The organism is Pseudomonas sp. JC1203, from assembly GCF_056175065.1.
Genome location: NZ_JBWCAM010000001.1, coordinates 278,904 through 477,945 on the forward strand (window position 1 = coordinate 278,904; position 199,042 = coordinate 477,945).

203 protein-coding genes, 2 pseudogenes and 1 riboswitch are annotated in these 199,042 nt (G+C 64.6%); of the genes and pseudogenes, 114 read left to right on the forward strand and 91 right to left on the reverse strand.

The annotated features are described in order from the left end of the window. Positions 1-151: 151 nt before the first annotated feature. Both mgrA and AC0SZ7_RS01315 read left to right on the forward strand, forming a co-directional pair. Positions 152-1,189: an L-glyceraldehyde 3-phosphate reductase gene (mgrA, locus tag AC0SZ7_RS01310; RefSeq protein ID WP_416421517.1), complete on the forward strand. Its 1,038-nt coding sequence runs from the start codon at positions 152-154 to the stop codon at positions 1,187-1,189. A 51-nt stretch (positions 1,190-1,240) separates the two neighbouring features. Next, on the forward strand, positions 1,241-2,167 hold the full coding sequence (locus tag AC0SZ7_RS01315; RefSeq protein ID WP_416421516.1) for a sulfonate ABC transporter substrate-binding protein: 927 nt from the start codon (positions 1,241-1,243) through the stop codon (positions 2,165-2,167). 6 nt (positions 2,168-2,173) lie between these two features. Here AC0SZ7_RS01315 and AC0SZ7_RS01320 read toward each other — a convergent pair whose 3' ends face one another. Beyond that, complete coding sequence (locus AC0SZ7_RS01320) at positions 2,174-2,896, reverse strand: hypothetical protein (protein WP_475502630.1); 723 nt, start codon at positions 2,894-2,896, stop codon at positions 2,174-2,176. 440 nt (positions 2,897-3,336) lie between these two features. On the opposite strand from AC0SZ7_RS01320, the gene AC0SZ7_RS01325 reads away from it, so the two are divergent. The 3 genes from AC0SZ7_RS01325 (at position 3,337) to AC0SZ7_RS01335 (ending at position 5,360) form a co-directional block, all read left to right on the forward strand. After that, entirely contained in the window at positions 3,337-3,579 is a 243-nt protein-coding gene (locus AC0SZ7_RS01325) for a hypothetical protein (protein WP_475502631.1), read from the forward strand. A gap of 170 nt (positions 3,580-3,749) precedes the next feature. Then, positions 3,750-4,058, forward strand: a complete 309-nt coding sequence (locus AC0SZ7_RS01330; RefSeq protein WP_475502632.1) for a helix-turn-helix domain-containing protein — start codon at positions 3,750-3,752, stop codon at positions 4,056-4,058. Next, positions 4,059-5,360: a HipA domain-containing protein gene (locus tag AC0SZ7_RS01335; protein ID WP_475502633.1), complete on the forward strand. Its 1,302-nt coding sequence runs from the start codon at positions 4,059-4,061 to the stop codon at positions 5,358-5,360. It begins immediately after the preceding gene. Between the two features lie 31 nt (positions 5,361-5,391). On the opposite strand, the gene tauD is transcribed toward AC0SZ7_RS01335, so the two are convergent. The 5 genes from tauD to tauA (AC0SZ7_RS01360) form a co-directional block, all read right to left on the reverse strand. Beyond that, complete coding sequence (gene tauD / locus AC0SZ7_RS01340) at positions 5,392-6,225, reverse strand: taurine dioxygenase (RefSeq protein ID WP_475502634.1); 834 nt, start codon at positions 6,223-6,225, stop codon at positions 5,392-5,394. A 34-nt stretch (positions 6,226-6,259) separates the two neighbouring features. Then, complete coding sequence (gene tauC, locus AC0SZ7_RS01345; protein ID WP_475502635.1) at positions 6,260-7,093, reverse strand: taurine ABC transporter permease TauC; 834 nt, start codon at positions 7,091-7,093, stop codon at positions 6,260-6,262. Further along, positions 7,090-7,881: a taurine ABC transporter ATP-binding subunit gene (gene tauB / locus AC0SZ7_RS01350; protein WP_475502636.1), complete on the reverse strand. Its 792-nt coding sequence runs from the start codon at positions 7,879-7,881 to the stop codon at positions 7,090-7,092. Before tauB ends, tauC begins: the two co-directional genes overlap by 4 nt. A gap of 124 nt (positions 7,882-8,005) precedes the next feature. Further along, positions 8,006-8,980: a taurine ABC transporter substrate-binding protein gene (gene tauA, locus AC0SZ7_RS01355; RefSeq protein WP_475502637.1), complete on the reverse strand. Its 975-nt coding sequence runs from the start codon at positions 8,978-8,980 to the stop codon at positions 8,006-8,008. 196 nt (positions 8,981-9,176) lie between these two features. After that, a complete protein-coding gene (gene tauA, locus AC0SZ7_RS01360) occupies positions 9,177-10,142 on the reverse strand; it encodes a taurine ABC transporter substrate-binding protein (RefSeq protein WP_475502638.1) in 966 nt (321 codons plus the stop codon). A gap of 416 nt (positions 10,143-10,558) precedes the next feature. Between tauA (AC0SZ7_RS01360) and AC0SZ7_RS01365 the strand changes: the two genes are divergently transcribed. The 15 genes from AC0SZ7_RS01365 (at position 10,559) to AC0SZ7_RS01435 (ending at position 22,979) form a co-directional block, all read left to right on the forward strand. After that, positions 10,559-11,917, forward strand: coding sequence for an OprD family porin (locus tag AC0SZ7_RS01365; protein ID WP_475502639.1), 1,359 nt, complete (start codon positions 10,559-10,561; stop codon positions 11,915-11,917). A 174-nt stretch (positions 11,918-12,091) separates the two neighbouring features. Beyond that, positions 12,092-12,730 (forward strand): peroxiredoxin, encoded by a 639-nt coding sequence (locus AC0SZ7_RS01370; RefSeq protein WP_475502640.1) that lies wholly within the window; start codon positions 12,092-12,094, stop codon positions 12,728-12,730. A gap of 191 nt (positions 12,731-12,921) precedes the next feature. After that, positions 12,922-13,515: an NADPH-dependent FMN reductase gene (gene ssuE, locus AC0SZ7_RS01375; protein ID WP_475502641.1), complete on the forward strand. Its 594-nt coding sequence runs from the start codon at positions 12,922-12,924 to the stop codon at positions 13,513-13,515. Positions 13,516-13,676: 161 nt separating this feature from the next. Beyond that, complete coding sequence (locus AC0SZ7_RS01380; RefSeq protein WP_475502642.1) at positions 13,677-14,642, forward strand: sulfonate ABC transporter substrate-binding protein; 966 nt, start codon at positions 13,677-13,679, stop codon at positions 14,640-14,642. 58 nt (positions 14,643-14,700) lie between these two features. After that, a complete protein-coding gene (ssuD, locus tag AC0SZ7_RS01385; RefSeq protein WP_475502643.1) occupies positions 14,701-15,849 on the forward strand; it encodes an FMNH2-dependent alkanesulfonate monooxygenase in 1,149 nt (382 codons plus the stop codon). Positions 15,850-15,858: 9 nt separating this feature from the next. Continuing rightward, complete coding sequence (gene ssuC / locus AC0SZ7_RS01390; RefSeq protein WP_475502644.1) at positions 15,859-16,641, forward strand: aliphatic sulfonate ABC transporter permease SsuC; 783 nt, start codon at positions 15,859-15,861, stop codon at positions 16,639-16,641. After that, on the forward strand, positions 16,638-17,453 hold the full coding sequence (gene ssuB, locus AC0SZ7_RS01395; protein WP_475502645.1) for an aliphatic sulfonates ABC transporter ATP-binding protein: 816 nt from the start codon (positions 16,638-16,640) through the stop codon (positions 17,451-17,453). The genes ssuC and ssuB overlap by 4 nt, the downstream gene beginning before the upstream one ends. Positions 17,454-17,487: 34 nt before the next feature. Continuing rightward, on the forward strand, positions 17,488-17,703 hold the full coding sequence (locus AC0SZ7_RS01400) for a TOBE domain-containing protein (protein ID WP_027980095.1): 216 nt from the start codon (positions 17,488-17,490) through the stop codon (positions 17,701-17,703). A gap of 159 nt (positions 17,704-17,862) precedes the next feature. Continuing rightward, positions 17,863-18,519: a YjfI family protein gene (locus AC0SZ7_RS01405; protein WP_475502646.1), complete on the forward strand. Its 657-nt coding sequence runs from the start codon at positions 17,863-17,865 to the stop codon at positions 18,517-18,519. 18 nt (positions 18,520-18,537) lie between these two features. Then, positions 18,538-19,242 (forward strand): PspA/IM30 family protein, encoded by a 705-nt coding sequence (locus tag AC0SZ7_RS01410; protein ID WP_475502647.1) that lies wholly within the window; start codon positions 18,538-18,540, stop codon positions 19,240-19,242. 152 nt (positions 19,243-19,394) lie between these two features. After that, positions 19,395-19,940 (forward strand): rhomboid family intramembrane serine protease, encoded by a 546-nt coding sequence (locus AC0SZ7_RS01415; protein ID WP_475502648.1) that lies wholly within the window; start codon positions 19,395-19,397, stop codon positions 19,938-19,940. A gap of 2 nt (positions 19,941-19,942) precedes the next feature. Next, positions 19,943-20,593 (forward strand): DUF2491 family protein, encoded by a 651-nt coding sequence (locus tag AC0SZ7_RS01420; RefSeq protein ID WP_475502972.1) that lies wholly within the window; start codon positions 19,943-19,945, stop codon positions 20,591-20,593. Positions 20,594-20,612: 19 nt separating this feature from the next. Continuing rightward, positions 20,613-21,041, forward strand: coding sequence for a DUF350 domain-containing protein (locus tag AC0SZ7_RS01425; RefSeq protein ID WP_475502649.1), 429 nt, complete (start codon positions 20,613-20,615; stop codon positions 21,039-21,041). Positions 21,042-21,053: 12 nt separating this feature from the next. Further along, positions 21,054-21,818, forward strand: coding sequence for a DUF1190 domain-containing protein (locus AC0SZ7_RS01430; RefSeq protein ID WP_475502650.1), 765 nt, complete (start codon positions 21,054-21,056; stop codon positions 21,816-21,818). Positions 21,819-21,824: 6 nt separating this feature from the next. Continuing rightward, the gene (locus tag AC0SZ7_RS01435) at positions 21,825-22,979 is read left to right on the forward strand and encodes a glutathionylspermidine synthase family protein (protein ID WP_475502651.1); all 1,155 of its coding nucleotides are present in this window, start codon (positions 21,825-21,827) and stop codon (positions 22,977-22,979) included. Between the two features lies 1 nt (position 22,980). Here the strand turns inward: AC0SZ7_RS01435 and AC0SZ7_RS01440 are convergent, their stop codons facing one another. Continuing rightward, on the reverse strand, positions 22,981-23,610 hold the full coding sequence (locus AC0SZ7_RS01440; RefSeq protein WP_475502652.1) for a TetR/AcrR family transcriptional regulator: 630 nt from the start codon (positions 23,608-23,610) through the stop codon (positions 22,981-22,983). A gap of 157 nt (positions 23,611-23,767) precedes the next feature. Further along, on the reverse strand, positions 23,768-25,144 hold the full coding sequence (locus AC0SZ7_RS01445) for a glutamine synthetase family protein (protein WP_027980104.1): 1,377 nt from the start codon (positions 25,142-25,144) through the stop codon (positions 23,768-23,770). Between the two features lie 277 nt (positions 25,145-25,421). On the opposite strand from AC0SZ7_RS01445, the gene AC0SZ7_RS01450 reads away from it, so the two are divergent. The 7 genes from AC0SZ7_RS01450 to AC0SZ7_RS01480 all read left to right on the forward strand — a co-directional run bounded on the left by AC0SZ7_RS01450 (position 25,422) and on the right by AC0SZ7_RS01480 (position 33,544). Next, complete coding sequence (locus AC0SZ7_RS01450; protein WP_475502653.1) at positions 25,422-26,201, forward strand: gamma-glutamyl-gamma-aminobutyrate hydrolase family protein; 780 nt, start codon at positions 25,422-25,424, stop codon at positions 26,199-26,201. Between the two features lie 14 nt (positions 26,202-26,215). Next, entirely contained in the window at positions 26,216-27,574 is a 1,359-nt protein-coding gene (locus AC0SZ7_RS01455; protein WP_475502654.1) for a glutamine synthetase family protein, read from the forward strand. 34 nt (positions 27,575-27,608) lie between these two features. Continuing rightward, positions 27,609-28,973 carry an aspartate aminotransferase family protein gene (locus tag AC0SZ7_RS01460; protein WP_475502655.1) on the forward strand — a complete coding sequence of 455 codons (1,365 nt, stop codon included), beginning with the start codon at positions 27,609-27,611 and terminating at the stop codon, positions 28,971-28,973. A 152-nt stretch (positions 28,974-29,125) separates the two neighbouring features. Further along, the gene (locus AC0SZ7_RS01465; protein ID WP_475502656.1) at positions 29,126-30,223 is read left to right on the forward strand and encodes a polyamine ABC transporter substrate-binding protein; all 1,098 of its coding nucleotides are present in this window, start codon (positions 29,126-29,128) and stop codon (positions 30,221-30,223) included. Positions 30,224-30,597: 374 nt separating this feature from the next. Beyond that, a complete protein-coding gene (gene potA / locus AC0SZ7_RS01470) occupies positions 30,598-31,740 on the forward strand; it encodes a polyamine ABC transporter ATP-binding protein (RefSeq protein ID WP_475502657.1) in 1,143 nt (380 codons plus the stop codon). Next, complete coding sequence (locus AC0SZ7_RS01475) at positions 31,737-32,657, forward strand: ABC transporter permease subunit (protein WP_475502658.1); 921 nt, start codon at positions 31,737-31,739, stop codon at positions 32,655-32,657. Before potA ends, AC0SZ7_RS01475 begins: the two co-directional genes overlap by 4 nt. Further along, the gene (locus tag AC0SZ7_RS01480; RefSeq protein ID WP_475502659.1) at positions 32,654-33,544 is read left to right on the forward strand and encodes an ABC transporter permease subunit; all 891 of its coding nucleotides are present in this window, start codon (positions 32,654-32,656) and stop codon (positions 33,542-33,544) included. The genes AC0SZ7_RS01475 and AC0SZ7_RS01480 overlap by 4 nt, the downstream gene beginning before the upstream one ends. 65 nt (positions 33,545-33,609) lie before the next feature. On the opposite strand, the gene AC0SZ7_RS01485 is transcribed toward AC0SZ7_RS01480, so the two are convergent. After that, a complete protein-coding gene (locus tag AC0SZ7_RS01485) occupies positions 33,610-35,985 on the reverse strand; it encodes a penicillin acylase family protein (RefSeq protein WP_475502660.1) in 2,376 nt (791 codons plus the stop codon). Between the two features lie 22 nt (positions 35,986-36,007). Further along, positions 36,008-36,586: a DUF6436 domain-containing protein gene (locus tag AC0SZ7_RS01490; protein ID WP_475502661.1), complete on the reverse strand. Its 579-nt coding sequence runs from the start codon at positions 36,584-36,586 to the stop codon at positions 36,008-36,010. A 96-nt stretch (positions 36,587-36,682) separates the two neighbouring features. On the opposite strand from AC0SZ7_RS01490, the gene bipL reads away from it, so the two are divergent. Beyond that, a complete protein-coding gene (gene bipL, locus AC0SZ7_RS01495; RefSeq protein ID WP_475502662.1) occupies positions 36,683-37,606 on the forward strand; it encodes a phospholipase BipL in 924 nt (307 codons plus the stop codon). A gap of 70 nt (positions 37,607-37,676) precedes the next feature. Here bipL and AC0SZ7_RS01500 read toward each other — a convergent pair whose 3' ends face one another. Then, positions 37,677-38,441: a DUF2059 domain-containing protein gene (locus AC0SZ7_RS01500; protein ID WP_475502663.1), complete on the reverse strand. Its 765-nt coding sequence runs from the start codon at positions 38,439-38,441 to the stop codon at positions 37,677-37,679. 142 nt (positions 38,442-38,583) lie between these two features. Here AC0SZ7_RS01500 and AC0SZ7_RS01505 point away from each other — a divergent pair, with 142 nt between their 5' ends. The 3 genes from AC0SZ7_RS01505 to AC0SZ7_RS01515 all read left to right on the forward strand — a co-directional run bounded on the left by AC0SZ7_RS01505 (position 38,584) and on the right by AC0SZ7_RS01515 (position 40,334). Beyond that, on the forward strand, positions 38,584-39,216 hold the full coding sequence (locus AC0SZ7_RS01505) for a 2OG-Fe(II) oxygenase (RefSeq protein ID WP_475502973.1): 633 nt from the start codon (positions 38,584-38,586) through the stop codon (positions 39,214-39,216). 1 nt (position 39,217) lies between these two features. After that, complete coding sequence (locus AC0SZ7_RS01510) at positions 39,218-39,712, forward strand: 2-thiouracil desulfurase family protein (protein WP_475502664.1); 495 nt, start codon at positions 39,218-39,220, stop codon at positions 39,710-39,712. A 184-nt stretch (positions 39,713-39,896) separates the two neighbouring features. Beyond that, positions 39,897-40,334: a DUF4399 domain-containing protein gene (locus AC0SZ7_RS01515; protein WP_475502665.1), complete on the forward strand. Its 438-nt coding sequence runs from the start codon at positions 39,897-39,899 to the stop codon at positions 40,332-40,334. A 61-nt stretch (positions 40,335-40,395) separates the two neighbouring features. Here AC0SZ7_RS01515 and serA read toward each other — a convergent pair whose 3' ends face one another. Continuing rightward, positions 40,396-41,625 carry a phosphoglycerate dehydrogenase gene (serA, locus tag AC0SZ7_RS01520; RefSeq protein ID WP_475502666.1) on the reverse strand — a complete coding sequence of 410 codons (1,230 nt, stop codon included), beginning with the start codon at positions 41,623-41,625 and terminating at the stop codon, positions 40,396-40,398. Positions 41,626-41,797: 172 nt separating this feature from the next. On the opposite strand from serA, the gene AC0SZ7_RS01525 reads away from it, so the two are divergent. The 3 genes from AC0SZ7_RS01525 (at position 41,798) to AC0SZ7_RS01535 (ending at position 44,910) form a co-directional block, all read left to right on the forward strand. Beyond that, positions 41,798-43,192 carry an FAD-binding oxidoreductase gene (locus tag AC0SZ7_RS01525; protein WP_475502667.1) on the forward strand — a complete coding sequence of 465 codons (1,395 nt, stop codon included), beginning with the start codon at positions 41,798-41,800 and terminating at the stop codon, positions 43,190-43,192. An 18-nt stretch (positions 43,193-43,210) separates the two neighbouring features. Continuing rightward, on the forward strand, positions 43,211-43,876 hold the full coding sequence (locus AC0SZ7_RS01530) for a fumarylacetoacetate hydrolase family protein (RefSeq protein WP_475502668.1): 666 nt from the start codon (positions 43,211-43,213) through the stop codon (positions 43,874-43,876). A gap of 107 nt (positions 43,877-43,983) precedes the next feature. Continuing rightward, positions 43,984-44,910, forward strand: a complete 927-nt coding sequence (locus AC0SZ7_RS01535) for an SdiA-regulated domain-containing protein (protein WP_475502669.1) — start codon at positions 43,984-43,986, stop codon at positions 44,908-44,910. Between the two features lie 108 nt (positions 44,911-45,018). Here the strand turns inward: AC0SZ7_RS01535 and rpiA are convergent, their stop codons facing one another. Next, the gene (gene rpiA / locus AC0SZ7_RS01540; RefSeq protein ID WP_475502670.1) at positions 45,019-45,690 is read right to left on the reverse strand and encodes a ribose-5-phosphate isomerase RpiA; all 672 of its coding nucleotides are present in this window, start codon (positions 45,688-45,690) and stop codon (positions 45,019-45,021) included. Positions 45,691-45,813: 123 nt separating this feature from the next. Between rpiA and ilvA the strand changes: the two genes are divergently transcribed. Together ilvA and AC0SZ7_RS01550 are read left to right on the forward strand one after the other, a co-directional pair. Next, complete coding sequence (gene ilvA / locus AC0SZ7_RS01545) at positions 45,814-47,328, forward strand: threonine ammonia-lyase, biosynthetic (protein ID WP_475502671.1); 1,515 nt, start codon at positions 45,814-45,816, stop codon at positions 47,326-47,328. Positions 47,329-47,371: 43 nt separating this feature from the next. Beyond that, positions 47,372-47,821: a DUF2269 family protein gene (locus AC0SZ7_RS01550; RefSeq protein WP_475502672.1), complete on the forward strand. Its 450-nt coding sequence runs from the start codon at positions 47,372-47,374 to the stop codon at positions 47,819-47,821. Between the two features lie 70 nt (positions 47,822-47,891). Here the strand turns inward: AC0SZ7_RS01550 and AC0SZ7_RS01555 are convergent, their stop codons facing one another. After that, positions 47,892-48,548 (reverse strand): histidinol-phosphatase, encoded by a 657-nt coding sequence (locus AC0SZ7_RS01555; RefSeq protein WP_416421468.1) that lies wholly within the window; start codon positions 48,546-48,548, stop codon positions 47,892-47,894. A gap of 141 nt (positions 48,549-48,689) precedes the next feature. Between AC0SZ7_RS01555 and AC0SZ7_RS01560 the strand changes: the two genes are divergently transcribed. Next, complete coding sequence (locus AC0SZ7_RS01560; protein ID WP_475502673.1) at positions 48,690-49,169, forward strand: RNA pyrophosphohydrolase; 480 nt, start codon at positions 48,690-48,692, stop codon at positions 49,167-49,169. Between the two features lie 22 nt (positions 49,170-49,191). After that, complete coding sequence (ptsP, locus tag AC0SZ7_RS01565; protein WP_475502674.1) at positions 49,192-51,471, forward strand: phosphoenolpyruvate--protein phosphotransferase; 2,280 nt, start codon at positions 49,192-49,194, stop codon at positions 51,469-51,471. Between the two features lie 73 nt (positions 51,472-51,544). Here the strand turns inward: ptsP and AC0SZ7_RS01570 are convergent, their stop codons facing one another. After that, entirely contained in the window at positions 51,545-52,291 is a 747-nt protein-coding gene (locus AC0SZ7_RS01570; RefSeq protein WP_475502675.1) for an NRDE family protein, read from the reverse strand. Between the two features lie 229 nt (positions 52,292-52,520). On the opposite strand from AC0SZ7_RS01570, the gene lgt reads away from it, so the two are divergent. Together lgt and AC0SZ7_RS01580 are read left to right on the forward strand one after the other, a co-directional pair. Beyond that, positions 52,521-53,333 carry a prolipoprotein diacylglyceryl transferase gene (gene lgt, locus AC0SZ7_RS01575; RefSeq protein ID WP_457358636.1) on the forward strand — a complete coding sequence of 271 codons (813 nt, stop codon included), beginning with the start codon at positions 52,521-52,523 and terminating at the stop codon, positions 53,331-53,333. A 79-nt stretch (positions 53,334-53,412) separates the two neighbouring features. Further along, on the forward strand, positions 53,413-54,246 hold the full coding sequence (locus AC0SZ7_RS01580; RefSeq protein ID WP_475502676.1) for a thymidylate synthase: 834 nt from the start codon (positions 53,413-53,415) through the stop codon (positions 54,244-54,246). 246 nt (positions 54,247-54,492) lie between these two features. On the opposite strand, the gene AC0SZ7_RS01585 is transcribed toward AC0SZ7_RS01580, so the two are convergent. After that, entirely contained in the window at positions 54,493-54,627 is a 135-nt protein-coding gene (locus AC0SZ7_RS01585) for a hypothetical protein (protein ID WP_475502984.1), read from the reverse strand. 18 nt (positions 54,628-54,645) lie between these two features. Here AC0SZ7_RS01585 and AC0SZ7_RS01590 point away from each other — a divergent pair. Together AC0SZ7_RS01590 and AC0SZ7_RS01595 are read left to right on the forward strand one after the other, a co-directional pair. Then, positions 54,646-54,789: pseudogene (locus tag AC0SZ7_RS01590) on the forward strand (LysE family translocator); the annotation flags it as partial. Between the two features lie 156 nt (positions 54,790-54,945). Beyond that, positions 54,946-55,332, forward strand: coding sequence for a hypothetical protein (locus AC0SZ7_RS01595; RefSeq protein WP_475502677.1), 387 nt, complete (start codon positions 54,946-54,948; stop codon positions 55,330-55,332). Here AC0SZ7_RS01595 and AC0SZ7_RS01600 read toward each other — a convergent pair. The 3 genes from AC0SZ7_RS01600 to flgA form a co-directional block, all read right to left on the reverse strand. After that, on the reverse strand, positions 55,318-55,806 hold the full coding sequence (locus AC0SZ7_RS01600; protein WP_475502678.1) for a flagella synthesis protein FlgN: 489 nt from the start codon (positions 55,804-55,806) through the stop codon (positions 55,318-55,320). The two genes, AC0SZ7_RS01595 and AC0SZ7_RS01600, sit on opposite strands and share 15 nt — an antisense overlap. Further along, on the reverse strand, positions 55,787-56,077 hold the full coding sequence (gene flgM, locus AC0SZ7_RS01605) for a flagellar biosynthesis anti-sigma factor FlgM (protein WP_475502679.1): 291 nt from the start codon (positions 56,075-56,077) through the stop codon (positions 55,787-55,789). Before flgM ends, AC0SZ7_RS01600 begins: the two co-directional genes overlap by 20 nt. Before the next feature lie 86 nt (positions 56,078-56,163). Further along, the gene (gene flgA, locus AC0SZ7_RS01610) at positions 56,164-56,862 is read right to left on the reverse strand and encodes a flagellar basal body P-ring formation chaperone FlgA (protein ID WP_475502680.1); all 699 of its coding nucleotides are present in this window, start codon (positions 56,860-56,862) and stop codon (positions 56,164-56,166) included. 162 nt (positions 56,863-57,024) lie between these two features. On the opposite strand from flgA, the gene flgB reads away from it, so the two are divergent. From flgB to flgL, 11 genes are all read left to right on the forward strand, one after another. Beyond that, on the forward strand, positions 57,025-57,438 hold the full coding sequence (gene flgB / locus AC0SZ7_RS01615) for a flagellar basal body rod protein FlgB (RefSeq protein ID WP_475502681.1): 414 nt from the start codon (positions 57,025-57,027) through the stop codon (positions 57,436-57,438). Between the two features lie 14 nt (positions 57,439-57,452). Continuing rightward, positions 57,453-57,851: a flagellar basal body rod protein FlgC gene (gene flgC, locus AC0SZ7_RS01620; protein ID WP_416421456.1), complete on the forward strand. Its 399-nt coding sequence runs from the start codon at positions 57,453-57,455 to the stop codon at positions 57,849-57,851. Positions 57,852-57,854: 3 nt separating this feature from the next. Next, complete coding sequence (gene flgD, locus AC0SZ7_RS01625; RefSeq protein WP_475502682.1) at positions 57,855-58,535, forward strand: flagellar hook assembly protein FlgD; 681 nt, start codon at positions 57,855-57,857, stop codon at positions 58,533-58,535. Between the two features lie 83 nt (positions 58,536-58,618). Beyond that, positions 58,619-59,788, forward strand: a complete 1,170-nt coding sequence (flgE, locus tag AC0SZ7_RS01630) for a flagellar hook protein FlgE (RefSeq protein ID WP_475502683.1) — start codon at positions 58,619-58,621, stop codon at positions 59,786-59,788. 2 nt (positions 59,789-59,790) lie between these two features. After that, positions 59,791-60,546, forward strand: a complete 756-nt coding sequence (locus AC0SZ7_RS01635) for a flagellar basal body rod protein FlgF (RefSeq protein ID WP_475502684.1) — start codon at positions 59,791-59,793, stop codon at positions 60,544-60,546. Between the two features lie 31 nt (positions 60,547-60,577). After that, positions 60,578-61,360, forward strand: coding sequence for a flagellar basal-body rod protein FlgG (gene flgG, locus AC0SZ7_RS01640; protein WP_475502685.1), 783 nt, complete (start codon positions 60,578-60,580; stop codon positions 61,358-61,360). 8 nt (positions 61,361-61,368) lie between these two features. Further along, on the forward strand, positions 61,369-62,028 hold the full coding sequence (locus tag AC0SZ7_RS01645; protein ID WP_475502686.1) for a flagellar basal body L-ring protein FlgH: 660 nt from the start codon (positions 61,369-61,371) through the stop codon (positions 62,026-62,028). 11 nt (positions 62,029-62,039) lie between these two features. Beyond that, positions 62,040-63,158, forward strand: coding sequence for a flagellar basal body P-ring protein FlgI (locus AC0SZ7_RS01650; RefSeq protein WP_475502687.1), 1,119 nt, complete (start codon positions 62,040-62,042; stop codon positions 63,156-63,158). Beyond that, entirely contained in the window at positions 63,158-64,042 is an 885-nt protein-coding gene (gene flgJ, locus AC0SZ7_RS01655) for a flagellar assembly peptidoglycan hydrolase FlgJ (protein WP_475502688.1), read from the forward strand. Before AC0SZ7_RS01650 ends, flgJ begins: the two co-directional genes overlap by 1 nt. A gap of 171 nt (positions 64,043-64,213) precedes the next feature. Next, a complete protein-coding gene (gene flgK / locus AC0SZ7_RS01660) occupies positions 64,214-65,824 on the forward strand; it encodes a flagellar hook-associated protein FlgK (RefSeq protein WP_475502689.1) in 1,611 nt (536 codons plus the stop codon). A 16-nt stretch (positions 65,825-65,840) separates the two neighbouring features. Continuing rightward, positions 65,841-67,040, forward strand: coding sequence for a flagellar hook-associated protein FlgL (gene flgL, locus AC0SZ7_RS01665; RefSeq protein WP_475502690.1), 1,200 nt, complete (start codon positions 65,841-65,843; stop codon positions 67,038-67,040). 6 nt (positions 67,041-67,046) lie between these two features. On the opposite strand, the gene fliR is transcribed toward flgL, so the two are convergent. From fliR to fliF, 13 genes are all read right to left on the reverse strand, one after another. Then, entirely contained in the window at positions 67,047-67,838 is a 792-nt protein-coding gene (gene fliR / locus AC0SZ7_RS01670) for a flagellar biosynthetic protein FliR (RefSeq protein WP_475502691.1), read from the reverse strand. A 6-nt stretch (positions 67,839-67,844) separates the two neighbouring features. Further along, the gene (gene fliQ, locus AC0SZ7_RS01675; protein WP_455921618.1) at positions 67,845-68,114 is read right to left on the reverse strand and encodes a flagellar biosynthesis protein FliQ; all 270 of its coding nucleotides are present in this window, start codon (positions 68,112-68,114) and stop codon (positions 67,845-67,847) included. Positions 68,115-68,139: 25 nt separating this feature from the next. Further along, on the reverse strand, positions 68,140-68,892 hold the full coding sequence (gene fliP / locus AC0SZ7_RS01680; RefSeq protein WP_475502692.1) for a flagellar type III secretion system pore protein FliP: 753 nt from the start codon (positions 68,890-68,892) through the stop codon (positions 68,140-68,142). Beyond that, on the reverse strand, positions 68,889-69,269 hold the full coding sequence (fliO, locus tag AC0SZ7_RS01685) for a flagellar biosynthetic protein FliO (protein WP_475502693.1): 381 nt from the start codon (positions 69,267-69,269) through the stop codon (positions 68,889-68,891). The genes fliP and fliO overlap by 4 nt, the downstream gene beginning before the upstream one ends. After that, positions 69,266-69,745 carry a flagellar motor switch protein FliN gene (fliN, locus tag AC0SZ7_RS01690; protein WP_475502694.1) on the reverse strand — a complete coding sequence of 160 codons (480 nt, stop codon included), beginning with the start codon at positions 69,743-69,745 and terminating at the stop codon, positions 69,266-69,268. The genes fliO and fliN overlap by 4 nt, the downstream gene beginning before the upstream one ends. Next, positions 69,738-70,790: a flagellar motor switch protein FliM gene (gene fliM / locus AC0SZ7_RS01695; protein ID WP_475502695.1), complete on the reverse strand. Its 1,053-nt coding sequence runs from the start codon at positions 70,788-70,790 to the stop codon at positions 69,738-69,740. Before fliM ends, fliN begins: the two co-directional genes overlap by 8 nt. Positions 70,791-70,793: 3 nt before the next feature. After that, entirely contained in the window at positions 70,794-71,249 is a 456-nt protein-coding gene (locus AC0SZ7_RS01700; protein WP_475502696.1) for a flagellar basal body-associated FliL family protein, read from the reverse strand. Positions 71,250-71,455: 206 nt separating this feature from the next. After that, entirely contained in the window at positions 71,456-72,745 is a 1,290-nt protein-coding gene (locus tag AC0SZ7_RS01705) for a flagellar hook-length control protein FliK (RefSeq protein WP_475502697.1), read from the reverse strand. Positions 72,746-72,753: 8 nt separating this feature from the next. Further along, entirely contained in the window at positions 72,754-73,206 is a 453-nt protein-coding gene (gene fliJ, locus AC0SZ7_RS01710) for a flagellar export protein FliJ (RefSeq protein ID WP_475502698.1), read from the reverse strand. A gap of 12 nt (positions 73,207-73,218) precedes the next feature. Then, positions 73,219-74,589 carry a flagellar protein export ATPase FliI gene (gene fliI, locus AC0SZ7_RS01715; RefSeq protein WP_475502699.1) on the reverse strand — a complete coding sequence of 457 codons (1,371 nt, stop codon included), beginning with the start codon at positions 74,587-74,589 and terminating at the stop codon, positions 73,219-73,221. Next, the gene (locus AC0SZ7_RS01720) at positions 74,586-75,305 is read right to left on the reverse strand and encodes a flagellar assembly protein FliH (RefSeq protein WP_475502700.1); all 720 of its coding nucleotides are present in this window, start codon (positions 75,303-75,305) and stop codon (positions 74,586-74,588) included. Before AC0SZ7_RS01720 ends, fliI begins: the two co-directional genes overlap by 4 nt. After that, positions 75,298-76,296, reverse strand: coding sequence for a flagellar motor switch protein FliG (gene fliG, locus AC0SZ7_RS01725; RefSeq protein ID WP_475502701.1), 999 nt, complete (start codon positions 76,294-76,296; stop codon positions 75,298-75,300). The genes AC0SZ7_RS01720 and fliG overlap by 8 nt, the downstream gene beginning before the upstream one ends. After that, positions 76,286-77,983, reverse strand: coding sequence for a flagellar basal-body MS-ring/collar protein FliF (fliF, locus tag AC0SZ7_RS01730; RefSeq protein WP_475502702.1), 1,698 nt, complete (start codon positions 77,981-77,983; stop codon positions 76,286-76,288). Before fliF ends, fliG begins: the two co-directional genes overlap by 11 nt. 276 nt (positions 77,984-78,259) lie before the next feature. Between fliF and fliE the strand changes: the two genes are divergently transcribed. The 13 genes from fliE (at position 78,260) to AC0SZ7_RS01795 (ending at position 91,065) form a co-directional block, all read left to right on the forward strand. After that, the gene (gene fliE, locus AC0SZ7_RS01735; protein ID WP_475502703.1) at positions 78,260-78,580 is read left to right on the forward strand and encodes a flagellar hook-basal body complex protein FliE; all 321 of its coding nucleotides are present in this window, start codon (positions 78,260-78,262) and stop codon (positions 78,578-78,580) included. Positions 78,581-78,947: 367 nt separating this feature from the next. After that, positions 78,948-80,360, forward strand: a complete 1,413-nt coding sequence (gene fliD, locus AC0SZ7_RS01740; protein WP_475502704.1) for a flagellar filament capping protein FliD — start codon at positions 78,948-78,950, stop codon at positions 80,358-80,360. A gap of 24 nt (positions 80,361-80,384) precedes the next feature. Then, entirely contained in the window at positions 80,385-80,810 is a 426-nt protein-coding gene (fliS, locus tag AC0SZ7_RS01745) for a flagellar export chaperone FliS (protein WP_475502705.1), read from the forward strand. After that, positions 80,788-81,159 carry a flagellar protein FliT gene (locus tag AC0SZ7_RS01750; protein WP_475502706.1) on the forward strand — a complete coding sequence of 124 codons (372 nt, stop codon included), beginning with the start codon at positions 80,788-80,790 and terminating at the stop codon, positions 81,157-81,159. Before fliS ends, AC0SZ7_RS01750 begins: the two co-directional genes overlap by 23 nt. Positions 81,160-81,340: 181 nt before the next feature. Next, on the forward strand, positions 81,341-81,688 hold the full coding sequence (gene flhD / locus AC0SZ7_RS01755) for a flagellar transcriptional regulator FlhD (RefSeq protein ID WP_475502707.1): 348 nt from the start codon (positions 81,341-81,343) through the stop codon (positions 81,686-81,688). Beyond that, positions 81,681-82,235, forward strand: coding sequence for a flagellar transcriptional regulator FlhC (gene flhC, locus AC0SZ7_RS01760; RefSeq protein ID WP_475502708.1), 555 nt, complete (start codon positions 81,681-81,683; stop codon positions 82,233-82,235). Before flhD ends, flhC begins: the two co-directional genes overlap by 8 nt. A gap of 161 nt (positions 82,236-82,396) precedes the next feature. Beyond that, positions 82,397-83,272, forward strand: coding sequence for a flagellar motor stator protein MotA (gene motA / locus AC0SZ7_RS01765; protein WP_475502709.1), 876 nt, complete (start codon positions 82,397-82,399; stop codon positions 83,270-83,272). After that, a complete protein-coding gene (gene motB, locus AC0SZ7_RS01770; protein WP_475502710.1) occupies positions 83,269-84,078 on the forward strand; it encodes a flagellar motor protein MotB in 810 nt (269 codons plus the stop codon). The genes motA and motB overlap by 4 nt, the downstream gene beginning before the upstream one ends. Before the next feature lie 180 nt (positions 84,079-84,258). After that, the gene (gene flhB / locus AC0SZ7_RS01775) at positions 84,259-85,428 is read left to right on the forward strand and encodes a flagellar biosynthesis protein FlhB (protein WP_475502711.1); all 1,170 of its coding nucleotides are present in this window, start codon (positions 84,259-84,261) and stop codon (positions 85,426-85,428) included. Then, positions 85,425-87,515 (forward strand): flagellar biosynthesis protein FlhA, encoded by a 2,091-nt coding sequence (flhA, locus tag AC0SZ7_RS01780; protein ID WP_475502712.1) that lies wholly within the window; start codon positions 85,425-85,427, stop codon positions 87,513-87,515. Before flhB ends, flhA begins: the two co-directional genes overlap by 4 nt. Next, positions 87,515-89,743 (forward strand): flagellar biosynthesis protein FlhF, encoded by a 2,229-nt coding sequence (gene flhF, locus AC0SZ7_RS01785; RefSeq protein ID WP_475502713.1) that lies wholly within the window; start codon positions 87,515-87,517, stop codon positions 89,741-89,743. The genes flhA and flhF overlap by 1 nt, the downstream gene beginning before the upstream one ends. Then, positions 89,736-90,209: a hypothetical protein gene (locus AC0SZ7_RS01790; RefSeq protein ID WP_475502714.1), complete on the forward strand. Its 474-nt coding sequence runs from the start codon at positions 89,736-89,738 to the stop codon at positions 90,207-90,209. Before flhF ends, AC0SZ7_RS01790 begins: the two co-directional genes overlap by 8 nt. 160 nt (positions 90,210-90,369) lie before the next feature. Beyond that, positions 90,370-91,065 carry an RNA polymerase sigma factor FliA gene (locus tag AC0SZ7_RS01795; protein ID WP_475502715.1) on the forward strand — a complete coding sequence of 232 codons (696 nt, stop codon included), beginning with the start codon at positions 90,370-90,372 and terminating at the stop codon, positions 91,063-91,065. Between the two features lie 84 nt (positions 91,066-91,149). Here the strand turns inward: AC0SZ7_RS01795 and AC0SZ7_RS01800 are convergent, their stop codons facing one another. The 5 genes from AC0SZ7_RS01800 to AC0SZ7_RS01820 form a co-directional block, all read right to left on the reverse strand. After that, positions 91,150-91,554, reverse strand: a complete 405-nt coding sequence (locus tag AC0SZ7_RS01800; protein ID WP_475502716.1) for an adenylyltransferase/cytidyltransferase family protein — start codon at positions 91,552-91,554, stop codon at positions 91,150-91,152. After that, positions 91,551-92,735 carry a tetratricopeptide repeat protein gene (locus AC0SZ7_RS01805; RefSeq protein ID WP_475502717.1) on the reverse strand — a complete coding sequence of 395 codons (1,185 nt, stop codon included), beginning with the start codon at positions 92,733-92,735 and terminating at the stop codon, positions 91,551-91,553. Before AC0SZ7_RS01805 ends, AC0SZ7_RS01800 begins: the two co-directional genes overlap by 4 nt. Positions 92,736-92,771: 36 nt before the next feature. After that, the gene (locus AC0SZ7_RS01810) at positions 92,772-93,650 is read right to left on the reverse strand and encodes a hypothetical protein (protein WP_475502718.1); all 879 of its coding nucleotides are present in this window, start codon (positions 93,648-93,650) and stop codon (positions 92,772-92,774) included. A gap of 107 nt (positions 93,651-93,757) precedes the next feature. Continuing rightward, complete coding sequence (locus tag AC0SZ7_RS01815; protein WP_475502719.1) at positions 93,758-94,846, reverse strand: FliC/FljB family flagellin; 1,089 nt, start codon at positions 94,844-94,846, stop codon at positions 93,758-93,760. A 40-nt stretch (positions 94,847-94,886) separates the two neighbouring features. Continuing rightward, positions 94,887-95,072, reverse strand: a complete 186-nt coding sequence (locus tag AC0SZ7_RS01820; RefSeq protein WP_475502720.1) for a hypothetical protein — start codon at positions 95,070-95,072, stop codon at positions 94,887-94,889. 15 nt (positions 95,073-95,087) lie between these two features. Here AC0SZ7_RS01820 and AC0SZ7_RS01825 point away from each other — a divergent pair, with 15 nt between their 5' ends. Both AC0SZ7_RS01825 and AC0SZ7_RS01830 read left to right on the forward strand, forming a co-directional pair. Beyond that, on the forward strand, positions 95,088-95,900 hold the full coding sequence (locus AC0SZ7_RS01825) for a motility protein A (RefSeq protein ID WP_475502721.1): 813 nt from the start codon (positions 95,088-95,090) through the stop codon (positions 95,898-95,900). Beyond that, the gene (locus tag AC0SZ7_RS01830) at positions 95,897-96,673 is read left to right on the forward strand and encodes an OmpA/MotB family protein (protein WP_475502722.1); all 777 of its coding nucleotides are present in this window, start codon (positions 95,897-95,899) and stop codon (positions 96,671-96,673) included. The genes AC0SZ7_RS01825 and AC0SZ7_RS01830 overlap by 4 nt, the downstream gene beginning before the upstream one ends. Here AC0SZ7_RS01830 and cadR read toward each other — a convergent pair. Next, positions 96,644-97,093 (reverse strand): Cd(II)/Pb(II)-responsive transcriptional regulator, encoded by a 450-nt coding sequence (gene cadR / locus AC0SZ7_RS01835; RefSeq protein ID WP_475502723.1) that lies wholly within the window; start codon positions 97,091-97,093, stop codon positions 96,644-96,646. The two genes, AC0SZ7_RS01830 and cadR, sit on opposite strands and share 30 nt — an antisense overlap. Positions 97,094-97,175: 82 nt before the next feature. Between cadR and AC0SZ7_RS01840 the strand changes: the two genes are divergently transcribed. The 6 genes from AC0SZ7_RS01840 to AC0SZ7_RS01865 all read left to right on the forward strand — a co-directional run bounded on the left by AC0SZ7_RS01840 (position 97,176) and on the right by AC0SZ7_RS01865 (position 105,542). Next, positions 97,176-99,428 carry a heavy metal translocating P-type ATPase gene (locus AC0SZ7_RS01840; RefSeq protein ID WP_475502724.1) on the forward strand — a complete coding sequence of 751 codons (2,253 nt, stop codon included), beginning with the start codon at positions 97,176-97,178 and terminating at the stop codon, positions 99,426-99,428. Positions 99,429-99,438: 10 nt separating this feature from the next. Continuing rightward, a complete protein-coding gene (locus AC0SZ7_RS01845; RefSeq protein ID WP_475502725.1) occupies positions 99,439-100,302 on the forward strand; it encodes a LysR family transcriptional regulator in 864 nt (287 codons plus the stop codon). A 227-nt stretch (positions 100,303-100,529) separates the two neighbouring features. Next, positions 100,530-101,591, forward strand: coding sequence for a putative 2-aminoethylphosphonate ABC transporter ATP-binding protein (locus AC0SZ7_RS01850; RefSeq protein ID WP_475502726.1), 1,062 nt, complete (start codon positions 100,530-100,532; stop codon positions 101,589-101,591). Position 101,592: 1 nt separating this feature from the next. Next, complete coding sequence (locus AC0SZ7_RS01855) at positions 101,593-103,305, forward strand: putative 2-aminoethylphosphonate ABC transporter permease subunit (RefSeq protein ID WP_475502727.1); 1,713 nt, start codon at positions 101,593-101,595, stop codon at positions 103,303-103,305. A 41-nt stretch (positions 103,306-103,346) separates the two neighbouring features. Continuing rightward, complete coding sequence (locus tag AC0SZ7_RS01860; protein ID WP_475502728.1) at positions 103,347-104,372, forward strand: putative 2-aminoethylphosphonate ABC transporter substrate-binding protein; 1,026 nt, start codon at positions 103,347-103,349, stop codon at positions 104,370-104,372. An 18-nt stretch (positions 104,373-104,390) separates the two neighbouring features. After that, positions 104,391-105,542: a TIGR03364 family FAD-dependent oxidoreductase gene (locus AC0SZ7_RS01865; RefSeq protein ID WP_475502729.1), complete on the forward strand. Its 1,152-nt coding sequence runs from the start codon at positions 104,391-104,393 to the stop codon at positions 105,540-105,542. 69 nt (positions 105,543-105,611) lie between these two features. Here the strand turns inward: AC0SZ7_RS01865 and AC0SZ7_RS01870 are convergent, their stop codons facing one another. Together AC0SZ7_RS01870 and AC0SZ7_RS01875 are read right to left on the reverse strand one after the other, a co-directional pair. Further along, positions 105,612-106,976, reverse strand: a complete 1,365-nt coding sequence (locus AC0SZ7_RS01870) for a DUF3482 domain-containing protein (RefSeq protein ID WP_475502730.1) — start codon at positions 106,974-106,976, stop codon at positions 105,612-105,614. After that, positions 106,960-108,333, reverse strand: a complete 1,374-nt coding sequence (locus tag AC0SZ7_RS01875) for a DUF2868 domain-containing protein (protein WP_475502731.1) — start codon at positions 108,331-108,333, stop codon at positions 106,960-106,962. Before AC0SZ7_RS01875 ends, AC0SZ7_RS01870 begins: the two co-directional genes overlap by 17 nt. A 71-nt stretch (positions 108,334-108,404) precedes the next feature. Between AC0SZ7_RS01875 and AC0SZ7_RS01880 the strand changes: the two genes are divergently transcribed. Continuing rightward, the gene (locus tag AC0SZ7_RS01880; RefSeq protein ID WP_475502732.1) at positions 108,405-108,917 is read left to right on the forward strand and encodes a dihydrofolate reductase; all 513 of its coding nucleotides are present in this window, start codon (positions 108,405-108,407) and stop codon (positions 108,915-108,917) included. Positions 108,918-109,009: 92 nt separating this feature from the next. Here AC0SZ7_RS01880 and AC0SZ7_RS01885 read toward each other — a convergent pair whose 3' ends face one another. Next, positions 109,010-110,401, reverse strand: a complete 1,392-nt coding sequence (locus tag AC0SZ7_RS01885; protein WP_475502733.1) for an L-cystine transporter — start codon at positions 110,399-110,401, stop codon at positions 109,010-109,012. 245 nt (positions 110,402-110,646) lie between these two features. On the opposite strand from AC0SZ7_RS01885, the gene AC0SZ7_RS01890 reads away from it, so the two are divergent. Further along, on the forward strand, positions 110,647-111,702 hold the full coding sequence (locus AC0SZ7_RS01890) for an HAD family hydrolase (protein ID WP_475502734.1): 1,056 nt from the start codon (positions 110,647-110,649) through the stop codon (positions 111,700-111,702). Positions 111,703-111,809: 107 nt separating this feature from the next. Here the strand turns inward: AC0SZ7_RS01890 and ilvD are convergent, their stop codons facing one another. Beyond that, a complete protein-coding gene (gene ilvD / locus AC0SZ7_RS01895; RefSeq protein WP_475502735.1) occupies positions 111,810-113,651 on the reverse strand; it encodes a dihydroxy-acid dehydratase in 1,842 nt (613 codons plus the stop codon). 462 nt (positions 113,652-114,113) lie between these two features. On the opposite strand from ilvD, the gene mgtE reads away from it, so the two are divergent. Then, positions 114,114-115,160 (forward strand): magnesium transporter, encoded by a 1,047-nt coding sequence (gene mgtE, locus AC0SZ7_RS01900; protein ID WP_475502736.1) that lies wholly within the window; start codon positions 114,114-114,116, stop codon positions 115,158-115,160. 35 nt (positions 115,161-115,195) lie between these two features. Here the strand turns inward: mgtE and AC0SZ7_RS01905 are convergent, their stop codons facing one another. The 5 genes from AC0SZ7_RS01905 to AC0SZ7_RS01925 all read right to left on the reverse strand — a co-directional run bounded on the left by AC0SZ7_RS01905 (position 115,196) and on the right by AC0SZ7_RS01925 (position 120,020). Continuing rightward, on the reverse strand, positions 115,196-116,476 hold the full coding sequence (locus AC0SZ7_RS01905) for a hypothetical protein (protein WP_475502737.1): 1,281 nt from the start codon (positions 116,474-116,476) through the stop codon (positions 115,196-115,198). Between the two features lie 4 nt (positions 116,477-116,480). Continuing rightward, entirely contained in the window at positions 116,481-116,960 is a 480-nt protein-coding gene (locus tag AC0SZ7_RS01910; protein ID WP_475502738.1) for a glycine-rich domain-containing protein, read from the reverse strand. 50 nt (positions 116,961-117,010) lie between these two features. Further along, positions 117,011-117,139 (reverse strand): hypothetical protein, encoded by a 129-nt coding sequence (locus AC0SZ7_RS01915; protein ID WP_475502739.1) that lies wholly within the window; start codon positions 117,137-117,139, stop codon positions 117,011-117,013. A gap of 299 nt (positions 117,140-117,438) precedes the next feature. Further along, entirely contained in the window at positions 117,439-118,611 is a 1,173-nt protein-coding gene (locus AC0SZ7_RS01920; RefSeq protein ID WP_475502740.1) for an MFS transporter, read from the reverse strand. A gap of 212 nt (positions 118,612-118,823) precedes the next feature. Continuing rightward, the gene (locus AC0SZ7_RS01925; RefSeq protein ID WP_008364826.1) at positions 118,824-120,020 is read right to left on the reverse strand and encodes a class I SAM-dependent rRNA methyltransferase; all 1,197 of its coding nucleotides are present in this window, start codon (positions 120,018-120,020) and stop codon (positions 118,824-118,826) included. Between the two features lie 344 nt (positions 120,021-120,364). Between AC0SZ7_RS01925 and AC0SZ7_RS01930 the strand changes: the two genes are divergently transcribed. From AC0SZ7_RS01930 to AC0SZ7_RS01940, 3 genes are all read left to right on the forward strand, one after another. Beyond that, positions 120,365-121,177 carry an HDOD domain-containing protein gene (locus tag AC0SZ7_RS01930; RefSeq protein ID WP_475502974.1) on the forward strand — a complete coding sequence of 271 codons (813 nt, stop codon included), beginning with the start codon at positions 120,365-120,367 and terminating at the stop codon, positions 121,175-121,177. Positions 121,178-121,207: 30 nt separating this feature from the next. After that, the gene (gene mutM, locus AC0SZ7_RS01935; protein ID WP_475502741.1) at positions 121,208-122,020 is read left to right on the forward strand and encodes a bifunctional DNA-formamidopyrimidine glycosylase/DNA-(apurinic or apyrimidinic site) lyase; all 813 of its coding nucleotides are present in this window, start codon (positions 121,208-121,210) and stop codon (positions 122,018-122,020) included. An 88-nt stretch (positions 122,021-122,108) separates the two neighbouring features. Continuing rightward, a complete protein-coding gene (locus AC0SZ7_RS01940) occupies positions 122,109-122,453 on the forward strand; it encodes a multidrug transporter (protein ID WP_475502742.1) in 345 nt (114 codons plus the stop codon). Between the two features lie 12 nt (positions 122,454-122,465). Here AC0SZ7_RS01940 and ggt read toward each other — a convergent pair whose 3' ends face one another. The 6 genes from ggt to AC0SZ7_RS01970 form a co-directional block, all read right to left on the reverse strand. Next, positions 122,466-124,151, reverse strand: coding sequence for a gamma-glutamyltransferase (gene ggt, locus AC0SZ7_RS01945; protein ID WP_475502743.1), 1,686 nt, complete (start codon positions 124,149-124,151; stop codon positions 122,466-122,468). A gap of 26 nt (positions 124,152-124,177) precedes the next feature. Beyond that, on the reverse strand, positions 124,178-124,429 hold the full coding sequence (locus AC0SZ7_RS01950; protein WP_003195146.1) for a YfhL family 4Fe-4S dicluster ferredoxin: 252 nt from the start codon (positions 124,427-124,429) through the stop codon (positions 124,178-124,180). A 106-nt stretch (positions 124,430-124,535) separates the two neighbouring features. Next, on the reverse strand, positions 124,536-125,015 hold the full coding sequence (coaD, locus tag AC0SZ7_RS01955; RefSeq protein ID WP_027980147.1) for a pantetheine-phosphate adenylyltransferase: 480 nt from the start codon (positions 125,013-125,015) through the stop codon (positions 124,536-124,538). A gap of 263 nt (positions 125,016-125,278) precedes the next feature. Further along, positions 125,279-126,871 (reverse strand): GMC family oxidoreductase, encoded by a 1,593-nt coding sequence (locus AC0SZ7_RS01960; RefSeq protein ID WP_475502744.1) that lies wholly within the window; start codon positions 126,869-126,871, stop codon positions 125,279-125,281. 23 nt (positions 126,872-126,894) lie between these two features. Further along, positions 126,895-127,413 (reverse strand): twin-arginine translocation pathway signal protein, encoded by a 519-nt coding sequence (locus AC0SZ7_RS01965; RefSeq protein ID WP_475502745.1) that lies wholly within the window; start codon positions 127,411-127,413, stop codon positions 126,895-126,897. 10 nt (positions 127,414-127,423) lie between these two features. Then, entirely contained in the window at positions 127,424-128,851 is a 1,428-nt protein-coding gene (locus AC0SZ7_RS01970; RefSeq protein ID WP_475502746.1) for a coniferyl aldehyde dehydrogenase, read from the reverse strand. Positions 128,852-129,049: 198 nt separating this feature from the next. Here AC0SZ7_RS01970 and AC0SZ7_RS01975 point away from each other — a divergent pair, with 198 nt between their 5' ends. Together AC0SZ7_RS01975 and AC0SZ7_RS01980 are read left to right on the forward strand one after the other, a co-directional pair. After that, a complete protein-coding gene (locus tag AC0SZ7_RS01975) occupies positions 129,050-129,721 on the forward strand; it encodes a TetR/AcrR family transcriptional regulator (protein WP_475502747.1) in 672 nt (223 codons plus the stop codon). Positions 129,722-129,753: 32 nt separating this feature from the next. Continuing rightward, on the forward strand, positions 129,754-130,608 hold the full coding sequence (locus AC0SZ7_RS01980; RefSeq protein ID WP_475502748.1) for a sulfurtransferase: 855 nt from the start codon (positions 129,754-129,756) through the stop codon (positions 130,606-130,608). Here the strand turns inward: AC0SZ7_RS01980 and AC0SZ7_RS01985 are convergent. The 7 genes from AC0SZ7_RS01985 to AC0SZ7_RS02015 all read right to left on the reverse strand — a co-directional run bounded on the left by AC0SZ7_RS01985 (position 130,581) and on the right by AC0SZ7_RS02015 (position 137,436). Further along, entirely contained in the window at positions 130,581-131,423 is an 843-nt protein-coding gene (locus tag AC0SZ7_RS01985) for a helix-turn-helix domain-containing protein (RefSeq protein ID WP_475502749.1), read from the reverse strand. The two genes, AC0SZ7_RS01980 and AC0SZ7_RS01985, sit on opposite strands and share 28 nt — an antisense overlap. Next, a complete protein-coding gene (locus tag AC0SZ7_RS01990) occupies positions 131,420-132,424 on the reverse strand; it encodes a hydrolase (protein WP_475502750.1) in 1,005 nt (334 codons plus the stop codon). Before AC0SZ7_RS01990 ends, AC0SZ7_RS01985 begins: the two co-directional genes overlap by 4 nt. 26 nt (positions 132,425-132,450) lie before the next feature. Beyond that, the gene (locus AC0SZ7_RS01995; protein ID WP_475502751.1) at positions 132,451-132,684 is read right to left on the reverse strand and encodes a hypothetical protein; all 234 of its coding nucleotides are present in this window, start codon (positions 132,682-132,684) and stop codon (positions 132,451-132,453) included. After that, positions 132,677-133,924: a M16 family metallopeptidase gene (locus AC0SZ7_RS02000; protein ID WP_475502752.1), complete on the reverse strand. Its 1,248-nt coding sequence runs from the start codon at positions 133,922-133,924 to the stop codon at positions 132,677-132,679. The genes AC0SZ7_RS01995 and AC0SZ7_RS02000 overlap by 8 nt, the downstream gene beginning before the upstream one ends. A 116-nt stretch (positions 133,925-134,040) precedes the next feature. Continuing rightward, entirely contained in the window at positions 134,041-134,631 is a 591-nt protein-coding gene (gene rsmD, locus AC0SZ7_RS02005) for a 16S rRNA (guanine(966)-N(2))-methyltransferase RsmD (protein WP_475502753.1), read from the reverse strand. Continuing rightward, the gene (locus AC0SZ7_RS02010) at positions 134,631-136,088 is read right to left on the reverse strand and encodes a M16 family metallopeptidase (RefSeq protein ID WP_475502754.1); all 1,458 of its coding nucleotides are present in this window, start codon (positions 136,086-136,088) and stop codon (positions 134,631-134,633) included. The genes rsmD and AC0SZ7_RS02010 overlap by 1 nt, the downstream gene beginning before the upstream one ends. Continuing rightward, entirely contained in the window at positions 136,081-137,436 is a 1,356-nt protein-coding gene (locus AC0SZ7_RS02015; protein WP_475502755.1) for a M16 family metallopeptidase, read from the reverse strand. The genes AC0SZ7_RS02010 and AC0SZ7_RS02015 overlap by 8 nt, the downstream gene beginning before the upstream one ends. A gap of 232 nt (positions 137,437-137,668) precedes the next feature. On the opposite strand from AC0SZ7_RS02015, the gene ftsY reads away from it, so the two are divergent. From ftsY to rpoH, 4 genes are all read left to right on the forward strand, one after another. Next, positions 137,669-139,225 (forward strand): signal recognition particle-docking protein FtsY, encoded by a 1,557-nt coding sequence (gene ftsY, locus AC0SZ7_RS02020; protein ID WP_475502756.1) that lies wholly within the window; start codon positions 137,669-137,671, stop codon positions 139,223-139,225. Further along, positions 139,222-139,893, forward strand: coding sequence for a cell division ATP-binding protein FtsE (gene ftsE, locus AC0SZ7_RS02025; protein WP_416427363.1), 672 nt, complete (start codon positions 139,222-139,224; stop codon positions 139,891-139,893). The genes ftsY and ftsE overlap by 4 nt, the downstream gene beginning before the upstream one ends. Next, positions 139,890-140,915: a permease-like cell division protein FtsX gene (gene ftsX / locus AC0SZ7_RS02030; RefSeq protein WP_475502757.1), complete on the forward strand. Its 1,026-nt coding sequence runs from the start codon at positions 139,890-139,892 to the stop codon at positions 140,913-140,915. The genes ftsE and ftsX overlap by 4 nt, the downstream gene beginning before the upstream one ends. A 127-nt stretch (positions 140,916-141,042) precedes the next feature. Then, positions 141,043-141,897: an RNA polymerase sigma factor RpoH gene (rpoH, locus tag AC0SZ7_RS02035; protein WP_027980159.1), complete on the forward strand. Its 855-nt coding sequence runs from the start codon at positions 141,043-141,045 to the stop codon at positions 141,895-141,897. 226 nt (positions 141,898-142,123) lie between these two features. On the opposite strand, the gene mtgA is transcribed toward rpoH, so the two are convergent. Further along, positions 142,124-142,849 (reverse strand): monofunctional biosynthetic peptidoglycan transglycosylase, encoded by a 726-nt coding sequence (gene mtgA / locus AC0SZ7_RS02040; RefSeq protein ID WP_475502975.1) that lies wholly within the window; start codon positions 142,847-142,849, stop codon positions 142,124-142,126. A gap of 69 nt (positions 142,850-142,918) precedes the next feature. Here mtgA and AC0SZ7_RS02045 point away from each other — a divergent pair, with 69 nt between their 5' ends. From AC0SZ7_RS02045 to trmB, 4 genes are all read left to right on the forward strand, one after another. Next, on the forward strand, positions 142,919-143,296 hold the full coding sequence (locus tag AC0SZ7_RS02045; protein WP_475502758.1) for a DUF423 domain-containing protein: 378 nt from the start codon (positions 142,919-142,921) through the stop codon (positions 143,294-143,296). Between the two features lie 83 nt (positions 143,297-143,379). Beyond that, positions 143,380-143,580: a sulfur carrier protein ThiS gene (gene thiS / locus AC0SZ7_RS02050; RefSeq protein WP_416427360.1), complete on the forward strand. Its 201-nt coding sequence runs from the start codon at positions 143,380-143,382 to the stop codon at positions 143,578-143,580. A 46-nt stretch (positions 143,581-143,626) separates the two neighbouring features. Next, on the forward strand, positions 143,627-144,421 hold the full coding sequence (locus tag AC0SZ7_RS02055) for a thiazole synthase (protein ID WP_027980163.1): 795 nt from the start codon (positions 143,627-143,629) through the stop codon (positions 144,419-144,421). 101 nt (positions 144,422-144,522) lie between these two features. Further along, the gene (gene trmB, locus AC0SZ7_RS02060; RefSeq protein ID WP_475502976.1) at positions 144,523-145,170 is read left to right on the forward strand and encodes a tRNA (guanosine(46)-N7)-methyltransferase TrmB; all 648 of its coding nucleotides are present in this window, start codon (positions 144,523-144,525) and stop codon (positions 145,168-145,170) included. Positions 145,171-145,268: 98 nt separating this feature from the next. Here trmB and AC0SZ7_RS02065 read toward each other — a convergent pair whose 3' ends face one another. The 9 genes from AC0SZ7_RS02065 to AC0SZ7_RS02105 form a co-directional block, all read right to left on the reverse strand. Continuing rightward, positions 145,269-145,592 carry a DUF3392 domain-containing protein gene (locus AC0SZ7_RS02065; RefSeq protein ID WP_475502759.1) on the reverse strand — a complete coding sequence of 108 codons (324 nt, stop codon included), beginning with the start codon at positions 145,590-145,592 and terminating at the stop codon, positions 145,269-145,271. A 9-nt stretch (positions 145,593-145,601) separates the two neighbouring features. Then, positions 145,602-146,804: a radical SAM family heme chaperone HemW gene (gene hemW, locus AC0SZ7_RS02070; protein WP_475502760.1), complete on the reverse strand. Its 1,203-nt coding sequence runs from the start codon at positions 146,802-146,804 to the stop codon at positions 145,602-145,604. Then, entirely contained in the window at positions 146,801-147,394 is a 594-nt protein-coding gene (gene rdgB / locus AC0SZ7_RS02075) for an RdgB/HAM1 family non-canonical purine NTP pyrophosphatase (RefSeq protein WP_475502761.1), read from the reverse strand. Before rdgB ends, hemW begins: the two co-directional genes overlap by 4 nt. Then, positions 147,391-147,828, reverse strand: coding sequence for a DUF4426 domain-containing protein (locus AC0SZ7_RS02080; protein WP_475502762.1), 438 nt, complete (start codon positions 147,826-147,828; stop codon positions 147,391-147,393). Before AC0SZ7_RS02080 ends, rdgB begins: the two co-directional genes overlap by 4 nt. Positions 147,829-147,852: 24 nt before the next feature. Next, on the reverse strand, positions 147,853-148,473 hold the full coding sequence (gene metW / locus AC0SZ7_RS02085; protein WP_475502763.1) for a methionine biosynthesis protein MetW: 621 nt from the start codon (positions 148,471-148,473) through the stop codon (positions 147,853-147,855). A 7-nt stretch (positions 148,474-148,480) separates the two neighbouring features. Then, positions 148,481-149,620, reverse strand: coding sequence for a homoserine O-succinyltransferase MetX (gene metX / locus AC0SZ7_RS02090; RefSeq protein ID WP_475502764.1), 1,140 nt, complete (start codon positions 149,618-149,620; stop codon positions 148,481-148,483). A gap of 179 nt (positions 149,621-149,799) precedes the next feature. Continuing rightward, positions 149,800-150,390, reverse strand: a complete 591-nt coding sequence (locus tag AC0SZ7_RS02095; protein WP_475502765.1) for a YggT family protein — start codon at positions 150,388-150,390, stop codon at positions 149,800-149,802. Between the two features lie 9 nt (positions 150,391-150,399). Beyond that, positions 150,400-151,218, reverse strand: coding sequence for a pyrroline-5-carboxylate reductase (proC, locus tag AC0SZ7_RS02100; protein ID WP_475502766.1), 819 nt, complete (start codon positions 151,216-151,218; stop codon positions 150,400-150,402). Positions 151,219-151,252: 34 nt separating this feature from the next. Continuing rightward, entirely contained in the window at positions 151,253-151,942 is a 690-nt protein-coding gene (locus AC0SZ7_RS02105) for a YggS family pyridoxal phosphate-dependent enzyme (protein ID WP_475502767.1), read from the reverse strand. 66 nt (positions 151,943-152,008) lie between these two features. Here AC0SZ7_RS02105 and AC0SZ7_RS02110 point away from each other — a divergent pair, with 66 nt between their 5' ends. After that, on the forward strand, positions 152,009-153,043 hold the full coding sequence (locus AC0SZ7_RS02110; RefSeq protein ID WP_475502768.1) for a type IV pilus twitching motility protein PilT: 1,035 nt from the start codon (positions 152,009-152,011) through the stop codon (positions 153,041-153,043). A gap of 22 nt (positions 153,044-153,065) precedes the next feature. Beyond that, positions 153,066-154,196: a PilT/PilU family type 4a pilus ATPase gene (locus AC0SZ7_RS02115; protein ID WP_475502769.1), complete on the forward strand. Its 1,131-nt coding sequence runs from the start codon at positions 153,066-153,068 to the stop codon at positions 154,194-154,196. Between the two features lies 1 nt (position 154,197). Here AC0SZ7_RS02115 and AC0SZ7_RS02120 read toward each other — a convergent pair whose 3' ends face one another. Further along, positions 154,198-154,878: a C40 family peptidase gene (locus AC0SZ7_RS02120; RefSeq protein ID WP_475502770.1), complete on the reverse strand. Its 681-nt coding sequence runs from the start codon at positions 154,876-154,878 to the stop codon at positions 154,198-154,200. A 249-nt stretch (positions 154,879-155,127) separates the two neighbouring features. On the opposite strand from AC0SZ7_RS02120, the gene AC0SZ7_RS02125 reads away from it, so the two are divergent. Beyond that, positions 155,128-155,547, forward strand: a complete 420-nt coding sequence (locus AC0SZ7_RS02125; protein WP_475502771.1) for an NINE protein — start codon at positions 155,128-155,130, stop codon at positions 155,545-155,547. A gap of 51 nt (positions 155,548-155,598) precedes the next feature. Here AC0SZ7_RS02125 and AC0SZ7_RS02130 read toward each other — a convergent pair whose 3' ends face one another. The 7 genes from AC0SZ7_RS02130 to gshB form a co-directional block, all read right to left on the reverse strand. Further along, complete coding sequence (locus AC0SZ7_RS02130) at positions 155,599-156,870, reverse strand: dihydroorotase (protein ID WP_475502772.1); 1,272 nt, start codon at positions 156,868-156,870, stop codon at positions 155,599-155,601. Beyond that, the gene (locus AC0SZ7_RS02135) at positions 156,867-157,871 is read right to left on the reverse strand and encodes an aspartate carbamoyltransferase catalytic subunit (RefSeq protein WP_475502773.1); all 1,005 of its coding nucleotides are present in this window, start codon (positions 157,869-157,871) and stop codon (positions 156,867-156,869) included. The genes AC0SZ7_RS02130 and AC0SZ7_RS02135 overlap by 4 nt, the downstream gene beginning before the upstream one ends. 11 nt (positions 157,872-157,882) lie before the next feature. After that, on the reverse strand, positions 157,883-158,401 hold the full coding sequence (pyrR, locus tag AC0SZ7_RS02140; RefSeq protein ID WP_475502774.1) for a bifunctional pyr operon transcriptional regulator/uracil phosphoribosyltransferase PyrR: 519 nt from the start codon (positions 158,399-158,401) through the stop codon (positions 157,883-157,885). Positions 158,402-158,456: 55 nt separating this feature from the next. Next, entirely contained in the window at positions 158,457-158,897 is a 441-nt protein-coding gene (ruvX, locus tag AC0SZ7_RS02145; RefSeq protein WP_475502775.1) for a Holliday junction resolvase RuvX, read from the reverse strand. Further along, positions 158,897-159,466: a YqgE/AlgH family protein gene (locus AC0SZ7_RS02150; protein ID WP_475502977.1), complete on the reverse strand. Its 570-nt coding sequence runs from the start codon at positions 159,464-159,466 to the stop codon at positions 158,897-158,899. The genes ruvX and AC0SZ7_RS02150 overlap by 1 nt, the downstream gene beginning before the upstream one ends. A gap of 64 nt (positions 159,467-159,530) precedes the next feature. After that, entirely contained in the window at positions 159,531-160,436 is a 906-nt protein-coding gene (locus tag AC0SZ7_RS02155; RefSeq protein WP_475502776.1) for an energy transducer TonB, read from the reverse strand. A 111-nt stretch (positions 160,437-160,547) separates the two neighbouring features. Further along, on the reverse strand, positions 160,548-161,501 hold the full coding sequence (gshB, locus tag AC0SZ7_RS02160; RefSeq protein ID WP_416427338.1) for a glutathione synthase: 954 nt from the start codon (positions 161,499-161,501) through the stop codon (positions 160,548-160,550). A 186-nt stretch (positions 161,502-161,687) separates the two neighbouring features. On the opposite strand from gshB, the gene pilG reads away from it, so the two are divergent. From pilG to mdcH, 13 genes and pseudogenes are all read left to right on the forward strand, one after another. After that, on the forward strand, positions 161,688-162,086 hold the full coding sequence (gene pilG, locus AC0SZ7_RS02165) for a twitching motility response regulator PilG (protein WP_475502777.1): 399 nt from the start codon (positions 161,688-161,690) through the stop codon (positions 162,084-162,086). Between the two features lie 20 nt (positions 162,087-162,106). After that, positions 162,107-162,472 carry a twitching motility response regulator PilH gene (gene pilH / locus AC0SZ7_RS02170; RefSeq protein WP_475502778.1) on the forward strand — a complete coding sequence of 122 codons (366 nt, stop codon included), beginning with the start codon at positions 162,107-162,109 and terminating at the stop codon, positions 162,470-162,472. Positions 162,473-162,481: 9 nt separating this feature from the next. After that, positions 162,482-163,015: a chemotaxis protein CheW gene (locus tag AC0SZ7_RS02175; protein WP_475502779.1), complete on the forward strand. Its 534-nt coding sequence runs from the start codon at positions 162,482-162,484 to the stop codon at positions 163,013-163,015. Between the two features lie 30 nt (positions 163,016-163,045). Continuing rightward, positions 163,046-165,097, forward strand: coding sequence for a methyl-accepting chemotaxis protein (locus AC0SZ7_RS02180; RefSeq protein ID WP_475502780.1), 2,052 nt, complete (start codon positions 163,046-163,048; stop codon positions 165,095-165,097). 26 nt (positions 165,098-165,123) lie between these two features. After that, positions 165,124-170,952, forward strand: coding sequence for an Hpt domain-containing protein (locus tag AC0SZ7_RS02185; protein WP_475502781.1), 5,829 nt, complete (start codon positions 165,124-165,126; stop codon positions 170,950-170,952). Next, positions 170,945-171,403: a chemotaxis protein CheW gene (locus AC0SZ7_RS02190; RefSeq protein ID WP_475502782.1), complete on the forward strand. Its 459-nt coding sequence runs from the start codon at positions 170,945-170,947 to the stop codon at positions 171,401-171,403. Before AC0SZ7_RS02185 ends, AC0SZ7_RS02190 begins: the two co-directional genes overlap by 8 nt. A 129-nt stretch (positions 171,404-171,532) precedes the next feature. Beyond that, the gene (gene mdcA, locus AC0SZ7_RS02195) at positions 171,533-173,209 is read left to right on the forward strand and encodes a malonate decarboxylase subunit alpha (RefSeq protein ID WP_475502783.1); all 1,677 of its coding nucleotides are present in this window, start codon (positions 171,533-171,535) and stop codon (positions 173,207-173,209) included. After that, positions 173,209-174,081 (forward strand): triphosphoribosyl-dephospho-CoA synthase, encoded by an 873-nt coding sequence (locus AC0SZ7_RS02200; RefSeq protein WP_475502784.1) that lies wholly within the window; start codon positions 173,209-173,211, stop codon positions 174,079-174,081. Before mdcA ends, AC0SZ7_RS02200 begins: the two co-directional genes overlap by 1 nt. Continuing rightward, a complete protein-coding gene (locus AC0SZ7_RS02205; protein WP_475502785.1) occupies positions 174,081-174,380 on the forward strand; it encodes a malonate decarboxylase subunit delta in 300 nt (99 codons plus the stop codon). The genes AC0SZ7_RS02200 and AC0SZ7_RS02205 overlap by 1 nt, the downstream gene beginning before the upstream one ends. Beyond that, positions 174,373-175,129, forward strand: a pseudogene (locus AC0SZ7_RS02210) (biotin-independent malonate decarboxylase subunit beta); the annotation flags it as partial. The gene AC0SZ7_RS02205 and the pseudogene AC0SZ7_RS02210, both read left to right, overlap by 8 nt. 56 nt (positions 175,130-175,185) lie before the next feature. Next, positions 175,186-175,977, forward strand: coding sequence for a biotin-independent malonate decarboxylase subunit gamma (mdcE, locus tag AC0SZ7_RS02215; protein WP_475502978.1), 792 nt, complete (start codon positions 175,186-175,188; stop codon positions 175,975-175,977). After that, positions 175,968-176,567: a malonate decarboxylase holo-ACP synthase gene (locus tag AC0SZ7_RS02220; RefSeq protein WP_475502786.1), complete on the forward strand. Its 600-nt coding sequence runs from the start codon at positions 175,968-175,970 to the stop codon at positions 176,565-176,567. The genes mdcE and AC0SZ7_RS02220 overlap by 10 nt, the downstream gene beginning before the upstream one ends. After that, positions 176,564-177,490: a malonate decarboxylase subunit epsilon gene (gene mdcH, locus AC0SZ7_RS02225; RefSeq protein ID WP_475502787.1), complete on the forward strand. Its 927-nt coding sequence runs from the start codon at positions 176,564-176,566 to the stop codon at positions 177,488-177,490. Before AC0SZ7_RS02220 ends, mdcH begins: the two co-directional genes overlap by 4 nt. Before the next feature lie 108 nt (positions 177,491-177,598). On the opposite strand, the gene AC0SZ7_RS02230 is transcribed toward mdcH, so the two are convergent. Continuing rightward, the gene (locus AC0SZ7_RS02230) at positions 177,599-178,519 is read right to left on the reverse strand and encodes a LysR family transcriptional regulator (protein WP_475502788.1); all 921 of its coding nucleotides are present in this window, start codon (positions 178,517-178,519) and stop codon (positions 177,599-177,601) included. A 64-nt stretch (positions 178,520-178,583) separates the two neighbouring features. Here AC0SZ7_RS02230 and trhA point away from each other — a divergent pair, with 64 nt between their 5' ends. Beyond that, the gene (gene trhA / locus AC0SZ7_RS02235) at positions 178,584-179,201 is read left to right on the forward strand and encodes a PAQR family membrane homeostasis protein TrhA (RefSeq protein ID WP_416427321.1); all 618 of its coding nucleotides are present in this window, start codon (positions 178,584-178,586) and stop codon (positions 179,199-179,201) included. Here the strand turns inward: trhA and AC0SZ7_RS02240 are convergent. Both AC0SZ7_RS02240 and AC0SZ7_RS02245 read right to left on the reverse strand, forming a co-directional pair. Beyond that, positions 179,198-179,917 carry a 16S rRNA (uracil(1498)-N(3))-methyltransferase gene (locus tag AC0SZ7_RS02240; protein ID WP_475502789.1) on the reverse strand — a complete coding sequence of 240 codons (720 nt, stop codon included), beginning with the start codon at positions 179,915-179,917 and terminating at the stop codon, positions 179,198-179,200. The genes trhA and AC0SZ7_RS02240 overlap by 4 nt on opposite strands. Positions 179,918-180,042: 125 nt before the next feature. After that, positions 180,043-181,449 carry an adenosylmethionine--8-amino-7-oxononanoate transaminase gene (locus AC0SZ7_RS02245; RefSeq protein WP_475502790.1) on the reverse strand — a complete coding sequence of 469 codons (1,407 nt, stop codon included), beginning with the start codon at positions 181,447-181,449 and terminating at the stop codon, positions 180,043-180,045. Positions 181,450-181,716: 267 nt separating this feature from the next. Here AC0SZ7_RS02245 and AC0SZ7_RS02250 point away from each other — a divergent pair, with 267 nt between their 5' ends. Beyond that, positions 181,717-182,268, forward strand: coding sequence for a cytochrome b (locus tag AC0SZ7_RS02250; protein WP_475502791.1), 552 nt, complete (start codon positions 181,717-181,719; stop codon positions 182,266-182,268). A gap of 29 nt (positions 182,269-182,297) precedes the next feature. Next, entirely contained in the window at positions 182,298-182,894 is a 597-nt protein-coding gene (locus AC0SZ7_RS02255) for a YceI family protein (RefSeq protein ID WP_158152935.1), read from the forward strand. 161 nt (positions 182,895-183,055) lie between these two features. On the opposite strand, the gene AC0SZ7_RS02260 is transcribed toward AC0SZ7_RS02255, so the two are convergent. From AC0SZ7_RS02260 to ahcY, 5 genes are all read right to left on the reverse strand, one after another. Beyond that, positions 183,056-184,984, reverse strand: a complete 1,929-nt coding sequence (locus AC0SZ7_RS02260) for a DEAD/DEAH box helicase (RefSeq protein ID WP_475502792.1) — start codon at positions 184,982-184,984, stop codon at positions 183,056-183,058. 220 nt (positions 184,985-185,204) lie between these two features. Further along, on the reverse strand, positions 185,205-185,987 hold the full coding sequence (locus AC0SZ7_RS02265; protein WP_475502793.1) for a substrate-binding periplasmic protein: 783 nt from the start codon (positions 185,985-185,987) through the stop codon (positions 185,205-185,207). A gap of 42 nt (positions 185,988-186,029) precedes the next feature. Further along, the gene (locus AC0SZ7_RS02270) at positions 186,030-187,103 is read right to left on the reverse strand and encodes a hypothetical protein (RefSeq protein WP_475502794.1); all 1,074 of its coding nucleotides are present in this window, start codon (positions 187,101-187,103) and stop codon (positions 186,030-186,032) included. An 83-nt stretch (positions 187,104-187,186) separates the two neighbouring features. Then, positions 187,187-188,032, reverse strand: a complete 846-nt coding sequence (gene metF / locus AC0SZ7_RS02275; protein WP_475502795.1) for a methylenetetrahydrofolate reductase [NAD(P)H] — start codon at positions 188,030-188,032, stop codon at positions 187,187-187,189. A 135-nt stretch (positions 188,033-188,167) separates the two neighbouring features. Further along, on the reverse strand, positions 188,168-189,577 hold the full coding sequence (gene ahcY / locus AC0SZ7_RS02280; protein WP_475502796.1) for an adenosylhomocysteinase: 1,410 nt from the start codon (positions 189,575-189,577) through the stop codon (positions 188,168-188,170). 21 nt (positions 189,578-189,598) lie between these two features. After that, a riboswitch (S-adenosyl-L-homocysteine riboswitch) is annotated at positions 189,599-189,703 on the reverse strand. A gap of 198 nt (positions 189,704-189,901) precedes the next feature. Here ahcY and AC0SZ7_RS02285 point away from each other — a divergent pair. Then, positions 189,902-190,303, forward strand: a complete 402-nt coding sequence (locus tag AC0SZ7_RS02285) for an acyl-CoA thioesterase (RefSeq protein ID WP_416427307.1) — start codon at positions 189,902-189,904, stop codon at positions 190,301-190,303. 61 nt (positions 190,304-190,364) lie between these two features. On the opposite strand, the gene AC0SZ7_RS02290 is transcribed toward AC0SZ7_RS02285, so the two are convergent. Further along, positions 190,365-191,621, reverse strand: coding sequence for a cation:proton antiporter (locus AC0SZ7_RS02290; RefSeq protein WP_475502797.1), 1,257 nt, complete (start codon positions 191,619-191,621; stop codon positions 190,365-190,367). 199 nt (positions 191,622-191,820) lie between these two features. Here AC0SZ7_RS02290 and AC0SZ7_RS02295 point away from each other — a divergent pair, with 199 nt between their 5' ends. Genes AC0SZ7_RS02295 through AC0SZ7_RS02305 form a run of 3 tightly spaced genes read left to right on the forward strand, consistent with a single transcriptional unit; the run spans position 191,821 to position 193,513 of the window. Continuing rightward, entirely contained in the window at positions 191,821-192,654 is an 834-nt protein-coding gene (locus AC0SZ7_RS02295) for an EamA family transporter (RefSeq protein WP_475502798.1), read from the forward strand. Between the two features lie 12 nt (positions 192,655-192,666). Then, entirely contained in the window at positions 192,667-193,053 is a 387-nt protein-coding gene (locus tag AC0SZ7_RS02300) for an MAPEG family protein (RefSeq protein WP_475502799.1), read from the forward strand. A gap of 10 nt (positions 193,054-193,063) precedes the next feature. Continuing rightward, entirely contained in the window at positions 193,064-193,513 is a 450-nt protein-coding gene (locus AC0SZ7_RS02305; RefSeq protein WP_475502800.1) for a c-type cytochrome, read from the forward strand. A 7-nt stretch (positions 193,514-193,520) separates the two neighbouring features. Here the strand turns inward: AC0SZ7_RS02305 and AC0SZ7_RS02310 are convergent, their stop codons facing one another. From AC0SZ7_RS02310 to AC0SZ7_RS02325, 4 genes are all read right to left on the reverse strand, one after another. Further along, entirely contained in the window at positions 193,521-193,919 is a 399-nt protein-coding gene (locus AC0SZ7_RS02310; RefSeq protein WP_475502801.1) for a DUF1090 domain-containing protein, read from the reverse strand. Positions 193,920-194,102: 183 nt separating this feature from the next. Then, the gene (locus AC0SZ7_RS02315) at positions 194,103-194,351 is read right to left on the reverse strand and encodes a hypothetical protein (RefSeq protein ID WP_475502802.1); all 249 of its coding nucleotides are present in this window, start codon (positions 194,349-194,351) and stop codon (positions 194,103-194,105) included. 110 nt (positions 194,352-194,461) lie between these two features. Further along, entirely contained in the window at positions 194,462-195,652 is a 1,191-nt protein-coding gene (gene metK / locus AC0SZ7_RS02320; RefSeq protein ID WP_475502803.1) for a methionine adenosyltransferase, read from the reverse strand. Positions 195,653-195,670: 18 nt separating this feature from the next. Then, positions 195,671-196,666, reverse strand: a complete 996-nt coding sequence (locus tag AC0SZ7_RS02325) for an ArsR/SmtB family transcription factor (protein ID WP_475502804.1) — start codon at positions 196,664-196,666, stop codon at positions 195,671-195,673. Between the two features lie 259 nt (positions 196,667-196,925). Here AC0SZ7_RS02325 and tkt point away from each other — a divergent pair, with 259 nt between their 5' ends. Beyond that, positions 196,926-198,923 (forward strand): transketolase, encoded by a 1,998-nt coding sequence (gene tkt / locus AC0SZ7_RS02330; protein ID WP_475502805.1) that lies wholly within the window; start codon positions 196,926-196,928, stop codon positions 198,921-198,923. The last annotated feature ends 119 nt before the right edge of the window (positions 198,924-199,042 follow it).

The window sequence follows — 199,042 nt, forward strand, 5'->3', positions numbered from 1 at the left end:
ATTACTTCTGACCGCCAGGGGTGTTATTGCTTTTGTGGGTGGGGCCTTGCCAGCGAGCTTTTGATCGGCCAAAAAACTCGCTGGCAAGCCAGCTCCCACAACAGTCAGCAAACACAGCTGGGTGTGCACAATTTCAACAAGCGAGGAACCGATGACCTACATCGCTGCGCAAGACCGCTACGAGTCCATCCCTTACCGCCGCGTAGGCCGCAGCGGCCTGGTGCTGCCGGCGCTGTCCCTGGGCCTGTGGCACAACTTCGGCGACAGCACGCCCATCGACACCCAGCGCGCGCTGCTGCGCACCGCCTTCGACCTGGGCATCAACCACTTCGACCTGGCCAACAACTACGGCCCGCCCTACGGCAGCGCCGAGATCAACTTCGGCCGCCTGCTGCGCGAAGACTTCAAGCAGTACCGCGACGAGCTGATCATCTCCAGCAAGGCCGGTTGGGACATGTGGCCAGGCCCGTACGGCCAGGGCGGCGGCTCGCGCAAGTACATCCTCGCCAGCCTCGACCAGAGCCTGCAGCGCCTGGGCGTGGACTACGTGGACATTTTCTACTCGCACCGCTTCGACCCCGACACCCCGCTGGAAGAAACCGCCGGCGCACTGGCCACCGCCGTGCAGCAGGGCAAGGCGCTGTACATCGGCATCTCGTCGTACTCGGGGGTGAAAACCCGCGAAATCGCCAAGCTGCTGCAAGAGTGGAAAGTGCCGCTGCTGATTCACCAGCCGGCCTACAACCTGCTCAACCGCTGGGTGGAAAAGGACCTGCTGGACGTCACCGACGAGCTGGGCAGCGGCGTCATCGCCTTCACCCCGCTGGCCCAGGGCCTGCTGACCGACAAGTACCTCAACGGCGTGCCCAAGGATGCCCGCGTGAACAAGCCGGGCGGTGGCTCGCTGCTGCAGTCGCACCTGTCGGAAAGCAACCTGGCGCACATCCGTTCGCTGAATGAAATTGCCCAGCAGCGCGGCCAGAGCCTGGCGCAAATGGCGCTGGCCTGGACCCTGCGCGACCCGCGCGTAACCTCGGCCCTGATCGGCGCCAGCCGTCCCGAGCAGATCATCGAGAACGTCGGCGCCTTGAAGAACCTGGCCTTCAGCCGTGAAGAGCTGGAAGCCATCGACCGCTTCGCCGTCGAAGGCGGCATCAACCTGTGGGAAAAGCCGTCCCTGGCTGAGTAACCCCTCCCAGCCGGGGGCCATGGCCCCCGGCCCTGCATTGCGAGAACGCCCATGAAACCACTAGCACGCCTGGCGGCCGGCCTGTCCCTGCTTGCCCTGACTTTCAACGCCCTGGCCGACCCGGCCGCGCTGCGCATCGGCTACCAGAAGGGCTCCATCGCCCTGGTGCTGGCCAAGGAGCACGGCCTGCTGGAGAAGCAATTCCCGCAGACCAAAGTGCAGTGGATTGAATTCCCCGCCGGCCCGCAGATGCTCGAAGCGCTCAACGTCGGCGCGCTGGACGTGGGCTCCACCGGCGACATCCCGCCGCTGTTCGCCCAGGCCGCAGGCGCCGACCTTGTGTACATCGGCGCCGAACCGGCCAAGCCGGCCGCCGAGGTTATCCTGGTGAAGAACGACAGCCCGCTGCACAGCGTGGCCGAACTCAAGGGCAAGAAAGTCGCGTTCCAGAAGGGCTCAAGCTCCCACAACCTGATCTTGCGCGCCCTGAACCAGGCGGGCCTGAGCTACAAGGACATCCAGCCCATCTACCTCAGCCCCGCCGACGCCCGCGCCGCCTTCGAGCAAGGCAGCGTCGACGCCTGGGTGATCTGGGACCCGTATTCGTCGCTGGCGCTGAGCGAAGGCCACACCCGCAAACTCGCCGACGGCACCGGCCTGGGCCTCTCCGGCCCGCTGTACACCGCCCGCCGCCCGTACGCCGAACAGAACGGCCCGTTCATCCACAACCTGCTGGCCGAACTCAGCCAGGCCGAAGCGCTGACGCGCAGCCAGCGTGAGGACAGCATCAACGTGCTGGCGGCCAACATGAGCCTGCCCAAGCCGGTGGTAGCCCAGTACATCGACAACCGCCCGCCATCGCCGATTGCGCCGGTTGACGCAAAGGTGATGGCGGCGCAGCAGGTGACGGCGGATCTGTTTTGGCAGAATCATTTGTTGCCGAAGCGGTTGGATGTGAGCCAGCAAGCCTGGAAATGATGCTGGTCAGTTTTTGGCAGGGAAGCCGAGCACCTGTGCCGGCTTGTTGAGCGCATCATATAGAGTTGGCTTCGAGTGAATGATTTTTTCTGCCTCGCCAACGTCTAGCAGCAGTTCGGCAGTAATGTCACATCTGCTCGAAACGATACTTAGAATCTTCAAGAGGTCCTCCGCAAGGGAACGCGAGAAAATTGGTTCATGATGGGCGACTCTATTTCGCAGCTTCCGAATATGACCTAGATCGTCGTAGATGGCCTGGCGAAGGTCTCCCAGGTTTCGGGCTGTATCGAGGTGGGGCATTACTTTATGTAAGCTGTGCCTCCATATCTGGTTTTCATAGCGTTTGGTGAACATTTTCTGCCAGAAAACAAACTTGAGCTCAGCTATGACACATCCGGTTCGGTAGTAAGTTCGGCGGCTATTCAGCAGGTCTTTACGAGGGCTGTACCCTGACACAGGATCGGGAAGGCTTTGTTCGAAACCTGGAACCCAAGGCCAGCGCGGCCCGAATTGTGCCTCGAGTGCCTCAGACACGGCGTTTCTGATGATCACCTCGCACACGTGCAACGGTGCGAGCAAAATGGCACAGACACGAGCGTTCCAGGCATAGAGAGCGATCGCGAAATTGAAATCGCCGCCGCCTGCCTCAGCGGCGGCCTCGAAGGTCTTCATTCTGCTGGCGGATAACGCTCTCCTGATCGCGAACTCTGCATTGGTCGTTGACGACACCAGCACCTTCCCTTATCGTTGTGGTGATTGCTTCAGGACATGTTGGCGCAAGCCTCCCCCTGAGGACAGATGAAACATTGAAGAAACCCGCCTTTTTGGCGGGTTTTTTTATTCCGAATATTTCACCTCGTTGTTGCCCGAATTAAGGGATTGTTCCTACGCCCATATCGGAAGTGGCCGGATAGTGATGCCCCGGGCAACGCCCTATAGTCCTCTGCGTCGCTGACCATCAGCGGCCGGGCGTGCAAGCCCTGTCCAGAAACGTCGTCCCCGTAACCGCACAGCAGGCAGTAGAATGCCTGCTGTGTTCGTCATGGCGGCTATGTGTGGGAGATCTTCGGGTCTGCCGGCTCTGGACCGGTCTTGCACACCTGCGCATAGCTGCCACCCCATCCGCGTGCAAGCGAGGGTGGCTGTCTCAACTGTCCAGAGTACTTGCCATGACTTATCAAGACGCCTCACCCCCCATCTTCCTCATCAACCCCGACTGCCCCGACCTCGACCTCTTCGAATTCGCCACCCGCCGCTTCCAGACGGTGCGCAACCTGATGGAGTCCTTGTCGTGCATGAATTCCTGCTCCATCGAGGGCAAGGACCTGAATGTGGCAGCGGATGTTGCCTATCAACTGCTCCAAGAGGGGTGTGCCCTGTTGGAAAGGGTGCATGGGCGCTTGGGGTTGTGATGCCGGCCGGGTCCGACGTGGTTGGCAGTGCGGATTAGAAAATCCACACGTTCATGTGGATTTAAAAACTTAAACAGCCAAAATGTCGAAAAACCTCATGATCGTGAGGATTATTGTCGAAATGAGACTATTATCAGAATAATCCGTACGGTCATGAGGATTTTATCAGAATGCAACTTCCAGTCACTTCGGCAGAAACCCTTGGCCTCATCATCCGGGCAAGCCGAAAAGCCATGTCATTGCGCCAGGACGACGCGGCAGGAATGATCGGTATCAGCGAGAATTTCCTTGGCAAGGTCGAGCGCGGCGGTGAAGCGGTTCAATGGGGAAAGGTATTCCAAGCCATGCAGGCGCTAGGGCTTAAATTGACCGTAGACGTTCCTGATTCTGTCTCTGAAGACACCTTGGCCTACATGGAGAAGTACGTGAAGACTATTCCGGCATTCAACGCGATCAAGGTGAAGGGGCCGAAACTCTAAATGCGTGAATTGGAGATATGGATTAATCAGATCCGCGTCGGTTCGTTAAGTGAGCAGAATGGCCTGTGGAGCCTGACGTACTCCAATGCATGGATTCAGCATCCTGAAAGTTATGCCTTGGCCCCCAGTCTGCCGCTACAGCGTGAAGCGATCATTGATGGCGGATCCGTGCGCCCGGTGCAGTGGTACTTCGATAACTTGCTACCGGAGGAGGGGCAGCGTGCATTGATTGCCAAGGCAGCCAATGTAACGGTCGAGGACGCGTTCGGCTTGCTTGAGTGCTTTGGTGCAGAGTCTGCTGGCTCCCTGACCCTACTGCCGCCTGGACGCGCGCAAGCTCCTGGGGGGCTGACCCTGCTACCGGATGAGGAGCTCAGCAGGCGCATTCGCGACATGCCCCAGATTCCCTTGGCGCAGCAGGCGCAGAAACGAATGTCGCTTGCTGGCGCGCAGCACAAGGTGGCAGTCGTGCTTGAAGGGGATCAGTTGTGGGAGCCATCTGGCAACACCCCTTCAACTCACATTCTCAAGCCCGATCACCCTTCGGAGGAGTATGCGCATTCGGTTATCAATGAGTGGTTTGTGATGACTCTGGCGAGCCGAGTGGGGCTTGCAGTGCCTACTGTTACAAGAAGATATGTGCCAGAGCCGGTCTACCTTATTGAGCGATTCGACCGCCGTCAGGGCACGGACGGATGGCAGCGCCTGCATAGCATAGATGCTTGCCAGCTCTTGGAGCTGGATAGAGTTTTCAAGTATTCCGCAGGCAGCGTTGAAAGATTGAGAGAAATCAGCCAGCGCTGCACCATGCGTTTGGTTGCTATTCAATCGTTATACCGTTGGCTTTTGTTCAACGTGCTCGTTGGCAACACTGATGCCCATCTGAAGAATCTTAGTTTTCTGGTAGCTGCGGACGAGCTCCAACTATCTCCTTTCTACGACTTGTTGAGCACGGCCGTGTACGAAACGCAGGCGTTTGGCAAAGCGCGCTGGCCGAACCAAGTGGAAATGGCCTGGCCTATCCAGGACTCGCCTCGGATTATTGAGCAAAATGAGCGAAGGCTGGTTGAAGCCGCGCAAACACTGGGAATTCCGGAAGCCGTAGCGAAACGGCAACTGGTTGCGATGCGCAGGAATATTCTGGAACAGGCTCCGCTCATCCTAGAAGAGGTCCAACAGGCAAATAGCGATTTGCTTCGGCAGCGTCCGGAATTGGCCGCCACCTTTGCGGGGGAGATGCGTTGTTTGCGTGCGATTGTCCATGTGGTGATCCAGGACATGTGTCGCCAAACCGCTTCGTAGCAGCGGCCGCCAGGTCGCGTTGTAGCCCCTGTCAGAACGGCGCATCCCCCAGGATGGTCGCGCGCTGCATCACGCGGCGGGCCGGGCGGTAGTCGTCCACGGCGTAGTGCTGGGTGCTGCGGTTGTCCCAGAAGGCCACGTCGTTTTCCTGCCAGCGCCAGCGCACGAAGAATTCGGGGCGGGTGGCGTGGGCGAACAGCAGCTTCAAAATCGCATCGCTTTCCGCCGGCTCCAGTTCGTTGATGCGGGTGGTGAAGCCGTCGCTGACGAACAGCGATTTGCGCCCGCTGACCGGGTGGGTGCGGATCACCGGGTGGCTGATGGGCGGGTTCTTGCGCCGGGTTTCTTCCCAGCGGGCCAGGTCTTCGGGAGTGCTGCCGAAGCGCTCCAGCGGGAACGACTTGGTGAAGTCGTGGGTGGCGGTGAGGCCGTCCAGCAGGCGCTTCAGCGGTGCCGACAGCGCTTCATACGCGGCAATGCCGCTGGCCCATAGGGTATCGCCGCCGTACGGCGGGATCAGCTTGGCGCTGAGCACAGCGCCCATGGCCGGGGTGGGCAGGAAGGTTACGTCGGTGTGCCAGATGGCGTTGTCACGGACGTCGGTCACGGCGGTGTCGAGGATCAGCACTTCTGGCTGTTCGGGCACGTTCGGGTAGATGGGGTGAATGTGCAGGTCGCCGAACTGCGCAGCGAAGCGCGCCTGCTGCTGCGGCGTGATGGGCTGGTCGCGGAAGAAGATCACGTGGTGCGCCAGCAGCGCCTGTTCGATGGCATCGCGGTGTTCCGCGGTCAGCGGCTGGGCGATGTCGACGCCGCTGATGACGGCGCCGATGGCAGGGCTGATGGGGGTGATGGTCAGGCTCATGGCTATCTCGTTATTCAAGGTAAGCAGCGATCGATCAATGACTTTGGCCGTGCCAGGGCACCAGCTTGCGTTGCAGGGCGCGCAGGCCCATTTCCAGGGCGAAGGCGATCACGGCAATGACCAGGATGCCCAGGATGACCACGTCGGTAACCAGGAACTGCGCGGCCGACTGCACCATGAAACCCAGGCCGCTGGTGGCTGCGATCAGCTCGGCAGCCACCAGGGTGGACCAGCCCACGCCCAGGCCGATGCGCACGCCGGTAAGAATGTCGGGCAGGGCGCTGGGCAAAATCACGTGGCGAATCAATTGCGCGCGGGTGGCGCCCAGCGACTGCGCGGCGCGCAGCTTGGCCGGGTCGACGGTGCGCACGCCGGTGGCGGTGGCAATGGCGATGGGGGCGAAGATGGCCAGGTAGATCAGCAGCACTTTCGACAGCTCGCCAATGCCGCACCAGATCACGATCAGCGGCAGGTAGGCCAGCGGCGGGATAGGGCGGTAGAACTCGATCAGCGGGTCGAAGATGCCGCGGGCGATGCGGTTGGTGCCGATGGCGATGCCGATTGGAATGGCCGTCAGGATGGCGAAGCCCAGCGCCAGGCCGATGCGGCTCAGGCTGGCACCCAGATGCTGCCACAGGGTGGCGTCCATGTAGCCTTTGGTCGCCAGCAGCCAGCCTTTTTCCAGCACGGCCACGGGCGAGGGCAGGAACAGCGGCTCGATCAGCCCGCTGGCGGTGACGGCCCACCACAGGGCCAGCAAGGTCAACAGGGTGAGGCTGCTGATGGCGCGGGTGCTCAACTGGCGCCGCGGTTTCACCGGCTTGATCAGGGTAGCCTGGGCGGTGACGGGGGCTTGGTAGCTGCTCATGCCGGCTCCTGTTGCAGTGCGGTGCGTTGGGAGAACACGCGCGACAGTACGTGTTCGCGGGATTCGATGAAGCGTGGGTCGGACTTGATGGCGCGGGCCGACTCGCCGGCGCCATAGCGCTGGCCGAAGTCCAGGCTCAGGCGTTCCACCACCTGGCCGGGGTTGGGCGCCAGCAGGATCAGGTCGGTGGCCAGGAACACCGCTTCTTCGATGTCGTGGGTAATCAGGAACACCGGCTTGGCGGTGCGCTTCCACACTTGCAGCAGCAGTTCCTGCATCTGCTCGCGGGTGAAGGCGTCCAGCGCGCCGAAGGGTTCGTCCATCAGCAGCACGCGTGGGTCGGCGGCCAGGGCACGGGCCAGGCCGACACGCTGCTTCTGGCCGCCGGAGAGTTGCCAGATGCGCCGGCTGCCGAAATCGGCCAGGTCCACCAGGGCGAGCATGTCGCGGGCGCGCAGTTCACGCTTTTCGCGCGGCACACCGGCCAGCTCCAGGCCGAAGGCGACGTTGGCCAGTACGTCCTGCCAGGGCAGCAGGGCGTCGTCCTGGAACACCACGCCGCGCTCGGCGCTGGGGCCTTTCACGGGCACGCCGTCAAGGGTGATGCGCCCGGCGCTGGGCTCGACGAAGCCGGCGATCAGGTTCAGCAGCGAGGTCTTGCCGCTACCCGAAGGGCCCAGGGCCACCAGCAGTTGTTGCGGGCCCAGGGACAGGTTGATGTCGGCCAGCACCGGCGTGCTGGCGCCGGGGTACTGTGCGCTGATGCGCTCGAGTTGCAGCAGGGCCATGAGATTGATCCTATGCGTGGCGCCGCCGATGCCCTTGTGGGAGCTGGCTTGCCAGCGAGCTGTTGCTGTTTGAAGAGCTCGCTGGCAAGCCAGCTCCCACAAGGGCGTGGGGGCCGGAAAATGGTTACTGAACGAACTGCGCGCTCACGTAGGGGGCGTAGTCGGGCAGCACGGCGTCGACCTTGCCTTGCTCTTTGAGGAAGGTGGCGGTGTTGGTGATGGCCTGGGTGGTAGGCGCGCCCAGCGCGGTTACCTGGTCAGCCGCCAGCGGGTAGACGTTGCCCTGCAGCAGCAGCGGAATGTCGGCGGCCTTGGCACCCGACAGCTTCACCAGCTTGTCGACGTTGCCCTGGTTGGCCAGCCACGCTTGTGGGTCTTTGCGGTAGCTGGCGTAGGCGTCCAGGGTCACCTTGGCGAAGGCCTTGACGATTTCGGGGTGCTTGTCGGCGAAGTCCTTCCGCACGATCCAGGCGTCGAAGGTGGGCGCGCCCAGCTTGGCCAGCTCACCGGAGGTGATCAGCACTTTGCCGCTTTCCTTGGCCACGCCCAGCGCCGGGTCCCAGACGTAGGTGGCGTCGATGTCGCCGCGCTTCCAGGCGGCGATGATGGCCGGTGGGTCGAGGTTGAGGATGGTGACTTTCGACGGGTCGATCTTCCACTGTTTCAGCGCGGCCAGCAGGCTGTAGTGGCCGGTGGACACGAACGGCACGGCGATTTTCTTGCCCACCAGGTCCTGCGGGCTGTTGATGCCTGCGCCGTTGCGGGCCACCAGGGCCTCGGCGGCGCCGATCTGGGTGGCAATCAGGAAGGTTTCCACCGGCAGTTGGCGGGTGGCAGCGGCAGCCAGGGGGCTGGAGCCGACATAGCCGATCTGCACGTCGCCGGAGGCCACGGCGGTAATCACCTGGGCGCCGCCGTCGAACTTGCGCCAGCTGATTTTCGATTGGGTGGCCTTTTCGTAGGCGCCATCGGCTTGGGCAACCTTGGCCGGGTCGACGGTGGTCTGGTAGGCCACGGTGAAATCGGCGGCCTGGGCCACGAACGCGGCGCCTGCCAGGGAGATGGCCGCCAACAGGCGAAGGGGGTTGAAGCGGGACATGGTGCAGCTCCTCATCAGGCGGCCGGATGGCTTTTGTGATGGGAAGACTAAATGATCTAAGAATCAGTAAATAAATAACTGTTTTGCATTAGCTTAGCGCTGGATTCTGTAACCGTAGGCCGGTTTTGTGGGAGCTGGCTTGCCAGCGAGCTTTTGAGGCCCTGAAAAGCTCGCTGGCAAGCCAGCTCTCACAGGTTCAGTTAACGAACTTGGCGCTTACGTAGGGGGAATAATCGGGCAGCACGCTCTCGACCTTGCCTTGTTCCTTGAGGAACTCGGCCGTCTGCTCGATGGCCTTGGCGGTACCGCCTTGCAGCAGCGCCGGGGTTTGCTGGGCCTTGGCGTCAGGGAAGGCGGCGCCAGCCAGCAGTTCAGGTACGTCGCTGGCGTTGGCGCCGGTGAGCTTGGCTATTTTTTGCACAGGCACCGAGTCCGCCGTCCAGGCGTCCTTGTGCGCGGCGTAGTCGGCGAACGAGTCCAGGGTCACCTTGGCGAACTGGGCGATCACTTCCGGGTGCTTGTCGGCGTAGTCCTTGCGCGCTACCCACACCTCAAAGGTCGGCGCGCCCCATTGGCCCACCTGGGCGGCGTCGGTGAGGGTCTTGCCGGTCTTGCGAATTTCGCCCAGGGCCGGCGACCACACGAAGGCGCCGTCGATGTCGCCGCGCTTCCAGGCGGCGGCAATTTCGGCCGGCTGCAGGTTCACCACCTTGACCTTGCCTTCCAGCCCCCAGTGCTTCAGCGCGCCCAGCAGGCTGTAGTGCGAGGTGGATACGAACGGGGTGGCGATGGTCTTGCCCACCAGGTCTTGCGGGTTGTTGATGCCGCTGCCGTTACGCACCACCAGCGCCTCGGCGGCGTTGATTTGCGCGGAAACGATGAAGGCCACGATTGGCAGCTTGCGTGAGGCGGCAGCGGCCAGCGGGCTGGAGCCCAGGTTGCCGATCTGCACGTCACCCGAGGCGATGGCGGTTACCACTTCCGGGCCGCTGTTGAAGCGGCGCCAGTCGATTTTCTCACCAATGGCTTTTTCATAGGCGCCGTCGGCCTGGGGCACCTTGCTGGGGTCGATGCCGGTCTGGTAGCCGATGGTGAGGTTGGCCGCCTGCGCGCTGGCCTGGAAGATGAACAGGCTGAGCGCAGTGATTAAAAGCTTTTTCATGTGTGGACGCTTTACGGACACGGAGCACCTCTGACCGCTCGGGCGGTTGCTGCGAAGGGGGTGGGGGAATGTCCGGTGGTCCGGTTGTTGAAAGCTAAACGATCTAAAAAATAAATTGCAAAGACCGTTTAGTAATTACCTTAGAGGCCGATAGAGGCTAAGGGCCATGGGGTTTGGCAAAGTGTTTTATCTATTCCAAAACGATCTGAAAAGAGATGAAACAATTCTTTTTGGAGTTATGAAATATTATTTACTCTTGCCCGTCACAAAATGGACATAGACCATCGTCGTAAACCGACCTAGAGCGGTTGACGCGGTGTTCGCCACTGGCATTAATCGCAACAACCCCAGCGCAATGGACAGAAGATCCATGATTGGGGACAGACAAGAATTAGAATCATTACAGGAGCAACACAATGTACAAGTCTTCCTTGGCTCTGGCCGTGGCTGTTGGGGTATTCGCCGCGCACGCTGGCGCCGAAGGTTTCATCGATGACAGCAAGGCTACGCTGAAGCTGCGCAACTACTACATCAACACTGACAACCGCGACTCGGCTGCCGCCAAGAACGCCAACTACACCGCCGAGTGGGGCCAGGGCTTCCAGCTGGACTTCCAGTCGGGCTACACCGCCGGCACCGTGGGCTTCGGTATCGACGCCATCGGCCTGCTGGGCGTGAAACTGGACTCCAGCCAAGCCAAGCACGGCAACCCGACCGGCCTGCTGGACGGCGGTTCGGTGTTCCCGAGCAACGGCAGCGAAGCGGCTGACGACTTCGCCAGCCTGGGCCTGACCGCCAAGGCCAAGATCTCCAAGACCGAACTGAAGCTGGGCACCCTGATGCCCAAGCTGCCGGTCATCCAGTACAACGACGGTCGCCTGCTGCCACAGACCTTCCAGGGTGGCCAGATCACCTCGAACGACATCAAGGACGTGACCCTGGTTGCCGGTCAGATCGACTCGGCGAAAGGTCGTAACTCCAGCAACAACGAGAACCTGTCGATCAGCGGTGCCAACGGCAGCGGCAACAGCAACATCGGCGAGCGCAGCAACAAGTTCTACTACGGCGGCGTGGACTACAAGATCACCAAGGACCTGCTGGTCCAGTACTACTACGGTGAGCTGAACGAGTTCTACAAGCAGCACTTCCTGGGCCTGGTACACAACTGGGCCATCGGCCCGGGCGTGCTGAAGTCCGACCTGCGTGCGTTCCACAGCACCGACGACGGCGCCAACGGCAACGACGCGGCCTACTACACCACCGGCAACTACAGCGGTGTTGCCAGCGGCAAGGGCCCGGTCGACAACAACCTGTACAGCGGCCTGTTCCTGTACACCGTGGCCGGCCACACCTTCGGCGGCGGCTACCAGGTCAGCAATGGCAGCTCGGACTTCCCGTGGCTGAACCAGGGCGACGGTTCGTCGAACTACACCATCACCGACATGCAGATCCAGAAGTTCGGCCGTGCCGGCGAGCGCACCTGGCAAGCACGCTACTCGTATGACTTCGCCGCACTGGGCCTGCCAGGCGCCACCGCCGGCATCGTCTACCTGCGTGGCGACAACATCGACACCGTAGCCACCAACGGCAGCGTTGCCGGTTCTGGCCGTTCGGAATGGGAACGCGACATCACCCTGGCCTACGTCGTGCCTGAAGGCACCCTGAAAGGCCTGGGCTTCACCTGGAAAAACGCCATGTGGCGCAATGACATTCCAGGCCAGCGCGACCAGGACGAAAACCGTGTGATCGTCAGCTACTCGATCCCGCTGCTGTAACCCTGCCGTAAATACCAAAGCCTGCCGCGGACCCTATCCCGCGGCGGGCTTTGTTTTGCCTGAAAATTGTTATTCCTTTTGGGACTTAATAAATCGATATTTATTCTTTTTATTTCGTCTACGCTGAGTGCACAGTAGTTCCCATAAAGCACTCAACAAGGAGCAAGGCCTCTCATGAGCATCCGCCTCGGCGATATCGCCCCCGATTTCGAACAAGACTCCAGCGCCGGCAAGATCCGTTTCCACGAGTGGCTGGGCAGCAGCTGGGGAGTGCTGTTCTCCCACCCTGCAGATTTCACCCCGGTGTGCACCACCGAGCTTGGCTTCACCGCCAAGCTCAAGGAAGAGTTCGCCAAGCGCAACGTCAAGGCCATCGCCCTGTCGGTGGACCCGGTGGACTCGCACCACAAGTGGATCGAGGACATCAACGAAACCCAGAACACCATCGTCAACTTCCCCATCCTGGCCGACGCCGACCGCAAGGTGGCCGACCTGTACGACCTGATCCACCCCAACGCCAACGACACCCTGACGGTGCGCTCGCTGTTCGTGATCGACCCGAACAAGAAAGTGCGCCTGACCATCACCTACCCGGCCAGCACCGGCCGCAACTTCCACGAAATTCTGCGGGTGATCGATTCGCTGCAACTCACCGACAACCACAAGGTGGCCACCCCGGCCAACTGGCAGGACGGTGACGAGGTGGTGATCGTGCCGTCGCTCAAGGACGAGGAAGAGATCAAGCAACGCTTTCCCAAGGGCTACCGCGCGGTGAAGCCGTACCTGCGCCTGACGCCCCAGCCTAACCGCTGAGCCGTTATTCATCCTCCCACGACAGGGTTTGAGGGCCGTTGATCACGGCCCTTTTTTTTGCCTGAAATCTCATATTCTTTCATCGCATAACCACATGAAAAAATATGATTTATGGATATATAAAAGGCCTGTTATGGTCAGTTCCATCTCGCCGGTCGCGAGGCCTTTTGGTCAAAGAAGGAAGGGTGGCAATGCTGGTTGTATCTCTTGGTGGCAGCCCCAGTGTGCGCTCGCGGTCCGGCGTATTGCTGGAACAGACGCGGCTCTGGTTGCAGCGCCATAACGTGGAAGTGGTGACGTTCCAGGTACGCGACTTCGCGGCCGAGGACTTGCTGCACGCACGTTTCGACAGCCCCAAGGTGCTGGACTTCCTGGAGCTGGTGCAGAAGGCCGACGGCCTGATCGTGGCCACGCCCGTGTACAAGGCCTCGTTCAGCGGCGCGCTGAAGACCCTGCTGGATTTGCTGCCCGAGCGGGCGCTGGCCAACAAGGTGGTATTGCCCATCGCCACCGGCGGCAGCATCGCCCACATGCTGGCGGTGGATTACGCCCTGAAGCCGGTATTGGCCGCGCTGAAGGCCCAGGAAATGCTGCAGGGGATCTTCGCTGACGACAGCCAGATCGCCTACGGCGAAGGCAGCGCTGCGGCGCAGCTGGCACCGGCGCTGGAGCAGCGCCTGAACAATGCCCTGGATGAGTTCCATTACGCCCTGAGCCGCCGGCCACAGGCGCTGGACCCAGGCATTTTGAACGAAAGACTTTTGAGCGCGCGCTGGAGTATCTAACGCCGCTTGTGGGAGCTGGCTTGCCAGCGAGCTTTTAGGCCCCAACAGCTCGCTGGCAAGCCAGCTCCCACATGTTAACTCACTGATAACACTCGCCTTACTCGCCCGCCAACGGGCAAGCAGGTGCAGCCAAAACCCCAATACAGCAAAGGAGCGGCGCTATGCGCACTGTCTTTTTGCGTCGTGGTCTGGTCGCTCTGTTTGCTGCGGCTGTATCGTTCGGCGCCATCACCCAGGCCCAGGCTGACACCCTGCGCATCGGCTATCAGAAATACGGCACCCTGGTGCTGCTCAAGGCCCGCGGTTCGCTGGAAAAGCGTCTGGCCGCCCAGGGCGTGCAGGTGCAATGGACTGAATTCCCTGGCGGCCCGCAGCTGCTGGAAGGCCTCAACGTAGGCTCCATCGACTTCGGCGTCACCGGCGAAACCCCGCCGGTATTCGCCCAGGCCGCCGGCGCCGACCTGCTGTACGTGGCCCACGAGCCACCGGCTCCCCACAGCGAAGCCATCCTGGTGCCCAAGGATTCGCCGATCAAATCGGTGGCCGAGCTCAAGGGCAAGAAAGTGGTGCTCAACAAGGGCTCCAATGTGCACTACCTGCTGGTGCGCGCCCTGGAAGACGCCGGCCTGAAATACACCGATATCCAGACCGTGTACCTGCCGCCCGCCGATGCCCGCGCCGCCTTCGAGCGCGGCGCCGTGGACGCCTGGGTCATCTGGGACCCCTACCAGGCGGCTGCCGAACAGCAGTTGCAAGCGCGCACCCTGCGTGACGGCCAGGGCCTGGTGGACAACAACCAGTTCTACCTTGCCACCAAGCCTTATGCGCAGCAGCACCCGCAGGTGATCGCCACCCTGGTCGACGAAGTGCGTTCGGTGGGCGAATGGTCCAAGTCCAACCCCGAGCAGGTCACCAAGGAAGTCTCGCCGCTGCTGGGCCTGCCTGCCGACATCACCCTGACCTCGGTCAAGCGCCAGGGCTTCGGCGCCGAGTTCATTACCCCGGACGTGGTCGCTGCGCAGCAGAAGATCGCCGACGCCTTCTACCAGCTGAAACTGATTCCCAAGCCATTGAGCATCAAGGATGTGATCTGGACGCCGCCTGCCAAGGTCGCGACAGCCCCGTGATTCGAACTGCGGGCCGGCGCGTCGTGCCGGCCCTAGCCACCCTTAGGAGACAACTCCAATGAGCCTCAATATTTTCTGGTTTCTTCCCACCCACGGCGACGGTCATTACCTTGGCACCGCCGAAGGCGCGCGCGCCGTGGACCACGGCTACCTGCAACAGATCGCCCAGGCTGCCGACCGCCTGGGCTTCGGTGGCGTGCTGATTCCTACCGGCCGCTCCTGCGAAGATTCCTGGCTGGTGGCGGCATCGCTGATTCCGGTGACCCAGCGCCTGAAGTTCCTGGTGGCGCTGCGCCCGGGCATCATTTCGCCGACCGTGGCCGCGCGCCAGGCAGCTACCCTGGACCGCCTGTCCGGCGGCCGCGCGCTGTTCAACCTGGTGACCGGTGGCGACCCGGAAGAGCTGTCCGGCGACGGCCTGTTCCTCAGCCACGAAGAGCGCTATGAAGCCTCGGTGGAATTCACCCGCATCTGGCGTCGCGTGCTGGAAGGCGAGACCGTGGACTACGACGGCAAGCACATCAACGTGAAGGGCGCCAAGTTGCTGTACCCACCGGTGCAGCAGCCGCGCCCACCGCTGTACTTCGGCGGTTCTTCGGACGCTGCCCAGGACCTGGCCGCCGAGCAGGTGGAGATGTACCTGACCTGGGGCGAGCCACCGGCCGCAGTCGCCGAGAAAATCGCCGAGGTGCGGGCCAAGGCCGCCAAGCTGGGCCGCACCGTGCGCTTCGGTATTCGCCTGCACGTGATTGTGCGTGAAACCAACGCCGAGGCCTGGGAGGCGGCGGACCGCCTGATTTCCCACGTGGACGATGACACCATCGCGCGCGCCCAGGCCTCGCTGTCGCGCTTTGATTCGGTGGGCCAGCAACGCATGGCCGCGCTGCACGGTGGCAGCCGCGACAACCTCGAAGTCAGCCCCAACCTGTGGGCAGGCGTGGGCCTGGTACGCGGCGGTGCCGGCACGGCGCTGGTGGGCGATGGCCCGACCGTGGCGGCGCGGGTCAAGGAATACGCGGCGCTGGGTATCGACACCTTCATCTTCTCTGGCTACCCACACCTGGAAGAGTCGTACCGCGTGGCCGAACTGCTGTTCCCGCACCTGGACGTGCAACGTCCCGAACAGCCCCAGGGCGCCAATTACGTGAGCCCCTTCGGTGAAATGGTCGCCAACGACATTCTGCCCAAAGCCGCGTCCCAGAGCTGAGGGCTGACCATGGAAAAGATTATTCACAGGCTGGCGCCCTGGGCGCTGCCGGTGCTGTTGCTGGCGGTGTGGCAGTTGTCGGTAAGCACCGGCTGGCTGTCCACGCGCATTCTGCCGGCGCCCAGCGCCGTGGTGGCGGCGGGCGTAGAGCTGGTGCGCAGCGGCGAGATCTGGACCCACCTGGCCATCAGTGGCTGGCGTGCGGGCGTGGGCTTTGTCATTGGCGGTTCGCTGGGCCTGTTCCTGGGCTTCGTGGTGGGCTTGTCGAAATGGGGCGAGCGCCTGCTCGACAGCTCCATGCAGATGATCCGCAACGTGCCGCACCTGGCGCTGATCCCGTTGGTGATTCTGTGGTTCGGCATTGATGAGTCGGCGAAGATCTTCCTGGTGGCGCTGGGCACTTTGTTCCCCATCTACCTGAACACCTACCACGGCATCCGCAACGTCGACCCGGCGTTGGTGGAAATGGCCCGCAGCTACGGCCTGAGCGGCTTCGCGCTGTTCCGCCAGGTGATTCTGCCGGGGGCGCTGCCCTCGATTCTGGTGGGCGTGCGCTTCGCGCTGGGCTTCATGTGGCTGACGCTGATCGTGGCGGAAACCATCTCGGCCAGCTCGGGCATCGGCTACCTGGCCATGAACGCCCGTGAGTTCCTGCAGACCGACGTGGTGGTGCTGGCCATCGTCCTCTACGCCGTGCTCGGCAAACTCGCCGACCTGGCCGCCCGTGGCCTGGAACGCGTGTGGCTGCGCTGGCACCCGGCCTATCAGGTCGCCAAGGGAGGTGCCGCATGACCGCCGTATTGAAAAGCCAACCGCCACGCCTGCTGCAGGGCATACCGCTGGCGCTGGACAAACTGCAGAAATCCTTCGGCAGCCGTCAGGTGCTCAAGGACATCGACCTGCACATTCCGGCCGGGCAATTCGTGGCTGTGGTGGGCCGCAGTGGCTGCGGCAAGAGCACCTTGCTGCGCCTGCTGGCGGGCCTCGACAAGCCCAGCGCCGGTGAGCTGCTGGCAGGCTCGGCACCGCTGAGCCAGGCCCGCGACGACACCCGGCTGATGTTCCAGGAAGCGCGGCTGTTGCCGTGGAAGAAGGTGATCGACAACGTCGGCCTGGGCCTCAAGGGCAACTGGCGCCCGCAGGCGCTGGAAGCGCTGGAAGCAGTGGGGCTGGCCGAGCGTGCCAATGAATGGCCGGCAGCCTTGTCCGGTGGCCAGAAGCAGCGTGTGGCCCTGGCCCGTGCGCTTATCCACAAGCCGCGCCTGCTGTTGCTGGATGAGCCGCTGGGGGCGCTGGACGCCCTGACGCGCATCGAGATGCAGCAACTGATCGAGCGCCTGTGGAAACAGCATGGCTTCACCGTGCTGCTGGTGACCCACGACGTGGCCGAAGCCGTGGCGGTGGCCGACCGGGTGATTCTGATCGAGGACGGCGAAATCGGCCTGGACCTGCATGTGGAACTGCCGCGCCCGCGCGCCCGTGGCTCGCACCGCCTGGCGGCGCTGGAAACCGAAGTCCTAAACCGTGTGTTGGCGTTGCCGGGCACTCCGCCCGAGCCAGAACCCACGGCACCGTTGCCTACGCAGTTGCGCTGGGCACTTTGAACTTAAACCTCGTTTGAACAGGAAGAAGAACCTCATGACTATCAAAGCGATCAACGTCCGTAACCAGTTCAAAGGCACCGTGAAGGAAATCATCGAAGGCCCGGTGCTGTCGGAAATCGACGTGCAGACCGCCTCCGGCATCGTCACCTCGGTCATCACCACCCGTTCCGTGCGTGAACTGGAGCTGGTGATCGGCAGCGAAGTGATTGCCTTCGTGAAATCCACCGAGGTATCGATCGCCAAGCTGTAACCACGCTTCAGGCAGTTTTCAGCCCTGCAGGGTTCGCCCTGCGGGGTTTTTTTATGCCGAAATATTTGCGACAAATGGAAACAAATTCATCACGCGTGATGTATTGCAGTCTTCCGCAGAAGGCGTATGTTTATCACATGTGATACGGAACAGACACAAATGACAGGCAATCCAGACAGCCCGAAGCCGGCCGGGAAAAAGGCCCCCGCGGAGAAAAAAACCTCCAGCTTCTACATGAAGAAGATGCGTGCGGGCCTGGCCGATGCCGGTTACGTGAAACATGAGGCCTGGGTGCTCCCGGAGAACCGCGGGTTGCTCAAGCAGGTGGAAAAACAGCTCCGCCAGCCTGTCATGGCTGGCACATTCAAGTTGGAGGAACACATGACCACAGCGGAGAAATGGACCCTCGACCGCCTTCATTCGGCCTTCCAGGGCCTGGATGAAGTGGTGTCGAAGGAAATCACCCTGACCCTGGTGCAAGGCGCCGAGCAGAGCCTGAAGCTGGAAATGAACGAATACGGCGGCTTGCCGATTCACATTGCCGTGGTGGGCGAGCAGATCATCGTCGACACCGTGCTGGTGGACGTCGAGTCGATCAACGACGTGAACCGCTTCAACGAAGCCGTGCTGCGCAGCCGCGAGCTGTTCCCGCTGTCGTCCATCGGCCTTGAGCAGATGCCCAACGGCCAGACCGTCTACAACATGTTCGGCGCGCTGAGTGCCAGTTCGAGCCTGACCAACGTGGTCACCGAAGTGTTCACCCTGGTGGACAACGTGCAGCGCGCCGCCGAAGCCTTCCAGGGCTTCTTCAAGTAATCGCCAAGGAGTAACGACATGAGTAATCAATCCATCTGGAGCAAGTTGTTCACGGCGCTGCGTGGCGGTGCCAGCGAAGTCGGCGAGTCCATCGTCGACCAGCAGGCCCTGCGCATTCTCGACCAGGAAATTCGCGACGCCGACAGCGCGCTGGCCAACGCCAAGCGCGAACTGGTGACCATCATGGCCAAGCACAAGCTGGCCACCGACCGCGTTGCCCAATACGACGCGCGCATCAGCGACCTGGAAAGCAAGGCCCTCGCCGCCATGAAGGCCGAGCGCAACGACCTGGCGCACGAGGTGGCCGAGGCCATCGCCGTGCAGGTCAACGAACGCGAGACCGAGCACAAGCAGGTGGTCGAGTTCGGTGGCTACGTGGAGAAGATGCGCAAGGACATCACCAAGGCCGAAGCGCGCATCAAGAGCCTGCGCCAGCAGGTGGACGTGGCCAAGGCCCGCGAGAGCGTGCAGAAGGCCCAGGTCAGCGCCTCCATCGCCAGCGGCGGTGCCAACGGCAAGCTTGAGACCGCGGTGGGCACCTTGAGCCGCCTGCAGGCCAAGCAGGAGCAGCGCGCCGCTGAACTGGAAGCCCAGGACCAGTTGGCCGATGCCTCTACCGGCAACGACCTGGAACGCAAGCTGAAGGAAGCGGGCATCACCCCGGACACCGGCAGCGCCAACGCCATCCTCGAACGCCTGCGCAAGCAGCAGGCTGGCGAGTAACCACGTAGGCCTGGCCCCGTGGGAGCGGGCTCTGCCCGCGAAAAGCACGCCGCGCAGTGCCTGATGCACCGCAGCGTCTTTTTCGCGGGCAGAGCCCGCTCCCACGGGGGAATGTTGCCTGCCGGGCAATCGATGTTTGAAGGAGGATGGTGTTGATCACCGCCAAGGATTTCAAACCCGTGCTCTGGCTTGCCGGGGTGATGTGCGTGGTGCAAGTGCTCAACCTGTTGTCAGGCTACAGCCTCAACACCTATGGCCTGCTGCCGCGCTCGCCGCAGGGGTTGCTGGGCATTATCAGCGCGCCGTTCCTGCACGGTTCCATCTGGCACCTGCTGGGCAACCTGGTGCCGTTCGTGGTGTTGGGCACCCTGGTGGCGAAGGACGGCGTGGGCCGTTTCCTGGCCGCCAGCGGCTTGATCATCGTTATCGGCGGCCTGCTGGTCTGGCTATTTGGCCGGGGCTACTACCACGTGGGTGCCAGCGGCTGGGTGTTTGGCCTGTGGGTGTACGTGCTGGCCCGGGCGTGGTTCCACCACAGCTGGGCCAATCTGTTCTGTGCCGCGGCGGCCCTGTTGCTCTATGGTGGGTTGGTATTTGGTTTCCTGCCGCGCTACGGCGTCTCGTTCGAGTCGCACATCGCCGGCGCGGTGGCAGGGCTGATGGCGGCGCGAATGCTTTTGCGCAAAGAAGGAGTGTGATGATGGGTTGGTTCAAGCAGTTCATGGGCCTGGAGGCGCCTGCCGCCAAGCCCCAGGCACCCGTGGAAGGCGCGCTGGGCCTGGCCCAGGGGCGCTCGGTGAGTTTCGACGGCACGCTCAAGCTGCTGCTCGATGACCACAGCCGGGTGATCATTCCGCCTACCCAGCAGATCTGGGCGGTGGGCAGCGTCGACCTTGGCCAGTCGCAGTGGCTGAGCCGCTATTACATGGACGACGAAGACTACTGGCTGCAAGTGCACACCAGCGGCGCGCAGGACGGCCAGGTGGAATCGGTGATCCTGTTCAACTACCTGCGCTATGCCACCATCAGCAGCAACGCCGAACTGCAGCGCCTGGCCGGGCCCAACAGTGACATCGGCCTGCCCACCTACAACCTCGATGGCGTGCAGTTCACCCGCGAGTGGGGTACCGAGGCCGGGCAGACTGAACTCACCGACCTGCGCGAGCAGGTGCTCAACCCCAAGGAAAGCTACGTGGTACAGCACCGTTCGATGCTGTACGCGCGCGACACCGGCCTGACCGACCGCCGTGAGTTCCTGCTGTTTTCCGTTGAGCAGGACGAGGAGGGCACCGTCAGCCTCAGCGCCTCGCTGGGCATTTCGCTGTACCCCACCGACCTGCACATCCTCTGACTCACCATAGGGACATGCCATGCTAGAAGCACTTTCGACTTCGCTGAACCCCACGGCCGTGCTGGGTTTCCTGCTGTACCTGCTGGGCGCGGCGATTTTCCTCGTGCTGTTCCAGTTCATCTACACGCGCATGACGCCGCACCAGGAATTCGCCCTGATTCGCGAGGGCAACGTGGCGGCGGCCGTGGCCTTGGGTGGCGCCATCATCGGCTTTGCCATTCCGGCCAGCAACGTCATTGCCTACTCCATCAGCCTGCTGGACTTCGTGGTGTGGGCGCTGATCGCAGGCGTGGTGCAGCTGCTGGCATTCGTGGCGGTGAGCCTGGTGCTCAAGGGCGTGTCGGCGCGTATCCAGCGTGGCGAACTGGCGACCGGCATCTACGTGGCGGCGGTGGCGATCAGCGTGGGCATGCTCAATGCCGCCTGCATGACGCCCAACACCAACTGATCGGAGCCAGGGATGAAACGAAGCAAGTACGTACAGCTCTCGCTGGCCGCCTCGGTGGCGCTGGCGGTGGCCGGTTGTGGCGCGCCGGAGAAGACTTATCAGGTCAAGAAGACCTTCGATTTCAAGACGGTCGCCGAGTGCACCGCGCAGAAGTTTCCGGTGGACGTGTGCTCCGACGCCTACATCGCGGCGCTCAATGAACACCGGCGTATCGCCCCGGTGTACGACAACAAGGCCGACTGCGAAGCCGACTTCGTGCCTGACTACTGCCAGGTGGATTCGGCTGGCAAGTTCATGCCCCAACTGGGTGGTTTCGAGCTGGACGCCAACGGCACCGTCACCCAGTCGCAGCTGGATTCGGCCAAGGCCGAGGTGGCGCGCTCAGGCGGCGAGAGTGGTGGCGGCGGTGGCGGCTTCAACGGCAGTGGCCTGCTGACTGGCCTGTTGATTGGCCACATGCTCAGCAACAACACCGGCAACTTCAACGCCGCGCCGGTGTACCAGTACCGCGACAACCGCGGCAACTACGCAAGCTCCACGCTGGGTTCGCGCATCAACAGTGGCACCACGTTCTCGCGCTCGCGCCAGAGCGAATCCGGCAATGGCTACAGCGCTGGCAGCGGGGGTGGCGGTGGTAGCGGCTTCGGGCGCTCGGGCATCAACGCCAACCCGGTGTCGGTGCGCCAGGCCACCACCCGTGGCGGCTTCGGCAGCTCGGCCACGGCCCGCAGCGGCTGGGGCGGTTCGTCGTCCTCGCGCAGCAGCTTTGGCGGGTAACGGGCCATGAAGAAAGTCGCCATCGCCGAGCGCCCGGACTGGAAGCAGACCGCCGAGCGCCTTGGCTTCATGTTCCACACCATCGACGGCGAGCCCTACTGGGATGAAAGCGCCTACTACCAGTTCAGCCTCAAGCAGATCGAGGACGACCTGGAAGACCCGACCCAGGTGCTGCACGAGCTGTGTATGGACCTGGTGGCGAAGGTGGTGCAGAGCGAAGAGTTGCTGGAGCGCCTGAGCATACCGCCGGCCTTCCACGACCTGGTGCGCACCTCGTGGCTGGAAGGCCACCCGCACCTGTACGGGCGCATGGACTTTTCCTACGACGGGCGCGGTCCGGCGAAGCTGCTGGAGCTGAACTACGACACGCCCACCAGCCTCTACGAGGCTGCGGCCTTCCAGTGGGGCTGGCTGGAGCAGGGTATCGAGCGCGGCACGCTGCCGGCCAGTGTCGACCAGTTCAACAGCATCGACACGCGCCTGCACGAAGCCTTCGCGGCCTTGAACATTCAGCGGCCGTTCTACTTCGCCTCCATCAAGGGTTCGGTGGAAGACAAGGCCACCACTGATTACCTGCGCCTGATCGCCGACAAGGTCGGTATCGAGTCGCGGCACATCGACCTGGAAGACATTGGCCTGCTGGACGGCCGCTTCGTCGACCTGCAGGACCGCTGGATACCGCACCTGTTCAAGCTGCACGCCTGGGAGTTCATCTTCCACGAGCCGTTCGGTGCGGCCATTGCCCAGTGCGACACGCAGTTCATCGAGCCGGCGTGGAAGGCCATCCTCTCCAACAAGGGCATCCTGCCGATGCTGTGGGAGGCGCACAAAGGCCACCCGAACCTGCTGGAAAGCCACCTGGACGCCAACCCGCGTTCAGCGGTGCCGAAGGGCTGGGTGCGCAAGCCCTATTTCTCGCGCGAAGGCGCGAACATCGAGCTGCGCACGGCGGATGACCAGCTGCATGTAGTGGACGGCCCCTACGACGATGCACCCTACATTTTGCAGCAGTTGGCGCCGTTGCCGAAGTTCGGCGACAGCTACACGCTGGTGGGCTCATGGGTGGTTGGTGACCGCGCGGCGGGCATCGGTATTCGCGAAGATGACAGCCTGATCACCAAGGATACCAGCAGGTTTGTCCCTCATTTGATTCTGGATTGACCTACTGCCGTTTCGGCAGGAACGGCGGCAGGTACAGCCCTACGTACGCATCGAATACCCGTATCCCTTCTTCCGCCAGCCGCGGGGTGATCTGGCCGTGCAGCTGCACCGAGCGCGCGTACACGCGGTCGCCCAGCTCCATGGCCAAGGCAAACACGTCGACGTCGTCCGGCAGCGCGGGCAGCTGGAAATGGCGGTCGAACACCTGGTGCATCAACACCCCCAACTCCAGGTCATGCTGGCGGTCGGCCTGGGTCACTTCGGCCAGGCCGTGCTGCGCCAGGATCAACTGGCGGGCGGCGGCATCTTCGCTGTAGATCACCAGCATGCGTTCTTCGAGGATGCGCGACAGGTCGTGCCAGCTGCGCAGCGCGGCGTGGTCTACCGGGGCCTGCAGGCAGGCGCGGAAGGCGGCGTGCACGTCGGCGGTCAGCGCTTCGAGCAGGGCCGGTACGCTGGCGAAGAAGTGGTACACCGAGGAGGGAGGGATTTCGGCGCGTTCGGCCACGCTGTAGATCGACAGGCTACCCACGCCCTCGCTGGCCAGCAGGGCACGCGCCGCCTCCAGAATCGTGTCGATCCGTGCCTGGCTGCGGGCGCGAGGTTTGCGGGGCGTGGCGGTGCGGGTCATGGGCTTCTCCGGAAGGCGAGCCGCATTGTAAGGGTTTCTTGTGGGAGCTGGCTTGCCAGCGAGCCTTGAGGGCGCTGGAAAAGCTCGCTGGCAAGCCAGCTCCCACAAAAAAACCGCGGGCCTTGGGGGCGCGCGGTTTTTTGTACGGCAACAAAAATCAAACGGTGTGCAGGTACCAGTTGTACTCAAGGTCGGAGATGGAGTGCTCGAACTCCTCCAGCTCGCTTTCCTTGCAGGCCACGAAGATATCGATGTACTTCGGATCGATATAACGCGCCAGGATCTCGCTGTCGTCCAGCTCGCGCAGGGCATCGCGCAGGTTGTTCGGCAGGCTCTGCTCGTTCTGCTCGTAGGAGTTGCCTTCCACCGGCTCGTTCGGCTCGACCTTGTTGGTCAGGCCGTGGTGCACGCCCGCCAGCACGGCAGCCATCAGCAGGTATGGGTTGGCGTCGGCACCCGCCACGCGGTGCTCGATGCGCACTGCGTCCGGCGTGCCGGTTGGCACACGCAGGGCCACGGTGCGGTTGTCCAGGCCCCAGCACGGAGAGTTCGGCACATAGAACTGGGCACCAAACCGGCGGTACGAGTTGACGTTCGGGCACAGGAACGCCATGGACGCCGGTAGGGTCTCGAGCACACCGCCGATCGCGTGACGCAGCGCGGCGTTCTGCTCGGGATCCTCACTGGTGAAGATGTTCTTGCCGTCCTTGTCCAGGATCGAGATGTGCACGTGCAGGCCGTTGCCTGCCTGGCCCGGGTAGGGCTTGGCCATGAAGGTGGTGTCCATCTCATGGTCGTAGGCGATGTTCTTGATCAGGCGCTTGAGCAGTACCGCGTAGTCGCAGGCCTTGATCGGGTCGGCGACGTGGTGCAGGTTCACTTCGAACTGCGCCGGGGCACTTTCCTTGACGATGGCGTCGGCAGGGATGCCTTGCTCCTTGGCACCTTCCAGGATGTCCTGGAGGCAGTCCACGTATTCGTCCAGGTCGTCGATCAGGTAAACCTGGGTCGAGTGCGGACGTTTACCGGAAATAGGTGAGCGCGGTGGCTGCGGGCGGCCGTTCACGTTCTCCTGGTCGATCAGATAGAACTCCAGCTCGAAGGCGGCGCAGATGGTCAGGCCCAGTTCATCGAACTTGGCAACTACCTGGCGCAGTACTTCGCGCGGGTCGGCAAAGAAGGGCTGGCCTTCCAGTTCGTGCATGGTCATCAGCAGCTGCGCGGTAGGGCGCTTCTGCCAGGGCTCGTTGGAGAGGGTATCGGGGATCGGATAGCAGATGCGGTCTGCGTCGCCGATGTCCAGGCCCAGCCCGGTGCTTTCCACCGTAGAGCCGTTGATGTCCAGGGCGAAAAGCGAGGCGGGCAGGTTAATGCCTTTCTCGTAAACCTTGTGGAGGCTGGTGCGTTCGATGCGCTTGCCGCGCACCACACCATTCATATCTGCAATCAGAAGGTCGACGTACAGAACCTCAGGATGTTCCTTAAGGAATGCGTTCGCTTCGTTGAGCTGAACGGCACGCGGGGGTACCGACATGATGCAACACCTTTGTTGTTAAAAATATCAATCATTGGGCTTTTGCTGTTTCAGTCAATCCGAAAGCCACCTTGAAGTCAAGCGAGGCTCGGTTTGCCCTGAATTGGCGCCTTGAGGCAGTTTTTGCCGCTTTTTGGGGCGGTTTTTCTTTCCTTGAAGACCCTCAAATGAATTGTTCGGTGGGGCGTGTTGTATTTTTTACGGGGGTGTTGTGAAAAAAAATGAACAACGCTAAGCTCGTTCGCAACCCATAACGCCAATAATACCGGGGGATCACATGGCACGCCTGCCGACAATCGGCGTCACCGCCTGCTTAAAACCAGTCGGCCTGCACGCCAGCCATACGTGTGGTGACAAATATGTCCGCGCCGTCGCCGTGGCCGCCGAAGGCTTGCCGATGATCATCCCCGCGCTGGGCGAGCTGTTCAACCCGACCCAAATACTTGACGCTGTGGACGGCATCCTCTTCACCGGCTCCCCTTCCAACGTGGAGCCGCGCCACTACACCGGCCCCGCCAGCGCGCCGGGCACGCTGCATGACCCTGACCGCGATGCTACCACCTTACCGCTGATTCGCGCCGCCGTGGCCGCTGGCGTGCCGGTATTGGGCATTTGCCGCGGCTTCCAGGAGCTGAACGTGGCGTTGGGCGGCACCTTGCACCAGCGGGTTCACGAAACCGGAACCTTCATGGACCATCGTGAGCCCAAGGACCAGCCCGTGGAAGTCCAGTATGCCCTGCGCCATGCGGTTGCTGTCCAGCCCGGCGGCGTGCTGCAGGCCATCGGCTTGCCGGCGCAGTTCCAGGTCAACTCCATTCATGCCCAGGGTATCGACCGCGTGGCCCCGGGCCTGCGCGTCGAAGCCGTGGCGCCCGATGGCCTGGTGGAGGCCGTCTCCGCCCAGGGGGGCAGGGGTTTTGCACTAGGCTTGCAGTGGCACCCGGAGTGGCAAGTGCTGGACAACCCGCACTACCTGGCCATTTTCCAGGCCTTCGGCCAGGCCTGCAGACAGCGTGCGACCCAACGCGACGCAGCCGCGTCCAGGACTGCTATATAGCCCCTGAGGTATTTATGCGTACCAGCCTCGACCAGCTCACCGATTGGTTGAAAGAACACAAGATCACCGAAGTCGAATGCCTGATCGCCGACCTGACCGGTATCACCCGCGGCAAGATCTCGCCGACCAACAAGTTCATTGCCGAGAAAGGCATGCGCCTGCCTGAAAGCGTGCTGCTGCAGACCGTGACCGGCGATTACGTGGAAGACGACATCTACTACGACCTGCTGGACCCGGCCGACATCGACATGATCTGCCGCCCGGACGAAAGCGCCGTGTTCCTGGTGCCGTGGGCCATCGAGCCTACCGCGCAGGTGATCCACGACACCTATGACAAGCAGGGCAACCCCATTGAGCTGTCGCCGCGCAACGTCCTGAAAAAGGTGCTCAAGCTCTACGCCGACAAGGGCTGGCAGCCTATCGTCGCGCCAGAAATGGAGTTCTACCTGACCAAGCGCTGCGAAGACCCGGATTTCCCCCTGCAACCGCCCGTGGGCCGTTCGGGGCGCCCGGAAACCGGCCGCCAGTCGTTCTCCATTGAAGCGGCGAACGAGTTCGACCCGCTGTTCGAAGACGTCTACGACTGGTGCGAGCTGCAGAACCTGGACCTCGACACGCTGATCCACGAGGACGGCACGGCGCAGATGGAGATCAACTTCCGTCACGGCAACGCCCTGCACCTGGCCGACCAGATCCTGGTGTTCAAGCGCACCATGCGCGAGGCGGCGCTCAAGCACAACGTGGCCGCCACCTTCATGGCCAAGCCCATGACCGGCGAGCCCGGCAGCGCCATGCACCTGCACCAGAGCATCGTCGACCTGGAGACCGGCAAGAACATCTTCTCCAACGATGACGGCAGCATGAGCCAGCTGTTCCTCAACCATGTGGGCGGCCTGCAGAAGTTCATCCCCGAGCTGCTGCCGCTGTTCGCGCCCAACGTCAATTCATTCCGGCGTTTCCTGCCCGACACCTCGGCACCGGTGAACGTGGAGTGGGGCGAGGAAAACCGCACCGTGGGCCTGCGCGTGCCGGACGCCGGGCCGCAGAACCGCCGGGTGGAAAACCGCCTGCCGGGTGCCGACGCCAACCCCTACCTGGCCATCGCCGCCAGCCTCCTGTGCGGCTACATCGGCATGGTCGAGGGCATCGAGCCCAGCGCGCCAGTGCAGGGCCGTGGTTACGAGCGGCGCAACCTGCGCCTGCCGCTGACCATCGAGGATGCCCTGGAGCGCATGGAAAACTGCAAGACGGTGGAGAAGTACCTGGGGACCAAATTCATCATCGGTTACGTCGCGGTGAAGCGCGCCGAACACGAGAACTTCAAGCGCGTCATCAGCTCATGGGAACGTGAATTCCTGCTGTTCGCGGTGTGATCAACGCGGGGCCCGCCCCGATGAGGAGAAGGCAATGAGCAACAAGAATTCGCAAACCCAAGCGTGGCAGGCCCTGAGCGGCGAGCACCACCTGGCGCCGTTCAGCGACTACCAGCAGCTCAAGGAAAAAGGCCCGCGCATCATCACCAAGGCGAAGGGCGTGCACCTGTGGGACAGCGAAGGCAACAAGATCCTCGACGGCATGGCCGGCCTGTGGTGCGTGGCCGTGGGTTACGGCCGCGATGAGCTGGCCGACGTGGCCGCCAAACAGATGCGCGAGCTGCCGTACTACAACCTGTTCTTCCAGACCGCGCACCCACCGGCGCTGGAACTGGCCAAGGCGGTGTCGGACGTGGCCCCCGAGGGCATGAGCCACGTGTTCTTCACCGGTTCGGGCTCTGAAGGCAACGACACCGTGCTGCGCATGGTCCGCCACTACTGGGCGCTGAAGGGCAAGCCCGGGAAGAAGGTGATCATCAGCCGCATCAACGGCTACCACGGCTCCACCGTGGCCGGCGCCAGCCTGGGCGGCATGGTGGGCATGCACGAGCAAGGCGATTTGCCGATCCCGGGCATCGTCCACATTGCCCAGCCGTACTGGTTCGGCGAGGGCGGCGACATGAGCCAGGACGAATTCGGCGTGTGGGCCGCCGAACAGCTGGAGAAGAAAATTCTGGAGCTGGGCGTGGACACCGTCGGTGCCTTCATTGCCGAGCCTATCCAGGGTGCGGGCGGCGTGATCATTCCGCCAGCGACGTACTGGCCGAAGGTGAAGGAGATCCTGGCCAAGTACGACATCCTGTTTGTGGCCGACGAGGTGATTTGCGGTTTCGGCCGTACCGGCGAGTGGTTCGGCAGCGACTACTACGACCTCAAGCCGGACCTGATGACCATCGCCAAGGGCCTGACCTCGGGTTATATCCCCATGGGTGGCGTGATCGTGCGTGACGAGGTAGCCAGGACCTTGTCCGCAGGCGGCGATTTCAACCACGGCTTCACCTATTCCGGCCACCCGGTGGCGGCTGCGGTGGGCCTGGAAAACATCCGGATTCTGCGCGACGAAAAAATTATCGAGCGCGTGCGTGAAGAAACGGCACCGTATTTGCAGAAACGTCTGCGTGAGCTGAGCGACCACCCGCTGGTGGGCGAAGTTCGCGGGTTGGGCTTGCTGGGGGCCATCGAACTGGTCAAGGACAAAGCCACGCGCCAGCGTTACGAGGGCATGGGTGCAGGCATGATTTGCCGCAACTTCTGCTTCAACAATGGCCTGATCATGCGCGCCGTGGGCGACACCATGATCATCGCGCCATCGTTGGTAATCACTCACGAGGAGATTGATGAGCTGGTTACAAAAGCACGCAAATGCCTGGACCTGACTTTGGAAGCGTTGAACAGCTAAGTGCTAGGCTTTGGGGTTGTTCGGAGGGGGAGAGGGGCGAGGCTGCTGTTTTAATTGAAACAGCGCCCGTGTCCTTGCCAGACTAGGAAGTGGTGCGGTTGCCCCCGGCTACTGTCACATACGGAATTAAAAAAAATATTGGAGCCTTACGCATGAAGATATTTGGCAAGACCCTCCTCGCCATGTCCCTGATGGGCGTCGTGGCCGGTGCTGCGCACGCGGATGACAAAGTACTGCACGTGTACAACTGGTCGGACTATATCGCGCCGAACACCATCGCGGATTTCGAGAAGGAGTCGGGGATCAAGGTCGTCTACGACGTATTCGACAGCAACGAAACCCTGGAAGCCAAACTGCTGGCTGGCAAGTCGGGCTATGACATCGTGGTGCCGTCCAACAACTTCCTGGCCAAGCAGATCAAGGCTGGCGTCTACCAGGAACTGGACAAGTCGAAATTGAGCAACTACGGCAACCTGAACAAGGACCTGCTCAAGGCCGTGTCCATCAGCGACCCGAACAACGCCCACGCCTTCCCGTACATGTGGGGCACCATCGGCATCGGCTACAACCCCGAGAAGGTCAAGGCTGCCCTGGGCGCCGACGCCCCGGTCAATTCGTGGGACCTGGTGTTCAAGCCCGAGAACGCTGCCAAGCTGAAAGGCTGTGGCATCAGCTTCCTGGATTCGCCAACCGAGATGATCCCGGCCGCGCTGCACTACCTGGGCTACAAGACCGACACCCAGAACAAGGACGAGATCAAGAAGGCCGAGGAGCTGTTCCTCAAGGTTCGCCCTTCGGTTGCCTACTTCCACTCGTCCAAGTACATCTCGGACCTGGCCAACGGCAACATCTGCGTGGCCGTGGGCTACTCGGGTGACGTGAAGCAAGCCGCTTCCCGCGCGCACGAGGCCGGTGACAAGGTGCACGTCAGCTACAGCATTCCGAAGGAAGGCGCAGGCAGCTTCTACGACATGGTCGCCATCCCTAAAGATGCCGAGAACGTCGAAGGCGCCTACAAGTTCATGAACTTCATTCTGCAGCCTAAAGTGATGGCCGAGATCACCGACGCCGTGGGCTTCCCGAACGGCAACGCCGCCGCGACCCCGCTGGTGGCCAAGGACATCTCGGGCGACCCGGGCGTGTACCCATCGGCTGACGTGCTGGCCAAGCTCTACGCCATCGCCGACTTGCCTGCTGCGACTCAGCGCATCCTGACTCGCACCTGGACCACCATCAAATCGGGCAAGTAAGCCGAGCTTGAGGTTGCCGCGGTACTGCGCCGCAAATGTCGGCGCAGTACCGCAGGTAACTGATTTCAAAATAGTTTTTGCTGCATGGCTGTAACAGTTGTTAAGTTGCGCGCCGGTTTTTGAATCGGCTGGCACGCGGCCGTCCGAATTTTGTTTTTTGCATCACCGTATACGCATGCCATGAGCGTGCATTTGTACTTAGGAGCCGACACTGTTGGCCGTCTCACAAGCGCCTGAAGTGATCGCTCAGGTCCCGTGATTCAGTCGGTCAGGCCCGCCAATACCCTGTGGCGGGCGACCTGAAGGACCAGGCTGCAAGAATCCAGGGCCCGCCTATCCGGGGTGGGCTGTAAAATTTTGTTGGGAGTTTCGTAATGGCAGTTGCCTCCGGTGCCTATAAGAAAGCCCTCGAGGGCGATCAGCAACCTAAACAGGTGCTGGTCAAAATCGACCGGGTCACGAAGAAGTTCGACGAGACAGTTGCAGTCGACGACGTGTCGCTGCAAATCAACAAGGGTGAGATATTCGCCCTGCTCGGCGGCTCCGGCTCGGGTAAATCCACCTTGCTGCGCATGCTGGCCGGTTTCGAACGGCCTACCGAGGGGCGTATCTACCTCGATGGCGTGGACATCACCGACATGCCGCCCTACGAGCGGCCTATCAACATGATGTTCCAGTCGTATGCGCTGTTCCCGCACATGACCGTGGCGCAGAACATTGCCTTCGGCCTGAAGCAGGACAAGATCCCGGCCGCCGAGATCGACGCCCGCGTGGCCGAGATGCTCAAGCTGGTGCAGATGAGCCAGTACGCCAAGCGCAAGCCGCACCAGCTGTCCGGTGGCCAGCGCCAGCGCGTGGCCCTGGCCCGTTCGCTGGCCAAGCGCCCGAAGCTGCTGCTGCTCGACGAGCCCATGGGCGCCCTGGACAAGAAACTGCGTTCGCAGATGCAGCTTGAGCTGGTAGAGATCATCGAGCGCGTCGGCGTGACCTGCGTCATGGTGACCCACGACCAGGAAGAGGCCATGACCATGGCCCAGCGCATCGCCATCATGCACCTGGGCTGGATTGCCCAGATCGGCAGCCCGATCGATATCTATGAAACCCCGACCAGCCGCCTGGTCTGCGAGTTCATCGGTAACGTCAACCTGTTCGAAGGCGAAGTGGTGGATGACGCCGAAGGCCACGCGCTGATCCACAGCCCGGAGCTGGAGCGCAATATCTACGTGGGCCACGGTGTCAGCACTTCGGTGCAGGACAAGCGCATTACCTACGCCATCCGCCCGGAAAAACTGCTGGTGACCGTCGAGCCGCCCGCCGGCGAGTACAACTGGTCGCGCGGTAAAGTACATGACATCGCCTACCTGGGCGGCCACTCGGTGTTCTACGTGGAGCTGCCGTGCGGCAAGCTGGTCCAGTCGTTCGTAGCCAACGCCGAACGCCGTGGCGCCCGTCCTACCTGGGACGACCAGGTGTACGTGTGGTGGGAAGACGACAGCGGCGTGGTACTGCGCTCATGAATACAAAAAAACTCAAACGTGCCTTGCAACGAATAACGCCGGGCGGCCGCCAGTTTGTCATCGGCGTGCCGTTCCTGTGGCTGTTCCTGTTCTTCATGCTGCCGTTCTTCATCGTCTTGAAGATCAGCTTCGCTGAAGCGGACGTGGCGATTCCGCCGTACACCCAGATCTACACCTTCATCGACCAGAAGATCCAGCTGCTGCTCAACCTGGGCAACTACGCGATGCTGGGCGATGACGACCTGTACATTTCGGCGTACCTGGGTTCGCTGAAAATGGCCTTCTTCAGCACGCTGCTGTGCCTGGTGATCGGCTACCCCATGGCCTACGCCATTGCCCGCGCCCGCAAGGAAGCGCAGACAGTGCTGTTGCTGCTGATCATGATGCCGACCTGGACCGCGATCCTGATTCGCGTCTATGCGTGGATGGGCATCCTCAGCAACAACGGCCTGCTCAACGCCTTCCTGATGTGGATCGGCCTGATCGACCAGCCGCTGCAGATCCTCAACACCAACCTTGCGGTGTATATCGGTGTGGTCTATTCGTACCTGCCGTTCATGATCCTGCCGTTGTTCGCCAACCTGGTGAAGCACGACCAGAGCCTTTTGGAAGCCGCTTCGGACCTGGGTTCGAGCACCTTCAACAGCTTCTGGAAGATCACCATCCCGCTGTCCAAGAACGGCATCATCGCCGGCTGCATGCTGGTATTCATCCCGGTGGTGGGCGAGTTCGTGATTCCCGAGCTGCTGGGCGGCCCGGAAACCCTGATGATCGGCCGCGTGCTGTGGCAGGAGTTCTTCAACAACCGTGACTGGCCGGTGGCGTCCGCCCTGGCGGTAGTGATGCTGGCGATCCTGATCGTGCCGATCCTGCTCTTCAACCGTAGTCAGGCCAAAGAGATGGAGGGCAAGGCATGAAGCGTTTCAGTTTTTCCAACCTGATGCTGGTACTGGGCCTGCTGTTCATTTACCTGCCCATGGTCATCCTGGTGATCTACTCGTTCAACGCCTCCAAGCTGGTGACAGTATGGGGCGGCTGGTCGGTGAAATGGTACGCGGGCCTGCTGGACAACACCCAGCTGGTGAGCTCGGTGGGCCGTTCGCTGGAAATCGCCTGCTACACCGCCATTGCGGCGGTGGCGCTGGGTACCCTGGCGGCGTTCGTGCTGACCCGCGTCACCCGTTTCAAGGGCCGCACGCTGTTCGGCGGCCTGGTGACCGCGCCGCTGGTAATGCCCGAGGTAATCACCGGCCTGTCGCTGTTGCTGCTGTTCGTGGCCATGGCCCAGTCCCTGGGCTGGCCTGAAGAGCGCGGCATCGTCACCATCTGGATCGCCCACACCACGTTCTGCGCCGCCTACGTGGCGGTGGTGGTGTCGGCCCGCCTGCGCGAGCTGGACTTGTCCATCGAAGAGGCGGCCATGGACCTGGGCGCGCGCCCGTGGAAGGTGTTCATGCTGATCACCATCCCGATGATCGCCCCTTCGCTGGCGGCCGGCGGCATGATGTCGTTCGCCCTGTCGCTGGACGACCTGGTGCTGGCCAGCTTCGTGTCGGGCCCTGGTTCGACCACGCTGCCGATGGAAGTGTTCTCGGCGGTGCGCCTGGGCGTGAAGCCGGAGATCAACGCCGTGGCCAGCTTGATCCTGCTGTCGGTGTCGATCGTCACCTTCCTGGTCTGGTACTTCACCCGCCGCAACGAAGAGCGCCGCAAACGCGCCATTCAGGCGGCAATCGAAGAAGCCGCGGCCGATGGCTGGAAACAGCCTGACCCGCGCCGTGCGCAGCAGCCAGTGGCTGCTTGAGGGCTATGACGCGGCCTTTGACCGCTGCTACGGGATTTGCGTAGCAGCGGCCGCAGGCCGCGTCCCTACCTGCCAGGCACCAACTCCAGGGTGCTCACCGTACCCTTCGCCACATCCCCCTCCTGCAACAACGCCTGCCGGTATTTCCCCTCGCTGTAATCCTTCGCCTGATCGCCATAGTGCGCATCGAACAACACGCCGCTTTGCCCCACCGGGTTGATGGTCTGCGCGTGCGCGGGGTCGGCGAAATCGATGATGCGCCGGGTGGACGGCCCATAACTGACGGCCCACGGCGCTGGCCCCAGCTTCGCCGACTGGTTGTTGGGCACCTCATGGCTGCCGGGCATGGCGAACGGTCCCACGTTGAACAGCCGGTCCAGCGGTTGCTGCGCGCCCAACGGGTGTTCGTGGGTGAGGGTGTGGGCCTTGCCCCATTGCCACTGCGCCGGGTCGTCGCCCAGGGTCGCCTTCAAGTGGTCGACCGCTGCGCGCCAGGCGGTGCGCACCACCTCGGTACGGTTGCCGTGCCCAGGCGCGTTGTGGTCGTCCCACCAGGGCGAGGCGGGGTCTGCCGCCAGGCGTGGCAGGGCAAAGTCCAGGTCGCGGGTGGACAGCAGCGTGTCGAACATGGCGTTGCCCAGCTCGTCGTGCATGGCGGCGTAGGTCAGGTCGTAGAGGAATTGGGTGAACAACGTGGCGCTGGTGGAGCCCAGCGGATAGTCGCCCTGCCATTGCGCCAGCTGCTCCACCAGGGCCTTTTCCGCCGGGGCGCTGACCACCTCGCGCAGCACCGGCAGCAACGGCGTCAGCACGCGCTGGGCGTAGCCGGTACGGTCGCCCAGTTGCAGCGCCTGGGTGTTGGCGGTGTCCCACTTCACCCCGGGCGCGCTGAGCTGGGCGAACAGCTGCTGGCCCCGGTCGGCCAGGTTGTAGTAGCCGGGAATGGCCATGCCGGTAGGCGACAGCGGCTGGAAGTTGGCCGAGACGATAAAGCCCCGGGCCGGGTTTTCCTCCTGCGGGTTGGCGCTGAAAGGGTAGAAACCCAGCTTGTCGGCCTCGGCGGTGCTGCCGTCGAGGATAAACTGCGGCTGCACCCCGGCGGGGCGGATGGGCAACTGGGCCGCCGCCCACCAGCCAATGTCGCCACGGGCGTTGGCCCACATCAGGTTCAGGCCGGGTGACTGGATCTTGGCTACGGCGCTGCGCATCTTGGCCAGCGTGTCGGCGCGGTTCACCTCGTAGAAGCCCTGCAGTATCGGGTTCTCCGAGGCCAGGAACGACCACCACATGGCGATTGGCGTGGTGGGCGCCACCTTGCCCAGCGCTTCGTTGACGATGGGGCCATGGGGCGAGCGGCGCAGGGTGATGGTGACCGGCGCCTGGCCCTTGACCGCTATCTGCTGGGTGCTTGTTGCAAGGTCGGCCCACTGGCCGTGGTACCACACCTGGTTGGCGTTGGCCGGGTTGACCTTCTCGGCCACCAGGTCCAGGTCATCGTTCTGGAACATGGTCAGGCTCCAGCCGAAATCCATGTTCTGGCCCAGTGCGGCGAAGGGGTTCAGCGGCTGGTGGTAGCCGTACAGGTCAAAGCCGGGTGCCGACAATTGCACCTCGTACCACACCGCCGGCACCGAGAAACGGATGTGCGGATCGCCGGCCAGCAGCGGTTTGCCGCTGGCGGTGTGGCTGCCGGCGATTGCCCAGGCATTGCTGCCTTCGAACTGCGGCAGGCCGGCCTGCTCCAGGGCCTGGTGGCTGACCTGGGCCAGGGTGTCCAGGCTCTTCCAGTCATCGGCGGCCAGTGGCAACACGCCCTGGGGGTGCCAGTCCAGGTCGAAGATCTTCAGGTAGCCGGGGCCAAGCTGATCGCGTACGTAGGTCAGCATGGGCTCGGTGCGAAACGCTGCGGCAAAGCTGTAGGCCATGTAGCCGGCGACGCTGAAGGTGTCCTCGGCGGTGAAGGGCCGGGGCGTGATGCCCAGCACATCGAACTCGACAGGGCGCGGGTGCCCGGCCTGGTACTGGTTGACGCCGTCCAGGTAGGCCTGCAACGCCTGCCAGGCGGGGCCCTGCTTGTCCTGGCGGGCCACGTACACCTCGGCCTGCTCGCGGATGCGCAGGCTGCGGAACAGGGTGTCGGTGGCCAGCAGCCTGGGCCCCAGCATCTCGGCCAGTTCGCCGCGCGCCAGGCGCCGCATGATCTCCATCTGGAACAGCCGGTCCTGGGCCTGCACGTAGCCCAGGGCGCGGTACATGTCCTGCTGGTTCTGCGCCTGGATATGCGGCACGCCGCGGTCGTCGTAGCGCACGCTGACGGGGGCGGCCAGGTGGGCGAGGGCGATCTCGCCGCTGCGCTGCGGTTGCTTGGAATGGATGTACCAGGCACCACCGGCCGCAGCGGCGGCGATGAGCACGGCAAGGGCGGTGAGGCTGCGTTTCATCGCGGTTCCTTGTGATGGGGCCTTACTTGGCGACCTCGCTCCATGCGCAATAGCAGCCCTGGGCCAGGGTGTGCGTGGCGTTCACCGCGCGCCCGTCGGCCAGGGCCTTGAGGATGGGCTCGATGAAGCTGTTGCTGGAGTTGCAGGTTGCACCTTCGCTGTAGGGGCCGAAGTAGGCCAGTTGGCCTTGCTGGTCCCAGATTGCCACGGCGGGGCTGGCGGGGATGGTGTCACTGCCGGGAATGGCCGCAAGGGCCTTGAAACTGTCCAGATTGGCCGGTAGGCGGCCGTGGCTGCCGCTTTTCTGCACCGCATAGAAGTGCACGCCACGGGCGCCGTAGGTGGCCTGCAGCTCACCCAGGTGCTGCTGGTTGGCGACGTTGCACGGGCACGCCGGGTCCCAGAAATGTACCAGGCGAATCGGCCCCGGCCCGGCCAGCTCAGGCGGCAGTTGCAGGGCGTCGCCGGCGAAAAGCGTGGCGTGTTCGCTGAACACACGGATATATCGGCCCTGGAACCAGTCATACGCAGTCCACAGGGTTAGCCCGCAGATCAGCGCCAGGACGGCCAGGAACAGGGTTTTGCGGCGCGAGGCAGGCATAGGGGCTCGGTCCGGGACAGGACGCCTAGCTTGCCATGCCCAGCCATACAGAAGAATATCAGGGGTGTGTTTATTCGCTTTCAAGTGCGAGACCTTATGCCCGCGACATTTCGGCCGGATGCGCTACGCGCCAGCCTCAAGCCCCTGGCCGCGCGTCAGCCATTATCCGTCGAAGCCCAGGCTTACCAGCGCTTCTACGGCATCGATGTGCCGTGCGAAAGCTGGCTGGGGCGTTTCGAGGCGGTGGGCTACGAGCTGGTCAGCCAGGTGTGGCTGCCGCCCGCACCGGTGGCCACGCTGTTTCTGCTGCACGGTTTCTATGACCACATGGGCCTGTACCGGCATGTGATCCGGTGGGCGCTGGGCCATGGTTTCGCGGTGATCTCGGCGGACCTGCCCGGGCACGGCCTGTCCAGCGGCGAGCGGGCGCGCATCGACGATTTCGAGGACTACCAGGCGGCCCTGTTCGGGCTGTTCAAGGAGGCGCAAAGCCTGGGCCTGCCGCAGCCCTGGCACCTGTTGGGGCAGAGCACCGGCGGCGCCATCGTGCTGGACCACCTGCTGTACCACGGCACCACCAGCCCGGCCCAGGGCCAGTCGATACTGCTGGCACCGCTGGTGCGGCCGCGCGGCTGGGGCTGGTCGCAGGTCAGCTACCGGCTGTTGAGCCCCTTCGTCAAAGGCATCGCCCGGCGCTTCAGCGAAAACACCAACGACCCCGAGTTCATGCCCTTCCTGCAGGCCGACCCGTTGCAGCCGGTGCGCCTGCCCACTGCCTGGGTGGGCGCGCTGATGAACTGGGTGCCGCGCATCGAAGCGGCGCCCAGCAGTCCGCGTTCGCCATTGATCCTGCAGGGGGACGCCGACATGACCGTGGACTGGGAGCACAACCTGGGGGTATTGCAGCGCAAGTTCCAGGCGCCCCAGGTGTTGATGCTGCCCGGCGCGCGGCACCACCTGGCGAACGAAGTGGCACCGATTCGCGAGCGTTATTTCAGCTTTATCGACGCCAACCTCTGACAGCCGCCGGGCACGGCGTTGTGTTGGGACGCGGCCTGTGGCCGCTGCTACAAGTGGTTACGTCCGGCGGCTACGGGGTTTTACGTGGGTTCAGGCTTGACGTGCTCTGGCCCACCGCCAGGCTGGCGCGCACGGCGGCGAGGGCGGCCTGGTAGTAGGCGCGGCCGTCGGGGGACTCGGCGAAGTTGGCGAACTCTTCCAGCTCCGGGTCCGACAGGTCGCGGTACACGTACAGCAGGGTGTTATCCAGTTCGCCGCCGATCTGCGCCATCAGGCGCTGGCGCTGGCCGTCGAGCATGCCCTGGGCCTGGTCGCTGCCCAGCAGGCCGGGGATCATCTGGCTGAGGCTGTCGGCGGCGACGCCGGCGATGGCCAGGCTGACCTCGGCGCCGGCCTCGCGGGCGGGCAGGGCGCGCGACAGGTGGCCGATGATCAGCGCGCGGGTATCGCTGGCCTCCATGTGCGGCAGGCCCTGGGCGTTCTTCGCCAGCTGGTCGCGGCGGGTGGCCAGCAGTTCGGCAGCCACCACCTTGCGCCCCAGCGGCGACTGGAAGAACGCCAGCGCCGGGTTCGGGTTGGCCAGGGTCTGGCGCAGCCGTGCCTCGGCGCGCTGGTCCATGGCCTGGGGGGCGAAGCGCTGGTCACTGTTATTGACCAGGGCCTGGAAAACCGCGGGGGGCAAACTGTTCTGGTAGCGCTGCTGGGCCGCTTTCAGGGCGTCGGTGAAATGCGCCCGCTGCTCCGGCCAGCCGGCGACCTTGTACAGCTGGTCGTGACTGTCTGCCCACGCGGGCAGGGCGCAGCACATGATCAAAAGGAAAAACAAACGGCGCATCAGGGACTCCTGTCGGCAGGCCGCCATTGTCCGTGGCCGGGCGGGGTCTTGTCGAGAATTCGTATCAGCCGGCGCAACATAATCGACGTGCTGCAGCCAGGGGGCCAAGTGGCTCTGTCGGTTTTGCGGGCACATGGATACTATGCGCGGCATGCAAATAACCTCTGATCATCCGCTGCTGTTAAGTATTGTCGACGACTTGGCCGAGCGCGGCTGGTCGCAGCAAGACATCTTCCTGCCACAGGCCCTGACCACCGAGCTTGCGGCCGAGTGCCGCCGGCGCGCCGTACAGGGCGAGCTGGCGCCGGCCGCCGTGGGCCGAGGGCCTGCGCAGGAGATTCGCGAAGGCATTCGCGGCGACCGTATCCAGTGGCTGGAACCGGGCGATTCGGCCCCCAGCGACCGCTACCTGGAGCTGATGGACGCCCTGCGCGAGGCGCTCAACCGCGGGCTGTTCCTGGGGTTGGAGGATTTCGAATGCCATTTCGCGCTGTACCCGCCGGGCGCTTTCTACCGCAAGCACGTCGACCGCTTCCGCGATGATGACCGGCGCATGGTCTCGGCCGTGGTTTACCTCAACGATGCCTGGGTGCCCGAGCACGGCGGCCAGCTGCGCATGTACCTGGAGGAAGGCCGCGAGCACGACGTGGCGCCCGTGGGTGGCTGCCTGGTGGTTTTCCTGTCGGGCGAAGTCCCTCATGAAGTGCTGCCGGCGGCCCAGGACCGGCTGTCCCTGACAGGCTGGTTCCGCCGCCGTGGCAACGAGCCGTTCTGATATGCACAAGATCCTTGTCAGCCGCTGCCTGTTGGGCCACCGCGTGCGCTACGACGGCGGTGCCAGCGGGCCGTTCGACCAGCTCGACCTGTGGCTTGCCGAGGGCCGTATTGTTGGCCTGTGCCCGGAGGTGGCCGGCGGCCTGCCCACCCCGCGCCCGGCGGCGGAGATCCCCGGCGGCCAGGGCGTGCAGGTGCTCCACGGCCAGGCGCTGGTGCTGACCCAGGCCGGCGAGGATTTCACCGAGGCATTCATGCGGGGGGCGCAGCTGGCGCTGGAGGCTGTGCGCCGGCACGGCATTCGTATCGCGGTGCTGAAGGCCAACAGCCCGTCGTGCGGCAACCTGCTGACCTATGACGGCAGCTTCACCGCCACCAAGGTAGCGGGCGAGGGCGTGACGGCCGCGTTGTTGCGCCGTGAAGGCGTGCAGGTGTTCAGCGAAGTTGAGTTGGTAGAGGCTGCCAGGGCTTTGAAAGCCATCGAAATGGCTGGCTGAGTACCTGTGGGAGCTGGCTTGCCAGCGAGATTTTGTTCCGCTCCAACAGCTCGCTGGCAAGCCAGCTCCCACACCTCGATTTGCATGAAACATGCTTTCGGAGGCGCATTCCAGAGCGCCCAAGTGGGTTATTTCGTCTAAGGTATTCCAGACAAAACCAGAAACGTTTTCCTGGAGACCCCTAATGAAAGCTCTTTTTTCCCGCGCCGCCGTTGCCGGCCTGCTGATGGGTGCCTCGCTGCTGGCCACCGCTGACGACCTGAAAAGCGTCGAAGCCCCGGCGGGCGCCAAGGTGTTCATCGTTTCCCCTGCCGACGGTGCCACCGTCGACAAGACCTTCACGGTGAAATTCGGTATCGAAGGCATGAAGCTGGCTCCCGCTGGCGACGCCACGCCCAACACCGGCCACCACCACCTGCTGGTAGACGTCGACCAGCAGCCGCCGGCCGACCAGCCGCTGCCGGTTACCGACCACATCCTGCACTTCGGCAAGGCCCAGACCGAAACCACCCTGACCCTGGCCCCGGGCAAGCACACCCTGCAACTGCTGCTGGGTGACCGCTTCCACGTGCCGTTCAAGCCGGCCGTGGAATCGAAGCAGATTACCGTCACCGTAAAATAAGCGTTCGCAGCAACGAAAAAGGGAGGCCCGAAGGCCTCCCTTTTTCATGCCCAAGCGTTGCTTAGAACAGTACGCGGCTACGGATGGTGCCGTTGATCTGTTGCAGCTTGGCTTGTGCCAGGTCGGAGTACTCGGCGTCGACGTCGATCACCACGTAACCGACTTTCTCGTTGGTCTGCAGGAACTGACCGGAGATGTTGATGCCGTTTTCGGCGAAGACCTTGTTGATCTCGCTCAGCACGCCCGGGATGTTCTCGTGGATGTGCAGCAGGCGGTGCTTGCCCGGGTGAGCCGGCAGGGCCACTTCAGGGAAGTTGACCGACGACACCGAAGTACCGTTGTCGCTGTACTTGACCAGCTTCTCGGCCACTTCCAGGCCGATGTTGGCCTGGGCTTCGGCGGTGGAACCACCGATGTGCGGGGTCAGGATCACGTTGTCCAGGCCACGCAGCGGGCTTTCGAAGATGTCGTCGTTGGAGCGTGGCTCCACCGGGAACACGTCGATGGCGGCGCCGATCAGGTGCTTGTCCTTGATGGCTTCGGCCAGATGGTCCAGCTCGACCACGGTGCCGCGGGCGGCGTTGATCAGGATGCCGCCCTTCTTGATGGCGCGGATTTCCTTCTCGCCCATCATCCACTGGGTAGCAGCGGTTTCAGGCACGTGCAGCGAGACGATGTCGGACATGCCCAGCAGCTCGGTCAGGCTGGCCACTTGGGTGGCGTTGCCCAGCGGCAGCTTGGTGATGGTGTCGTAGAAGAACACCTGCATGCCCAGGCCTTCGGCCAGTACCGACAGTTGGGTACCGATGGAGCCGTAGCCGACGATGCCCAGCTTCTTGCCACGGATCTCGAAGGAGTTGGCCGCGCTCTTGATCCAGCCACCGCGGTGGCAGGAAGCGTTCTTCTCGGGAATGCCGCGCAGCAGCAGGATGGCCTCGGCCAGCACCAGTTCGGCTACCGAACGGGTGTTGGAGTACGGGGCGTTGAACACGGCGATGCCGCGCTCGCGGGCCGCGTCCAGGTCAACCTGGTTGGTGCCGATGCAGAAGCAGCCGACAGCCACCAGCTTTTTCGCACAATCGAAGAGCTCTTCGGTCAGCTGGGTGCGGGAGCGGATACCGATGAAGTGTGCATCGGCGATCTTTTCCTTCAGCTCGGCCTCAGGCAGCGCCTTGATGTGGTACTCGATATTCGTGTACCCGGCGGCCTTGAGGACGTCGACGGCGGATTGGTGGACGCCTTCGAGAAGAAGGAACTTGATCTTGCTCTTATCGAGAGAAGTCTTGCTCATCTGCGTAAACCTGTGTCCCGGAGAAAAAATGGCAGGGGTATGAAGCTGGTCGCAAAACGGCGCCAAGCGCGGTTAGCGGGGGGCGTATGCTAGCATATCCCCCCCTTGATAAGCCCATCCCTGGGACGTGAAGTGTGCTCAGGGTGACTATGAATAGTTCGAGAGTTCTGCGATGACCCATCCTGCGTTTCTTGAAGAGCTTCACACCCTGGTTGAACCCGGCAAGGTACTCACCGACGCCGATTCTCTCGAGGCTTATGGCAAGGACTGGACGAAACAATTCGCCCCGGCCCCCAGCGCAATCGTATTCCCCAAGACCATCGAACAAGTGCAGGCCATCGTGCGCTGGGCCAACGCCCACAAGGTGGCGCTGGTGCCGTCGGGCGGCCGCACTGGCCTGTCAGCCGCGGCCGTGGCGGCGAATGGCGAGGTGGTGGTGTCGTTCGACTACATGAACCGCATCGGCACCGTGGATACCGTTGATCGGACCGTGGTCTGCCAGCCGGGTGTCATCACCAAGCAACTGCAGAACCTGGCCAAGGACCACGACCTGTACTATCCAGTGGACTTCGCTTCCTCGGGTTCCAGCCAGATTGGCGGCAACATCGGCACCAATGCCGGCGGTATCAAGGTTATTCGCTACGGCATGACCCGTAATTGGGTGGCCGGCCTGAAGGTGGTGACCGGCAAGGGCGACCTGCTGGAGCTGAACAAGGACCTGATCAAGAACGCCACCGGCTACGACATGCGCCAGCTGTTCATCGGCGCCGAAGGCACCCTGGGCTTCGTGGTGGAAGCCACCATGCGCCTAGACCGGGCGCCGAAGAACCTCACCGCCATGGTGCTGGGCACCCCGGACTTCGACTCGATCATGCCGGTATTGCACGCTTTCCGCGGCAAACTGGACCTCACCGCGTTCGAATTCTTCTCTGACAAGGCGCTGGCCAAGGTCATGGCCCGCGGCGACGTGCCGCCGCCGTTCGCCACCGACTGCCCGTTCTATGCGTTGCTGGAATTCGAAGCCACCACCGAAGAAGTGTCCAACGAGGCGCTGGCCACTTTCGAGCACTGCGTGGAGCAGGGTTGGGTGGTGGACGGGGTGATGAGCCAGAGCGAGCAGCAGCTGGCCAACCTGTGGAAACTGCGCGAGTACATCTCCGAAACCATCTCGCACCGCACCCCGTACAAGAACGATATCTCGGTGACCGTGGGGCAAGTGCCGGCGTTCCTCAAGGATATTGACGCGATCGTCAGCGAAAGCTACCCCGACTTCGAAGTGGTGTGGTACGGCCACATCGGCGACGGCAACCTGCACCTGAATATCCTCAAGCCCGAAGACCTGAGCAAGGAAGAGTTCTTCGCCAAGTGCGCGGCAGTCAACACCGCGGTGTTCGAGACGGTGCAGAAGTACAACGGCTCGATCTCTGCCGAGCACGGCGTGGGCCTGGTGAAGCGCGACTACCTGGACTACAGCCGTTCGCCGGCTGAAATCGATTACATGAAGGCCTTGAAGGCGGTGTTCGACCCCAATGGCATCATGAACCCTGGCAAGATTTTTCCGGTTTGATCAATCAAGGAGTCGGTCATGAGCTACCAGCATCAATACGTTGACGGTACCCGCATCCATTTCCCCTTGGGCAAGGTGGTGTGCATCGGCCGCAACTACGCCGAACACGCCAAGGAACTGAACAACCCGGTGCCTACCGAGCCGTTGCTGTTCATCAAGCCGGGCAGCTGCGTGGTGCCGGTGGAAGGTAGTTTCAGCATTCCCAAGGATCGCGGCTCGGTGCATTACGAGGCGGAAATCGCCGTGCTGCTGGGCAAGCCGCTGTCCACCAGGCCCAGCGAGGAAGAGGTGCTGGACGCCATTTCCGGCTATGCCCCGGCACTGGACCTGACCCTGCGCGACGTGCAAGGCAAGCTCAAGGAGAAGGGCCTGCCCTGGGAGCTGGCCAAGGCGTTTGATGGCGCGTGCGTGCTGGCACCGTTCGTGGTGGCCAGCACCTTCCCTGACGTGACCGACATCCCTGTGCGCCTGACCATCAACGGTGAGGTGCGCCAGGACGGCAACAGCAACCTGATGCTCAACCCCATCGTGCCGATGATCCAGTACATGGCGGCGCACTTCTCGCTGCAGGCCGGTGACGTGATCATGACCGGCACCCCGGCCGGCGTTGGCGCGCTGAACCCGGGTGACCAACTGGTGCTGGAGCTGCCGGATGCCAGCCGCTTCGAGACAGTTGTTGCCTGACCAGCGGTTTTTTGCATTTTTTTAACACGGCATTTGGATAATGCGGCCTAATCGCCTGGCGCGCCTTGACGCGCCGGGCTTGCCGCATTCTTCAGGAAACCATCCACATGGCCGTATCTGCTCCCAATTCCCTGCCTGCGCCGTCGCGCAAGCCTCGCCTGCTGCAGCGCTGGTACGTCTGGCTGTTGCTGGTAGTGGTGGCCTACGTGATTGCCGCCGTCATGCATTGGGACACCCGCGCCAAGCTGTGGGTGGTCGAGCGCCTGACCCCGCAGGCCCAGCGTGACGCTGCCGTATGGCTGCCGGACTACCACGCCTTCATCGACGGCAAGCAGTTGCCGGGCATGGAGAAGGACGAAGCGTCCGACCTGACCTACAACCCGGACACCAAGACGCTGTTCTCGGTAATGGGCAAGAACGCCTTCCTGGTGGAGTTGAACCTTGAAGGTGACGTGCTGCGCAAGATGCCCCTCAACGGCTGGTCCAACCCGGAGGGCGTGGCCTACCTGAGCGGCGGCCGCATGGCCATTACCGATGAGCGCCAGCACTTGATGACGGTGGTGCAGGTTACCCCGCAAACCACGGCGCTGAACCTGGCGGACTGGCCGCAGTTCGACCTGGGGCCATCGGCCAACCAGAACAAGGGCTTCGAAGGTATTGCCTGGGACGCGCGCCGCAACCAGCTGCTGCTGGGTGAAGAGCGCCCGGCGGCGATGTTCACCCTCAAGAGCGATGCCGAAGGCAAATGGCAGGGTGACAAGGTGAAACTGGCCTATACCACGCTGAACCTGCGCAACCTGTCGGCGCTGGGCGTGGACCCGCGCACGGGCAACACCCTGGTGCTGTCGGCGGATTCGCACATGCTGCTGGAGCTGGACCCTGCGGGCAAGCAGGTCAGTTTCATGACCCTGCTGGGCGGCCTGAACGGCCTGAAGGACACCATCCCCCGCGCGGAAGGCGTGGCGATGGATGAAAGCGGGACTATCTATATGGTCAGCGAGCCGAACCTGTTCTACGTGTTCCGCAAGTTCTGATCATCGGTGCCCCTGACGCGGCCTCCGGCCGCTGCTACAGGAAACCAAACCCCGTAGCAGCGGCGGGGCGGCCATCCGCCGAAGGCCGCGTCAGGGCCCACACCAAATTTACTTGGTAATGCTCTTCACACCTTCCGAAGTCCCCAGCAACAGCAGGTCGGCCGGGCGCGCCGCGAACAGGCCGTTGGTGACGACGCCGACGATGGCGTTGATCTGCGCTTCCAGCGCCACCGGGTCGGTGATCTGCATGTTGTGCACGTCGAGGATGATGTTGCCGTTGTCGGTGATCACGCCTTCACGGTACACCGGGTCGCCGCCCAGTTTCACCAGCTCGCGGGCCACGTGGCTGCGGGCCATGGGAATGACTTCCACTGGCAGCGGGAAGGCGCCCAGCACCGGTACCAGCTTGCTGGCGTCGGCGATGCAGATGAAGGTCTTGGCCACTGCCGCGACGATTTTCTCGCGGGTCAGGGCTGCGCCGCCGCCCTTGATCAGGTTCAGCTTCTCGTCGCTCTCGTCGGCGCCGTCCACGTAGAACTCCAGGTCGCTGACCGTGTTCAGTTCGTAAACAGGAATACCGTGGCCTTTCAGGCGCGCAGCGGTGGCTTCGGAGCTGGCAACGGCGCCGTCGAAGGCACCCTTGTGCTGGGCCAGGGCGTCGATGAAGCAGTTGGCGGTCGAGCCGGTGCCGACGCCGACGATGCTCTTGTCGTCCAGCTTGGGCAGAATGAAGTCGACAGCAGCCTGGGCGACGGCCTGTTTGAGTTGGTCCTGGGTCATGCGGGCTCCGGAGCGGGCACAAAGTAGCGGGGGAAGGGCGGCATTATACCCCTTTGCTGTGGTCCTTGGCTGGAACGCTGGGGTAGACTCGCAGGTCTTGCTCAACCGCCAGTGATGCTTCCGATGCTCGAACAGTACGTTAAGAAGATCCTCACCTCGCGCGTCTATGACGTTGCCGTGGAAACCCCCCTGCAGGCCGCCGGCCAGCTGTCCAAACGCCTTGGCAACAATATTCTGCTCAAGCGCGAAGACCTGCAGCCGGTGTTTTCCTTCAAGATTCGTGGCGCCTACAACAAGCTGGCGCAGTTGAGCGACGAAGAACGTGCACGCGGCGTGGTTACCGCCTCGGCGGGCAACCATGCCCAGGGCCTGGCCCTGGCGGCGCGCGAAATGGGGGTGAAAGCCACCATCGTGATGCCCAAGACCACCCCCGAGATCAAGGTCGAAGGCGTGCGCTCGCGCGGCGGCAAGGTCGTGCTGCACGGCGATTCGTTCCCCGAGGCACTGGCCTATTCGCTGAAGCTGGTGGACGAGAAGGGCTACGTCTATATCCACCCCTATGACGACCCGCACACCATCGCCGGCCAGGGCACCGTGGCCATGGAGATCCTGCGCCAGCACCCTGGCCAGCTCGACGCCATCTTCGTGCCAGTGGGCGGCGGTGGCCTGATCGCCGGTATCGCCGCGTACGTGAAATACCTGCGCCCGGAAATCAAGATCATCGGTGTCGAACCCGATGACTCCAACTGCCTGCAGGCGGCCATGGCTGCCGGCGAGCGCGTGGTGCTGCCAACCGTGGGCATCTTCGCCGACGGCGTGGCGGTGGCACAGATCGGCCAGCATACCTTCGACATCTGCAAGGACTATGTGGATGAAGTGATCACCGTCAGCACTGACGAGATCTGCGCGGCGATCAAGGATATCTATGACGATACCCGCTCGATCACCGAGCCAGCCGGCGCCCTGGGCGTGGCCGGCATCAAGAAGTACGTGGAACTGTACGGCGTCAGCGGCCAGACCCTGGTGGCCATCGATTCGGGTGCCAACGTCAACTTCGACCGCCTGCGCCACGTGGCCGAGCGCGCCGAGCTGGGCGAGGGCCGCGAAGCCATCATCGCCGTGACCATCCCCGAGCAACCGGGCAGCTTCAAGGCCTTCTGCGAGGCCATCGGCAAGCGCCAGATCACCGAGTTCAACTACCGCTACAACACCGGTCGTGAAGCGCACATCTTCGTTGGCGTGCAGACCCACCCCGACACCGACCCGCGCGCGGCGCTGGTCGCCAGCCTGAGCGAGCAGGGCTTCCCGGTGCTGGACCTGACCGACAACGAACTGGCCAAGCTGCACATCCGCCACATGGTCGGCGGCCACGCCGCGCAGGTCAGCGACGAAATGGTGCTGCGCTTCGAATTCCCGGAACGCCCGGGCGCGCTGTTCAACTTCCTCAACAAGCTGGGCGGGCGCTGGAACATCTCCATGTTCCACTACCGCAACCACGGCGCTGCCGATGGCCGCGTGGTGGCAGGCCTGCAGGTGCCGGCCGAGCAGCGTGGCGAGGTGGCCGCGGCCTTGACCGAGATCGGCTACCCGTTCTGGGACGAGACCGACAACCCCGCCTACCGCCTGTTCCTGGGCTGACTGCTAGGCTGTAGAGCATCGACACACGCACAGGAGCTGCCCCATGGAAACCCTGAGCCTGCTGAAAATGCTCCACGGCATCGCCACCGCGCTGCTGCTGGGCAGCGTGGCGGCCGTGCTGTTCCAGACCTGGCGTGGCTGGCGCGCCGGCGACAAGTCGGCGTTCGCCAAGACCCTGCAACGGCCGTGGTTGTACTCCTGGATTCTGATGGGCGTCTGCGTCGCGAGCTTTCCCTTCACCGGCTGGTGGATGATGCATACCGTGGGCTGGCCGCTGGGCCAGGCATGGCTGCTGGGCGCCTCGGTGTTGTACGTGGTGGGCGTGGCGGGGTTCCTGCTGCTGGTGCGCCGCACTATCCGCTGGCGCCAGGCGGCTGCGGCCTATAACCAGGTGCAGGTGGTGAAGCAGCGCAAGTTCAGCGTGGTGTTCGCGGCGGTGTCGCTGGTGGTGCTGGTGGCGATTCTGGCGTTGATGCTGGCCAAGCCGGTGTAGGCTTGGACGCGGCCTTCGGCCGCTGCTACGGGCCTGTAGCAGCGGCCACAGGCCGCGTCAGGTGCGCCAATCAATCGCGCAGCGACATCACCTTCCACCCGCGGCGCTGCGCTTCGGCCAGCAGGTTCGGGTCGGCGTCCACCACCACCGGGTGGGTCACCTTCTCCAGCAGCGGCAGGTCGTTCATGGAATCGCTATAGAAGTAGCTGCCTTCCAGGTCGAAGCCATTCTCTTCCAGCCAGCGGTTCAGGCGCGTCACCTTGCCTTCGCGGAAGCACGGCACGTCGGTGCTGCGGCCGGTGTAGCGGCCGTCGACCATCTCGCATTCGGTGGCCAGCAGCGTGTCCACGCCCAGGCGCTCGGCAATCGGGCCGGTGACGAAGCGGTTGGTGGCGGTGATGATCAGCAGCTTGTCACCGGCGTCGCGGTGCTGCTGCAGCAGGGCCAGGGCCTTGGGCAGAATGATCGGCTCCACGCAGTCACGCATGAAGTCGGCATGCCATTCGGCCAGCTGCGCCATCTCGGTAGTCGCCAGAATCTCCAGGCTGAAGTTCAGGTAGTCGGTCAGGTTCAGCTTGCCGGCCAGGTAGTCCTGGTAGAACGCGTCGTTGCGGTTCTTGTATTCCACCGGGTCGAGGATGCCGCGCTCGCACAGGTAGTCGCCCCAGGCGTGATCGCTGTCGCCACCAAGCAGGGTGTTGTCGAGGTCGAATAAAGCCAGGCGCATGGAAGTTACTCGTCTGAAAACAGGAAAAGGCCCACAGAATACGGACTTTTCACAACAGTGCACATAAGGTATGCGGGTGCGTTGCTGCCTTGACGATCTTTGTGGAACAATGCAAAGACATGCGTTTGCGAGGTTGCTGCCGTGATCGACCCCGATGGTTTCCGTCCCAATGTCGGCATTATTCTGACCAATGATGCCGGACAGGTGCTATGGGCTCGTCGTATCAATCAGGATGCCTGGCAGTTTCCACAGGGAGGTATCAACCCTCTGGAGACGCCGGAAGAGGCCTTGTACCGCGAGCTGAATGAAGAAGTGGGGCTGGAGCGACAAGATGTTGAAATTCTTGCCTGCACCCGTGGCTGGTTGCGTTATCGTTTACCCCAACGCCTGGTACGTACCCACAGCCAACCGCTGTGCATCGGCCAGAAGCAGAAGTGGTTTCTCTTGCGCCTGGTATCCAACGAACAGCGCGTGAGAATGGATTTGACCGGTAAACCGGAATTCGATGGCTGGCGCTGGGTCAGCTATTGGTACCCGCTGGGCCAGGTGGTGACATTCAAGCGCGAGGTGTATCGCCGCGCTCTCAAAGAGCTTGCCCCGCGCCTGCTGGCGCGCGACTGACGACGGAGTTCGACCCCGAGCCATGCTCAATACGCTGCGCAAGATCGTCCAGGAAGTCAACTCCGCCAAGGATCTCAAGACGGCGTTGGGGATCATTGTGCTGCGCGTCAAAGAGGCCATGGGCAGCCAGGTCTGTTCGGTCTACCTGCTCGACCCGGAAACCAACCGTTTCGTGCTGATGGCCACCGAGGGCTTGAACAAGCGCTCCATCGGCAAGGTCAGCATGGCCCCCAACGAAGGCCTGGTGGGCCTGGTGGGCACGCGCGAAGAACCGCTGAACCTGGAAAACGCCGCCGACCACCCCCGTTACCGCTACTTCGCCGAAACCGGCGAGGAACGCTTCGCCTCGTTCCTGGGCGCGCCCATCATCCACCACCGCCGCGTGGTGGGGGTACTGGTTATCCAGCAAAAGGAGCGGCGCCAGTTCGACGAGGGCGAAGAAGCCTTCCTGGTCACCATGAGCGCGCAATTGGCCGGCGTAATTGCCCACGCTGAAGCCACCGGCTCGATCCGGGGCCTGGGGCGCCAGGGCAAGGGCATCCAGGAAGCCAAGTTCGTCGGCGTGCCGGGTTCCCCCGGTGCCGCCGTGGGTACTGCGGTGGTCATGCTGCCGCCGGCCGATCTCGACGTGGTGCCCGACAAGGCCGTCACCGACATCAAGGCCGAGCTGGAACTGTTCCAGACTGCGCTTGAAGGCGTTCGCAACGACATGCGCACCCTTTCGGCGAAGTTGGCCACGCAATTGCGCCCCGAAGAGCGTGCGCTGTTCGACGTCTACCTGATGATGCTCGACGACGCCTCGCTGGGCAGCGAGGTGACCAACGTCATCAAGACCGGCCAGTGGGCCCAGGGCGCGTTGCGCCAGGTGGTCACCGAGCACGTCAACCGCTTTGAACTGATGGACGACGCCTACCTGCGCGAGCGCGCCTCGGACGTCAAGGACCTGGGCCGCCGGCTGCTGGCCTACCTGCAGGAAGCCCGCCAGCAAACCCTGGTTTACCCCGACAATACCATCCTGATCAGCGAAGAACTTTCACCGGCCATGCTCGGCGAGGTGCCGGAAGGCAAGCTTGTCGGCCTGATTTCGGTACTGGGCTCCGGCAACTCCCACGTTGCCATTCTGGCCCGGGCCATGGGCATCCCCACCGTAATGGGCCTGGTGGACCTGCCGTATTCCAAGGTCGACGGCATCCAGATGATCGTCGATGGCTACAAGGGCGAGGTCTACACCAACCCCAGCGAGGTGCTGGCCAAGCAGTTCGCCGAAGTGGTCGAGGAAGAACGCCAGCTGGCCCAGGGCCTCGATGCCCTGCGCGAACTGCCGTGCGTGACCCTCGACGGCCACCGCATGCCGCTGTGGGTGAACACCGGCCTGCTCGCCGACGTGGCCCGTGCCCAGCAGCGCGGCGCCGAGGGCGTGGGCCTGTACCGCACCGAAGTGCCGTTCATGATCAACCAGCGCTTCCCCAGCGAGAAGGAACAGCTGGCCATCTACCGCGAACAGCTGGCCGCTTTCCACCCGCTGCCGGTGACCATGCGCAGCCTGGACATCGGCGGTGACAAGGCGCTGTCCTACTTCCCCATCAAGGAAGACAACCCGTTCCTGGGCTGGCGCGGCATTCGCGTCACGCTCGACCACCCGGAAATCTTCCTGGTGCAGACCCGCGCCATGCTCAAGGCCAGCGAGGGCCTGAACAACCTGCGCATCCTGTTGCCGATGATTTCTGGCACCCACGAGACCGAGGAAGCCCTGCACCTGATTCACCGGGCCTGGGGCGAGGTGCGCGACGAAGGCACCGACGTGCCGATGCCGCCGGTGGGCGTGATGATCGAGATTCCGGCGGCGGTGTACCTCACCCGCGAATTGGCGCGCCAGGTGGACTTCCTGTCGGTGGGCTCCAACGACCTGACCCAGTACCTGCTGGCCGTGGACCGCAACAACCCACGCGTGGCCGACCTCTACGACTACCTGCACCCGGCGGTGCTGCAAGCCTTGCAACACGTGGTCACCGAGGCCCATGCCGAAGGCAAGCCGGTGAGCATCTGCGGCGAGATGGCCGGCGACCCTGCTGCTGCGGTACTGCTAATGGCCATGGGCTTCGACAGCCTGTCGATGAACGCCACCAACCTGCCGAAGGTGAAGTGGATGCTGCGCCAGATCAGCCTGGGCAAGGCCAAGGAACTGCTGGCGCAACTGATGAAAATCGACAACCCGCAGGTTATCCACAGCTCGCTGCAACTGGCGCTGAAGAACCTGGGCCTGTCGCGGATGATCAACCCGGCTGCGCCCAAGACTCTGTAGTTTTTGTGGGAGCCGGCTTGCCGGCGAGCTTTGCGGGCCTTCAAAAGCTCGCTGGCAAGCCAGCTCCCACAGGCTAAACCTCCAGGTCCACCTCCCCCAACGCCCCGCCATACGGCCCGAAGCTGCGCTCCACGATGCGCCGCGAACCCTCGGCGCGCACGATCAGTGCCGTGCTCGCCCGCGTGCCGTAGTTCTCGCTGGCAATGAACACGCTCGACAGCAGCGACTCCGTCGCCAGGCCCACGCCGGTGTCGGGCAGCGCGGCATCGGCGGCGCGCGCCGGGTCCCGCAGCAGGGCCAGCAGCGCTTCCGGTTGGGGATCATCCAGCTGCGCTGCCAAGGCGGCCCTGGCCTTGAGCAGTTTCGGCCATGGCGTGTCCAGGCCGGCATTGGACAGCCCGTACACGCCGGTAGCCAGGTCCTTGGGCTGGCGTTGCCGCTGGTTGAAATAGCACAGCCGTCCGTCCGCCCCCAGCAGCAGGTTGAACCCCGAATACTCGCCAGCCCGGCTGCCGATATCGTCCAGGTAATGATCGATCGACACCTGGCTGGTCAGGAAACGTGCAACCAGGTCACCCCGCGAGCGCCGCCCCAGGGGCTGGCCGGGGTCGCGGATGTTGGTCAGGGCGGCAAAGCGGCCGTTCGGCCCCAGCCCCAGCCAGGTGCCCCCGGCCTCCAGGTCGCGGCCGGCATGGACGCCCGCAGCGTCCTGCCAGTGGCCCAGCGGCAGGCTGGGCCGGGCATAGAATTCATCGCGGTTGGCTGCCAGCACCAGCGGCACGGGGTGCCCGGGGCGCCAGGCGAATACGATCAGACACATAAGGTTGGCCTTGTGTTTTGCATCACTTTACTCGGCGCCCGGGGCGCTATCCATCCAGCTACAGTAGAGGGCTGGGCCCCCATCCGTTACCATGCGCTCCAGTTTTCGCTGACACAAGTTTCATGGCAGGGGGTGGGAGGGCCGGGCATAGTCACGGTTTTTCCTGCCCTCGTGGCCGCTTGGGAACGCCAGGGGCGATCCAGCCGCCTGCTCACGTCAAGGAGTTGCAATGCTGCCTTACCCGCAGATCAATCCGGTGGCCGTCGCCATCGGACCGCTTCAAATCCACTGGTACGGCCTGATGTACCTGATTGGCATCGGCGCTGCCTGGTTTCTTGCGTCGCGCCGCCTGAACCGCTTTGACCCTACCTGGACCAAGGAGAAGCTCTCCGACCTGATCTTCTGGTGCGCCATGGGCGTGATCGTCGGCGGGCGGCTGGGCTACGTGCTGTTCTACGACCTGAAGGTGTACATCGACAACCCCACGCTGATCTTCGAGGTGTGGAAGGGCGGCATGGCGTTCCACGGCGGCCTGATCGGCGTGATGCTGGCCACCTGGTGGTTTGGCCGCAAGAACGGCAAGTCGTTCTTCGAGCTGATGGACTTCATTGCCCCGATGGTGCCGATCGGCCTGGGTGCCGGGCGTATCGGCAACTTCATCAACGGCGAATTGTGGGGCAAGCCCACCGACGTGCCGTGGGCGATGATCTTCCCGCCGCTGAGCGACCCGGCCCAGTTGCCGCGCCATCCGTCGCAGCTGTACCAGTTTGCCCTTGAAGGCGTGGCGTTGTTCATTATCCTGTGGCTGTTCTCGCGCAAGCCGCGCCCCACCATGGCGGTGTCGGGCATGTTCGCGCTGTTCTACGGCATCTTCCGGTTCATCGTCGAGTTCGTCCGCGTGCCTGACGCACAGCTGGGCTACCTGGCGTTTGGCTGGGTCACCATGGGTCAGATCCTCTGCCTGCCGATGATCATCGGTGGTCTAGGCTTGATCTGGTGGGCCTACAACCGGCCCCCCGCGCCGAAAAACGCCGCGGTATGATTGACGGGCGGGGCGAAAGCCCCGCCTTTTTCTTTTTCTGCAAACGGTCGCGGCTGCTGGCGACCGACTTGAGGCCTCAATGAAAGCGTACCTGGATCTCCTGACCGATGTGATCACCAACGGCGTGACCAAGGGTGATCGGACCGGCACCGGCACCAAGGCCGTCTTCGCGCGCCAATACCGTCACAACCTGGCCGATGGCTTCCCGCTGCTGACCACCAAGAAGCTGCACTTCAAGAGCATTGCCAACGAGCTGATCTGGATGCTCAGCGGCAACACCAACGTGAAGTGGCTGAACGAAAACGGCGTCACCATCTGGGACGAATGGGCTACCGAAAGCGGTGACCTGGGCCCGGTATACGGCGAGCAGTGGACCGCCTGGCCGACCAAGGATGGCAAGACCATCAACCAGATCGACTACATGGTCGACACCCTGAAGAACAACCCCAACAGCCGCCGCATCCTGTTCCACGGCTGGAACGTGGAATACCTGCCCGACGAGTCCAAGAGCCCGCAGCAGAACGCCGCCGAAGGCCGCCAGGCCCTGCCGCCGTGCCACCTGCTGTACCAGGCCTTCGTCAACGAAGGGCACCTGTCGATGCAGCTGTACATCCGCAGCTCCGACGTGTTCCTGGGCCTGCCGTACAACACTGCGGCGCTGGCCTTGCTGACCCACATGCTGGCGCAGCAGTGCGACCTGATCCCGCACGAGATCATCGTCACCACCGGCGACACCCACGCCTACGCCAACCACATGGAGCAGATCCAGACCCAGCTGGCCCGCGAGCCGCGCAAGCTGCCGACGCTGAACATCAAGCGCAAGCCGGCGTCGATCTACGACTACAAGTTCGAAGACTTCGAAATCGTCGGCTACGACCCGCACCCGGGCATCAAGGCCCCGGTCGCCATCTGACAATAACCTGTAGCAGCTGCGTATACCCCATAGATCGTGTCGCCTGCATCGCGGCCAAGGCCGGCTCCTACCACGAACTCCCGGCGCACCGCGCCCGTAGCAGCGGCCGCAAGGCCGCGTCACCTGACACACCGCGCAGGTCCCGGACGCAGCCTGCGGCAGCTGCTACGCGAATGCGTGTCAAGGCCGGCTCCTACCTCGAACGGCGTAGGAGCCGACTTTAGTCGCGATGCAGGCGACGCCATCTCAAGACAGTTGCTGCAACGAGATTGCGGGGCGCTTCACCGGGAACGCCACGAACGGCTTGATCTCCTTGAGCACGAACATGCTCTGCATCTCCTTGATGCCCGGCAGGCGCCGCACCACCGACAGCGCGGCCATGCCCGGGGGGCGGTGCCGCGCACGGAACTGCTGTCGGCGGCTTTGTCCGGCCTGACCATCACCCTGGGCAACCCCAAGACCATCGCCTTCTACCTGGCCTTGCTGCCGCTGGTGATCAACCTGGAGGCGGTGTCACTGCAGGCCTGGGCCGCCATGTTGGTCCGCGGATAGAGGCGCGAACTGACGGGGTTTTGGCCCCGTGTTCTTTCGATGGCTGGCGCCAACCCGCCTTTAACCTCCGTGCGCAAGCCATCCATGCATTCGGGGTTTGCCGTGACTGATCGTGAGCTGCTAGAGAATTCCAGGCTGCGGGTTCTGTTGATAGAACCGCACGCGTTCCAACTGTTCGATACCCAGACGCTGCTCTACGACCTGGGCTGCCACTACCTGACCCCGGTCATGAGCCAGGACGAGCTGGCGCGAGTGTTGCGCGGCAGCCGCGAGCATTTCGACGTGGCGATCTGCAGCGTGGGAACCTTCGACATGAGCGACCTGGAACTGGCAGAGCTGGTGTACGCCGACCGCAAGGTCAGGCACCTGATTCTGCTGTCCGACGGCGAGGTGCCGGCGCCGGCACTGCTGGCCAGCCTGGCGCGGCGCCCGGCCCAGCCGTTGCTGGGCATCGTGCAGAAGCCGCTGCGGGCCAACACCATGCGCGCGTTGTTCGACCGCGTGCTGGCGGCCGGCAGCTCATGCCCGGCCTGAATGCCCGGCGTGGCGGCCGTCCGGGCCGTACAAGGTGCGGCCGGTAGCCTCGTTGAGGTAGTTGAGAATGCGCTGGTTCTGCTGCTGGCGTACCCGCAGCATGTCGCCGTTGAACTGGTTGAGCTGCTGCGCGCGGGCGGCCAGGTCCTGCAGGCGCGTCCAGGACGGCAGGCAGCCCTGGTCCCGGGCCAGCTGCATGGCGCCATGGTGGTCGGGCCCGTGGCCCAGCGAGCGCTGGGCGCGGCGGCGGGTGGTTTCCAGCTGCTCCAGGTCTTCCAGGATCGCCTGCTTGGCGATGCTCAGCTCGGTCAGCCGCTCGCCATCGATCTTCGGCCCGGCCAGCGCCAGGCGCTCCTGTTCCAGCAGCGTCAGCAAGCGCTGGGCGGCCACCTGCTGGCGTTGCAGGTGCCGCGCCAGGCCCCTGGCGATGTCTTGTCCGGCCGGTGGCCGTTTTTCACTCGGGTGCTTGCCCATTCATTTCCATCACACTGTCGGCCATGCCATCGAAGATCCGCGACGAGTCGATTTCCAGTGAACCGTCGCTGATTGCCTGGCGAATCTCGTTCACCCGATTCATGTCGATATCGGCGGTGGACGCATCCGAACCGTAGAGGCTTTCGTTTAATTCCAGCGTGTTGCTGACCGCTGGATCCGTGTCACTGGCCTCACTCTTCTGCAGCCGGTTGTTGGCCGCCAGGTCGGTATTGGGCAGTGTGTTGCTGAGCGCAGTACTGATTATTTTCACGGTCGAATTTTCATAGTGTCCCTTTTGCCCACTATCGGCATTGGGTGATTGAACTTGAACGCCTGTGTTTCAAATATGTGGCACGTTCAATCGCGTACCAGCAGTTGATCAGGCCCGGTCACTTTGCCGCGCAGTACCTTGCCGCGCTCGGCCACCACGCGCACCTCATCCCCCAGGTAACCGTTGTCCAGGGCCTTGCCCTGGCGGCTCAGGGTGAAGCCTGAACCACGGAACTGCATGGCCACCGGGTGGTTCTGTTCCACCAGCCAGGTCTTGCGCAGGGCGGTCACGATCAGCGGCGCCGAGGCCTTGAACGCGTGGCCGGCGCGCAGCCCCACCACCTCCTTGAAGCTTAGCGCGGTGTTGGCCGGCAGCTTCTCCAGGGCGCCGGTCCTGAGCGCCAGCATGTCGGCTTCGATCACCTGGTTGGCGACGATGTTCTGCTGGCTGACCACGTAGGTGCCCTGTACTGACACCTTTGCCTGCACGTAGTGCAGCGCGCGCCCGCAACGCACGCCTACCAGCACGCGGCCATAGCTGCGCTGCTCGGGGTGGGTGAGGAACGGGCGGGGGTCGTCGCAGGCGGCGGCCAGGTTGCTCAGCTCGATCTGCGGGTGGTTGGCGTGGGCTGGCAATGCCGCGGTCAACAGGTCGCGGATACGCGCCTGCTCCAGGGCCGGTTCGGCCAGCGCCAGCGGGCTTTGGGGTAGCCACAGCAGCGCGCTCAGGCAGGCACAGGCAGTGCCGAGCCGAGCGCGCGCGGCGTGGGTGGGGCGAGTCGTCATGGGCGAATTCGTCGAGGGGTCGTGCAGGTGATTCTAGAGCGCGGCGCCGTGATGCAAGGTCGGAAGTGCTCGATAAATGCGTGTCTGTTTCGGCCTTTGGCTTGGCAACCTTGCGACTACTCTGCGCGCCTCACCCCCCAAACCGAGTCGGAGGCCGCCAGCATGATCGACAAGCTCGACAACGAGCTCAGCTTTCAGCAGACCGCATTGAGCCTGCGCGCCGAGCGCCAGCAAGTGCTGGCCAACAACATCGCCAACGCCGACACGCCAGGCTACCGCGCCCGCGACTTCGACTTTTCCAGCGAACTGGCCAGCGCCATGGGGCAGGGCATGCCCAAGGCCACGGGCATGAGCCTTGCGACCACCGCGGACCGGCACCTGGCGGCGAGCTTCAGCGGCACCTCGTTGCACGAATTGCTCTATCGCGTACCCGACCAGCCCAGCCTGGACGGCAACACCGTGGACATGGACCGCGAGCGCGCCCAGTTCAGTGACAACTCGGTGCACTACGAGGCCAGCCTGACGTTTCTGAACAGCCGGCTGCAAGCGCTCAAGACCGCCATGCAGTCCGAATAGAGCAGGTACCCACCTTGTCGATTTTCAGCATTTTCGATATCGCCGGTTCCGCGCTGAGTGCCCAGTCCCAGCGCATGAACGTGACCGCCAGCAACCTGGCCAACGCCGACAGCGTCAGCGGCCCCGACGGTCAGCCCTACCGCGCCCGCCAGGCCGTGTTCGAGGCCCAGGCCGAGGGCCTGGGCGGGGTACGCGTGAGCCAGGTGGTCGAGGACCAGTCGGCGTTCCGCAAGGAATACCGCCCCGGCGACCCCATGGCCGACGCCGACGGCTACGTCAGCATGCCCAACGTGGAGCCGGTGGGCGAGATGGTCAACATGATTTCCGCCTCGCGCTCCTACCAGGCCAACGTCGAGGTCATGAGCACGAGCAAGCAACTGATGCTTAAGACCCTGACTCTGGGAGAGTCCTGATCCATGACCAACACCATCAGCAGTTCAGTGCTGTCGTCCATGAACACCAGTTCAACCAGCACCACCAGCACCACCACGACCACCGCGGATGACCTGCAGGACCAGTTCCTCACCTTGCTGGTGACGGAGCTGCAGAACCAGGACCCTTCCGAGCCCATGGACAACACCGAGATGGTCTCGCAGCTGGCGCAGATCAACATGATCAGCGGCATCACCGACCTGGGCGACACCCTGGACAGCATCTCCGGCCAGATCGACACCAGCCAGGCCCTGCAGGCCTCGGCACTGGTGGGCAAGGGCGTGCTGGTGGACGGCGACACGATCACTGTCGACGGCGGCAGCGCCACCACCTATGGCGTCAACCTGGACGGCGATGCGGACACGGTCACGGCCACCATCACTGACAGCAGCGGCAACGTGGTGCGCACCATCGATGTGGGCGCGCTCAACGAAGGCACGCATTCGCTGACCTGGGACGGCCTGGAAGACGACGGCAGCACCGCCGCCGACGGCACGTACACCGTGAGCATCACCGCCACCGACAGCGGCACGGCCGTGACAGCCACCGAACTCAATTACGCGCTGGTGTCGGGTGTGAGCACCGACGACGACAGCGACGTGGTGCTGGAACTGGGCGCCAACACCGACAGCGCCAGCCTCAGCGACATCCGCCTGCTGCTGTAGCGGCGCACCTCGACCTTTCACAGAAACGTGACCTTCGCGGCGTTTGCGGCTGCCCGGTCCTTATTGGCTTCAAGGAGCGAAACATGGGCTTTTCCCAAGCACTCAGCGGTCTGAGCGCAGCATCGACCGACCTCAACGTGATCAGCAACAACATCTCCAACTCCGAGACCGTGGGCTTCAAGAGCTCCACCACCGAGTTCGCCGACGTCTACGCCGACGCCGAAGTGGGCCTGGGTACCTCGGTGTCGGGGGTGGTGCAGAACTTCGAGTCCGGCAGCCTCACCACCACCGACAACGACCTGGACCTGGCCATCAGCGGCGACGGGTTCTTCGTCTTCAACGACGGCACCACCACCACGTACTCGCGCAACGGCCAGCTGACCCTGAGCTCCGACGGCTACCTGGAAAACTCTTCCGGCGCCAAGCTGGTAGGCGCCAACGGTGTTATCCAGATTCCGTCCACGGGCCTTCAGGCCAGCGCCACCAGCGAACTGGACGCCACGTTGAACCTGGATTCCAGCTCGGACGCCATCACCACCACGTTCGATTCCACCGACGCCACCACCTATTCGTACTCCACCAGCGCCACGGTGTACGACTCGCTGGGCAACAGCCACAGCATGACCCTGTACTTCGCCAAGAGCGACGACACCAATACCTGGAACGTCTACACCGCCATCGACGGCAACACCCTGACCGACGACGACGGCAACGCCCTGAGCCAGGAAGTGGCCTTCGACACCAGCGGCCTGCTGACCAGCGGCGCCACGTCCACCTACACCTACGACCCGGGCAACGGCGCGGCCGAGATGAGCATCGACCTCGACCTGACCGGCACCACCCAGTTCGGCAACGACTTCGAGCTGTCCAGCAGCTCCCAGGACGGCTACACCTCGGGCAGCCTCACCGGCTTCACCATCGACTCCAGCGGCAACGTGGTGGCCAGCTACTCCAACGACCAGACGCAGATCATCGACCAGATCGTGCTGGCCACCTTCAACAACGAGCAGGGCCTGCAGGCTGTCGGCGACAACAGCTGGACCGCCACCAGCGAGTCGGGCGTGGCCCTGCTGGGCACCGCCGGCACCGGCCAGCTGGGTTCGATTGAAAGCGGCGTGACCGAAGACTCCAACGTCGACCTGACCACGGAACTGGTGAACCTGATCATTGCCCAGCGCAACTTCCAGGCTAACTCGCAATCGGTGAAAACCCAGAGCGAAGTCCTCCAGCAAGCGGTCAGCCTCGGGTCGTAATCATGGATCGCATGCTTTTCACCGCCATGAGCGGCGCCAACCAGTCCCTGGACCAGCAAGCCGTGGTGGCCAACAACCTGGCCAACCTGGCGACGCCGGGCTTCCGTGCGCAATTGGCGCAGATGCAGGCCGTGCCGGTGCCTGGCGAAGGCTTGCCGACGCGGGTGTCGGTGGCGGCCACCGGCGTGGGCGTGGACTGGAACCAGGGGCCGGTGACCCACACCGACCGCAACCTCGACGTGGCGCTGGACACCAACGGCCTGCTGGCCGTGCAGACCAGCGACGGCAGCGAGGCCTACACCCGCCGCGGCGACCTGCAGGTGGACGGTGCCGGCAACCTGTCGCTGGGCGGCCGCCCGGTGATCGGCGACGGCGGCCCGATCAGCGTGCCGCCCGGCAGTGAAATCAGCATCGGCAGCGACGGCACCCTCACCGTGCGCGAGCAGGGTGGCGATGCCAAGGGCCTGGCCGCCGTGGGCCGGCTGAAGATGGTCTCGGCGTTGCCGGGCACCCTCGAAGCCGGCAGCGACGGCCTGTTCCGCACGCCAGCGGGCGCGGACGGCACGGTGCAGCCGCTGCCGGCCGACGAAACCATGCGCCTGAGCCCCGGCAACCTGGAGGGCAGCAACATCAGCCCGACCAGCGCCATGGTGGCGATGATCGACAACTCCCGCCGCTACGAGATGCAGATGAAGGTCATCAGCAGCGCCGACGAAAACGCCAAGAGCGCCAACAGCCTGCTGTCCCTGCAGGGCTGATACACCGGTTGAATTGAACGAGGAATGATCGATGATCCGATCACTGTGGACGGCGAAAACCGGCCTGGAAGCCCAGCAGGCGCAAATGGATGTGATCGCCAACAACCTGGCCAACGTCAGCACCAACGGCTTCAAGAAGTCGCGGGCGGTTTTCGAAGACCTGCTGTACCAGAACATGCGCCAGCCTGGCGCCCAAAGCACCAGCCAGACCAAGTTGCCGTCGGGCCTGCAGGTGGGCACCGGCGTGCGCCAGGTGGCCACCGAGCGCCTGCACACCCAGGGCAACCTGACCGAGACCGACAACAGCAAGGACCTGGCCATCAACGGCAACGGCTTCTTTGAAGTCGACATGCCCGATGGCAGCACCGCCTACACCCGCGACGGCAGCTTCCAGCTCGACGCCAACGGCCAGATGGTGACCTCCAACGGCTACACCCTGACGGGCGGCATCACCATTCCCAGCACCGCCACCTCGGTGTCGGTGAGCAACGACGGTATCGTCTCGGTGGTGCAGGCAGGCTCGGCCACTTCCACCCAGGTGGGGCAGTTGAACGTGGCGTTGTTCATCAACCCGGCCGGCCTGGAAAGCATTGGCCAGAACCTTTACCTGGAAACCGACGCTTCCGGCGCGCCCACCGAGAGCACCCCTGGCCTCAACGGCGCCGGCACGCTGTCGGAAGGCTACGTCGAGACCTCCAACGTCAACGTGGTGGAGGAGATGGTCAGCATGATCCAGGTGCAGCGCGCCTACGAGATCAACAGCAAGGCGGTGGATGCGTCCAACGAGATGCTGCAGCGCCTGACGCAGCTATGAGGTACGGCATGAACCTTACCCCGGGCGTGTGCCTGCTGTTCGCACTGTTGGCCGGCTGCGATGTGCTGCCGCACAAGCCGGTGGTGGCCGACGAAAGCATGGTGGTGCCGCCGTTGCCGCCGCGCGACGCCGACGGTGCCATCTTCCAGGTGCGCCGTGGTGCGCAGCCGCTGTTCGAGGACCGCCGCCCGCGCATGGTCGGCGACACCCTGACCATCACCCTCAACGAGCAGGTCAGCGCCAGCAAGAATTCGGCCTCCAACGCCGGGCGCACCGGCTCGGCCAGCCTGAGCATGAAGGCCACCTCGGCGCGGGCATCCCAGGAAGGCAGCTACGGCCTCGACACTTCGGTGGCCAATGACTTCACCGGCAGCGGCGGCTCCCAGGCCACCAACTCGTTCACCGGCACCATTGCCGTGGCGGTGATGGAGGTGATGCCCAACGGCAACCTGCGGGTGCGTGGCGAGAAACAGATCGCCATCAACCAGGGCACCGAATACATCCGGTTTTCCGGGGTGGTCAACCCGCGCACCATCACCGGTGACAACACCGTGGCCTCCACCCAGGTATCCAACGCGCGCATCGAGTACGTGGGCGACGGCTATATCAACGAAGCGCAGCGCATGGGTTGGCTGCACCGCTTCTTCCTCAACATTTCCCCGCTCTGAGGCCCGGTGCCATGGCTGACCTGATTCGCTCCACCCTGGCCCTGCTGCTGGCCGCCCTTGCGCTGCTGGCCGGGGCCCAGGCCCAGGCCGAGCAGATTCGCGACATCGCCGAATTCGCCGGCGTGCGCCCCAACAGCCTGGTGGGCTACGGCCTGGTGGTGGGCCTGGACGGCAGCGGTGACCAGACCACCCAGAGCCCGTTCACCGAGCAGAGCCTGACCAACATGCTGTCGCAGTTGGGCCTGACCCTGCCGGCCAATGCCAACATGCAGATGCGCAACATTGCCGCGGTGATGCTCACCGCCAGCTTGCCGCCGTTCGCACGGCCGGGGCAGCAGATCGACGTGGTGGTGTCGTCCATCGGCAACGCCCGCAGCCTGCGCGGTGGCACCTTGCTGATGACGCCGTTGAAAGGCGCCGATGGCGACGTCTACGCCATGGCCCAGGGCAACCTGCTGGTGGGCGGTGCCGGCGCCGCCGCCAATGGCAGCAGCGTCACTGTCAACCAGCTGGCCGGTGGGCGCATTCCCCGTGGCGCGGTGGTGGAGCGTGAAGTGCCGCTGCGCCTGGGCGGCAACGATGGCACGTTGAGCCTGTATTTGAACGAAGCCGACTTCGCCACCACTGAACGCGCGGTGTACGCCATCAATAGCGAATTTCGCCGCACCGTGGCTTCGGCCGTCAACGGTGGGGTGATCCAGCTGCAGGGGCCACTGTCGCCCAATGAGCGGGTCAACTTCATGGCCCGGGTGCAGAGCGTGCAGGTGCTGCCGGCCGAGTCCAGGCCCAAGGTCATCATCGACTCGCGCACCGGTTCGGTGGTGCTCAACAGCGCGGTGAAACTGGGGCGCGCAGCCGTGGCCCACGGCAACCTGTCGGTGGTCATCGACACCAACAACCAGGTCAGCCAGCCTGGCGCCCTCAGCCAGGGGCAGACCGCCGGCAGTGCCAACAGCAGCATCTCGATTCAGGAGCAGGGCGGCCTGCTGCACCTGGTGGAAGGCAGCGCCAACCTGATGGACGTGGTCAAGGGCTTGAACGCCCTGGGCGCCACGCCCCAGGACCTGATGGTGATACTGCAGGCGCTGAAGGCCGCAGGCTCGCTGCGCGCCGAGTTGGAGATCATCTGATGAGCCTGGCCAGCAGCACCGATGGTTTTGCCCTCGACATGCAGGGCCTGGCGAATCTGCGGCGCACCGCGGCGCAGGACCGCAACGCCGGAGCGCATGAAGCCAGCAAGCAGTTCGAGGCGATGTTCCTGCAGATGATGCTCAAGAGCATGCGCGCGGCCATTCCCAAGTCCGACCTGGACAAGGACTCGCAGACCGCCATGTACACCGAGATGCTCGACGAGCAGTGGGCGCAGCACCTGGCCGGCAAAGGCCTGGGCCTGGCCGAGGTGCTGGACCGGCAACTGGGTGTCAGCAGCGGCCAGCGGGTGACGGCGCCGCCGGGCATGGTCGGCAACGTGCAGCAGGCCTTTGCTGCCTGGCAACGCCGCGCGGTGGGCGATACCGGCAGCCAGGCAGCGCACGTGCAGGAGTTCGTCCAGCGCCTGGCCGGCCCGGCGCAGCAGGCGTCGCGCAGCAGCGGCATTCCCGCCGAACTGATCGTCGCCCAGGCAGCGCTGGAAACCGACTGGGGCCGGCGCAGGATTACCACCGCCAGCGGCGAGGACAGCCACAACCTGTTCGGCATCAAGGCAGGCGGGCGCTGGCGCGGCGCGACCACCGAGGTCATGACCAGCGAATTCGAGGACGGCCAGATGCGCAAGCAGGTGCAGAGCTTCCGCGCCTACGAAAGCGACGACGCGGCATTGGCGGACTACACCCAGTTGATCGGCAACAACGCCAACTACGCCGGCGTTCTCACTGCCCGCGACCCCTTGCAGGCAGCGCACGCGTTGCAGCGCGGCGGCTATGCCACCGACCCTGACTACGCCAGCAAGCTGATCGCCGTCATGGCCACCATCGGCCCGCTGCGCCAGCCGCTGCAAACCGCGCGGCTGGAGTAAAGGTATCGAATGGACCTGTGGGAGCTGGCTTGCCAGCGAGCTTTTGGGGCCTCAAGAGCTCGCTGGCAAGCCAGCTCCCACACTGTTGAGCGCGGCAAAAAAAAACGGCTGATTTTTCAAGATTTCGGGCAATCGGCCGATAACACGTGGCACGTCGTGCAGGAATTATTTATGAGCATCATTTCGATCGGTGTCAGCGGCCTGAACGCGGCACAAGTGGCCCTCAGTACCAGCAGCAACAACATCACCAACGTCTATACCGACGGCTATAACCTGGAGTCTGCTTCGCTTGCCGCGAGCACCACGGGGGGCGTGGAGGTGACCAGTGTCGACCGTACGTTCGACCAGTTTATCGCGGCCCAGCTGAACGCGTCCACCAGCACCGAAAGTGCCCTCAGCACCTATTCGACCGAAGTGTCGCAGGTGGATGACCTGCTGGCCGACAGCACCTCGGACCTGGACACCCTGATGCAGGATTTCTTCTCCTCGGTGCAAACCATGAGCAGCGACGCCAGCGACTCGGCGGCCCGCGAAGAAGTGATCGGCTCGGCAGAAACCCTGGTGGCCCAGTTCAACTCCCTGGGCAGCTACCTGGACGACATGCAAAGCAGCGTGTCATCGCAGATCACCGACCAGGTCAGCCAGGTCAATGACCTGACCGACCAGATCGCCACGCTCAACCAGCAGATCAGCGCCCTGGGCAGCAGCTCGGACGCGGCCAACACCCTGATGGACCAGCGCGATTCGCTGGTCACCTCGCTCAGCGAGCTGGTGGACGTCGACCTCACCGTGCAGGACAACGGCAGCTACAGCATTTCCCTGAGCAACGGCCTGTCGCTGGTGGCCGGCTCGCAAAGCTTCGAGCTGGCGGCCACCACCTCGTCCAGCGACCCCTCGCAGACCACCGTCAGCTACGTGGACGCCGCCGGCAACCAGACCGAGCTGGACGAGAGCACCATCAGCGGCGGTTCGCTGGGTGGCCTGCTGACCTTCCGCAGCGAAACCCTGGACACCGCACAGAACCAGTTGGGCCAGATGGCCGTGGCCCTGGCCAGCGCCTTCAACAGCCTGCAGACCAGCGGCACCGACCTCAACGGCGACACCGGCACGGCGTTCTTCTCGGTGGCCGACCCCGTGGTGTACAGCAACACCGGCAATACCGGCAGCGCCAGCCTCAGCGCCACCTTCTCCGATGACCTGGACAGCCTGACCACCAGCAATTACACCGTCAGCTATTCGGACGACGACGGCTACACCGTCACCGACGCCAGCACCGGCAAGGCCGTGACCGCCACCTACGACGCCGACGCCGGCACCCTCAGTTTCGGCGGCCTGACCGTGACCATCAGCGGCAGCGCCGACGACGGCGACAGCTTCCTGGTGAAGCCGCTGAGCAGCGCCGCCAGCACCCTGGACACCGAGATCGACGACCCGTCGCTGATTGCCGCAGGCTCGGGCGGCGGCGACAGCGATAACACCATTGCCCTGCAAATGCTCGACCTGCAGAACCAGGACCTGGTGGGCGGCAGCGCCACCCTCAGTGAAGCCTATGCCTCGCTGGTCAGCGACGTCGGCAGCACGACCAGCTCCATCAGCACGCGGCTGGACAACCAGACCAGCGTCACCGAGCAACTGACCACGCTGCAGCAGTCGTCCTCGGGGGTCAACCTGGACGAGGAGGCCGCCGACCTGGTGCGCTACCAGGCGTACTACCAGGCCTGCGCGAAGATCGTCGAAGTGGGCTCCACCGTCCTCGATACCATTCTGGGCATGGACGCCTGACAAGGAGGCTTAGCGAATGCGCATTTCCACCCAGACAATCTACAGCCAGGGCCTGAGCAACATGCTCACCCAGGAAGCGGCCTACCTGGAAGCCAGCAACGAGGTGTCCAGCGGCAAGCGCGTGGTCAACCCGTCCGACGATTCGTCGGCGGCGTCCCAGGCCGTGCTGGTGCAGCAGGCCTCGTCGCTGAACGACCAGTACGCCGCCTCGCGCACCTCGGTCACGACTTCGCTGTCCACCGAGGAAAGCGCCCTGGACAGCGTCAGCGATGCCATCACCAGTGCCAAGACCCTGCTGATCCAGGCGGGCGACGGCACGCTCAGCGATGAAGACCGGGCGTCCATCGCCACCTCGCTGCAAGGCGTGTACGACACCCTGGTGTCGCTGGCCAATACCACCGACAGCAACGGCAGCTACATTTTTTCCGGCTACCAGAGCCAAAGCCAGACCTTCGTCACCGACGAGGACGGCACCCTGACCTACCAGGGTGACGACAACACGGTGATGCAGCAGGTCAGCGCCACAGAGACCATGGCCAGCGGCGACACTGGCCAGACCGTGTTCCTCAGCGTCGGCAGCTCGGCCGGCTATGTGGCCCAGGCCAGCGCCGACAACAGTGGCTCGGTGACCTTCGATGGCCCGGACATCACTGATACCAGCGACGCCAACTACGGCACCGGCTTCACCCTGACCTTTGCCGTGAACGACGACGGCGTGGCCACCTATAGCGTCGACGGCGGTGACGCGGTGGCCTACGAGGCTGGCGACACCCTGGAGATCAATGGCCTGTCGCTGACCCTCGACGGCGAGCCGGCCGACGGCGACAGCATCAGCGTCAGTGCGGCTGCCGACGCCGACCCGAACATCTTCACCACCTTGCAGAACATCATCACCGCGCTCAACACGCCGGTGGACGACGACGCCGACCAGGCGGCGCTGAGCAACACCCTGTCCACCAGCAGCCGCGAGCTGGACAACGCCCTGGACAACGTCCTGACGGTGCGCACCTCGGTGGGCACGCGCATGAACGAGATCGATGTGTTGGACACCGTAGGCGACGATGCCTCGCTGAACTACGCCACCAGCCTGTCGAACCTCACCGACGCCGACTACACCACGTCGGTGTCCAACTACACGGCGCTGCAGGTAGCCCTGCAAGCAGCGCAGCAGACGTTCTCCAGCGTCCAGGGCATGACCCTGTTCGACTACATTTGACGGGGCTCAGGCTGGCACGATCATGTTGCCGACCAGGGCCTGCAGGAAGTGCAGCGACTCATCCAGCAGCAGCTGGATGAAATGCCCCAGGTGGCTGGTGAGGGCCATGATCAGCACCAGGCCGGTGCTCAGGGTGACCGGGAAACCCACGGCAAACACCGTGAGCTGCGGCGCCGCGCGGTTGAGGATGCCCATGGCCAGGTTGATGATCAGCAGCGCCGCCACCATGGGCAACGCCAGCAGCAGGCCGGTGAGGAAAATATGCCCGCCGTAGTTGGCGATCATCTTCCACGACGACGGATCGAAGTGCAGGTTGCCCACCGGCAGGCTCTGGAAGGTGCTGGCCAGCAGCCGCAGCACCAGCAGGTGGCCGTCCAGGGCGAGGAACATCAGCAGCGTGGTCATGCTCAGCAGCCGTGACAGCACCATGGTGTTGGTGTTGCTTTCCGCCGAATAGAAACTGGCGAAGGCCAGGCCCATCTGCATGCCGCAGATCTCCCCGGCCATCTCTACTGCAGCCAGCGTCACGCGCATCACCATGCCCAGGCTGGCGCCGATCAGCAGCTGTTCGACGGCAATGCCCAGGCTTTCCCAGGACATGATCGGCACGTCGGGCATGGCCGACAGCACTGGCGCTATCAGCACGCTGAGCAGCACCGCCAGGCCGGCCTTGACGGTATTGGGAATGATGGTGTGGCCCATCAGCGGGTCGGCCAGCATGAACGCGGCAATGCGGCACAGCGGCCAGAAGAACAGCGCCAGCCAGTGCTGCAACTGCCCTGAATCGAACTCCAGCATGAGCCGTCAGCCCACCAGGTGAGGCAGGCCCACCAGCAGGTCGCGGGTGAAGTCCAGAATCATGTCCATCATCAGCGGCCCCGCCAGCACCAGTACCGCACAGATGCCGACGATCTTGGGAATGAACGACAAGGTCGATTCGTTGATCTGCGTGGCCGCCTGGAACAGGCTGACGATCAGGCCTACCGCCAGGGTGGTGAGCAGCAGCGGGGCGGCCACGAACAGGCTCACGCGCATGCCCCTGTAGGCCAGGTCCATGACCATTTCCGGTGTCATCGTGGTGGGGCTCCGAAGGTGGGTATCAGGTGTAGAAACTTTGCGCCAGCGAGCCCAGCAGCAACTGCCAGCCATCCACCAGCACGAACAGCATCAGCTTGAACGGCAGGGAGATGGTGGCCGGCGGCACCATCATCATGCCCAGCGCCATCAGCACGCTGGCCACGATCAGGTCGATGATCAGGAACGGCACGAAGATGCTGAAGCCAATCTGGAACGCGGTCTTCAGTTCGCTGGTGACGAAGGCCGGCATCAGCACGCGCATCGGCACTTGCTCGGGGCTGTCCAGGTCTTGCAGGTCGGCGATGCGCGCGTACATGGCAAGGTCGGTCTCGCGGGTCTGCTTGAGCATGAAGCCGCGGAACGGCTGGCTGCCTTTGTCGAGCATCTCTTCCAGGCCGATCTGGTTGTTGGAAAATGGCTGCCAGGCCGTGTCGTAGGCCTTGTTCAGCACCGGCGACATGACGAAGAAGGTCAGGAACAGCGCCAGCCCCAGCAGCACCTGGTTGGGCGGTGCCGAGGTGGTGCCGATGGCGGTGCGCAGCAGGCCCAGCACGATGATGATGCGGGTGAAGCCGGTCATCATCAGCAGCAGCGCCGGCAGGAACGCCATGGACGACAGCAGCATCAGCGTCTGCAGGCTCAGCGACCATTGCTGGCTGCCGTTGCCCATGGCCTGGCTGGTGAAGGCCGCAAGGCCCGGGGCGTCCTGGGCGAAGGCGCTGTCAATACCGGCTGGCAGCAGGCAGGCAGCCAGCAGCAGGGGGCGCAGGTTCATGGCTTGTCCTTCCCGCCCATGCGTTGCTTCAGGGCTGCGGCCAGGCGTTCGGCGAACGCCGGTGCCAGGGCAATAGGCGCTACGGCCGGTGCTTGCTCGGGGGCGGGCATCTCGCCCAGTGCGCTGATGTGCTGGGGTGTCACCCCCAGCACCAGCCAGCGTTCCTGCACCTGGATGATGACCACGCGCTCGCGCTGGCCCACCGACGTGCTGCTCACCAACTGCAGGTGCGCGCCGGGCCGGGTGTGGCCCGGGCGCAGGCGCTTGGCCAGCCAGCCGCAGACCAGGATGCTGGCCACCACCACGGCAAACGCCAGCGCGCTCTTGCCCAGCAGCGCCAGGCCCAGCAGGTTGTCGGGGGAGGACGAGGTGCTCATCGGTTGAGTTTCTGCACCCGTTCGGACGGGGTGATGATCTCGGTGATGCGGATGCCGTACTTCTCGTCGACCACCACCACCTCGCCCTGGGCGATCAGGTAGCCGTTGATGAGGATGTCCATGGGTTCGCCGGCCAGGCCGTCCAGCGCCAGCACCGAGCCCTGGGCCAGTTCCAGCAGCTGCTTGATGGTGACCCGGGTGCGGCCCAGCTCGACGCTGAGCTTGACCGGGATGTCCATGATCATTTCCAGGTCGCGGCTTACGGCGCCGCCGCTCTGCCCAGCCAGTGGCCGGAACATCTTGCTGGCGGCCGGCGCCGGGGTTTCCACGGGCGCGGCTTCCTGCTCGGCCAGGGCTTGCGCCCAAGGGTCGTCGAGGCCGGCGTCGTCGCCCTGTTCAGCCATGGCGCTGGCCCATTCGTCTTCCAGCGACGGTTCGTCAGCCGGGGTGTCCTGGGGGGTGTTCGGGTCAGTCATGGGCGGAGTCCTTGGCTGGGGGCACGGGGCCTTTCACGAAGCTGGCTGCTTCGGGGCCGGCGGGGGAGTGGTCGATCAGGTCTTTCACCAGCAGGGCGCACAGGCCGTCCTGGCTGCCGTATTCACAGGTCATCACCGGCACGCCGTCGACCTTGGCGACGATGGTGTCGGGCAGCTCGATGGGCAGCACGTCGCCTACCTGCAGGGCCATGACCTGGCCGATGCTGGTGTCCAGCTCGGTGAAATCGGCCACCAGCTCGATGTGCGACTGGGTGATCTCGCCGGCCATCTTGCGGGTCCAGGCGCGCTCGGCGTCCGGGTCGCTGTCGGTCAGCGGGCCGTTGAGCAGCTGGCGCAGCGGCTCGATCATCAAATAGGGAATGACGATGTTGAAGTCGCTGGAGAGGTTGCCCACTTCCAGGTGGAAGGTGGTGTTGACCACGATCTCGTTGGGCGAGCTGGTGATGTTGGCGAACTTGGCCTGCATCTCCGAGCGCAGGTATTCGATTTCCAGCGGGTACACCGAACTCCAGGCGTCCTGGTAGGCGTGAATGGCCAGGCTCAGCAGGCGGCGGATGATGCGCTGCTCGGTGCGGGTGAACTCGCGGCCTTCGGACTTGGCCAGGAAGCGCCCGTCGCCGCCGAACAGGTTGTCCACCACCATGAACACCAGGTTGGGCGGGAACACTGTCAGCACGGTGCCGCGCAGCGGCTTCATGGCCAGCAGGTTGATGTTGGTGGGCACCGGCACGTGGCGCGAAAAGTCGCTGAAGCTCTGGTAGCGCACGCTGTCCACGGTGATGTCGGCGCTGCGCCGGATCAGGTTGAACAGGCCCATGCGGAAGTAGCGCGCAAAGCGTTCGTTGATGATGTCCAGCGCATGCAGCCGCTCGCGAATCACCCGGTGCTGGGTGGCCGGGTCATAGGGGCGGATGTGCACGTCCCAACTGGAGGCGTCGCCGTCGGCGGGGTGTTCGTCCTCGCCGCTGACGCCCTTGAGCAGGGTATCGATCTCTTCCTGCGACAACAGGTCTTCTAGGGCCATGGGCTATTGCACGATGAAGTCGGTGTAAAGGACGTCGAGTATGGAAAGCTCGGGTTGGGGTGTCGTCAGCGGGCGCTTCACCAGTTCCAGCACCTTGGCGGCCAGCACGCTCTTGCCCTGGCTGGTCATCAGTGCGGTGCTGTCCTGCTCGCCCAGCAGCTTGAACAGCTGGCTGCGGATTTGCGGCACGTAGGGCTGCAGGAACGCCTGCGTGGCCTTGTCGCCCACAGTGATACTGAAGCCGATGTACAGCAGGCGCTGCTCGTGCTGCGGGTTCTGCAGGTTCACGGTCAGTGGCGGGATGGTCACCAGTTCCGGCGCCGCGGGTGGCTGGGCGGCCGGCGCGCTGGCGGTTTCCATGCGGGTCACGTAGTACCAGGTAACGGCGACACTGGCCGCGGCCAATACCACCGTGCACAGGATCATCAGCAGCCAGGGGGTCTTGCGTGTCGTGCTCATTGCCGGTGTTCACAAGGTCGGTTCAGACAAGCCGCGAGTATGAACACCGGGGGGGCGGGACCATGGCCCGATAAGGCCAGGCAATGCCCCGTATCTTCGGGTTTTGATCGGGGTGGGGCTTTGGCCTTTATGTGGGAGCTGGCTTGCCAGCGAGCTTTTTGGGCCTTGAAAAGCTCGCTGGCAAGCCAGCTCCCACAAGTGGAGGGTCATGTGTAGAGGTCGATGCGGGTCAGCAATGGGGTCGCAATGGTTTCGCTGGCTTCCTCTTCGGCTGCGGACGCATTCGTCGACGGGACATACGGCGCCTGCTGATCTCGCGCCTGGCGCGACGGTTGGTCGCTGACCGAGGTGTCGCCCAGCGTGATGCCCTGGGCGGCCAGGGCTTCGCGCAACTGCGGCAGGGCCTGTTCCACGGCGCTGCGCACCGCCGGGTGGGCGCAGACGAACTGGGCCTGGGTGCCGCTGCTGTCCTGCTTGAGGCTGATGGACAGCGGGCCGAGGTCGGCGGGGTGCAGCTCCAGGTCCACCTGGTGCTTGCCGCGCTGGTGCAGGTTGAGCACCTGCTGGCTGAGGTCGCCTTGCCACTGGGAGCTGCCGACGGCAGCGGTCAGTGTCGGGTTATTGCTGTTGACCTGCGGCGCGTCGCTGGTGGCCATCGGTGTGGCGCTGGGTGTCCAGGCGCTCAGCGCATCCACGGGGGCCGGGCTGGAGGTGTCGCTGTCGGGGCTGGCGCTGTCGTCCTGCGCTGGCGCCGGTGTCACCGCCGCCAGAGTAGCGGTGGGCACGGGGGCCACGGGCGTGGTGGTGTCATCCTCGCTGGCAGCCGGTTCGGTCTTCTGTTCGGTTGAGGCCACGGCGGGCAGGGCGGTGCTGCGCTGGGTGACCAGCGGTGCGGCCTGTACGTTGGTCTCGACCACTTCCGGCGCGCTCACCACCGGCACGGGGGCTGGCGTGGGCGCCACGTAGGCCTGCACGGTGCTGGGGTCCGGGGTGCCGGCGCTGTCGATCAGGCGCATGCGGTCGCGGATGTGCTGCAACTGGGTGTCCACGCTGTCGTCGCTGTCAGGCGTGGGCTGGGTGTCGGCCAGCTCGGTGGCGGCGGCGGGCAGTGTTTCGACGTCTTCCGTCTGTTCCTCGGCGGCGGCGACGGGTTGCGGTTTGGCCACGCTGGCAGCAAGCACGTGCACAGAAACGGGCACGGGTGTCGTGGGTTCGGCCACCGGCGCGGGGGCAGCCTCGGGCAGCTCGGGCAAGGGTTCTGCCGGCAATTCGATGTCGGCTGTCGCTGCCACAGCCGGCGTGGCCGGCACCGGCGCTGCCGCTGCCGTCTCGGTGGTGGCGACCGCCACCGGCAGGGCTTGCACAGGCTCAGGCTCAGGCTGCACCTGCACAGCCGCGTCCAGTGCCTGGGCGAATACGCTGCCATCGGTTTCGGCCGTTGCGGCCTGGGGGGCGCTGGCGGCTGCCGGGCTGGCCAGCAATGCAGTGATGTCCATGGTGCCTCTCAAGTGCGGGCGAAGTTGCCGGGTTGCTGGCGCATGCGCGCGCCAAGCTCGTCGCTCAGGCGCTGTTCACGGCGGCCGGCGGTCAGTTGCAGCTGCGCCGCGCGCCGTTGCAGCAAGGTGTCGTAGGCATGCGCCTTGCGCCATTCCGCCTGCCAGGCCAACTGGCTCTTGTCGATCTCGGCCTGCTGGCGCGCCATGCTCAAGCGGGCGCGGTCCATGGCAGTGTCCAGCGAGGCGAGGAAGGCGCGGTAGTTGGCCAGCGCCGAGGGGCTCATGCCTTCCTTGTGCAGTTTTTGCTGCAGGCCCTGGCGGTACTCCTGCTGGTACTGCTGCAGGGTCTTGAGCTGGCCGGCCAGCTGGCGCAGTTGCTGGCGGTGCTGGGCCAGGGTGCGCGCGGCCTTGTCCTGGGCCTTGTGCGCCAATTCAGACAGCAGGTCGAGGGACGATGTCATGGTGGGGTCTCGTCATTTGCCCGGGAACAGCTGGTTCAGGGCCTGGAGTGTGTCTTCCAGGGTGGTCTGCTCCTGGATGCGCTGTTGCAGGAAGCGCTCCAGGTGCGGGTTGAGCTGCACCGCGCGGTCCAGCAGCAGGTCGTGGCCGGGGGCGTAGGCGCCCACGGTGATCAGGTCGCGGTTGCGCTGGTACTTGCTCAGCACCTGCTTGAACTGCTGGGCCTTGCGTTGCTGGGTGTCGCTGACGATGGCGGTCATGGCGCGGCTGATCGACGCCTCGATGTCGATGGCCGGGTAATGCCCGGCTTCGGCGAGGGTGCGCGACAGTACGATGTGGCCATCGAGAATCGCCCGCGCCGAGTCGGCGATGGGGTCCTGCTGGTCATCGCCTTCGCTGAGCACGGTGTAGAACGCGGTGATCGAGCCGCCGCCGGGCGGCCCATTGCCGGCGCGCTCCACCAGTTTCGGCAGTTTGGCGAACACCGAAGGCGGGTAGCCCTTGGTGGCTGGCGGCTCGCCGATGGCCAGGGCGATCTCGCGCTGGGCCATGGCGTAACGGGTCAGCGAGTCCATGATCAGCAGCACGTCCAGGCCCTGGTCGCGAAAGTCCTCGGCCACACGGGTGGCGTAGGCGGCGCCCTGCAGGCGCTGCAGGGGCGAAGTGTCGGCAGGCGCGGCCACCACCACGGCGCGGCGCAGGCCTTCTTCGCCGAGGATGTTGTCGATGAAGTCCTGCACCTCGCGGCCGCGCTCGCCAATCAGCCCCACCACGATGACGTCGGCGCGGGTGTAGCGGGCCATCATGCCCAGCAGTACCGACTTGCCCACGCCGGAGCCGGCGAACAGGCCCAGGCGCTGGCCGCGGCCGACGCTGAGCAAGGCATTGATGGCGCGGATGCCGACGTCGATCTGGCGGTCAATGGGCGCGCGCTTGAGCGGGTTCAGCGGCGGCGTGTTGAGCGGGCTGTGACGCACATCCAGCAGCGGCCCCTTGCCGTCCAGCGGCGTGCCGCGGCTGTCCAGCACCCGCCCCATCAGCGCCGGGCCCAGCGGGAACTGGCGGCTGGCGGCGCCGCCGGTCTCGCGCTCGTCCAACGGCAGCACGCGGGCGCCGGGTTGCAGGTCGCCGATCTCTTCCAGGGGCATCAGGTACAGGGTGTCACCGGCGAAGCCCACCACTTGGGCCTCGGCGCAGGCGCCTGCCTGGGTCTCGATGCGGCAAGCGCCGCCCAGGGGAATGCTCAGGCCCACGGCTTCCAGCACCAGGCCGGTGGCGCGCACGATGCGCCCGCTGTGCACATAGCGCGGCGCCTGGCCCAGGGCCTGGCGCTGGGCGTCGAAATGCTGTTGCCAGCGTGCGGTGATGGGGTTCGCCGGGGTCATGAAGTGGCTGCCGGCAGATTGTCCTGCAGGCGGCTGCGAATACCGGCCCAGGCGGTTTCCAGGCTGGCGTCGAGTTCACCGCTGGCGCTGCTCACGCGGCAACCGCCACGCGCCAGCGCGCTGTCGGCCAGCAGGCTCCAGCCGGCGGCTTCCAGCGGCTCGCCAAGGGCGTCGCGCACCAGTGGCAGGTCGTCCGCGTGCAGCCACAGGCGCGGCTTGCCGGTCAGCGCCGGCTCATGTTGCAGCAGCGCCTGTACCCTGTGCAGCACCTGCTGCGGTTGCGCCTGCAGGGCCTCGCCAGCGATCTGCCGGGCGGCGGCCAGGGCCACTTCGGTGAGCTGGGCCAGCAGTTGCCCGTCGAGCTGGCGCAGAGCCTGGTCGAAGTTCTCGCACAGCGCCCGCAGGGGCTCCAGGGTGGCGTGAATCTGTTCCTGCAGCGAGGCCTCGCCCGCCAGCCGGCCCTGCTCCAGGCCCTGTGCATAACCCTCGGCCTGGCCGGCGGCAAAACCCGCTTCGTGGCCCTGGCGCTGGGCTTCCTGGCGCACCTTGTCGCGCCGCGCCTGCAGCTCCAGCTTGCGCTGGAAGGCGTGCTTGCGCTGGGCTTCGGCCTGGGCCTCGTCCAGTTCCGGGGCGGGCGGCGCCTCGCTGGGCAGCACGGCCATGCGCCAGGGTTGCCACTGGCCGGCCGCGTCTGGCCACGCCTGTTCGTCAGACATAGGAGTCGTCCCCATTGCCGGTCACGATGACGCCGCTGTCGGCCAGGCGACGCACCACCTGCAAAATGGCCTTCTGTTCGGCTTCCACCTGGGACATGCGCGTCGGCCCGCGGGCTTCCATGTCTTCGCGGAACAGCTGTGCGGCACGCTGCGACATGTTCATCAGGAACTTGTCCAGCAGCGCCGTCGGCGCGCCCTTCAAGGCGATGGACAGCGAGTTGGTCTCCACTTCCTGGAGGATGGTCTGGATGCCGCGGTCGTCGATTTCCAGCAGGTTCTCGAACAGGAACATCTCGTCGAGAATCTTCTGCGTCAGGTCTTCGTTGTGCGCGCGCAGTGTCTGGATGGCCGACTCTTCCAGGGTCGAGTTCATCAGGTTGAGAATCTCGGCCACGGTGCGCACGCCGCCCATCTTGCTGCGCTTGAGGTTCTGGCCGTCGAGCATGCCGCCCAGCACTTCGGTCAGCTCCTGCAGCGCCACCGGCTGCACGCCGCTGAAGGTGGCAATGCGCAGGATAATGTCGTTGCGCTGGCGCTCCTCGAACAGTTCGAGGATGTCCGAGGCCTGGTGGCGGTCCAGGTGCACGAGGATGGTGGCAATGATTTGCGGGTGTTCCTCGCGGATCATCTCGGCCACCAGCGAGGCCTCCATCAGGTTCAGCTTGTCGATGCCCGAGCCGCCGTCGTTGGCCTCCAGGATGTCGTCGATCAGGCTGGCAGCGCGTTCGCTGCCCAGGGCCTTGGTCAGCACCGCGCGAATGTGGTCGCTGGACTGAATGTTGATGGCGGCGTACTGCTCGGTTTCCTCGATGAACTCTTCGAGGACCTTGCGCATTTCGTCGTGGGACACCTGGCTCAGGCGTGCCATCTCCATGCTGATGCTTTCCACGTCCTGGCTGGGCAGCAGCTTGAACACCTCGGCGGCCTCGTCGGCTTCCAGGGACAGCAGCAGGATCGCGCTGCGGCGCGTGGCGGTCATTTTACTTGTCATCTTTTTTCATCCAGCCCCTGATGATCATGGCGATCAGGCGTGGGTCTTCCACGGAGATCTCGCGCAGGCGTTTCATGTTCTGCTCGTAGCCCTGGGCCTTGCGTTGGCCGGCCGGCATTTCCACCGTCTCGCCGCTGGCGGTGACGATGGTGGGCGGCGCCTCGGCGTCCTGTGCGGCCTTGAGGACCTGGGCGTGGCGTTTGTTCATCGGGCGCAGCACCATCAGCCATAGCAGCAGGGCAATCAGTGCCACCAGCAGGTAACGCGACAGGCTCATGGCCAGGCCGTAGAACTCCGGCGTGCGCCACCAGGCCAGTTCCGGGCCGCTGATGTCTTCGCTGGCGAACGGGCTGTTGATCACTTTCAGCTCATCGCCGCGCGCCTCGGTGAAGCCCATGGCCTGGCGCACCAGGCTTTCTATGTTGGCCAGCTCTTCCTTGCTCAGGGGCTCCTGGCTCGGCTTGCCGTCTTTCTCGGCGGCGCGGTAATTGATGACCACCGCGGTGGTAAGGCGCGTGACTTCGCCCTGGGCCTGCTTGACGTGCTCGACGCTGTGGTCGACCTCGTAGTTGGTCATGCGCTCGCTGTGCAGGGTCTTGCTGCGCGCCGAGGCGCTGGTGTCGCTGTCGTCGGTGCCAGCCTGGCTGCCTTCGCCCGGTTTCGCCGGTGCGGTGGCGCGGGTGGCCGGTGGCTGGTTGGGCGGGGTGTTGGTCAGCGCGCCGGGTACCCCGCGGGCTGCCGAGTCGCTGCCGGCCAGGCTTTCGTTGACCTGCTTGCTGCGCACCGCAGCGTGGTCGGGCGACTGGTTGGGTTCGTAGTGTTCGGCGGTGCTTTCGCGGCTGTCGAAGTCGACCTTGGCCACCACCTGCGCATGCACGTTCTGGCGGCCCAGCAGCGGCGCCAGGATGTCCTCGATACGGCGCTGGTAAGAGCGTTCGATGTCGCGCACATACGTCAGCTGCGTGCCGTCCAGGCCATTGCTGTCGCTGGGGTTCTGCGACAGCAGGCGGCCGCTCTGGTCGACGATGGTGACGCCGTCGATGCTCAGGTCGGCAACGCTGGAAGACACCAGGTGGGCGATGGCGTTGGCCTGGCTCTGGCCCAGTTCGCGGCCGGGCTGCAGGTTGAGCATGACCGAGGCGCGCGCCGGCTCGCGTTCGCGCACGAACACCGACTGGCGCGCCATCACCAGGTGCACGCGGGCGCTGGCAATCGGCCCCAGGGATTCGATTGTGCGTGCCAGCTCGCCTTCCAGGCCGCGCTGGTAGTTGAGCTGTTCGGCGAACTGGCTGACGCCAAAGGCCTGTTTGTCCATCAGTTCGAAACCGACGTTGCCGCCCTTGGGCAAGCCCTGCTCGGCCAGTTGCAGGCGCAAGGCATTCATCTGCGCCGCCGGCACCAGGATGGCGTGGCCGCCTTCGCTGAGGCGATAGGGGATCTGGCGCTTTTCCAGTTCGCTGATGACCTGCCCGCCATCGGCCTCGCCGAGGTTCGAGAACAGCACGCGGTATTCAGGCTCGCGTGCCCACAGGGCCAGTACCACCAACAACGCCACGGCGGCGGCGCCGGCCAGCAGCAGGGGCAGCGGTTGCCCGCGCAGGCGGGCCAGCAACGGCTCGAAGGCGCTGCTCTTGTTCTTTTCGGGGGCGACTTTGGCGGAGCCTTTCCCTTGGGCCGCGTTACTCACACGCACCTCGCAGGCGAGGGTAGGGGCGGTACAAAAGACATTGCTCGTTCCGGTGTCGAAAGTGGTCGAGAAGCCTCGCCGCAATGGTGCGGCGGAGCAGCCTGTTGCCAGCGCTGGCAGGTATCGCAGGGCGGCTATTATCTCGACCCGCCCCGGATCTAAAGGACGGAAAAGCCAGCGCTTTTGTAGCCAATTGGTTGCTTGTGAGGCACGAGCACCTTGTTAACCTTTGGTGCTATCACCTTGCCTTCTTTTCTGTCTGGACATGTTCGCGCCATGAATACATCTGCTCTTGCGGCCGCCCTGCAGCAACTCAACCTGATGGCCAACCAATCCGAAGGCATAACTTCCTCGGTAGCGGGCGCGGCAGCCAGTGGTGGCTTTTCCGGTGAGTTGCAGGCTTCGCTCAAGCGCATCAACCAGCTGCAGAACACCGCGGTGCAGCACTCCAATGCCTTTCAGGCGGGGAGCCCGGACGTGTCGCTGAATGACGTGATGGTGGACATGCAGAAAGCTTCGGTAAGCCTGCAGATGGGCGTGCAAATGAGGAACCGCCTGGTCACTGCCTATAAGGACGTGATGGCCATGCAGGTATGAAGGCGCACCCCTGAATGTATCTATCTGTACGTATGTGGATACGTTTGAATGTTTCCGGGGTGAGATGAAAAAAAATTCAGGAATGAACTAAGGGTGTAGGTGGGTGGATACGTGAAGGGTGGCAGTGTGTAACTGGCTTATTACCAAGGGTGCAGTAGTGAAAGTGCCGTTAACGTGGGGCGTCGCAAGTCTGAAAGTTACAAAAAAAGCCTTTGTTTAAAAGGCGTTACTTAAAAAATAAATAGACATGTGTCGTTAAAGTTTTATATTCGGCTGCCGATTTCCTCTGCGTCATTGCGAATGTTTCATTCGTGATGGGGTGACTTTTGATTGGCCCTGCTTAATAGCGCGGACCTGTGAGGACTATATGACGACGACCACTTCCACTTCTTCCTCCTCTGCTACCAGCGGAACCATTACCTCTTTGGGCGTGGGGTCGGGGCTGGATCTGGACTCGATTCTCGATAGCCTCGAGGAGGCCCAGGAAACCAGCCTGCTGACGCCCATCGAGAACCAGGAAGACGACATCAACGCCGAAATCACTGCCTATGGCACCTTGACCAGCGCCCTTACCAGCCTGCAGACGGCGGTGGACACGCTGAGCGACGCCGACACCTACGATGCCCTGACCAGCAGTGTCAGCGGCACCGGTGTGAGCGCGGCGGTGACCAGCGATGCGGTGGCCGGTACCTATGCAGTAGTGGTCACCCAGCTGGCCAGCGCGCAGAGCCTGGCCACCGATGGTGTCGCCGATTCTACAACGGCGCTGGGCACAGGTACCCTGACTATTACAGTGGGCGACGACGAAAGTTTCAGCATCGACCTGACGTCGAGCAACAACACCCTGGAAGGTATCCGCGACGCCATCAATGATGCCGGCGGCTCGGTAACCGCCTCCATCGTCAATGACGGCAGCGACACGCCGTACCGCCTGGTGCTGACCTCGACCAATACCGGTACCGAGTCGGAAATGACCGTGAGCTACGACGGCACCGGCGATGCCGCCGACCTGTTCGGCTACAGCGCCGACAGCGACAGCAACGCCATGACCGAGACCGTCGCGGCCGCCGATGCGCTGCTGACGGTGAACGGCCTGAGCGTGACCAGCCAGAGCAACACGGTGGAAGAGGCCCTGCAGGGCGTGACCCTGAGCCTGACCGACACCGGCACCTCGACCCTGACGGTGAAGCGCGACACCGACTCGATCATCGATGCCATCAACGATTTCGTCGACGCCTACAACTCGTACGCCTCGACCATGGACACGCTGACGTCCTACGACGCCGACGACGATACCGCCGGCACCCTGCTGGGTGACTCGACCACGCGGCGCGTGGACAGCACCTTGAGCAAGGACCTCTACAACTCGATTTCCAGCGGCACGTTCAGCTACCTGTCGCAGCTGGGCATCACCCTGGGCGTGGACGGCACGCTGAGTATCGACGACGACACGCTGGAAGACGCGGTGACCAACAACCTCAGTGACGTCACCGACTTTTTCGTGGGCACCGATGACACCGAGGGCTTCGCCACCCAGATGTCCGCCGACCTGGATACCTTCCTGGACGAGGACGACGGCTCGATCGTGTCGGTGGTCAACGACCTCAACGATCAACTCGATGACCTGGAAGAGAAGTACGAAGACAAGCAGGACTACATCGACAGTGTGATGGACCGCTATACCGAGCAATTCACGGCCCTGGACACCCTGATTTCCGAGCTTGATTCGACAGCGGACTACCTCACTACCCAGTTCGATGCGTTGAGCAGTGATGATTAATCCTCGATAGATGGGAGTGAGGTTGTGAGTTTATTGCGCGGAGCGAATGCCTACGCGACGGTGGGGTTGGAGAGCGGCATTCTGGCCGCCTCGCCCTACCAACGAATCGTGATGTTGTTCGACAGCTACCAGGCTGCCATCCGTACCGCCCGGCTGCACATGCAGGCCGGCGACATGGCGGGCAAGGGCCGGGCCATCACGTCGGCCATCAAGATCGTCAGCCGCGGCCTGCGCGGCTCGCTGGACCTTGAGCGCGGCGGCGAAATCGCCGCCAACCTGGACCAGCTCTACGACACGGTGGTGCGGCTGTTATTGCGGGCCAATCTGCATAACGACGAGGAGGTCCTGGATGTGGCAGCAAGCCTGATTGAAAACATTGGTTCCGCGTGGCGGCAGATAGGACCTCGAGTCGAGGGGGAGGATGGCGATGTCGCAAGCGCAGGTGGTTGAGTCGTACGAGCGGTTGCTGGCGCAGTCGCAACGCATGCATGAGTGCGCGTTGCAGGGGGACTGGGAGCAAATCCTGCTGTTGAAGTCCGAGGGGTTGATTGACGAGGAAACCCTGCGGCGCGAGGAAGCGGGGGTACAACTGGACGACGAGCATCGTCGTCGCAAGTTCGAGTTGATCAAACAGATACTTGAACTGGAAGTTGGCGTTCGCCAATGCCTGGCCGAGCGCCAGAGTCATCTTGGCGCGCTGATAGTTGCCGGCCGTTTGAAACGCGGACAAGGCAAGGCTTATATGCCAAGTGCCACTGTTAGGCCACTACTTAGAGCAGTGGTGCGCCCGGAAGTTTAATACTGCGACAGGATGTCGCGATAAAAACAACTGTATCTCCAACATGACCTACTGGTAAGTCACGGCAGCGCTTTGTTGTCGTTTTGATACTTGCTCGTAGGTAAGGGTAATAAATAGCAAGTCGGTCCGTGGTGTCTAGGCGGGCCAGCCAACTGATACGACTAGTGCAGGGGAGTAGGAAGTGCTGAACGCCGATAGAGGTCTGGAAGATATTCAGGATCTGAATTTCTCTTATTTGTTGCTGGTCCAGCGCCTGCTGCGCAAGGACCGTGCTACCGCCATGTTTCGGCTGAAATTGAGCGAAGGCATGGCCGATCTGCTGGTGAAGCTGACCAGCAAGCAACTGACCCAGTTGGCACGCATCAACCAGCTGGTGTGCCGCCCGGTGTTCGATGAAGCCGAGTGCCTGTCGCGGGTGTTGGGGAACTCCCGCGAGCTGGGCCTGGTGGAAATTCATTCGTCGTTGCTGATGGCGTCGGTCGATGCCGGGGGCGACACGGGGGGACGCGTGGGGCAGGCTCATGTCTGAGAAAAGCCTGGTGGAAGAAATGTTCCAGGTGCAGCTGGCCATCGAGCTGATCGAGCTGGGCGCGCGCCTGCAGGTGCTGGAGGTGGAAACCAGCCTGAGCCGCGGCCGGCTGATTCGCCTGTACAAAGAGGTGCGCGGTGTTTCGCCACCCAAGGGCATGCTGCCGTTCTCCACCGACTGGTTCGTGACCTGGCTGCCCAATATTCATTCTTCGCTGTTCTATGGCATCTACCTGCGCCTGACCCGCATTGGCTGCGACCGCATCGAGGCGTTCATCAAGGCCTACCGCTTGTACCTGGAGCAGGTGGGCAGCGACGACGAAGCCGAAGTGGTGCTGGGCCTGACCCGCGCCTGGACGCTGGTGCGCTTCTTTGAAAGCGACATGCTGGAATTGGTGTGCTGCTCTTCCTGCACCGGCAATTTCGTCACCCATTCCCATGGCCCGGCGCAGCGCTATGTGTGCGGGATCTGCCAGCCGCCGTCGCGCGCGGGCAAGACGCTCAAGCGTCGCGAGAGTGAAGAGCTGGACGATTTGCGCCAGGCGTAGGAATTCGCGGTGCCTGTGACGCGGCCCTGTAGCAGCTGCCGAAGGCTGCGTCACGCCCGCCCCGTCGATCCTGGCCGTTGCCGCGAAGCCCCGGATTAAAGTTGACCCCCGCCACGCCGATCTTCGCGCTGAACCCTCAGGCGTTGCAGAAGGAACGGCCCGTGCTCATTGCGTTAGGACTCATCGGTATCCTGTTGTCGGTATTTGGCGGCTATGCGCTGTCAGGCGGCGCCCTGGGGCCGCTGTACCAGCCCACCGAAATGCTCATGATCGGTGGCGCGGCCCTGGGTGCCTTCGTCGCTGCCAACAATGGCAAGGCGATCAAGGCTACCCTGGGCACCATTCCCCGCCTCAAGCGCAGCACCCGCTACGACAAGGCCCTGTACCTGGAAGTCATGGCCCTGCTTTACCACCTGCTGGGCAAGGCGCGCCGTGAAGGCATGCTGGCGGTGGAGCGCGACATCGACGACCCCGGCCAGAGCGCGCTGTTCGCCGAATGCCCGGCACCGCGCGACGACCCGATGATTCTGACCTTCATCACCGACTACATGCGCCTGATCCTGAGTGGGCAGATGCAGCCGCATGAGTTGGACGAGCTGATGCTGCATGAAATCGAGGCGTTCGAGCACGAGGCGCACATCCCTGCCGACGCCCTGTACAAGGTCAGCGACGCGCTGCCGGCGTTCGGTATCGTGGCCGCGGTGATGGGTGTGGTGAAGGCGCTGAGTGCGGTGAACGTGGGGCCGGACCTGATGGGCGAGATGATCGCGCATGCCCTGGTAGGTACCTTCCTGGGCATCTACCTGGCCTATGGCGTGATCGCCCCGCTGGCCAGTCGCATCGACCGGCAGGTGGCCGAGGCGGTGAAGATGCTGCACTGCATGCGCATGACGTTGCTGGCCAGCCAGCAGGGCCTGGCGCCGATGCTGGCGGTGGAGTTCGGGCGCAAGGCGTTGCACCACGGCGAGCGGCCGTCGGCGCTGGAACTGGAAAGCTACCTGCGCGGCACGCCGGTTGGCGCCATGGCCCTGGGATGAGCGAGCGCCCGATGATTGTGCGGCGGCGCAGAAGTGCCGGCCACGGCCACCACGGCGGCGCCTGGAAAATAGCCTTCGCCGACTTCATGACCGCGCTGATGGCCCTGTTCCTGGTGCTGTGGGTGTTGTCCAACGCCAGCAAGTCGCAGAAGAACGCAGTGGCCGACTATTTCAGCACGCCGCTGCTCAGCGCCATCAACCGCAGCCAGAACCCGATACCTGGCGGCACCCCGGCGCTGGCGTTCAAGGAAACTTCACTCAACCCCATCGAGCTGCCGGCACGGCCCTTGTCCGCAGAAGAGTTCAAGCGCCTGGACGCATTGCGCCAGCGCCTGCAGCGGGTTATTCGGCTGAACCCGGCCCTCAAGGACTTGAGCAAGCAGATCCTCATGGAGCTGACGCCCGAGGGGCTTAACCTGCAATTGATCGACAGCGAGCAGCGGCCCATGTTCGAGCTGGGCAGCGCGCGCGTGGCGCCGTACATGCGCACGCTGCTGCGCACCATCGCGCCGGTGCTCAACGAGTTGCCCAACAGCGTGCAGATCAGCGGCCATACCGACAGCCACCCCTATGCCGGCGGCGAGGCCGGCTACGGCAACTGGGAGTTGTCGGCCGACCGCGCCAAGGCGTCCAGGCTGGAGCTGGTAAGCGGCGGGCTGGACTCCGACAAGCTGCTGCGCATCTCCGGCATGGCCGACCGCATTCCCACGCACAATGCCGAGCCGGCGGACGCCGCCAACCGGCGCATCGAGATCACCGTGCTGGACAGCCAGGTGGCGCAGAAAATCCTAACCCGCAACGAGTGAACACAAGCCCTTGTGGGAGCTGGCTTGCCAGCGAGCTTTTATGGGCTCAAAAAGCTCGCTGGCAAGCCAGCTCCCACAGGTATTCAGCACAAATAAGCGTGGTTTCTGCTTCTGTTCCAACGATGGGGCTGGCAGGCGGCTAAGCAAAATACCGCCCTTATCACCAGCCGATGAACCGCCATGGCGGAAGACACTAGCAACGAAGACAAAACCGAATCGGCGTCAGCGCGCAGAATCGAAAAAGCCCGGGAGCAGGGCCAGGTGGTGCGCTCCCGTGAGCTCAACACCTTCCTGGTGCTGCTGACCGGCGTCGCGGCGTTGTGGGGGGGTGGCAGTTGGTTCTACGGGCAGTTGTGCCAGGTGCTGGAGCACGGGCTGATGTTCGAGCGCGCCCAGGCGTTTGACAGCACGCGCATGGTCCAGGCCGCGCTGGGCCTGGCGCAGCTGGGGCTGCTGACCGTGATGCCGTTCCTGCTGGTGCTGATGCTGGCCGGCGTGGCGGCGTCGCTGCTGCTGGGCGGGCTGGTGATCACGCTCAAGGCCCTGCAGCCTAATTTCTCGCGCATGAACCCCATCGCCGGCCTGGGCCGCATGTTTTCCCTGCGCGCCCTGGCCGACCTCGGCAAGGCCCTGGCCAAGGCATTCCTGGTGGGCTGCGTGGCGGTGTTGTTCCTCAAGAGCCACGCGTTGCTGTTGCTCGACCTCACCGGCATGCCCGTGGAGCTGGCACTGGCCACGGCCATGGGCCTGGTGGCCAAGGCCTGTGCGCTGGTCATCGGCTCGCTGGTGCTGGTGGTGGGCCTGGACGTGCCGTTCCAGTTCTACACCTACTACCAGAAGCTGCGCATGACCCGTGAAGAGGTGCGCCAGGAGCACAAGGACACCGACGGCGACCCGCACATCAAGGCGCGCATTCGCCGCCAGCAACAGCTGATGGCGCGCTCGCGAATGATGAGCAAGGTGCCCAAGGCCGACGTCATCGTTACCAACCCCACCCATTACGCCGTGGCCCTGGCCTACCAGGACAAGATGTCGGCGCCGCGGGTCATCGCCAAGGGCGCCGACGAGGTGGCCGCGCGCATCCGCGAGCTGGGCGAGGAGCACCGCATTCCCATGCTTGAAGCGCCGGCCCTGGCCCGTGCCCTGTATTTCCACGTGGACATTGACCGCGAGATCCCCGGCACCCTCTACACCGCCGTGGCCGAGGTGCTGGCCTGGGCCATGCGCCTCAAGCGCGTCAGTGAATCGGGTGGCCTGGTGCCGCCCAAACCGAAAAACCTGCTGGTACCCGCCGGCATGGATCAGCCTGGCCCCCTGGGGGCTGCCGCCGAGGAAACACCGAACCGATGAACGCCATGACCAACCTGCTGGGTCCTGATTCCTGGCTGGCCAGGGCCGACCTGAAACTGCTGGCCGGCCCCGTGCTGATCGTCATGATCCTGTCGATGATGATCCTGCCGCTGCCACCCTTCGTGCTGGACCTGCTGTTCACCTTCAACATCGCCCTGGCGATCATGGTGCTGCTGGTGAGCATGTTCACCGAGAAGCCGCTGGATTTCTCGGCGTTCCCGGCAGTGCTGCTGTTCACCACCTTGCTGCGCCTGTCGCTGAACGTGGCGTCCACCCGCGTGGTGCTGATGGAAGGCCACCAGGGCCCGGACGCCGCAGGCCGCGTGATCGAGGCGTTCGGCGAGTTCCTGGTGGGCGGCAACTTTGCCGTGGGCATGGCACTGTTCCTGATTCTGGTGATCATCAACTTCATGGTGATCACCAAGGGTGCCGGGCGCATCGCAGAGGTGGGCGCGCGCTTCACCCTGGACTCCATGCCCGGCAAGCAGATGGCTATCGACGCCGACCTGAACGCCGGCCTGATCGGCGAGCCGGAAGCGCGCAAGCGCCGCCGCGAGGTAGCCCAGGAGGCTGACTTCTACGGTTCCATGGACGGTGCCAGCAAGTTCGTGCGCGGCGACGCCATGGCCGGCCTGGTGATCATGGGCGTCAACGTGGTGGGCGGCCTGATCATCGGCATGCTGCAGCACGACATGGCCTTCGCCGACGCTGCGCACACCTACACCATGCTCACCATCGGTGACGGCCTGGTGGCGCAGATTCCCGGCCTGGTGATTTCCATTGCCGCCGGTGTTACCGTGTCCCGCGTCAACACCGAGGAAGACGTGGGCCAGCAGATGATCGGCCAGCTGTTCATCCGCCCGCAGGTGCTGATGCTCACGGCCGGTGTGATCGGCCTGCTGGGCCTGGTGCCCGGCATGCCCAACCTGGTGTTCCTGCTGTTCACCGCGCTGCTTGGCGGCCTGGGCTGGTGGTTGCGCAAGCGCGACCAGCAACAGGCGGCCGCGCCCGAGGAGCAGATCGTGCCCAAGGCGGCCGCGCAAAGTTCGGAAGCCAGCTGGGATGACGTCAGCCTGGTGGACACCCTGGCGCTCACCGTCGGCCACCGCCTGATTCCGCTGGTGGACAGCCGCCAGCAGGGCGAGATGCTGGTACGCATCAAGAGCGTGCGCAAGAAATTCGCCCAGGACGTGGGCTTCCTGCCGCCCGTGGTGCGGGTGCGCGACAAGGTCGACATGCTGCCCAACACCTACGTCATCAGCCTCAACGGCGTGGAAGTGGGGCGCGGCGAACTGTTCCCCGGCAAGTGGCTGGCCATCAACCCCGGCCAGGTAACCGGCAAGCTGGAAGGCGAGGTGATCGTCGACCCGGCCTTCGGCCTGCCGGCCATCTGGATCGATTCAGGCATGCGCGAGCACGGGCAGATTTTCGGCTACACCGTGGTCGACGCCAGCACCGTGGCGGCCACCCACCTCAACCACCTGCTGTACCTGCACGCCAAGGACATGCTCGGCCGTGGCGAGGTGCAGAAGCTGCTCGACAAGCTGAGCAAGGACAACAAGGCGCTGGTGGAGGAAGTGGTGCCCAAGCTGGTGTCCATGGGCACCTTGCAGCGCATTTTGCAGAACCTGCTGGAAGAAGAGGTCTCTATCCGCGACCTGCGCAGCATTCTCGATGCGCTGGCCGAGTTCGTCACCGCCCAGCCCGAGGCCGATGTGCAGGACATGACCGCCGTGGTGCGCGTGGCGCTGGGCCGCGCCATTACCCAGCAATGGTTCCCCAATAAGACCGAGCTGCATGCCATTGGCCTGGGTTCCAACCTTGAACAGGTGCTGCTGCAGGCCGTCACCAGCGGCGGCGCCCTGGAGCCCAGCCTTGCCGACAACCTCATGCAGCAGACCGAAATTGCCCTGGCGCGCCAGGAGGTCGGCAACCACCCGGCGGTGGTGGTGGTGCCCAGCAAGCTTCGGCCGTTGCTTGCGCGCTTTCTGCGCCGGCGCCTGCGGCAGTTGGTGGTGATGTCACTGGCAGAGATTCCGGAAGGCCGGACCTTGCGTATAACCAGCCTGATTGGAGGGGGTAATTGATGGGCGTGCAACGATTCGTCGGGGCCAACAGCCGCGAAGCCATGCACCAGGTGCGCCTGGTGCTGGGCGAGGACGCGCTGATCCTGTCCAGCCGCAGCGTGGAGCAAGGCGTGGAGATCATGGCGGTGGCCGACGGCGCGCCTGCCCCCCTCAGCCCGCGCCGCGCGGCTGCGGCCTATGCCCGCCAGGCCCCTGAGCTGCCTGCACCTGTCAGGCCTGGCGCGGTGCAGCCTTCGCGGGCAGAGCCCGCTCCCACACAATCTGCCCAGGCGCCTATACCTGCCAGCGACTTCACAGCCCTTGGCGAGCTGCTACGGGGGGAGATGGCGCAGATGCGCCAACTGCTCAAACAGCAGCAACCCGCCCCCGCAGACGAACCGCGCCAAGCCCTGCTGCGCGACCTGCTGGGCAGCGGCTTCAGCCACTGCCTGAGCCAGGAACTGCTCGACGCCGCGCCCGCCATGCCGCAGCTCGATGAACCCGGGCGCGCCGCCTGGCTGGCCGAGCGCCTGGGCGCGCGGCTGTCGGTGCTGGCCGATGACGGTCCGTTGCTGGAGCAGGGTGGCGTCATCGCCCTGATCGGCCCCACCGGCGTGGGCAAGACCACCACCACCGCCAAGCTGGCGGCGCGCTTCGTGATGCGCCACGGTGCCGGTGGCCTGGCCCTGGTAACCACCGACAGTTTCCGTATCGGCGCCCACGAACAGCTGCGTATCTACGCCGAACTGCTGGGCGGCGAGGTGCACGCGCTGGGCGCCGAGGATGACATCGACCAACTGCTGGCTAGCCTAGCCGACAAGCGCCTGGTGATCATCGACACCGTGGGCATGAGCCAGCGTGACCAGCGCCTGCTGGCGCAGATCAAGCGCCTGGCCAACGGCGACAGCCTGGTGCGGCTGATGCTGGTGCTGAATGCCGCCAGCCACGGCGACACCCTCGACGAGGTGGTGGACACCTACCGCCGCGCCGCCCTGAGCGCCGGCACCACCCTGCGTGACTGCATCATCAGCAAATGCGACGAGGCCCCGCGCCTGGGCCCGGTGCTGGACGTGCTGATACGCCACGACCTGCGCCTGAATTACTCCGCCAGCGGCCAGCAGGTGCCCGAAGACCTGCAGTTGGCTGCCCCGGCGCAGTTGCTTGGGCAGGCCCTGACCCGCGAACGCCCCTCCCTGTACAGCGCGCAGCCGGGCCCGGCGCCGGGTAAAGGGCAGCAGCTCGATACCCTGGCCCGCAACATGCTCGGCCACGGCCGTTTACTGGGCACCCTGCGCGCCAGCCTGTACCAGCAGGTCGAGGATTTCTGCCTGCTGGAAAGCGCCTGGCAGATGGCCGAGCTGGCGCCTGCGGACCAGGCACCGGCCTTGGCGCGGCTGCTGGCTGCGGCGCCGGTTGCCGTCGGGCCGGGCCGCCAGGCGCTGTGGGGCGCAGAGCGGCCGGTGGTGGGCGCCACCTGGAAAATGCCGGTGCTGAGTTTCGCTGCCGACGGCGCCTTGGGCATTCGCCCGTGGCTGGCGCACCAGCTGCCCATCGGTGCACGCCAGCGGCTGGAGTGGAGCGCGGCGACGTTGCAGGCGAGCGGCCATGTGTGGGCCGGCTGCCCGGGGCGCGACCTGGCGCAGCGGTTGCAGCAGTCAGGGCAGGCCTGGCTGGCCGGCGCCCAGCGTGGCCAGCGGGTGGTGCAGGGCGGCCAGGCGTGCAACCTCGCGCAAATCGCCGAGCGCGGCCAGCCCCACGGCTTCCAGGCCCTGCGCCAGCGTGGCCGCTGGGTGAAGTTCGAACTTAGCCATCTGCCGGTGGCGCTGGCGGCCATGCCTGAACAGCCCGTGCGGGCATGGTTCGGCACCCTGCGCCACTGCGACAGTGAGCAGGTGCTGGGCCAGCGCTATTGGCTGGCGGACGGCGATGGCGATGTAGCGCAGCAGGCCGCCGGCATCTGCCGGCTGCAGATGTGCGAGTCGTTGCCGTCGCTGACCCTGCGCGCCTGGAACATCCTGGGCGAGCGCCAAGGGCCATTGAACGCGGAGCTGCGCCTGTTCCTGGCAGCGGCGCTGGCCGCCTGCGCCTGCCGCCTGGATCAGGAGGACGCGGCCTGGGCGCCAGTGGTACGCCAGCAATTGCTGGAGCTGTACGGCAAGCGTCGGGTCTGCAGCCCGTTGCTGCTGCTGGAAAGCCTGCTGCATATGCTCACCAGCCGCGCCGCCATGGCCAGCCTGCTTCATGAGTGACCAGGCCCAAGGCCTGCGCCGCTGGGCAGAGTTGCGTGCGCGGCAAAGCCTGCGCCCCCTGCAGACGCTGGTGGTGGTGGGGCCGCCGTCCGTGGCTGGCCAGGCCATGGCCACGCTGCGCCGTTGGGCCGGCCTGGGCCACCCGTGGGTGGGGGACCCAGGGTGCTGGCAGGTGCTGACGGTAACGGCGGGCGCCGCCAACGTGGCTGAGCTTGCACGGCAACACGCGCGCTGGGCGCTGTGGCTGGGGGCTGGCCCGGACGATTACCGCCGCGCCTGCATGGAGCTGCGCCAGCTGGTTGCGGCCGGTGGCCCGCGACGCCTGCTGATGCTGCATGGCGGCCAGGCGGCACGGGCAACCGTGCTGGAAAACCTGCGCGCCGCCGCCCTGCGCATGCTGGGCGTGCAGCTGCTGTTGGTGGCTGAAGCCCCTGTCTCGCCATGCCGGACCGCCGGCCCCGCATAAAGTTCAATTGGCCGAAAAGCCACTAAACGCCACGGCTATTCCGCCCTTACCCACGCAGGGTAAGCAGTAATAATGCCCGCGCCCATGACCCGCCAGCCACGCCGTGACCCCCGTGGGGCAGGGCATGCCCTCAGTTTCCTCATCACACCAGGCCTGCAGGATGTACACAGCTCAGGGAAAAATAAAATCAAGCGAGTTGCTGGAACAGTACCTGCCTCTGGTACGGCGGCACGCGCTTGAGTTGAAAACCAGGGTGCCGGCCAACGTCGAGCTGGATGACCTGGTGCAGGCCGGCAGTATCGGCCTGCTGGATGCCCTGGCCCGCTATGACACCACCCAGGGTGCCACCTTCGGCACCTTTGCCTCGCAGCGCATTCGCGGCGCCATGATCGACGAGCTGCGCAGCCGCGATTGGGCACCGCGCAGCGTGCGCCGCAACGCGCGGAACATGAAAGGCATTATCCGCCGCCTGGAACAGGCGCTGGGCCGCCCGCCCGAAGAGCGTGAAATTGCCCAGGCCATGGAGCTGTCGCTGGAGCAGTACCGGCAGTTGTTGCTGGACATCAACGGCTGCCAGCTGATGCCCATCGAGGAGCTGGGCGAGGAAGACGCCAGCGGCGTCAGCAGTGGCTACGGGGCTTCGCCATTCGTGGAGCTGGTGCAGGAGCGCAACCGCGACCGCTTCATCAAGGCCCTGGATGCGTTGCCCGAGCGTGAGCGCATGCTGCTGGCGCTGTACTACCAGGAAAAGCTCAACTTCAAGGAAATTGGCGCCGTGCTCGGCGTCAGTGAATCGCGGGTGTGCCAGCTGCATAGCCTGGCCGTGTCGCGGCTGCGCGACGCCCTGGCCGATTAGAATCTCTGACATCCTGTGGGAGCTGGCTTGCCAGCGAGCTTTTCAGGGCCTCAAAAGCTCGCTGGCAAGCCAGCTCCAACAGGGTTACGCTGCCGGCGCGGGGCGGGCCAGGCAGTGCTTCAGCGCTGAACTGGAAATACCCGCCGTGCGCGGCAGGTACACCACTTCGCACAGCGCCTTGAGGCCATCGAAGTGCCCCCGCCAATCATCCCCCATGCCGAACACCGCCACGCCCAGGCGGCGGATGTCGTCGGCTTTCTGCGCCCAGCAGGTCTCCGCCAGGGTCAGGTCCACGCACTTGAGCGACTGCACGATATCCAGGCGGTCGGCGAACGGGATGACCGTCTGCTTGCCCTTTTGCAGGTTGAACTCGTCGGTGGATACGCCCACCACCAGGGCATCGCCCAGCGCCCGCAGGTTGCGCAGCAGGTTCAGGTGGCCAATGTGGAACAGGTCGAAGGTGCCGTAGGTGATGACGATGCGGCTCATGCTGGCAGTACCGCGGCCAGCGCCGCGCGTGCCTGCAGCAGCAGGCCGTCGTCGGAGCGGTGGGCCAAGGCATGGCCGGCCAGGGCGTGGGCCTTGTGCAGGTGGCCGCTTTCGATGTGCGAGTAGATACGCGATATGGCGTAGCACTCGGTCAGCAGGGCGAAGCCGCAGAGGTTCTTCGCCGCGATTACCGTATCGAAGCACGCGTCGGGGGTGCGCCAGTCACCATAGACGGTGGTCAGCCAGGTGTCGGCATCGGCCAGTTGCCACACGGGCTGGCCGGCAGGGCTGCTGCCTTTTTCCAGGTGCAGGGTGGGGTAGCGCGTCTGGCGGTGCCATTCGTGCGGGCCGTCTTTCACCCAGAAACCGGTGCAGGTGTTGCCTTCGCCATCGACGACGAAGCCCGACAGGTCCAGGGAAATCTTGTGCAGCGGATGGTAGAACGCCTTGGGGTTGGTGAGCCGGTGCGAGCCCACCGGCTCAACCCAGCCGCGCCGCAGCAGGCAGTGGGTGGCGCGCTCCATTTCGCAGTGGGGCAGGCCGAAGTCGATGTCCTTGTCGAATGGCAACAGGCCGCCCTCGCGGGTCAGGCCCAGCAAGGTTCCGTAGGCGGCGAAGGCATGCACCCCGGCCTGCAGCAACGCGGTGAGGGTGTCCCACAGCAGCTGTTCCACCTGAGGCTTGTTGAAGTCGCTGCGCGGTGCCTTGGGTGCCTGCTTGATCGGCTGGGCCAGGCGCAGCTCCAGCGCCTGGCGGTAGTGCACCAGCGCTTCGGGCAGGCGCACCTGGTGGTGGCGAATCACGCCCATCACCAAATGCGCGGAAGTGTTCTGCGGCGCCAACTGCAGCGCGCGTTCCAGCAGGCCTTCGGCGCGGTCGCTGTCTTCCTGCTGGTTATGCATCTCGCCCAGTTTGACCAGTACCTGCACCTGGTCGGGGTCCAGTTCCAGGGCGCGCTCCAGCAGCGGCCGGGCTTCGGCGGCGCGTTTCTGTTTGCTCAGCAGCAGGCCCAGGTCGGCGTGCAGCCGGGCGTTGCGGGGCGCCAGGGGCAGGGCCTGGCGGAAGCATTCGATGGCTTCGTCCGTACGCTGGTTTTTCAGCAGTGTGCGGCCACTGTTGATGTAGGCGTTGGCGGCCTCTTCGGTCTTGTTGCGCGGGACGGTTCTAGCGGTACGTGACATGTTGGCCCCTGGAAGGATGGCTGGGCGGGCTAGGGTTTACCACGGCGCCGGGCTGTACTGCGTGGTGAGGGTGAAGCAGGTTTCCTGGGGGCTGACCGCCGGCAGGTAGTGGCGCGCGCTGAGGTAGCGGGCGGCCTGGCCCTGGTCGACGCCGGCCAGCAGCTGGTAGGCCAGGTCGTGCAGGCCGTAGGCACTGTCCAGCAGGAAGGCCAGCTTCAGGCGCCGCTGCGGCGCCAGCTGTGCGAGGCGCGCCGGGGTGGGCACGAACAGCGCCTGCACGCAGTGCAGCTGGGTGGCCTGCGGCGCTGCCAGTTGCAGGTCGGTGGGGAAGTGGCTGAGGTGGCTGGGGGCGTGGAAACGGTGGAACTGCAGGCCGTGCCCGGCCAGGCGCTGGCACAGCGGGCCGAACTCGAAGTCGCCGGCGTGGGGTGTCAGCAGGTTCAGGCTGACTTGCGCCAGCAGCAGTTGGTCCAGGGTGGCGGCGCCGTGCTGCAGGATGGCCAGGCTGTCGTGGCGCTCATCCAGCACCAGCCAGTCCAGGGCTTTCAGGCCTTGCAGCTGGTCGAGCCGGGTACTGCGAATGGGTAGCCGCGCCAACACCTGGGCGCCGCGCTGCAACGGTGCGGGCACCGGCACCAGCGGCTGCGGCGCGCGGGTGCTGCTTTGGCGCGGGTCCAGGCAGGCATGCAGGGTCAGCGGGCGGCCATCGCCCAGGGTAACGCCGTTGACCACCTGCACTTCGGGGTGGTCAGCCAGGGCTGAGCCGTGCAGCAGGCTGGCCGGGTCGAAAATGATCACGCTCAAGGCGTCCAGGGCCATCAAAGCGGCGAAGTCCGGGCGGCTGGCAAGGCCGGCGCCGTGGTCGAGGGTGACCAGCCGGCCCTGGAAATTCCAGTTGAAGGGTGTCGCCGTCATGGTCCGATGGTCCTGAAGGAATTCTGTGGAGGCAAGGGTAGGGCGCGCAGGCCCTGGGTGAAGCAGCAAGAACAGGCCCGCCACGGGGCCTGTTCCGCTTACCGCGCTTATTGCAGCAGCGACAGCATCTGCTGTGGCGTGGAGTTGGCCTGGGCCAATACCGAGGTACCTGCCTGTTGCAGGATCTGGGCGCTGGTCATGGCCGATACTTCAGTGGCGTAGTCCACGTCCTCGATGCCCGAACGTGCCGAGGTCAGGTTGGTTTCGGTGGTGGAGATGTTGGAAATCGCCGAGTCGAACCGGTTCTGCACCGCACCCAGGTCCGAACGCATGGAGTCCACGGTGTTCAGCGCCGAGTCCAGGGTGGTCAGGGTGTTGGTGGATTTCTGCGTGACTTCGTTCTCGGTGTCGACGCTCACGGAAACGGTAGCGGTCGAGCCACTGCCGGTCACGGTGACGTCGGCGGCGTAGTAGGTGGCGGTGGAACCGCTGCCCACTTGCAGGAAGTAGTCGCCGTCCTCGTCCTGCACCAGGGTGCCGCCAGTGCTGCCACTGCCGTAGCTGATGGAGGTGCCCGATTTGTCGGTGATGGTGACGTTGGTGCTGGACAGCGTCATCGAGGCGCCGGCTTCGTCTTCAACCGATGCCGCGCTGGTGGAGCCGTCGTAGCCGTTGACGTTGAAGCCGCTCAGGCCCAGGGTCGAGCTGTTGATTTCGCTCAGCTTGATGTCGATGGTCTCGCCATCGTTGGCACCCACCTGGATGGTGATGGTCTGGTCGGAGTCCAGCACGCTCACGCCGTTGAAGGCGGTCTGCGAGGAGATACGGTCGATCTCGTCGAGGCGCTGGGTGATTTCGTCCTGGATCGACTGCAGGTCGGACTGCGAGTTGGTGCCGTTGGCAGCCTGTACCGACAGTTCACGAATACGCTGCAAGTTGTCGTTCACCTCGTCCAGCGCGCCTTCAGTGGTCTGCGCCAGGGAGATGCCGTCGCTGGCGTTGCTGCTGGCCTGGTCCAGGCCGGTGATTTGCGAGCTCATGCGGTTGGCAATGGCTTCACCGGCGGCGTCGTCGGAGGCGCTGTTGATTTTCAGGCCCGAGGACAGGCGTTCGATGGAAGTGCTCAGGGAGCTTTCCGACGAACTCAGGTTCTTCTGGGCGATCATCGACGTGATGTTGGTATTAATGACGGACATGCTGCACTTCCTTCTGTGTAGGGGCCTGGAACCCAGGGTTTCAGCGGCTTTGGCCTAACCCCTGGGTTTTAACCGCGAAGATCGGCACCACCCCCGTCAGCTTTAGAAAAGTGCGAAAAATTTTTCCCGGGCGGTGTTCGTCGTTGGATTTCGAGGGGGAAAAGCGCTGTGTTAGCGGATTTGAATGCACCGCGCGCGCGTTATAAATCCGCTTGTTGCTGTTCACTTCCCGGAGCCTGTAATGAATCCCTCGACCCTGATCGGCCTGTTGTCAGGCCTGGTCCTGCTGGCCTTGCTGTTGCTGTTCTCGGCGCAACACCCCCTGATGTTCATCGACCTGCCGAGCCTGGGCATCGTGGTCATCGGCACCTTCGCCGCCACCTGCCTGAGCTACCCGCTGAGCGAGGTGCGGCGGGTGCTGGGGCTGTTCGCCACGGTGATGCGCAAGGAGCCGGTGCACGCCCAGGATGACATCGAGCAACTGGTGAGCATGGCGCGGTTGTGGGTGGACGACGACCTGCGGGCGGTGGAGAAGGTGCTGGAGAACACCCGCAACCCGTTCCTGCGTTCGGGGGTGCAGCTGGTGATTGACAAGACGCCTGAAGCCGAGGTGATCGAGCTGCTGCAATGGCGCATCGTGCGCATGCGCGCCAAGGAGCGTGCCGAGGCGCAGCTGTTCCGGGTGATGGCCAGCTATGCGCCGGCGTTCGGCATGCTCGGCACCCTGGTGGGCCTGGTGAACCTGATGTTCGTGCTGGGCGACGGTGACATGGTCACCATCGGCCACCAGATGTCGGTGGGCCTGATGACCACGCTGTATGGCGTGCTGTTGGCCAACCTGGTGCTCAAGCCGGTAGCGGTGAAGCTGGAGCGGCGCACCGAGCAGCGCGTGCTGCTGATGAACATGGTGATCCAGGGCGTGGCGATGATGTGCAACAAGCGCAGCCCCGGCCTGATTCGTGAAACCCTGAGCACTTTCGTCACCCACCACCCGGACGAGATTCGCGAACAGCTGCGCATTACCCCGCGCCTGGGCGAGAGCGCCCGGCCATGAGCCGGCCACTGGAGGCCCTGGGGCGCATGGCCACCGAGGGGGACGACGACAGCTGGATGATGACCTACCTGGACATGATGACCCTGCTGCTGGTGGTGACCATGGCCATGTTGGCGATTACCACGCGCATGCACGGCAACGCGCCGCCGCCCGTGGCGCCGCTGCCGTTCATGGGCCAGGGCCTGTTGCCCCATGGCCTGGCGCTGCTGGGGCGCCCGCAGGTGGTGAAGCCGGTAGTGGCCACGGTCGCCGCCGCAGAGCCGCCAGCGCCTGCGCCGCCTGCACCGCCGCCGTTGCCCAGCGCCGAGGAGCTGGCGAAGAACCTGGGCATCGACGCGTTGGGCAAGGACATCCAGGTGGATATCTCGCAGAAGACCGTCAGCTTCCGGCTCAGCAGCGAGCTGCTGTTCGAGTCCGGCCAGGCTGACCTCAGCCGCGCGGGGATAGCTGCCTTGCAGCAGTTGCTGCCGGTGCTGGGCAAGAACAGCCAGCCGGTCCTGGTGGAAGGCCACACCGACGCCGAGAAAATCCGGAACCCGCGCTTCCCCTCGAACTGGGAGCTGTCCAGCGCCCGCGCGGCCAGCGTGGTGCGTTACCTGCAGGGCAACGGCGTCGACGGCCAGCGCCTGCGCGCGGTCGGTTTTGGCGATACACACCCGCTGGGCGACAACGCCACGGTGGCCGGGCGCGCTGAAAACCGCCGGGTAGAAGTGGTGCTGGAAGCGGTGCCCAGCCCGCCGCCGTCAGTGGCCGTGGCTGCGGCCCACATGTGAGTGCTCGGCCTCGGGCGCTGTCACCGCGCCGTTGACCTCCAGGCGCTGGAGGATGCCGCACTGGTCGTTCTCGCCCACGGTGCCGCAGCGCTGGCGCAATTCCAGCAGTTGTGACTGCAGGGCCTGCAGGCCGTCGATGCGGGCGCGCACGTGGTGGATGTGCTCGTCGATCAGGGTGTTGACGCTTTCGCACTGGTCCTGCGGGCTGTCGCGCAGGGCCAGCAGGCTGCGGATCTCGTCCAGGGTCATGTCCAGGGTGCGGCAGTTGCGGATGAAAGTCAGGCGCTCGACGTGGGCCTGGGTGTAGAGCCGGTAGTTGCCGTCGCTGCGCGCTGGCGGCGGCAGCAGTTGCTCGCGCTCGTAGTAGCGGATGGTCTCGACCTGGCAGTCGGTGGCCTTGGCCAGTTCGCCGATTTTCATGGCTGCGCCCTCCAAAGGTGCTTGACCCTATAGTGGCTACAGGGTGTTCACTTGGCAACAGGCACTTTACCGGACCTGACCAATGAGCCAGCAGCCAACCCACAAGCATGACCACGGCCACGCCCACGAGCACGCCGCCATTCGCGGCCACGCCCACGGCGGCAGCTGCTGCGCCAGCGACACGCCGGCGCCGCCCGCGACCGTGCGCCTGAGCGCCACGGCCAGTGCCGACGCGCGCCTGAGCCGCTTCCGCATCGAACAGATGGACTGCCCCACCGAGCAGACGCTGATCCAGAACCGCCTGGGCAAGCTGGCCGGGGTGGAGGCGCTGGAGTTCAACCTGATCAACCGCGTGCTGGGCGTTCGCCATGCGCTGGCGGGCGACGAGGTGATCATCGAGGCCATCGCCAGCCTGGGCATGAGCGCCGAGCCGCTGGACGCCCAAGGCCAGGCCAGCCCTGAAACGCCGGCGCCGGTGCGCAAGCCCTGGTGGCCGCTGGCGCTGTCCGGCGTGGCCGCGCTGGCCTCGGAAGTGGCGCATTTCAGCGGGGTGGCGCCCACCTGGCTGATTGCCGGGCTGGCGCTGCTGGCCATCGTCAGTGGCGGCCTGACTACCTACAAAAAGGGTTGGATTGCCCTGAAGAACCGCAACCTCAACATCAATGCGCTGATGAGCATTGCCGTTACCGGCGCGGTGCTGATTGGCCAGTGGCCGGAAGCGGCCATGGTGATGTTCCTGTTTACCGTGGCCGAGCTGATCGAGGCGCGCTCGCTGAGCCGGGCGCGCAATGCCATCGGCGGCTTGCTGCAACTCACCCCCGAGCAGGCCACAGTGCGCCAGGCCGACGGCCAGTGGCTGGAACTGGACGCCCGCAAGATTGCCCTGGACGCTGTCGTCCGGGTCCGCCCGGGCGAGCGTATTGCCCTGGACGGCGAGGTGGTAACGGGGCAATCGAGCGTCGATCAGGCAGCCATCACCGGCGAAAGCCTGCCGGTGGAGAAGGCGGTGGGCGACAAGCTGTTCGCCGGCACCATCAACCAGGCAGGGGCCCTGGAGTACCGGGTGACCGCGCTGGCCAGCGACTCCACGCTGGCGCGCATCATTCACGCCGTGGTGCAGGCCCAGGGCGCCCGCGCGCCGACCCAGCGTTTTGTGGATAACTTCTCCCGAATCTACACCCCGGCAGTCTTTGCGTTGGCGCTGGCAGTGGCGGTGCTGCCGCCGCTGTTCATGGCCGGCACCTGGTTCGACTGGATCTACCGTGCGCTGGTGCTGCTGGTGGTGGCGTGCCCCTGCGCGCTGGTGATTTCCACCCCGGTGACCATCGTCAGCGGCCTTGCCGCGGCGGCGCGCAAGGGCATTCTGATCAAGGGCGGGGTGTTCCTGGAGGGCGGTTACAAGCTCGACTTCCTGGCCCTGGACAAGACCGGCACGCTGACCCACGGCAAGCCGGTGCAGACCGACTTCGTGCCGCTGGACCCTGCCTACGCCGCCACCGCCGAGCAGATCGCCGCCAGCCTGGCCGCGCGCTCCGACCACCCGGTGTCCCAGGCCATCGCCCGCCCGGCGCTGGAAGCTGGCGAGGCGCTGCTGGAGGTCATGGATTTCCAGGCGCTGGCAGGGCGTGGCGTAAGCGGTAGCGTCAACGGCCAGCTGTACCACCTGGGTAACCACCGCCTGGTGGAAGAGTTGGGCCTGTGCTCGCCGCAACTGGAAGCCCAGCTGGACGTGCTGGAGCGCCAGGGCAAGAGCGTGGTGCTGCTGCTGGATGCCAGTGGCCCGCTGGCCTTCTTCGCCGTGGCCGACACCCTCAAGGACAGCAGCCGCGAGGCCATCGCCCAGTTGCACGCCCTGGGCATCAAGACCCTGATGCTGACCGGCGACAACCCCCACACCGCCAGCGCCATCGCCGCCCAGGTGGGCATCGACCAGGCCCGTGGCAACCTGTTGCCCGCGGATAAACTGCAGGCCATCGAGGACCTGTACGCCCAGGGCCACCGGGTGGGCATGGTCGGCGACGGCATCAACGACGCCCCGGCGTTGGCCCGCGCCGAGCTGGGCTTCGCCATGGCGGCGGCGGGCACCGACACCGCCATCGAGACCGCCGACGTGGCGCTGATGGACGACGACTTGCGAAAAATCCCGACGTTCGTCAGGCTCTCGCGCCAGACCCGGTCGATACTGATGCAGAACATCGGCCTGGCGCTGGTGATCAAGGCGGTCTTCCTGGTAATGACTTTTGCCGGGGTGGCGACGATGTGGATGGCGGTGTTCGCCGATATGGGCGTCAGCCTGTTGGTGGTCTTCAACGGGTTGAGGCTGCTGCGCAAGTAACGAGGTAGTGATGCTGAGTGCCGAGCTGAAGGCGTTTTACATGGTGGCCCGGCTGGGCAGCATCACCCTGGCGGCGAAGAAGCTGGGCCTCAGCCAGCCCACCGTCACCACGCAGATCCGCCACCTGGAAAGCCAGTACGCGGTGGAGCTGTTCTACCGGGGTGGCCGCCGCCTGACCCTGAGCGACGACGGCGCCCGCCTGTTGCCCATGGTCAAGGCGTTGCTGCAACAGGAAGCCGACATCGAGTTCTTCCTGCGCAACAGCGGCCAGGGCGAGGGCGCCCTGCGCATCGCCGCCACCGCGCCGTACTACATCCTCGACCTGGTGAAGATATTCCGCGAGCGCCTGCCCCAGGTGGAGGTGTCGATGGAAATCGGCAATTCCCAGCAGGTGCTGGAAATGCTCGAAGACTACCGGGTGGACCTGGCCGCGTCCTCGCAACTGGTGGACGACGCGCGGCTGATCCGCCGGGTGTTGGGCACCGACCCGCTGGTGCTGGCGGTGCACCGGCACCATCCATTGGCGGTGCACAATCAGGTGCCGCTCAGCGCCCTGGCCGGGCAGTGCCTGTTGATGCGCGAGCGCGGCTCCACCACCCGCAGCCTCACCGAGCAGTGGATGAAAGATGAGCAGGTGGCCATTGGCACAGTGCTGGAAATCGGCAGCCGCGAGTCGATCCGCGAGGCGGTGCTGCGCAACATTGGCGTCAGCCTGATCGCCCGCCACGAGGTGCCGCACAACCCCGAGCTGAAGGTGCTGACCATCGACAACGCGCCGGTGATGCACGAATACCTGTATTGCCTGAAAGAACGCCGCCAGGCGCGGCTGCCCGCCGCGTTCCTGGGCCTGGCCCAGGAAGTCTCGGCCCTCTGATGAATCTGTAGCAGTGGTCGCTTTTGTGGGAGCTGGCTTGCCAGCGAGTTGTTAAACGCCCAAAAGCTCGCTGGCAAGCCAGCTCCCACAAAAGACGGGGCTTTGCGGGATCCGTTGTTACAACCAAAATCCGCCAATACCACTATCGGCAGCTTTTGCCCTACTGCCACGGGACGTTCGCATTCGCTGCCTAGGATGACCTCCATCTGCTAGATGAGGTCCCGTCCATGAACCATTCCCCTGCTACCGGCGCGCACATGTCCGTGCGTGGTATCCACAAGCGCTTCGGCGCCTTCACCGCGCTCAACGACGTGTCACTGGACGTTGCCGCCGGTGAACTGGTGTGCCTGCTGGGCCCGTCGGGCTGCGGCAAGACCACGCTGCTGCGCTGCATCGCCGGCCTGGAGCGCCAGGACCGGGGCCAGCTGTACATCGGCGACCGCGACATTTCCCAGCTGCCGCCCCAGGGCCGCGACTACGGCATCCTGTTCCAGTCCTACGCGCTGTTCCCCAACCTCAGCGTCGAGGCCAACATCGCCTACGGCCTGGCCGGCCAGGGCCGCGACCAGGTGCGCAAGCGCGTTGGCGACATGCTGGAGCTGGTAGGCCTGCTGGGCAGCGAAAAGAAATTCCCCGGCCAACTGTCCGGCGGCCAGCAGCAGCGCGTGGCGCTTGCGCGCGCCCTGGCACCGTCGCCGTCGCTGTTGCTGCTGGACGAACCCATGTCGGCCCTCGACGCCCGGGTGCGCGAGCACCTGTGCACCGAGCTGCGCCAGCTGCAACGCCAGCTGGGCATCACCACATTGATGGTCACCCACAACCAGGACGAGGCCATGCTGATGGCCGACCGCATTGCCGTGATGAACAACGGCCAGGTCGAGCAGTACGCCACCGCCCAGGAAATCTATGACAAACCGGCCACGCCGTTCGTCGCCGAATTCGTCGGCCAGGGCAATTGGCTGCCGTTCCAGCGCAGCAGCGACAGCCATGCGCGGGTGGGCGAGATGAACATGCGCCTGGCCCCGGACGCCAGCCGCGCCCACAGTGGCCGGCTGTTCTGCCGCCCGGAAGCCATCAGCGTCAACCCGCCGGTACACGAGGAAAACCTGTTCCAGGCGCGGGTGCGCGAGATCACCTTCCTGGGCAACCGCTGCCGCATGAGCTTCGAGTTCAACCAGTTCCCCGGCCACGCGCTGCTGGCCGAGGTGGCGCCCGAGTCGATGCCGCGCCTGGGCAGCCCGGATATCTGGGTAGCCCTGCCGCCGCGCAGCCTCCAGGTGTTCGCTTGAGATGGCCGCGCAGATGAGCCTGCCGGTGATGAACGCGAAAGCGCCGGCCCAATCGTCGTCGGCCGCCTTGGGCGACCGCCTGTTCGTGGTCGGCGGCAAACTGCTGTTGCTGGCGTTCCTGTGCGTGGCGGTGCTGATGCCGCTGCTGGCGATCTTCTGGCGCGGCTTCACGCCGGTTGCCGGCGGCGGCTGGGCGGCGGCGCAGGAGCTGGTGGCCAGTGACAATTTCCATTGGCTGCTGGGCAACAGCCTCAAGGTGTCGTTCAGCGTGGCTGCCATTGTCGTGCCGCTGGCCTACCTGTTCGCCTATGCCCTGCAACGCACGTTGATCCCGGGCAAGGCGGTATGGCGCGGTATTTCCCTGCTGCCGTTGCTGGCGCCGTCGATGCTGCCGGGCATTGCCCTGGTCTACCTGTTCGGCAACCAGGGCCTGCTGCGTGGGCTGGTGGCCGACAATATCTACGGTTTCTGGGGCATCGTGCTGGGGGAGGTGATCTACACCTTCCCGCATGCGCTGATGATTCTGCTGTCGGCGCTGTCGCTGGCCGATGCGCGGCTGTTCGACGCTGCCTCCAGCATGGGCGCCAGCCCGTGGCGCGCCTACCGCAGCATCACCTGGCCGGCCACGCGCCAGGCGGTGTTCGCCGCGTTTTGCCTGGTATTCACCCTGACTATCACCGACTTCGGCGTACCCGTGGTGGTGGGCGGCGACTATCAGGTGCTGGCGCTGGAGGCCTACAAGGCGGTGGTGGGCCAGCAGCAGTTCGGCCGCGGCGCGCTGATCGGCATGATTCTGCTGCTGCCGGCGCTGTTCAGCTTCGGCGTCGACGCCTGGCTGCGCCGCCGCCACGGCGAGGCCATGAGCGGCCGCGCGCAGGTGTTTCGCCCGCTGCCTTCGCGGCTGCGCGATGGCTGCTACCTGGCCGTGGTGCTGCTGGTGTGCGCGGCCTTGCTGCTGGTGGTGGGCATGGCGGTGTACTCGTCGCTGGTGAAATTCTGGCCGTACAACCTGTCGCTGTCGCTGGTGCATTACCAGTTCAACACCACTGCCGGGGGCGGCTGGCTGGCCTACAGCAATAGCGTGAAGATGGCCGTGGGCACGGCGCTGATCGGCAGCGCAGTGATTTTCACCGGTGCCTACCTGATGGAGAAAACCCAAGGCCTGCGCCGCCTGAACCTGGTGCTGCGCATGCTCAGCTTCGTGCCCATGGCCGTGCCCGGCCTGGTGCTGGGCCTGGGCTACGTCTTCTTCTTCAACCTGGGCGGCAACCCGCTGCATGTGTTCTACGGCACCATGACCTTGCTGGTCGTGTGCACCGTGGCCCACTACATGACCACCGCGCAGATGACCGCCACCACCGCGCTGCGCCAGCTGGACGGCGAGTTCGAAGCCGCGGCGCTGTCACTGAAGGCGCCGCTGTACCGCCACTACCTGCGCGTGACCGTACCGATTTGCCTGCCGGCCTTGCTGGACATCATCCGCTACCTGTTCGTCTCGGCCATGACCACGGTGTCGGCGGCCATCTTCCTCTATAGCCCCGACACCATCCTGGCGGCGGTGGCGGTGCTGAACATGGACGACGCCGGCAACGTTGGCGGCGCGGCGGCCATGTCCACCTTGATCCTGCTGACCTCGGCCGCCGTGTCGTTGCTGCTGGCCTGGGCCTCGCGCGGGCTGCTGCGCCGCTCCCAGGCCTGGCGCCAGGGCCTTTGATTGCAAACCCACTGACCTTCAACTGACTCAGGAACCGCACCATGTTCAAGCCACTTGCTCTTGTCGTTGCCGTTGTTGCCGCTTTCAGCCTGCAGGCCAGCGCAGCCACCACCCAACTGACCGTCTACACGGCCCTGGAGCCGGAGCAGCTGACCACCTACAAGGCCGCGTTCGAGAAGGCCAACCCTGACATCGAGATCAAGTGGGTGCGCGATTCCACCGGCATCGTCACCGCCAAGCTGCTGGCCGAAAAAGACCGCCCGCAGGCCGACGCGGTATGGGGCCTGGCGGCCTCCAGCCTGGCCATCCTCGACCAGCAGGGCATGCTTGAAGCGTACTCGCCGCAGGACCTGGGCAAGATCGGCCCGCATTATCGCGACCCGGCCAACCCGCCGAAGTGGGTGGGCATGGACGTGTGGGCTGCCACCATCTGCTTCAACACCGTCGAGGCCGAGAAGCAGGGGCTGACCAAGCCGGTGAGCTGGCAGGACCTGACCAAGCCCGAATACAAGGGCAAGATCGTCATGCCCAACCCGGCCTCCTCGGGCACCGGCTTCCTTGACGTCAGTGCCTGGCTGCAGACTTACGGCGAGAAGCAGGGTTGGCAGTACATGGATGACCTGCACCAGAACATCGGCCAGTACGTGCATTCGGGTTCCAAACCCTGCAAGTTGGCGGCCTCGGGCGAGTTCCCGATCGGCATTTCGTTCGAATACCCGGCCGTGCAGCTCAAGCGCCAGGGTGCGCCGCTGGACATCATCCTGCCGAAGGAAGGCCTGGGCTGGGAGATCGAAGCTACCGCGGTGATAAAGGGCACCCCCCATGAAGCAGCTGCGAAAAAACTCGCCGACTTCTCCGCAAGCCCCGCGGCCATGGACCTGTACAAGGAAAACTTCGCCGTGCTGGCGCAACCGGGCATCGCCAAGCCGCAGACCGAACTGCCGGCCGACTACGAGCAGCGCCTGATCAAGAACGACTTCAGCTGGGCGTCGAAGAACCGCGACAGCATCCTCACCGAGTGGCGCAAGCGCTATGACGGCAAGTCCGAGAAGGTTGCGGCCCAGTAATTCCAGGGAGGAAGCGGCATGACTCAACACAGCGATATGCTCATCGTCGGCGCCGGCATCCTGGGCTTGTCCCATGCCTACGCCGCCGCCAAACGCGGGCTCAAGGTTCGCGTATTCGAACGCAGCGCCACGCCCCTGGGGGCGTCGGTGCGCAACTTCGGCCAGGCGCTGGTCACCGGCCAACCCGTGGGCCAGATGCATGCGTTGGCCAAGGCCAGCCGCGGTGTGTGGGCGCACTGGGCCGAGCAGGCCGGCTTCGCCCTCAAGCGCAATGGTTCGCTGATGTTCGCCCGCAGCGAGCTGGAGCACCAGCTGCTTGAACGCTTCTGCGCCGAGCGCGCGGTGGAGCATGGCTACCGGGTGGAGCTGTTGCAGGGCGCGGCCTTGAACCAGCTGTACAACGGCCAGTTCCGCCACCACCACGCCGCCTTGCTGGGGCTGGATGACCAGCAGTTGTATTCGCGCGAGGCAATTCCGGCGTTGGTGGAATTCCTGCGCGGGCAGGGCGTGGAGTTCCACTTCTCCACCCTGGTGCGCGACGTGGAGCCAGGCCGGCTACACAGCACGGCGGGTACGTTCAGCGGTACGCACATCGTGGTCTGTTCGGGGCACGACTACCAGACCCTGCTCAGCGACGCCATGGCCAGCCTGCAGCCGCAGGTGTGCCGCCTGCAGATGCTGCGCGTGCGCCCGCAGTTCGAACTGGACCTGCAGCAGGCGGTGCTTACCGGCCTCAGTTGCCTGCACTACGGCGCGTTCCAGGGCTTGCCGGAGACCCAGGCGCTACAGGCCCAGGTGCAGAAGGACAGCCCGCACCTGGTGGAACAGGGCATTCACCTGCTGGTCAGTCCTACGCCGTATCGTGAGTTGATCATCGGCGATTCCCACCACTACGGCCGGGACGCTTCGCCCTTCAATGCCGAGCAGGTGGATGACTGGATGATCGAGCTGGCCGAGCACACGCTGGGTGGCAAGCTCAAGGTGGTGGAGCGCTGGCAGGGCGTGTATGGCGCCAAGGGCAGCAAGCCGTTTTCGCTGCTGCGGGTGGCCCCGGGGTTGAGTTCGGCGTTGATGCACACCGGCGTGGGCATGAGCGTGGGGCCGGCGTTGGCGGAGCGTAACGTTGCCGATCTGTTGGGCGAAACGCCGCACGGGCTGGATGCCCTGTAGCAGCGGCCGCAGGCCGCGTCCGGCGACACTGCGGTGCCTGGGACGCGGCCTTTGGCCGCTGCTACGGGGTTAGAGTTCGGCGGATAGGTGCTCGATCTGTTCGTGGCGCTCGGGTTGGTTGAGGCGCGGGTGGGGGTTGAGGGATGACCATTGTGGGTGCGCGCGGGCCTTGCCCAGCGCTTCGGGCAATTTGCCTTCGCGCCAGCTCTTGTCCTGCGGCACGGCCACCTCGATGCTGCCCATGGCTGCGTGCCCACGGGCGTCCAACGCTTCCAGCAACTGCCGTTGGCGCAAGGCCAGCAGGCGCAGCACGTTGTCGTCCACGGTCAGCTCGCGCTGGCCCCTGAGCTTGCCCAGCAGCCGGCCGCCGTAACCACGGGCGGTCTGCAGCGCGCCGCCGGCAATGGCGCCGGCCAGCGCTGCCAGGCCCAGGGTGATGCCGCCCACCAGCAGGTCAACACCGGCGCCGGCCGCCGCGCCTGCGGCTATCCCGCCCCCGACTTTCACGCCCAGCTGCTTGAGCGTCTCGGGGTTGAACAGGTCGTCGCCCCAGCGTCCGTCCAGCAGGGGCAGGTCGCTGGCGGCGGCGTCTTCCAGGCGGAAGGCGTAGAGCTTGAGCAGCGCCTGCACGCATTTCTGTTCGCGCTGGCGCACGGCCTCGCGCAGGGCGGCAATGGCGGCTTCCACGCCTTCGCGGTCGGCGGCCACGCTGCGGCGGCAGGCGGCGCAGTCGACCAGCAGTTCGGCAATCAGCGCGCGTGCCCGCTGGCGGCGCGCCAGGCGCTGGGCCTGCTGGTCGTCGATCAGCCGTTGCAGGCTGGGGCGGGCGTGTTCCAGCAGCAGCGCCAGGCTTTCATACAGGCGCCGCTCGCCATCTTCCGGCGGCGCCACACTGTCGAAACGCACCAGCGCGTGCAGGCCCAGCCTGGCCAAGGCCTCGCGCCACTGCTCTTCGCGGTGGCCGGGGCTGGCGACGAAGTTGAGCACTGGCAGCAGCGGCTTGCCGCAACCGTTGAGCACTTCCAGTTCGTCGCGGTACTTGGCCAGCACCGGCTCGCGCGCGTCGATCACGTACAGGCCGGCGTCGCTGGCCAGCAGTTGGCGCAGTACCTTGGCTTCCTGTTCGAAACGCTGGCGGGCCTCGCTGCCCTGCAGGAAGCGTTCGGTACGCGCCGGGCCGTCGAGGCGCTCGCCGGGGCGGTCCAGGCGTTCCAGGTAGTCGAGCAAGGCGATGGCGTCTTCAAGGCCGGGGGTGTCGTATAGCTCCAGCAGCGCCTCGCCGTCCACCGACAGCCGCGCGCCCTCTACGTGGCGAGTGGTGCTGGGGCGATGCGAGACCTCGCCAAAGCCCACGTCGCGGGTGAGGGTGCGCAGCAGCGAGGTCTTGCCGACGTTGGTGTGGCCGACCACGGCCAGCTTAAGAGGCTTGGTCATTGCCGTTCTCCAGCCAGGTCAGGGGAGGGCTTTCCGTTACGTCGAGGCCCAGCCGGGCCAAGGCCTGGCGCCAATCGTCGAGGCGCTCGGCATCCAGTTGTTGCCCGGCGGGTGCCGGCAGCAACCACACCCGGGTGTGGCCGGCGCTGCGCGCCAGTTCGGCGATCAGCCCCAGGCTACCGCGGTCGGCCGAGCGGCGCGGGTCGCAGGCAATGGCCAGGCGCGCGGCGGGGTAGCGCGCCAGCTGGTCGAGCAGGCGCCGGCGGGATTCGCGGCTGTCCAGGATGCCGGCATCGCCTACGGTGGCCGGCAGCGCTGGCGGCCAGGGCTGCTGGTCATCGAGCTCCAGGCCCACCAGCAGCGCGCCGCCGGTAGCGGCCGCGGCCAGTGGCGCGGGCACTTCATGCAAGTGCGCCGGAGCGCTGTCGTTGACGCCCAGGCGTTCGCTGCTGGGCATCAATTGCTCGCGCAGTTCGGCGTAGCCGGGCAGGCTCAGGTCCAGCTGCAAGCGCCTGCGGCCCAGGCGCCAGCGCCCCCAGCAAGCCAGTGCCAGCAGCAGCCGCGGAACGATGCCGAACACCACCAGCACGCCTACCAGCCAACCGGCCCACGCCTGGCGGGCGCTGTCCACGGCCAGCACGCTGTCACCGCTGGCACGAATGGTGTCGACGTCCGGCACGCTGAAGCCCAGCAGTGCGGGTAGGGCGCCCAGGCCGCGGGTCATGGCCACGAAGGTGTCGGGGCCCAGAATCGTGGTTTCCCACACGAAGCCGTAGCGCCGGGTGGCCAGCAACAGCAGCAGGATCACCAGCGCACTGCTCAAGGCCAGCAGCCACAGGCCATTCACCAGGGCGCCGAGCACCCAGCGGTTGAGGCGCTGGCGCTGCAGCAGCACGATCAGCGCCGGGCCCAAATGCACGGCGTTGGCGTCGCGGGCCAGCCTGGCGCTGAGCCACATCCACAGGCGGCCCAGGCTGGCCGTATGCTCGCCGGCCAGCAACAGGCCGCTGAGCCAACCCAACAGCAGTATCCAGTTCAGCCCCAGCAGGCTGCCCAGCGCCCAGAACACGTTGACCGGGCCGTTGCCCAGGGCTGCGAAGGCCAGGCCGGCGCCGCTGATGACCACCAGCACCGCCAGCAGCATCACGCTCAGGCGCGCGCCCTGTTTCCAGTGCCGCAGCGCGGGCAGCAGGCCGTCGCGTTCGGCCAGCCACAGCGCCCGGTGTTGTACTCGCGCGGCCAGGTCGCCGCCCTGTTGGCGGGCGCGGCGGTTGGCCTCCTGGTCGTCCAGGGGGCCGGCCTGCTCTTCGCGCAGACGTATGGCTTCGGTAAGCCAGAGAGTGTCCAGTGCTGTCACGCCACCATCCATTGATCAAACCAGCCCAGAGCATAACCCAGTGACGCCTTGGGCTCTGCTATCCTCGCGGGATGAAAAACACACTCCCCCTCAGCCTGATCGCGGCGCTCGCGCAGAACCGCGTCATCGGCATCGACAACAGCATGCCCTGGCACCTGCCGGGTGATTTCAAATACTTCAAGGCCACCACGCTAGGCAAGCCGATCATCATGGGTCGCAAGACCTGGGATTCGCTGGGCCGGCCGCTGCCGGGCCGGCTGAACATCGTGGTCAGCCGCCAGGTTGGCCTGGTGCTGGAAGGCGCCGAGGTGTACCCATCGCTGGAAGCTGCCATCACCCGCGCCGAAGCCTGGGCGCAAGCGAATGGCGCCACGGAACTGATGTTGATTGGTGGGGCGCAGTTGTATGCGCAGGGGCTGGACCTGGCCGACCGCCTGTACCTGACCCGCGTAGCGGCCAACCCGGCGGGCGATGCCTGGTTCCCTGAATACGACGAGAGCCAGTGGCTGCTGGCAGCCAACACCGAAAACCCGGCCGTGGGCGAAGCCCCGGCGTATGCCTTCGAAGTCTGGGACCGCCGCTAACCTGTCGCCGCGCCAGCCTTCGTGGGAGCTGGCTTGCCAGCGAGCTTTTCGGGGCCTCAACAGCTCGCTGGCAAGCCAGCTCCCACAAGCGTTTACCGGTGCGCCAGGTCGGCGTGCTCGTCGGCGTCCAGCAGCGCCCGATCCGTCTGCTGCAACACCTGGCTGGCAATGGTACCCGCCGTCATCGAACCGCTGACGTTCAACGCCGTGCGGCCCATGTCGATCAACGGCTCCACCGAAATCAGCAACGCCACCAGCGACACCGGCAGCCCCATGGCTGGCAGCACGATCAGCGCTGCGAACGTCGCGCCACCGCCCACGCCCGCCACGCCGGCCGAGCTCAGGGTGACAATAGCCACCAGGGTGGCAATCCACATCGGGTCCAGCGGGTTGATGCCCACGGTGGGTGCCACCATCACTGCCAGCATGGCCGGGTACAAGCCTGCGCAACCGTTCTGGCCAATAGTGGCGCCGAACGAGGCGGCGAAGCTGGCGATGGATTGCGGAATGCCCAGGCGCTGGGTTTGCGCCTCGATGCTCAGCGGGATAGTGGCGGCGCTGGAGCGGCTGGTGAAGGCGAACGTCAGCACTGGCCACACCTTGCGGAAGAAGCGCAGCGGGTGCACGCCGGCGATGCTCAGCAGCACGCCGTGCACCATGAACATCAGCGCCAGGCCGATGTACGACACCAGCACGAAACTGCCCAGCTTGAGGATGTCCTGCAGGTTGGAGCTGGCGACCACCTTGGCCATCAGCGCCATCACGCCGTAGGGCGTCAGCTTCATCACCAGGCGCACCAGGCGGGTGACCCAGGCTTGCAGGGTTTCGATGGCGCTGACCACTTTCGCGCCTTTTTCGGCGTCATCTTTCAGCAGTTGCAGGGCGGCCACGCCCAGGAAGGCGGCGAAGATCACCACGCTGATGATCGAGGTTGGCTTGGCCCGGGCCAGGTCGGCCACCGGGTTCTGCGGCACGAACGACAGTAGCAACTGCGGGATATTCAGGTCGCTGACCTTGCCGGCGTAGTCGCTCTGGATCGCCTGCATGCGTGCCAGCTCTTGCGTGCCGGCCACCAGGCCCTCGGCGGTCAGGCCGAACAGGTTGGTCAGGCCCACGCCGATCAGTGCGGCGATCAGGGTGGTGAACAGCAGCACGCCGATGGTCAGGAAGCTGATCTTGCCCAGGGACGAGGCGTTGTGCAGGCGCGCCACGGCGCTGAGGATGGAAGCGAAGATCAGCGGCATCACGATCATCTGCAGCAACTGCACGTAGCCGTTGCCCACCAGGTCCAGCCAGCCGATGGTGGTTTTCAGCAGCGGGTTGCCCTGGCCGTAGATGGCGTGCAGGGCGCTGCCGAACAGCACGCCCAGCGCCAGGCCGATGAGGACCTTCTTGGCTAGGCTGAATTGGGTACGGCTGGTTTGCGCCAGGCCTAGCAGCAGGGCCAGGAACACCAGCAGGTTGAGTAGCAAGGGCAGGTTCATTGAAGCTCCAGGGGGATTGATTCCGGCGCTTGCGCCTCTGACGGACGCTGGCCAACCACAAACTCTAACACCCTGAATTTTCTGTTATTTATACAAAGATCGAATGAGCTAAGTCGTTTTTGGAATAAGAGGGTGACGCTTTCAGCTATGCACGTGGCGTGAACGGGCCCCTCGCCGTCGTGCTCAAGCCAGAGTTGTCATGAGCGTTTGCTACGGTCGGTGCATCACTCTGGGGAGCACCACCGATGAAGCCACTGCGTAACCTGATTGCCGTCACCCTGAGCCTGGCACTGGCCAGCCCGGTCTTCGCCACCGAGCTCAAGCACTGGCCTGCCGCCCAGGCCAAGCAGCTGGACGCGATGATTGCGGCCAACGCCAACAAGGGCAATTACGCCGTGTTCGACATGGACAACACCAGCTACCGCTACGACCTGGAAGAGGCGCTGCTGCCGTACCTGGAAAACAAGGGCGTGCTGACCCGCGAGAAACTCGACCCGTCGCTGAAGCTGATCCCCTTCAAGGACACCGCCGACCACAAGGAAAGCCTGTTCAGCTACTACTACCGCCTGTGTGAAGTGGATGACATGGTCTGCTACCCGTGGGTGGCGCAGGTGTTTTCCGGCTTCACCCTGACCCAGCTCAAGGGCTACGTGGACGAGATGATGGCCTCGGACAAGCCGGTACCGGCCACCTATTTCGAGGGCGATGTGGTGAAGACCATGAACGTCGAGCCGCCCAAGGTGTTCACCGGCCAGGCCGAGCTGTACAACAAGCTGATGGAAAACGGCATCGAGGTGTACGTGGTGACGGCGGCCTCGGAGGAGCTGGTGCGCATGGTGGCGGCCGACCCCAAGTATGGCTACAACGTGAAGCCGCAGAACGTGATTGGCGTGACCACCTTGCTGAAAGACCCCAAAACCGGCGAGCTGACCACGGCGCGCAAGCAGATCGCAGCCGGCAAGTATGACCCCAAGGCGAACATGGGCATGGAGCTGACCCCCTACCTGTGGACCCCGGCCACCTGGATGGCGGGCAAGCAGGCGGCGATCCTGACCTATATCGATCAGTGGAAGAAACCGGTGCTGGTGGGTGGCGACACGCCGTCGAGCGACGGCTACATGCTGTTCCACAGCGTGGACGTGGCCAAGGGCGGGGTGCACTTGTGGGTCAACCGCAAGGCCAAGTACATGGACCAGTTGAACGGCATGATCAGCAAGAATGCGGCGGCGCAGGCCAAGGAAGGGTTGCCGGTGACGGCGGACAAGAATTGGGTGATTGTGAAGCCCGAGGAAATCCAGTGATGTTCACATAATTTCGGGGTGGATCGCTGATGTGGGAGCTGGCTTGCCAGCGAGTTTTGGGGAGGCCCGAAAATCTCGCTGGCAAGCCAGCTCCCACCGGTCGTCTGTTACAGCCCGTCCAGCATCGCCTTGTTGCGCACCGCGCCCTTGTCGGCGCTGGTCGCCAGCAGGGCGTAGGCCTTCAGTGCGGTGGTCACTTTGCGTGGGCGGATTTCGACCGGCTTCCAGCCTTTCTTGTCCTGTTCCACGCGGCGTGCCGCCAGTTCTTCGTCGCTGACCAGCAGGTTGATCGAACGGTTCGGGATGTCGATCAGCACCTTGTCACCATCCTGTACCAGGCCGATGGCGCCGCCGGCAGCGGCTTCCGGCGAGGCGTGGCCGATGGACAGGCCCGAGGTACCGCCCGAGAAGCGACCGTCGGTCAGCAGGGCGCAGGCCTTGCCCAGGCCCTTGGACTTCAGGTACGAGGTGGGGTACAGCATTTCCTGCATGCCCGGGCCGCCTTTCGGGCCTTCGTAGCGGATGATGACAATGTCGCCTTCCTTCACTTCGTCGGCGAGGATGCCGCGCACGGCGCTGTCCTGGCTTTCGAAGATCTTGGCGTTGCCTTCGAACACATGGATGGACTCATCCACGCCGGCGGTCTTCACCACGCAGCCGTCCAGGGCGATGTTGCCGTACAGCACGGCCAGGCCGCCTTCTTTCGAATAGGCGTGCTCGAAGCTGCGGATGCAGCCGTTCTCGCGGTCGTCGTCCAGGGTTTCCCAGCGGGTCGACTGGCTGAAGGCGGTCTGGGTCGGGATGCCGGCCGGGCCTGCCTTGAAGAAGTGGTGCACCGCTTCGTCGTCAGTCTGGGTGATGTCCCACTTGGCAATGGCTTCTTCCATGCTGCGGCTGTGCACGGTAGGCAGGTCGGTGTGCAGCAGGCCGCCACGGGCCAGCGAACCGAGGATGCTGAAGATGCCGCCGGCGCGGTGCACGTCTTCCATGTGGTACTTCTGGATGTTCGGCGCCACTTTGCACAGCTGCGGCACTACGCGGGACAGGCGGTCGATATCGCGCAGGTCGAAGGCGATCTCGGCTTCCTGGGCGGCGGCCAGCAAGTGCAGGATGGTGTTGGTCGAACCGCCCATGGCGATGTCCAGCATCATGGCGTTCTCGAACGCCTTGAAGTTGGCGATGTTGCGTGGCAGCACCGAGTCGTCGTTCTCGATGTAGTAGCGCTGGCACAGCTCGACGATGGTGCGGCCGGCCTGCAGGAACAGCTGCTCGCGGTCGCTGTGGGTAGCCAGGGTCGAACCGTTGCCCGGCAGGGCCAGGCCCAGGGCTTCGGTCAGGCAGTTCATGGAGTTGGCGGTGAACATGCCCGAGCACGAACCGCAGGTAGGGCAGGCGCTACGCTCGTACTCGGCGACTTTCTCGTCAGAAGCGCTGGAGTCGGCGGCGATGACCATGGCGTCCACCAGGTCCAGGCCATGGCTGGCCAGCTTGGTCTTGCCGGCTTCCATCGGGCCGCCGGAGACGAAGATCACCGGGATGTTCAGGCGCAGGGCGGCCATCAGCATGCCGGGGGTGATCTTGTCGCAGTTGGAGATGCAGACGATGGCGTCGGCGCAGTGGGCGTTGACCATGTACTCCACGGAGTCGGCGATGATCTCGCGGCTCGGCAGCGAGTACAGCATGCCGTCATGGCCCATGGCGATGCCGTCGTCGACGGCGATGGTGTTGAATTCCTTGGCCACGCCACCGGCGCGTTCGATCTCGCGGGCTACCAGCTGGCCCAGGTCCTTCAGGTGCACGTGCCCCGGGACGAACTGGGTGAACGAGTTGGCGATGGCGATGATCGGCTTCTTGAAGTCGGCGTCCTTCATCCCCGTGGCGCGCCACAGGGCGCGGGCGCCGGCCATGTTGCGGCCGTGGGTGGACGTTTTCGAGCGATAGTCAGGCATGGAGCACTCCGGGCGGCTAATCAGGTATCAGTAAGGGAGTGAGCTTCTCTTGTCCTTTGCAGCGGCGACAGGTAGCTGCCACTGCGGATGAGGTCGGTGACGCTGCAGGATCGCTGCGCGCTCGACCGGAGCTCATAAACCCGCCGGGGGATGATTGGCGATGAATAGCTCGATTCTACACCGCTGGCGGCCGGATGGAATGCCAGGAACGACCACGTGCGTCTGGCCGGCGATTTGTAGGACGTTTCTGATTTTGCTGGAAGGGGTATTTTAGCCTTGCCTACCTGGTTACTATCCCCGCGCCGCATGTGCGGCTGACGAGAATTCATCCCCATGGACCACCCCAGTTTAAGTTCCTTCGAGAACCACATTCTGGCCCCGACCGCAGCGGCGGCGGGCCTGCCTGTGAGCTGACGCGTCCGCTCGCCAGGCAGCCCTGCGCCGCTGACTGGAGAGCAACACATGACTACCCTGAACTACGAAATCGATTCGCAACGCAACCGCGCCCAACTGGAGCGTGACGACCTGCGCAAGCTGGCCACCTACCCCGAGGACAGCGCCGGTGCGCTGATGACCAGCGGCTATTCCACCGTGGGCGTGCACCTCAGTGCCGCCGAGGCCATCGACAGCCTGCGCCGCGAGGCGGCCGACGCCGACACCATCTACCAGACCTACGTACTCGACGAGCAGCGCTGCCTGCTGGGCACCCTGTCCCTGCGCGAACTGATCCTGGCTGCGCCGCAGGTGCGGGTGGGCGACCTGATGATCACCCCGGTGATCAGCACCCGGGTCGATGCCGACCAGGAAGAGGTGGCGCGGCTGATCCGCCATCACGACCTGCTGGCCCTGCCCATCGTCAACGGCGACGGCGCGCTGGTAGGCATCGTCAGCTGTGACGACGCCCTCGACGTGGTGGTGGAAGAGGCCACCGAGGACTTCCACAAGGGGGCGCTGATCGGCAAGCACCTGGGCAACATCGCCACCGCCTCGGTGGGCGTGCTCTACCGTAAACGCGTGCTGTGGCTGGTGCTGCTGGTGTTCGGCAACCTGTTCTCCGGCGCCGGCATCGCCGCCTTCGAGGACGTCATCGCCGCTAACATCGTGCTGGTGTTCTTCCTGCCGCTGCTGGTGGACAGCGGCGGCAACGCCGGCGCGCAATCGGCCACGCTGATGGTGCGCGCCCTGGCGACAGGCGATGTGGTGATGCGCGACTGGCTGCGCCTGCTGTGGCGCGAATGCTCCGTGGCGCTGTTCCTGGGCGTGACCATGGCCGTGGCCGTGGCCCTGCTGGGCGCCATCCGCGGCGGCTGGGACATTTCATTGATCGTCGCCAGCAGCATGCTGGTCATCGTGCTGATCGGCAGCCTCATCGGCATGAGCCTGCCGTTCATGTTCAGCCGCCTGCGCATGGACCCGGCAGTGGCCAGCGGCCCGCTGATCACCTCCATCGCCGATGCGGCGGGGGTGTTGGTGTACTTCGGGATTGCTTCGATGGTGCTGGATCTCTGAAACCCACCCCGCGTAGCCGCTGCCGCAGGCAGCGGCTACGCCTTGGCTTTCAGCCGGCTCGAGGAATGCTGAATCAGCCAGATCCTCAGGCCAAGCCCCAGTGACACGCATAGCAGGGCGATGCTTTGGATATTCATGTACCACGCCACATCCACAACTTGCGGTGTTATGAGATAGACCACGGGGATCAGTGTCGAGAAGATCATGACATTGACCGCTATCTGAGGGGTCAAAGTGTCCCCTGCACCGCGCAGGTGCCCCATTGCAAGCGAGAGCAATCCGTTGCTGAAAAGGAACAGCAGAAGGGTAATGAATAGTGTGCCTGACGGGACCAGCACTGATCCTCCCACAAACTCCAGCAGCCATTCACCCAGCAGTACGCCCACAGTGGCAAAGATCAGTGTGATCAGGCAGAGCCACGACAACCCCATCCAGTATGAATGGTGCCTATCAAGGAGCGTCTTGCTGATGTACAGGCTGTGTGCCTGGCCCAATGCGACGTAAGGCAGCAAGAGCAAGCCGGACAGGGTCATGAACACTGACAACTGGGATATCAGGTTGGTGTCCAGCACCGCCATGCGCTCATTGAGCAGATAGAAATAGAGCTTTTGTCCAGCCAGGCCAATCGCGACCGGCAACCCGAGCTTGAACAGGATGGCAGTGGTCCTGGCGTTGTATCGGGGCGCTATGGAGAGCCCGCGTGCGCGGGAAAAAATAATTAGCGTCAGAAACGTGATCAGTTCGATGACCACGAAATAGCTCATGCCGATCGCAAGTAGGTGTTCCTCGCCATAAATCCAGGCAGGAATAAGGAATGCGATGCCGGCGCACGTCGCGAAGGTTTTCGTTTTTGCACATGCGGCAGCATTGCCCGCGCCCTCATGAAATAAATGCAGAAACGTATTGATGACCGCCATCGGGATACAGGCGGTATAGATGAGCGCCAGGTATGTGATGGTATAGGGGCAGAGCGTCTGCGCTCCGGGAAACCAAGATATCATGCTGGCCAACGCTATTGACAGCAGGGTCGCTGTCGCTGCGATGGTGCATGAAAGGAACAGCCCGGCGCTGAATGTTGCCTGTGATGAATGCTTGTCTTGAGAGGGGGCCGCGATTACGTTCCCTGCGGCGGAGAGACACATGGAAGTAATGGCCGAAATGATGGAGAACAGTGCCAGCGTATAAGCAAAAATTGCCAGCCCATCGCTGTCGTTGCGGGCCAGGATTGAAAATACCAGACTTACACCAATGATCGGCACTGTGCGGCTGACGAGGATGGGGGCATAGTTTTTTTTGAGGTGTTCGTTGTAGCTCATTGGTTCAAGACCAGATTGAGATCATACGGTCTCCGAATTCGTGCTCGTACAATTTTTGCCTCTGCTCGAAAGCGATCGCAAGGTTGTTGAAGTCTGATTCGCCTCTTGTTCCGAAATAGGGGTAGTGGTGGAAGTAAGAACCGAAAATTTTCATGCAATCTTTGTTGTACTGTCTGGTGTCAAGAATGTGGTGGTGCCAAACTTCATCAACCTCAAGGAGTGGCGGGATGACGGGGTATGTGGAAAGATATTTTTTATTTAGGAATAAAAAATTCTTGTAGTACTGAATGGCTATTTCAGCTTCGGCGTCTGACCACTGGCGGCACAGCAACGGGTCATAGGATGTTAATTTTTTGTGTATTAAGCTTAGGTCCATAATGTTTATATGTTTTACAGCCTCTTCGAGTGATGGTGTTGTTGCCGATGATGGCTTGCCTTTCATGTGCGGAAGCGTGTCGACAATTAGCGAATAAGGGTCTTTCATTGCTGTCATCCTGTCGTGGGACTGCCGGCGCCAGGCGCCGGCATATTTTATTACCAGCTGCCGCCACCTTGGCAATGACCACCACCGCCATTGTTGGACGCTTTAGCCTGGACAAGCTTTTGCGCGGCTGGCGAGAGAGTTTGTGCTGGAATAACGGAGATGGTTTGGGCTTGTTTCATTTGGTTTAACTCCATGTTTTAAGTTTTTGTCGCTGCAGTGACAGTGCAGATAGTAGGAGGATTTGTGGGGGTGTCAATGCACGAAAGGTTTTTACTGCAATTTTTAACTGCTTAGGAAAATTCCTACATATTTTTATTTTGAAGTTTGGCGAGATAAATATTTTTTGTTTTGGTTTTACACTCCTGTTGTCTCGTTTTTATGTTTGACTTGCCTCCACTTTTTTTCGGAAAGTGGGCTGGCCCAGCCACATTAATGCGTCAGTCCAGCGCGAGGTTTTAGGGCCGGTAGCATGCTCAAATCAAATGGATGCTGGCTTGAACAGGCTATGAGTCGCTACAAGCCCTACCACGCAAAGCCCAAAAAACACTACTCCCAGGATGACTTCAAAATCGGCCGCCACCAGGCTGATCGCCGCGCTGCCTAAACCCCCTGCCACCAACAGCAGCGTGTTCAACACCGACGCCGATGCCCCCGCGCTTGCCGGTACCAGCTCCATGGCGCGGGAGGTGGCAGCCGGGCGGGCGATGGTGGTGCCGGCGGTGCAGATCATCATCGGCAACAGCACGGTCGCCACGCTGCGTTCGGTGGCCAGGCCCAGTACCAGCATGGCCAGGCCCGCGGCGCCAATCAGCAGTAAGCCGGTGTACAGCTGATGGCGGTGGCTGACGCTGCGGCTCATGCGGCTGGCCAACAGGCCGCCCAGCACATAGGCCGCGCCGTAGCCCAGCAGGGTCAGGCCGAATTCAAGCTGCGACAGTTGGAAGTAGTCGAGGAAGATCAGCGGCGAGATGGCAATGAAGGCGAAGTGGCAGGTGAATGCAATGGCGGCAATCAGTGAGAAGCCCATGAATGCACGGTTCAGGAACAATTCGCTGTAGGCGGCCACCAGGGTCTGGCTTTTGCGCACGGCCCCACGCGCAGGCGGCAGGACGCGCATGGCCTGCACCAACACCCCCAGGGCAATCAATGTGAACACATGAAAACTGGCTTGCCAGCCGAACAGGTGCTGCAACAGCGCGCCGGCCAATGGCGATAGCGAGATCAGTACGCCGCTGGCAGTGGCGACCAGAATGCGGGCGCGTTCGCGTTCGCGGCCTTCGAACAGGTCCTGCACCAGCGCGTTGAGCAGCACGAAGCAGCCGCAGCCGATGGCTTGTACCGTGCGGAACACGATGAAGGTGGTGAAGGTGTCAGCGTTCGCGCAGCCAATGGAGCCGATGATCGAAATGCCCAACCCCAGCACCAGCAGCCCCTTGCGCCCAACCCGGTCTGACAGTGGGCCGACAAAGAATTGCGACAGCGCGACTCCCAGCGCAAACACACTGATGCTCAGCGCAATGTCGCGGGTAGGGGTGGCGAAGTGGCTGGACAGCGCGGGGAAGGAGGGCAGGACAACGTCGAGGGGGAATACGGCGAGCAGCACCATGGCCAGAATAAGGGCCATCACGGACTGTTTGGATAGGGCAGACATGAGCTAGGCCTTTTTGAAAGCGAAGGCTACTCGTATCTAATTCGTGGTCAATAGCGGCAAGATCACGAAATTTCCCAAGTTTTTGTAGGAATAATCGTAGCGCTGCCGCAGGCTGCGCTGGCCCTGTGCCTCGCTGAAAATCTCCAGTGAGCACTAGGGCCAGCGCAGCCTACGGCAGCGGCTACGCGGCGTTTCTCATTGCTGAGCAGGCATCAGCTATTCGGCAGCAACCGGCAAGTGATGCTCTTGATGTAGCGGGTTTCCGGAATAGCCGGGTGTACCGGGTGGTCCGGGCCCTGGCCGCCGCGTTCCAGCAGCTGGATGTTGCGGTCCAGGTGGCGGGCGCTGGTCAGCAGGATGTTCTGCAGGTCGTCTTCAGGCAGGTGCATGGAGCACGAGGCGCTGACCAGGATGCCGTCCTTGCTGAGCAGGCGCATGGCCTGTTCGTTCAGGCGGCGGTAGGCGCCTTCGCCGTTCTTCAGGTCTTTCTTGCGCTTGATGAAGGCGGGCGGGTCGGCAACGATCACGTCGAAGCGCTCCTCGGAGGCCTTCAGTTGCTTCAGGGCTTCGAACACGTCGCCCTCAACGCAGGTGACCTTCTCGGCGAAACCGTTGAGGGCGGCGTTGCGCTCAACGCCGTCCAGGGCAAAGCCCGAAGCGTCGACGCAGAACACTTCGCTGGCGCCGAAGGCACCAGCCTGCACGCCCCAGCCACCGATGTAGCTGAACAGGTCGAGCACGCGTTTGCCCTTGACGTACGGGGCCAGGCGGGCGCGGTTCATGCGGTGGTCGTAGAACCAGCCGGTTTTCTGGCCTTCCATGACCGGTGCCTGGAATTTCACGCCGTTTTCTTCCAGGTCGACCCACTCCGGCACCACGCCGAAGGCGGTTTCCACGTAGCGTTCCAGGCCTTCGGCGTCACGGGCTGCCGAGTCGTTCTTGAACAGGATGCCGCTTGGCTTGATGACCTGGATCAGCGCGGCCATGACGTCGGCCTTGTGCTGTTCCATGGTGGCCGAGGCCAGCTGTACCACCAGAATGTCGCCGAAACGGTCGACAACCAGGCCCGGCAGCAGGTCGGAATCGCCGTACACCAGGCGGTAGAACGGCTTGTCGAACAGGCGCTCGCGCAGCGACAGGCAGACGTTCAGGCGGTGCACCAGCAGCGACTTGTCCAGCGGCAGCTTGGCGTCGCGCGACAGCAGGCGGGCGCAGATCAGGTTGTTGGGGCTCATGGCGACGATGCCCAGCGGCTTGCCACCGGCGGCTTCGAGCACGGCCTGGTCGCCGGCCTTGAAACCATGCAGGGGCGTGGCGGCTACGTCGATCTCGTTGCTGTAGACCCACAGGTGACCGGCGCGCAGGCGGCGGTCGGCATTGGCTTTGAGGCGAAGGCTGGGCAGGGACATGAAGTCGCTCCGGGGAAAAAAGAGCGGGAGTATAGCGTGAACGCAAATGGCAGGCTTGCCGGCTTGACGAATAGCTTCTGCGTCGCTCTGTGGGAGCGGGCTTGCCAGCGAGCTGTTGAGGTCCGAAAAGCTCGCTGGCAAGCCAGCTCCCACAAGGACAGTGATTTTCACGGGGTATCGGTTTCGATACGTGAAAGGTAGTGGCCACTTGTCATGAATCATATCGCTAGCGGTTGTGCCGGCGCCCCTCGCAAGGGTTAAAATCGCACCTCAGTCCAGAGTGTGTACTTATGTCCCAAGAGCTTTCAGAAGAACAGATCCAGCAGGCCTTGCAGGGGATCAGTGTGCCGCCTCAACCGCAGATCATGGTAGACCTGCAGATGGAGCAGTACATGCCCGACCCGGACCTGGAAGTGATCGCTCGTCTGATAGCGCAGGACCCGGGCCTGTCGGGGGCGCTGCTGAAGATCGTCAACTCGCCGTACTACGGGCTGTCGAACAAGATCGCCTCCATCCAGCGCGCGGTGAACCTGCTGGGCAGCCGCTCCATCATCAACCTGATCAACGCCCAGTCGATCAAGGGCGAGATGAGCGACGAAACCATCGTCACCCTCAACCGTTTCTGGGACACCGCCCAGGACGTGGCCATGACCTGCCTGACGCTGGCCAAGCGCATCGGCTCCCAGGCGGTGGACGAGGCCTACGCCCTGGGCCTGTTCCACGACTGCGGCATTCCGCTGATGCTCAAGCGTTTCCCCGACTACATGAGCACCCTGGAGCGCGCCTACGCCAACGCCGGCCCCGAACTGCGCGTGGTGGACACCGAAAACCAGGCGTACAACACCAACCACTCGGTGGTGGGCTACTACACCGCCAAGTCCTGGCGCCTGCCCGAGCACCTGGGCAACGCCATCGCCAACCATCACAATGCCCTGGCGATCTTCAGCGATGACTCGAACCAGAACAGCCAGTTGAAAAACCTGCTGGCGATCCTGAAGATGGCCGAACATATCTGCTCGTCGTACCGCGTGCTGGGCAACCAGAACGAAGACCACGAGTGGAATACCATCAGCCATCTGGTGCTCGACTACGTAGGGCTGTCGGACTACGACTTCGAGAACCTGAAGGAATCCATCCGCGAGCTGGGCGCGCGCTGACGCTACCCGCCGCTCTGCAACGAGCCTTCCATGCCTGAATTGCCTGAAGTCGAAACGACCCGCCGGGGCATCGCGCCCCACCTTGAGGGGCAGCGCGTGAGCCGCGTGATCGTGCGCGACCGGCGCCTGCGCTGGCCGATCCCCGAAGACCTGGATGTGCGCCTTTCGGGGCAGAAGATCATCGGCGTGGAACGGCGGGCCAAATACCTGCTGATCAACGCCGAGGTGGGCACGCTGATTAGCCACCTGGGCATGTCCGGCAACCTGCGGTTGGTGGAGGTGGGCCTGCCGGCGCTGAAGCACGAGCACGTCGACATCGAACTGGAGTCGGGCCTGGCCCTGCGCTACACCGACCCGCGGCGTTTCGGCGCCATGCTCTGGAGCCTCGACCCGCTCAACCACGAATTGCTGGTGCGCCTGGGGCCGGAGCCGCTGACCGCGCTGTTCGACGGTGAGCGGCTGTTCCAGCTATCGCGGGGCAAGAGCATGGCGGTGAAACCGTTCATCATGGACAACGCCGTGGTGGTGGGGGTGGGCAACATCTACGCCACCGAGGCGCTGTTCGCCGCCGGCATCGACCCACGGCGTGAGGCCGGCGGTATTTCCCGGGCGCGGTACTTGAAGCTGGCCATCGAGATCAAGCGCATCCTGGCCCACGCTATCGAGCGTGGCGGCACCACCTTGCGTGATTTCATCGGTGGTGACGGCCAGCCGGGCTACTTCCAGCAGGAGCTGTTTGCCTACGGGCGCGGCGGCGAAATGTGCAAGGTGTGCGGCAGCACCCTGCGCGAGGTGAAGCTGGGCCAGCGCGCCAGCGTGTACTGCCCGCGCTGCCAGAAGTAAGCGGTTACGCGCCGGGCCTGACAACCCGGCAGACGCTGATATAGTGAAGAATCAAGTAGCCGCAAACGCCCCGCAAAAGGACTGTGCCATGAATTGCTTCCGCTCCCTGTCCCTCGTACTGATGCTGTGCCTGGGCCTGCAGGCCTTGCCCAGCCTGGCCGACGAAATGCAGGAAAGCAGCGGCAGCGGCGACCCGGTGTACCAGGTGCAGAGCCCGCCTGCCTTTTCCATGATCGCCGACCTGATTATCGCCCGGCCGTTGCTGATTGCCGCCACGGCCGTCGGCGCAGCGGTGTTCGTGGTGTCGCTGCCGTTCACTGCCTTGGGCGGCAACGTCAAGGACGCCGGCAAGGCGCTGGTGGTCGCCCCGGGCAAGGCGGCCTTCGTGCGTTGCCTGGGTTGCACCGGCGACGGCTACGGCAAGCGCCAGTAACCGCCACGCCGGTCACGGGTTGGCCGGCATAACCTCGGAAACACCCACGCCACGCGGGTCGCTGGCAGCTTCCACTTTGCCGTCATTCTTGTGCCACAGCAGCACCTGCTGGTTGCCGTAGGCGCGGCTGGTCTGCTTGAGGCTGTAGCCACGGCCCTGCAGGTCGGCCAGTTGAGCCTCGGTGAAGGCGCCCGGCTCGTACTCCACCACGTCAGGCAGGTACTGGTGATGGTAGCGCGGTACCGCCGGCCAGGTGGGCACCGGCTGGCCATCCAGGTACTGCAGCATCGACAGCAGCACCATGCTCGGAATACGGCTGCCGCCCGGCGTGCCGAAGGCGGCGAAGCCGTCGGGGCTTTCGATGAAGCTGGGGCTCATGCTCGACAGCGGGCGCTTGCCAGGTGCCACGGCGTTGGCCTGGCTGCCGGCCAGCCCGTAGGCGTTGCTGCCGTGGGGGTCGGCGGCGAAGTCGTCCATCTCGTCGTTGAGCACCACGCCGGTACCGGCAGCGGTAAAGGCCGCGCCGAATGGCAGGTTTACCGACAGCGTGGCGGCCACGGCGTTGCCCTGGTTGTCGAGCACGGCGAAATGGGTAGTGTGCTCGCCCTCACGCCAGGCCGGGGCGGGCGGCAGCTCGGTACTGGGCGTGGCTTGCTGCGGGTCGATGCTGGCGGCCAGGCTTTTCAGGTAGGCGGGAGCCAGGAGCGCCTGGGTCGGGTTGTTGATGAAATCCGGGTCGCCCAGCTGGCTGCGGTCGCGATAGGCGCGGCGCAGGGCTTCCACCACGTAATGCACGCGCTGCACCGGCTCGGCCTGGCGCCATGGCACCTGCTGCAAAATGGCCAGCGACTGGGCCAGGGCGATGCCGCCGGCCGAGGGCGGCGGGGCGCTGATCAGCTCACGCTGGTCGGCCAGGGCAAAGCGCAGGGGGGCGCGGCTGGCCACCTGGTAGTCGGCCAGGTCCTTCAGGGTCCAGATGCCACCACCGGCCTGCACGGCCTTGACCAGCGCCTGGGCCGTGGGCCCGGCGTAATAGCCGTCGCGGCCCTGTTCGGCCAGGCGGGTGAGGGTCTGAGCCAGTTCAGGCTGGCGCAGCACTTCACCGATGGCCGGTACCTCGCCGTCGCGCAGGAACAGGCGCGCAGTTTCCGCGTCGTCGCGCATGGCGGCCAGGCGCGCGGTGGCCCAGGCGCGGTATACGCGGTCCACGGCAAAGCCCTTGTTGGCCAGGCGAATGGCCGGCGCCAGCGAGTCTTTCAGCGGCAACTTGCCGTAATGCGCAGCCAGTTCCACCAGCGCTGCCGGCAGGCCGGGAATGCCGCTGGCCAGCGCGCCGGTGGTGGACAGCCCTGGCTGCTGCTTGCCGTCGCGCAGGTACATGTCGGCGCGGGCCGCCAGCGGTGCCTTCTCCCGGGCGTCGAGGAAACGGTAGGTGGCCGGGGCGCCGGCCTGGCGCAGCAGGAAATAGCCGCCACCGCCCAGCCCGGACGCATAGGGCTCCACTACCGCCAGCGCAGCGCTGACGGCAATGGCGGCGTCAAAGGCGTTGCCGCCCTGGGCGAGGATTTTCTGCGCGGCGGCGGTGGCCTGCGGGTGCGGGCTGGCGATGGCCGCCGCAGCCGGCAGCGGCTGGGCGTGGGCCAGGGCGGAGCAGCACAGCAGCAGCGCGCCGAACAGCAGGGAGCGGGTGTTCGGCATGGGCTACTCCTCCTTGAGCGGCAAGATCAGGCTTTGCCGGTGATCTTGCGGTATTTCTCCATCAACTGCTCTTCGGTTTCCGGGTGGGCTTCATCCAGGGGGATGCAGTCCACTGGGCACACCTGCTGGCACTGCGGTTCGTCGTAGTGGCCGACGCACTGGGTGCACAGGTTAGGGTCGATCACGTAGATCTCTTCGCCTTGGGAAATCGCGGCGTTCGGGCACTCGGGTTCGCAGACGTCGCAATTGATGCAATCGTCGGTGATGATCAGGGACATGGGTACTCCGGCCGGGGCCTTGGCCCGGGCATATGAACACTAATTGTGCGCAATTGTGCCGCATAAGCGCGCGCAGTGCACGCTTATGCAGGACGGCCGGTGCTGGCTACTTCTTGAAGCGCAGGGTCAGTGCCTCGGCCACGGCCGGGTGCACGAACTTGGTGATATCGCCACCCAGTGCCGCTATTTCCCGGACCAGGGTCGAGGAAATGAACGAATAACGCTCGGACGGGGTCAGGAACAGGCTTTCCACCTCCGGGGCCAGCTGGCGGTTCATGTTGGCCAGCTGGAACTCGTATTCGAAGTCCGACACGGCACGCAGGCCGCGCAGGAATACGTTGGCGCCCTGCTCCTTGGCGAAGTGCGCCAGCAGGGTGGAGAAGCCGACCACCTCGACGTTGGGCAGATGCTTGGTGACCTCGCGCGCCAGTTCCACCCGTTGTTCCAGGGGGAACAGCGGGTTTTTCTTGGGGCTCGCAGCCACGGCAATGACCACGTGGTCGAACAGGCGCGAGGCGCGTTCGACCAGATCGCCGTGACCCTTGGTGATGGGGTCGAAGGTACCTGGGTACAACACTCGGTTCATCGCGTCGTCCTGGCGGGAATCCGTTGGGGACTGGGATGGTATCGCAGCATTCCCGGCCGGCCAAGTCGGCGTGCAGGGTATATCGGACTATAGACAGGTTTGGCGTTCACTGATTGCTAGCTGGAAATCTGTCCATGTCGGCGGCCGCGGGCGCTGTGGCGGTGGGGCGGGACGCCGCCTGCGGCAGCTGCTACGGGGGCGCGCGCATCCCGCCGATTGCGTCGTTTGCAACGCGGTTTCTGTAGCAGCGGCCGCAGGCCGCGTCATGGCCTCAGGCGCTGGGCCAGCAGGCTGCTCAACTGCGCGCTCAGGCCGTACACCGACAGCTGCGGGTTGGCGCCGATGCTGGTGGGGAACAGCGAGCCGTCGTGGATGGACAGGTTTTCCAGCTGGTGGTGCCGCCCCAGGCTGTCGGTGACCGCGCGGGTGGGGTCTTCGCCCATGGCGCAGCCGCCCATGACGTGAGCGCTGCCCAGGCGCGTGCGGAACAGCTCCAGCGGCAGGCTGGCGATCAGCTGCCGGGCTTCGTCGAGGCTTTTCGCTGGCCGGGCGTCGTTGTGCAGCGGCAGCACGCTTCGCGCGCCGGCGGCAAACTGGATCTCGGCCATGCTCAGGAAGGCCCGGCGCACGCCGTCCCAGGCGTAATCGGAAACGTGGTAGTCGAGCACCGGCGAGCCATCGTCGCGTAGCTCCACGCTGCCGCCCTGGCTATCGGGGTGAAAACCGTCGCGCAGCAGTGCCAGCATCATGTGCGTGTGGGGCAGTTGCGCCATGCGCTCGGCGCTTTCCTGGCCAAAGCCGCCCAGCAGGGTGCTGGCCAGGGCCGGTTGCAGCGGCGGCACTTCGAGCTTGTAGGCCATGGGCCCGGTGGTGCCGTGCAGCCACTGGAAATGGTCGGAATAGATCGACTGCGGCGCGCCATAAAAGGGGTTGATTACCTGTTCGAACAGCCCGGCGGAAAAATTCACCAGGTGCAGGAAGGTGCGCTTGCCCAGCCGGTCGTGAGGGTCTGGCGCCTTGGAGCGCAACAGCAGCGCCGGGCTGTTGATGCCGCCGCCCGCCAGCAGGTAGTGGCGGGCCTTGAGGGTGATGGTCTTGCCGGTGGGCGCCACGCAGCGCTCGTCCATGGCCACGCATTGCAGGCCGGTCACCCGCGTGCCGTCGATCAGCAGGCGCTGGGCGCGGGTGAGGTAGAGCAGCTCGGCGCCCTTGTCCAGCGCGGCGGGAATGGTCGTTACCAGCATCGACTGCTTGGCATTGGTGGGGCAGCCCATGCCGCAGTAGCCCAGGTTCCAGCAGCCGCGCACGTTGCGCGGGATGACCTTCCAGCTATAGCCCAGGGCCTCGCAGCCGCGGCTGATGACCTCATTGTTGGCGTTGGGTGGCATCAACCAGGGAGCCACGCCCAGGCGTTGTTCCATGCGTTCGAACCACGGCGCCATGTCGTCGGCACTGTGGCCCTTGACCTGGTGCTCACGCGCCCAGTGCTCCAGGGTCTGCGGCGGCGTGCGGAAGCTGGACGTCCAGTTCACCAGGGTAGTGCCGCCCACCGCGCGGCCCTGCAGGATGGTGATGGCGCCGTCCTTGCTCATGCGGCCGATGCCTTCCTGGTACAGGCTGGCGTAGGCCTGGGGCTCGATCATCTTGAAGTCGCTGCTGGTCTTCAGCGGGCCTTCCTCGACGATCAACACCTTGAGCCCGGCCGCACTGAGAATTTCGGCAGCGGTGCCGCCACCGGCGCCGCTGCCGATGATGACCACGTCGGCGTCCAGGGTCAGGTCCTGCTCCAGGCGCGAACCATCACGGGTTTTCCAGCCGCGGGCCATGCCGTCGCGGAACAGATCGGGTACGGGCATCAAAGGCTCTCTTATTGTTGTGGTCAAACAGTGGGCGGGCCCGGGTAGCTGCAGTGGGCCCAGGCTTGCGGGCGGCCGTACCAGGCCATCATCACCAGTTGCAGCAGTGACGCATGGCCCTGGCGCAGCAGGTTCAGGCTGCTGCCCTGCCAGCGGTGCAGGAAGGCTTCGATCTGCTGGGGGCTGGCCTGCTGCCAACTGCCCCATACCCCCGTCAGCGGCCCGCGGGTGACGGGCAGGGTGAGTACGTCGAACAGTTGTTGCGTGAGCTTGAGCATGGGCGGCGACAGGTGGCCGAGGCTGCTGTCCAGGCCTTGCAGCGTCTGTTCCACGGCGGCCGGCATGGCGCTGGTGCTGCCGGCCAGCAGCACCGGGATAAGCGCGTGCAGGAAGGGCAGGTCGTTGTCGCGCAATACTGCGAAGCCGTTGGCCGGCGCAGCCTTGCTGCAGCCGCCGAGGCTGGCGCCCAGGCCGGCCACGGCAAGCAAGGCGCTGGCGCCCAGCCCCAGCTTGAGTACGGCGCGGCGGTCGAGGGTGTGCATGGTGGCGCCCTCAGCGGATGAACAGCTTGTACACCAGTTTCTGCAGAGCCTTGCCGTACGGCGGGTAGATCACCCGGGCGGCATTGAAGCGCTGCTTCACCAGCACACCCTTGGCCTTGCTGAAGGTGAGGAAACCCTCGTGGCCGTGGTAGTGGCCCATGCCGGAGGGGCCGATGCCGCCGAACGGCATGTCGTCCTGAGCCACGTGCAGCAGGGTGTCATTCAGGCAGGCGCCCCCCGAATGGGTGTGTTCAAGCACGCGCTGCTGTTCGCCCTTGTCGTAGCCGAAGTAGTACAGGGCCAGTGGCCGGGGTCGGGCGTTGACGTAGGCGAGCGCTTCATCCAGCTCGCCGTAGGGCACGATGGGCAGCAACGGGCCGAAGATTTCGTCCTGCATCACGGTCATGCTGTCGTTGACGTTCACCAGTACCTGCGGCGCCAGGCAGCGCCCGCCGTCCTCGGCCGGTGGGTAAAGGTCGATGATGCGCGCACCCTTGCGGCGGGCGTCGTCCAGGTAATGGTTGAGCCGCGCCAGCTGCCGCTCGTTGATGATGCTGGTGTAGTCCGGGTTGCCCTGCACCTGTGGATAAAAGCCCAGCACGGCCTGGCGGTAGGCGTCCACGAAAGCATCCAGGCGCGCGGCGGGCACCAGCACGTAGTCGGGGGCCACGCAGGTCTGCCCGGCGTTGAGGGTCTTGCCGAAGGCGATGCGCTCGGCAGCGTCTTTCAACGGCACGTCGTGGCTGACAATGGCTGGCGATTTGCCGCCCAGCTCCAGGGTCACCGGCGTGAGGTTGTCGGCGGCGGCGCGCATCACCTGGCGGCCGACGCTGGTGGCACCGGTGAACAACAGGTGGTCGAAGGGCAGGCGCGAGAAGGCGATGCCCACGTCTGCCTCGCCCAACACCACGCACACAAGGTCGCTGGGAAACACCCTTTCCAGCAGGCGCTTGAGCAGCAGGCCGGTGGCTGGCGTGGCTTCGCTGAGCTTGAGCATGACCCGGTTGCCGGCCGACAGTGCGCCTACCAGCGGGCCCATGGCGAGAAACAGCGGGTAATTCCACGGCACAATCACACCTACCACGCCCAGCGGTTGGTACACCACTTTGGCCGAGGCCGGTTGGAACGCCACGCCCACCTTGCGCCGCGAGGCTTTCATCCAGCGCTTCAGGTGGCGGCTGGCATAGTGGATGCCTTGCAGGCTGGGCATCAGCTCGGCCAGCAGGGTTTCGTCGGCGCTGCGGTTGCCGAAGTCCTGGCGCAGCGCCTCGATCAGCGCCTGCTGCTCCGCCACCAGCACTGCGCGCAGGCTCTTCAGCCATTGGCGGCGTTGGTCGGCGGGGGGCATGGGGTTGCCGGCGAAGGCCTGGCGCTGGGCCTGGAATAGCGGCTCCAGCAGGGCCAGGGCGTCTGGGGAGGCTTGCAGTTGAGCGGACATGGCGTGGGCTCTCTGATTAATTATTATACTTTGTAGAGCTTATACTCTAATCGTGCGATTGGTGCCTGGACATTTGGTGGGTGAACGACGCGGCTGCTGAGACCCAAAAGCTCGCTGGCAAGCCAGCTCCCACACTGGACCATCGGCGCTACGTGTACACTGTGATCATTCATTCAAGACCATGGCCAGGAATCGCACATGGCTGCGCGCCCCAAGACCCGTGACCGCATCGTCCAGCACAGCCTGGAGCTGTTCAACCAGCAGGGCGAGCGCAGTGTCAGTACCAACCACATTGCCGCGCACATGGAAATCTCGCCTGGCAACCTGTACTACCACTTCGCCAACAAGCAGGAAATCATCGCCCAGCTGTTCGACCAGTACCAGGCGCTGGTGGACGGTTTCCTGCGCCCGCCGGCCGGGCGCCTGCCCACGGTGGAAGACAAGCGCTACTACCTGCGCGCCGTGCTGTCGGCCATGTGGAACTACCGTTTCCTGCACCGCGACCTGGAACACCTGCTGGACAGCGACGCCGACCTTGCCGAGCGCTACCGGCGCTTCTCGCAGCGCTGCATGGTGCAGGCCCAGCTGATCTACAAGGGCTTCGTCGACGCCGGCATCCTCGCCATGAACGCCACGCAGATCGAGGTGGTAACCCTCAATGCCTGGATCATCCTCAGCTCCTGGGTGCGGTTTCTCTGCACCACGCGGGAAAACTCCTCGCGGCTCAGTGAAGAGGCGATCAAGCGCGGCGTCTATCAAGTGTTGATGCTGGAATGGGGCTACGTCACCGCCGATTATCGCGAGGCGGTCGACAGCCTGTTCCAGGAGTTCCACGTGTCGCTGAACCAGGCGCTGGAACCGTCGGACTAACCGTTAACTGTTCATATCCCAGGGAGGCTGCCATGCCCATTGCGCAATTGATCACCCCCCAGCAACTCGCTGCTCGCCTCGAGCAACCGGGGCTGGTGGTGCTGGACTGTCGTTTTGCACTGGAAGACCCGGACTACGGCCAGCGTAGCTACGCCGAGGGGCACATTGCCGGGGCGCACTTCGCCGACCTTGAACGTGACCTCAGCGGCCGTGTGGTCAAGGGCGTCACCGGGCGCCACCCGTTGCCAGAGCCGGGCCGCCTGCTGGAGCGCCTGCAACACTGGGGCATCAACGCCGACAGCGACGTGGTGCTGTATGACGATGGCCCCGGCGCTTTCGCCGCGCGGGCCTGGTGGTTGCTGGCCTGGCTGGGCAAGCGCAGTGGCGTGGCGATCCTGGACGGTGGCCTGAAAGCCTGGCATGCCGCAGGCCTGCCGCTGAGCCTGGACGCGCCGCAGAATGCGCCGGGGCACCTGCATGGCAAGCCCGATGCACAGTTGGTGGTAACCGCGCGGCAATTGCAGGAGCGCTTGGGCGAGCCCCAGCTAACGCTGCTCGATGCTCGCGCGTTGCCGCGTTTTCGTGGCGAAGTGGAGCCCATCGACCCGGTGGCCGGGCACATTCCCGGTGCGCAGTGCGCGGCGTTTACCGACAACCTGGGCGCCGATGGCCGCTTCCTGCCGGCCGATACCCTCAAGCAGCGCTTCGCCGAGAAGCTGGGTGGGCGCCCGGTGGAGTCGCTGGTGGCGTACTGTGGCTCGGGCGTGACTGCGTGCCACAACCTGTTCGCCCTATGCCTGGCCGGTTACCCGCTGGCGCCGTTGTACGCCGGCTCCTGGAGCGAGTGGATCACCGACGCTCAGCGGCCGCTGGCCAAGGGCGACTGAGAGCCGGCGTCGCGGTAGGCCCGTGGCCCCACGCCATACACCTTCTTGAATTGCCGGCTCAGGTGGCTCTGGTCGGCAAACCCCAGCTGCGTAGCCACCGCCAGCGGCAGGCAGCCCTCGCGCAGCAGCGCGCGGGCGCGGGCGATGCGTTGCTGCATCAGCCAGGCGTGCGGTGGCAGGCCCGTGGCCTTGCGGAAGCAGCGGGCGAAATGGAAAGGTGACAGGTGTACGGCGGCCGCCAATGTTTCCAGTGAAGGCGGGTCGGCCAACTGCATCAGCAACAGGTCCTTGGCCCGGGCGATGGCCTGGGGCTCGCGCCCGACCCTGGTGGGCAAGCGCACCTTGGCGTGGCGGGCGAACAACGCCAGCACCATCTCTCGCCACAAGGTCTGCTGTTCCAGCGCCTGGCCGTTCCCTTCCAGCAGTTGATGCAGGCGGTAAAAGCCGCTGACCAGGTCCGGGTCGCGGTAGAGGGTTTCGCCGAACGCTGGCGTGGCGCTGCTGACAATGTCCAACTCCTGCAGCAGGCTTTCCAGGCGCGCGTTCTGTGGGTAAAACGCCCGGTACAGCCAGCCTTGCTCGTGGCCCTTGCTGCCGGTGTGCACCTCGTCGGGGTTGATCAGCACCAGGGTGCCGCTGGGCGCCAGGTGGTCCGCGCCCCGGTAGCGGTAGCGCTGGGCGCCGCTGACGATCATGCCGATGACGAAGCCATCGTGCACATGGGGCACGAAGCGCTGCTCCACGTAGCGCGCAGACAGCAGTTCCACCCCCGCCAGCGGTGGCGCCTGCCAGAAGTGGATCGATTCCTGGCTCATGCCAGCGCCGTCAGCCACTGCGGGATGCGCCGTTCCAGGTAGTAACGCGGTTTGCGCAGGCTACCTTCGACAAAGCCCACATGGCCACCGTGGTCGTGCAACTCGAAGGTGATGCTGGGCGACAGTTCATTGGCCTGGGGCAGGCTGTGGCGGAACACGAACGGATCATCGGCGGCCTGGATAATCAGCGTCGGCGTGGCAATGTCCGCCAGGAAGTAGCCGCTGGACGAGCGCCGGTAATAGTCATGGGCATCGGTGAAACCGTTGAGCGGCGCGGTGACCTTGCCGTCGAAGTCCCAGAAGGTGCGCAGGTTTTTCAGTGGGCCGAGGTTGCTCAGGGTAGTCAGGCCGTCGTGCTTGCCCTCGTGCAGGAAACGCCGCTGCTTGTCCTTCACGTAGGCGAGCATCTCGCGCATGAAGTGCGCCTGGTACACCTTGGAGAAGCCCATGGCGATGCGGTCGGCGCATTGGTCCAGGCGGAATGGCACCGACACGGCTACCGCGCCCTGCAACTGGCTGGCGCTGCCCACCTCGCCCAGGTGCTTGAGCAGGATGTTGGCGCCCAGCGAATAGCCGGCGGCGAACAGCGGCGCCATGGGCCGGCGGCTGCGCAGGTGGGCGATGACCTCGGCCAGGTCCTCGCTGCTGCCCGAGTGGTAACTGCGCGCCAGCAGGTTGGGTTCACCCGAGCAGCCGCGCCAGTTCAGCGCCACGCTGGCCCAGCCCTGGGCTGCCAGCGCACGTTGCAGGCCTACCACGTAAGGCGAGTTCGACGAGCCGGTGAGGCCGTGCAACACCAGCACCAGCGGGCTGTCGGCGGTGTGCGGGCCATGCCAGTCCAGGTCCATGAAGTCGCCATCGGCCAGCCACAACCGCTGGCGTTCGCGCTGCAAGGGGGCCTGACGGCGCAACACCGGGCCCCAGAGGGTTTGCAAATGAGGGTTGCCCAACCCCGTGGCGGGGTGGAAAAGCGCAGCAACCTGCGCGGTAGACGTGTGCACGGGTGTTTCTTCCTCCAGTAACCCCGCTAAGTTGCCACAATCGCCGCCGCCTGTATCGACCTATTTATTGGCCGGGCAGCACCGGCAAGGGTCGGCTCGGCCAGGCCCTGCCATTGCTGAAGGTGCAGCGTCGCCAATGGTACGCCGGTGATGGGGCGTGAAGTGAGTTTGCCAACCTGGGTGCTGGTGCCCAGCGCGTGGCCAGTGGCCAAGCTCACACCCAGTACCACGGTGGCTAATGACAAGGGCGCTTTATTCATGAGGCGCTCCCAGGTTGTGCAGATAGGCCACGCCTGCGCGTTCGCGGGCCAGCCAAAGGCTGGCGGCGCTGCGAACTTCTTCCGGGGTGATTCGCGCCAGCGCCTCGCGCTCGCGCCGGTGCAGGTCCAGGGGCAACTCTGCCACGGCCAGCTCGCTCAGCTCGGCGGCCCGCGCCTGCTGTGCGTCGCCGTCACAGCTACGGCGGGCTTGCAGGTGATCACGTGCCTCGTCCAGTTCATCGACGGTTGGCAGCCTGGTCTTCAGTAGATCCAGCTGCTGCCAGATCTTCTCCAGGGCCATTGCGTGGGTTGTATTGCCGGCCAGGTGCGAGGTGATCATGAAGTAGCTGGCGCCACGGCGGAACGGCAGGTATTCACTGGCAGGGCTAACCAGCACCTGCTCGTCGTGGATCAGCCGGCTTGCCAGCAGGTAGGGCAGCAGGCGCAACGCGGCGACCTGCTGGTGGTCGGCAGAGATGGCATAGCTGGGCCAGTTGAACGCCAGGTAAAGCCGGGGCGTTACCTCGGTGAACCCCAGCGACAGGGTCCGCTCGCCGGGCGTCTCGGTTTCCAGGGGTATGCGCGATACAGGCAGGGCGCGGCGTTGCAATGGGCCGAAATGGCGCTTCACCAGTGCCTTGACCTGGTTCAGCTGTACGTCGCCGACGATCACCAGCACCGCGTTGTTGGGTGCATACCAGCTGGCGTGCCATTGCTTGATGTCGTCGAGGGTCATGCGTTCAAGGTCGGCCAGGCTGCCGACAGGCGGGGTGCGGTAACCGCTGGTGGGAAACATCAGCGCATCGAACGCGGCCCGGGCCTGGCCTTCGCGGTCGCCGCTACTGCTCGCGAAGTGTTCGGCCTTTACGGTGTGCATGGCCTCAGTGAAGGCTGCGTCCCCCAGGTCGGGTCTGCTCGTCATGTCCGCGGCAATTTCCAGTGCTGCTTCCAGCCGCTCCTTATGTACTGTCTGGAAATAGGCAGTGGCGTCGTGGCTGGTGCTGGCGTTCTCCTTCGCTATCAGGCCTTCCAGCACTCGGCTGACGCCAGTCAGGCCAGGGTATTCCTGGTGGGAGCCGATACGGTAAGTCAGGCGCACGGCGGCTGTCGGGGCGCGGCGGTCTTCGCTGACGATGACGCGCAGGCCGTTCTCCAGGGTGAAGTCATGGGTGGCGGCGGTGGCACCCGTCGTCAGGGCCAGGATGACTGGCAGGGCGTAGAGCAGGGATTTTGCAGGCATCGAAAATGCTCCTCGTGATCTGTGGATAACGAGGGGCAGGTTCTTTCAAGCGGTGCGGGTGCGGGGGGTACATATCTGTAGCCGCTGCCTGGCGGCAGCGGCTAGCGGGGTACAGGTCAGCTGCGCTGCCACAGCGCGTAGTAGACCTGGCCGGCCTTCTTCTCGCGGTGCAGGCGCCAGTTGGCTGGCAGTTCTAGCGAGGAGGGTGGGGTTTCGCTTTCGGTGTACACCCAGGCGTTGTCGCTCAGCCAGCCACGCGATTCCAGCAGCGCGCAGGCCGCCGGCAGCAGGTTCTGGTGGAACGGCGGGTCGAGGAACACCAGGTCGAAGGGGCTGGCCGCCTGGGTTTCCAGGTAGCGCAGGGCATCGCTTTGCAGCAACTGGCCGGTGGCGCACTTGAGCAGGTCGAGGTTGCTGCGCAGGCTGGCGATGGCCTGGGCGTTGCTGTCCAGGGCCAGGCCCATGCTGGCGCCGCGCGACAGTGCTTCAAGGTACAGCGCGCCGCTGCCGCAGAACGGGTCCAGTACCTTGGCGCCGTTGACGTGCGCGGCCAGCCAGTTGAACAGGGTTTCACGCACCCGGTCAGGCGTGGGGCGCAGGCCCGGGCCATCGGGGAAGCTCAGCTTGCGGCTGCGCCATTGGCCGCCAATGATGCGCAGCTGGCCCTGGCCGTTATGTTTCAAAGGTTTTGCAGGGGGATGTGCCATTAATGCTCCGGAACGCCCATGGGTTGTTCCTGGGGTTTGTCAGTAGGGGGTGGCAGCGGTTTCTGGGCCACGCTGGGGCCGGCGGTGACAATCACCAGCTTGTCGGCGTCCAGGTGGCGGTTCATGGCGTCCCTGACCTGGTCGGTGGTCAGGTTCTGGGACTGCTGCATGAAGTCTTCCAGGAAGCTCAGGGGTAGATTATAGAAGCCAATGGCCCCCAATTGCCCGACGATGCTTGCATTGCTTGCCGTGGACAGCGGGAAACTGCCGGCCAGCTCGCGCTTGGCGGCGTCCAGTTCCTGCTGGGTAGGGCCGTTTTTCAGGTAATCGCGCAGGATTTCCTGCACCAGGGTCAACGTGCCTTCGCTGAGTTCGGCGCGGGTCTGCAGGCTGATGGAGAAGGGCCCGCGGGCCTGCATCGGGGTGAAGCCCGAATAGATGCCGTAGGTCAGGCCGCGTTTTTCCCGTACTTCGCTCATCAGGCGGGTGCCGAAGGTGCCGCCGCCCAGGATCTGGTTGCCCAGCGACAGCGCTGCGTAGTCGGGGTCGTTGCGGTCGATGCCCAGCTCGGCCAGCAGCATGGTGGTCTGCTTGGACGGGAACTCGATATGGGTCAGGCCTGGCTTGGGCGCCTGCGGTTCAGGCATGAGCGCCAAGGCAGGGCCCTTGGGCAGCGCCGACGAAACCTGCTCGGCGATTTTTTCCGCTTCCTCCCGGGACAGGTCGCCGACCAGCGCGATCACCGTATTGCCGGCCGCGTAGGCGCGGTTGTGGAAGGCGCGCAGTTGTTGGGCGTTGATGGCGCTGATGGATTTGGCGTCGCCGTCGCTGGGGTGGGCGTACGGATGGTCACCGTACAGCCGGCTGAACAGTTCGTTGCTCGCCAGCTTGCCGGGGCTCTGCTTCTGGTATTGGAAGCTGGCCAGCAGCTGGTTCTTGATGCGGGCCATGGAGTCGGTCGGGAAGGTGGGCTTGCCGACCACTTCGGCGAACAGTTTCAGCGCCGGTTCACGCTTGTCGGCGGCGCTGAGGCTGCGCAACGAGGCGATGGCCATGTCGCGGTAGGCGCCGTTGGCGAAGTCCGCACCCAGGCCTTCGAAGCCTTGGGCGATGGCCTCGACGTTCTTGCCGGCCACGCCTTCATTGAGCATGGCGTTGGTCAGCAGGCCGATGCCCGGGGTTTTCTGGTCCTGGCTGCTGCCGGCGGCAAACGTCAGGCGCAGGTCGAACATGGGCAGTTGGTGGGCCTCCACGAACATTACCTTCGAGCCTGCGGCGGTGCGCCAGGTCTGGATGTCCATCATGCGGTGGCTGGGCGCCTTGCCGTCCAGTTCCTTCAGGGTCTGCAGGTTGTCCAGCGGTGCCGGGGCGTCGGCGGCCACGGCCTGGCCGGTGACCAGCGCGGCCAGCAGCGCCACGCCCAGCAGGGCACGGCGGGGTGAGTTGCGCTTATTCATGCGCCGATTCCTCTGGCAATACGTGGGCGACGCTCAGGCGTGACTGGGTGAAATAGGTGCGGGCGGCGTTCTGGATGTCCTGGGGGGTGACGCTCTTGATGTCATCCAGCTCGGTGTCCATCAGCTTCCACGACAGCCCCACGGTTTCCAGCTGGCCGATGGTGGTGGCCTGGCTGCTGATGGAATCGCGCTCGTACACCAGCCCGGCGATGACCTGGGCGCGCACGCGTTCGAGCTCCTCGGCGGTGGGCGGCTTGGTCTTGAGCTGGTCCAGCAGGCGCCAGAAGCCTTTCTCGACGTCGGCCAGGGTCTTTTTCTTCTGGGTGTTGGGCGTGGCCGACAACATGAACAGGCTGTCGCCGCGGGTGAACGGGTTGTAGCTGGCGGAAGCGCCGGTGACCAGCTCCTCGCCGCGCTCCAGCTGGGTGGACAGGCGCGCACTGTAGCCGCCGTCCAGCAGCGCCGAGATCAGGCGCAGGGCCTGGGCGTCGCGTGGGTTGGCGGCGGTGGCCAGGCCCGGCACGTTGAAGCCGTAGACCACGCTGGGCAGCTCGGTCTTGACGTGCACGGTCAGCTGCCGCTCGCCAGGTTCGGCCAGCTCCAGCGGAAGCTTGCTGGGTGGCGTGTCGCGCCGGGGTATGGAACCGAAGAAGCGCTGGGCCAGGGCCTTGACCTGGTCGGGGGTGACGTCGCCGACGACTACCAGGGTGGCGTTGTTGGGCACGTACCAGGCCTTGTACCAGGCACGCAGCTCGTCGATTTTCATGCGGTCGAGGTCGGCCATCCAGCCGATGGTCGGCGTGTGGTAGCCACTGGCCGGGTAGGCCATGGCCTTGAACAGCTCGAAGGCCTTGGCGCTGGGCTTGTCGTCGGTGCGCATGCGCCGCTCTTCCTTGATGACCTCGATCTCGCGGCTGAACTCGTCGGCCGGCAGCTTCAAGGTGGCCATGCGGTCGGCTTCCAGTTCCATGGACACCGGCAGGCGGTCCTTGGCCAGCACCTGGTAGAAGGCGGTGTAGTCATCGCTGGTGAAGGCGTTCTCTTCGGCGCCCAGGTCGCGCAGCACGCGCGAGGCTTCGCCCGGCCCAAGCTTCTCGCTGCCCTTGAACATCATGTGCTCCAGGGCGTGGGACAGGCCGGTCTGGCCCGGGGTCTCATAGCTGGAGCCGACCTTGTACCAGACCTGCGAAACCACCACCGGCGCGCGGTGGTCTTCGCGCACCACGACCTTCAGGCCGTTGTCGAGGGTGAACTCGGTGGTGGGTTGGGGATCGGCGGCCAAGGCGGCAAATGGCAGACAAACCGAGCTGAGCAGCAGGCCGGCGGCACGGCGGGCTAGAGCATTCATTCGTTTTTTAACCTGTCGGACTGCCCGCTTGGTCTTAGCGTCCACGGGCGAGGAGGTGCTAGGATACTGATCCGGTTACCTGGCGACCATGCCTGGTTGCAGAGAATGGCCTGCGGGCTCTCTACAAAATGTTGCGCATGAACGAGCCGGGAAAAATACAGTCTGTTCTGCGTTATTAGAATTTCCTGAGGCGCCGCTCTGGCGCGTCGCTACCTTGAGATAGCCGTCTTCCATGTTTGGTTCCAACGACGACAAAAAGTCCCCCGAAAAGAAAGGCCTGTTCGGCTGGCTGCGCAAGAAGCCTGCGCAAGAAGCGGTCGAGCAGCCCCAAACCCCTGAACCCGTCGCCCCCGAGACCATCGTCGAGGTAGCGCCGGAGCCCGTACTGGCACCTGTGCCGCCCGTGGTGGCGCAGCCTGAACCGGTGGCCGCGCCCGCGCCTGCACCCGTGGTGCTGGAGTTGCCGGTGCCGGAAGAGCCGGTGGCCCTGGTCCCGGACCTGGAACCCCACGCGCCGCCGCCTATTGCGCCGGTCGCAGAAGCGCCGGTGGTTGTGCCGGTTGTCGAGCCAGAGGTTGTGCCTGAGCCGGTAGTGGTCGCGCCCGAGCCAGTGGTCGTGCTTTCGGTGCCTGAGCCGGTGGTGGTTGCGCCTGCGCCAACGCCTGAACCTGAGCCTGCCCCAGCGCCGCAACCTGAGCCGCAACCTGAGCCGGTCGCCTTCGTCGCCCCGGTGGTAGCGCCTGCACCTGCGCCGGAGCCCGTGGTTGCCGCCCCGGCCCCCGTTGCTGCGGTCGAACCCCAGCCTGAGCCTGCCCCGGAGCCAGCTCCCGAGCCTGCCGCCCAGGCCGAAGCCGCCAAGGTCGGCTTCTTCGCCCGCCTCAAGCAGGGCCTGGCCAAGACCAGCGCCAGCCTGGGCGAGGGCATGGCCAGCCTGTTCATGGGCAAGAAGGTCATCGACGACGACCTGCTGGAAGAGATCGAGACCCGCCTGCTGACCGCCGACGTCGGCGTCGAGGCTACCTCGGTTATCGTCCAGAGCCTGACCCAGAAAGTGGCGCGCAAGCAGCTGGCCGATAGCGACGCGCTGTACAAGTCGCTGCAGGGCGAGCTGACCGACCTGCTGCGCCCGGTGGAACAGCCGCTGAAGATCGAGTCGCAGAACAAGCCATTCGTGATTCTGGTGGTGGGCGTCAACGGCGCCGGCAAGACCACCACCATCGGCAAGCTGGCCAAGAAGCTGCAGCTGGAAGGCAAGAAAGTCATGCTGGCCGCCGGTGACACCTTCCGTGCCGCTGCCGTGGAGCAGTTGCAGGTGTGGGGCGAGCGCAACAAGATCCCGGTCATCGCCCAGCACACCGGCGCCGACTCGGCTTCGGTGATCTTCGATGCCGTACAGGCTGCCAAGGCCCGTGGCATCGACGTGCTGATCGCCGACACCGCCGGCCGCCTGCACACCAAAGACAACCTGATGGAAGAACTGAAGAAGGTTCGCCGGGTGATCGGCAAGCTCGACGCCGATGCGCCGCACGAAGTGCTGCTGGTGCTGGACGCCGGCACAGGGCAGAACGCCATCAACCAGGCCAAGCAGTTCAACAACACGGTTGCCCTGACCGGCCTGGCCCTGACCAAGCTCGACGGTACTGCCAAGGGCGGCGTGATCTTCGCCCTGGCCAAGCAGTTCGGCCTGCCTATCCGCTACATCGGCGTGGGCGAAGGCATCGACGATTTGCGTACCTTTGAAGCAGAACCCTTTGTCCAGGCACTGTTTGCCGAGCGGGAGCGTTCATGATTCGTTTCGAACAGGTCGGTAAGCGCTATCCGAACGGACACGTCGGCTTGCATGAGCTGAGCTTTCGAGTGCGTCGTGGCGAGTTTCTGTTTGTAACCGGGCACTCCGGTGCCGGTAAAAGTACCCTGTTGCGCCTGCTGCTGGCGATGGAACGGCCCACCTCCGGCAAGCTGCTGCTGGCCGGCCAGGACCTGGGCCAGATCAGCAACTCGCAGATCCCGTTCCTGCGCCGCCAGATCGGCGTGGTGTTCCAGAACCACCAGTTGCTGTTCGACCGCACGGTGTTCAACAACATTGCCCTGCCGCTGCAGATCCTCGGGCTGTCCAAGCCCGAGATCGCCAAGCGCGTGGACTCGGCGCTCGAACGCGTGTCGCTGTCCGACAAGGGCGAGCTCTACCCCGGCGACCTGTCCACCGGCCAGCAACAGCGCGTCGGCATCGCCCGGGCCATCGTTCACCGCCCGGCCCTGCTGCTGGCGGACGAACCCACCGGTAACCTCGACCCACGGCTGGCAGCGGAGATCATGGGTGTATTCGAAGACATCAACCGGCTGGGCACCAGCGTGCTGATCGCCAGCCATGACCTGGCGCTGATTGCGCGCATGCGCCACCGCATGCTGACCCTGCAGCGCGGCCGCCTGATCGGTGACGGGGAGGCAGCAGAATGACTTCCACCCGCAGCCCCAAGGTCACCGACCGCGTAGCCCCGAAGGCCGCCGAGCCGCCACCGTCGAAGCAACAGAAGAAACAGGAAGACGACGGCCCGGACTTTGCCACGTTGTTCAAGGCGTGGGTGGAAAGCCACCGCGCCAGCCTCAAGGACAGCCTCAAGCGCCTGGGCAAGCAGCCCATCGGCAGTTTCTTCACCTGCCTGGTGATGGCCGTGGCCCTCAGCCTGCCCATGGGCCTGTCGTTGCTGCTCAAGAACGTCGAGCGCCTGGGCGGTTCGTGGCAGCGTGCAGCGCAGATCTCCCTGTACCTGGACATGAGCGCCAGCAACCGTGACGGCGACGCTTTGGTCACCCAGATCAAGGGCCTGAATGGCGTGGCCGATGCCGAGTTTATCAGCAAGGACAAGGCCCTCACCGAGTTCCAGCAGCAGTCGGGCCTGGGCGAAGCGCTCAAGGAACTGCCCGACAACCCGCTGCCGGGCGTGGTGGTGGTGACCCCGCTGGAAATCGACAAGGCCGCGTTGGAGGCCCTGCGTTCGCAGTTGGCCGACTTGCCCAAGGTGCAGCAGGCGCAACTCGACCTGGTGTGGGTGGAACGCCTAGCGGCCATCCTCAAGCTGGGTGACCGCTTCGTCTTCGGCCTGACCGTGCTGCTGGTGTCGGCGCTGTTGCTGGTGGTGGGCAATACCATTCGTCTGCACATCGAGAACCGCCGTACGGAAATCGAGGTCATCAAGTTGGTGGGCGGCACCGACGCCTATGTGCGTAGGCCGTTTCTCTACATGGGGGCGATTTATGGCTTGGGCGGCGGTGTTTTCGCCTGGGGCGTGCTGGCTTTCGGGCTGGATTGGCTGAATGACGCGGTTGTAGGGCTTTCCGGGCTGTATGGCAGTGATTTTGCCTTGGCCGGTGTTCCGTCGTCCGATGGCCTGTCGCTCTTGCTTGGTGCCTTGTTGTTGGGGTATATCGGTGCGTGGATTGCGGTAGCCCGCCATTTGCGTGAGCTCGCTCCTCGGTAATTTTTTGAAATATTCGTGTGCCAGCATTGACCTTTGGTGAAATTAACTTTAGGGAACTTGTTTAGCGGTTCCCGGTCTATGCGTCTGTGCTTTAATGCACAAATTCGTGAGTCGGAGGTTTTTTCGTATGACCACTTCTTTGCAACCTGCGTATGCCTTGGTCCCGGGTCAGAACCTGGAAGCCTATGTGCACACGGTGAACAGCATTCCGTTGCTGACGCCGGAGCAGGAGCGTGAACTGGCCGAGAGTCTCTACTATGAGCAGGATCTTGGGGCGGCTCGGCAGATGGTGCTCGCCCACCTGCGTTTTGTCGTGCACATCGCACGCAGCTATTCGGGGTACGGCCTGGCACAGGCCGACCTTATCCAGGAAGGCAACGTCGGCCTGATGAAGGCCGTGAAGCGGTTCAACCCGGAAATGGGCGTACGCCTGGTGTCCTTTGCCGTGCACTGGATCAAGGCGGAAATCCACGAGTTCATCCTGCGCAACTGGCGCATCGTCAAGGTGGCTACCACCAAGGCCCAGCGCAAGTTGTTCTTCAACCTGCGCAGCCAGAAGAAACGCCTGGCGTGGCTGAACAACGAGGAAGTCCACCGCGTGGCCGAAAGCCTGGGCGTGGAGCCGCGTGAAGTGCGCGAGATGGAAAGCCGCCTGACCGGCCATGACATGGCCTTCGACCCGGCCGCGGAAGCGGACGACGACAGCGCCTTCCAGTCGCCGGCCAACTACCTGGAAGACCACCGCTACGACCCGGCGCGCCAACTGGAGGATGCTGACTGGAGTGACAACTCCAACAGCAACCTGCACGAAGCCCTGGAAGTGCTGGACGACCGCAGCCGTGACATCCTCTACCAGCGCTGGCTGGCCGAGGAAAAGGCCACGCTGCACGAGCTGGCCGAGAAGTACAACGTGTCGGCGGAGCGTATCCGCCAGCTCGAAAAGAGCGCGATGAACAAGCTGAAGGTCTCGATAGCAGCCTAATTCACCCGCTGAACAAAAAAGCCCCGGCCATGTGCCGGGGCTTTTTTGTGGGTGAAGATGACGCGGCCTGGCGGCCGCTGCTATAGATCGCGTCTTGTAGCAGCAACTGTCTTGTGGGAGCTGGGGTTGCACCGAGCATTTTTTGGCCCCAAAGCTCGCTGGCAAGCCAGCTCCCACAGGATGTAGCAGCGGCGGGGCGGCCATCCGCCAAAGGCCGCGTCCGCGGTCACATCGCCCAAGGCGTCGCACTGCGCGAATGGTTGAGGTCGGTCAGGTAGGCCGAGCCTCCCAACTGCCCCATCTGCGTGCGGATCCAGCCAGCGCGGCGGGCGACGTAGGTGCTGGGGTGGCTGGCGCTCCATACGCGCGGGTTGGGTAGTACGGCGGCCAGCAGGCTGGCCTGCTGGGCCGACAGGCTGCCGGCACCGACGCCGAAGTGGTGGCGCGCCGCAGCCTCGGCGCCGAATACGCCGTCGTCCCATTCCACGCTGTTGAGGTATACCTCGAGGATGCGCTGCTTGGGCCAGAACGTTTCGATCAGAGCCGTGAACCAGGCCTCCAGGGCCTTGCGGAAGTAGCTGCGGCCCGACCACAGGAACAGGTTCTTCGACACCTGCTGGCTGAGCGTGCTGGCGCCGCGAATGGAGCCGCCGCGCTCGTTGTGCAGGAACGCCGCCTGCATGGCGTCGAAGTCAAAGCCCCAGTGCTGGGCGAAACGCTGATCTTCGCCGGCGATGACGGCGATTTTCAGCGAATCGGAGATTTCATCGTAGGGCCGCCAGCTGCGCTGCAGGTCGATGGGCTCGCCGTCGGTCCAGGACTCGACCTTGCGTTCCACCATCAGCATGGTCCCAGGCGGCGGCACGAAGCGAAACAGCACCACCAGCAGGACGCTGCCGACGACGAACCAGAGCGCCACTTTACGCAGCAGGGTGAACACGGAATTCAGCATGGATGACTTGGCCGGGCGCATTGAGCGGGCCATTATACAGACCCTGTGCCATCGAACCGGAGTTCCTGGATGCTGCGACAATTTCTCATGCTGGCTGCCTTTTTCGGATTCACCGGGGTAGGCCTGGGCGCGTTCGCCGCCCATGGCCTCAAGGATCGTTTGAGCAGCGATTACCTGGCGGTGTTCCATACCGGGGTCAACTATCAGCTGGTACACGCCCTGGCGCTGCTGGCCGTGGCCGTGCTCAGCGTGCAGGTGCCCAGCCGGCTGGTAAATGCCGCCGGGGTAATGTTCTGCATCGGCATCGTGCTGTTCTCCGGCAGCCTGTATTTGCTCACCCTCAGCGGCGTGCGCGTGTTCGGCGTGATTACCCCGTTCGGCGGCCTGGCGTTCCTGGCCGGCTGGGCCTGCCTGGGCATGGCTGCCTGGAACCTGGGCAAGGCGTGAGACGAATGGGCCGTGATTGTGTTGGTCGCCAGCGGCGAACGGGCTAGAATGCCAGCCCCTTTGAAATGATGGCTGCTGCCTGCATGCACATTCAGTTGAACGGTGAATCCTTTGAATTGCCCGACGGTGAAACCGTCGCGGCGCTGCTGACCCGCCTGGAATTGACTGGCCGCCGGGTCGCGGTGGAACTGAACCTGGATATCGTGCCGCGCAGCCAGCACGAAGCCACTGCCCTGCGCGAAGGCGACCAGGTGGAAGTGGTGCACGCCATCGGTGGCGGCTGACTGCCGCCGCCTTCCACCGCCCCTTCAACCCCCGAGAGGAACGACGATGAGCAATCCGCGTACCGACAAGCCCTTCATCCTGGCTGGCCGCACCTTCGAATCGCGTCTGCTGGTAGGCACCGGCAAGTACCGCGACCTGGAAGAAACCCGCCTGGCCATCGAAGCCTCGGGGGCCGAGATCGTCACCGTGGCGGTGCGCCGCACCAACATCGGCCAGAACCCTGGCGAGCCGAACCTGCTGGACGTGCTGCCGCCGGACCGCTACACCATTCTGCCCAACACCGCCGGTTGCTACGACGCGGTTGAAGCCGTGCGCACCTGCCGCCTGGCCCGTGAGCTGCTGGACGGCCACAACCTGGTGAAGCTGGAAGTGCTGGCCGACCAGAAAACCCTGTTCCCCAACGTCATCGAAACCATCAAGGCCGCCGAAGTGCTGGTCAAGGACGGTTTCGACGTGATGGTGTACACCAGCGATGACCCGATCATCGCCCGCCAGCTGGCCGAGATCGGCTGCATCGCCGTGATGCCGCTGGCAGGCCTGATTGGTACCGGCCTGGGCATCTGCAACCCGTACAACCTGCAGATCATCCTGGAAGAAGCCAAGGTGCCGGTACTGGTCGATGCCGGCGTGGGTACCGCCTCCGATGCCACCATTGCCATGGAACTGGGCTGCGAGGCCGTACTGATGAACTCGGCCATCGCCCACGCCCAGGACCCGATCATGATGGCCGGTGCCATGAAGCACGCCATCGTCGCCGGGCGCATGGCCTATCTGGCCGGCCGCATGCCGAAAAAACTCTATGCCAGCGCATCTTCGCCGCTGGATGGTCTGATCAAGTAAGAGCCACCATGACTGAACCGCAAGATACCCCGATCCCTGAAAACGACGACGTGCAGGGTGAGGGCGAGCAGCGCCAACACCGCGCCATCAAGAGCTTCGTGATGCGCGCCGGGCGCATGACCGAAGGCCAGCAGCGCGGCCTGGACCAGGGTGCGCCACTGTTCGTGCTGCCTTTGGCCGACGCGCCGGTGGACTACGACCAGGTGTTTGGCCGCAGTGCCCCGCGCACCGTGGAAATCGGCTTCGGCATGGGCCACTCGCTGCTGGAAATGGCTGCGGCTGCGCCAGAGCACGACTTCATCGGTATTGAAGTGCACCGCCCGGGCGTGGGTGCGCTGCTCAACGGCGTGCTGACCCAGGGCCTGACCAACCTGCGTGTGTACGACACCGATGCGATTGAAGTGCTCAAGCGCTGCATCGCCGACAACAGCCTCGACCGCCTGATGCTGTTCTTCCCGGACCCGTGGCACAAGAGCCGCCACCACAAGCGTCGCATCGTGCAGCCGGCATTCGCCGAGCTGGTACGCAGCAAGCTGAAAGTGGGCGGTGTGCTGCACATGGCCACCGACTGGGAACCCTATGCCGAGTACATGCTGGAAGTGATGAACGTGGCGCCGGGGTATCGCAACCAGGCCGAAGACGGCAAGTGCGTGCCACGCCCGGCCGAGCGGCCGATCACCAAGTTCGAGCGCCGCGGCGAGCGCCTGGGCCATGGTGTGTGGGACTTGAAGTTCGAAAAGGTTGATTGATCCGAGATTGGGTTGAACCCTTCGCGGGCACGGCCCGCTCCTACAGGTGTACCCGCTCGCAGGATGGGCGGGCCGTGGCCGCGCAGCCGCCCGCCCGGTCACTTGCGGTCGGCAACCACGCCAATCAGCACCAGCACCACCAACAGCACCGGCGCCAGGCTGTAGTTATTGAACTGGCTCAACCCCTTCACCACCCACGGCGTGGCATAGATCAATGCCGCACCGCTGCCGATGCAGCACACCAGCGCCATCACCGGTACGCGCAATGCGCCGGCAATGCTACCCAGGCGGGCGTCCAGCCAGGCCTTGATATCCGCACCGAACAGCACCAGCAGGCAACCCACCAGCGCCAGGGCGATTTCCGAAAGGTTGCCACGGCTCCAGCGGGACGCCGTAGCCAGCAGGTTCAACACTAATTCCATGGTCAATCCTTAGGTCAAGAAGTACTGCAGCAGGTCGTTGAGGAACAGCTGGCCTTGGGGTGTGGCAACCAGGCGCGACGGTTCGACCTGCAAAAGGCCTTTTTGTTCGGCCTGGCGGCGCCCTTCGCCCAGGCTTTCCAGGGTCAGGCCGGTGCGTTGCGGGTACAGGTGCGCGTCCACGCCAGCGGTCAGGCGCAGGGCGTTCATCAGGAATTCGAACGGCAATTCGTCAAGCGCCAGCAGCTTCTCGCCGGCCTGGAACGGCTTGGCCGGGTTGAGGTAATCCTTCGGCAGCCGGGTTTTCCAGGTGCGCACAATGCGCCCGTCCGGGTGGCTGAGCTTGCCGTGGGCACCGGCGCCGATGCCGATGAAATCACCGAAGCTCCAGTAGTTCAGGTTGTGCCGCGCCGCCTTGCCCGGCTGGGCGTAGGCCGACACTTCGTACTGGCTGTAGCCATGCTCGGCCAGCAGCGCCTGGCCGGCTTCCTGGATGTCCCATAGCGTATCGTCCTCGGGCAGCACCGGCGGCTGGTTCCAGAACACCGTGTTGGGTTCCAGGGTCAGCTGGTACCAGGACAAATGCGTGGGCTTCAGCGCGATGGCCTGGCGCAGGTCGTCCAACGCTTCGTCCAGCGACTGGTCGGGCAGGCCGTGCATCAGGTCCAGGTTGAAGTTGTCGAAGCCGGCCTGGCGCGCCATGTCAGCGGCGCGGATGGCCTCGCTGCCGTTGTGAATGCGGCCCAGGGCTTCAAGCTTGGCTGCCTGGAAACTCTGGATGCCGATGGACAGGCGGTTGATGCCGAGCTTGCGGTAGGCGCTGAATTTTTCCTGCTCGAAGGTACCCGGGTTGGCTTCCAGGGTGATCTCGATGTCGGGGGCGAAAGGGATGCGTTGCTCAACGCCCTGCAGCAGCCGCCCCAGCGCCTTGGCGCTGAACAGGCTGGGCGTGCCGCCGCCGAAGAAGATCGAGCTCAGCGGGCGCCCGTAGACGGCCGACAGGTCGTTTTCGAGGTCGGCCAGCAGCGCGTCCACGTACTCGTCTTCCGGCAGCTCGGGGCTGGCGGCGTGGGAGTTGAAGTCGCAGTACGGGCATTTGCGCACGCACCACGGAATATGGATGTACAGGGCCAGGGGCGGCAGCACGGGCAATGGCGCCCGCGGTGCTACCGAGGAAAAACCATCCTCACCGGCAAACAGCGTGGTGGTGGTCATGCAAGGCCCAGGCGTTGGCGCAGGATGGCCATGGCGCGGGCGCGGTGGCTCAGCTGGTTTTTCTCCACCGGGCTCAGCTCGGCGCTGGAACAGTCGCGCTCGGGCACCCAGAACAGCGGGTCGTAGCCAAAGCCGTGCTCACCGCTGGCGGCGTGCAGGATGCGCCCGTGCCACAGGCCTTCGCACAGGATGGGCAGCGGGTCGTCGGCGTGGCGTACCAGGGCCAGCACGCAGACGAACTGCGCGCCGCGCTCGGCGTCCGGCACGTCCTTCAGGGCGGCCAGCAGCTTGGCGTTGTTGGCGGCGTCGCCCTGGCCGTCGGCGTAGCGCGCCGAGTAGATGCCCGGGGCACCGCCGAGGAAGTCCACCGCCAGGCCCGAATCGTCGGCCAGGGCCGGCAGGCCGGACAGGCGCGAAGCATTGCGGGCCTTGAGGATGGCGTTCTCGACGAACGACAGGCCGGTTTCTTCCGGCTCTACCTGGCTGAATTCGCCCACCGAGCGCAGCTGCACGCTGCCGCCCAGCATGGCCTGGAGTTCCTTGAGTTTGCCGGCGTTGTGGCTGGCCAGCACGAGTTGCGTGAAGTTCATGAGTCGCCCGGAAAGAGTTCTTGGTCGAAGGTGAGGCGGTGTTCGTCACCGGCCGCCTTGACGCTCAGGTCAAAGGTGTAGGTCGCGTCCTGCGGGATCTGGAACTGTGTCACGTAGGAAACGGCGCCTTGTTCGGTCACCTGGGTGAAGGTCAGGTTTTCCTTCTTGCCGCCAGGGCCGCTGACGGTGCCGCTGATGGCGGCGGGGAAGGACTTGCCGGCCTTTTCCAGCGCCACGTTGAGCACGCCCAGGTTTTTCCCGCGCAGCAGCCCCGCAGCCTTGGCGATGCCGGGCTGGAGGATGCTGGAAGTGATCGCATTGTAATGCACGGTCAGCTCGCCGAACTGTTCCTGGCGGTTTTGCTTGGCCGTGTCTGCGGCGAAAGCCGGCAGGGCGAGGCAGCAGGTCAGCAGGAGCAGGGCGAGCTTGCGCATGATCGATCTCCGTGGGTGGGCAGGTCACACCGCCAGGCGATGCTCCTGCAGGCCCGGGCTGTTGACCCGGTAGATGCCGATTTCACCCAATAGATTAGGCCACAGTTTGCTTGCCCAGCCATGCCTGTGCAGGTGGTCTACCGCCAGACGGTCAAGGACCTGGGCGCTGCGCTCGCGGCACAGCTCTTCGAAGTCCTTGAAGGTGCAGAAGTGAATGTTCGGCGTGTTGTACCAGGTGTATGGCAGGAACTCCGACACCGGCATACGGCCGTTGCGGGCCAGGTACCAGCGGCAGCGCCAGTGGCCGAAGTTGGGGAAGGTGATGATGCACTGGCGGCCCACGCGCAGCATCTCGTCGAGGATGCGGTCAGGGTATTCCACGGCCTGCAGGGCCTGGGTCATGACCACCACGTCGAAGCTGTTGCTGGCGAAGTTGCCCAGGCCCTTGTCCAGGTCCTGCTCGATGACGTTGATGCCCTTGCGCACGCACTCGTTGATGTTGGCGGCGTCGATTTCCAGGCCGTAGCCGGTCACCTGCTTGTTGTCGCGCAGCCAGGCCAGCAGTTCACCGTCGCCGCAACCGAGGTCGAGCACGCGGCTGCCGGCCGGAATCCAGTCCTGGATAATTTCAAGATCGGCTCTCATGGCTTCCTCAGATCGCAATTCGGTTCATGTAGCTGGTGAAGGCCGCCAGGTAACGGGGGATCGGGATCAGGAAGGCGTCATGGCCTTGCGGGGCATCGATCTCCAGGTAGCAGACGTTCTTGCGCGCGGCCATCAGCGCGTCGACGATTTCCCGCGAGCGGGCCGGGGAGAAGCGCCAGTCGGTGGTGAAGGACATCACGCAGAAGTCGGCCGTGGCATGCTTGAAGGTCTCGGCCAGGTCGTCGCCATGCTGGGCAGCCGGGTCGAAGTAGTCCAGCGCCTTGGTCATCAGCAGGTAGGTGTTGGCGTCGAAACGCCCGGAGAACTCTTCGCCCTGGTAGCGCAGGTAGCTTTCCACCTGGAATTCCACGCTGTGGAAGTCGTAGTTGAGCTTCTCGCTTTTCAGGCCACGGCCGAATTTCTCGCCCATGGAGTCGTCCGACAGGTAGGTAATGTGGCCCACCATGCGCGCCAGCATCAGCCCACGCTTGGGGATTACGCCCGCTTCCTGGAACGAACCGCCGTGGAACTCGGGGTCGGTGAGGATGGCCTGGCGCGCCACTTCGTTGAAGGCGATGTTCTGCGCCGAGAGCTTGGGCGCCGAGGCGATGGCCACGCAGTGGCGCACCCGGTCGGGGTAGGTAATGGTCCACTGCTGGGCCTGCATGCCGCCCAGGCTGCCACCGACCACGGCGGCCCACTGCTGGATGCCCAGGTAGTCGGCCAGGCGCGCCTGGCTGTGCACCCAGTCTTCCACGGTGAGCACCGGGAAATCGGCGCCGAACGGCTTGCCGGTGTCCGGGTTGATGCTGCTGGGGCCGGTGGAACCGTTGCAGCCGCCCAGGTTGTTGAGGCTCACCACGAAGAACTTGTTGGTGTCGATGGGCTTGCCGGGGCCGATGCAGCTGTCCCACCAGCCAGGCTTGCGGTCATCGGCCGAATGGAAACCGGCGGCATGGTGGTGCCCCGACAGCGCATGGCAGATGAGGATGGCGTTGCTGGCGGCAGCGTTGAGCTGGCCGTAGGTTTCGTAAATGAGGTCGTAGGCGTTCAGCGCGCGGCCGCAGGCAAGGGCCAGGGGGTCGCTGAAGTGGGCAACTTGCGGTGTGACTAAACCGACGGAATCTTTGGGGAAGACAGTGGACATCGACCCTGCTCTCGCATAAATGAGGCGTAAGTCTAAAGAGCGGGGGGGCTAGCGGCAAGCAATGGAATTGCGGGGGTTGTTGACCTTGTGGGAGCTGGCTTGCCAGCGAGCTTTTCAGCGCCTTACAAGCTCGCTGGCAAGCCAGCTCCCACAATCCTCAGCCTATGGCTTCAGAAGGGCTAGATCAGCATGCGCAGGATGCTTGGCATCATGGTCATGGCGGCGAGGTTGTTGATCACCAGCATGTCCAGCAGCTTGAGCACCATGAACGCCAGGATCGGCGAGATATCCAGGCCGCCCAGGTTGGGCAGGATGCGGCGGAACGGCGCCAGGGCCGGTTCGCAGATCTGGTTCACCAGTTCGGCGCCCGGGTTGTGGCTGCCTGGCGCTACCCACGAGAGGATCACGCTGATGATCAGTGCGTAGAAGAATATCTTCAGGAACAGCGCGGTGACGCCGATGATCGACCAGATCAGCAGCTGCACCGGGTTGCCGGTGGTGCCGTAGGCCAGCAGCAGCGTCAGCGCCATCACCACCAGCTGAATGATGATGGCCAGCAGCAGCGACGACATGTCCAGGCCGAACAGGCTGGGCACGACGCGGCGGATAGGCTTGAGCAGCGGCTGGGTGGCGCGCACCGCGAACTGGCTCAGCGGGTTGTAGAAGTCGGCGCGTACCAGTTGCAGCACGAAGCGCAACAGCACGATCAGCAGGTACAGGCTGCCGACGGTTTGAATGATGTAGATACCTGCGGTGTTCAATCCGATCATGTCGGCTCCTTACTTGCCCAGTTGTTCGGCCATCTCGGCCGAGCGGTGTGCAGCGGCGCCCAGCGCCTTTTCCACCAGGGCTTCGAAACCATCAGCCTGGAACGATTTGATTGCAGCTTCGGTAGTGCCGGCCGGCGAGGTGACGCGGCGGCGCAGTTCGGCGGCGTCGACGTCGCTGGAAACTGCCATGTGCGCAGCGCCCAGGGCGGTCTGCAAGGTCAGCTTGGCAGCGGTTTCGCGCGGCAGGCCGAGCTTTTCGCCGGCCGCTGTCATGGCCTCGATCAGCAGGAAGAAGTACGCCGGGCCGCTGCCCGAGACGGCGGTGACGGCGTCCAGCTGCTGTTCGTCTTCCAGCCACAGGGCAATGCCCACGGCCGACAGCAGTGCTTCGGCCTGCTGGCGTTGCTGCGCGGTGACCTGCGCGGTGGCGTACAGGCCGCTGACGCCCTGGCGCAGCAGCGCCGGGGTGTTGGGCATGCAGCGCACGATGGGCTGCTGGCCCAGCCATTGGGTCATGCTGGCGCAGGTAATGCCGGCGGCAATCGACACCACCACCTGGTTGGGCGCAAGGCTTGGGCGCAGGGCTTCGCATACCGCTTTCATGGCCTGCGGCTTCACCGCCAGCACCACCACGTCGGCGCCTTCCACGGCCTGGCCGTTGTCGGCGAAGGTTTCGATGCCGTGCTCGGCGCTGACGCGCGCGCGGGTTTCTTCACCCGGGTCGCTGGCGCGGATCTGCTGTGCTTCCAGGCCTTGGGCACGCAGGCCGCCGATCAGGCTGGCGGCCATGTTGCCGGCGCCGATAAACGCAATACGAGTCTTGCTCATGTCAGGTCCTTGAGAGGTTGCGGGGGTACCCACGCTACGGCTGCTGGCCATAGTCGCGGGCGCCGAACAGGGCAGTGCCGATACGAACCCAGGTGGCGCCCTGTGCGACGGCGGCTTCCAGGTCGTGGCTCATGCCCATGGATAAAGTGTCCAGTGGCAGGTTCAGGCTTGCTTGCAGGCTGCGCACAGTGGCAAAGGCCGCGTCTTGTTCGGCACGGTCCTGGGTAGGTTCGGGAATCGCCATCAGGCCGCGCAGCTTGAGCCGCGGCAGGGCGGCGATGGCTTGCGCCAGGGCCGGCAGGTCGGCTGCGCTGCAACCCGACTTGCTGGCCTCGCCACTGACGTTGACCTGAATGCAGATGTTCAGCGGTGGCAGGTCGGCCGGGCGCTGCTCGGACAGGCGTTGGGCAATTTTCAGGCGATCCACGGAGTGTACCCAGGCAAAGTGCTCGGCAATGGCACGAGTCTTGTTCGACTGAATGGGGCCGATGAAATGCCAAGTCAAGGGCAGGTCGGCCAATTGCACCTGTTTGCCCAGGGCTTCCTGCAGGTAATTTTCGCCGAATTCGACGACTCCGGCGGCGAACGCCTCGCGAACGGCTTCGGCCGGCTTGGTCTTGCTGACCGCCAGCAGGCCGATGCTGGCCGGGTCGCGCTGCACGGCCCGTGCGGCGGCATCAATTCGGGCGCTTACCCGTAAAACGTTGTCTGCTATCGTGGACATTAATTTGTGCCAGCGGGTCTTGGGGTCCGGGGCATTCTACCTGCTTGTCTGTTTTTGGGGAGTCTCATGGACATTACTGAATTGTTGGCTTTCAGCGCCAAGCAAGGCGCTTCGGACCTGCACCTGTCAGCCGGCCTGCCGCCAATGATCCGCGTCGATGGTGATGTACGCAGAATCAATTTGCCAGCACTGGATCACAAACAAGTGCACGAGCTGATCTACGACATCATGAACGACAAGCAGCGCAAGGACTTCGAGGAATACCTGGAGACCGACTTCTCCTTCGAGGTACCGGGCGTGGCGCGCTTCCGGGTCAACGCCTTCAACCAGAACCGCGGTGCTGGCGCGGTGTTCCGGACCATTCCCTCCAAGGTCCTGACCATGGAAGACCTTGGCATGGGTGATGTGTTTCGAAAGATTACCGATGTGCCCCGCGGCCTGGTGCTGGTCACCGGCCCCACCGGTTCAGGCAAGTCCACCACGCTGGCGGCGATGATCGACTACCTGAACAACAACAAGCACCACCACATCCTCACCATCGAAGACCCGATCGAATTCGTCCACGAGTCGAAGAAGTGCCTGGTCAACCAGCGCGAAGTTCACCGTGACACCCTGGGCTTCTCCAACGCCCTGCGTTCGGCCCTGCGCGAAGACCCGGACATCATCCTGGTGGGCGAGATGCGCGACCTGGAAACCATCCGCCTGGCGCTGACCGCGGCCGAGACTGGCCACCTGGTATTCGGCACCCTGCACACCACCTCGGCGGCCAAGACCATCGACCGGGTGGTGGACGTGTTCCCGGCCGAAGAGAAATCCATGGTCCGCTCCATGCTTTCCGAGTCGCTGCAGGCGGTGATCTCCCAGACCCTGCTGAAAAAGATCGGCGGTGGCCGGGTGGCGGCCCACGAAATCATGATCGGCACCCCGGCCATTCGTAACCTGATCCGCGAGGACAAGGTGGCGCAGATGTACTCCTCCATCCAGACCGGCGGCGCGCTGGGCATGCAAACCCTCGACATGTGCCTCAAGGACCTGGTGGCCCGTGGGCTGATCGGCCGCGATGCGGCGCGCGAGAAGGCCAAGTCGCCAGACAATTTCTGACCCCGGGACGTGAGGGCAGGCCATGGAATTCGAAAGGCTGTTGAAACTGATGGTCGACAAGGCCGGTTCCGACCTTTTCATCACCCCTGGCCTGCCGCCGTCGCTCAAGGTGCACGGCAAGATCATGCCGGTGACCAAGAACGCCATGAGCCCCGAGCAGGTACGCGAGGCCGTGCTGGGGCTGATGAGCGAGCCCCAGCGGCTGGAGTTCGCCACGCACCGCGAGTGCAACTTCGCCATCCATGCCCGTGATATTGGCCGTTTCCGCGTCAGTGCGTTCTGCCAGCGCAGCCTGCCGGCCATGGTCATTCGCCGCATCGAGAGCCGCATTCCCACCTTCGATGACCTGAAATTGCCCGACACCCTCAAGGGCCTGTCGATGATCAAGCGCGGCCTGGTGCTGGTGGTGGGCGCCACGGGCACCGGCAAGTCCTCGACCCTGGCGGCGATGATCGACCACCGCAGCAAACACAGCAGTGGCCACATCATCACCATCGAGGACCCCATCGAGTTCCTGCACGAGCACCAGAGCTGCATCGTCACCCAGCGCGAGGTGGGCATCGACACCGACTCCTTCGAAGTGGCGCTGCGCAACACCCTGCGCCAGGCCCCGGACGTGATCATGATCGGCGAGGTGCGCAGCCGCGAAACCATGGGCCAGGCCCTGAGCTTCGCCGAGACCGGCCACCTGTGCGTGGCCACGCTGCATGCCTCCAACGCCGACCAGGCGCTGGAGCGGGTGATCAGTTTCTTCCCTGTGGACCGCCACAGCCAGGTGTGGATGGAGCTGTCGCTGAACCTGCGCGCCATCATCGCCCAGCAATTGGTGCCCACCCCGGATGGAACTAGTCGGCGCGCCGTGGTCGAAATCCTGGTGAATACGCCACTGGTGGCCGACCGTATCCGCAAGGGCGAGGTGCCGGGCTTGAAGACGTTGATGCGCCGCACCAATGACCAGGGCATGCGTACCCTGGACCAGGCGCTGTACGAGTTGTACCGGGAGAAGGCGATCAGCTACGAGGACGCGCTGGCCTACGCCGATTCGGCGAATGACCTGCGGTTGATGATCAAGCTGGAGTCGAGCACGGGCGCGGAGCCCAGGGAGGGGTTGAACCTGGCGCCGGAAAGAGGCCCGGCGCCAGGTTCACGCTGAATCAGCGCTGGACCACGCGCATGGCCTGGTCTTTTGGCAGCACGCGTTTGGCAACCACGTAGTGTTCCTGCCAGTACGGCTTGTTCAGGGTATCGATGGTCACCGACTTGCCGCGACGCGGCGCGTGGATGAAGCGATCGTTGCCCAGGTAGATGGCCACGTGGTTGACCCGGCGGCTCTTGATGTTGAAGAACAGCAGGTCGCCCGGTTTCAGGTCCTTCTGGTCAACCTTCTGGCCGTGGCCGGCGGCCATGGCGTTGGAGGTGCGCGGCAGGTCTACCGCATGCACGTCATTGAAGGCGTATTTCACCAGGCCACTGCAATCGAACCCTTTACTTGGGCTGCTGCCGCCCCAACGATAAGGGGTACCCAGGACGTTCACCGCGCGCGACAGCACATCGCTGCTCTGCTTGGGGGACATCTGGGCCACTGCGCCGGTGACCGGGCTGTTGCCGCTGCTGCGGCCGTGGCGGTTGCGCCCCGACTGCTTCTTGCTGCGGCTGGTGGTCTTGCTGGCAATCACCTCGGCACGTTCAACCGGGGTGGTGGTGTGTTCCGCAGCACCGGTCTTGGCAGCATGGCCGGTGAAGCCGGAAGGTAGTCTTTGCTCACGATTGGTGGCGTGGGCGGCCAATGGCAATAATAGGCAGATGGTTAGCCATGTCTTCAAAAATGGACGCATTCGGCAAGGCTCTTGTGGGTAAGCGCGCAACTTTATAACAGCTTTTTGATCAGTTTTTAACCCGCTGGTCGGCAGTGATCCTGATCGAAAAGTGATCAATCTACGGCAAATTCCCACAATTTTTGCGTGGAAGTCAGGCGGGGCAAGGGTTTGCCCGACTCGGTGGTCACACAACCACACGTCGGCACGAGACAAAAAAGTCACATAAATGTTTAGAAAATTTAATTATCAGAGGGTACCAAGCCGCTCATGAACAGCTATCAGCAAGACAGCCAACGCCAGGACACCCACAGCGTGGTGCTGGGTTACCTGCTGTGGATTTTCGGTTTCACCGGGTCTCACCGCTTCTATTACGGCAAGCCGATCACGGGCACGTTGTGGTTCTTCACCTTTGGCCTGTTCGGCATTGGCTGGCTGATCGACCTGTTCCTGATACCGGCCATGGACCGCGAGGCGGACATGCGTTTCTTCGCCGGGCCCACCGACTACAGCGTGGCGTGGATCCTGCTGACGTTCCTGGGGGTGTTCGGGGTGCATCGCATGTATCAGGGCAAATGGATCAGTGGCCTGATCTACCTGCTCACGGGCGGATTCTTCCTGATTGGCGTGCTGTATGACTTCTGGACGCTGAATGACCAGATTTCGCTGAAGAACGCGCAGAACCGATAAGCAGCGGCGCCTGGGGGCGCGGCCTGGCGGCCGCTGCTACAGGGATTTGCGTCAGCCGTTGTGGGCGATGTGGCCGTCCACCAGGGTGTAACGCACCACGCCCGGCAGGGTATGGCCGATGAACGGGCAATTATCACCCTTGGACAGCCAGCGCTCGCCCGCCACGGTGGAGACGTTGCGGGCGAACAGCACCAGGTCGGCCGGGCCACCCACTTTCAACTCGCCCACCGGCAGGCGCAAGGCTGCGGCGGGCCCGCTGCTCAGGCGTGCCAGCAGGGTGGGCAGGTCCAGCAGGCCATCTTCCACCAGGGTCAGTGCCAGTGGCAGCAACAGCTCGACGCTGCTGATGCCCGGTTCCGTGGCCCCGAACGGCGCCAGCTTGGCGTCGCGCTCGTGTGGCTGGTGGTGGCTGGAAATGGCCTGGATCACCCCCGACTTCACCCCTTCACGCAAGGCATCGCGATCGGCGCGGGTGCGCAGCGGCGGCTGCACGTGGTACAGGCTGGAGAAGTCGATCAGCGCCTCGTCAGTGAGAATCAGCTGGTACAGCGCCACGTCAGCCGTCACGGGCAGCCCGCGGGCCTGGGCCTGGGCAATCAGCTCGACGCCACGGGCGCTGGTCAGCTGGCTGAAGTGCGCGCGCACGCCGCTCTGTTCCACCAGCAGCAGGTCACGTGCCAGCGCCACGGTCTCTGCCGTTTCCGGGATGCCGGCCAGGCCCAGGAAGCTGGCAGTGGGGCCTTCATGGGCGAGGCCGCCCTGGGCCAGGTCGCGGTCCTGGGAGTGGAATACCACGGTCAGGTCAAAGGTTGCGGCGTATTCCAGCGCCCGGCACAGGGTGCGGGTGTTCTGGAAGCTTGCCAGGCCGTTGCCGAACGCCACGCAGCCGGCGTCGCGCAGCGCCACCAGTTCAGCCAGCTGTTCGCCTTCCAGGCCCTTGCTCAGGGCGCCGATGGGGAACACCTTGGTGTGGCCGGCCTCGCGGGCGCGGTCCAGTATCAGCTCGGCCACCGCCGAGGTGTCCAGCACCGGCTTGGTGCGCGGTGGGCAGCACAGGCTGGTGACGCCACCGGCAGCGGCGGCGCGGGTTTCGCTGGCAATGGTGCCCTTGCGGCTGTAGCCCGGCTCGCGCAGGGCCACGCTCAGGTCCACCAGGCCAGGGGCGGCGATCAGGCCGTTGGCTTCCAGGGTCTGGCTGGGCACGAAGCCTGCGGGCGCTTCGCCCATGGCCAGCAGTTTGCCTTCGCTGATGTGCAGGTCGGTGACCTGATCCAGGCCGGTGGCCGGGTCAATGACGCGAGCGCCGAGAATACTGAGGCTCACTGGGCGTTCTCCTGGTCGAATTGACGCTGGGCATTCTGGCCGCTCATGGCCATGGACAGCACGGCCATGCGCACGGCGATGCCGTAGGTGACCTGGTTGAGGATGACCGAGTGGGCACCGTCGGCCACCGCCGACTCGATCTCCACCCCGCGGTTGATGGGGCCGGGGTGCATCACGATGCAATCGGGCTTGGCGCCGGCCAGGCGCGCGGTGGTCAGGCCGAACAGGCGGTAGAACTCGCCCTCGCTGGGCAGCAGGCCGCCGGCCATGCGCTCGCGCTGCAGGCGCAGCATGATCACCACGTCGACGTCCTTCAGGCCTTGCGCCAGGTCGGTGTACACCTTGACGCCGTACTGCTCCACGCCGACCGGCAGCAGGGTCTTGGGCGCCACCACGCGGATGTCCGGGCAGCCCAGCGCCTTGAGCGCGATCATGTTCGAACGGGCTACCCGCGAATGCAGGATATCGCCGACGATCGCCACCGACAGGTGTTCGAAGCCGCCCTTGTGCCGGCGGATGGTCAGCATGTCGAGCATGCCCTGGGTAGGGTGCGCGTGGCGCCCGTCACCGCCGTTGATGATGGCCACCTCCGGGCAGACGTGCTCGGCAATGAAGTGCGCGGCGCCGGAGTCGGCGTGGCGCACCACGAACATGTCGGCAGCCATGGCCTCCAGGTTGCGCAGGGTGTCGAACAGCGTCTCGCCCTTGCTGGTGGACGAGGTGGAGACGTTCAAGGTGATGACGTCCGCCGACAGCCGCTGGGCCGCCAGTTCAAAGGTGGTGCGGGTGCGTGTGGAGTTCTCGAAGAACACGTTGCACACGGTCTTGCCGCGCAGCAGCGGAACCTTCTTGACCGCCCGCGCGCCCACTTCCAGGAACGAGTCGGCGGTGTCGAGTATTTCGGTCAGCAGCTCGCGGGGCAGGCCGTCCAGCGAGAGAAAATGGCGCAGTTGGCCCTGGTCATTGAGCTGCAGCGGGCGCTTGGCGTCGATAGGCGTCATCGCGGGGACTCTTAAAGGGCGGGGGCGGTGGCAAGGTCCTGGCGCTCAAGGGCGAGCGGGGCGGGGCCGGTCAGTTTTACCCGTTCATGGGGCGCCAGCGACAGGGTGGCACCGACGATGTTGGGGCGGATCGGCAGCTCGCCGGCGTCCAGGTCCAGCAGGCTGACCAGGGTGACGCTGGCCGGGCGGCCGTAATCGAACAGCTCGTTGAGGGCTGCACGAATGGTGCGGCCGCTCATCAGCACGTCATCCACCAGAATCAGGTGCTGCCCCTCGATTTCAAACGGCAGGTCCGAAGGCCGCACTTGCGGGTGCAGGCCGTTCTGGCTGAAGTCGTCGCGGTAGAAAGACACGTCCAGGGTGCCCAGCGCAGCATCGCTGCCCAGCGCTTCGAGCAAGGCCCTGGCCACCCACACGCCACCGGTGCGAATGCCGATGAAGCGCGGCTCGGTGATGTTGCGCCGGGCCAGGTGCGCCTTGAGGTCGACCGCCATCTGGCTGATCAGGTGGGCGGGGTTTGGAAGGCTCATGACTTGCTCCTTGAGAAACCGGGCGGCGCGCGCCCGGCGGTGCAACGGGGGTTGTTCAGGAACCGAACTGACCGGCGTTTTCCTCCAGCCAGCCCTGTAGCAGCAGGGCGGCGGCAATGGCGTCCACCGGGTTGTCGCGGTAGGTGCCTTTCTGGCCGCCACGGTCGCGGCGCTGGCCCTTGGCCTCGAAGGTGGTCAGGCGCTCGTCGTGGGTATGCACCGGCAGGTTGAAGCGGCCATTGAGGCGGCGGGCGAACTTCTCGGCGCGCTCGCACATCTCGCTGGGGGTGCCGTCCATGTTCAGGGGCAGGCCGACGACGATGGCATCGGGCTTCCATTCCTTGATCAGGGCTTCTACCTGGTTCCAGTCGGGCACGCCGTTCTGGGCCTTGAGGGTGCACAGCTCGCGCGCCTGGCCGGTGATGACCTGGCCCACGGCCACGCCGATCTGCTTGGTGCCGTAGTCGAAACCCAGCAATAGACGAACCGCGGCCATCAAGCGTGCCCCGCCTGGTTGGTGAGCAGGCTGAGGTTCACCCCCAGCAGGGCGGCGGCGGCGCTCAGGCGCTGCTCGCTTTCCATGCCGAACAGGATGTCGGCGTCGAAGGGGCAGGTCAGCCAGGCGTTTTCGGCCAGTTCGGCCTCCAGCTGGCCGGCTTCCCAGCCGGCGTAGCCCAGGGTGATCAGGCTCTGTTTGGGCCCCAGGCCGTCGGCGATGGCGAACAGCACGTCCTGGGAGGTGGACAGGGCAATGCCGCCCAGGTCGACGGTGGCCTGGTAGGTGGGGCCGCTGGGGTGCAGCACGAAGCCGCGGTCGGTCTGTACCGGCCCGCCACTGTAAATGGGGATGAGCTGGCAGCTGGCCGGCGGATCGATGTCCGGGCGCAGTTGCTCGAGGATATCGGCCAGGTTCAGTTCCTGGGGCCGGTTGACCACCAGACCCATGGCGCCATTGGCCGTGTGCTCGACGATGTAGGTCAAGGTCTGCGCAAAGTTCGGGTCCGCCATGTGGGGCATGGCGATCAGGAATTGATGCTTGAGGTAACTCGGATCGACGTTCTTCATGGCTTGTAGTGTGGCGCCGCCCAGGCGGGCTGACAAGCCGACTTTCAAGACTGTTTCGTGCCGATCAGTTGCTGGAAAGGCGATCACCCTTGGCGAAACGCCAGGTGCGGATGATTTCCAGGCGGTCGACGTCCGAGAGGTCGCCGGTGAACGGCGCGAACGGCGCGGCCAGGCGCACGATACGCTGGGCGGCCTGGTCCAGCAGCGGCTGGCCGGAGGACTCCAGCACCATCACGTCGTACAGCGAGCCATCGCTGTTGATCGAGACCATCAGCCGCAGGCTGCCGTAGATTTGCTGGCGGCGGGCCTCTTCGGGGTAGTTGAGGTTGCCGATGCGCTCGACTTTCTTGCGCCAGTCGTCCTTGTACCAGGCGCCCTTGTCACGCATGGTCGAGGCGGCGGTCAGGCGGTGGATGCGCGGGCGCTTGGCGTACAACTGCTGCTCGTGGGCCAGCTCGGCTTCCAGGCTGGAAATCTCGCTGGAGAGCTTGGTGCTGTCGAAGTCGGGCGTGGCTTTTTTCGGCTGGGCGTCCTGCTTGACCACGTCGCGGCGGGTGTCGACCTTCTGCGGCTTGGGTGCCACCGTGGTCACGGCCTTCTTCACCGGCGCGGTCTCGGGCTTGACCTCGGGCTTGGCCACCGGCGGCGGGGTGACCTTGTTGATGACGTTGTCCTGGAACGGCGCCACCTCGGTCGTCTTGGGCAGTGCCTTCTTGTCCAGCGTGCCGCTGCCTTGCTGGTTGTCCTGCGCCAGGTAGTCGGCCTTCTTCGGCGCCTTGGCATCCTTGAAGGTGGACAGGGTTATTTCCAGGGTCTGGCGGATCTCTGCCGGCTTCACCATGGTGAAGCTCACGCCCAGGATCAGCGCCACGTGCAGCAGGGCGGCGACGAACAGCGTGAAGCCGAGCCGGTCCGCCGGGCGCACGGAAGCACGGGAATACTTGGCAGGAAGATCGGTTGCGGCAGTCATCGGGTATCCGGCAGTCATGCAGTGCGGGGGTCAGTCCGCCAGCGCACGCCCCACAGCTGAAAAAGGGCGTGCATCATAACGCACTGTGCGGAAAAACCCCCGGCTTGTAGCTCAGCGGGCCTTGAGCTTGCGATCGATGGCATCCATCAGCTGGCCGCCGATGTTGGTGCCGAAGGCCGCATCGATCTCGCGGATGCAGGTGGGGCTGGTGACGTTGATTTCGGTGAGGTTCTCGCCAATCACGTCCAGGCCCACGAACAGCAGGCCCTTGGCGCGCAAGGTAGGGCCGACCTGCTCGGCGATCCAGCGGTCCTTGTCGCTCAGCGGGCGCGCTTCGCCACGGCCACCGGCGGCCAGGTTGCCACGGGTTTCGCCGGCTGCAGGGATGCGCGCCAGGCAGTAGGGCACGGGCTCGCCGTCGATCATCAGGATGCGCTTGTCGCCGTCCTTGATGGCCGGCAGGTAGCGTTGCGCCATGATCTGCTGGGTGCCGTTGGCCGTCAGGGTCTCGAGGATCACCGACAGGTTGGGGTCGCCGGGGCGGTGGCGGAAGATCGAGGTGCCGCCCATGCCGTCCAGCGGCTTGAGGATGACGTCGCCGTGCTCGGCGGCGAACTCGCGCAGAATGTCGGCACGGCGGCTGACCATGGTGGGTGGCGTCAGCTGCGGGAACAGCGTGGCGAACATCTTCTCGTTGCAGTCACGCAGCGATTGCGGCTTGTTGACCACCAGCACGCCGTCGTTCTCGGCCTGCTCCAGCAGGTAAGTGCTGTAGACGAATTCCAGGTCGAAGGGCGGGTCCTTGCGCATCAGGATGACGTCGAGGTCGGCCAGCGGCGCGTCCACTTCGGACTCGAACTCGAACCAGTGCTCGGGGTTGGCGAACACTTTCAGCGGGCGCATGCGGGCGCGGGCCTGGCCCTTGGCCTGGTAGAGGTCCTGGATCTCCATGTGGAACAGGGTCCAGCCGCGTTCCTGGGCAGCCAGCAACATGGCCAGCGAGCTGTCCTTTTTGTAGGAGATTTCGGCGATGGGGTCCATGACAATGCCGAGGCGTACGCTCATGGGAAGCTCCTTTGGGCGGCTTCGGCCGCCGTGGACAGGTCTTGAAAAGTGGCGTCAGGGTGGCGCTGACAGGCCGCCGGGTCAAGGGGGCGCTTGATGGAATGCACTGCCTGAGTGTGCTAAAAAGGCTTGTTGATGTGGGAGCCGGTTTACCGGCGAGTTATTCAGCCTTCCAAGCGGACTCCTATGGAACAGCACCCCGCAGCGCTCAAGGTCATGGTCATCGACGACTCCAAGACGATTCGTCGCACCGCCCAGATGCTGCTTGAAAACGTCGGCTGCGAAGTCATCACGGCCACCGACGGTTTCGACGCATTGGCGAAGATCGCCGACAATCATCCGCGTATCATCTTTGTCGATATCATGATGCCGCGCCTGGACGGTTACCAGACCTGCGCACTGATCAAGAACAACAGCGCCTTCAAGGCCACGCCGGTGATCATGCTGTCGTCGCGCGACGGCCTGTTCGACAAGGCCCGCGGGCGCATCGTGGGCTCCGACCAGTTCCTGACCAAGCCCTTCAGCAAGGAAGAACTGCTGGGCGCCATCAGGACGCACGTACCGGGCTTCGCCGCCGCGCACTAATTAATGAAATGGGGAACAGCATGGCTCGTATTCTGATCGTCGACGACTCGCCGACCGAAATGTACAAACTGACCAGCATGCTGGAAAAGCACGGTCATGAAGTGCTCAAGGCCGAGAACGGCGCCGATGGCGTGGCCCTGGCCCGCCAGGAGAAGCCCGACGCGGTGCTGATGGACATCGTCATGCCCGGCCTCAACGGTTTCCAGGCCACCCGCCAGCTGCACAAGGACGCCGAAACCGCGCACATCAAGGTGATCATCATCACCACCAAGGACCAGGAGACCGACAAGGTCTGGGGCACCCGCCAGGGCGCCCGCGACTACCTGACCAAGCCGGTGGAAGAAGAAACCCTGATCAAGACCCTGAACGCCGTGCTGGCGGGCTGATAGCCGGCCATGGCGCAGACCGCCTTCGAACTGCTGCTGGACATCGACCAACGCTGCCGGCAGCTGGCGGCGCAGCTGCCGTCCCAGGAAAACCGCCTGCAGACCTGGAGCGGAATCGGCTTCCGCCTGGGCAGCCACTGGTACGTGGCGCCCATGGGCGAGGTGGCCGAAGTGCTGCACGAGCCGCGCCTGAGCCGGGTGCCCGGGGTCAAGCCGTGGCTGCTGGGCGTGGCCAACGTGCGCGGGCGGCTGCTGCCGGTGATGGACCTGTGCGGGCTGCTCGGCCATGAGCTGCTGGCCGTGCACAAGCAGCGCCGCGTGCTGGTGATTGACCGTGACGAATGGTTCGCCGGGCTGCTGGTGGACGAGGTGGGCGGCCTGCAGCATTTTCCGCTGCACAGCCTCGACCTGTCGGTGGCCGCTGACCTGCCCGCCGGCATGGCAGCGTTCGTGCAAGGCCATTTCCAGCGCGAGCAGCTGTGGAACGTGTTCAGCCCGTTCGCGCTGGCCCAGCTGCCCGGGTTCATGAATGTGGCTCTCTGATATGCTCCCAGTACAGGCGGGGGCCTGAACATGAACAAGGCAAACACCACTGGCAAGCCGGCACAGCGTTCGCGCAGCAGTGCGCAGATAGCGGGGCTGTTTGTTGCCCTGATCGTCTCGATCATGCTGCTGTTCGCCAACTTCGCCTACCTCAACACCCAATCCAACTACGACAAGCAGTACATCGGCAACGCCGGCGAACTGCGGGTGCTGTCGCAGAACATCGCCAAGAACGCCACTGAAGCCGCCTCTGGAAAGCCCCAGGCGTTCAAGCTGCTGGCCGAGGCGCGCAACGATTTCGACCGGCGCTGGAGCCTGCTCAAGTCCGGTGACACCAGCACCGGCCTGCCGCCGGCGCCGGGTGCCGTGCACCAGGACATGCGCCTGGTGCAGCGTGACTGGGAAAACCTGCGCAAGAACACCGACGCCATTCTCGCCAGCGAACAAACGGTGCTGTCCCTGCACCAGGTGGCGGCCACCCTCGGCGAAACAGTGCCGCAGTTGCAGGTGGAATACGAGAAGGTGGTGGAGATCCTGCTGCAGCGCGGCGCCCCCGCCAGCCAGGTGGCCGTGGCCCAGCGCCAGTCGTTGCTGGCCGAACGCATCCTGGGCTCGGTGAACACCGTGCTGTCGGGCGACGAAACCGCTGCGGCGGCGGCCGAGTCGTTCGGCCGTGACGCCAACCGCTTCGGCCAGGTGCTGCGCGGCATGCTCGATGGCGACCCAGGCATCCAGATCAGCCAGGTGCAGGACCGCGACGCCCGCGCGCGGCTGAAGGAAATTGCCGAGCTGTTCGAGTTCGTCTCCGGCTCCGTGGATGAAATTCTCGAAACCTCGCCGCAGCTGTTCCAGGTGCGCGAGGCTTCCACCACCATTTTCGGCTTGTCGCAGACCTTGCTGGACGAGGCGTCGCACCTGGCCACAAGCTTCGAGAACCTGGCCGGCAGCCGTACCCTGGATACCGTCGGTGGCTACGTGCTGGGCCTGCTGGCGCTGGGGTCGATCATCCTCATCGGCCTGGTGATGGTGCGCGAGACCAACCGGCAATTGCGCGAGACGGCGCTGAAGAACGAGCGCAACCAGGCGGCGATCATGCGCCTGCTGGACGAGATCGAGGACCTGGCCGACGGCGACCTGACCGTCACCGCCTCGGTCACCGAGGATTTCACCGGCACCATCGCCGACTCCATCAACTATTCCATCGACCAGCTGCGCGACCTGGTGGCCACCATCAACCTCACCGCCGAGGAAGTCGCCGCCGCCGTGCAGGACACCCAGGCCAGTGCCCGCCAGCTGGCGCGCGCCTCGGAAATGCAGGCGCAGCAGATCAGCGAAGCGTCCATGGCCATCAGCGACATGGCCGAGTCCATCGACCGGGTGTCCACCAACGCCTGGGAGTCGGCGAAGGTGGCCGAGCGCTCGGTGACCATCGCCAGCAAGGGCAGCGAAGTGGTACACAACACCATTCGCGGCATGGACAACATTCGCGAGCAGATTCAGGACACTTCCAAGCGCATCAAGCGCCTTGGCGAGTCTTCCCAGGAAATTGGCGACATTGTCAGCCTGATCGACGATATCGCCGACCAGACCAACATGCTTGCCCTGAACGCCGCCATCCAGGCGTCCATGGCCGGCGAGGCCGGGCGCGGTTTTGCCGTGGTAGCCGACGAAGTGCAGCGCCTGGCCGAGCGCTCATCGTCGGCCACCCGCCAGATCGAGATGCTGGTGCGCGCCATCCAGGCCGACACCAATGAAGCCGTCATCTCCATGGAGCAGACTACTTTCGAGGTGGTGCGCGGCGCGCGCCTGGCCCACGACGCCGGGGTGGCCCTGGAAGAAATCGAAGGCGTGTCCGAAGACCTGGCGGCGTTGATCCAGACCATTTCCGCCGCTGCGCAGCAGCAGACCAGCTCCGCCGGGCAGATTTCCCATACCATGGCGGTTATCCAGCAGATTACCGAGCAGACCTCGTCCGGCACCACCACCACCGCCGAGAGCATCGGCAACCTGGCGCACATGGCCAGCGAGATGCGCCGCTCGGTGTCGGGTTTTACCTTGCCCAAGGCCAGGGAGCCGGGCTGAGTTGAGGCACCACCAGGGGATACGCCATGGCTGACCGCCACGATTACGTAGCGCTGGAGTGGGTAAGCGGCGAAATCGCCGAGACCCTCGTGCAGGCGCGCGCCGCCCTGGAAGCCTTTGTCGCCGAACCCCATGCCGGCGAAGCCATGGGCCGCTGCCTGGGCTACCTGCACCAGGTGCACGGCAGCCTGCAGATGGTCGAGTTCTATGGTGCGGCGCTGTTTGCCGAAGAAATCGAACACCTGGGCCGCGCGCTCGCCCATGGCCGCGTCACCCAGCAGGCCGAAGCCGTGAAATGGCTGCTGCTGGCCTTTACCCAATTACCTCTTTACCTGGACCAGGTACACCTGGCCCGGCGCGACCTGCCTCTGGTGGTATTGCCCTTGATCAATGATTTGCGCGGCGCACGCGGTGCGGCGCCGTTGGCGGAGACCAGCCTGTTTGGCGTGGACCTGCCTACCCCCGAAGCCCTGGACGTGAACCAGCTGGCCCAACTCGACAACCCCGAGTTGCCCGAACTGCTGCGCAAGCTGCGGCAAAGCCTGCAGCAGGCCCTGATTGGCCTTGTGCGCGAGCCGGAAGTGGCCACGCACCTGGGCCAGATGGCGCGCGTGTTTGGCCGCCTGGAAAGCCTGTGCGAAGGCGCCCCCCTGAGCCCGCTGTGGCAGGTGGCGTCGGCCTTGGTTGAGGGCCTGCAGCACGGCAGCGTGGCGTCCAGCCCGGCCTTGAACAGCCTGTTCAAGGAGTGCGACCGCGAGCTCAAGCGCGTGCTGGAGCAGGGCTTGGCGGGCATCAACCAGCCGGCGCCGGCGCAGCTGCTCAAGGGCCTGCTGTTCTACGTGGCCACCGCCAACGGCCAGTCGCCGCGCCTGCAAGCGCTGCGCGAGGCCTATGAACTGGGCGAGCCGCCGTTGCCCGGGCGTTCGCTGGCGCAAGAGCAGGCGCAGTTGGTGGTACCCGACCCCGACGCCCTGCGCTCGGTGGTCAGCGCCCTGTGCGAAGAACTGGTACGGGTGAAGGAGCAGCTCGACCATTTCGTCCGTGGCGACCGCCAGCAAGTCTCGGCGCTGGACGGCCTGGTGCCGTCACTGCGGCAAGTCACCGACACCCTGGCGGTGCTCGGCTTCGGCCAGCCACGCAAGGTTATCCTTGACCAGATGGCCGTGATCCATGGGCTGGCCCAGGGCCTGCGCGAGCCCAGCGACTCGGTGCTGATGGACGTGGCGGGGGCGCTGCTGTACGTGGAGTCGACCCTGGTGGGCATGGTCGGCCCCGACGAGCCGGCGCGCGCCGACGACAGCCGCCTGCCCAGTACCGAACTGACGCAGATTCACCAGTTGGTGATCAAGGAAGCGCGCTTCGGCCTGCAGCAGGCCAAGGACATGATCAGCGAGTACCTGGAGTCGGGCGGCGACCGCGAGCGGCTGCAACCCTTGCCGGCGCTGCTCACCCAGGTGCGCGGCGCACTGGCGATGATTCCACTTGTGCGGGCTGCGGGCCTGCTGGAAACCTGCAACGACTACATCAAGGCGCACCTGCTGGCCGACCCGGAACAACCGGGCCCCCGCCAGCTGGATAACCTGGCCGATGCGCTCAGCGCCATCGAGTATTACCTGGAGCGCCTGAGCGGTGACCCCCAGGCGCCGGGCGAGCGCATTCTCGACGTGGCCGAGGAAGGCCTGGCGGCCCTGGGTTACCTGCCGACCGCGCTGGAGGTGCCGGTGCTTGAAGAAGTGCTGAGCCCTACCGAAGCCCTGGTGCTGCGCGACCTGCAACCACTGGGCAGCCCGCAGGTGGTGCAGTCGCTGGCCGAGGTGCTGGCCAACCCGGTGCCTGGCTTCAACCCGCCGGCGCAATCGGCGCCCGCCAGCCTGTTGCCGCCACCCGCCGACGAACTACCGGTGGATGACGAGCTGCGCGAAGTGTTCCTGGAAGAAACCGACGAGGTGCTGCAGGTGCTGCGCGAGTACCTGCCGCGCTGGGCCGCCGACCACGCCGACCAGCGCGCGCTGGGTGAGCTGCGCCGGGCCTTCCACACGCTCAAGGGCAGTGGCCGCATGGTGCGCGCGCTGGTGCTGGGCGAGCTGGCCTGGGCCTGCGAAAACCTGCTGAACCGGGTACTGGAAGGCAGCGTCGGCGACACGCCGGCCGTGCAGCGGCTGCTGGAACAGGCTCAGGCATTGCTGCCGCGCCTGGCCAGCGACTTTGCCGCGCAGCGCCAGCGTCAGTGCGACGAAGTCGACCAACTGGCCGCACAGGCCCATGCCCTGGCCAGCGCCACGCCGGACGAGGCCGAGATCGACCCGCAGCTGCTGGATATCTTCCGCAACGAAGCGCTGGGGCACCTGGCTACCGTCGAGCGTTTCCTGGCGGCCGCCGGCGGACAACCGGTCGCGGTGGACGATGCACTGCAGCGCGCCCTGCATACCTTGAAAGGCAGCGCCTACATGGCTGGCGTGCTGCCCATGGCCGAACTGGCCGGCCCGCTGGACGCCTTGACCCGCGAATACAAGGCGCACCAGCTTGACCTGGGGGCGCAGGAACTGGGCATGCTCAGCCGCGCCGTGGCCTGCTGGCACGCCGGCCTGGCGCAGCTGGCCAGCACACCGCTGGCGGCGATTGCTGGCGCGGCGGTGCTGGCCGCCGAGGTCAACGCCCACCTGCAGCAGCGCCTGGCGCCGTTGGGTGATGCGCCCCGCACCCGGCGTGACCCGCAGGCCACCCAGGCCTTCCTGGGCCAGGCCATGGACATTCTCTACGACACCGAGAGCATGCTGCGCCGCTGGCGCCAGCAGCCCGCCGACCGCAGCGAGCTGGAACGCCTGCTGGATGAACTGACGCAGCTGGGCGAGGGCGCGCAGTGGGCCGACCTGCCGGCGGTGGACGCTCTGTGCGAAGCCTTGCTGGACCTGTACGGCGCGGCCGAGGAAAGCAGCGTCAACGTCAACAGCGCGTTCTTCGACGAAGCCGAGCGCGCCCATGACGGCCTGATCGACATGCTCGACCAGGTGGCCGCCGGCCAGGCCGTGACGCCCCAGCCCGAGCGCATTCGCGCACTGCATGCGCTGGTGGAGCAGGGCCTGGCCCCCGGCGCCATGGGCCGTGTGGGCGAGGACGGCATCACCGAGCTGCCGGCACTGCCCGGGCATGCCGACGACAGCGTGGTGGCGTTTTTCCTCGATGAGGGCGCCGACCTGCTCGACAGCGCCGACCAGGCCCTGCAGCGCTGGCTGGCCGACCCTGACAACCTGGCGCCGCTGACCTCGCTGCAAGCCGACATGCACACCCTCAAGGGCGCGGCGCGCATGGCCGACGTGGCCGCCATCGACGAGCTGGCGCAACAGCTGGAACTGCAATACGAGGCGCTGGGCAAGCGCCGCCTGGCGTTCAGCGAAACCCAGGCGACGTTGCTGCTCGACAGCCATGAGCAACTGGCGGCCATGCTGGAGCAACTGCGCCGCGGCCAGGGCGCCAGCAGCGCCGAGGACCTGGTGCAGGCCCTGGCCGAAAGCCGTCATGACGCCGTGGCCGTGCCGCCCGAAGCCAGCCCGGCAGCCGCCGGCGCCGGTGATAATGAACTGCTGAACGTGTTCCTTGAAGAAGGCTTCGACATTGTCGAAAGCTCTGGCGCCGCCTTGCAACGCTGGCAGGCCGAGCCGCGCAACAGCCTGGAAATCGAGAACCTGCTGCGCGACCTGCACACCCTCAAGGGCGGTGCGCGCATGGTCGAGATCGCGCCCATCGGCGACCTCGCCCACGAGCTGGAATTCCTCTACGAAAACCTTTCCGCCGGGGTGTTGGCGCCCAGCCCGCCGTTGTTCAGCCTGTTGCAGAACGGCCACGACCGCCTGGGCAACATGCTCGACGCCCTGCGCCGCCACCAGCCGGTCAACGCCGACCCGACGCTGATCGCGGCCATTCGTGGCTTCGTCAGCCCGGTGCCGGCCACGCCGCCGCCGGAGCGCGCGGTGCTGTTGCCCGAGCCGCCCGCCGCGATGCAGGAGCGCGCGCCTGGCGACATGGTCAAAGTGGCCGCCGAGCTGCTTGAAGACCTGGGCAACCTGGCCGGCGAAACCTCCATTTTCCGTGGCCGCATCGAGCAGCAGGTCAACGATGCGCAGGTGGCGCTGGGCGAGATGGAAACCACCATCGAGCGCATGCGCGAACAGCTGCGCCGGCTGGACACCGAAACCCAGGGGCGCATCCTCAGCCGCCAGCACGCCGACAGCGAGCGCCAGGGCTACGAAGACTTCGACCCGCTGGAAATGGACCGCCACTCGCAGCTGCAGCAGCTGTCGCGGGCGCTGTTCGAATCAGCCTCCGACTTGCTCGACCTGCAGGAGACCCTGGCTGCGCGCAATCAGGCCGCGCACAAACTGTTGCAGTTGCAGGCGCGGGTGAACACCGAGTTGCAGGAAGGCCTGATGCGTACGCGCATGGTGCCGTTTGAGCGCATGCTGCCGCGCTTGCAGCGGTTGGTGCGGCAGGTGGCGGGCGAGCTGGGCAAGGAGGTCGAGTTCGACGTCGGCAACGCCGAGGGCGAGATGGACCGCAGCGTGCTGGAACGCATGCTGGCGCCGCTGGAGCATATGCTGCGCAACGCCGTCGACCACGGCCTGGAACCGGCCGAGGTGCGCCTGGCCAAGGGCAAGCCGGCGCGTGGGCGCATCAGCCTGAACCTGCTGCACGAAGGCGGTGACATCGTCATCGAACTCAGCGACGACGGCGCCGGCGTGCCGCTGGACGCAGTGCGCGCCAAGGCCATCAAGCGTGGGCTGATTGCCGCCGACAGCGACATCAGCGACCACGAGGTGCTGCAGTTCATCCTTGAACCGGGGTTCTCCACGGCGGCCAAGGTCACGCAGATTTCCGGGCGCGGCCTGGGCATGGACGTGGTGCACGAAGAGGTCAAGCAGCTGGGCGGCTCGATGATCATCGACTCGCGCGCAGGGCAGGGCGCCCGCTTCCAGATCCGCCTGCCGTTCAGCGTGTCGGTGAACCGCGCGCTAATGGTGCAGTGCGCCGACGAGGTCTACGCGCTGCCGCTCAACGGCCTTGAGGGCATTGTGCGGGTGATGCCCGCCGAGCTTGAAGACTATTACCACCTGGACCCGCCGCGCTATCACTACGGCGGCCATGGCTACGACCTGCGCTACCTGGGCGACCTGCTGTACAACACGCCGCGGCCCAACCTGCTGGGCCAGACCGCACCACTGCCAGTGTTGCTGATTCACGGCCAGGACCACCAGATGGCGGTGCAGGTGGATGCGCTGGCCGGCTCCCGGGAAATCGTGGTGAAAAGCCTGGGCCCGCAGTTTGCTGCGGTGCAGGGCCTGTCCGGCGCAACCATTCTGGGGGACGGGCGGGTGGTGCTGATTCTCGACCTGCTGGCCCAGGTGCGTGCGGCCCACGCGCGGCAATCGCAACCGCAGCCTGCGACTGCCCAACCGGTGCTACCGCAGGCCGACACGGCGGCCAGCCGGCCGCGGCTGGTGATGGTGGTGGATGACTCGGTTACCGTGCGCAAGGTCACCAGCCGCTTGCTGGAGCGCCACGGTATGAACGTGTTGACGGCCAAGGACGGCGTCGACGCCATGGCGCTGCTGCAGGAACACATGCCCGACGTGCTGTTGCTGGACATCGAAATGCCGCGCATGGACGGCTTCGAGGTAGCCACCGAGATCCGCCACGACCCGCGCCTCAAAGACCTGCCGATCATCATGATCACCTCGCGTACCGGGCAGAAGCACCGCGAGCGGGCCATGGCCATTGGCGTCAATGACTACCTGGGCAAGCCGTACCAGGAGTCGGTGCTGCTCGACAGCATCGCCCAGTGGAGCCGCAGCCATGCTTGACCGTGCCATCGGCCGCCGTACCACCCTGACCGCGCTGCTGTTGCCGTTGTCGGACCGCACCCTGGTGCTGCCCAACGTGGCGGTGGCCGAGCTGATCGGCTACCAGTTCGGCCAGCCGGCGCCCGACCGCCCGGCCTGGCACCTGGGGCATATCACCTGGCGCAACCAGCTACTGCCGCTGGTGAGCTTCGAAGCGGCCTGCGGTACGCCGCCGGTGGTAGGCCCGCAGGCGCGCATCGTGGTGCTCAATGCCCTGGGTGACAGCCCGCTTCGTTTTATCGGCATGCTGGTGCAGGGCGTGCCGCGCTCGTGCCGGCTGGACAGCCAGCTGAGCTACGTCGATGTGCCGCTGGCGCCCCTGGAAGTGGCGGCGGTGCAGGTGGGCGAGCAGGTGGCCAAGGTGCCCGACCTGGTAGGCATCGAACGCCTCCTGGACGCCGCCGCCCTGTGATTTCTGGGAGCTGGCAAGCCAGCTCCCACAATCATTACCCCCAAGGTAATGATTCCACCCGCTGCTTGATTGATACCCCCGCCCCGCGCGCCTAAGGTCTACCCACGACATCCCCGCCGTGGAGGCCCCATGACAAGCACAAACACCCCCGAGCCACAGTGGTCGCGGCGGCGCAGCGAGAAACAGCGGCGCCTTGCACAGGTGCGCGCCCTGGCTGACGGCGTGGTACTGCCCACCGACGGCATCGTTGCCGCGCTGGAAGCGCTGCTGATGCCCGGCGACCGGGTGGTGCTGGAAGGCAACAACCAGAAGCAGGCCGACTTTCTCTCGCGGTCGCTGGCCCAGGTCGACCCCGGCAAGCTGCATGACCTGCACATGATCATGCCCAGCGTTGGCCGCCCCGAGCACCTTGACCTGTTTGAAAAGGGCATCGCGCGCAAGCTCGACTTCTCCTTCGCCGGCACCCAGAGCCTGCGCATCAGCCAGCTGTTGGAAGACGGCCTGCTGGAAATCGGCGCCATCCACACCTACATCGAACTGTACTCGCGGCTGGTGGTGGACCTGATCCCCAACGTCGTGCTTTCCGCCGGCTTCATGGCCGACCGCCAGGGCAATATCTACACCGGCGCCAGCACCGAGGACAGCCCGGCGCTGATCGAGCCGGCAGCCTTCAGCGACGGTATCGTGATTGTGCAGGTCAACCAGCTGGTGGATGACGTCAGCGACCTGCCACGGGTGGACATCCCGGCCAGCTGGGTGGATTTCGTGGTGGTGGCCGACCGGCCGTTCTACATCGAACCACTGTTCACCCGCGACCCCCGGCACATCAAGCCGGTGCACGTGCTGATGGCGATGATGGCGATTCGCGGCATCTACGAAAAACACAACGTGCAGTCGCTGAACCACGGCATCGGCTTCAACACCGCCGCCATCGAACTGATCCTGCCCACCTACGGCGAGTCCCTGGGCCTGAAGGGCAAGATCTGCCGCAACTGGACCCTCAACCCGCACCCCACGCTGATCCCGGCCATTGAAAGCGGCTGGGTGCAGAGCGTGCACTGCTTCGGCACCGAATTGGGCATGGAGAACTACATCGCCGCCCGGCCGGACGTGTTCTTCACCGGCCGCGACGGCTCCATGCGCTCCAACCGCATGTTCTGCCAGCTGGCCGGCCAGTACGCTGTCGATCTGTTCATCGGCGCCACCCTGCAGGTGGATGGCGACGGCCATTCCTCCACCGTGACCCGCGGCCGCCTGGCGGGCTTCGGCGGCGCACCGAACATGGGCCACGACCCGCGCGGCCGCCGCCATGGCACCCCAGCCTGGCTGGACATGCGCCGCCCCGGTGGCGACGAAACCGCTACCTTGCTGGAGCGCGGGCAGAAGCTGGTGGTGCAGATGGTGGAGACCTTCCAGGAGGGCGGCAAACCGACCTTTGTCGAGACCCTGGACGCGGTGGACGTGGCGAAGAAGACCGGCATGGCCCTGGCGCCGATCATGATCTACGGCGACGACGTCACCCACTTGCTCACCGAAGAGGGCATAGCCTACCTGTACAAGGCGCGCTCGCTGGAAGAGCGCCAGGCGATGATTGCCGCCGTGGCCGGGGTTACCGCCATCGGCCTGCGCCACAACCCCGCCGACACCGCGCGCATGCGCCGCGAAGGCCTGATCGCGCTGCCCGAAGACCTCGGTATCCGCCGCACCGACGCCACCCGTGAGTGGCTGGCGGCCAAGAGCATCGCCGACCTGGTGGAGTGGTCCGGTGGCCTCTACAACCCCCCTGCGAAATTCAGGAGCTGGTGATGCATGCGCTCATTGCACAACCCAAGGCCCCGGGCCTGGCCGAGCAGTTGGCCGATCTGGCGGTGGACGCGCTGTTCGACGAAGCCGACCTGTCACCCAAGCCGGCGTTGGTGGACCGGCGTGGCAGCGGCGCCCATGACGACCTGCACCTGGGCCTGATGCACGCCTCGGCGCTGGCCCTGTGGCCGGCGTTCCAGGCCATGGCCGGGGCGGCGATGCTCGGCGGTCACGTTGACCTGCCCCTGCGCGAAGCCCTGGGGCGCCACGGCCGCGACGGCGAAGCCGACATGCTGCGTACCACGGCGGGGGTGAATACTCACCGTGGCGCCATCTGGGCCCTGGGCCTGCTGGTGGCCGCCGCCGCGCTGGCGCCCGACAACCTGGCGCCGGCCGCCGTGGCCGAGCGTGCCGGCGCCCTGGCCCGCCTGCCGGACCGGCTGGCGCCGCAGCCCCTGAGCCACGGCCGGGTGGTGGAGCAGCGCTATGGCGCCGGGGGTGCCCGCGCCGAAGCCCAGGCCGGTTTTCCCACCGTCATCCACCATGGCTTGCCGCAGCTGCGCGCCAGCCGCCTGGCAGGGCATGGCGAGCAGAACGCACGGCTGGATGCGTTGCTGGCAATCATGGCCACCCTGGCCGACACCTGCGTGCTGTACCGCGCAGGCCCCGAGGGCCTGTCGGCCATGCGCGAAGGCGCTGCGGCGGTGCTGGCCGCCGGTGGCAGCGCCACCCTGGCCGGGCGCCGCCGTCTGCACGCCCTCGACCAGCAACTGCTGGCCCTCAACGCCTCGCCCGGCGGCGCCGCCGACCTGCTGGCGGCCTGCCTGTTCATCGATCGCCTGGAACATGGCGAGCATTCACGGAGCCTTGCCTGATGGAAACCCTCAACTTCGAATTCCCTGCCGGGCAGCCGGCCCGCGGCCGCGCCCTGGTGGGCTGTGTCGGCTCGGGCGACCTGGAAGTGCTGCTGGAGCCCGGCACTGCCGGCACCCTGGCGATCCAGGTGGTGACCTCGGTCAACGGTGCCGCACAGCGTTGGGAGCACCTGTTCGCACGGCTGTTCAGCGGCCAGTCGCTACCGGCGCTGCGCATCGACATCAATGATTTCGGCGCTACCCCCGGGGTGGTCCGCCTGCGCCTGGAACAGGCCCTGGAGGAGATTGGCCATGACTGATACCGCGCGCCTGCTGCAGCAACACAGCTTTATCGAACTGGGTGCCCGCCAACGGGCCAAATCCTTGCTGGACGAGGGCAGCTTTCGCGAGCTGATCGACCCCTTCCAGCGCGTCATGTCGCCGTGGCTGGCGCGCCAGGGCGTGGTGCCCCAGGCCGACGACGGCGCTGTCATCGCCAAGGGCACGGTCAACGGCCGCCCGGTGGTGCTGGCCGCCATCGAAGGTGCGTTCCAGGGCGGCAGCCTGGGCGAGGTGAGCGGCGCCAAGATTGCCGGGGCGCTGGAACTGGCGGCTGCCGACAACCGCAAGGGCATTCCCACCGCCGCCATCCTGCTGCTGGAAACCGGTGGCGTGCGCTTGCAGGAAGCCAACCTGGGCCTGGCGGCGATTGCCGATATCCATGCTGCCATTGTCGACCTGCGCCAGTACCAGCCGGTAGTCGGTGTTATCGCCGGCAGTGTCGGCTGCTTTGGCGGCATGTCCATCGCTGCCGGGCTGTGCAGCCACTTGATCGTCACCCGTGAGGCCCGCCTGGGGCTCAATGGCCCGCAGGTGATCGAGCAGGAAGCCGGCATTGCCGAATACGATTCGCGCGACCGGCCGTTCATCTGGAGCCTGAGCGGTGGCGAGAAACGTTTCGCCCAGGGGCTGGCTGATGCGTATGTGCGTGACGACGTGGTGGACATCAAGGCCAGCGTGGTCGGCTGCCTGGCCCAGGGTGTGCCAGCGCAGCTGCGCAGCCAGCAGCATGCGCGGTTCCTGCAGCAGCTTGAGGCGGTGCAGATCCATGCCGAAAGCCAACCACTGCAAGCTTCCGTCCGTGGTGCACACTGGTTTGCTGCCCTCACAGTCGACACCCGTCCTGTCGCCGGCCTGCCTGCTTCGGTCAGGGCCGCCGACAGCGACAGCGCTCGCTTCATCGCGGTTGTCGCCAACCCCGCTAACCCGTTCCCGCGCGCCCGCCAGGGTGAAGTCGGCCTGCTTGAAGGTTGGGGCCTGGCCAAGGCGGTGGACGAGGTGATCGAAGCCGACCGTGCTGCGACGACCAAGCGCGCGCTGGTCGCCATCGTCGACGTGCCCAGCCAGGCCTATGGCCGCCGCGAAGAAGAGCTGGGTATACACCAGGCACTGGCTGGGGCGGCCGACGCCTACGCCCGCGCACGCCTGGCTGGGCACCCGGTGGTGGCGTTGCTGGTGGGCAAGGCCATGTCCGGCGCCTTTCTGGCCCACGGCTACCAGGCCAACCGGCTCATCGCCCTGCGCGACCCGGGTGTGCAGGTGCATGCCATGGGCAAGGCCTCGGCGGCGCGGGTCACCCAGCGCAGTGTCGAGGCACTGGAAGCCTTGGCCGCCAGTGTGCCGCCCATGGCCTATGACATCGACAGCTACGCCAGCCTGGGGCTGCTGTGGGAAACCCTGTCGGTGACGCGGATCGAGCAACCCACTGCTGATGATGTGAGCCGCGTGCAGGCCTGCCTGGCCCAGGCGCTGGCGGATATTGGTGCCGATGACCGCGACCTTGCCGGCCGCCTGGGTGCGCCCAACCGGGCCGCCTCGGCGCGGGTGCGCCAGTTGCTGCGCGAGCAATGGCAGTGATACGCCCCCATGACCTGCTGTGGGGCCTGACGCCGGCCATGCTGCCGGCCGATGCCCCGGCCTGGGCAGCATCGGCGCTGGCCGACGGGCAGCCGGTGGTGGTGCGCCGCGCCAATGTAGCGGCCGGGCAGGTGGCGGTGGGTGTGCGCGGCATCAGCCGTGACCAGCGCTACGGCACCTGCATGCCTTTGGCGGCCATCCGCCGCCAGGTCAGCCCGGAAGACCTGACCCAATGCGTTGGCCAGCGCGACTGGCCGGCGCTGCAGGCGCTGTACCGGTTGCGCCCGCAATTGGATGCCTGCGGCCTGGTGTGGGGCGTGAGCGGCAGCGCCGGCTTCGAGCTGGCCAGCGGTTTCGCCGCCCTGCACCAGGGCAGCGATCTCGACCTGCTTCTGCGCACGCCACAGCCCCTTTCGCGGCACGCAGCGCGGCAGTTGCTAAGCGTTCTGGAGCCCGCAGTGGACGTGCAATTGCAGACCCCCGCTGGTGCCGTGGCCCTGCGCGAATGGGCGGGCAGCAGCCACAAGGTGCTGCTCAAGGCCACCGACGGCGCGCGGCTGGTCTCCGATCCCTGGAGCCTGGCCTCGTGAGCACCCTGCTGGCGTTTCCCGGCCAGGGTGCGCAGCAGCCCGGCATGTTGCACGGATTGCCGGCCCACCCGGTGGTGCAGGCGTGCCTCGACGAGGCCGGCGCGGCCTTGGGCGAAGACGTGCTGGGCCTCGATACGGCCCGGGCCTTGAGCCACACCCGCGCCGTGCAGCTGTGCCTGCTGGTGGCGGGCGTGGCCAGCGCGCGGCTGTTGTTGCAGGACGCCCCGCTGCCCGATTACGTGGCGGGCTTGTCGATCGGTGCCTATCCCGCCGCCGTGGTTTCCGGTGCCCTGAGATTTGCCGACGCCGTGCGCCTGGTGGCCCTGCGCGGCGAGTTGATGCAGGCCGCTTACCCACAGGGCTATGGCATGACCGCCATCGTCGGCCTGGACCTGGCGCGCGTTGAGCAATTGCTGGCCGAGGCCGACGGCCCGGTGTACCTGGCCAATATCAATGCCGACAACCAGCTAGTGATTGCCGGCAGCAACCCAGCCATGGCCGCCGTTGCTGCACGGGCGCGGGCCGAAGGCGCCGGGCTGGCCAGGCCGCTGGCCGTCAGCGTGCCGTCGCACTGCCCGCTGCTGGCAGAGCCGGCGCAGCAACTGGCCGAGGCGTTCGCCCAGGTCACACTGCAGGTGCCGCGCATTCGCTACCTCAGCGGCACCAGCGCCCGGCCGATCGTGCAGGCCGAGCGCCTGCGTGATGACCTGGCCTTCAACATGTGCCGCGTCGTCGACTGGCGCGCGCTGGCCTGCACTGCATTCGAGCGTGGCGTGCGCCTGCACATTGAAATGCCGCCAGGCACCGTGCTTACCGGCCTCAGCCGCCGCGCCTTCACCGAAGGCACCCTGTTCGCCTGGCAAGGCACCCGCCTGGATACCTTGCAGGCGCTGATGCAGGAGGAAGCCCGGCGCCCTCAATAATCCGTAAATGCCCGACAAAAACGCGGCCAACTGTCTTCTGTGGGAGCTGGCTTGCCAGCGAGTTGTTGAGGCCAGAAAAGCTCGCTGGCAAGCCAGCTCCCACACGGGTTAGGGGGAAGTCAGGCGGTTGGTGTACATCCGGCATTCGGCCAGCAATGCCAGCAGGTTGGGGTCGCGCTCCTTGGCGCGCAGGAACACCACGCCAATATGCTGCTGCAGGTGGTATCGCGCCTGCAGCGGCACCAGCCGCACGCGGTTTTCGTACACCGCCGCCACGCGCCCTGGCAGCAGCGCGTAACCCACCCCGGAACTGACCATGCTCAGCAGGGTGAAGATGTCATTCACCTGCATCGCCACCTTCGGCTCGAAGCCAGCCTGGCGGAACACCCTGGCGCCGTCCTGGTGGGTGGCGAAGCCCTGGGTCAGGGTGATGAAGGTGTCTTCGTGCAGTTCCGCAAGGTCCACTTCGCTGCGCCCGGCAAAGGGCGAGTCGGCCGGGGTGGCCAGGAAAATGTCATCGGCGAACAGCGGCAGCTGCTCGCAGTCGGGGTCGCTGACGGTCTCGTCCAGTGACACCAGGATGGCGTCGGCCTCCATGTTCTTGAGCTTGTACAGCAGGTCGGTGTTGGAGCCCAGTATCAGGTCGATGTTCAGCTCGCTGCGCCGCAGCTTCAGGCCCATGATCAGCTGCGGCACGGTCTTCACTGTCAGCGAGTACAACGAGCCCAGGCGAAAGCGCTCCGCCGAGAAGCCTGCGGCCTCGCGCGTCAGGCGCACGGCGCCGACCACGTCCTGCACCAGTTTCTGCGCGTGCTCCTCCAGCACGTAGGCACTTTCCAACGGCGTGAGGTTGCGCCCCTCGTGCTTGAACAGCGGGCAGCGCAGCGCGCTTTCCAGCGAGTGAATGGCGCGGTGCACGCTGACATTGCTGGTGTTGAGCTCTGCCGCCGCGCGCCCCAGGTTGCCGGTGCGCATGAAGGCCAGGAAGATTTCCAGCTTCTTCAACGTCAACTCTTCATCAATCAACATCACACTGGCTCTGTTAGGGTAGGGGGCGATTGCATTCCAATCGAGACCAAGGAGAAACGACTGCATGTATCACGGCGAACGATTCAACGCCTGGACACACCTGGTCGGTGCGGTGCTGGCGTCCATTGGTGCTGTCTGGATGCTGGTGCTGGCAAGTTTCCAGGGCGACGTGTGGAAGATCGTCAGCATGGCGATCTATGGCGTGACCCTGGTGATTCTGTATAGCGCTTCGACGGTTTACCACAGCGTGCGGGGGCGCGCGAAGGTGATCATGCAAAAGGTCGATCATTTTTCGATCTACCTGCTGATCGCCGGCAGTTACACGCCGTTCTGCCTGGTGACGTTGCGCGGGCCCTGGGGCTGGACCCTGTTCGGGATTGTCTGGGGGCTGGCGGTGATCGGCATGCTGCAAGAGATAAAGCCGCGCTCGGAGGCGCGGGTGCTGTCCATCGTCATCTACGCGGTGATGGGCTGGATCGTGCTGGTGGCGGTCAAGCCGCTGCTGGCGACGCTGGGCACCGCCGGGTTTGCCTGGCTGGCCACCGGCGGCGTGTTGTACACCGTGGGCATTATTTTCTTCGCCTACGACCAGCGCTTCCGCCACTGGCACGGCATCTGGCACCTGTTCGTGATTGCCGGCAGCCTGTTGCACTTTGTGGCGGTGTTCTTCTACGTCCTCTAGAAGTCGCCCCACAGCTGTTGCGCCACGGCCAGCGCCACCACGGGCGCGGTCTCGGTGCGCAGCACCCGCGGGCCCAGGCGCGCCGAGTGGAAGCCCTGGGCCTGGGCCTGGCTGACCTCGGCGTCGGACAAGCCGCCTTCGGGGCCGATCAGGAACGCCAGGGTTGCAGGCCGCGCGTGGCTTACCAGCGGCTCGGCCACCGGGTGCAGCACCAGCTTCAGCTCGGCGTCGCAGGCCTTCAGCCATTCGCTCATCAGCACCGGTGCATGAATCACCGGCACCGTGGAGCGCCCGCATTGTTCGCAGGCGCTGACCGCGATCTGCTGCCAGTGGGCCTGGCGCTTCTCGGCGCGCTCGTCCTTGAGGCGCACTTCGCAGCGCTCGCTGATGATCGGGGTGATCTCGCTCACGCCCAGCTCGGTGGCTTTCTGGATGGCCCAGTCCATGCGCTCGCCACGGGACAGGCCCTGGCCCAGATGAATCCTGAGGCTGGATTCGGGTTGGCCGGCAAAGGCCTCGTCGAGCTGCACGCGCACGCGCTTCTTGCCTACTTCCAGCAGGGCGCCACGGTATTCCTGGCCCGAGCCGTCGAACAGCTGCACGGCATCGCCTTCGGCCATGCGCAGCACGCGGCCGATGTAGTGGGCCTGGGCCTCGGGCAGTTCGTGCTCGCCCAGGCTCAGGGGGGCATCGATGTAAAAACGGGAGAGTCTCATGGGGTGTCTCGAATCGGGGCTTCGCAATATCCGTAGCAGCTGCCGAAGGCTGCGTCCGCAGGCAACCCGGTGTTGTGTCGGGACGCAGCCTGCGGCAGCTGCTACGGGGTCATTGGGTGTGGCGGTTAGCCCGGGTCGCGGAAGTCGGGGTGGAAGTCGCTCGGCACGGCCACGCTGACACTGGTGCGGGTGGCGATGTCGATGCCCTCGCTGGCCACGTCGGCCAGGAAGTCGATCTGCTCCGGGGTGATGATGTACGGCGGCAGGAAGTACACCACGCTGCCCAGCGGGCGCAGCAGCGCGCCACGGGTCAGGGCGTGGTTGAACACCTGCAGGCCACGGCGTTCCTGCCACGGGTAGGCGGTCTTGGTGGCTTTGTCCTGGACCATCTCGATGGCCAGCACCATGCCGGTCTGGCGCACTTCGGAGACGTGGGCGTGGTCGGCCAGGTGCGCGGTGGCGCTGGCCATGCGCGCGGCCAGGGCCTTGTTGTTCTCCACCACGTTGTCCTGTTCGAATATGTCCAGGGTCGCCAGGGCCGCCGCGCAAGCCAGCGGGTTGCCGGTGTAGCTGTGCGAGTGCAGGAAGGCGCGCAAGGTGGGGTAGTCGTCGTAGAAGGCGCTGTAGACGTCGTCGGTGGTCAGGCACGCGGCCAGTGGCAGGTAGCCGCCGGTGAGCGCCTTGGACAGGCACAGGAAGTCCGGGCGGATGCCGGCCTGCTCGCAGGCGAACATGGTGCCGGTGCGGCCGAAGCCCACGGCGATCTCGTCGTGGATCAGGTGCACGTTGTAGCGGTCGCAGGCCTCGCGCAGCAGCTTGAGGTACACCGGGTGGTACATGCGCATGCCGCCGGCGCCCTGTATCAGCGGCTCGACGATCACCGCGGCGACGCTGTCGTGGTTCTCGGCCAGGGTCTGCTCCATGGCCAGGAACATGTTGCGCGAGTGCTCTTCCCAGCTCATGCCCTCGGGGCGCAGGTAGCAGTCGGGGCTCGGCACCTTGATGGTGTCCAGCAGCAGCGCCTTGTAGGTCTCGGTGAACAACGGCACGTCGCCCACGGCCATGGCGGCGATGGTTTCGCCGTGGTAGCTGTTGGTCAGGGTGACGAAGCGCTTCTTGTTCGGCTGGCCGCGGTTGACCCAGTAGTGGAAGCTCATTTTCAGCGCCACTTCGATGCAGGACGAACCGTTATCGGCGTAGAACACCCGGTTCAGGCCTTCTGGCGTCATCTTCACCAGGCGCTCGGACAGCTCGATCACCGGCTGGTGGCTGAAGCCGGCAAGGATCACGTGCTCCAGCTGGTCCACCTGGTCCTTGATGCGCTGGTTGATGCGCGGGTTGGCGTGGCCGAAGACGTTCACCCACCACGAGCTGACCGCGTCCAGGTAGCGCTGGCCTTCGAAGTCTTCCAGCCAGATGCCTTCACCGCGCTTGATCGGGATCAGCGGCAGTTGTTCGTGGTCTTTCATTTGGGTGCAGGGGTGCCACAGGACCGCGAGGTCGCGTTGCATCCACTGGTTGTTGAGGCCCATTTTCTCTCTCCTGGCAGCAGCGTGGTCGCAAGCCTATGCAATGCATGGGCTGGGGGCAACTAACAACACTGTGGGAGCTGGCTTGCCAGCGAGTTTTTCATCGCCCGCACAGCTCGCTGGCAAGCCAGCTCCCACAATTAACGTTCGCTTAACGCTTTGCATCTATAGTTATTGATCGGGTATCTAGATATTTCAAAGCGAAATTTTCCGCTTTAATTCGATAGATAAAAAGCTAGTCTTTGTCGAAGAACTTACAGGAACACCGTGATGCAGTTACGCAACTCTCCTTCCCGCTACGGCTGGGTCAGCATCTTCCTGCACTGGGGAGTGGCGCTGGCCGTGTTCGGCCTGTTCGCCCTCGGGCTGTGGATGGTCGACCTGGGCTACTACGACCCATGGCGCAAGGCCGGCCCCGACCTGCACAAAAGCATTGGCCTGACGCTGTTCGCGTTCATGTTGCTGCGCGTGGTGTGGCGCTTCATCAGCCCACCGCCGCCACCGCCGCCCACCCAGGGCCGGTTGACCCGCATCGCCGCCAAGCTGGGCCACGCATTCCTTTACCTGGACCTGTTCCTGGTGATGGCCGCCGGTTACCTGATTTCCACTGCCGATGGCGTGGGCATCCCGGTATTCGGCCTGTTCGAAGTCCCCGCACTGTTCAGTGGCCTGCCTCAACAGGCGGAAGTGGCCGGTGACGTGCATCTGTACCTGGCCTGGATCCTGGTGATCTTCGCAGTACTCCATGGCCTGGCCGCCCTGAAACACCACTTCATCGATCGTGACGCGACCCTGGTACGTATGCTGGGCCGCAAAGGCTGACCTTAAACTCCACTCAAGGAATACCGCACATGTTGAAAAAGACACTGGCCGCTCTGGCTCTGGGTACCGCACTGCTGACGGCCGGCCAGGCCATGGCTGCCGACTACACCATCGACAAGGAAGGCAACCACGCCTTCATCAACTTCAAGATCAGCCACCTGGGCTACAGCTTCATCTACGGTACCTTCAAGGACTGGACCGGTACGTTCAGCTTCGACGCCGCCAAGCCTGAAGACAGCAAGATCAGCATCACCCTGAACACCAAGAGCGTCGACACCAACCACGCCGAGCGTGACAAGCACATCCAGAGCAAGGACTTCCTGGAGACCGACAAGTACCCAACCGCTACTTTCGTGTCGACCAGCGTCAAGCCAACCGGCAAGAATGCTGATGGCAAGCTGACCGCCGACGTGACCGGCGACCTGACCCTGCACGGCGTGACCAAGCCGGTCGTGGTCAAGACCGTGTTCCTGGGCGAAGGCAAGGACCCATGGGGCGGCTACCGTGCCGGCTTTGAAGGCACCACCACCATCAAGCGTTCTGATTTCGGCAAGATGATGGACCTGGGCCCGCAGTCCGACACCCTGACGCTGGACATCACGTTCGAGGGCGTGCAGAAGAAGTAATTTCTTCGGCGCACAAAAAAACCGCAGCCAATGGCTGCGGTTTTTTATGCCTGTGGAATTGAAAAGCTCGCTGGCAAGCCAGCTCCCACAAGGTCAGCTGCTGTCTGTGGGAGCTGGCTTGCCAGCGAGCTTTTCAGCCCCCACAGATGCCTTATCCTGACTTAGCCTTCGCGGTTGCGGGTCAGCAGCGCCGGCTTCTCGCCGTTGCGACGGCTTGGCAGCGATTCCAGCTGTTCCAGCTGCTCGGCGGTCGGGAAACGATCGATCTTCGATTCCTTGTGCACGATGCGCGGCTGGTTCTGCGGGGCACGCGAGTTGCTTACCGCGGGTTCCTGACGCGGCTGGTCATCACGGGCCGGACGACGGGTGCGGCCAGCGCCACCGTTGTTGTCGCGACGCGGCTGGCCATCACGGGCACCGCCACCGTTGCTGCGCGGGCCGCTGCTGCGCTTGTCGCCGGCGGGTTTGCCAGCGGCAGGTGCATTGTTGCGCGGGCCAGCCGGGCGACCCTGGCGCTGAGCCGAGGCCGGGGCTGCGCCACCGGCAGCTGCCGGGGCACCCGGGCGACGGTTGCGGCCCTGGTTCTTGTTCTGGTACGGGCTGACGTAGTCGGCACGGTTACCAAAGTTGTCGACTTCGTCATCCAGGAACTCGTCCGGCGCGCGATCGGCAGAAGCTACCGGCGGCTTTGGAGTGGACTGGGCCTGACGCGGCTTCTGGTCACGGGGTTGGCGTTCAGAACGCGCCCCGGCGGGCTTTTCCTTGCCTTGCTCCTTGCCTTGCGGCGCAGCAGCACGGCGCTCCTTGCCTTTGTCCTTGCCCTTGTCCTTGCGGCCAGCACCACCGCCATCGGCCTTGGTGCCTTCGCGCGGCGCGCGGGCATTGCGTGGCTGGTTGGCCTGCGGGCGCTCGCGCACCTCGGGCTTCTCGGCCTCCACGGCGCTGATGTCGAAGCCCATCAGGTCACCGTCGGGGATCTTCTGCTTGGTCATGCGCTCAATGCTCTTGAGCAGCTTTTCCTCGTCCGGGGCGACCAGCGAGATGGCCTCGCCGCTGCGACCGGCACGGCCGGTACGGCCGATACGGTGCACGTAGTCTTCATCGACGTTGGGCAGTTCGAAGTTGACCACGTGGGGCAACTGGTCGATGTCCAGGCCGCGGGCGGCGATGTCGGTGGCAACCATGATGCGTACCGAGCCGGCCTTGAAGTCGGCCAGGGCCTTGGTGCGCGCGTTCTGGCTCTTGTTGCCGTGGATGGCGACAGCGCTCAGGCCGTGCTTTTCCAGGTACTCGGCCAGGCGGTTGGCGCCGTGCTTGGTGCGGGTGAACACCAGCACCTGCTCCCAGGCACCCTGGGTGATCAGGTGCGCCAGCAGCGAGCGCTTGTGGCTGGCAGGCAGGCGGTAGACCCGTTGCTCGATGCGTTCCACCGTGGTGTTCGGCGGGGTGACTTCGATGCGCTCGGGGTTGTGCAGCAGCTTGCCGGCAAGGTCAGTGATGTCCTTGGAGAAGGTGGCCGAGAACAGCAGGTTCTGGCGCTTGGCCGGCAGGCGTGCCAGCACCTTCTTGACGTCATGCACGAAGCCCATGTCGAGCATGCGGTCGGCTTCGTCCAGCACGAGGATTTCCACGTGGGACAGGTCGACGCTGCCCTGGCCGCACAGGTCGAGCAGGCGGCCGGGGCAGGCCACCAGCACGTCGACACCACGGGACATGGCCTGGACCTGCGGGTTCATGCCCACGCCGCCGAAAATGCAGGCGCTGACGAACTTGAGGTCACGGGCGTAGATCTTGAAGCTGTCGTGCACCTGGGCCGCCAGCTCGCGGGTGGGGGTCAGGACCAGTACGCGCGGTTGGCGCGGGCCATGACGCTGGGACTTGTCCGGATGACCGTTGGGGAACAACCGTTCCAGGATCGGAAGGGCGAAGCCACCGGTTTTACCAGTACCTGTCTGTGCCGCGACCATCAGGTCGCGACCTTGCAACACGGCGGGGATGGCCCGCTGTTGCACCGGAGTAGGCTGGGTATAGCCCGCCGCCTCGATGGCACGGACTAAAGCCTCGGAGAGACCGAGGGAAGCAAAGGACATGAGTAATCCTGTTCTAGTGAGGGCTTTGCCCAATGGGAATCTTGCCTGGCGCGACGGGTGCATGGGGGCACTATCGCGTCCGGTCCTGCCGGGCCTTCAATGCGCATCCGGACCTGGCTGAGCGGGCGTGAGCCTGGCGGTCGAGCGGGTCGGGATGCCTTTTGCAAGGCCGGGCGTCCGGGCGTAAGCCTGGCGGGAAGGTCGGAGTATAACAGAGCAATCACAGCGCGCTGCGTTCCTGCTGCTCAACGGTTTTTCCAGCCGTTGAGGGGGTTGCATAGCGGGCCAGCAACTGGGCGTAGGCGGGCTCGCGCTTGAAGCGTCGCAGTTCGATGGAGAAGCGCAGCGCCAACTGGTCCATGCCCGCGCCCCGGCGCACGGCCAGGTACTGCGGTTCGCGGTTGATCACCAGGGGCAGGGCGCTGACCTGGCCTTCGAGGCCCATGGCCTGCAGGGTGAAATTGCCCACGCGGATGTCGGTGATGATCAGGTCGACGCGGTTGCGCACCAGCTTGCCGAAGTTGGCTTCCTGGCTGCTGGCCGCCTCGCGCCGGAACGCGCTGGCCTGCATGAACGGGTCGCCGTAGTTGTAGCCGGCCGAGGTGCCAATGGTCAGCCCCTGCAGGTCGTCCAGGCTTGTAGCCGGATGGGGCTTGGCATTGGCCTGGAACAGCATGAACTGCACCTCGGACAGTGGTTCGTCAGGGTACAACAGGGTGGTTTCGCGCTCGTTAGTGCGGAAAATATCCAGCACGCCATCGGCTTCGCCCTGGTCGAGCATGGCCAGGCAGCGCTTCCAGGGCAGGAACTGCCATTGGATTTCCACCCCCAGGCGTTCGAACACCTGGGCCGCCACTTCGTAGTCGATGCCCATGCCCTGGCCGTTCTGCTGGTAGGCATAGGGCGCCCAGAAATCGGTGACAATACGCAGCTTCTCGGCCTGGGCGCTCAGGCTCAGGCACATCAGGAACAAAGCTGTCAGCAGCGTTAGGAAGGCGGGCATGGAGCCGAAGATACGATGCCGATTGCCGGTTTGGCAACGCAATCAGTGGCTGCTGGCCTGAATCAGATGCTGCTGGATGGCGTTGCGGCGCTTGCCCAGGATCAGGCGGTTCAAGGGTGATGACAGCCAGTGCCGCAATTGTTCCGCTGCCACTGGCGCCTCCTGGCGTTCCTGCAGGTTCTGCCGCGCCTTGTCCCACCACACCGGCGCGCAGGCGCGGTCGAACTCGTTGGGGTGGTCATAGCAGCCGTAGAGAATTTCGCGCATGAACTGCCGTTGCTCCGGCGGCAAGGCCAGGGTCGCGGCTTTATATAGCAGGCGTTGCAGGGCGGGCGGCCGCGGCACATGGTCGGTGACCTGGTTCACATCGGCGAGGGCGGCGGCGCTCAGCGGCTGCCCGCCATGCTTGCGGGCCCAGGCCTGGACCTTGGCGCGCATCAGCTGCTTGCGGCTCCAGTAGTGGTGAATCAGCTCGGGGCATTCGCTGATGCGGTACTTTTTGTAGGCCGCCAGGGTCAGGCAGAACTCCTCCAGGGTGTAGGCGGTAGGTGTGCGCGGGTAATAGCGGTCCATCAGTTCCAGGGAGCGGTCCAGCAGCGCGCTGTCACACTGGTACAGGCCGATGACCCCGGAATTGAGCAGCCACATCTCGTCGTCCGCCATGCCTTGCTGAATGAGCTCCGGCGCCAGCACCGAATACAGCGGCGACGCTGCACCTTGCCGGTAGCGCATGGTGCGCGCATTGACCAGCAGCGTGCCGGGCTGGATGCGTTCGAACAGCGCCATGGGCGAGGCGTGGAAAAAGGTGTCGGTGTCGATCAGTAGCGCCAGTGCCGATTCCTTGAGCACTTCGCCAAGCGCCACGTGCTTGCTGCGGAAGTGATAGCCGTGGGGCAGGCACCAGGCTTCGCGGGTTTCACGGCTCAGGGAGCGAATGCGCACGGGCAGGCCGGCGTAGGGTGCCGGGTTGTCGGTGAACACCTGGATGTCGAGCGGCAGCAGCGGCGGGTTGCCCAGCCTGGCGATGGCGCTGGCAATACTGAACAGCGCTTCCTGGTGGTAGGTGTCGGCCCCGAATGCCAGGTACACCAGCTGTGGGCGTGCTGCAGAAACCATGATGTATCGTCCGCGATGCAATGAGAAAACAAAAAAGGCCTTGATACGGTATCAAGGCCTTGCTGAATTCTCGCTTAATGCAACTAGCGGGGCAGATTCAGGTTATTCCACACCGCCAGGCTCGGTTCGGCCTGGTTTAAAGTATAGAAGTGCAGGCCCGGTGCGCCACCGTCGAGCAGTTGCTCGCACATGCGGGTGATCACCTGCTCGCCGAACTGCTGGATGCTGGTGACGTCGTCACCGTAGGCTTCCAGCTGCTTGCGGATCCAGCGCGGGATCTCGGCGCCACAGGCGTCGGAGAAGCGGGCCAGCTTGCTGTAGTTGGTGATGGGCATGATGCCCGGCACGATCGGGATGTTCACGCCCATCTTCTGCACGCGGTCGACGAAGTTGAAGTAGCTGTCGGCGTTGAAGAAGTATTGGGTGATGGCACTGTCGGCGCCGGCGTTGGCCTTGCGCGCGAAGTTCTTCAGGTCGTCCTCGAAGTTGTGCGCCTGGGGGTGCATCTCCGGGTAGGCGGCGACTTCGATGTGGAAGTGGCTGCCGGTTTCGGCACGGATGAACTCCACCAGGTCGTTGGCGTGGCGCAGCTCGCCGCTGGCCATGCCCATGCCCGAGGGCAGGTCGCCACGCAGGGCCACGATGCGCTTGATGCCGGCATCCTGGTACTGGGCCAGCAGGGCGCGCAGGTCGGCCTTGCTGTCACCTACGCACGACAGGTGCGGGGCGGCGGGGACTTTCACTTCGTTCTCCAGCTGCAGCACGGTGTTGAGCGTGCGGTCGCGGGTAGAACCACCGGCACCGTAGGTGCAGGAGAAGAAATCGGGGTTGTAGCCGGCCAGTTGGCGGGCAACGTTCAGCAGTTTTTCATGCCCAGCGTCGGTCTTGGTGGGGAAGAACTCGAAGCTGAAGCGGCGTTCCTGAGACATGATTACACCTATCTGGAAACTCGAATGCCGAGGGACCGTGGGGCCGCGGACGCCGCCTGGCGGCAGCTGCTACAAGGTGTCCCGCGTTGGGGGAAGCCTCGTAGCAGCTGCCGAAGGCGGCGTCAGGGCCTGCGATCAGTAGCGGTAAGCGTGAGGCTTGAACGGGCCTTCAACGGTTACGCCGATGTAGTCGGCCTGCTGCTTGGTCAGCTTGGTGACCACGCCGCCGAAGCCGCGGACCATTTCCAGGGCCACTTCTTCGTCGAGTTTCTTCGGCAGCACTTCAACGGTCAGGCGCTCGGCTTTCTGGGCTGGCGACAGGTCGGCGAATTTCTGCTCGAACAGGAAGATCTGCGCCAGCACCTGGTTGGCGAACGAGCCGTCCATGATGCGGCTTGGGTGGCCAGTGGCGTTGCCCAGGTTCACCAGGCGGCCTTCGGCCAGCAGAATCAGGTAGTCGTCGTTCTGGGCGTCGAAGGCGCCGGCACCGGTACGGTGGATCTTGTGTACCTGTGGCTTCACTTCTTCCCATGCCCAGTTCTTGCGCATGAAAGCGGTGTCGATTTCGTTGTCGAAGTGACCGATGTTGCACACCACGGCGCGCTTTTTCAGGGCCTTGAGCATGTTGGCATCGCAGACGTTGACGTTACCGGTGGTGGTCACGATCAGGTCGATCTTGCCCAGCAGGGCCTTGTCGATGCTGGCTTCGGTGCCGTCGTTCTCACCGTCGATGAACGGCGATACCAGCTCGAAACCGTCCATGCAGGCCTGCATGGCGCAGATCGGGTCGACTTCGGTGACCTTGACGATCATGCCTTCCTGACGCAGGGACTGGGCCGAGCCCTTGCCCACGTCACCGTAGCCGATCACCAGGGCCTGCTTGCCCGACAGCAGGTGGTCGGTACCACGCTTGATGGCGTCGTTCAGGCTGTGACGGCAGCCGTACTTGTTGTCGTTCTTGCTTTTGGTAACCGAGTCGTTGACGTTGATGGCCGGGATCTTCAGTTCGCCCTTGGCCAGCATGTCCAGCAGGCGGTGCACGCCAGTGGTGGTCTCTTCGGTGACGCCGTGGATGCGTTCCAGCATCTGCGGGTATTTCTTGTGCAGGATTTCGGTCAGGTCGCCGCCGTCGTCCAGGATCATGTTGGCGTCCCAAGGCTGGCCATCCTTCAGGATGGTCTGCTCGATGCACCACTCGTATTCTTCTTCGGTCTCGCCCTTCCAGGCGAACACAGGAATGCCGGCAGCAGCGATGGCGGCAGCGGCCTGGTCCTGGGTGGAGAAAATGTTGCACGACGACCAGCGCACTTCGGCACCCAGGGCAACCAGGGTTTCGATCAGCACGGCAGTCTGGATGGTCATGTGGATGCAGCCCAGGATCTTCGCGCCCTTGAGCGGTTGCTCACCGGCGTACTTGCGGCGCAGGCCCATCAGTGCCGGCATTTCCGATTCGGCGATGATGGTCTCGCGGCGGCCCCAGGCGGCCAGGGAGATGTCGGCAACCTTGAAATCGGTAAAACCTGCAGGCGTGTGTACAGCGCTCATGAAGAGCCTCCATTCGTAATGTGCGAATGGGCGCCGTTGTGCGTTTAGAGCCCGTACGGACCAGCCGTGCGGGCAACGCCCCATCCGAGCCTGACAGGAATCCCTGCTGCAGCGCCCCTCGGACAGGTGGCGGGAACGGCCTGGAATGACAGTGGCCGTTGTGATCAAACGGGGCGATTATATAGAGGAAGGCGTCGCTTCCCAAGGGGTTGCGACGATAACCGCCCAAAGGTTTATCGGCCCCATAGCAAGACTGCAATGGAGACGGCGGGCAAGCTCTGCGATGATGACTGCCTTGAATGGCAAGTCGGTCAGGAGTCACGCATGAATTTCCACACCCGCAAGTGGGTAAAACCCGAAGACCTCAACCCCAACGGCACCCTGTTCGGTGGCAGCCTGTTGCGCTGGATCGACGAGGAAGCGGCGATCTACGCCATCGTCCAGCTGGGCAACCAGCGCGTGGTGACCAAGTACATTTCCGAGATCAACTTCGTCAGCGCCTCGCGCCAGGGCGACATTATCGAACTGGGCATCACCGCCACCGAGTTCGGCCGTACCTCCATCACCCTGACCTGCGAGGTGCGCAACAAGATCACCCGCAAGAGCATCCTCACGGTGGACAAGATGGTCTTCGTCAACCTGGGTGAAGACGGTCTGCCGGCGCCGCACGGGCGCACCGAGATTCGCTACATCAAGGACCAGTTCGACGCCGAGACCGCGGAATAATCCCTGGCCATGTGGGAGCGGGCAGAGCCCGCTCCCACAAAAACAGCTGCTCCCCGGCAGGTCAGTGTGTTGCTTCTTCGGGCGGGGTATCGCGGGTGACGCTTTTCACCAGCTTGCCGATGCTCAGCCCCTGCAGCAGGATCGACGACAGCACCACGATGTAGGTGATGCTCAGCAGCAGGTCGCGCTCCGGGCCTACCGGCAGCGCCAGTGCCAAAGCCACCGAGACGCCACCCCGCAGGCCGCCCCAGGTGAGGATGCGGATGGTGCCCTTGGGCACGCTGCGCCAGCGGCGCAGCAGCAGAATGGCCGGCGCCACCGTCAGCAGGCGTGACAACAGGATAGCCACCGCCAGCAGGCTGGAGGCGGCCACGTGCATCCACGAGAACGGCAGCAGCAACAGCTCCATGCCGATCAGCGCGAACAGCAGCGCGTTGAGCATGTCATCCAGCAGTTCCCAGAAACCGTCCATGTAGCGCCGGGTCATGTCGTTCATGGCCAGCTTGCGCCCCAGGTTGCCGATGATCAGGCCCGCCGTGACCATGGCGATAGGCGCCGACACGTGCAGCTCGTAGCACATGGCCGAGCCGCCGATCACCAGCGCCAGGGTCAGCATGACCTCCACCTGGTACTGCTCGATGCTCTTGATCATGCGGTACACCACATAACCGATCAGCGCGCCAAACAGCACGCCGCCGATGGCTTCGTGCACGAATAGCATGGCCGTCTCGCCCACGGTCGGCGTCGCGCCCTGTTGCGCAATGCCCAGCAGCACGGTGAACACCACGACAGCCGTGCCATCGTTGAACAGCGACTCACCGACGATGGTGGTCTTCAGCGGCTTGGAGGCATTGGCGGTCCGCAGCACGCCCAGCACCGCGATGGGGTCGGTGGGCGAGATCAGCGCACCGAACAGCAGGCAGTACAGGAAGCTTACGTGCCAGCCGAACATGCCGAAGATCCAGAACGCCAGGGTGCCGATCACCAGCGTGGCGATCAGCACGCCGAAGGTGGCCAGCAGGCCAATGGGCCAACGGTAGCTGCGCAGGTCGCTGAGGTTCACGTGCAAGGCGCCGGCGAACAGCAGGAATGCCAGCATCCAGTTCATCAGCAGGTCGCCGAAGTCGATCTGGCCGATCAGGCCCTGCACGCGGGCTTCGAGGCCTGGGTAGCCGAGCACGCTGAGGCCTTGCAGCAGCAGGGAAAACATCAGCGCCGTGACCATCACGCCGATGGTGGGCGGCAGGCCGATGAAACGGTAATTGACGTAGGTGAGGAGGGTGGTAAGGCAGATAAAGGCGGCGACTAACTCGAGCATCCGGGCTCCCATGGTGGTGTGACAGTGGGGCGCGCACAGGCGCCATGTAGGGGTTGGACGAGCAGGTAACCAGTTGTGACACAGGTGCGAATGTCGCACTTGTTACAAAGTCTTGCGGTGACCCATACCGTAGCGTTGGACCCACGGTAAGATGGGCCCGTTCATTCCCACGGCCTTTCACACATCCAAGGATTCTCGCGTGCTCGCCACAGGATTGGTACTGATTGCCGCGTTGCTGCACGCGGCCTGGAATACCCTGGTCAAATTCAGTTCGGAACGCCTGCTGGTGGTGGCTGCCATGGACTCGGTGGCGCTGCTGCTGGTGGCGGTGCTGTTGCCGTTCGTGCAATTGCCTCCCGCCGAGATCTGGCCGTGGATGCTGGCTTCCGCAGTGTTCGAGTTGCTGTACCGCTACCTGCTTATCCAGGCCTACAAGGTCGGTGACCTGGGGCTTGTGTACCCGTTGATGCGCGGGCTTTCGCCGTTGATTGTGCTGGGCCTTACCCTGGCAGTGGGCGGCGAGGCACTTGTGGGCCAGCAGGTTGTCGGAATTCTGCTGATACCCTGCGGCATGGCGTGCCTGCTGTGGCAGGGCGGCGGCGGGGACCGCCTGCCCTGGCGAATGCTGCCGGTGGTGGGCCTGATCGGCCTGTGCATAGGCTGCTATACATGGCTGGACGGGCAGGCAATTCGCCGCTGGCCGGAGCCCTTGAGTTACCTGACGTGGCTGACGCTGATCAGCGCGTGGCCGTTCCCGCTGCTGGCGGTGACGCGCCGGCGTGCCAGCTTCCGGCACTTCTGGCGCACCCAGTGGCGCATCGGCTTGAGTGTCGGCTTCTTCGTGTTGTTGAGCTATGCCCTGGTGCTGTGGGCGATGCAGATCGGCTCCATCGCCGAGGCTGCGGCGCTGCGCGAGATCAGCGTGATCCTGGTGGTGCTGTTCGGCATGCGTTACCTGAAAGAACCCTTTGGCCGCCCGCGGCTGCTGGCCTGTGCGCTGGTGCTGCTGGGCATGTTGATCATGAAACTATAAGAGAACCGCTCTATGACCGTTGCTTTCTGGTGTGTCCTGATTGCCCTGGTGCTGCCCTTCGTGTGCACCAGCATTGCCAAGTTCAGCGGCGGCAAGTTCGGCCCGCGGCAAAACCACGACCCGCGCACCTTCCTGGCCAACCTGGAGGGTTTTGCCAAGCGCGCGCATGCCGCGCAGCAGAACAGCTTCGAGGCATTCCCCGCGTTTGCGGCGGCGGTGGTCATTGCTGATATTTGCCACAACGCCGAGCAGGTGACCATGGATGTACTGGCGGTGTGCTTCATCACCAGCCGCCTGCTATACATCATCTGCTACCTGGCCGACTGGGCCATGCTGCGGTCGCTGGTGTGGTTCATCGGCCTGGGGTTGATCGCCAGTTTCTTCTTCATTTCCATGTGAACGGGCGCCCATGACCCTCAGGACTCTCACCGTGTTGACCCTGGCTTGCCTGGCCTTGAGCGCATGTGGCGGCGTGGACCCGAAGTCGCCACTGGGCCAGCGCAAGGCCATCTTCAAGCAGATGCTGCATACCAGTGAGGACATGAACGGCATGCTGCTCGGCCGGCTGCCGTTCGACGGCCCGCAGTTCGCGGCCAGCGCGGTGAAGCTCGACCAGCTGGCGCACCAGCCCTGGCAGCATTTCCCCAAGGTGCGGGAAGAAGACCACACCAGCGCCAAGCCCGAAGTGTGGGAGCGGCAGGCGCGGTTCCAGCAGCTGGCCCAGGCGCTGGAGGTGTCGACCGGCGAGCTGGTTGAAGCCAGCCGTGCGCAGCCGCTACCGGCCACCCGCCTGGACGGGCCCATGCAGAAGGTGGAAAACGCCTGCAAGGCCTGTCACCGGGAGTTTCGCGACCACTGAAACGGCGTTACTTGTCCAGCTCGTCCAGGGCTTCCTGCAGCTCTTTGCGCGACTGGGCAAGCTTGTCCTTGCGGGTGTTGATCTTGTCGGCGTCGCCTTTCTTCATGGCTTTGTCGAGGTCGGCCTGGCGCTTGGCCACTTCGTGACGGGCATCGAGCACCTTGTTTTCGCGCTCTTTCTGCAGGCCGGCGTCGGTGCAATGTTCTTTGTTTTCGGCCAGGGCTTTCTCCAGGCCCGCCTGCTGGGCGCTGTTGCCGTGGGCGCGGGCCTGCTCCAGCTGTTCGTTGATGGCCTGTTGCTTGGCCGCGCAGCCCTTGAGTTCAGCGGCGTCTTCGTCGGCGGCCAGCAGCGGTGTGGCTACTGCGCAGCACAGGGCGAGCGCTGTGAGGAGAGGTAAGGGTTTCATGGTGACTCCATGTGATGGACTGCGCTATTGGAAAACTAATTGAAGCCTTTGTCTGTAGGAAGTTTCCTTCCGTAACGTAATTAAATCTGTAGCAGTGGCCGCCAGGCCGCGTCACCAGGCCCTGCATTGCGCGTGGCCCTGACGCAGCCTCCGGCAGCTGCTACATGAATGTGGGGTGCCGACTCAGCGGTTGGTCGGGGTGTCGCGGTGCTCTTGGGTGCTGTGGGCCGGGGTTTTGCGGGCCTGTACCTTGTGCTTCGGGGCTGGCGCCTTCTTGGTGACGATCTTGTGTTGCGGCGCTTTGTGCACCTGCACTTGAGCGTTGTTGTGGCTGTCAGGCGAGTTGGCCATGGTGGCCATGTTGGCGGCCTGGGCGTTGATGGCAAACAGGCCCAGCAGGGCGGCGGCGGGGGCGAACAGCGAAATGCGCATCGGAACCTCAAAGTCTGAAAATAAACGTTGCCCGTGGAGAGGGCAGGCATAGGAGCGAAAAAGCCCCAGCCAGTTTCCTGGCCGGGGCTTTTTATTTGGTGTCGGTCTTGTTACAGGCCGGCAGCAGCACGCAGCGCGTCGGCGCGGTCGGTGCGTTCCCAGGTGAACGTGGTGAAGGTATCGTTGCCCACGGTCACTTGCTCCGGGGTACGGCCGAAGTGGCCGTAGGCCGCGGTGGCCTGGTACATCGGGTGCAGCAGGTCGAGCATGGTGGTGATCGCGTACGGGCGCAGGTCGAAGTGCTCGCGGACCAGGTTGATGATCTTGTCATCGCTGATCTTGCCGGTGCCGAAGGTGTTGATCGAGATCGAGGTAGGCTGGGCCACGCCGATGGCGTAGGACACCTGGATCTCGCAACGGTCGGCCAGGCCGGCGGCAACGATGTTCTTGGCCACGTAGCGACCGGCGTAGGCAGCCGAACGGTCAACCTTGGATGGGTCCTTGCCGGAGAACGCGCCACCGCCGTGACGGGCCATGCCGCCGTAGCTGTCGACGATGATCTTGCGGCCGGTCAGGCCGCAGTCGCCCACCGGGCCACCGATGATGAAGTTGCCGGTAGGGTTGATGTGGAACTGGGTGCCCTTGTGCAGCAGTTCGGCCGGGATCACCTTCTTGACGATCTCTTCCATCACGCCTTCACGCAGGTTGGCGTAGGAAACGTCCGGGTTGTGCTGGGTCGACAGCACGATGGCGTCGATACCCACGACCTTGCCGCCTTCGTAACGGCAGGTAACCTGGGACTTGGCGTCCGGGCGCAGCCAAGGCAGCAGGCCCGACTTGCGCGCTTCGGCCTGGCGCTCTACCAGGCGGTGCGAGAAGCAGATTGGCGCTGGCATCAGCACGTCGGTCTCGTTGCTGGCGTAGCCGAACATCAGGCCCTGGTCGCCGGCGCCCTGGTCTTCAGGCTTGCTGCGGTCAACGCCCTGGGCGATGTCCACGGACTGCTTGCCGATGATGTTCATCACGGCGCAGGTGGCGCCGTCGAAACCGACTTCGGAGCTGTTGTAGCCGATATCGACGATCACCTTGCGGACGATGTCTTCCAGGTCTACCCAGGCCGAAGTGGTCACTTCGCCAGCGATGATGGCAACACCGGTCTTCACCAGGGTTTCGCACGCGACGCGGGCGAACTTGTCCTGGGTGATGATGGCGTCCAGCACCGCATCAGAAATCTGGTCGGCGATCTTGTCCGGGTGCCCTTCAGAGACGGACTCGGAGGTGAAAAGAGAATATTCGCTCATCTCGACGGTTTCCTAAATTTACCGATGGTGAGTGTCGCCAGCCGGCCGCTGAAAATGACGGACCTGAATCTGGAAACCATTACGTAAGCCTACATACAGGCTTTCCCCGGGAACCAGTCCCGCAGCAGCGGCCCAAAAGGCCAGATCTTCCTGTTCGAAACCCAGCCACAGGTCGCCACAGGCGTCCCGGGCCCAGCTCTGGTTGTGACTGCACAGCTCGGTCACCAGCAGGCTGCCACCGGGTTTCACCCGTGTGGCCAGTTGCTTGAGGGCCTGCGCCGGCTCGGGAAAGTGGTGCAAAACCATGTTCAAGACCACGCAGTGCGCCTGCACGCTGGTGTCGCCCAGGGCGTCGGCCAGGCGCAGCTGGACGTTGTCCAGGTTCTCGCGCTGGCACAACTGACGGGCCAGTTCGAGCATCTCGGCACTGTTGTCCAGCGCCGTCACCTGGGCAAAGCGGCTGGCCAGGTCGGGCAGGAATGCGCCGTCGCCGGGGCCGATCTCCAGGGCGCTGGCCTGGGCGTCGAAGCTGAGCTTGTCGAGCAACGCCAGCACGCTGTCGCGGTACTGCGCCAGCCCGGCGATCAGGTCCTGCTGCGCACGGAATTTCTCTTCCATGCGCGAGAAAAAGTGTTCGCTGGTGGCTGCCCGCTGGCGCTGGACCAGCGCCATGCGTGCCTCGGCGTCGGCCGGCAGGTCAAGGTCGTCGACCTCGTCCAGCAGCGCCGCATGCAAGCGGCCGCCCAGGGCGCCGGTGGCGGGCAGGGCGCGGCGATAAAAGATCGCGTTGCCTTCGCGGCGGGTAGCTACCAGGCCTGCCTGGGCCAGCACCTTGAGGTGGTGGCTCATGCCCGACTGGCCGATGGCGAAGATCTGCGCCAGTTCCAGCACGCCGAACGAGTCGCTGGCCAGGGCGCGCAATACGTTCAGCCGCAGCGGGTCGCCGCCGGCCTTGCACAGGGCGGCCAGCTCGTCGCTGTATTCGTGGCGGATCGCGGGTGCGGGCAGGTTCATAGGGTCGGCAGTCTAGTCAGCGAAATCGCACCCCGCAAGACCAATATCAAAAAGTTTTGATATTGGTCGATGGATGGAATCCCTGGCCGGCAAAAGGGGTCCACTGCAGGTATACGTTGCAGGTCGGCCTGCATTTAGGCCCGCACAGGCAGAAAAACCGCTGCGCAATGACTATCTGTCATTGCCCAGAGACGTGGCCTGGGGGAAAATGCCGGTCTTTTCGAAATCCGTACTTTTTATAAAGCCCAGGAGATAAGCGATGCCCAGCCGTCGTGAGCGTGCCAACGCCATTCGTGCCCTCAGCATGGATGCCGTGCAAAAAGCCAACAGCGGCCATCCCGGTGCCCCCATGGGCATGGCGGATATCGCCGAAGTGCTTTGGCGTGACTTCTTGAAGCACAACCCGACCAATCCGTCGTTCGCCAACCGCGACCGGTTCGTGATGTCCAATGGTCACGGTTCGATGCTGGTCTACTCGCTGTTGCACCTGACCGGTTACGACCTGTCTATCGACGATCTGAAGAACTTCCGCCAGTTGCACAGCCGTACCCCGGGCCACCCGGAATTCGGCTACACCCCGGGCGTGGAAACCACCACCGGCCCATTGGGCCAAGGCCTGGCCAACGCCGTCGGCTTTGCCATCGCCGAAAAGACCCTGGCGGCCCAGTTCAACCGCCCAGGCCACAACATCGTCGACCACAACACCTACGTTTTCCTGGGTGATGGTTGCATGATGGAAGGCATTTCCCACGAAGTCGCTTCCCTGGCCGGCACCCTGGACCTGGGCAAGCTGATCGCCTTCTACGACGACAACGGCATCTCCATCGACGGCGAAGTCGAAGGCTGGTTCACCGATGACACGCCAAAGCGTTTCGAAGCCTACAACTGGCAGGTGATCCGCAACGTCGACGGCCATGACGCCGACGAGATCAAGACCGCCATCGAGACTGCGCGCAAAAGCGACCGTCCGACCCTGATCTGCTGCAAGACCACCATCGGCTTCGGTTCGCCGAACAAGCAAGGCAAGGAAGAATCCCACGGCGCACCACTGGGTGCCGAGGAAATCGCCCTGACCCGCGCCGCGCTGAAGTGGAACCACGGTCCTTTCGAAATCCCGGCCGACATCTACGCCGAATGGGATGCCAAGGAAGCCGGCCGCGCGCTGGAAGCCGACTGGGACCAGCGCTTCGCCGCCTACTCGGCCGCGCACCCTGAGCTGGCCAACGAGTTCATCCGCCGCATGGCCGGCGAGCTGCCAGCCGACTTCGCCGAAAAGGCCGATGCCTGGATCGCCGAAGTGGTTGCCAAGGGCGAAACCATCGCCAGCCGCAAGGCCAGCCAGAACGCGCTGAATGCCTATGGCCCGCTGCTGCCTGAACTGCTGGGCGGCTCGGCTGACCTGGCCGGCTCCAACCTGACCTTCTGGAAGGGCAGCCAGAGCATCAGCGCCGAAGCGCCAGGTGGCAACTACCTGCACTACGGCGTGCGCGAGTTCGGCATGGGCGCCATCATGAACGGTATCGCCCTGCACGGCGGTTTCGTGCCATACGGCGCTACCTTCCTGATCTTCATGGAATACTGCCGCAATGCCGTGCGCATGTCGGCGCTGATGAAGAAGCGCGTGCTGTACGTGTTCACCCACGACTCCATCGGCCTGGGCGAAGACGGCCCTACCCACCAGCCGATCGAGCAGCTGGCCAGCCTGCGCTGCACGCCGAACCTGGACACCTGGCGCCCGGCCGATGCCGTGGAATCGGCAGTGGCCTGGAAACACGCCATTCAGCGCAACGATGGTCCTTCGGCGCTGATCTTCAGCCGTCAGAACCTGCAGAACCAGGCGCGCGATGCCGCGCAACTGGCAGATATCGCTCGTGGTGGCTACATCCTCAAGGACTGCGACGGCGAGCCTGAGCTGATCCTGATTGCCACCGGTTCCGAAGTTGACCTGGCCGTGAAGGCCCAGGCCAAGCTGGCCGAGCAGGGCCGCAAGGTTCGCGTGGTGTCGATGCCGTGCACCAGCGTGTTCGAAGCCCAGGACGCCGGCTACAAGCAGGCCGTGCTGCCACTGGAAGTCAGCGCGCGCATCGCCATCGAAGCCGCGCACGCCGACTACTGGTACAAGTACGTGGGCCTGGAAGGCCGCGTCATCGGCATGACCACCTTCGGCGAGTCGGCCCCTGCGGCCGCCCTGTTCGAAGAGTTCGGCTTCACCGTCGACAACATCGTCGGTACTGCCGAAGAACTGCTGGAAGACTGATCCAAGGCCTGCCCTGCGGGGCAGGTGCTGCATGCTGGTTCTTGTGGGAGCTGGGGTGGCCCCGCGCGTGTTGGGGCCCAGGAAAACGCCGGGGCCCCCCCCCGCCCCCCCCAACAAGT

Coding starts and splice junctions, on each gene's coding strand:
- mgrA (WP_416421517.1), top strand. CDS start 152: ATGACCTACATCGCTGCGCAAGACCGCTACGAGTCCATCCCTTACCGC.
- AC0SZ7_RS01315 (WP_416421516.1), top strand. CDS start 1,241: ATGAAACCACTAGCACGCCTGGCGGCCGGCCTGTCCCTGCTTGCCCTG.
- AC0SZ7_RS01325 (WP_475502631.1), top strand. CDS start 3,337: ATGACTTATCAAGACGCCTCACCCCCCATCTTCCTCATCAACCCCGAC.
- AC0SZ7_RS01330 (WP_475502632.1), top strand. CDS start 3,750: ATGCAACTTCCAGTCACTTCGGCAGAAACCCTTGGCCTCATCATCCGG.
- AC0SZ7_RS01335 (WP_475502633.1), top strand. CDS start 4,059: ATGCGTGAATTGGAGATATGGATTAATCAGATCCGCGTCGGTTCGTTA.
- tauD (WP_475502634.1), bottom strand. CDS start 6,225: ATGAGCCTGACCATCACCCCCATCAGCCCTGCCATCGGCGCCGTCATC.
- tauC (WP_475502635.1), bottom strand. CDS start 7,093: ATGAGCAGCTACCAAGCCCCCGTCACCGCCCAGGCTACCCTGATCAAG.
- tauB (WP_475502636.1), bottom strand. CDS start 7,881: ATGGCCCTGCTGCAACTCGAGCGCATCAGCGCACAGTACCCCGGCGCC.
- tauA (WP_475502637.1), bottom strand. CDS start 8,980: ATGTCCCGCTTCAACCCCCTTCGCCTGTTGGCGGCCATCTCCCTGGCA.
- tauA (WP_475502638.1), bottom strand. CDS start 10,142: ATGAAAAAGCTTTTAATCACTGCGCTCAGCCTGTTCATCTTCCAGGCC.
- AC0SZ7_RS01365 (WP_475502639.1), top strand. CDS start 10,559: ATGTACAAGTCTTCCTTGGCTCTGGCCGTGGCTGTTGGGGTATTCGCC.
- AC0SZ7_RS01370 (WP_475502640.1), top strand. CDS start 12,092: ATGAGCATCCGCCTCGGCGATATCGCCCCCGATTTCGAACAAGACTCC.
- ssuE (WP_475502641.1), top strand. CDS start 12,922: ATGCTGGTTGTATCTCTTGGTGGCAGCCCCAGTGTGCGCTCGCGGTCC.
- AC0SZ7_RS01380 (WP_475502642.1), top strand. CDS start 13,677: ATGCGCACTGTCTTTTTGCGTCGTGGTCTGGTCGCTCTGTTTGCTGCG.
- ssuD (WP_475502643.1), top strand. CDS start 14,701: ATGAGCCTCAATATTTTCTGGTTTCTTCCCACCCACGGCGACGGTCAT.
- ssuC (WP_475502644.1), top strand. CDS start 15,859: ATGGAAAAGATTATTCACAGGCTGGCGCCCTGGGCGCTGCCGGTGCTG.
- ssuB (WP_475502645.1), top strand. CDS start 16,638: ATGACCGCCGTATTGAAAAGCCAACCGCCACGCCTGCTGCAGGGCATA.
- AC0SZ7_RS01400 (WP_027980095.1), top strand. CDS start 17,488: ATGACTATCAAAGCGATCAACGTCCGTAACCAGTTCAAAGGCACCGTG.
- AC0SZ7_RS01405 (WP_475502646.1), top strand. CDS start 17,863: ATGACAGGCAATCCAGACAGCCCGAAGCCGGCCGGGAAAAAGGCCCCC.
- AC0SZ7_RS01410 (WP_475502647.1), top strand. CDS start 18,538: ATGAGTAATCAATCCATCTGGAGCAAGTTGTTCACGGCGCTGCGTGGC.
- AC0SZ7_RS01420 (WP_475502972.1), top strand. CDS start 19,943: ATGGGTTGGTTCAAGCAGTTCATGGGCCTGGAGGCGCCTGCCGCCAAG.
- AC0SZ7_RS01425 (WP_475502649.1), top strand. CDS start 20,613: ATGCTAGAAGCACTTTCGACTTCGCTGAACCCCACGGCCGTGCTGGGT.
- AC0SZ7_RS01430 (WP_475502650.1), top strand. CDS start 21,054: ATGAAACGAAGCAAGTACGTACAGCTCTCGCTGGCCGCCTCGGTGGCG.
- AC0SZ7_RS01435 (WP_475502651.1), top strand. CDS start 21,825: ATGAAGAAAGTCGCCATCGCCGAGCGCCCGGACTGGAAGCAGACCGCC.
- AC0SZ7_RS01440 (WP_475502652.1), bottom strand. CDS start 23,610: ATGACCCGCACCGCCACGCCCCGCAAACCTCGCGCCCGCAGCCAGGCA.
- AC0SZ7_RS01445 (WP_027980104.1), bottom strand. CDS start 25,144: ATGTCGGTACCCCCGCGTGCCGTTCAGCTCAACGAAGCGAACGCATTC.
- AC0SZ7_RS01450 (WP_475502653.1), top strand. CDS start 25,422: ATGGCACGCCTGCCGACAATCGGCGTCACCGCCTGCTTAAAACCAGTC.
- AC0SZ7_RS01455 (WP_475502654.1), top strand. CDS start 26,216: ATGCGTACCAGCCTCGACCAGCTCACCGATTGGTTGAAAGAACACAAG.
- AC0SZ7_RS01460 (WP_475502655.1), top strand. CDS start 27,609: ATGAGCAACAAGAATTCGCAAACCCAAGCGTGGCAGGCCCTGAGCGGC.
- AC0SZ7_RS01465 (WP_475502656.1), top strand. CDS start 29,126: ATGAAGATATTTGGCAAGACCCTCCTCGCCATGTCCCTGATGGGCGTC.
- potA (WP_475502657.1), top strand. CDS start 30,598: ATGGCAGTTGCCTCCGGTGCCTATAAGAAAGCCCTCGAGGGCGATCAG.
- AC0SZ7_RS01475 (WP_475502658.1), top strand. CDS start 31,737: ATGAATACAAAAAAACTCAAACGTGCCTTGCAACGAATAACGCCGGGC.
- AC0SZ7_RS01480 (WP_475502659.1), top strand. CDS start 32,654: ATGAAGCGTTTCAGTTTTTCCAACCTGATGCTGGTACTGGGCCTGCTG.
- AC0SZ7_RS01485 (WP_475502660.1), bottom strand. CDS start 35,985: ATGAAACGCAGCCTCACCGCCCTTGCCGTGCTCATCGCCGCCGCTGCG.
- AC0SZ7_RS01490 (WP_475502661.1), bottom strand. CDS start 36,586: ATGCCTGCCTCGCGCCGCAAAACCCTGTTCCTGGCCGTCCTGGCGCTG.
- bipL (WP_475502662.1), top strand. CDS start 36,683: ATGCCCGCGACATTTCGGCCGGATGCGCTACGCGCCAGCCTCAAGCCC.
- AC0SZ7_RS01500 (WP_475502663.1), bottom strand. CDS start 38,441: ATGCGCCGTTTGTTTTTCCTTTTGATCATGTGCTGCGCCCTGCCCGCG.
- AC0SZ7_RS01505 (WP_475502973.1), top strand. CDS start 38,584: ATGCGCGGCATGCAAATAACCTCTGATCATCCGCTGCTGTTAAGTATT.
- AC0SZ7_RS01510 (WP_475502664.1), top strand. CDS start 39,218: ATGCACAAGATCCTTGTCAGCCGCTGCCTGTTGGGCCACCGCGTGCGC.
- AC0SZ7_RS01515 (WP_475502665.1), top strand. CDS start 39,897: ATGAAAGCTCTTTTTTCCCGCGCCGCCGTTGCCGGCCTGCTGATGGGT.
- serA (WP_475502666.1), bottom strand. CDS start 41,625: ATGAGCAAGACTTCTCTCGATAAGAGCAAGATCAAGTTCCTTCTTCTC.
- AC0SZ7_RS01525 (WP_475502667.1), top strand. CDS start 41,798: ATGACCCATCCTGCGTTTCTTGAAGAGCTTCACACCCTGGTTGAACCC.
- AC0SZ7_RS01530 (WP_475502668.1), top strand. CDS start 43,211: ATGAGCTACCAGCATCAATACGTTGACGGTACCCGCATCCATTTCCCC.
- AC0SZ7_RS01535 (WP_475502669.1), top strand. CDS start 43,984: ATGGCCGTATCTGCTCCCAATTCCCTGCCTGCGCCGTCGCGCAAGCCT.
- rpiA (WP_475502670.1), bottom strand. CDS start 45,690: ATGACCCAGGACCAACTCAAACAGGCCGTCGCCCAGGCTGCTGTCGAC.
- ilvA (WP_475502671.1), top strand. CDS start 45,814: ATGCTCGAACAGTACGTTAAGAAGATCCTCACCTCGCGCGTCTATGAC.
- AC0SZ7_RS01550 (WP_475502672.1), top strand. CDS start 47,372: ATGGAAACCCTGAGCCTGCTGAAAATGCTCCACGGCATCGCCACCGCG.
- AC0SZ7_RS01555 (WP_416421468.1), bottom strand. CDS start 48,548: ATGCGCCTGGCTTTATTCGACCTCGACAACACCCTGCTTGGTGGCGAC.
- ptsP (WP_475502674.1), top strand. CDS start 49,192: ATGCTCAATACGCTGCGCAAGATCGTCCAGGAAGTCAACTCCGCCAAG.
- AC0SZ7_RS01570 (WP_475502675.1), bottom strand. CDS start 52,291: ATGTGTCTGATCGTATTCGCCTGGCGCCCCGGGCACCCCGTGCCGCTG.
- lgt (WP_457358636.1), top strand. CDS start 52,521: ATGCTGCCTTACCCGCAGATCAATCCGGTGGCCGTCGCCATCGGACCG.
- AC0SZ7_RS01580 (WP_475502676.1), top strand. CDS start 53,413: ATGAAAGCGTACCTGGATCTCCTGACCGATGTGATCACCAACGGCGTG.
- AC0SZ7_RS01585 (WP_475502984.1), bottom strand. CDS start 54,627: ATGGCCGCGCTGTCGGTGGTGCGGCGCCTGCCGGGCATCAAGGAGATG.
- AC0SZ7_RS01600 (WP_475502678.1), bottom strand. CDS start 55,806: ATGGGCAAGCACCCGAGTGAAAAACGGCCACCGGCCGGACAAGACATC.
- flgA (WP_475502680.1), bottom strand. CDS start 56,862: ATGACGACTCGCCCCACCCACGCCGCGCGCGCTCGGCTCGGCACTGCC.
- flgB (WP_475502681.1), top strand. CDS start 57,025: ATGATCGACAAGCTCGACAACGAGCTCAGCTTTCAGCAGACCGCATTG.
- flgD (WP_475502682.1), top strand. CDS start 57,855: ATGACCAACACCATCAGCAGTTCAGTGCTGTCGTCCATGAACACCAGT.
- flgE (WP_475502683.1), top strand. CDS start 58,619: ATGGGCTTTTCCCAAGCACTCAGCGGTCTGAGCGCAGCATCGACCGAC.
- AC0SZ7_RS01635 (WP_475502684.1), top strand. CDS start 59,791: ATGGATCGCATGCTTTTCACCGCCATGAGCGGCGCCAACCAGTCCCTG.
- flgG (WP_475502685.1), top strand. CDS start 60,578: ATGATCCGATCACTGTGGACGGCGAAAACCGGCCTGGAAGCCCAGCAG.
- AC0SZ7_RS01645 (WP_475502686.1), top strand. CDS start 61,369: ATGAACCTTACCCCGGGCGTGTGCCTGCTGTTCGCACTGTTGGCCGGC.
- AC0SZ7_RS01650 (WP_475502687.1), top strand. CDS start 62,040: ATGGCTGACCTGATTCGCTCCACCCTGGCCCTGCTGCTGGCCGCCCTT.
- flgJ (WP_475502688.1), top strand. CDS start 63,158: ATGAGCCTGGCCAGCAGCACCGATGGTTTTGCCCTCGACATGCAGGGC.
- flgK (WP_475502689.1), top strand. CDS start 64,214: ATGAGCATCATTTCGATCGGTGTCAGCGGCCTGAACGCGGCACAAGTG.
- flgL (WP_475502690.1), top strand. CDS start 65,841: ATGCGCATTTCCACCCAGACAATCTACAGCCAGGGCCTGAGCAACATG.
- fliR (WP_475502691.1), bottom strand. CDS start 67,838: ATGCTGGAGTTCGATTCAGGGCAGTTGCAGCACTGGCTGGCGCTGTTC.
- fliQ (WP_455921618.1), bottom strand. CDS start 68,114: ATGACACCGGAAATGGTCATGGACCTGGCCTACAGGGGCATGCGCGTG.
- fliP (WP_475502692.1), bottom strand. CDS start 68,892: ATGAACCTGCGCCCCCTGCTGCTGGCTGCCTGCCTGCTGCCAGCCGGT.
- fliO (WP_475502693.1), bottom strand. CDS start 69,269: ATGAGCACCTCGTCCTCCCCCGACAACCTGCTGGGCCTGGCGCTGCTG.
- fliN (WP_475502694.1), bottom strand. CDS start 69,745: ATGACTGACCCGAACACCCCCCAGGACACCCCGGCTGACGAACCGTCG.
- fliM (WP_475502695.1), bottom strand. CDS start 70,790: ATGGCCCTAGAAGACCTGTTGTCGCAGGAAGAGATCGATACCCTGCTC.
- AC0SZ7_RS01700 (WP_475502696.1), bottom strand. CDS start 71,249: ATGAGCACGACACGCAAGACCCCCTGGCTGCTGATGATCCTGTGCACG.
- AC0SZ7_RS01705 (WP_475502697.1), bottom strand. CDS start 72,745: ATGGACATCACTGCATTGCTGGCCAGCCCGGCAGCCGCCAGCGCCCCC.
- fliJ (WP_475502698.1), bottom strand. CDS start 73,206: ATGACATCGTCCCTCGACCTGCTGTCTGAATTGGCGCACAAGGCCCAG.
- fliI (WP_475502699.1), bottom strand. CDS start 74,589: ATGACCCCGGCGAACCCCATCACCGCACGCTGGCAACAGCATTTCGAC.
- AC0SZ7_RS01720 (WP_475502700.1), bottom strand. CDS start 75,305: ATGTCTGACGAACAGGCGTGGCCAGACGCGGCCGGCCAGTGGCAACCC.
- fliG (WP_475502701.1), bottom strand. CDS start 76,296: ATGACAAGTAAAATGACCGCCACGCGCCGCAGCGCGATCCTGCTGCTG.
- fliE (WP_475502703.1), top strand. CDS start 78,260: ATGAATACATCTGCTCTTGCGGCCGCCCTGCAGCAACTCAACCTGATG.
- fliD (WP_475502704.1), top strand. CDS start 78,948: ATGACGACGACCACTTCCACTTCTTCCTCCTCTGCTACCAGCGGAACC.
- AC0SZ7_RS01750 (WP_475502706.1), top strand. CDS start 80,788: ATGTCGCAAGCGCAGGTGGTTGAGTCGTACGAGCGGTTGCTGGCGCAG.
- flhC (WP_475502708.1), top strand. CDS start 81,681: ATGTCTGAGAAAAGCCTGGTGGAAGAAATGTTCCAGGTGCAGCTGGCC.
- motB (WP_475502710.1), top strand. CDS start 83,269: ATGAGCGAGCGCCCGATGATTGTGCGGCGGCGCAGAAGTGCCGGCCAC.
- flhB (WP_475502711.1), top strand. CDS start 84,259: ATGGCGGAAGACACTAGCAACGAAGACAAAACCGAATCGGCGTCAGCG.
- flhA (WP_475502712.1), top strand. CDS start 85,425: ATGAACGCCATGACCAACCTGCTGGGTCCTGATTCCTGGCTGGCCAGG.
- flhF (WP_475502713.1), top strand. CDS start 87,515: ATGGGCGTGCAACGATTCGTCGGGGCCAACAGCCGCGAAGCCATGCAC.
- AC0SZ7_RS01790 (WP_475502714.1), top strand. CDS start 89,736: ATGAGTGACCAGGCCCAAGGCCTGCGCCGCTGGGCAGAGTTGCGTGCG.
- AC0SZ7_RS01795 (WP_475502715.1), top strand. CDS start 90,370: ATGTACACAGCTCAGGGAAAAATAAAATCAAGCGAGTTGCTGGAACAG.
- AC0SZ7_RS01800 (WP_475502716.1), bottom strand. CDS start 91,554: ATGAGCCGCATCGTCATCACCTACGGCACCTTCGACCTGTTCCACATT.
- AC0SZ7_RS01805 (WP_475502717.1), bottom strand. CDS start 92,735: ATGTCACGTACCGCTAGAACCGTCCCGCGCAACAAGACCGAAGAGGCC.
- AC0SZ7_RS01810 (WP_475502718.1), bottom strand. CDS start 93,650: ATGACGGCGACACCCTTCAACTGGAATTTCCAGGGCCGGCTGGTCACC.
- AC0SZ7_RS01815 (WP_475502719.1), bottom strand. CDS start 94,846: ATGTCCGTCATTAATACCAACATCACGTCGATGATCGCCCAGAAGAAC.
- AC0SZ7_RS01825 (WP_475502721.1), top strand. CDS start 95,088: ATGAATCCCTCGACCCTGATCGGCCTGTTGTCAGGCCTGGTCCTGCTG.
- AC0SZ7_RS01830 (WP_475502722.1), top strand. CDS start 95,897: ATGAGCCGGCCACTGGAGGCCCTGGGGCGCATGGCCACCGAGGGGGAC.
- cadR (WP_475502723.1), bottom strand. CDS start 97,093: ATGAAAATCGGCGAACTGGCCAAGGCCACCGACTGCCAGGTCGAGACC.
- AC0SZ7_RS01840 (WP_475502724.1), top strand. CDS start 97,176: ATGAGCCAGCAGCCAACCCACAAGCATGACCACGGCCACGCCCACGAG.
- AC0SZ7_RS01845 (WP_475502725.1), top strand. CDS start 99,439: ATGCTGAGTGCCGAGCTGAAGGCGTTTTACATGGTGGCCCGGCTGGGC.
- AC0SZ7_RS01850 (WP_475502726.1), top strand. CDS start 100,530: ATGAACCATTCCCCTGCTACCGGCGCGCACATGTCCGTGCGTGGTATC.
- AC0SZ7_RS01855 (WP_475502727.1), top strand. CDS start 101,593: ATGGCCGCGCAGATGAGCCTGCCGGTGATGAACGCGAAAGCGCCGGCC.
- AC0SZ7_RS01860 (WP_475502728.1), top strand. CDS start 103,347: ATGTTCAAGCCACTTGCTCTTGTCGTTGCCGTTGTTGCCGCTTTCAGC.
- AC0SZ7_RS01865 (WP_475502729.1), top strand. CDS start 104,391: ATGACTCAACACAGCGATATGCTCATCGTCGGCGCCGGCATCCTGGGC.
- AC0SZ7_RS01870 (WP_475502730.1), bottom strand. CDS start 106,976: ATGACCAAGCCTCTTAAGCTGGCCGTGGTCGGCCACACCAACGTCGGC.
- AC0SZ7_RS01880 (WP_475502732.1), top strand. CDS start 108,405: ATGAAAAACACACTCCCCCTCAGCCTGATCGCGGCGCTCGCGCAGAAC.
- AC0SZ7_RS01885 (WP_475502733.1), bottom strand. CDS start 110,401: ATGAACCTGCCCTTGCTACTCAACCTGCTGGTGTTCCTGGCCCTGCTG.
- AC0SZ7_RS01890 (WP_475502734.1), top strand. CDS start 110,647: ATGAAGCCACTGCGTAACCTGATTGCCGTCACCCTGAGCCTGGCACTG.
- ilvD (WP_475502735.1), bottom strand. CDS start 113,651: ATGCCTGACTATCGCTCGAAAACGTCCACCCACGGCCGCAACATGGCC.
- mgtE (WP_475502736.1), top strand. CDS start 114,114: ATGACTACCCTGAACTACGAAATCGATTCGCAACGCAACCGCGCCCAA.
- AC0SZ7_RS01905 (WP_475502737.1), bottom strand. CDS start 116,476: ATGAGCTACAACGAACACCTCAAAAAAAACTATGCCCCCATCCTCGTC.
- AC0SZ7_RS01910 (WP_475502738.1), bottom strand. CDS start 116,960: ATGAAAGACCCTTATTCGCTAATTGTCGACACGCTTCCGCACATGAAA.
- AC0SZ7_RS01915 (WP_475502739.1), bottom strand. CDS start 117,139: ATGAAACAAGCCCAAACCATCTCCGTTATTCCAGCACAAACTCTCTCG.
- AC0SZ7_RS01920 (WP_475502740.1), bottom strand. CDS start 118,611: ATGTCTGCCCTATCCAAACAGTCCGTGATGGCCCTTATTCTGGCCATG.
- AC0SZ7_RS01925 (WP_008364826.1), bottom strand. CDS start 120,020: ATGTCCCTGCCCAGCCTTCGCCTCAAAGCCAATGCCGACCGCCGCCTG.
- mutM (WP_475502741.1), top strand. CDS start 121,208: ATGCCTGAATTGCCTGAAGTCGAAACGACCCGCCGGGGCATCGCGCCC.
- AC0SZ7_RS01940 (WP_475502742.1), top strand. CDS start 122,109: ATGAATTGCTTCCGCTCCCTGTCCCTCGTACTGATGCTGTGCCTGGGC.
- ggt (WP_475502743.1), bottom strand. CDS start 124,151: ATGCCGAACACCCGCTCCCTGCTGTTCGGCGCGCTGCTGCTGTGCTGC.
- AC0SZ7_RS01950 (WP_003195146.1), bottom strand. CDS start 124,429: ATGTCCCTGATCATCACCGACGATTGCATCAATTGCGACGTCTGCGAA.
- coaD (WP_027980147.1), bottom strand. CDS start 125,015: ATGAACCGAGTGTTGTACCCAGGTACCTTCGACCCCATCACCAAGGGT.
- AC0SZ7_RS01960 (WP_475502744.1), bottom strand. CDS start 126,871: ATGCCCGTACCCGATCTGTTCCGCGACGGCATGGCCCGCGGCTGGAAA.
- AC0SZ7_RS01965 (WP_475502745.1), bottom strand. CDS start 127,413: ATGCACACCCTCGACCGCCGCGCCGTACTCAAGCTGGGGCTGGGCGCC.
- AC0SZ7_RS01970 (WP_475502746.1), bottom strand. CDS start 128,851: ATGTCCGCTCAACTGCAAGCCTCCCCAGACGCCCTGGCCCTGCTGGAG.
- AC0SZ7_RS01975 (WP_475502747.1), top strand. CDS start 129,050: ATGGCTGCGCGCCCCAAGACCCGTGACCGCATCGTCCAGCACAGCCTG.
- AC0SZ7_RS01980 (WP_475502748.1), top strand. CDS start 129,754: ATGCCCATTGCGCAATTGATCACCCCCCAGCAACTCGCTGCTCGCCTC.
- AC0SZ7_RS01985 (WP_475502749.1), bottom strand. CDS start 131,423: ATGAGCCAGGAATCGATCCACTTCTGGCAGGCGCCACCGCTGGCGGGG.
- AC0SZ7_RS01995 (WP_475502751.1), bottom strand. CDS start 132,684: ATGAATAAAGCGCCCTTGTCATTAGCCACCGTGGTACTGGGTGTGAGC.
- AC0SZ7_RS02000 (WP_475502752.1), bottom strand. CDS start 133,924: ATGCCTGCAAAATCCCTGCTCTACGCCCTGCCAGTCATCCTGGCCCTG.
- rsmD (WP_475502753.1), bottom strand. CDS start 134,631: ATGGCACATCCCCCTGCAAAACCTTTGAAACATAACGGCCAGGGCCAG.
- AC0SZ7_RS02010 (WP_475502754.1), bottom strand. CDS start 136,088: ATGAATAAGCGCAACTCACCCCGCCGTGCCCTGCTGGGCGTGGCGCTG.
- AC0SZ7_RS02015 (WP_475502755.1), bottom strand. CDS start 137,436: ATGAATGCTCTAGCCCGCCGTGCCGCCGGCCTGCTGCTCAGCTCGGTT.
- ftsY (WP_475502756.1), top strand. CDS start 137,669: ATGTTTGGTTCCAACGACGACAAAAAGTCCCCCGAAAAGAAAGGCCTG.
- ftsE (WP_416427363.1), top strand. CDS start 139,222: ATGATTCGTTTCGAACAGGTCGGTAAGCGCTATCCGAACGGACACGTC.
- ftsX (WP_475502757.1), top strand. CDS start 139,890: ATGACTTCCACCCGCAGCCCCAAGGTCACCGACCGCGTAGCCCCGAAG.
- rpoH (WP_027980159.1), top strand. CDS start 141,043: ATGACCACTTCTTTGCAACCTGCGTATGCCTTGGTCCCGGGTCAGAAC.
- mtgA (WP_475502975.1), bottom strand. CDS start 142,849: ATGCTGAATTCCGTGTTCACCCTGCTGCGTAAAGTGGCGCTCTGGTTC.
- AC0SZ7_RS02045 (WP_475502758.1), top strand. CDS start 142,919: ATGCTGCGACAATTTCTCATGCTGGCTGCCTTTTTCGGATTCACCGGG.
- thiS (WP_416427360.1), top strand. CDS start 143,380: ATGCACATTCAGTTGAACGGTGAATCCTTTGAATTGCCCGACGGTGAA.
- AC0SZ7_RS02055 (WP_027980163.1), top strand. CDS start 143,627: ATGAGCAATCCGCGTACCGACAAGCCCTTCATCCTGGCTGGCCGCACC.
- trmB (WP_475502976.1), top strand. CDS start 144,523: ATGCGCGCCGGGCGCATGACCGAAGGCCAGCAGCGCGGCCTGGACCAG.
- AC0SZ7_RS02065 (WP_475502759.1), bottom strand. CDS start 145,592: ATGGAATTAGTGTTGAACCTGCTGGCTACGGCGTCCCGCTGGAGCCGT.
- hemW (WP_475502760.1), bottom strand. CDS start 146,804: ATGACCACCACCACGCTGTTTGCCGGTGAGGATGGTTTTTCCTCGGTA.
- rdgB (WP_475502761.1), bottom strand. CDS start 147,394: ATGAACTTCACGCAACTCGTGCTGGCCAGCCACAACGCCGGCAAACTC.
- AC0SZ7_RS02080 (WP_475502762.1), bottom strand. CDS start 147,828: ATGCGCAAGCTCGCCCTGCTCCTGCTGACCTGCTGCCTCGCCCTGCCG.
- metW (WP_475502763.1), bottom strand. CDS start 148,473: ATGAGAGCCGATCTTGAAATTATCCAGGACTGGATTCCGGCCGGCAGC.
- metX (WP_475502764.1), bottom strand. CDS start 149,620: ATGTCCACTGTCTTCCCCAAAGATTCCGTCGGTTTAGTCACACCGCAA.
- AC0SZ7_RS02095 (WP_475502765.1), bottom strand. CDS start 150,390: ATGATCGGATTGAACACCGCAGGTATCTACATCATTCAAACCGTCGGC.
- proC (WP_475502766.1), bottom strand. CDS start 151,218: ATGAGCAAGACTCGTATTGCGTTTATCGGCGCCGGCAACATGGCCGCC.
- AC0SZ7_RS02105 (WP_475502767.1), bottom strand. CDS start 151,942: ATGTCCACGATAGCAGACAACGTTTTACGGGTAAGCGCCCGAATTGAT.
- AC0SZ7_RS02110 (WP_475502768.1), top strand. CDS start 152,009: ATGGACATTACTGAATTGTTGGCTTTCAGCGCCAAGCAAGGCGCTTCG.
- AC0SZ7_RS02115 (WP_475502769.1), top strand. CDS start 153,066: ATGGAATTCGAAAGGCTGTTGAAACTGATGGTCGACAAGGCCGGTTCC.
- AC0SZ7_RS02120 (WP_475502770.1), bottom strand. CDS start 154,878: ATGCGTCCATTTTTGAAGACATGGCTAACCATCTGCCTATTATTGCCA.
- AC0SZ7_RS02125 (WP_475502771.1), top strand. CDS start 155,128: ATGAACAGCTATCAGCAAGACAGCCAACGCCAGGACACCCACAGCGTG.
- AC0SZ7_RS02135 (WP_475502773.1), bottom strand. CDS start 157,871: ATGACGCCTATCGACGCCAAGCGCCCGCTGCAGCTCAATGACCAGGGC.
- pyrR (WP_475502774.1), bottom strand. CDS start 158,401: ATGAGCCTTCCAAACCCCGCCCACCTGATCAGCCAGATGGCGGTCGAC.
- ruvX (WP_475502775.1), bottom strand. CDS start 158,897: ATGGCCGCGGTTCGTCTATTGCTGGGTTTCGACTACGGCACCAAGCAG.
- AC0SZ7_RS02150 (WP_475502977.1), bottom strand. CDS start 159,466: ATGAAGAACGTCGATCCGAGTTACCTCAAGCATCAATTCCTGATCGCC.
- AC0SZ7_RS02155 (WP_475502776.1), bottom strand. CDS start 160,436: ATGACTGCCGCAACCGATCTTCCTGCCAAGTATTCCCGTGCTTCCGTG.
- gshB (WP_416427338.1), bottom strand. CDS start 161,501: ATGAGCGTACGCCTCGGCATTGTCATGGACCCCATCGCCGAAATCTCC.
- pilG (WP_475502777.1), top strand. CDS start 161,688: ATGGAACAGCACCCCGCAGCGCTCAAGGTCATGGTCATCGACGACTCC.
- pilH (WP_475502778.1), top strand. CDS start 162,107: ATGGCTCGTATTCTGATCGTCGACGACTCGCCGACCGAAATGTACAAA.
- AC0SZ7_RS02175 (WP_475502779.1), top strand. CDS start 162,482: ATGGCGCAGACCGCCTTCGAACTGCTGCTGGACATCGACCAACGCTGC.
- AC0SZ7_RS02180 (WP_475502780.1), top strand. CDS start 163,046: ATGAACAAGGCAAACACCACTGGCAAGCCGGCACAGCGTTCGCGCAGC.
- AC0SZ7_RS02185 (WP_475502781.1), top strand. CDS start 165,124: ATGGCTGACCGCCACGATTACGTAGCGCTGGAGTGGGTAAGCGGCGAA.
- AC0SZ7_RS02190 (WP_475502782.1), top strand. CDS start 170,945: ATGCTTGACCGTGCCATCGGCCGCCGTACCACCCTGACCGCGCTGCTG.
- mdcA (WP_475502783.1), top strand. CDS start 171,533: ATGACAAGCACAAACACCCCCGAGCCACAGTGGTCGCGGCGGCGCAGC.
- AC0SZ7_RS02200 (WP_475502784.1), top strand. CDS start 173,209: ATGCATGCGCTCATTGCACAACCCAAGGCCCCGGGCCTGGCCGAGCAG.
- AC0SZ7_RS02205 (WP_475502785.1), top strand. CDS start 174,081: ATGGAAACCCTCAACTTCGAATTCCCTGCCGGGCAGCCGGCCCGCGGC.
- AC0SZ7_RS02220 (WP_475502786.1), top strand. CDS start 175,968: ATGGCAGTGATACGCCCCCATGACCTGCTGTGGGGCCTGACGCCGGCC.
- AC0SZ7_RS02230 (WP_475502788.1), bottom strand. CDS start 178,519: ATGTTGATTGATGAAGAGTTGACGTTGAAGAAGCTGGAAATCTTCCTG.
- trhA (WP_416427321.1), top strand. CDS start 178,584: ATGTATCACGGCGAACGATTCAACGCCTGGACACACCTGGTCGGTGCG.
- AC0SZ7_RS02240 (WP_475502789.1), bottom strand. CDS start 179,917: ATGAGACTCTCCCGTTTTTACATCGATGCCCCCCTGAGCCTGGGCGAG.
- AC0SZ7_RS02245 (WP_475502790.1), bottom strand. CDS start 181,449: ATGGGCCTCAACAACCAGTGGATGCAACGCGACCTCGCGGTCCTGTGG.
- AC0SZ7_RS02250 (WP_475502791.1), top strand. CDS start 181,717: ATGCAGTTACGCAACTCTCCTTCCCGCTACGGCTGGGTCAGCATCTTC.
- AC0SZ7_RS02255 (WP_158152935.1), top strand. CDS start 182,298: ATGTTGAAAAAGACACTGGCCGCTCTGGCTCTGGGTACCGCACTGCTG.
- AC0SZ7_RS02260 (WP_475502792.1), bottom strand. CDS start 184,984: ATGTCCTTTGCTTCCCTCGGTCTCTCCGAGGCTTTAGTCCGTGCCATC.
- AC0SZ7_RS02265 (WP_475502793.1), bottom strand. CDS start 185,987: ATGCCCGCCTTCCTAACGCTGCTGACAGCTTTGTTCCTGATGTGCCTG.
- AC0SZ7_RS02270 (WP_475502794.1), bottom strand. CDS start 187,103: ATGGTTTCTGCAGCACGCCCACAGCTGGTGTACCTGGCATTCGGGGCC.
- metF (WP_475502795.1), bottom strand. CDS start 188,032: ATGTCTCAGGAACGCCGCTTCAGCTTCGAGTTCTTCCCCACCAAGACC.
- ahcY (WP_475502796.1), bottom strand. CDS start 189,577: ATGAGCGCTGTACACACGCCTGCAGGTTTTACCGATTTCAAGGTTGCC.
- AC0SZ7_RS02285 (WP_416427307.1), top strand. CDS start 189,902: ATGAATTTCCACACCCGCAAGTGGGTAAAACCCGAAGACCTCAACCCC.
- AC0SZ7_RS02290 (WP_475502797.1), bottom strand. CDS start 191,621: ATGCTCGAGTTAGTCGCCGCCTTTATCTGCCTTACCACCCTCCTCACC.
- AC0SZ7_RS02300 (WP_475502799.1), top strand. CDS start 192,667: ATGACCGTTGCTTTCTGGTGTGTCCTGATTGCCCTGGTGCTGCCCTTC.
- AC0SZ7_RS02305 (WP_475502800.1), top strand. CDS start 193,064: ATGACCCTCAGGACTCTCACCGTGTTGACCCTGGCTTGCCTGGCCTTG.
- AC0SZ7_RS02310 (WP_475502801.1), bottom strand. CDS start 193,919: ATGAAACCCTTACCTCTCCTCACAGCGCTCGCCCTGTGCTGCGCAGTA.
- AC0SZ7_RS02315 (WP_475502802.1), bottom strand. CDS start 194,351: ATGCGCATTTCGCTGTTCGCCCCCGCCGCCGCCCTGCTGGGCCTGTTT.
- metK (WP_475502803.1), bottom strand. CDS start 195,652: ATGAGCGAATATTCTCTTTTCACCTCCGAGTCCGTCTCTGAAGGGCAC.
- AC0SZ7_RS02325 (WP_475502804.1), bottom strand. CDS start 196,666: ATGAACCTGCCCGCACCCGCGATCCGCCACGAATACAGCGACGAGCTG.
- tkt (WP_475502805.1), top strand. CDS start 196,926: ATGCCCAGCCGTCGTGAGCGTGCCAACGCCATTCGTGCCCTCAGCATG.